Consider the following 227,625-nt stretch of genomic DNA (forward strand, 5'->3'; position numbering starts at 1 on the left):
GGCGGCCCGGAATCGGTCCTGGCCCGGCTCGCCGACGACGCCACGGCCGCGCGCATCCGCCACGACCTGGAGGTCACCGGCTCGGACGGCTGCCACGGGGTGCCGATCGAGTGGGACACCATCGAGATCTCCGGGGCCGGCGCGTCCGCGCTCGCCGCGTACGTCGGCCGTACGGTGGCCGAGTCGGCGCGGCTGCGCGGCGAGGAGCCCTGGGTGACCGCGCGGCGGCTACTGGTGGAGGACCGGCTCGGGACGACGATCCTCCAGCACGTGGGCCACGAGGAGAACGTCCGGCGGATCATGCGCCACCGCGTCCACACCGGAGGCAGTGACGGCATCCTCCAGGGCGACAAGCCGCACCCTCGCGCGTACGGCACCTTTCCCCACTACCTGGGTCACTACGCACGGGAGCTGGGCATCCTCTCGCTGGAGGAGTGCGTCGCCCACCTCACCTCGCGCCCGGCGGCCCGGCTGCGGCTGCCCGACCGGGGGTACGTGCGCGAGGGCCACCGCGCCGACCTGGTCCTCTTCGACCCGGATACGGTGGCGGCGGGCTCGACGTTCGAGGAGCCCCGCGCCCTGCCTTCCGGCATCCCGCACGTGCTGATCGACGGCCGCTTCGTGATCGAGGACGGCAGGCGTACGCAGGTCCTCGCGGGCCGGTCGGTACGCGGAGCGGGCCGGAGGGCGGGCTGACCCGCGGGGCCGCCCGACGCCGGGAGGCGCCCGGCGGGGCGGTTCACATGGTGTTGACGATGAGTCCGATGTGGGTGAAGTAGTTGAGCCCGCCGAAGAACAGGAACGCCAGCCCGGCGAGCGCCCAGACGACGCCGATGACAGGGGTCATCCAGGTCCGGGGGCGGCGCAGCACGAACGGGAAGAGGAGGGCGCCGATGCCGACGAGGACGTACAGCCCGGACATGAAGCTCGCCTCCAGCATCGGCATGTCGGCGAACTCGCCGGAGATGGGCTCCTCGGGGGGCGCGGCGAAGAGGGTGTACTTCCAGCCGGCCGCGGCGATCCCGAAGCAGGCGAGCCCGAGGCCGAAGACGAAGACCGAGATGGGTCCGGCGATCCGGGCCACCCGGTCGACGCGGTCCGCGTCGCCGACGACGGCTCCCTGCTTCCAGAGGTAGAAGCTCGCGGCGAGGAGGAAGACGCCGAAGGCCAGGGCCGGTTCACCGAAGATGATGTTGTCGAAGGGGAAGCCCTGTCCGGCCAGCGGCCAGGTCAGGGTCATGTGCAGACCCGTGGTGACGAGGGTGAAGCCGATCGCCCCGAACGCCAGGGCCCAGCCTTCGGGGGTGATGGTGCGCCGGGGACGGAGGAGCTGGTATCCGAGCGCGACCACCAGCAGGAGTCCGGCGCCCGCGGCGACGGACATGATCGTGTTGTACGTCGGCATCTTGGTCCAGTCGATCTTCAGACCGGACGCCGCCAGGGGAAGTGCATGGCTGATCATGCGCGGAGCCTATAGCGGCATTTCGCCCATATCGCCCATTGAGTAGGTCGGTTGAGCTGTACGGGTCACCCACGTCACCACGCCACCCCCGGGGCGGAGCACTCCTCCGCCCCGGGGGAACGGTCCGGCCGTCACGGCCCGTACGTCACGGCTTGGGCAGGGTGCACCCCGCGCGGTCCAGGTCGAAGACGTTGCCGGCACCGATGCACGCGGCGATGCCGTAGGTCTCCTGGGCGTAGTTGATGCCCTGGCGCACCGTCACCTGCCCGTTCTCGTCGACCTCGCACGGGTTGTTGTCCGTGCACTGCTGGCCGTCCTCGTTGCCCGTGTTGTTGACGGCGACCACCTTGCCGGTGGCGTCGTCGATCACCGGGGAGCCGGAGGTGCCGCCGATGGTCTGGCAGGCGGAGGTGTAGCGGACGGAGTCCTTCCAGGTCCATCCGCCTTCCTTGAGCCGGTAGACGAACCCGTCGACGTTGCAGCTGTAGGTGCGCTTCCAGTACCCGGACACGACGGTGATCGCGGTGCCCTCGACCGGGTGCGCGGTGTTCAGCTCCAGCGCCTCGATGCCGTACGTGCTCTCGATCTGGGCGTACGTGGAGGTGAGCTGGTACACCGATATGTCGGTGTCCGTCATCGTGCCGTACGCGATCTTGCTCGCCCGGACGGTGCCGATGCCGCTGCCCGAGGCGTTGAGCAAGGTGAAGCTGCGGCTGGAGGAACGGTTCACCAGGACCGTGCCGGGGGCCGGGAAGCCGGTCTCCAGGCAGTGCCCGTTGGAGAGCACGAGGGCCGGGTCGTCCGGCTGCGAGTCGGGCGTGCGGACGACCGAGCCCGAGCAGTTGCTGAGTGCCACGGTCCCGGCGAAGCCGATGGCCTTGGGCCGGACCGCCTCGGTCCTGGGCGTGGTGTGAGCGGCCGGGGCGGCTGCCTCGACCGTGCCGATCGGTGCCGCCGCGTGGCTGGTTGCCGCGGTTGCGGGGGCGATACCGGCTCCGAGGAGCAGTACCGCGAAGAGCGCACCGACGAGAGGCTTTTGCATGTGGGGGTCCCCTCTTGTGACCTGAACAGAGCGTGACAGGCCTCTGCCACCGAAATTTCTTCGGTTTTGACATGCGCATGTTGGCGCATGGAGTGGGGGTGCACAAGGGGCGGATTCCGGACGCGTGTTCAGGTCACCAGGCCCTGGCGGTACGCGTAGACGACGGCCTGGACGCGGTCGCGCAGCCCGAGCTTGGCGAGAATGCGGGAGACGAACGTCTTCACGGTCTCCTGGCTGATCAGGAGCGCCCCCGCGATCTCGCTGTTGGAGAAGCCGTCCGCGATCAGGCGCAGCACCTCCAGCTCGCGCGGGGTCAGCGGGAGGTCGGACGGGGTGGACCCGGTGGGACGGATGCGGGCGGCGTACCGGCCGACCAGCTTGCGCGTCACCTCGGGGTCGATCAGCGCCTGGCCCGTCTGCACGGTCCGGATGCCGTGCAGCAGCTGGGCGGGCGGGGCGTCCTTGAGCAGGAACCCGCTCGCCCCGGCGCGCAGCGCCTCGTACACGTACTCGTCCAGGTTGAAGGTGGTCACCACGAGCACCTTGGCGGGCCGCTCCACGCCCGCCCCGGCCAGCAGGCGCGTCGCCTCGATGCCGTCCAGCACCGGCATGCGGATGTCCATCACCACGACGTCCGGGTGCAGCCGGCCCGCCATCTCGACGGCGGTCCGGCCGTCCCCGCACTCGCCCGCCACCTCCAGGTCCGGCTGGGCGTCGATGATCGTGGCGAGGCCGGTGCGGACGAGGACCTGGTCGTCGCAGACGAGGACCCGGACCGGTGCGGTCACGACGCGCTCCCCGAGGGTATGCGGGCGCGCACGACGAAGCCGCCGTCCGCGGCGGGCTCCGCGCTGAAGTCGCCGCCCAGGACGCCGACCCGCTCGCTCAGCCCGGCCAGCCCCCGCCCGCTGCCCTTGGGGACCTCGGCCCGCCTGCCGGAGCCGTCCGTACCGACCTCCACGGTGATCTCTCTTCCGCCGTGCCGCACGAGCACCGAAGTCCGGCTGCCGTGGGCGTACTTGAGCGCGTTCGTCAGCGCCTCCTGCACCACACGGTAGGCCACGAGATCGGCGCTTCCGGTGGACTCGGCGGGGGTGCCGTGCTCGGTGAACTCCACGCTCTGCCCGGCCCGCCGGGTCTGTTCGACGAGGGTGCGGATACGGCCGACGGCCGGTTTCCTGGCCTCCTCCGCGCCGTGGCCCGGGTCGAGCAGGTCGAGCAGGTGGCGCAGGTCGTTGATGGCCCGCCGGCCGGTGTCGGTGACGGTGCTCAGGGTCTGGTCGAGCCGGTCGGGCACGGCGGTCAGATAGCGGGCCGCCTCGGCCTGCACGACCATCGCCGTCACATGGTGGGTCACGATGTCGTGCAACTCACGGGCGATGCGGGCGCGTTCGGCGGCACGGGTGTCGTCGGCGAGACGGCGGCGGCGTTCCGCCTCGGCGGACCGGGTGGCGCGCAGCCACGTCCCGGCACCCCAGGCGAAGGCCAGCACCAGGTAGAACGTCAGGAACTCGTCCACGGGTTCGGTGCCGTACCGGTGCAGGAAGACCGCCAGCGGCACGTACGCGACGGTCAGGACGAGCGCGGTGACACGCCGGTGGCGGTCCAGATGGGCACCCGCGCTCAAGAGGGCGATGGGCAGCGCGGTGCCGGCGACCAGGTGGTAACCGCCGAACTGGTCGACGGCGAAGCCCAGCGAGACCAGGGCCAGGCAGACCGTCGGCCACCTGCGCCGCAGGGCGAGCGGCAGGCTCTCCAGCACGGCGGTCAGCACGCCCACCGCGTCGAACGGACGCTCCGCCACGCCCCCGAGCTGCGTCCCGTGCTGGTGAAAGGCGGGGATGAGCGACATGGCGAACAGCAGCAGCCCGAACGGCAGATCGCGGACGGTGACATCGAGCCGCTGCCACCACGCCGGCCGGCGGACGGCGGTGTCGAACCGCCGCCACCCGGCCGGCACGCTCCGAAGACTGATCACCGGGGAACTGTAGTGGCGGCCCCGGTCAGGTCGGTACGCCGGCCTCCGCGAGGCACCAGATTGCCGCGCCTGCGCGCCAGCCACAGGAACGCGAGCGTCAGCAGGACCCCGAACAGCACGGCGTACACGCTCGCTTCGGGGCCGAAGTCCCCGCCGGTGACGAGCTTGGAGCCGGAGGCCACCGAGTCCAGGAGGCCCTGCGGGGTGTCGTTGCCCGAGACCTCGGTACTGAAGATGCCGGCCGCGGCGAAGTTCCACCCGAAGTGCACCCCGATGGGCACCCACAGACTGCGGGTGGCGGCGTACGCGGCGGCGAGCATGCCGCCCGCCTCGATCGCGATGGCGATGGCACCCCACAGGTTCGCGTCCGGGTTGGCCAGGTGCATCAGACCGAACAGCACCCCGGTCAGCGTCAGTGCGATCACGGTCCCGGCGCGTTCCTCGACGATCCGGAACAGCACGCCCCGGAACACCACTTCCTCGGTGACGGCGGCAGCGGCCATGAAGCCGACGAGCCCCACCGCACCCGACACCGAGCCCAGGCCGTTCACCTCGTAGTCCCCGAGCAGGGCGATGTTCGCGATGACCGCCGCGAACAGCACCAGCCCGATCAGCGTCCCGCGCCGCAGGCCCCGCGCCGCCCCCTCCCGGGCCAGCTCGGTGACCGCACGCCGTTCGGTGCGCCCCACCACCCACCGGTAGACGAGGAGGGCGAGCACCGCGGTCACGAGGCCGAGGCCGAGCGTGAGCCACGGGTTCCCGTCCACCGCGCTGACACACTGGCCGCCGATCGCCCAGACCGCCACGACGGCGAGGAGCTGCCAGACCACTCTCATGAGAATCCCTTCGACGTGTCCGCGGCGGACTGCCGCGGCTCCGTCCGAACGCTACGGACGGGGCGCGCCGAAATCGTCACCGCTGAGTGGACACCTGCGCGTAGCTCGCACGGGGGACAACGCGCGAATCCACCGGCCCGGGGCCTGGCCCCGTACCGCTACCCGGCCTTCTCCGTCAGGGCCGCCGCCTCCCGCGACAGCCGTACGGCCTGCCGCAGGCTCAGCCCCGGCTCGGCGGTCCGCAGCGCCTTGACCGCCGCCACGGAGTCGAGGGGACCCTCGTGGCCGGCCGCCCTGATCCGGCGCCCGGCCCAGCCGCCGCGCAGCTCCGCATCCGGCACCCCGCTCTGCGCGACGACCAGCCCGAGGGCCCGTTCCAGGCCGGGGCGTTCCGCGTCGCCCGCCCGCTCCAGCGCCTCCCGGAGCGCGGCGGCGACGGCGTCCGCGTCACGCACCACGATCACGGCCATGTCCTGCTTCCCGTTTCCGATCATGTGCCGAGCGTGCCCCGTCCGCCCGCGTTCCTCACGGGTGTTGAGCAACTTCTGAGGTACGCGGCCGGCTTCCGCCCGCCCGGCGGAGGGTGCGGCGGGCGTCCGCCGCTGCGTACGGTCGCGGCATGACTCGTGACGCCGCCCACGTACTCGACCTCGACGCCTACCTCGCCCGGATCGGCTGGAGCGGGGAGCGCCGGCCCACCGCGGCCGTGCTGCGTGGCGTGCACCGCGCGCACGCGCTGGGCATCCCCTTCGAGAATCTGGACCCGGTCCTGGGCGCCGTGCCCTCGCTGGCGCTGCCCGATCTGGAGGCCAAGATCGTGCGCGGTGGGCGCGGCGGCTACTGCTACGAGCAGAACACCCTGCTCGCCGCCGCGCTGAGGGCGCTCGGCTTCGAGGTCACGCTGCTCGCCGCCCGGGTGGTGCTGGGCGCGGCCCCCGGTGACATCCGGCCCCGCACCCACATGCTGATGGAGGTCCGGGTGCCGGGCGAGCCCACCCCGTACCTCGCCGATGTCGGCTTCGGCTCGGCCGGCTCGCTGCTGGAGCCGATCGCGCTGGCCCCGGGGGCGGAGCTGCACGACACCCCGCGCCACCACCGGCTCGTCCGGCCGGAGCACGACGGGCCGCTGGAGCTGTGGGAGCTGGTGGCCCGTACCCGGGACGGCGGGTGGGAGCGGCAGTACGCGTTCACGAGGGAGCCCTTCGAGGCGCCCGACTTCGAGGTCGTCAACTGGCACATCGCGACCAACCCGCGCTCGCCCTTCGAGCATCTGCTGTACGTACGGCGCACCACCGAGGACGCGCATCTGGCCCTGTCCGGCCGCACCCTGGTGGTGACGCCGCACGGTGGCGGCGCCCCGGAGGAACGGGAGCTGGCGGACCCCGACGAGGTGGCGCGGGTACTGGCGGAGCTCTTCACGATCCGGCTCCCGCGGGGCGCCCGCCTCCCGGAGTAGGGCCTGTCGTCACATCCCCGTCGTTCGGCCGCGGGGCGGGCAGCGCGGCGGCAGGAGTTTCCCCGAGTTCCCGGCCGCGCGTGCCCCCCGCCGTGGCGCATCTCACCCGCCCGCCGCGTCACAGTCCCCGGCCACCCGATTCCAAGCCCGGCCCCTCCCGCGACCGGCGTTCCGACGGCGCGGGGAGGCGGGCGCATGGCGATGAAAGCCGGGGACGGCGTGCGCGGCTACCCGGGCGGGCCAACCGGCGGCGGAAGGCCGGGCGGCCCGTGAAACACAGTCGTAAGCTCGCTGACATGCAGGTCATCCAGTCCACGAAGCTCGCCAACGTCTGTTACGAAATCCGCGGCCCCGTGCTGGAGGAGGCGATGCGGCTGGAGGCAGCCGGGCACCGCATCCTCAAGCTCAACACCGGCAACCCCGCCGCGTTCGGTTTCGAGTGCCCGCCGGAGATCCTTGAGGACATCCTGCGCAACCTCTCCGGGGCGCACGGCTACGGCGACGCGAAGGGGCTGCTGTCGGCGCGGCGGGCGGTGATGCAGCACTACCAGACCAAGGGCATCGACCTCGACGTCGAGGACGTCTACCTGGGCAACGGCGTCTCCGAGCTGATCCAGATGTCGATGCAGGCGCTGCTCGACGACGGCGACGAGGTGCTGGTCCCGGCCCCGGACTACCCGCTGTGGACGGCCTCGGTCGCGCTGGCCGGCGGCACGGCCGTGCACTACCGCTGCGACGAGCAGGCGGACTGGATGCCCGACCTCGCCGACATCGAGCGGAAGATCACCGACCGCACCAAGGCGATGGTGATCATCAACCCGAACAACCCGACGGGTGCGGTGTACGACGACGAGATGCTGCGCGGGCTGACGGAGATCGCCCGCCGCCACAACCTGATCGTCTGCTCCGACGAGATCTACGACCGCATCCTCTACGACGGCGCCACCCACACACCCACCGCGACGATCGCCCCCGACCTGATGGTGCTCACCTTCAACGGGCTGTCGAAGAACTACCGGGTGGCCGGTTACCGCTCCGGCTGGATGGCCGTCTGCGGCCCGAAGGCGCACGCCACCTCGTACATCGAGGGGCTGACGATCCTGGCCAATATGCGGCTGTGCGCCAACATGCCCTCGCAGCACGCCGTCGCCACCGCGCTCGGCGGCCGGCAGTCGATCAACGAGCTGGTGCTGCCGGGCGGCCGCATCCTGGAGCAGCGCGACACGGCGTACGAGCTGCTGACGCAGATCCCGGGCGTGACCTGCGTGAAGCCGAAGGGGGCGCTGTACCTCTTCCCCCGGCTCGACCCCAAGGTCTACAAGATCAAGGACGACCGGCAGATGGTCCTGGACCTGCTGCGGGCCGAGAAGATCATGGTGGTGCAGGGGACGGGGTTCAACTGGCCCGACCCGGACCACTTCCGCGTGGTGACGCTGCCCTCGGCCGAGGACCTGACGGACGCGATCGGCCGGATCGCCCACTTCCTGGACGGTTACAGCCAGGTGTGACAGGCCGCGGGCGGCCGCACGCCAACCCTTCCTCGATGATGGACAACTTTAGACTGATTCCAAGCTAGGATGGTCCTCACAGCGACACCAGGAGGCCATCCATGTACGAACCGATCCGCACCAAATCGGTCCACACACCGGCCGACCGTGCCGGCGACTTCCCGCACCGCACCCGCGAGGAGGAGCTGGACATCCAGCTCGCCGGATACCTGGCCGCTCTGCTCGCGGTCACCGACGAGCTCGGCCTCGACGCGGCGGGCGACCGCATCGCCGAGCAGGTCGCCCGGCTGCGCGGCGCCCCGCCCGCCCGGCACGCCGCCCTGAGCGACGCGCCCGCCACCGCCCTCCACCGCCGCGCCCACGCCCTCGCGGGCCGGGCCCTGGTGGTGGCGGCCTCCCGCGCCGACACAGCGGTGGCGATCCTCTCGGCCGAGCGCATGGACGCCCACACCGAGGCACTCCCGCCCACGACCGGCACCGAGCGCCCCACCACCACCCGCACGCGGCTGGCCGCCGCCCACTGACGGCCCCGGGCCACGCGCCGTCGCGACGTGCGGCCCGGGTGCCACCCCTCCGGGCCCCGGCCGACGGGTCACGACCCCGACGCGGTCGCCGACGCGTGCAGAGCGGCGGGCCGGACCGCGACGCTTCGGGATACGGCGGACACGCCGGTACGCCAACGGCCCCCGCCGCCCGGATCGCTCCGGGTGGCGGGGGCCGTCATCGTGCGTACGGCAGGCACTCAGCCCAGGCGCTGGACCAGGGCGCGGTACTCGTCCCACAGCTCCTTCGGCGTGTGGTCGCCGAAGGTGTTGAGGTGCTCGGGGACCAGGGCCGCCTCCTCGCGCCAGACCTCCTTGTCGACCTTGAGCAGGAAGTCGAGGTCGGCCTCGGAGAGGTCCAGGCCCTCGGTGTCGAGGGAGCCCTCGGCGGGAAGGATGCCGATCGGGGTCTCGACGCCCTCCGCCTTGCCCTCCAGCCGCTCGACGATCCACTTCAGGACGCGGCTGTTCTCGCCGAAGCCGGGCCAGACGAACTTGCCCGCGTCGTTCTTGCGGAACCAGTTCACGTAGTAGATCTTCGGCAGCTTCGACTGGTCCGGCTTGTCCGCGCCGACCTTGAGCCAGTGGTTCATGTAGTCGCCCATGTTGTAGCCGCAGAACGGCAGCATGGCGAACGGGTCGCGGCGCAGCTCGCCGACCTTGCCCTCGGCGGCGGCGGTCTTCTCGGAGGCGACGTTGGCTCCGAGGAAGACACCGTGCTGCCAGTTGAAGGACTCGGTGACCAGCGGGACGGCGGAGGCGCGGCGGCCACCGAAGAGGATGGCCGAGATCGGCACGCCCTTCGGGTCCTCCCACTCGGGCGCGATGATCGGGCACTGCCCGGCCGGGACGGTGAAGCGGGCGTTGGGGTGGGCGGCGGGCGTGTCGGACGCGGGGGTCCAGTCGTTGCCCTTCCAGTCCGTGAGGTGCGCGGGCGGCTCCTCGGTCATGCCCTCCCACCAGACGTCACCGTCGTCGGTGAGCGCGACGTTGGTGAAGACGGAGTTGCCCCACATCGTCTTCATGGCGTTGGCGTTGGTGTGCTCGCCGGTGCCGGGCGCGACGCCGAAGAAGCCCGCCTCCGGGTTGATCGCGTACAGCCGGCCGTCCTCGCCGAACCGCATCCACGCGATGTCGTCCCCGATGGTCTCCACGGTCCAGCCGGAGATGGTGGGCTCCAGCATCGCGAGGTTCGTCTTGCCGCAGGCGCTCGGGAACGCGGCCGCCACGTACTTCGACTCACCGCGCGGCGGCGTGAGCTTCAGGATCAGCATGTGCTCGGCGAGCCAGCCCTCGTCCCGCGCCATGACCGAGGCGATGCGCAGCGCGTAGCACTTCTTGCCGAGCAGGGCGTTGCCGCCGTAGCCGGAGCCGTAGGACCAGATCTCGCGGTCCTCGGGGAAGTGCGAGATGTACTTGGTGGAGTTGCACGGCCACGGAACGTCCTCCTGGCCCTCCGCCAGGGGCGCGCCGAGGGTGTGGACGGCCTTCACGAAGAAGCCGTCCGCCCCGAGCTCGTCGAGCACCGGCTGCCCCATGCGCGTCATGGTGCGCATCGAGACGGCGACGTACGCGGAGTCGGTGATCTCGACGCCGATCGCGGAGAGCGGGGAGCCGAGCGGGCCCATGCAGAAGGGCACGACGTACATCGTCCGGCCGCGCATCGAGCCGCGGAAGACGCCCTGTTCGCCCACGAAGATGTCCCGCATCTCGGCGGGGTCCTTCCAGTGGTTGGTCGGACCGGCGTCCTCCTCCTTCTCGGAGCAGATGAACGTCCTGGTCTCGACGCGGGCGACGTCGCTCGGGTCGGAGGCCGCGTAGTAGGAGTTCGGGCGCTTGATCTCGTCGAGTTCGGTGAACGTGCCCTTGGCCACGAGCTCCCCGCACAGGCGCTCGTACTCGGCCTCGGAACCGTCGCACCAGACCACGCGGTCCGGTTCGGTGAGTGCTGCGATCTCATCCACCCAGGAGACGAGCTCCTGGTGGCTGGTGGGAACAGTGAGGGGAGCCGCGATGTCGCGCGCCACGATCGCTCCTTGGTGAGGGTGTCTTCTGTTTGGTGCTCTGGTGCCCCGTGGGGGCCGCGACCCGGATGCGTATACCCCTTCGAATTCCCCTGGCGCTCATCCGGTGCCGACCGCACTCATTTGATCATCCGGCCGTTTTGCCCATATGTCCAGAGGGCCGCCCACGTGAGCATCGACACTCGATGACGGCCCGTATCCCGTACCTACGGTGGCGTAGGTACGATGCGGGGATGACTGCCGCAGCCGCCGCACGCGACTCCACCGGACCGCGCCCGGCCACCCCCGCCGACGCCCCGCTCAAACCGAAGATGCGCGGCTGGCTGCACGCCGGGATGTTCCCGGCCGTGGTCATCGCCGGCACCGTGCTCATCGCCCTCTCGGACAGCACCCGGGGCCGGATAGCCTGCGCGATCTACATCCTGACGGCGTGCCTGCTCTTCGGCGTGAGCGCGGTCTACCACCGCGGTACGTGGGGGCCGCGCGGCGAAGCCGTACTGCGCCGGCTCGACCACGCGAACATCTTCCTGATCATCGCGGGCACCTACACCCCGCTCACCCTGCTCCTGCTGCCCGAGTCCACCGGCACCCCGCTGCTGTGGGCGGTCTGGGCGGCGGCGGTCGCGGGCATAGCCTTCCGGGTCTTCTGGGTCGGCGCCCCGCGCTGGCTGTACACACCCTGCTACATCGCGATGGGCTGGGCGGCGGTCTTCTTCCTGCCGGACTTCATGCGGACCGGCGGGATCGCGGTGCTGGTGCTGGTCGTCGTCGGCGGGGTCCTCTACAGCGTGGGCGGCGTCATCTACGGCATCAAGCGGCCGAACCCGTCACCGCGCTGGTTCGGCTTCCACGAGGTCTTCCACTCGCTGACCCTGGCGGCCTTCGTCGTGCACTACGTCGGCATCTCCCTGGTGGCGTACAACCACAGCTGAACCTCCCCCTCCCGAACAAGGGCCGCGGCTTCCGAGCCGCGGCCCTTTCGCGTGCGCCCGGCACAGTACTCCTCTTTGACATCGCCAACCTTTTGAGAGTTACTATCACTTGACCGAATACGTCACTTGACTGATTTGATCACTTGATTGGCTTCATCACTTGACGGTGACTATCAAAGGAGTGGGCCGTGAACCGACGCTGGTGGGCCCTGGGCGCGCTCGTGGCGAGCATGCTCGTCCTCGGCTTCGACATGACGATCCTCAACGTGGCGCTGCCGACGATGGCCGGCGATCTCGGCGCCACCACGGGCGAACAGCAGTGGATGGCGGACTCCTACGTCGTCGTCTTCGCCGCCCTGATGCTCCCGGCGGGCCTGCTGGGCGACAGGTTCGGCCGCCGCCGGATGCTCATCACCGGCCTCGGCGTCTTCCTGGCAGGCTCGCTCCTCGGCGTCCTCGCCACCGGGGTGCCCGCCGTCGTGGCCGCCCGCTGCGTGATGGGCGTCGGCGGCGCGCTCGTCATGCCACTCGCCCTCGCCGTCCTGCCCTCGCTCTTCGGCGAACCACGGGACCGGATCAAGGCCGTCGGCATCGTCTCGGCCGCCTCCGCGCTCGGCATGCCGCTCGGTCCGATCCTCGGCGGCTGGCTGCTCGACCACTTCTGGTGGGGCTCGATCTTCCTGGTCAACATACCGATGGTCGGCATCGGGATCGCCGCGTGCGTGTTCCTGCTCCCCGAGACCCGCGACCCCGCGGCACCCAGGGTCGACGCCGTCTCCACCGCGCTGACCGCGGCCGGCCTCGGCACCCTGATCTACGCGATCATCGAGGCGCCGGGCCGCGGCTGGGGCGACCCGCTGGTGCTCGCCGCCCTGGCCGGCGGCGCGGTCCTGCTCGCCGCCCTCGTCGTACGGGAACGCAAGGCGGTCCGCCCGATGCTCGACCTGCCCCTGCTGCGGCAGCGGCCGTTCCTGCTGAGCGCGCTCGCCGCGACGCTGGTCATGTTCGTGATGGCCGGGCTCATGTTCATCCTGCCCGGCTATCTCCAGGCCGTACTGGGCCACGACGCCTTCGGCACCGGGCTGCGCATGCTGCCGATGATGGGCGGCCTGATCGTCGCCGCGAAGGCCGGCAGCCCGGTCACCGAGCGCTTCGGCGCCCGCGCCACCATGTCCGCCGGGCTCGTCGTACTCGCCTTCGCCGCGCTGCTCGGCAGCCGTACGACCGTCGACAGCGGTTACGGCTTCACCGCGCTGTGGCTGTCCGTCGCCGGACTCGGCTTCGGCTTCGCGGTCGTGCCCGCCATGGACGCGGCGCTCGGCGCCCTGCCCGCCGACCGGGCCGGCAGCGGTTCCGGGCTGCTGATGACCGTGCGCCAGACGGGCAGCGCCCTCGGGATCGCCCTGCTGGGAAGCCTGCTGGCCGGCGCCTACTCCGCCCGGCTCGACACCACGGGCCTCCCGGCAGCCGCCGCCGGCACCGCCGGGGACTCCGTCGTCGCCGCCCACGCCGTCGCCGCCCGGCTCGGCGCCCGGCACCTCGCGGACTCCGCCGACGCGGCGTACGTCCACGGCATGGGCCTGGTGCTGCTGGTCATCGCCGCGACGTCCCTGGTCAGCGCACTGCTCGTCGGGGCGTTCGTGACGACGGCGCCCAAGGGGCGGGCCCCGTCCCCGGACGTGGCCGCCGCCCCGGCCGATGCCTGACAATGGGGGCCATGGCCGCCACCTCCCGTATCCCCTCCTTCACCGCACCCGAGACGCAGCCGATGGGGCTGCGCGAACGCAAGAAGCTCAAGACCAGGGTCGCGATCCGGCAGGCCACGTACCGCCTCATCCAGGAGCAGGGGTACGAGGCGACGACGATCGAGCAGATCGCGGAGGCGGCCGAGGTCTCACCGAGCACCGTGTTCCGGTACTTCGCGACCAAGGAGGACATCGTCCTCACCGACGAGTACGACCCGGTCATGGAGGCCGTGCTCCGCAGCCGCCCGGCGGACGAACCCCCGCTGGTGTCCGTACGGCTGATGATGCGGGAGGCGCTGTCCTCGTTCCTGACCACCGACGACGAGGAGCTGCGCCAGCGCACCCGGCTGATGGTCGAGGTCCCCGCGATCCGCGCCCGGATGACGGAGACCATGTCGGACACGGCGAAGGTGCTCGCCCTGGTCCTCGCCGACCGCACCGGCCGCAGCGCGGACGACCTGGGCATCCGGGTGTTCATCGCGGCGGTGCTGGGCGCGCTGCGCGAGGTCACGCTGTACTGGGGCGAGCACAACCAGGAGGGCGACCTGCTGGCCATGATCAACGAGGCGATGGACGAGCTGGAGGGCGGCCTGCGCCTCTGACCGCGCGCCGGTCGGACACCGCCGGGCCCAGCGCCCTCCCGATCGACGAGCTGGAGGGCGGCCTGCGCCTCTGACCGCGCGCCGGTCGGGCACCGCCGGGCCCAGCGCCCTCCCGATCAGCCGGCGCCCAGGGCGTCGGCCAGCGCCTGCGGGTCGGTCGTCGGCGCGTCACAGACGAAGTGCCTGCACACGTACGCGGTCGGCGCGCCGTCCGTCATCGGCCGGTCCGCCAGCAACGGGAACTCCGCCCCGCCCGCCTCCCCCGCCGCGACGACCGCGCCGGGCGCCCGCCCCAGCAGGGCCGTACGGTGCAGCTCGCCGCCCACCGGTCCGGCCACCGCCACCTCGCGCGGCCCGTCGAGCAGCGCCTCGGCCACCGCGAGCCCCCAGCCGATGAAGCGCGGCGCACGCGGCCCGAGTGCCTTCACCACGCCCAGCGCCCCTTCGGCTCCGGTGCGGTGGGGCTCCGAGCCGGTGTGCGCGGCGTACGAGAGGAGCGCGCCGGCCGCCGCGGTCCAGCCCGCCGGGGTGGCGCTGTCGGTGGGGTCCTGGGGGCGGCGGATCAGCTGCTCGGCGTCGTCCGCCGTGTCGTACAGCTGGCCGCCCTCGCCGGTGAAGTGCTGGAGCACGATGTCGAGCAGGAACCCGGCGAACTCCAGCCAGGCGCCCTCCCCGGTGACGGCCGCCAGCGCGAGGAAGCCCTCGGCGACATCGCCGTAGTCCTCCAGCACCCCGGCGTGCTCCCCGGCGCGCCCGTCCTTCGAGGTACGGACCAGCCGGGCGACGGGGCCCATGTGCACCCGCACCAGGAGATCGGCCGCCTCGGTGGCGCGCTCGACGAGGTCGGGCCGGTCGAAATAGGCCCCCGTCTCGGCGAGCGCGGCGATCGCGAGGCCGTTCCAGGCGGCGACCACCTTGTCGTCGCGCCCGGGGCGCGGGCGCGCCCCCCGGGCGGCGAGCAACCGCTCCCGTACGCCGGCGGCGCGAGGATCGTCGTGCTCCCCGGGCAGCTGAAGCACCGAGGAACCCTCCTCGAAGGTGCCCTCGCCGGTCACCCCGAAGTACTCCGCGGCGAACGCGGCGTCGTCCTCGCCCAGCACCTCACGCAGCTGCGCCGGCGTCCACACGTAGTACGCGCCCTCGACGTGCCTGCCGTCCGCGTCCTCGCTGTCGGCGTCCAGCGCGGAGGCGAACCCGCCCTCGGGCGTGCGCAGTTCGCGGACCATGAAGTCGGCCGTCTCCAGCGCCACCCGCCGGGCGAGCTCCGACCCGGTCGAGCGCCACAGGTGGGCGTAGACGCGGCACAGCAGCGCGTTGTCGTAGAGCATCTTCTCGAAGTGCGGCACGACCCACTCACGGTCCACGGAGTACCGCGCGAACCCGCCGCCGAGCTGGTCGTAGATCCCGCCCCTGGCCATCGCCTCACAGGTGTCGGCCGCCATCTGCAACGCCCCGTCCGCCCCGGTGCGGGCGTGGTGACGCAGCAGGAACTCCAGCGCCATCGACGGCGGGAACTTCGGCGCCCCTCCGAACCCGCCCCGCTTCTCGTCGTACTCCCGGGTCAGCCCCAGCAGCGCCTGGGCCAGCTCCGCCTCCCCGGGCGGCCCGTCGCCGCCGTGCGCGAGGCTGCGCTCGGACAGATCCCGCACGATGCGCCCGGCCACCTCCCCGACCTCGTCCCGCCGGCCGGTCCAGGCCCCCGTCACCCCTTCGAGCACCTGCCGGAACGACGGCATGCCGTGCCGGGACTCGGGCGGGAAGTACGTCCCGAAGTAGAACGGCTCCGCGTCCGCGGTGAGAAACACGGTCATCGGCCACCCACCCTGCCCGGTGGCCGCCTGCACCGCCTCCATGTACACGGCGTCCACATCGGGCCGCTCCTCGCGGTCCACCTTCACGGACACGAAGTGCTCGTTCAGGTACGCGGCGGTGTCCTCGTCCTCGAACGACTCGTGCGCCATGACGTGGCACCAGTGACAGGACGAGTAGCCGACCGACAGAAGCACGGGCACATCACGCCGCCGCGCCTCCTCGAACGCCTCGGGCGACCAGGGCCACCAGTCGACGGGGTTGTCAGCATGCTGAAGCAGATACGGCGAGGTCACACCAGCCAACCGATTCATGCGAGCCAGCCTCTCACAGCGCCTGGCCGGGGCACGGGGACCGCACGGACGCGGGTGCCTCGTGACCGTAGGACAGTAGGCTGAGCCCGAAGAGTTCCGGAACTGCTCAGGCTCCTCGAAGGAGGTACCCCATGACGGCCGAGATGGTGGCACCCGCGTGGATGCACACGCAGATCAGCGCGGAACAGTACGACTCCTGGTCCGACGAGCAGTGCGCTGGCATCGAGATCGTGGACGGGATGGTCGTCGTGAGCCCGAGCGCCTCCAAGCGGCACAATCGGCTGGCCCGCCTCCTGGCCAACGCCTTGGACACCGCCGCGGGCCCGGACTGGAACGCCGACACGGATTTCGACGTCCGCTTGCAGGACGTCCCCCTCACCAACCGCCGCCCTGACGTCACCGTCTACCGGGCGGAGACCATCGACCTCACACCCACCCGCCCCGAGCACGTCCTCCTGGTCGTCGAGGTCGTATCCCCAGGGTCAGAAACCACAGACCGGATCGTGAAGGTCGACCAGTACGCCAAGGCCGGCATTCCCTTCTACTGGCGCATCGAGCAGGCCGCCACTGGCGTTCCGATCGTCTACACCTACGTCCTCGACCCCGCCAACAAGTCCTACCGGGACGGCGAGATCTTCACCGGCACCGTGAAAGCCACCGCCCCGTTCTCCGTCACGGCCGACCTTGGGGCCCTGTAAGCAACAAGGAATCGCCCGCACCCTCGACGCCTCCGACGTCCTGTGGACTAAGACCTGTCCGCCACCGGGGCCTCTGGGCGGCGGCCCCCAGCTCGGCCTGGACCCGTCGTAGGCGGTCCGGGGGGTGCAGAGCTTCAACCAGATGCCGACCTGCACGTTCTCGCCGGGGCCGAGCCGCATGGTGAGCCGCCCCCGCTTCATGCCCGTCACCCTGATGGCGTCGTCAGCGGATCACTACGTCGTGGTGATCGCTGGCGACGACCTTGCCGTTCTTGACGATCCACACCTCCACGTAATGCCGACCTCGATACATGGTGCGCTCATGGATCCGTGGTCCACGCCCGGGCGTGATCTGACCACGCAGTCCGTGGGCGCTCTCGGCGTCCGGTCCGTGGTTGCGGACCTTCCACCAGATCTCGTACGGCTGCGGGGCATCGGTAGTCACCGTGAAGTAGAGGTCCCGGCCCACGGGGGCAAAGCCGCTCCGGCGCAGGTCCACCGACCCGGTGCCGATGGGGTTCGCGACACGGGCCTCGATCCGGGCCCAGCGTCCGCCAGCCCACTGCACGCCCATCTCCTCGATGGACCTCTCCGATGGCGCCCGGGTGACCCCTTCCCTCGAGGTCGGCCGCCCGGCCTCGGCGAGGGAGGCCGACGCCGTGGCGCGTGCCCTGAACCCGTCGCCGAAGAGCTCCTGCCAGAGCTTGACGCTCTTGTCCTTGTCCTGTTCATCCAGGGCCGTACGCATCCGGGTCGCATACGACTGAATGTGCTTGGCGAAATTGGCGTACCGGTCCTGGTCCCAGCGGTGGTTAAAGCTGGTCTGTGGGCAACTCGGGTCGGCGATCACGGGCATTAGCGGGTTGAGGGCCAGCCACGCGGCGAGGTCCTCGATGAGGTGGACCAGAGTGGTGGGCACGCCGCTGTAGCGGTTGCCCGTGTCGTAGACCTGGACCTGTTCGCCGAGCAAGGCGGTCAGGATCACCGAGGGGATGCGGAAGGTGTCCTTGGAGTCCCGCAGGTACTTCACCAGGCGAATCACCTTGCGCAGGTTGCCGCCGGTCAGCGAGTCCTTCTCCTTCATCCACGCGGTGTAGCCCTCGGGGTTGGTCTCCTCGAACTGCTCTACCTCCGAGTTGACGATCACCTGCCGACCGCCAGGCAGAATGAGGTGGGGAAGGGACTGCTGCACGGATAGGTGACACCTGACCTGGCTTGCTGAGAGGCGGCCTGGAAGGATGTCGCAGTGCCCAAGCCGTATCCGACGGAGTTCCGCGAGGACGTCGTGCGGGTGGCGCGCAATCGCGAGCCCGGCGTCACGCTGGAACAGATCGCCGCCGACTTCGGCGTCCACCCGATCACGCTGTCGAAGTGGCTGCGCCGCGCCGACACCGACAAGGGCGGCGCCAAGCCCGCAACGGCGTCGGGCGAGTCGGCCGAACTGCGCGAGGCCCGCAAGCACATCCGGCTCCTGGAGCAGGAGAACGAAGTGCTGCGGAGGGCTGCGGCGTATCTGTCGCAGGCGAACCTGCCGTCAAAATGATGTACCCGCTCGTCCGCGAGCTGGCCGCCGCCGCTGCCCCTGACCGGGTGGCGGTGACGTGCCGGGTGCTCAAGCTGGCCCGCCAGCCCTACTACCGGTTGCCGGCCTCACCGGTCACCGACACCGAACTCACCATCGCTCATGACCAGCAGCGTTGCGACGACCAGTTGAATCCGCCCCGGCGAGGGCAAGCTGTATCTGTGCGCGGTCAAGGACGTCTACTCGGGCCGCATCGTGGGCTACTCCATCGACGCCCGGATGAAGTCCAGCCTCGCCGTGAGGGCTCTTGAATCCGCGGTGGCCCGTCGGGGCCAGGTCGCTGGATGCATCGTTCATTCCGATCGCGGGTCGCAATTTCGCTCAGGAAATTCGTCGTCGTTCTCGCACGTCACAGCATGATCGGATCGATGGGCCGGGTCAGTGCCCGGCGAGACCCCCGTCGAGTACGAGACCATCATGACTCCACCCGCAGCCCTGGCTGCATAAACCCCGCTGTCACCCGATCATGCAGCAGCCCCATCTGGCTCCGGACCTGACGATCGGAGGCAGCTCAGCGACCACCCTCGGCAGGCCGCTGATGCCCGCACTGCACCAGGCTGCCACTCTTGTCGAAGACCTCGGCATCGTTCCCCGAGTTCACCCACACCGTGATGCCCTGATCGTGCACGACCACGTTGAACGGCGACTCCTCCGCCTCGGTCCCAGTCACCACCGTGAACTCCTCGCCAGGACGCATCCAGTGATCGGTTCCCCACGGCTCGACCCAAAGGCAGAGCATGTTGCTGGTCTCGTTGCTCACGCTCGTCTTCGACACGCTCGCACCTTAACCAGCAACATGATCGGCCGGACAAGTCCTAGCGGGCTGACATCGCCGTCGGCGGCAATACAGGAGGGAACGGAAAGGAAGGCCGCCCCTTACAAGTCGAGCGGAGAAGCTCGTGTGATGATCCTGGCTGTGCGAGACAATGAAGAGGCATCCCGCACAGCCATGTCGGTTCAAGCAGGGCTCAGGTGATGTGGTGATCGCCTTGCTGACCGCTCCAGGGCAGGAAAACCGCGTTGCGCCTTCGAGGCTACGCAAGCAAGGGCACCCGGGCTCCCGTTCGGTCAAACCATGTCTGGCGAGGCCGTGCCGACCTCAGCGTGCACCGCTCCAGCGGCGCGCCAGCTTAGCTGCGGCAATACTCTCAGACGGTGGAACCTCGGCACCCGGGTTTCGTTCTTCCATCTGCGGAGATGTCCAACATCGACCTCAGAGCTCCCGCCATCTGGCGAGGCCGTCAGCGCCCATACAACAATTCTCCCCTGGGCGGCAGAGGCGCTCCGCGCGGCTGTGGGCCTGAGCGCCAGGAAGGGCAGTTGGCCAATCAGCTTTCCCCAGGCCGCGGGTCTGGCCCGCCCTTTGGGCCCCCTGGAGAGGGCACGGTCGACATCACCTGCGGCCAGCAACAGCTCCGTCCCCTTGACGCGGCTGGTGTTGGATGACTTGCCACATCCGTCAACCCGCGGTCCACTTGGACGCAGTATCGCCACATCCAGGTAGCCAACACCTCCTGAGTGTGTCGCCTGCGGCTCAGACAGACGCAAGGGCCGCGGACTACTGAGTTCGCGAGTTCACTCAAAGGATCATTAGCAAGTGCCGCGTGCCTGTTCACCGGCAAGCGCAGGTGTGTTCGCCCGGGGGCGAGTTACTCAGCATCCTTCACCATCTCCGTGAGCGCATTCAGCGTGGCCACCGGTCGGGTAACGGCGCTGAGGCCGCAACGCACGAGACACCCGTGCCGTTGAGGGGGATGTTCGAAGTCTCAACTCATCAGTGCAGGTACCTCGTTGGTTCCCTGTCCTGCCGCACTTGACTTGCCTCATGCGCTGGTCAAGTGGGTCACGATGCTCGTCGTCACCCGCGAGGGTGAACGCCGCTGCAAACTCCCGCCGCACCAAGGCGCGCTCGTCGCTCTGGTGTACCTGCGCAAGCACGACATCCTGGCCCAGATCGCCGGGGCCTTCGGCGTATCGGTCGGCACCGCCCTCGCCTACACCACCGCGGGCATCGACCTCTTGGCCGACCAGTCCCCCGGCTTGCTGAAGGTCCTGCGTGAGACCGACCCGGAGTGCGTGCTGCTCGACGGGACGCTCGCCGAGTGCGACCGCCTGGGCGGCTACTCGCACAAGCACCGCCGCCACGGCATGAACGTGCAGGTCGCGACCGACCGGGCCGGCCAGATCCTGTGGATCTCACCGACGCTGCCCGGCCAGCGTCACGACCTGACCGCGGCCCGCACCCACCGGATCACCCGGATCTACGAACGCCAGGGCGTCCCCGTCCCCGCCGCCGCACCTACACGGGCGCCGGCCCATGGGTCACCACCGGACGCAGACGCCCACCCAACGGCCAGCTGACCCCAACAGATCGGACGGTCAACCGGGCACTGGCCACGTCCGAGCTCCCGTCGAACGCGGTATGGCACGACTCAAGTCCTGTCGAAGCTTCCGAAGATCACTATGCAGCCCGAACCGCATAACGTCAATCGCCAAAGCCGTCCCCACCCTGGAGAGGCAACGCTGAAAACGCTCAGTGCGGGCGCCTTGGCGCAGCGACGAGCGGGGCCGAAACAGGGTCGCCGTAGCACGCAAATGAAGACACGCCAGTCGGGCTGGCGCCTGCAGACCTTGCATCAGTTCGAATCGAAACTTCGCCCGATCTTCTGCATCCGCCCGCTCGTTCACTTGTAAGACGATCGACGGGAGGTTTGAAATAGGTCACGCTTGGATATTTTGTGGACCATCACTATGGAGGCCGTAGATGATTGCATCGATCGTCACATCTGGAGTCGGCGCTGTGATCGCGATCACGGTGTACTGGTTGAATCATCGAGGTGAAGTTCACAGATCCCTACGCAAGGAGCGAATCAACTGGGTAAGTAGCCAGCTAAAAGACCTCTACGGCCCACTCCTTGTGTTGGCGGAGACTAACGAACGGGCATGGAGAGAATATCGCCGGGAATATTTCCCCCACAGAGACCCACTGCAGGGTCCGCCGGCGGAGTCCGGGTCGATTCGATGGCATGTATGGGTGGAGACAGTCTTCGCTCCGAGGGCCCAGCAGATAAGAGAACTCGTCACTGCGCGCGGAGACCTCATTATCGAAAGAGAGATGCCAGCAGTTGTTCTCGATTTCTGCGCTCACGCCGCAACCTACGATGCCCTATTGGCAGACTGGGACACCGTTGCCGTTAACGATTCCACGCTGATCCGTCACCCAGGAAGCAGCTTCCTGTCGTACGTGCGCGAGTCGTACGCCACACTGAAAAGCGAACAGGAAGAATTGCTGAAATCGAGCCGGGGTCAATGAGTCAGAAATTCAATGACAGCAATAGGGGGTAAATTATTCATGAAGGTGTTCCTGAGTTGGTCCGGAGAGCGTTCCAGGAAGATTGCCGAGGCGCTAAGATCCTGGATTCCGGACGTCATCCAGGGGATTGATCCATGGGTCTCGAGCCAGGACATCGCCAAAGGAGGAAAAGGGATCGAGGAGATTACCCATGAACTTGCTGCGACGGACTTCGGAATTATCTGCGTAACCCCGGAGAACGAAGCATCAAGGTGGATTAACTTCGAGGCCGGGTCACTTGCCAAACAGTTTAAGATTGCACATGTCGCTCCATTTCTGATTGACATGAAAATCTCAGACCTAACCGGCCCTCTTTCCAAGTTTCAGGCAACCGTAGGAGAGAGTCGGGATGACGTCCGGAAGCTGATTAGCGACATGAACAAGGCATCAGCGGGGCGAATGGTGGCAGAGGATCGACTGGATCGAGCATTCGCGCATAATTGGCCGGGACTGGAACACGCAATCGGAGAAATCCGTCAGACTCCCCTGCCGGAGGGTGTGCAGCATCCAATCGAGCGGTCCGAGGCGGAAATGCTCGAAGAAATCCTCTTACTGGTTCGAAAGCAGGAATACCGCGGGACAAACCTAGAGGGAAAGGCGAACCAAGCGGAGGAGAAGCTGTCACGCAGTCGGCGCATCAGCGAGGACGAGTTCATCCTGACCTCATTTGCGAAGGTTGGATGGCAGGTGACCGAGTCCTCGCGGGAAAAAAACGAGGTGCACATTACCGCACGACACCCGGAGGACAACAAAGCATTCTTGTCACGCGACTTCATTGACCGCATCGCCAAGTCCTTGGAAAGACCCGTGCTCGTGATGAGCGCCTCAGGTAATACTCTGATCCGCAGCCGTTCCGATTTCCTTTAGCGTGCCCACAATCGGCTTCACCGGTCAAACTTCGCCTCTACAGGAAACGGCATTCCCTCTGTTTTCTTAAAGCGCAGGTTCTCAAGTTTCTCTTCCCGAACCCAGGCGTTCCATGCCTTAATATAGATGGCTACTTGCTCCCGCATTGTATACCGACGCGCACGGCCCCTTCTCTTCACGTGAGGGACCTTGGTCAGGGCGAGCCGCGGGTCTCCAACCTCCAGGTTCGCACCTGAGGTCAAGCCGTCGACCCAGCTAGCCACCTTAACTGCGGGGGCTGCTTCGGTCGTGACAAAATACCCCACTGCCGCGCCGGTCTGGCTCGCAAATACATGTTTGGAAAGGGCGCGCCCCGTGGCCACAGCTTCTCGATACATGTCACTGTCGTCAGTGTATGCCGCCAGAATGCGACCATTCGCGATTCGGGCCCTACTGCCACTCCACGACGAGTCCGGCATACTCTTAAAAAGAAGAACATGTCGAATTGTCGAGTGAAGCAATGGGAGATATTTTTCACCAGTAGATGAAAGTGTATCCACACCACTTCGGCGCTTCCCTGTATCAAGTACAGGGAACGCAGTTTTGGGAAGCCCCTCAAACACGTAAATCCACACTGGAATCTCGGCCTTGATGATGGCATTCAAGCGGTGCTGGCCATCGAGAAGGCACCCTGTACTGAGAGGTCCATCGAGCGCAATCCCTTGATGTGTTAACTGCCACTCCCCGCGGATAATCGCATCAGCCAGGAAATCTACTTGACCCCAGTCCAAGCGACGGTTGACCAAGGCCCGGGACAGCAGTTTTTCTGCCAACTCCGGATCGACTAGCATGAGACGTGGTACCGGCGCACCTTGGGGGGTTCCATTATCGATGACCATCCTAAGATGATAAGGCCATTAGATACATAGCGTCACCAAAGAAGCATATCGATCACTTACGATTACTTGTGGCCAAATGTGAAAACATCATGGCCGAGTTCCGCACGCTGCAGACCAACGCCAGTATCTTGTGCCGCGCCACCGCGCCCTTCCTCGTGACCGTTGGCCTGGCATCCGTCTGACTGCCTGGCCCTGGGGCCGATGAAAGCCGCTGATCGGCCGGGAGGCCGCAACCACCGCGGTGGTCCCCGACGTCACCCGGGGGAACGGATGAGATCCCCGAGTCTTCCTAGGGTGAGCGTCATGGCGATGGATGGGGCCGGACGGCGGTTCGTCGACGGACGGTTCGAGCTGTTGGAACGGCTCGGCGGCGGGGGCATGGGCCTCGTGTGGCGGGCGCGCGACACGGAGTTGCGGCGTGAGGTGGCGCTGAAGGAGGTGCGGCCGTTCGATCCGAGGGTCGCGGAGAACGGCTCGTCGGAGGCGGCCGTTCTGCGGGAGCGGGTGTTGCGGGAGGCCCGTGCGCTCGCGCGGCTGCGGCATCCGCATGTGGTGACCATCTTCCACATCGTCACCGGGCCAGAGCCTCAGTTCCCCTGGCTGGTCATGGAGTTGGTGCCGGGCGGCTCGCTCGCCGACCGGCTGGAGCGGGGGCTGCTGACGCCGCCCGAAGCGGCCCGGCTGGGGCGGGGGGTGCTGGCCGGGCTGGTCGCCGCGCACGCGGCGGGCATCCTGCACCGTGATGTGAAGCCGGCCAACGTGCTCATACGGGAGGACGGCAGCCCCGTCCTCACCGACTTCGGGATCGCCGCACTGGGCGAGCTGTCCACGCTGACGACGACCGGCGCCCTCATCGGCTCGCCCGAGTACATCGCTCCCGAGCGGCTGCGGGGCCGGGAGGGCGACCCCGCGTCCGACCTGTGGTCGCTCGGCATGCTGCTGTACGTCGCGGTCGAGGGCGTCCACCCGTTGCGCCGCAACACCGTTCTGGCGACGCTCACAGCGGTGCTGGAGGAGACCGTGCCGCCGCCCGTCCGGGCCGGGGCGCTCGCCCCGGTCCTGACCGCCCTCCTCGGCCGCGATCCCGCCGCCCGGCCGGACGCCGCGGAGCTGGACCGGCTCCTCGCGGCGGTGGAGGCGGGGACAGTGGGCGGGGCGGTCGCCGACGCGGGGCCGGGCCCCGTCGCCCCGCGCGGCGCACCCGCGCCCGCTCCCGACGCGCCCGGCTACGCCGACCTGCCCACCCACTCGGCGGACCTCCCGCGCCCCGGCCCACCGCAGCCCTCCGACGCCGCGCCTGAGCCCTCCGGCGACGGCGACGGCGACGGCGAGGACAGCGAGGCCACGCCCGAGGACGCCCACGAGGACACCGGCGAGGGCGCGCGCGTGCCGTCGGTCGCCCCGCGCCGGCTCCTGGGCGGTGCCATGACCCTCGTACGGGTGGCCGTCGTACTGGCGCTCGTCGTTGCCGGAGCGCGCTTCCTGCCCGGCCTCATCGAGAAGGCCGGGACCACGGCCGGTTCCGCCGCCGGCGCCACCGGGCCGAAGCATCAGTCCGACGGCTACTTCCTCACCCCCAAGGGCATGCGCGAGGCGGTGGCGGCGCTGAAGGAGAAGGTCGGCGGCACCGTCGTCGGGAGCATGTCGGCACACGGTCACCTGGTGTCGGTGAGCGTCCAGCGCAAGGACCGGCCCGACCTCCGGGTCGGTTACGACTACCGGGGCGACGGGGTGGAAGGCGGGGGCCCGGCCGGCGTCGTCAGCAGAGCCGACGCCCTCGACATGGCCGCGTTCGACTGGGACCTGCTGACCGACCTGTGGCCCAGGGCCCAGGCCGAACTGGGCATCAAGGACGCCGAACGCAGCCACCTGATCCTGGAGTACTCCCCGGACCTCAGGGGCCCCGCCCTCTCGCTGTACGTCAGCGACGCGTACGGCACCGCGCACCTGCGGGTGAACAGTGCGGGGAAGATCCTGGAGCGGTACCCGAGGGAGCCGCCGAAGGAGGACCGGTAGCAGGCCGCGGCGACGCGCCCGGCCGGTCCCGCCTGCGCGTCATGCGTACATTTATCCACCCTTCCTATCGTTGCCGCGCACGCGCACCTCGGGGGAAGGAATCAGTCCATGTACACCATTGTCGTGGTACCCGGGCCCGGTATGGAGCCCTCCGAAGAGTTCCGGCTGGCGCCCGGGGAGACGCTGCGCTTCGGGCGTGGGGCGTCCGGGCGGGCGCTGGCCATTCCGCACGACGGCGTCTCCCGCTCCGCGGGGGAGATCGTCGCCACGGACACGTACTGGTCGCTCAGCAATCTCAGCCGGACGGCGACCTACGCCGTCGAGAACCCGGAGGGTGCCGGGGAGCACATCAAGGTGGCGCCCAGGCGGCTGGGGGCGCCCGTCGCGTTCGAGTTCTCCCGGGTCGTGCTGCCCGCGGGGAACGAGCTGGTCAGCTTCGACGTATGGGCGCCGCGGCACGACTACGCGACCCCGGCCCAGGGGCGCGGCGGGGGCGGGGAGCCGACCGCACTGGCCTTTCCGCTCGACCGGTCGAAGCGGTACTTCACCGTGCTGGCGGCCCTGTGCGAGCCGCGTCTGCGCGGTGAGCCGTACGCGCCGCTGCCCACGGTGGAGCAGGTCGTCGACCGGCTGCGCCCGCTGTGGCCGGCGGCCAACCGGGCCGCCGTGCAGTGGAACATCGACTACCTGGCTGTGAAGCTGCGGCTCAAACCGGGCCCCGAGTCCTGTGAGCCCGGTCGCCGCCTCAACGGCAAGAAGGACACGCTCGTCGCGCTCGCGCTCCGGTTCGACCTGGTGCGGGAGGACGACCTCGCCGCACTGCGCCCCGTCACGAACGGCACCGCGCGGTGAGCGGGCAGCGGCCGTACGCCGTCGCATCCGTGCCGCCCGGCTACCGCGTCGGCCCCTGGATCGTCGAGAAACCGCTCGGCGCCGGGGCCTTCGGCAATGTGTACGCGGCCCGCCACGAGATCCCCGGCGCCCAACCGCCGCGCGCCGCCCTGAAGTTCCTGCCGACCGGTACGCACACCCCCCGCCAGCTGCGCCACCTGCGGGAACTGGCCGAGCGCGAGGTGTCGCTGCTGAGCCGACTCCGTTCGCCGCGGCTGATCCGGATGCACGACGCGCTGACCGTGGACGACCCCGACCATCCCGAACTCGACGGCGCGACCGTCCTCGTACTGGAGGAGGCGCGCAGCTCCCTCGACGCGGCGCTGGGAGCGGACCGCCCGCCCGAGGAGGGGCCCGCCCTGCTGGTGCAGGTCTGCGAGGGCCTGCGGCAGCTGCACGGCGCGGGCTGGATCCACGGGGACCTCAAACCGGGCAACGTGCTGCTGATGAAGGACGGGACCGCCCGGCTCGGCGACTTCAACATGGCCGCCGAGCTGGAGGGTACGCATGCCTACTCGCCGGCGTTCGCGACGGCCGACTACACCCCGCCCGAGCTGCTGTGGTCCGAGATCGGCGAGCGGGGCATGCAGATCCGGCAGACCGCGGACATCTGGGCGTTCGGGGTCCTGGCGCACCTGGTCCTGACCGGTTCCTTCCCGCTTCCCGGGGGCACGCCGACCGCCCGCCGGGACGCGGCCGTGCGCTACGCGCGGGGCGAGGACGAGCTGCGCCTGGCGCCCGAACTGCCCGTTGCCTGGCGGGAGATCGTACGGGACTGTCTCGCCCGCACGCACGAGGAACGGGCCCCGCACGACGCGGCGTCGCTGCTGCGTCGGGCCTCGGCAGCGGCGGCGGGGCGCAAGCCGCGACGCCGCCCCGTCAGCCGCCCCCTGCTCCTGGCGGTGGCCTTGGCCGTCGCCGTGAGCGCGGCGGGCCTCGGGGCGCGGGCGCTCTGGGGCGGGGACCCGGCCGCGAAGCCGGGCGCGGGCTCGGCCGCGGCCGCGAAATCCGGCGAGGACGAGGCCGGGCGGACCCGGGTGCCGGCGGGGTACGAACGCTGCCCGTCCCGTTCCGTCTGCTTCTTCCCGGAAGCGGACGGCCGGGGTGAGATGTGTGCCTGGGACGGCGACGACACCGACTGGGCGGACGGCATGAACGACTGCGCCTGGGCCTCCGACCGGCCCCCGGGCTCGGTCTTCAACAACGGTGCCGCCGACCCCAACGGCTATGTCGACGTGACGTATTTCGCGGAGGCCCAGCTGCGCCGCCGCGTCGGCTGCGTCGAGAAGGGGCAGCGGGTCAACCTCGCGCCGGCCTCTCGGGTGAGGTCCCACACCTGGGCCAAGACCTGCGCCCTCTGACGTACGAGGTACCGCCCGCCCGGCACGGGCGGGAGGGTGTTGGTGTGCCGCCGAGGGGTGGCACACCAACGGGGGGTGTGGCATGAAACGGGGGTTCATCGCCGCGTGCGCGGTCGCAGCGGCCTTGTCGGCCGCTGCGACCGGGTGCACACGGAGCGGCTCCACGGAGCAGGAGCGGGCGGCGGACGGGCAGGAGCCCGCCTACACCGAGCAGCTGCGGATCTCCGACGCCACCGAGGCACTGACGAAGCGGTGCATGAACCGCGCGGGCTTCCGGTACTGGACGAGCCTCCGGCTCAGCGTGGAGGAGAGCCGGCCGCTCGACTACGTCAACGACGACGTCGCGTGGGCCGCCGCCCACGGCTACGGCAGCCGCATCCAGGAGAAGACGGACAAGGCGCACCGGGCGAATCCGAACGGAACCTATCGCGAGGGGCTCTCCCCGCAGCGCCGCGAGGCGTACGACCAGGCGCTCGACGGCGGCCGGGACGCCACCGTCCTCACCGCCGAGATCCCCACCCCGGACGGCACCGCGCACATCAGCAAACGGCTCGGCGGCTGCTCGGCCGAGGCCGAGAAGAAGCTGTACGGGGACCCGGCCGCGTGGTTCCGCGCGGCCAAGGCGGTCTCCAACCTCACCGCGCTGTACGCCCCCCGGGTCACCCGGGACAAGGAGTTCACCGCCGCCCTCGCCGCCTGGTCCCGCTGCATGCGCCTGGCCGGGCACCCGTACCCCGATCCGCCCGCCGCGCAGGACGCGGTGGCACGGCAGGCCGCCGGCCTCGCCCCGGACAAGGCGTTCGAGGCGGAGAAGCGCGTCGCGGTCGCCGAAGCGCGCTGCGCGCACGAGAGCTCCCTCGCCGATGTCACCCGGGAGCGTGAGAGGCACTACCGCGCGGCCCTGCCCGTCCGCTACCGCGAGCTGATCGACACACACCGGCGGCTGGAGCGCCAGGCGTACGCACGCGCGTCGGAAGTCACCGGTCCGCGCGTCTGATCCGACCGCCCCACAGATTTCCACGGCGCCGTGCCGTGGACCACCACGCCTCTGACGAGGCAGACACACAGGAGCGAACCATGCGAAAGCTGGGCATGTCCATCGCCGCACTCGGTCTGGCCGCCGCCGGCCTTGTCGTCCCCGCCGCGGCCGCCCAGGCGTCCGCCACGGGCGCCGCGTCCAACCACTGCAACGACATCTGGCCGGGCCGCAACGGCAAGGTGTACGCCTACAACGAGACGTACTGCAACGGGGTGCTGGGGTACACCGCGGGCAACGACGCCGACTGGAACAAGGCGGGCGGCGGCTTCACCAGCGCGAGCGACAAGGCCTCGTCCGTCCTCAACGCCGGCTACACGGGCGGCAACGACACCGTGAAGTTCTACTACCTCGCGAACTACACCGGCGGCTACGGCTGCATCGGCCCGAACGAGTACTTCGTCGACAACCTGGCCCGCAACACGCTCAGCAACGGCGCGAGCGCCAACAACAACATCCGTTCCCACAAGTGGGTGAGCAGCTGCGACAACCTGATGCACTGAGCCCAATCCCCTGCGGCCCACCGGAATTTCCCGGCCGGTGGGCCGCGTCCGCCCTCGCGCCCTCGCTCCGTACGAAGGACACTGGGTGTTGCGGCGGCCGACCGACGAGGGCCGTCCGTACACCGAGTCGGAGGGGGACGACATATGCGGATGCGGGACAGCCACCGGGCGGACGCCGAACGGCTGTTGGTACGGGCCGTCGAGGAGGAGGTGCGGCGCACCGGGGGGCGGACCGACTCCGCCGTCCTGATGACCCGTGCGCGGGCCGCCCTCGACACCATGGCGGCCGGCGCGGCCGAGGAGTACGCGGCCTATCTCCAGGCGCTCGACGCGGCGGAAGGTCTGCGGGCCGGGAACCGCTTCAACCGGCAGACCCTGTCCGCGCCGTTACTGGTCACGGGGGTCGCCGCGGCCGCCGCGTTCGGGGCCGATGTCGCGCTCGGCACGGCGTCCGGGCTCGCGCTCGGCGCCGGGGCGGTCGTCGCGGTCGCCGGCACCACCGCCACCATCGCGAAGGCCACCGCCTCGCACTGGCCGGCCGCACACCGCCGGGCCGGGGCCGCGGGCCGGCCGGGCGGGCCGGAGCAGTTGCGTCTTCAGTGGCTGGCGGCGCTGGAGGTACGGGGCATACGCCCGTACCTCGACCAGCAGCGCATGCTCACCGCCGCCACCCGCACCCCGGCGAAGAAGGCCACGGCCAAGGCGCGTACGCCACTGCGCGGCGGCGACCGCAGCGCGGCCGCCCGGAAGCGCTCGCTCCTGGAGCAGTCGTTCGGTCATCTTCCCCAGGTGGGCGACGGGTTCGCGGGGCGGCGGGCCGAACTGGCCCGGATCGGCCAGTGGGTGCACGCGGCCCGCGCGTCGACGGAGACGAAGCCGACCGTCGTCGTACTGCACGGCCCGCCGGGCGCCGGGCGCACCACGCTCGCGGTGCGGGCGGCACACGATCTGAGGGACCAGTTCCGGGGCGCGTGCGTGGTCGACCTGCGCGGCGGCGCGGACGGCGAGGCCCCGCTGCCGACCCGGGACGCTCTGCTGCACCTGCTGAACCGGCTGGGCGCACCCCGCGAACAGCTGCTGTTCCGCGACAGCTCGTCCGCCGAGCAGCAGGTGCGCCGGCTCGGCGAGCTCTACCACCAGCACCTGACCGGCACCGCCGTGACGATCGTCCTGGACGACGCGAGCGACGCGGCGCAGGTGGCCACGCTGATCCCGGAGCGCTCGGACAGCCTGGTCCTGGTCACCGCCCGCGAGCCGCTCGACCTGCCCGATTCACTGCCCGCCCGGGTGCACCGGCTGGAGGTCGGGGCGCTCGATCCGGCGGGCGCGGAGGAGCTGCTGCGCTCGGTGTCGCAGGAGGCGGAACCGGGGCCGTACGACTATCCGTCGAGCGAGGCCATCACCGACCTGTGCGGCGGGCTGCCGCTGGCGCTGCGGGTCGCGGGCTCCTCGCTCGGAGCGCGTACCGCGGGCGCGCTGGCGGCCGACCTCTCCGCCTACGGCCCGGTGCCGCCCGTCGAGCGCGCCCTGTGGCTGCGCTACACCGACCAGTCCGAGCAGGCCAGGCGGCTGCTGCGGCGGCTCGCCCTGGCCGGCCGGGCGAGCCTGGGCGCGGCGGCGGCAGCCGCCCTGCTCTCCGCCGACGAGCAGGAGGCCGGCCGGCTGCTGACGGCGCTGTCCGGGGCCGGGCTGCTGGACCACGTACGCGGCTCCCGCTACCGGCTGCACGACCTGGTGCGCGGCTTCGCCCTGGCCCGGCTGCTGGACGAGGAGGAGCCGGCCGAGCGCGCGGCCGCGCAGGAACGGCTCATCGCGAACTACGCGGAGCTGGCCGGCGCGGTGATCCGGATGGTGGACGGCAAGATGTCCACCCGGGCCGGGCAGTTCGGCTCGCACGGCTTCAGCTCGCTGGACGCGGCGCTGCGCTGGCTGGACGACGAGTCGAGCTTCATCACCTCCGCGCTGCGGCACACCGAGGGCGTCGACCAGGGCGCCGTGCTCGCGCTGCTCGGCGCGCTGTGCGACTACTGCCTGCTGCGCGGCGACCTGTACCGGCTGGGTGAGATAAGCGAGCTGACGCAGGCGGTGGACCAGGGGCTGCTGGAGCGGTCGGTGCAGTGGCGTACCGGCATCGCAGCCCGCCAGCTCGGCGAGCTGGACAAGGCCCGGACGACCCTGTCCTCCGTCGTCGGCCTCTACCGGGAGGCGCAGAACGACTCCGGTACGGCCCTGGCGCTGTGCTCGCTGGGTATCACCCTGCACCACCAGGGGAACCTGACCGAGGCGTCGGCCCGGCTCCGCGAGGCGATGCAGCTCCAGTCGGCGGCCGGGCAGGACGAGGACCGGGCCTGGTCGATGCACGCGCTGGCCGCCGTCGAACGCGACCGGGGCAACCTGGCCGAGGCGGTCACGCTCCTGGACACCGCGCTGGTCCTGCACCGCGAGGGCGAATCGCTGCACGGCGAGGCGTGGACGCGGTTCCAGCTGGGCCAGGTCCGGCTGCGCCTCGGCGATGTGGAGCGGGCCGAGGCCGCGCTGCGCATCGCCCTCGATCTGTACGGGCGGACCCGGGACGAACGCGGCGAGGCGTGGGCGATGACTCAGCTGGCCCGCGCCCGGCTGCTGGCCGGGGACGCCGGCCCGGCGGCCGAGCAGCTGAACGCCGCCCTGGCCCGTCACCGGGACAACGAGGACGCGCGCGGCGAGGCCTGGACGCTGTACTACCTGGGCCAGGCGCTGGAGGAGGCCGGTGACACCGTGCAGGCCGTACGGCAGCTGGAGCGGGCCCGCACGATGTTCTCGCGGATGCGGGACGTCTACGGTCTCGCGTGCGCCCGGCACCACTCGGGGCGCGTCACCCGCGACCAGCGGGCCGCGCAGACGGGCAACCTGCGCAATTCCGGTTTCGCCCGCCAGCTGCTGGTGGACGCCCGCGCCGACTTCCGGCGCATCGGAGTCGCCCACGGGGAGGCGTGGGCCTGCCTGGAGCTGGCGCTGATCGACGCGGGCAACCAGCGGGCGCCCCAGGCCCTGGAACTGTGCGGCGAGGCGGTCGCGCTGTTCGAGTCGTACGGCGACGCGCGGGGCGCCGACTGGGGCCGCTTCCTGCGCTGCACGCTGCTGCCGTACGCCTCACCCGGCGGCATCGAGGTGGGCACGGTGGTGGCGCAGCAGGAGCTGGCCGACCTCGTCGCGGCCGGCCACCCGGCCCGTGACGGCAAGGTGGACGACTGCGCGGAGGCGTATCGCGTGATCCTGGACCGGGGCGTGGACCTGGAGACGGGCTGGCAGGCCTGGCACCTGGGCCTGACCCCGTCGCGCCGGGCCCGGGAAATCATGGGCGTGCCGGTCCCGGACACGGCCTGACGCCGGGCGAACCCGGCCCGCCCGGCGATCGAGGGCATCGTTCCCGGCCCGTCCGGCGCTGGAGAACACCCCCGCGGGCGGGCCGGCACGAGGGGCTCGGCGGCACCACCCGGCACGAGGGGAGCGGCGCCACCACCCGGCACCGCCCGCCCCTACTTCCGGTTCGCGGCCCCGGCCACCGGCTCGGCCGGCTCGGCCGGTTCCGCCGGCTCCGGCGTCTCCTCGAAGTCCACGCGCCCCATGTGCCGGTTCATCGACTTCATCAGCAGCCACACGCCCACGGCGAGCGCCGCGAAGACGATGAAGCCGAGGACCCCGGGGGTCACCTTGTTCTTGTCGAGTTCCTCGGCGAGCGGGACGAGGTGCGTCAGTGCCTGAGTCGCGTACATATCAGGCATTGTCGCGGATGCCCGCGAAGAGGTCGCTCTCGGGGAGGGAGGTATCGACCAGAGACTTCGCCAGCTCGTACTCCTCCGTCGGCCAGACCTCCTGCTGGATCTCCATCGGGACGCGGAACCAGCCGCCCTCCGGGTCGATCTGCGTGGCGTGCGCGATCAGCGCCTTGTCACGGATCTCGAAGAAGTCCGCGCACGGAACGTGCGTGGTCAGCGTGCGTTCGGCGCGCTCGAACTCCTTCCAGCGCTCCAGCCAGTCCGCGTACGGGGACTCCAGTCCGCGGGCCAGCAGCGCCTCGTGCAGGGCGACCGTGCGGGGACGGTTGAAGCCCTGGTTGTAGTAGAGCTTCTGCGGCGTCCAGGCCGGGCCGAACTCCGCCTCGGGGAACTTCTCGGTGTCGGCGGCGCCCTCGAAGGCGATCATCGAGATGGTGTGGGTCATGATGTGGTCGGGGTGCGGGTAGCCCCCGTTCTCGTCGTACGTGGTGATGACCTGCGGCCGGAACGCGCGGATCTTCGCGACGAGGCGGCCCGCGGCGACGGTCTCGTCCTCCAGCGCGAAGCAGCCGTCGGGCAGCGGCGGCAGCGGGTCGCCCTCGGGCAGCCCGGAGTCGACGAAGCCGAGCCACTCCTGCTTGACGCCCAGGATCGCCCGCGCCTCGTCCATCTCCTTCCTGCGCACCTCGTGGATGTTCTCCTCGATGTACGCGTCGCCCTGGAGTTTCGGGTTGAGGATGGAGCCGCGCTCGCCTCCCGTGCAGGTCACGACCAGCACGTCCACCCCCTCGGACACATACTTGGCCATGGTGGCCGCGCCCTTGCTCGACTCGTCGTCGGGGTGAGCGTGTACGGCCATCAGTCGAAGCTGCTCAGTCAAGACTCGATCCTCAGTGATTGGTCGCGAAGTGCAACTTCTATAGTGACGGAACCGGGGGGTGGAAAATTCCTCGATCCCCGGTACGGGAGGAACGATCATGACGGCGGTGCGCGAGGCGCTTCCCGAGAACCGCTACGGCCGCTCCGCGGACCAGCGCGCGGACCGCAAGCTGAAGATCATCGGTGCGGCCCTCGGTGTCGTGCTGCTGGGCGTGGTCGGCTGGATCGGCTACGGCTACGTGTCCGGAGAGAGCCTCAGCGGCGAGCTGATCAAGTTCAAGGTGGTCTCGGACGACAAGGCGGAAGTGCACCTGGAGGTGCGCAAGGGCCAGGACACCAAGGGCTACTGCACGCTGCGCGCGCTCCGCGAGGACAGCGGCGAGGTCGCCCGCAAGGACTTCCGCTTCGACGACGACAGCAGCCGGATCGACCGCGTCCTGACCCTGCGCACGACGTCCCGGGCGACCGCCGTCGAGCTGCTCGGCTGCACGGACGACGGCGGGGCACCGCGTTGACCGCAGCACGCCCGTCGTAACCTCACTTAACAGGACCTGACCTGCGCTTTCCTCGGTCGGGTCTTTTACCTTCTCCCCCTTTTCCCGGTGAATTGTTAGGCTCGTGGTTTCGCCCACCCGTAGGAGCGCATGCTTCCCGGGTAGGGCGTTGCTTTGTATTCCCAGTACCGACGAGGAGCACCCTGTGACCCAGACCAGCGAAAACGTCACCTGGCTCACGCAGGAGGCGTACAACCAGCTCAAGGCCGAGCTGGAGCACCTGTCTGGTCCCGCGCGCACGGAGATCGCCGTCAAGATCGCGGCGGCCCGTGAGGAGGGGGACCTGCGCGAGAACGGCGGGTACCACGCGGCCAAGGAGGAGCAGGGCAAGATGGAGCTCCGGGTGCGCCAGCTGACCCAGCTCCTTGAGCACGCGAAGGTCGGCGAGCCGCCGGCCGACGACGGCGTGGTCGAGCCCGGCATGGTCGTGACGATCGCCTTCGACGGCGATGACGACGACACGATGACCTTCCTCCTGGCCTCCCGCGAGTACGCCAGCGGCAACATCGAGACGTACTCGCCGCAGTCGCCGCTCGGCACCGGCGTGAACGGCAAGAAGATGGGCGAGAGCGCCGACTACGAGCTGCCGAACGGCAAGACCGCCACGGTGAAGATCCTGTCGGCGAAGCCGTACACCGGCTGATCCACCGCCGCACACCGCAGACGCGCACAGCGGGAAGCCCCGGCCACCGACGGCCGGGGCTTCCCGCTGTGCGGGCCGGACAGACCCTAAGGGCTGTCCCGCAATTCCTGGCGGGCGCACGACGTCAGCTACGGCACCTCGCCGCGTTGTCGAAACGCCCGAATACATCCAGTATGCGGGCGCCTCTCCGCCTTGCGATGCACCGCATCTGACGCCGCGCGCTGATCCGCCAGGAATTGCGGGACAGCCCTTAGGCCGCCGAGCGGTACTTGCGGACCGCGAGGGTCCGGAAGACCACGAGGATCACCACGGACCACACGACCGAGGCGATGATCGGGTGCTGCATGGGCCAGGCGTCGGGTGTGACGAAGCCCTCCGGCAGGTTCCCGAAGAGGACCCGGCAGGCCTGCACGGTGGCGCTGAACGGGTTCCACTCGGCGATGTAGCGCAGGAACGTCGGCATCTGGTTGGCGTCCACGAAGGCGTTCGAGATGAACGTGAGCGGGAAGAGCCAGATCAGCCCGCCGGACGTGGCCGCCTCCGGGGTGCGGACGGTGAGGCCGATCAGCGCGCCGATCCAGGAGAACGCGTAGCCGAGCAGGAGCAGCAGGACGAAGCCCAGCAGCACCTTGCCGATGTTCTCGTGGGTGCGCCAGCCGACGATCAGCGCGACGCCCGCGAGGACGACGAGCGTGAGCGCGGTCTGTACGAGGTCGGCGAGGGTGCGCCCGGTCAGGACGGCGCCCCGGGTCATGGGCAGGGACCGGAAGCGGTCGATCAGCCCCTTGTGCATGTCGTCGGCGATGCCCGCCCCGGCGCCCGCGGTGGCGAAGGTGACGGTCTGGGCGAAGATGCCGGCCATCAGGAACTCGCGGTAGGCCTGCGGCGAGATCGTGCCGCCGACCTTGATGGACCCGCCGAAGACGTACGTGAACAGCACCACGAACATGATCGGCTGGATGAGCCCGAAGATGACCATCTCGGGGATCCGGGTCATGCGGATCAGGTTGCGGCGGGCGATGACCAGCGAGTCGCGTACGGACTGGCCGATGCCGCCGCCGGAGCGTGCGACCGGGGCCGTGCTCGTCTCGGTGAGGGCGCTCACTTCTCTGCCTCCGTCCGGGCGCCGGCGGCCGGCTCGGCCGCCCCGCCCTCGCCGTCCCCTGCGTTGTCGTCGCTCTTCTGCTGTTCGGCGGCGTGGCCGGTGAGGGAGATGAACACGTCGTCGAGGGTGGGGCGGCGCAGTCCGATGTCGTCGATCTCCACGCCCAGACCGTCGAGTTCCCGGATCACCTCGGCGAGGAGCTTGGCGCCGCCGTCGACCGGGACGGTCAGTTTGCGCATGTGCGGGAGGACGGTGGTCTCGCCCTTGCCGAGCCGGGTGAGGACGGTGCGGGCCGGTTCGATCTGGTCGGGCTCGTGCACGACGACCTCGACGCGCTCGCCGCCCGTGCGGGCCTTGAGCTGGTCGGATGTGCCCCGGGCGATGACCTGGCCGTGGTCGATCACGCAGATGTCATGGGCGAGGTGGTCCGCCTCCTCCAGATACTGCGTGGTCAGCAGCAGGGTCGTACCGCCGGCGACCAGTTCCTGGATGACGTCCCAGAGCTGCTGCCGGTTGCGCGGGTCGAGGCCGGTGGTCGGCTCGTCCATGAACATGACCGGCGGGGAGACGACGAGGGCGGCGGCGAGGTCGAGGCGGCGGCGCATGCCGCCGGAGTACGTCTTGGCGGGGCGGTCGGCCGCGTCGGCCAGGTTGAACCGCTCCAGCAGCTCCCCCGCCCGGACCTTCGCCGCGCGCCCGCTCATCTGGTAGAGCTGGCCGACCATGCGGAGGTTCTCGCGGCCGGTCAGGTATTCGTCGACGGCGGCGAACTGGCCGGAGAGCCCGATCGAGCGCCGTACCTCGTTGGGGTTCTTCAGCACGTCGATACCCGCGACGAAGGCGCTGCCGCTGTCGGGCTTGAGCAGCGTCGTCAGGACGCGTACGGCGGTCGTCTTGCCGGCCCCGTTGGGGCCCAGGAGTCCGAGGACGGTGCCTTCGGGCACGTCCAGGTCGACGCCGCCGAGTGCTCGTACGTCGCCGAAGGTCTTCACGAGCCCTTCGGCGTAGATGGCGCCTGGCATAAGGGATTCCCCCAGTGCGTTCGGGTGGCTGCCTCACAGATCCTAGATTTGCCCGTAGTACCGCGCCCGGTGAACACACAAGCCGAACGTGGGTCCGCCGGACCGGGCGCACGCACAGTATCGCGATACATCGCGACTCACAAGCGTCCGGTCCGCGCGGGCGCGGGCCGTCACTCCATCACCCGGTAGCCCGCCTCGCGCAGCGCCGCCTTCACGTCCTCGCAGTGCTCGGGGCCCTTGGTCTCCAGGTGCAGTTCCACCTCCGCCTCGGTGAGGCCGAGCCTGGGGTCGGTGCGGGCGTGGCTCACGTCCAGGACGTTGGCGTCGGCCACCGAGAGCACGCCGAGCAGGGTGGCCAGCGCGCCGGGGCGGTCCGTCAGCCGCAGCCGCAGGCTCAGATAGCGGCCGGCCGCCGCCATGCCGTGGGTCAGGATGCGCTGCATCAGGAGCGGGTCCACATTGCCGCCGGAGAGCAGGGCCACCACGGGCCCGTGGAACGACTTCGGGTCGCTGAGCAGGGCGGCCACCGGGCTCGCCCCGGCCGGCTCGACCACCATCTTGGCCCGCTCCAGGCAGAGCAGCAGGGCGCTGGACAGCTCGTCCTCGGAGACCGTACGCACCTCGTCAACCAGGTCCTGGACCAGGCCGAACGGCACGTCTCCGGGGCGCCCGACCTTGATGCCGTCGGCCATCGTCTGGAGCGAGCCGATCGAGACGGGATGACCGGCCGCCAGGGACGGCGGGTAGCAGGCGGCGCCGGCCGCCTGCACGCCGACGATCCGCACATCGGGCCTGACCGCCTTGACCGCGACCGCGATCCCGGCCGCGAGCCCGCCGCCGCCGATCCCGACGACGATCGTGCGGACCTCGGGGCACTGCTCCAGGATCTCCAGGCCCACCGTGCCCTGCCCGGCGATGATGTCGGCGTGGTCGAAGGGGTGGATGAAGACCGCGCCGGTCTCGCGCGCGTACTCCTGCGCCGCGGCCAGGGTCTCGTCCACGACCGTGCCGTGCAGCCGCACCCGGGCCCCGTACTCACGGGTCGCCGCGACCTTCGGCAGCGGCGCGCCGACCGGCATGAAGACCGTGGAGCGTACGCCGAGCAGCGCAGACGCGAGCGCGACACCCTGCGCATGGTTTCCGGCACTGGCGGCCACGACGCCCGCGGCGCGTTCGACCGGTGTCAGACCGGAGATGCGTACGTAGGCGCCCCGCAGTTTGAACGAACCGGTCCGCTGGAGGTTCTCGCACTTGAACAGGACGGGCGCGCCCACCAGCGCGCTCAGATGGCGGCTGCCCTCCAGCGGGGTGACCTTGGAAACCCCGGAGAGCATCTTCTGCGCCCCGCGCACATCATCGAGGATCAGCGGGGGAAAGCGGCCGGGCGACGCGAAGTTCATACCGTAAGTCTTGCAGCTGAGAAGGGCGCCGGCCGCCGCTTACCGGGCCGTCCTGCGCCGGTGTCCGCAGGTTTGTGCAGCGCTGGTACGCGTTGCCCCGGGGCCGCGTACTCTGTCCCCCACCCATCCGACACCGCACGAAGAGAGCCCCCGGCCATGCCCCCTCAGGACATGACGACTGCCTCGTCTCCTTCCGGGGGCGCTGCCCCGGAAAACCCGGGTCCCGAACACGTTCTCGACACACTTCAGCACCAGGTCGCCGTATTCGCCCGCCGCGCCGAGCAGACCCGCCTCGGCGGGGTGGGCCAGGTGCGCAACTCCATGGACCGGGCGGCATATCTGCTGCTGAACCGGCTGGACCGGGAAGGGCCGATGGGCGTCAAGGCGCTGGCCGCCGGGATGGGGATCGACTCGTCCACCGTGACCCGGCAGGTCGCGCCGCTGGTGGACACCGGCCTCGTCAAGCGGACCTCGCATCCCGAGGACGGCCGCGCGGTCGTCCTCCAGCTCTCCCCGCGCGGCCAGGCCCGGCTGGACGAGGTCCGTGCCTCGCGGCGGGAGTTGATGACGCAGGTCACCGACGGGTGGAACGAGGAGGAGCGCGACACGTTCTGCGCGCTGCTCACCCGGTTCAACGCCGCGCTGGCCGCCCGGCAGGCCGCGCACCAGACCGCCCAGTCGGGCTGACCCCCCGGGCAGTCCCCGGCCGCCGAGGGGTTGACCCCCGGCCCCCGGCGCGCTCGGATTGACGGTGTGCGGGAGCGCCATGCGGGCCGACAGCGGTGCCGCGCCCAGGAGTTCGAGGCCTTCGTGGCGGGCGCGGCGGGACGGCTGCTGCACACGGCGACCCTGCTCACCGCCGAACCGGCCGACCCGCCCGGCGCCAACCCCCGCGCACAGCGCCTCCTGACGGCCTCGCTGGCGCGGACGTTCGCGGACTGGGAGCGGCTGCGCGGCGAGGACCCGTACGACCGCACCCGGCAGGAGCTGGCCGCCCGCTTCGCCCGCGCGTCCTGGCGCCACCACCGCCCGCGCGGCGGGCTGCTGGACCGGCTGACCCCGCAGGAGCGTCTGGTCCTGGTACTGCGGCTGTACGAAGGGGTGTCCGAGGAGCAGACGGCGGCGCTGCTCGGGCTGGGGCGCCAGCAGGTGCGCGCGGTCTGCAACCGGTCGGTGGCCACGATGCGCGGCACCCGCGGCCCGACCGGGCGCCGGGGCCCCGCCCGGCTGCTGGGGGCCGGGCCGTGAGCGGCACCGGGCGCAGACAGGACGAGGTGCGGCGGATGCTGGAGGCCCGTCCACAGCCGCGGGTGCCCGCCGGGCTGGCCGCGCGGGCGGCGGAGCGCGGGGGCCGGCTGCTGCGGCGCCGGCGGGCGCTGCGCCGGCTCGGGCTGCTGGCGCTGATCGCGGGGGTCGTCGTGTTCACGGTGTGGGCGGTGGTGGCGCAGCCGTGGCAGGCGCCGCCGGCCGGGACGACGCCGCCGTTGGAGGGCTGGTGAACACGGATCGATCGCGGGTTGAACGAGGGCGGGACCGGTCTTCCCGGCCCCGCCCTCGTTCAACCCGCGATCGATCCGCCACCGGTCCGCGTTCAACCGCGACCGGCCCGCGACCTGCCCACGTTCAGTCCGCGATCAACCCGCGACCGACCCGCGTTCAGTCCGCGACCGGCCCGCATTCAACCCGCGACCGGCCCGCTCAGCCGAGCGCCTGCGCGAGGTCGGCGAGCAGGTCGTCGCCGTTCTCGATCCCGACGGAGAGGCGGACCAGGTCGCCGGGGACCTCCAGCGGGGAGCCGGCCGCCGAGGCGTGCGTCATGCGGCCCGGGTGCTCCAGCAGCGACTCGACGCCGCCGAGCGACTCGCCCAGCGTGAACAGCTTGGCGCGGTTGCAGACCTCGACCGCCGCCTCCTCGCCGCCCGCGACGCGGAAGGACACCATGCCGCCGAAGGCCTTCATCTGCTTGGCGGCGACCTCGTGGCCCGGGTGGTCGGGCAGCCCGGGGTAGAGGACGTGGCTGACCTTGGGGTGGCGGGTCAGCAGGTCGGCGACCTTGGTGGCGTTCTCGCTGTGCCGGTCCATGCGGACGGCGAGGGTCTTGATGCCGCGCAGCACCAGCCAGGCGTCGAACGGGCCGGCGACGCCGCCCATCGCGTTCTGGTGGAAGGTCAGCTCCCCGGCGAGGTCGGGGTCGTTGACGACGAGCGCACCGCCGACGACGTCCGAGTGGCCGCCCATGTACTTGGTGGTGGAGTGCACCACGACGTCGGCGCCGAGCGCGAGGGGCTGCTGGAGGTAGGGGCTGGCGAAGGTGTTGTCGACGACGAGGCGCGCACCGGCGGCGCGGGCGACCTCAGCGACGGCCGCGATGTCGGTGATGCCGAGCAGCGGGTTGGACGGGGTCTCCACCCAGACCGCCTTGGTGCGCGGGGTGATCGCCGCCCGCACCGCCGCCACGTCCGAGGTGTCGGCGACGGAGAACTCCACGCCCCAGCGCGTGGCGACCTTCGCGAACAGCCGGAACGTGCCGCCGTAGGCGTCGTTCGGGATGACCACGTGGTCGCCGGGGGTCAGCAGCGTACGGAGCAGGCAGTCCTCGGCGGCGAGGCCGGAGGCGAAGGCGAGCCCGGTGCGGCCGCCTTCCAGGGCCGCGAGGTTCTCCTCCAGGGCGGTGCGGGTCGGGTTGGCGCTGCGGCTGTACTCGTAGCCGCCGCGCAGTCCGCCCACGCCGTCCTGCTTGTACGTGGACACCTGGTAAATGGGCGGAACCACCGCGCCGGTGAGGGGGTCGGCGGTGTTCCCCGCGTGGATCGCGAGAGTTTCGAAGCTGTGCTGGTCGCTCATGGGGCCCGAGCGTAGTTCGTCGCGAGGGCGCTCATGGAGCACCGGGGCCGTCCGGTGACAATGGGGGCATGGAGATTCTGTGGATCCTGCTCGCGCTGTGCATGCTGACCGCCGTCGTCGGCCCGTTCGTGCTGCGCCGTCGCGGCGGTGGTATCCGGCTGGCCGCGCCGGGCTCCCCCGACGCGGCCGACCCGCAGGACTACGGTTTCGTGCGCCAGGAGGAGCTGGACGTCCGCACGCCCGGCCCCGACCAGGATCTGCTGGACGTCCTGGAGGTCGTCCAGCACACGCAGGAGTGGCGGGCCGCCTCCCAGCTGCTGGCGGGGACGCCGAAGGAGAGCGAGGTCCGGTGGCAGCGGGTACAGGCGTTCGCCGGGGCGGCCTCGCTCGAACTGCTCCAGCGGCCCGGCGTCGGCGGGGCCTGGCTGCGCAAGTGGCGGTCCCAGGCCCCGAAGGACGCGGGCGCTGCTGCGGTGCACGCGGAGTTCCTGGTCCAGCAGGCGTGGCGTTCGTCCACGGCGGGTACGGACGACTTCCGGATCCTGCTGGAGGAGGCCCGTTCGGTGATCGCCGAGGCGGCTCTGCTGGCGCCGGGGGACCCCGTTCCGTACATCGTGGAGCTGGCGGTCGCCCGTGGACTGGGGTATTCCGGCGAGGAGTTCGACCAGGTCTGGGCGAAGATCATCGACCGGGCGCCCGCGCACATGGGGGCGCACATCGCGGCCCTGCACTTCTGGAGCGAGCGGTGGCACGGTTCGCGCGAGGAGGCCGACCGCTTCGCGACCGCCGCGGCCGCCCGCGCCCCGCAGGGCTCGCTGCTGGCCGCGCTGCCGCTGTTCGCGGTGTACGAGCACCTGCCCGAGGTCAATCTCGTGCGGGGCTTCTACCAGAGCCAGGTGGTGACGAAGGCCGTCGAGGGCGCGATGTTCGCGGTGCACTCGGCGCGCCGTGACGACCCGATGCTCGCGCATGTGCGCCACCTGCTCGTGCTGTTCCTGGTCCGGATGGAGCGCTGGTCGGAGGCGGTGCACCAGCTGGTCCACATCGACGGGCACGTGGGCGCGCTGCCCTGGACGGCGAGCGAGGACCCGGCCGCCGAGTACACGGTGTACCGGGCGCTGGCGGTCGCGGGCTACGAGGCGAACGGCGGCAGCCCGGCGACGCTGCCGCGCTGACGCCCCTCCCGCGGGGGCGTCGCCTGTGCGACGGTAGGGGCCCCGTCGTTCCCCACCGCAAGGACAGGTGCACCCGTGGCACGCCTGATACCTCTGGCCCTCATCGGTCTCGGCCTCTACTTCTGGTTCAAGGCCCGCAAGCGGGCCGCCGCCTACGTCGAGGCGACCGAGCGGGGTGAGGACGCGCCCCGCCGCTGAGCGGGGGTCCGCAGGAATCCGCGGGGCGCCCGGCGCGTTGTACGGACAGCACGCCGACCCAGGAGGAGCCCCCGCATGTTCCTGCACCGCCGCACCCCCCAGCTCCCCACCCAGGAGGAAGCCCTGCGCGGCCGTCCCGCCCCGGAGTTCACCGTCCCGTCCCGCCACACGGTCCTGGGCAACAGCCTGCTCGGCCCGTATCCGGAGGGCCTGGAGACCGCGGACTTCGCGCTGGGCTGTTTCTGGGGCGCCGAGCGCAAGTTCTGGCAGACGGACGGCGTCTGGACGACGCTCGTCGGCTACCAGGGCGGCTACACCGAGAACCCCGCCTACGAGGAGGTCTGCTCGGGGCTGACCGGCCACACGGAGGCGGTCCGTGTCGTGTACGACCCGGGTGTCGTCACGTACGCCGAGCTGCTGAAGCTGTTCTGGGAGTCGCACGACCCCACCCAGGGCTTCCGCCAGGGCAACGACGTGGGCACCCAGTACCGCTCCGCGCTCTACACCCACTCCCCCGCCCAGGCGGCCGCCGCCGAGGCCTCCCGTGAGGCGTACCAGAAGGTCCTGACGGCCTCCGGCCACGGCGGGATCACCACGGAGATCCTCCCGGCCGAGGGCCGCGCCTTCTGGCCCGCCGAGCCGGACCACCAGCAGTACCTGGACAAGAACCCGGCCGGCTACTGCGGCATCGGCGGCACGGGCGTCTCCTGCCCGGTGGGCGTGGCCCCGGCGGAGGGCTGAGCACGGACGTACGCCGAAGGGCCGGGGGAAGTGTCCCCGGCCCTTCGGCGGATCACGGCGTCAGCGGCTCGGCTGAGGCCCTGTGCCACGGCGTCAGCGGCTCAGATGAGGCCCTGCGCCAGCATCGCGTCCGCGACCAGTTCGAAGCCGGCGATGTTGGCGCCGACCACGTAGTTGCCGGGGCTGCCGTACTTCTCCGCGGTGGTGTAGCAGGAGTCGTGGATGTGGCGCATGATCTCCGCGAGGCGCTGCTCCGTGTGGGCGAAGGTCCAGGAGTCGCGCGAGGCGTTCTGCTGCATCTCCAGGGCGCTGGTGGCGACGCCGCCCGCGTTGGCCGCCTTGCCGGGGGCGAAGGCCACGCCGGCGTCCTGGAAGACGCGGACGGCCTCGGGGGTGGTGGGCATGTTCGCGCCCTCGGCGACCGCCTTGACGCCGTTGCGGACGAGGGTGAGCGCGTCGGCCTCGTGCAGTTCGTTCTGGGTGGCGCAGGGCAGCGCCACGTCGACGGGGACGTTCCAGACGCCGGTGCCCTCGACGTACTTCACGTGCGCGCCGCGCCGCTCGGCGTACTCGGAGACGCGTCCGCGGCCCTGCTCCTTGATCTCCTTGAGCAGGTCGAGGTCGATGCCCTTGTCGTCCACGACGTAACCGCCGGAGTCCGAGCAGGTCACGACGGTCGCGCCGAGCTGCTGGGCCTTCTCGACGGCGTAGATCGCGACGTTGCCCGAGCCGGAGACGGCGATGCGCTGGCCGTCGAGGGACTCGCCCCGGCTGCGCAGCATCTCGGCGGTGAACAGGACGCAGCCGTAGCCGGTGGCCTCGGTGCGTACCAGGGCGCCGCCCCAGCCGAGGCCCTTGCCGGTGAGGACGCCGGACTCGTAGCGGTTGGTGATCCGCTTGTACTGGCCGAAGAGGTAGCCGATCTCGCGGCCGCCGACCCCGATGTCACCTGCGGGGACGTCCGTGTATTCGCCCAGGTGGCGGTGGAGCTCGGTCATGAACGACTGGCAGAACCGCATGATCTCGGCGTCCGAGCGGCCCTTCGGGTCGAAGTCCGCGCCGCCCTTGCCGCCGCCGATGGGCATGCCGGTGAGGGCGTTCTTGAAGATCTGCTCGAAGCCGAGGAACTTCACGATGCCGAGGTTGACCGAGGGGTGGAAGCGCAGCCCGCCCTTGTACGGGCCGAGCGAGCTGGAGAACTCGACCCGGAAGCCGCGGTTGACGTGGATGTCGCCCGAGTCGTCCGCCCACGGCACCCGGAAGATGAGCTGGCGCTCCGGCTCGCATATGCGCTCGATGATCCGGGCGTCCACGAACTCCGGCCGCTGGGCCAGCACGGGGCCGAGGGTCTCCAGAACCTCCCGCACCGCCTGGTGGAATTCCTTCTCGCCCTGATTGCGGCGGAGGATCTCCGCGTACAACGGCTCGATGATGCGGTTCTCTGCGGCGTACGGGGTTGCGGAGTCAGGGGTGACCGGCATCTGATCAAGACCTTCCATGGGTCGGCTCATACGCGGGGGCGCCCCCGTCCCGAGGGGCGCCTGGGTCCCCCTCCCCATTGAGGGTGTCGCCGGAACTTCACGCATACCGCGCTCTCGGATGCGGCGTACAGGACCGTTGTGGCGTATCGATTCTCCCAGTGGCCCGGCTCAATGGCCCGCCCCATCCACATGGTGATCCCGCCCGTACGGGCACCGCACCCGGCCAACGGCCTTGCGCGAGGCCGGTTCCGGGCAGGAATGGCCGGGTTGGAACCGCAACAGGGACTCCCCCGAAGTGGTGAACCTCACAGTGGTCCGGGAGCGACTGTGAGGCCGGGGCCGTGGCCTCAGTCCTCACGGGGGCCGCGCAGCGCCCACAGACCCGCGCCGGAGGCCAGCACCGCCACGCCGGAGACGACGCTCAGCGCGATGTGCGTGCCGTTCTGATCCACCACGAAGCTGAGCGAGATGTTGGCCACGAGTGCGGCGAGGAGCACGGTCCACAGAAGGGGCTTCATGGGTTTCCTCCGGAGAGTGGCGGGAAGGCCGGACCGGTGTTCCGGCTGTGCCTCCATCGTTGCGGCCGCAGCGTCGCGCCACGAGGGATCTGCCTCCCGGAAGGGGGTGCAGCCCGCTACACCCTCGGGGCGCCGCCGATCGCGGTCCGCATCGCGGCGGCCGTCGCCGACGCGTCGTAGTCCGGGCCGACACCCTCCACGAGCACCAGATCGCCCGCCATGTTCCGGACCCGCAGCGGGATCAGCTCCTGGTAGGCCGGGGTGGCGTACCAGGCGCGTGCCGCGTCGATGTCGGGGAAGCCCAGCACGACCACCGCGCCCGGCCAGTCGCCCTCGATCACCTCGACGGGGGTGTTGTGGACCAGGAATCGGCCCCCGAAGGGGTCCATCGTCGACTGGATGCGGTCGATGTACTCGATGACCTCCTCGTTGGGGCGCCCGTCGGGGTACAGGTGTGCGATCGCGTAGGCGGTCATGTCTCGCCCTCCGTCTTCTGCGGCGGTCCGTCGGCTGATGGGCACCATGCTGCCGGGGGCGCCGGGACGCGTCGATTACCCGCGAGGTCATGCGGGAAGCCGCCGGGGGCCGGGGCGGCCCGCCGGCGGCGGCCGAAGCGGTGGAGGCGGGCGGCTCAGGCCGCGGCGTTCTCCGTGACGGTGACCTTGCCCTTGCGGATGGTGGCCAGGCGCGGGGCGCGACGCGCGATGGAGCTGTCGTGGGTGACCATGACGAAAGTGAGCCCGTGCTCCTTCCACAGGGTCTCCAGCACCTCCATGATCTCGTCGCGCATGGACTCGTCGAGGTTGCCGGTGGGCTCGTCGGCGAGCAGCACCTTGGGCCGCTTGACCAGGGCCCGCGCGATGGCGACGCGCTGCTGCTGACCGCCGGACATCTCGCTGGGCACATGGCCGAGACGCTCGCCGAGGCCGACCGATTCCAGCGCCTCGGCGGCTCTTCCGCGCCGCTCGGACGCCTTGACGCCCAGTGGTACGAGGGCGGTCTCGACGTTCTCCTGGGCGGTGAGCGTGGGGATGAGGTTGAAGCTCTGGAAGACGAAGCCGATGTTCTGGGCGCGCACCTTGGTGAGCTTGGCCTCGCTGAGCCCGGCGAGGTCCACGCCGTCGAGTTCGACGCTGCCCGCCGTGGGGCGGTCCAGGCCGCCGAGCATCTGGAGCAGCGTGGACTTGCCGCCTCCGGTCGGGCCCTGGATGACCAGGCGGCCGCCGTCCTCGATGGTGAGGTCGATGCCGGCGAGGGCGTGCACGGTGGACTTGCCGCGCTTGTACTGCTTGGTGACGCCTTGAAGCGTGTACATGGGGATTCTCCTGACGGGGTACGGGGTGGGCTACTCGACGCGGCGCAGCGCGTCGGCGGGGCGCAGCCGGGAGGCGCGCCAGCCGCCGAAGGCGCCCGCGATCAGCCCGCCCGCCACGGCCAGGACGACGGCGACCAGGATGATGGAGAGGGAGACGGGGGCGGTCAGCGCGATGTCGAGGGCCTTGGAGGCGCTCTGCCGGCCGGGCCCGCCGCCCCCCATCAGGCCGCCGCCGCGCATCCCTCCTCCGCCGCCGGAGGAGCCGAGCTCGGCGGTGAGGGTGGGGCTGACGGCGGTGACGGCGTACGCCCCGGCCAGGCCGATGGCGATGCCGAGGACGCCGCCCATCAGGCCGTTGACGAGGGCCTCGCCGACGACCTGGCGGGTGACCCGGCCGCTCTTCCAGCCGAGCGCCTTGAGCGTGCCGAACTCGCGCACGCGGCGGCTGACGGCCGAGGAGGTGAGGAGCCCGGCGACCAGGAACGCGGCGATCAGGACAGCGATGGAGAGCCACTTGCCGACGCCGGCGGCCAGGTCGGAGGCGGTGGAGAGGGAGCCGGACACGGTGTCCGCGAGGTCGGCGGACGTGGTGACCGTGGTGCCCGCGATGTTCTTCTGGATGGTGGCCTTGACGCTGTCGATCTTCTGCGAGTCCGCGGCCTTGACGTAGACCGTGGTGACCTTGTTCTTCGAGTCGGAGAGGGTCTGCGCCCGCTGGAGCGGGATGTAGAGGTTGGCCGCCGCGTCGCCGCTGTCGGCCGTCGAGACACCGATGATCGTGAACTCGGTCCCGCTGATGGTCACCGTCTTGCCGGTGGAGAGGCTCTTCTCCTTGGCGTAGGCGGAGTCGGCCACGGCCACCGCGGCGTTGGTCTCGGTCGCCTTGAACGTGCGGCCCGAGGTGATCTTCGACGAGGTGAGCGGGCCGAGGTCCTGCTGGGTGACGTCGGTGCCGTACACCGTGTAGGAGTTGACGTCGAAGGAGGCGCCGCCGCCCCTGACCTCGCCCTGCGGCCGGCTGCTGCCCCCGCCGCCGGGTCCGCGGCCGGTGTCCTGGGCCGTGCCGCCCTCCTGCTTGAACTCACCGCGCTTGAACTGGCCGTCCACCTTCATGACGGACAGGCTCAGCCCGCCGACCGCGCCGGCGACGCCGTCCTGCTTGCCGACCTTGTCGACGGTGGAGGACGCCAGGGTCTGGAAGCCCTGGACCATGACCCGGTCGGTGCTCTGTGTCTCGTCGTCGTCGCTGTCCTTGGCGTCGAACTCGAACTTGGGCCGTTCGCCGCTGCCGGACTTGGGGGCCGCGGCGGCCTTGGTGACGGTCATGTCCGTGCCGAGGCCGTACAGCGATTCCAGGACCTTGTCCTGGGCCTTGCTCATGCCCGAGGAGACCGAGCTGACGATGATGACGAGCGCGATGCCGAGGGCGAGCCCGGAGGCGACGACGAGCGCCGCCTTTCTGCGGCGGCGCAGCTCGCGCCGGAGGTAGGTGAAGAACATGGCGCGAGGTTAGGGACGGCTTGTGATGGTGGGTTAAGGCCACCATGAGAGCCGGATGAGAACTCCGGGTACGCCGAAGGCGGCGGCACCGGAGCCCTGTTGGGGGCCGGTGCCGCCGCCTTCGGCGTACAGGGGTGGGGAGAAGCGCCGGACGGGCCGGTCAGGCGGCGGAGCCCGCCGTCCACTCGGACCAGCTCATGTTCCAGCCGTTGAGGCCGTTGGAGGGCTGGATCGTCTTGTCCGGGGAGTTCTTCACGATGACGACGTCACCGATCATGGAGTTGTTGTAGAACCAGGCGGCGGGCTGGTTGGCGTCACCGGCGCCCTTGACGTCGGCGAGGCCGACGCAGCCGTGGCTGGTGTTGGCGCTGCCGAAGATGCCCTTGCCCCAGTAGTTGCCGTGGATGAAGGTGCCCGAGGTGGACAGCCGCATGGCGTGCGGGACGTCCTTGATGTCGTACTCGCCCTTGCCGTCGTCGTCCGTGAAGCCGACCGTCGAGCCGTCCATCCGGGTCTCCTCGTACTTCTCGGAGATCACCATCTGTCCGTTGTACGTCGGGTTGTCGGGCGAGCCGGCGGAGATCGGGATGGTCTTGATCGTCTTGCCGTCCCGGGTGACGGTCATCATGTGGGTCTTGGCGTCGACCGTCGAGACCTGGTTGCGGCCGACCTTGAAGGTGACGGTCTTCTGCTGGACGCCGTAGACGCCGTCCGAGCCCTCGACGCCGTCCAGGGACAGCTTCAGGGTGACGGTCGACCCGGCCTGCCAGTAGTCCTCGGGGCGCAGGTCCAGACGCTGCGAGTTGAACCAGTGGCCGACGACCTGCTGGCCGCTGCTGGACGTCACCTTGATGCCGTCCTGGACGGCCTTGGTGTCGGTGATCGGCTTGTTGAAGTTGATCGAGACGGGCATGCCGACGCCGACGGTGGAGCCGTCCTCGGGGGTGAAGTTCCCGATGAAGCTCTTGTCGGGCGAGACGGTGGTGAAGGAGGAGTTCTCGTGGGCCTCGCGGCCCTTGGAGTCCTCGGCCGTCGCGCTGATCTTGTAGGTGGTCGAGCGCTCCAGCTGGGCGTCGGGCTGCCAGCTCGTGCCGTCGGCGGCGAGGGTGCCCTTGACGCTGTCCCCGGCCGCGGTCGTCATGGTGACGGCGGTCAGCTTGCCCTTGGCGACGGTGACCTTGGCGGCGTTGTTGATGCTCGCGTTGGTCGCGCCGTTCTTGGGCGAGATCGTTATCTGTGCCTCGGAGGTTTCCTGGGCCGCCGCCTTGTCGACGTCGGCCGCCTGGGACTTCGAGCTCTCGGGGCTGGGACCGCCCTTGTCGCCGCCGTCGTCGCAGGCGGAAAGCACCAGTACGCCGCCGAGCAGTGCGGACGCGGCCATCAGGCCCTTGCGCCGCTTGCTGTCCGTCATCACACGCTTCTCCATCGTTGCCGAATTCCCCGAAAACCCCGAGCAGGGCCACCCGCGGACGAAACCCCGTCAATGTTCCAAGAACCCCCTGTACGGGATTCCCGTTCCACGTCCGTCGAAGATGTGGGGAACACCACTCATCGACGCCGTGCCGGGGGCGGTGGTTCCCGTGTCCGCGGCACAGGCCGGCCCCGGGCCGCCACGGGCGGGCCGGGGCCGTGTTCCCACAGGTCAGACCCGCCGCTCCGGGCCGCCGCTGCCGTCGGCCTCCTCTCCATTGTGCGGGATACCGAAGGCACCCCGGCCGCCCTCGTCCTCCCAGACGTCCTTTCCGCTGTCCCCTTCGCCGTCCTCGTCGTCCTCCCAGGCGTCCGGGTCGTCGGGGTCGTAGTCGATGCTCTCGCTGCTCCAGGAGGCCTGGGTCAGCTCGACGCCGGGCACCTCACCGACCAGGTCGAACGGGTCGATCAGCGAGGCGAGGGCCTCCGCTCCGTCTTCCCGTACCGCCGCCTCGGCACGCGTGCGTTCCTCGGCGTCCTCGCCGCCGGGCTCCCCGTACTCGGCGGCCAGGCTCTCCAGGGCGGTTCCGCTGAGGGCGTCGGGGTCGGTGATCTCCACCACCATGTCGACCCGGAGGCGGACGTACCGCGCGGAGGCGAATGTTCCAGATGACTCGGAAGTGCTCATGGGGCGGACATTAGGGCCTGTGGTCGCCATCCCTTTCCCGCGACCCGCTGCGTTCATTAGCATCGGTCCGAGCCCTCCTCACGGCTGTCGTAAAGGGGATCGATTCCGTGACCGTCACCCGCCGTCCGCTCCTGACCGCCACCGCGGCGGGGACCCTGCTGTGCGCCCTGTGGTTCGTCCCCTCGGCGAACGCCACCGACGACACCGGGCCCGCGCCCGGCACGGCGGCCGGCACCGCGTCGGTGGCCGGCGCGGACGCCGACTCCGCGACGCTCGCCGACACCGGGACGGGCGTCGACACCACGCCGTATCTGCTCGGCGGGGTGGCCTTCCTGGGCGTCGGGGCGGGTTTCGTGACCTATTCCTCTCGCCGTACGAGCGCCAGGCCCGCCGTCTGACGCGTGCGGTACGCGGGAAGCGGCCACCGGAGATGTCCGGTGGCCGCTTCCCGCGTACGGGCCGTACGCAACCCGGTCAGGCCAGCGGGCCCGTGACCGGCTCCACGGCCGAGACCAGCCCGCCCGCCCGTACGAAGGCCTCGGCGGCGGCCAGGTCGGGGGACAGGAAGCGGTCGGGTCCGGGGCCCTCGGCGCCCGCCGCCCGCAGCGCCTCGACGGCGGCGAGCGTGGCGGGGGCCGGGGTCAGCCCCTGCGCGGCGCGCAGCTCGATCGCACGGGTCGCCGCGTACAGCTCGACGGCGACGATCCGGGCGAGGTCGCCGACGGCGGTACGCAGCTTGCGCGCGGCCGACCAGCCCATCGAGACGTGGTCCTCCTGCATCGCGGAGGACGGGATGGAGTCGGCGGAGGCCGGGACGGCGAGCCGCTTCATCTCGCTGACCAGGGCGGCCTGGGTGTACTGGGCGATCATCAGGCCGGAGTCGACGCCCGCGTCGTCGGCGAGGAACGGCGGCAGCCCGTGCGAGCGGTTCTTGTCCAGCAGCCGGTCGGTGCGGCGCTCGGTGATCGAGCCGAGGTCGGCGGCGACGATGGCCAGGAAGTCCAGCACGTAGGCGACGGGCGCCCCGTGGAAGTTGCCGTTGGACTCCACCCGCCCGTCGGGCAGGACGACCGGGTTGTCCACGGAGGAGGCCAGCTCGCGGTCGGCGACGGTCGCGGCGTACGCGAGGGTGTCCCGGCCGGCCCCGTTGACCTGCGGCGCGCACCGCACCGAGTAGGCGTCCTGGACGCGCGGCGCGTCGTCCTGGTGATGACCGGTGAGGCCGGACCCGGCGAGCACCCGCAGCATGTTGTCCGCGCTTGCGCCCTGGCCGGGGTGCGGGCGGATGGCGTGCAGCTCGGGGGCGAGGACCTTGTCGGTGCCGAGCAGGGCCTCCAGGGAGAGGGCCGCGGTGATGTCGGCCGAGATGTAGAGGGTCTTCAGGTCGGCCAGGGCCATGACCAGCATGCCGAGCATGCCGTCGGTGCCGTTGAGAAGGGCCAGGCCCTCCTTCTCGCGCAGCTCGACCGGGGTGATGCCGTGCGCGGCGAGGAGTTCACCGGCCGGGCGGACGGTGCCGTCGGGGCCCTCCGCGTCGCCCTCGCCCATCAGGGTCAGCGCACAGTGCGAGAGGGGCGCCAGATCGCCGGAGCAGCCGAGCGAGCCGTACTCGTGGACGACCGGGGTGATGCCCGCGTTCAGGACGTCCGCCATGGTCTGCGCGACCTCGGGGCGTACACCGGTACGGCCGGAGGCGACCGTCTTCAGCCGCAGGAACATCAGCGCCCTGACGACCTCGCGCTCGACGTGCGGGCCCATGCCGGCGGCGTGCGAGCGGACGATGTTGCGCTGGAGCTGCGCGCGGAGCTCCGGGCTGATGTGGCGGCTGGCCAGGGCGCCGAAGCCGGTCGAGACGCCGTAGACCGGCTCGGGCTTGGCAGCGAGCGCGTCCACGATCTCGCGGGCGGCGGCCAGAGCGGCCACCGCTGCGGCGGAGAGCTCGACACGGGCGTTGCCGCGGGCCACGGCGATGACGTCCTGAGCAGTGGTACCGGACGTCCCCACCACGACTGTATGCATATCCATATTCAGCAGCGTACGGATTGAAACCCTTCATGTCACCAGCGGTCGGCGGGTTGACCCCTTACGGCTTCCAGGGGCGCCGGTCACAGTTCGGGGCGGTTGCCGCGGAGCCTGCGGCGGTCGTGCGGGGACTTCGGCGGGGAGTCGGCCAGCCGGATGACCTCGCCGTCGCGCCCCGCCACCACCGGGCGTGCCGAGCGGGCCGCCTTCGCCCGATACTGGGCCGCGTCCGCGAGCCGGAACAGCCGCCGGGCGGAGACCACCGGGCCGATCGGGTCCCCGGTGGAGGCGATCCCGCAGGCCACCCCGTTGCCGAATTCCAGCTCGGCCGCCCGCTCGCAGAGTTCGGTGGCCACGGCGACCACCTCGTCCGCCCCCGGACCCACGGCCAGCAGGCAGAACTCGTCCCCGCCGAGCCGGGCGGCCAGCGCGCCGGGCAGCATGGCCCCGCACCGGGAGAGCACCGAGCCGAAACGTTCCAGCAGCCGGTCGCCGACCGCGTGGCCATGGGTGTCGTTGACCCACTTCAGCCCGTTCAGGTCGCAGACCACCAGGCTGACCACGGCATCGTCCGCGCGGTGCCGCTCCACCGCCTCGTCCAGCCGCATGTCGACGGCCCGCCGGTTGGCGAGGCCGGTCAGCGGATCGGTGAAGGCGAGCTTGCGCACCTCCTCCAGGCGCTCGGTCTGGGCGAGCCCGGCGGCCACGACGGCGGCCAGCACGGTGGCGAAGTCGGCGTCCGCGCGCCCGAAGACCGGGGCGCCGGCCGGCCGCGCCACATACAGCTCGCCCCAGGCCCGCCCGTGCAGGACGATCGGCGCGACCACGCAGCACCCCCGCCCGCGCCGCCGCAGGGCCGCGACCCGCTGGTGGCAGTAGCCGGGCCCGTACCCGTGCGCACCGCCGGCCCCCGCCTCCCGCCCGGTCTCCCCGCCCACCGGCCCCTCGGCGGTCTCCACCCAGGCGTCCGGCTCGCCGCCGCCGGCCCACCGCTCGTGCAGGAACTCGGTGATCTCCGGGAACTGATGGACCGGATAGACCTCCTCGTCGGGGAACTCCTCCTCGCCCTCGGCCCGCTCGCCCGCGTTGACCAGGACCCTCAGCCGCCCGCGCCCGCGCTCCCAGACCGAGAGCGCCGCGAAGCTGCCGCCCAGCGCCTCGCACGCCCCCAGGGCGGCCGCTCGCCAGCACCCCCGGGGGGTGTGCGCCGCGGCCATCGTCTGCGCAAGCGAAACCACGGCCCGCAGCCGCACATCGTCACCACCCATTGCGCCAGTTTAGGGTGATATGGGACATATGATCACTTGACGACTCCGGAGCGTGATCATTTGAGCCACATTCGGATACCCAGGGTTACTCCCCCGGCCAGTTCGCCTTCCGCTTCTCGTTGAACGCGGCCACGCCCTCCGCGCGGTCCCCGGAGAAGGCCACCGACCGCCAGGCGGAGTCCTCGACCTCCAGGCCCGCCCGCAGGTCGAGCCCGTGCCCGAGCCGCAGCGCCCGCTTGGCCGCCCGCAGCCCGACCGGCGAGTTGGCCGCGATGCGCCCGGCCAGCGCGAGCGCCTCGGTCTGGTCCTCACCCTCCGCCACCAGCTCGTCCACCAGGCCCAGCTCCCGCGCCTCGGCGGCCGGCACCCGGCGGGCGCTGAAGATCAGCTCGGCCGCGCGGGCGGCACCGACCCGGCGCGGCAGCAGCTGGGTGCCACCGCCGCCCGGGATGACGCCGACGGAGACCTCGGGCAGCCCCACCACGGCGGTCGGGTCGGCCACGATCAGGTCGCAGGACAGGGCCAGCTCGAAGCCCCCGCCGAGCGCGTAGCCGTGCACCGCGGCGACGGTCGGCATCGGCAGCTCCAGCACACCCGTGTACGCGGCCCGCGCGGTGGGCCGCTGGCGCACCAGCTCGGCGTCGGTGAAGGAGTTGCGCTCCTTGAGGTCGGCGCCCACGCAGAAGGCCCGCTCGTGGCTGGAGGTGAGGACGGTGACCCGCACGTCACGGTCGGCGGCGAGCGCGTCGCAGGCGGCGGCGATCGAGCGGGCCATGTCGGTGGACACCGCGTTCATGGCCCTGGGCCGGTCGAGTACCAACTCGGCGACGTGCTCCAGGCCCTCGTGGCCCCGTACGACGACGAACTCCCCGAACCGCTGCTCGGACGTCACGGTCATGGCTGCACCCCTGTCGGTTAACGAGCGTTACCGGAGGGATGATCGCAGAGCCGCCCCGCGAACGGGAGAGCCGCCCCGCGAAAGAAAGTGCCGATCCCGAACGGGGGTGCCGGACCGGGCCGAGGGCGTACCGGACCGGGCCGAAAGAGTGCCGGACCGGGCCGAGGGAGCGCCGGACCGGCTCAGGTGGTGCCGCGGCGGGCCAGCAGCCACGGCTCGACCACGCCGAGACCGCGCACCGGGCGCTGCCACATCGGCTGAAGCCCGAAGCGGTACGCGGGCACGGCGACGGGCTCCCCGTGCGCGCCCTCCTTCTCGGCCCGCTCGGCGGCCGCGGCGGCCTCCTCCGCGGCCCGCGCCTCCGAGACCGGGGCGTCGCCCGTGCGCGTCAGCTCCTTGGCGAACGCCCCGTCCACCAGCACCGCGTCCTTCGGCGCTATCGAGGTCAGCCGGCTGGCGAGGTTCACCGTGGTGCCGAAGACATCGCCCATCCGGGTGGTGACCGTGCCGAAGGCGATGCCGACCCGCAGCGCCGGCATCGTCTCGTCCGCCGCCATCGCCTCTATGAGGCGCAGCGCGATCTCGGCGGCGGTGCCCGCGTCGTCGGCGGCGAACAGGACCTCGTCGCCGAGGGTCTTGATGAGCCGGCCCCCGTGCGCGGCGACGAGGTCGGCGCAGGTGGTCTCGAAGGACTCGACGAGTTCGCCGAGCTCCTCCTCCTCCAGACGGCGGGTCAGCCGGGTGAAACCGACGAGGTCCGCGAAGCCGACGGCCAGGCGCCGGTCGACCATCTCCTCGTCGTCGGCCGCCTGCACGACCCGGCCGGTGGCTGCGGCCAGCTGGCGCCGCCACACGTACACCAGGAATTCCTCCAGCTCCGGCAGGAGCAGCTCGACCAGCGGGTAGGTGACCTCGGTACGCGTCATGCCCGGCTCGGGCGGCTCGGTGAGGCCCTCCAGGAACGAGTCGATCTGCCATTCGGCCAGCCGGGCGGTGGTCTGCCCGGTCGACCGGGCCACCTGGATCGCCATCGGCTCGCTGAGCAGCCCGGCCTCGACCAGACCGGACAGCCGCCGCAGCGCCAGCACGTCGGCCTCGGTGAGCGCCTTGGCCTGGCCGATGTCGGCGAAGCCCATGGCCCGCCAGAAGCGGGAGGCCAGGTCCATGGAGACGCCGGCGGTGCGGGCCGCCTGGAACGGCGTGTAGCGCCGGTCGGCGCCCAGGATCAGCTGTTCCAGCCGGATCGCGAGGGGGTCGTCGGTCGGCTCGGCCGTGTGGTCGACTTCGTGGTGCGGTGTGGCGTGGACCGAGGGGTCCGACGGAGGCTGCGTGCCATCGCCGGAGGTCGTGTCGTCGACGGTCACCAGCCGCCTCCTGCCCGTTCCCTGCGCACTGCCCTGCCGATCTGTCCGTCGGTGGATCACCTCAACGATACGGCAGGTGTGCCCTACCTCACGTCCTCAGGGCCAGGGCCTGTCTTCAAACTGCCGTCGTCGCCCGAAGGGCGGCCGGGCGGCGTCAGGTGCGTGCTATCGGCGTGCGCCCGGATCGCCCTCGTACTGGACGTACTCGGGTGATTCGGGCGTACGGCGAGAGTGCGTGCCAGGCGTCGCGGCCCGCGAAGATCCTCCGGACAGGCCCTGGGCCGCCCGGACCGGGACCGCTCAGGTCAGGCCGCCCGCGGCCCCCCTCAGGTGCACGATGTCCCCCGCCGAGACCGGTTCGCGCAGCCCGTCGCCGGTGGACAGGACCAGCCGCCCGTCCCCGTCGACGGCCACCGCCTCCCCGGTGAGCGTGCGGTCGCCGGGAAGCTGGGCCCGTACGGTCCGGCCGAGGGTCGCGCAGCCGGCCGCGTACGCCTCCTGGAGACCGCTCGCCGCCGCGTCGCCGTCCGCGTCGCGCCACAGCCCGTACCAGTGCTCCAAGGAACGCAGGACGCCCCGCAGCAGCGTCTCGCGGTCGGTGGAGACGGCTCCGGCCAGGGCGAGGGAGGCTGCGGTGGGGGCGGGAAGTTCGTCGGCGCGCAGGGACACGTTGAGGCCGATGCCGATCACGACGCCGTCCCCGGCACGCTCGGCGAGGATGCCGCCGGTCTTGCGCTCCTGCCCGGACGGGGTCTCCCCCGGACGGAGCTTGTCGGAGTCCTTGGGGATGGTGACCAGCAGGTCGTTGGGCCACTTCAGGGCCATGTCCACACCCGCGCTGCGCGCCAGACCGGTCGCCGCCGCGACCCCCGTGAGCAGCGGCAGCCAGCCCCACCGCTCGGCGGGGACGGTGCCCGGGGCCAGGTAGACCGAGAAGAACAGGCCGGAGCGGGCAGGGGCCGTCCAGACGCGTTCCAGGCGTCCGCGCCCGGCGGTCTGCTCCTCGGCGACGAGGACGGTGCCCTCGGTGAGGGAGGCCGCCCGCGCGGCGAGGTCGGTGTTGGTGGAGCCCGTGCTCTGCACCACGTCCAGCGCGGTCCACAGCCCGCCGGGCCGCAGCAGGCCGCGGCGCAGCGCGGGGACGTTCAGGGGCGGCCGGTCGAGGTCCGACCAACGGCTCTGTGGCGCATCCGAAGGTGTCATGCAACCCACCCTAGGTGTGTCAAACGACGCACTGCCGAACCGTATCCGCGCCGATACGCTACGGCTCAGTAGCCGACCAGCAGCAGAGTCGTCCCCGTGACCAGGCAGGGAGCCGCCACCCGATGTCCGAGCCGGAAGAGATCGACATCCACACCACCGCGGGCAAGCTCGCGGACCTGCAGCGCCGCATCGGCGAGGCGACCCACGCGGGGTCCGCGCGCGCGGTGGAAAAGCAGCACGCGAAGGGCAAGCTGACCGCACGCGAGCGCGTGGATCTGCTGCTCGACGAGGGTTCCTTCGTGGAGCTGGACGAATTCGCCCGGCACCGCTCGACGAACTTCGGCATCGAGAAGAACCGGCCGTACGGGGACGGTGTCGTCACCGGCTACGGCACGGTCGACGGCCGCCCCGTGTGCGTGTATTCGCAGGACTTCACCATCTTCGGCGGCTCGCTGGGCGAGGTCTACGGTGAGAAGATCGTCAAGGTGATGGACTTCGCGCTGAAGACCGGCTGTCCGGTCATCGGTATCAACGACGGCGGCGGCGCCCGTATCCAGGAGGGCGTGGCGGCGCTGGGTCTCTTCGCGGAGATCTTCCGGCGCAATGTGCACGCCTCGGGTGTGGTCCCGCAGATCTCGCTGATCGTCGGCCCGTGCGCGGGCGGGGCGGTGTACTCCCCCGCGATCACCGACTTCACGGTGATGGTCGACCAGACCTCGCACATGTTCATCACGGGCCCCGACGTCATCAAGACGGTGACCGGTGAGGACGTCGCCTTCGAGGAGCTGGGCGGCGCCCGTACGCACAACACCACCTCGGGCGTCGCGCACCACATGGCGGGCGACGAGAAGGACGCCATCGAGTACGTCAAGTCGCTGCTGTCCTACCTCCCGTCGAACAACCTCTCGGAGGCCCCGGCCTTCCCGGAGGAGGCGGACCTCGCCACCACCGACGAGGACCGCGAGCTCGACGCGCTCATCCCGGACTCGGCGAACCAGCCGTACGACATGCACACCGCGATCGAGCACGTGCTGGACGACGGCGAATTCCTGGAGACCCAGGCCCTGTTCGCGCCGAACATCATCACCGGCTTCGGCCGGGTCGAGGGCTACCCCGTCGGCATCGTCGCCAACCAGCCGATGCAGTTCGCCGGCTGTCTGGACATCAACGCGAGCGAGAAGGCGGCCCGCTTCGTCCGCACCTGCGACGCGTTCAACGTGCCGGTGCTGACGTTCGTGGACGTGCCGGGCTTCCTGCCGGGCGTCGACCAGGAGTACGGCGGCATCATCCGCCGCGGTGCCAAGCTGATCTACGCGTACGCGGAGGCGACCGTCCCGCTGATCACGGTGATCACCCGCAAGGCGTTCGGCGGCGCGTACGACGTCATGGGCTCCAAGCACCTGGGCGCCGACATCAACCTCGCCTGGCCGACCGCCCAGATCGCCGTCATGGGCGCCCAGGGCGCGGTCAACATCCTGCACCGCCGCACGATCGCCGCCGTCACGGACGCCGACGAGAGGGAGGCGACCCGGACCGGGCTGATCACGGACTACGAGGACGCGCTCCTCAACCCGTACGTGGCGGCCGAGCGCGGTTACGTGGACGCGGTGATCATGCCGTCCGACACCCGGGCCCACGTGGTGAAGGGGCTGCGCCAGCTCCGCACCAAGCGCGAGTCCCTCCCGCCCAAGAAGCACGGCAACATCCCCCTCTAGAAAGGGTCCTGGCCATGATCAAGGTCGTACGGGGCAACCCGACCCCGGAGGAGCTGGCCGCCGCCCTGGCGGTGGTCCGGGCCCGCGCCGCGGCGGTGTCCGCCGTGTCGTCCGGCACCCCGGAACCGCCCGCGGGATGGTCCCACCCGAGCCGCGTGGCCCGGCACGGCCGCCACCTGCCGGGCCCCCGCGCCTGGGCCCGGACCTACTGGCCCGCGTAACCGCTGGTGACGTGTGGGGCGGCGGTTGAGTACCCGTACTCAGGCGCCGCCCCAGGACCGCCCAGGAGGATCAGGTCATGCTCTGGTCCGACCCCGAGAACAAGCCCCCCGAAGAACTGCGCGACGCGGAGAACATGATGCGCCGCGCGGGCCTGGTCCTGGCCCTGGCGATGGTCGTAGCGATGTTCGTCCTGGGCACGCGCTGAAGGTCCCGAGCCCCTCCGGCGACCGGCGAGCGGGGCGGCCGTTCAAGCCCCTCCGGCGATTGAGGAGCGGGCGCCCGGGGGCGGAGCCCCCGCAACGAACCCGCACACCCCCCGCCTCCGTACGATGGCGGTCATGACCGCCCAGCGCCTCGTTCTCGCCTCCGCCTCCCCCGCCCGCCTCGGCCTCCTGCGCCAAGCCGGCTTCGCACCGGAGGTGATCGTCAGCGGCGTCGACGAGGACGCCCTGAGCGCCCCCACCCCCGCCGAACTCGCCCTCGTGCTCGCCGAGGCCAAGGCGGCGGTCGTGGCGGCGCTCCCGGAGGCCGCCGGCGCCCTGGTGATCGGCTGCGACTCGGTGCTCGAACTCGACGGCGAGGCGCTCGGCAAGCCGGCCGACGCCGAGGAGGCCACCGCCCGCTGGAAGTCGATGCGCGGCCGGGCCGGGGTACTGCGGACCGGGCACAGCCTGACGGACACCGCGACCGGCCGGACGGTGTCGCGGACGGCGTCGACCACGGTCCGCTTCGGTGAGCCGTCGGACGCCGAGATCGCCGCCTACGTGGCCTCGGGCGAACCGCTGTACGTGGCGGGGGCGTTCACCCTCGACGGGCGCTCGGCGCCCTTCGTCGACTCCATCGAGGGCGACCCGGGCAACGTCATCGGGCTTTCGCTGCCGCTGCTGCGGCAGCTGCTGGGCGAGCTGGGCATCTCGGTCACCGAGCTCTGGGCCTGAGCCCCGGCGGCCACGCTCAGGCGGGGGCGGGCGCGGCCGGCTTCTCGGGCTCCGGCCCGGGTCCGGCCTTCCGCCCGGCGTCCGGCGCGGCGCCCTCGGGGCCGTACGCCACCAGCGCCAGCACGATCAGGCCGAGCACCACCATCATCCAGGCGAACGCCGGCCAGCCGACGAGTCCGACGGTCAGCGCCCCGAGCACCCCGTGGACGACCGCGCAGCAGATGAGCACGGTGCGCGCGACGCGGCCGGGGGCCCGGTCGCGGGCGCCCGTAAGGACGAGGAGCGCGGCGCACAGGAGCAGGAAGAGACCGGACACGCCGCCGAGCACCCAGGTGCCCTTGGACATGGCGCCGGGGTCCGTACCCGCCAGGGACATGTCCTGGTTCTTGACGACCGTGCCGAGGACCACGTTGATGATCACGATCCCGACGGCTTCCACGGCCAGCACGAGCGCGGCTATGAAAGCCACCAGCCTGCGCACCACGACGCTCACCCCCTGTTACCTGCAGTACGTGCGATAGCGCGGACCCTACTAACGGGTAATGGCCACGACAAGAGCCAGGGAGAACCCCGACGGACCCCTATCCGTCCGGGCTTTCGTGCGTCGGGCAAAGAATTACCCACCCCTTAGTGGGAACTCCACAAAGAATCACGGCCAGTCGCTGCCCGTGCCGATAGAGACCTGGGCCACACCTGATCGCTACTGTGCGGTTTCAGAACCCGGCGTACCGTGGTGGCACAAGGGATTTCGCGACTTGAGCATGGCTCGAATCACACTCCGTGTGGGCAAGCTCACCATTGGGGACGGGTCGTAGGACCGTGTCGGTTGTCCCTAAACTCAGCTTGTTTCAAGGAGGGAGCCATCGTGCGCAAGGTGCTCATCGCCAACCGTGGCGAAATTGCTGTCCGTGTTGCTCGGGCCTGCCGGGACGCGGGAATCGGGAGCGTGGCCGTCTACGCAGACCCGGACCGCGACGCTCTGCACGTGCGTGCGGCCGACGAGGCATTCGCTCTGGGCGGTGACACCCCGGCGGCCAGCTATCTGGACATCGCCAAGGTGCTCCAGGCTGCCAAGGACTCCGGGGCGGACGCGATCCACCCGGGTTACGGCTTCCTCTCGGAGAACGCCGAGTTCGCCCAGGCCGTGCTGGACGCCGGTCTGACGTGGATCGGTCCGCCGCCGCAGGCGATCCGGGACCTCGGTGACAAGGTCGCCGCCCGCCACATCGCGCAGCGCGCGGGTGCCCCGCTCGTCGCGGGCACCCCGGACCCGGTCGAGGGTTCCGCCGAGGTCGTCGCCTTCGCCGAGGAGCACGGGCTGCCGATCGCGATCAAGGCCGCCTTCGGTGGCGGCGGTCGCGGTCTGAAGGTCGCGCGCACCCTGGAGGAGATCCCGGAGCTGTACGACTCCGCGGTCCGTGAGGCCGTCGCCGCGTTCGGGCGCGGGGAGTGCTTCGTGGAGCGCTACCTCGACAAGCCGCGGCACGTGGAGACCCAGTGCCTGGCCGACACCCACGGCAACGTGGTCGTCGTCTCGACGCGTGACTGCTCGCTCCAGCGCCGCCACCAGAAGCTCGTGGAGGAGGCCCCGGCCCCCTTCCTGTCCGACGAGCAGAACGCCCAGTTGTACGCGGCGTCCAAGGCGATCCTGAAGGAGGCCGGCTACGTCGGCGCCGGCACGGTCGAGTTCCTCGTCGGCCTGGACGGCACGATCTCCTTCCTGGAGGTCAACACCCGCCTCCAGGTGGAGCACCCGGTGACCGAGGAGGTCTCCGGCATCGACCTGGTCCGCGAGATGTTCCGGATCGCCGACGGCGAGGAGCTGGGTTACGACGACCCCGCCGGGCGCGGTCACTCGATCGAGTTCCGGATCAACGGCGAGGACCCGGGCCGCGGCTTCCTGCCGGCCCCGGGCACCGTCACCCGCTTCGACCCGCCGACCGGCCCCGGCGTCCGGCTCGACGCGGGCGTCGAGTCCGGCTCGGTCATCGGCCCGGCCTGGGACTCGCTGCTGGCGAAGCTCATCGTGACCGGTGCGACGCGTGAGCAGGCGCTCCAGCGCGCGGCCCGCGCACTGGCCGAGTTCCACGTCGAGGGCATGGCCACCGCCATCCCGTTCCACCGCGCGGTCGTGACGGACCCGGCGTTCACCGCCGACCCGTTCCGCGTCCACACCCGCTGGATCGAGACGGAGTTCGTCAACGAGATCAAGCCGTTCGCCGCTCCCGCCGAGGCGGACGCGGACGACGAGTCCGGCCGCGAGACGGTCGTCGTCGAGGTCGGCGGCAAGCGCCTGGAGGTCTCGCTGCCCTCCTCGCTCGGCATGAGCCTGGCCCGTACGGGCCTCGCGGCGGGCGCCAAGCCCAAGCGGCGCGCGGCGAAGAAGTCCGGTTCCGCCGTCTCCGGCGACACCCTCGCCTCCCCGATGCAGGGCACGATCGTGAAGATCGCCGTGGAGGAGGGCCAGGAGGTCAAGGAGGGCGACCTGATCGTCGTCCTGGAGGCCATGAAGATGGAGCAGCCGCTGAACGCGCACCGCTCCGGCACGGTCAAGGGCCTGTCCGCCGAGGTCGGCAGCTCGATCTCGTCCGGCGCGGCCATCTGCGAGATCAAGGACTGACGCCGGGGCCCGTCCCCGTACCCCTCCGCCGCCCCGGTCATGTCATTGGACGTGACCGGGGCACCGGTCGTTCGGGGCCCCGGTACGGGCCGTACCGCCGGCCGCACGATGGCATCCTGGGAACCGGGAGACAGGGAGGACCGCACCATGGCGATGAGCACGGCAGGGACGCCGGCCCGGCCCATGCGTGCCGACGCGCGCCGCAATTACGGCCGACTGCTGGCCGAGGCCCGTAGCGCCTTCGCGGAACACGGCACCGACGCGTCCCTGGAGGACGTGGCGCGGCGTGCGGGCGTGGGCATCGGCACGCTGTACCGCCACTTCCCGACCAGGCACGCGCTGATGAGCGCCGTCTTCGAGGAGGCGGTGACGTCCCTCATCACCCGCTCCCGCGACCTGGCCGAAGCGGAGCGGCCGTGTGCCGCGCTGGTGGAGTGGCTGGGGGCGATCGTCACTCATGCGGGTGAGTATCGCGGCCTGGCGCAGGCGCTCATGTCCACCTGCCGCGACGAGAGTTCGGCCCTTGCCCGGTGCAATACGCCGCTGCGCGAGGCGGGTTCGGCGCTGCTGACCCGCGCACAGGAGAGCGGCTCGGTCCGGGCGGACGTGTCCATAGACGACCTGATGCAACTGACCAACGCCATCGCCCTGGCCGCCGAACAGTCCCCGGACGACCCGGAACTGGCGGACCGACTCCTGACCCTGACCCTACGAGGCGTGCAGTCAACCCCTTCCGGCATGGGCCGGCACCCCACCTCAAGCCCCTCCGACGACCAATCAAGCCCCTCCGAGGACCGCTCAAGCCCCTCCGGCGGTTGAGGAGCAGGGGTCCGGGGGCGGCGCCCCCGCAACGAACCCGTGCCCGCCGCCCCCTACCGTCGCCGAAGATCCGCCACCCGAGCCCGCTCGCGCTCCCGCTCCCGCTCCCCACTCCCCGGCTCCACCGGCACCCCCCGCAACGCCTGCCCATGCGTACGCCGCTGCCCGGGCAACGGCATCTCGCGCCGCCCTCCCCGCCCCGCCCCCGAAGCGCCGTCACCGGACACCGAAGCGGCGGCCCCGGAAGCGGCGGCAGCCGCCCCCGCCCCCGCGACAGCGATCTGCACGCCCTGGTCGGCCAGCGCCTGCAACTCCGCCGCCGCCCGGTCGTCGTGCGCGGCGGGCTCGTCCGTCACCAGGTGGGTGATGAGATCCGTCGGCACGGTCTGGAACATCGTGTCGGAGCCGAGCTTGGTGTGGTCCGCGAGGACCACCACCTCCGCCGCGGCCTGCACCAGCGCCCGGTCCACGCTCGCGGAGAGCATGTTGGACGTGGACAGCCCGCGCTCGGCGGTGAGCCCGCTCCCGGACAGGAACGCGCGGGAGACCCGCAGCCCCTGGAGCGACTGCTCGGCGCCACTGCCCACCAGGGCGTAGTTGGAGCCGCGCAGGGTGCCGCCGGTCATCACGACTTCCACCCGGTTGGCGTGGGCCAGCGCCTGGGCGACGAGCAGTGAGTTGGTGACGACGGTCAGGCCGGGGACGCGCGCGAGCCGGCGGGCCAGCTCCTGCGTGGTCGTACCGGCACCGACCACAATGGCCTCGCCCTCTTCGACGAGGCCGGCGGCCAGGTCGGCGATGGCCGTTTTCTCCGCGGTGGCGAGGTGGGATTTCTGCGGAAAGCCGGACTCCCGCGTAAAACCGCCCGGCAAGACCGCACCGCCGTGCCGGCGGTCGAGGAGTCCTTCTGCCTCCAGCGCCCGCACGTCCCGCCGTACGGTCACTTCGGAGGTCTGGACGACGCGGGCGAGCTCACGGAGCGATACCGCCCCGTTGGCGCGCACCATTTCGAGGATCAACTGACGACGTTCTGCAGCGAACACGAAACTGACAGTAACGTGACGCCCGAGTGTTTTCAGCAGTTTGCGCCGAATGGAAGAAGTTGGACATCCAGGCGGCCACCAAGTGGTATAGGCGGCCGCCTTGTTGTCCTCTGCTGATCGGGCGGCGGTCGCGCAGCCGCCCGACTTGGCGGTTACGCCTCGCCCGTGCGCTTACGGCTGTGCAGCTGGCGGGCCACTTCGGCGATCGAACCCGACAGGGACGGGTACACAGTGAAGGCGTTTGCGATCTGCTCGACCGTCAGATTGTTGTCGACCGCGATCGAGATGGGGTGGATCAGCTCGCTCGCGCGGGGGGCGACGACGCAGCCGCCGACCACGATGCCGGTGCCGGGCCGGCAGAAGATCTTGACGAAGCCGTCCCGGATGCCCTGCATCTTGGCGCGCGGGTTGCGCAGCAGCGGCAGCTTGACGGCCAGGGCCTCGATCTTGCCCGCGTCCACGTCCGCCTGGCTGTAGCCGACGGTCGCGATCTCCGGGTCGGTGAAGACGTTCGATGAGACCGTCTTCAGGTTCAGCGGGGCCACCGCGTCGCCCAGGAAGTGGTACATCGCGATCCGGCCCTGCATGGCGGCGACGGAGGCGAGCGCGAAGATGCCGGTGACGTCACCGGCCGCGTAGACCCCGGGCGCACTGGTGCGGGAGACCTTGTCGGTCCAGATGTGGCCGGACTCCTTGAGCCGGACACCCGCCTCCTCCAGCCCCATGCCGGCGGTGTTGGGGATGGCGCCGACCGCCATCAGGCAGTGCGAACCGGAGATGACCCGGCCGTCGGCGAGGGTCACCTCGACCCGGTCGCCGACGCGCTTGGCGGACTGGGCGCGGGAGCGGGCCATGACATTCATGCCGCGGCGCCGGAAGACGTCCTCCAGGACGGCGGCGGCGTCGGGGTCCTCGCCGGGCAGGACCCGGTCGCGGGAGGAGACGAGGGTGACGCGTGAGCCGAGCGCCTGGTAGGCGCCGGCGAACTCGGCGCCCGTGACACCCGAGCCGACGACGATGAGCTCCTGCGGCAGCTCGTCGAGGTCGTAGACCTGGGTCCAGTTCAGGATGCGCTCGCCGTCGGGGAGGGCGTCGGGGATCTCCCGGGGGTGGCCGCCGGTCGCGATCAGCACGGCGTCAGCGGTGAGCGTCTCCTCCGTACCGTCGGCCGCCGCGACGACGACCTGTCGGGAGCCGTCGGCGGCCTGGAGGCCCTCCAGCCGGCCGCGCCCTCGCATCACGCGCGCGCCGGCCCGGGTGACGGATGCGGTGATGTCGTGGGACTGGGCGAGCGCCAGGCGCTTCACACGGCGGTTGACCTTCCCCAGATCGACACCGACCACACGCGCGGCCCGCTCCATGTGGGGCGTGTCGTCAGCGACGATGATGCCCAGCTCCTCGTACGAGGAGTCGAAGGTGGTCATCACCTCCGCCGTCGCGATCAGGGTCTTCGATGGCACGCAGTCGGTGAGGACGGACGCGCCGCCGAGGCCGTCACAGTCGACGACGGTCACCTCCGCGCCGAGCTGGGCGCCCACCAGTGCCGCCTCGTACCCGCCGGGTCCGCCGCCGATGATCACGATCCGGGTCACGAAAAGTCCGCCTCGCGTTTCTCGTCCCGCGGCCGTCTGCTGCCCCGGCCGGGGGTCCGGGGGATCGCCCCGGGGGAATGCAGTACGTACTTCATTGTCCCGCACGCGCCAAGGTGCTTCGCCCCGGGGCCCTCCATACGTGCGCCGGGGCGCACGGCGCACGGCAGGACCGGGGGATCCGCCCCTTCGGGCAGCTCCCCTGATTCCCCTTCTCCCGGGGGGCCTTCCTCACAGGAACCGCCGCTCCCGGCGCCACCTCCCGTACCCTCGGTTCCATGTCGCTCTACGCCGCGTACGCCGGCAACCTCGACGCGCGGCTGATGACGCGCCGCGCCCCGCACTCACCGCTGCGCGGCACCGGCTGGCTCAACGGCTGGCGGCTGACCTTCGGCGGGGAGCAGATGGGCTGGGAGGGCGCGCTGGCCACCGTGGTGGAGGCGCCGCGCTCGCAGGTGTTCGTGGCCCTGTACGACCTGGCGCCCATGGACGAGGACTCCATGGACCGCTGGGAGGGCGTCGGGCTGGACATCTACCGCCGCATGCGGATCCGGGTGCACACCCTGGACGGCGAGGAGCCGGCCTGGATCTATGTGCTGAACGGCTACGAGGGCGGGCTTCCGTCCGCCCGCTACTTGGGCGAGATCGCCGACGCGGCCGATTCCGCGGGCGCGCCGCACGATTATGTGATGGAACTCCGCAAACGCCCCTGCTGACCCCCGGGACGGCCCGGGGCGCGGCGGAAGCGGCCCTGACCTGCCCTTTCGCGGCCGACTAGACCGTCGGCCGGGGCCCGATTGTGAGAACACACGAACGAACGCGGCGAGACTCTGTGCGGGATCATCTACGCGCGTAGGGAATCAGCGGTTACGCTCATCCGCGTGAACGCATCACTTATTCCGGACCACATCCAGGGCGACCCGTACGCCGCCGCCGACGACGCCGCCGCCCGCCTGCGCGAGCTGACCGGTGCCGAGACCCACGACGTCGCCCTCGTGATGGGCTCCGGCTGGGCGCCCGCCGGTGCCGCGCTCGGTGTCCCGGAGGCCGAGTTCCCGGTGACCGCGCTCCCCGGCTTCCCCGCACCCGCCGTCGAGGGCCACGGCGGCACGGTCCGCTCGCACGTGATCGGTGACAAGCGCGCCCTGGTGTTCCTGGGCCGTACGCACTTCTACGAGGGCCGCGGCGTCGCCGCCGTGGCGCACGGGGTGCGCACCGCGGTCGCCGCGGGCTGCCGGACCGTGATCCTGACGAACGGCTGCGGCGGTCTGCGCGAGGGGATGCGTCCCGGGCAGCCGGTCCTGATCAGCGACCACATCAACCTGACCGCCGCGTCGCCGATCGTCGGCGCGAACTTCGTCGACCTGACCGACCTGTACTCGCCGCGGCTGCGGGCGCTGTGCAAGGAGGTCGACGCGACGCTCGAAGAGGGCGTGTACGTGCAGTTCCCCGGCCCGCACTACGAGACGCCGGCCGAGATCGGCATGGTCCGCGTCATGGGCGGCGACCTCGTCGGCATGTCCACGGTCCTGGAAGCGATCGCGGCCCGCGAGGCGGGCGCGGAGGTCCTCGGCCTCTCCCTGGTGACGAACCTGGCGGCGGGGCTCAGCGGTGAGCCGCTGAACCACGAGGAGGTCCTTCAGGCGGGCCGCGACTCGGCGACCCGGATGGGGTCCCTGCTGGCCAGGGTGCTGGACCGAATCTGAGGGACCGCTGTGGGGGCGCTGCCCCCGCACCCCCGGAACGGAGCCCCAGAACCCAGCCCCTCCGGCGCTTGAGGAGCGGGGTCCGGGGCGGAGCCCCGGTTACGGGAAGGGGCGGGCAGGGGAACAAGCCCGCCGCAGGCGCAACGCACCCGCACCACCCCCCACCGCCCCCACCCCACCGCACCCCTTCCCCGAAAGGCGGACACCGTGACGACCACGCCGGACCTCCTCACCCGGGCCAGGACCTGGCTCGCCGAGGACCCCGACCCCGAGACCCGCGACGAGCTGGCCAAGCTCATCGACGCGCAGGAACTGGACGAGCTCGCCGCCCGCTTCGCCGGCACGCTCCAGTTCGGCACCGCCGGGCTCCGGGGCGAGCTGGGCGCGGGCCCCATGCGGATGAACCGGGCCGTGGTCATCCGGGCCGCCGCCGGCCTCGCCGCGTACCTCAGGGACCAGGGGCAGGCCGGCGGTCTCGTCGTCGTCGGCTACGACGCCCGCTACAAGTCCGCCGACTTCGCCCGGGACACGGCGGCCGTGATGACGGGCGCCGGTCTGCGGGCGGCGGTGCTCCCCCGCCCCCTCCCCACCCCGGTCCTCGCGTACGCCATAAGGCACCTGGGCGCCGTCGCGGGTGTCGAGGTGACCGCCAGCCACAATCCGCCGCGCGACAACGGTTACAAGGTCTACCTCGGCGACGGCTCGCAGATCGTGCCGCCGGCCGACGGCGAGATCGCGGCCGCCATCGCGGCGGTCGGCCCGCTGGAGACCGTCCCCCGCCCCGGCGACGGCTGGGAGATCCTCGGCGACGAGGTACTGGACGCGTATCTCGCGCGTACGGACTCCGTACTCGACGCCGCGTCGCCGCGTACCGCCCGTGTCGTGTACACCGCGATGCACGGTGTCGGCACCTCCGTGCTCACCGCCGCCTTCGACCGGGCCGGCTTCCCCGCGCCGGTGCTCGTCGCGGAGCAGGCCGAGCCGGACCCCGCGTTCCCCACCGTGGCCTTCCCCAATCCGGAGGAGCCCGGCGCGATGGATCTCGCGTTCGCGACCGCGCGCCGCTCGGACCCCGACATCGTTATCGCCAACGACCCGGACGCCGACCGCTGCGCCGTCGCGGTGCCCGATCGGGCGGCGGACGGCGGCTGGCGGATGCTGCGCGGCGACGAGGTCGGCGCGCTGCTCGCCGCCCACCTCGTGCGCCGGGGCGCCTCCGGCGTGTTCGCCGAGTCGATCGTCTCGTCGTCGCTGCTCGGCCGGATCGCCGAGAAGGCGGGCCTGGGCTACGAGGAGACGCTGACGGGCTTCAAGTGGATCGCCCGCGTCGAGGGGCTGCGCTACGGGTACGAGGAGGCGCTCGGCTACTGCGTCGACCCGGACGGCGTCCGCGACAAGGACGGCATCACGGCCGCGCTGCTCGTCGCCGAGCTGGCCTCCGTACTCAAGGAACAGGGCCGCACACTCCTGGACCTGCTGGACGACCTCGCCCTGGAGCACGGCCTGCACGCGACGGACCAGCTCTCGGTCCGGGTGCAGGATCTCTCGGTCATCGCGGATGCCATGCGCCGCCTGCGGGAACAGCCCCCGACGGCTCTGGCCGGCCTGCCCGTCACCCGCGCCGAGGACCTGTCCGTCGGCACGGACCGGCTGCCGCCCACCGACGGGCTGCGCTACGGGCTGGAGGGCGCCCGGGTGATCGTCCGCCCGAGCGGCACCGAGCCCAAGCTGAAGTGCTACCTGGAGGTCGTGGTGCCCGTCGCCGCGCCCGACGGCCTCCCGGCGGCCCGCACCCGGGCCACCGAGCTGCTGACGGCCATCAAGCGGGACCTGGCCGCCGCGGCCGGCATCTGACACCCGGCGGCCGGCCGGGGTGCCCGAACGGCGCCCCGGTCCGGTACCCCGGCTCAGCCCAGCGCCCCCAGCACCACCAGCAGCACCGCGCCCACGACCGACGGGGCGATGACCTCGTACGCCCAGCGCACCGACTTCACGGGGGCGTCCGGCGCGGGCTTGTCGCCGGCGCGTTCGGAGAGCTCGCGCAGGTCCGCCACCGCCTGGTCCGCCACGGCGACCCGGGCCTTGGTGTCGCGCACGTCGGCGGTCGCGGAGGTACGGCGGTAGGGGTCGTCCAGTGCCTGCCGGGACTGCTGGCGGGCGGCCTTCTTGCGCTGCCGCAGCGACACCGGCACGGCCCAGAGCTGGTACTTCGTGCCGTCGTGGGTGAACAGCTCGCTCGAATACCCGGCCCGCACATCGGCGACGTCGGTCCAGGGCAGTGTGATCGTGCGGAACGGGTTGCGGACCCGGACGCGCTTGTCGTTGGCGAACACCACCGGGCGCAGTGTGAAGGCGACGATCAGCGGCACCACGGTCAGCAGCCCGGCGAGCGCCATCCACGGCACCCGGCCATGGCCCCGGAACGCGGCGTCGCCGCCGATCCAGCAGATGAGCACGAGCAGCAGGACACCCCCGGCCAGCCCGGCGGGCGACCGGAAGGTCCGGTCGGCGTAGGTGGGCTCGGTGGGCGGCGTGGGGCTCGTCATGAGCCCGATTGTGCCTGACGCGGCCGGGGGCCGTGAGGGGCGGCCGCCCGGTGCTCGCGCGCCGGCGCGCGACAAGCGGACGCGCCGGTGCGCGACAAGCGGACGACCTGGGCCGCTGTACAGGTCGCTACGCGCGTAGATATGCTCATGTGGTGACCATGCCCACCACCCTCCCCGCATTCGCCGACGCGACGGCGTCCGACAGTGCGCTGCGCCGCTTCCTGCACGGGCTGCCCGGCGTCGACGCCGTCGGCCTCGAAGCGCGCGCCGCTTCCCTCGGAACCCGTTCGATCAAGACGACGGCCAAGGCCTACGCCATCGACCTCGCCATCTCGATGATCGACCTGACGACGCTGGAAGGCGCGGACACCCCCGGCAAGGTCCGGGCGCTCGCCGCCAAGGCCGTCAACCCGGATCCGCTCCGCTACGCTCCGCCTCGGCTCTCCTCCGACCCCTTGGATGCCGAGCCCGACCGCATGACCCCGCGCACCGCCGCGGTCTGCGTCTACCCCGACATGGCGGCCACCGCGGTCGCCGCCCTGGCCGGCTCCGGCGTGAAGGTGGCGTCCGTGGCGACGGCCTTCCCCGCCGGACGGGCCGCGCTGGACGTCAAGCTCGCGGACGTCCGCGACGCCGTGGCGGCCGGGGCCGACGAGATCGACATGGTGATCGACCGGGGCGCCTTCCTGGCCGGGCGCTACTCGAAGGTCTACGAGGAGATCGTCGCCGTGAAGGCGGAGTGCGGGAACGCCCGCCTGAAGGTCATCTTCGAGACCGGCGAGCTGTCCACGTACGACAACATCCGGCGGGCCTCCTGGCTGGGGATGCTGGCGGGCGCGGACTTCATCAAGACCTCGACCGGCAAGGTGGCGACGAACGCCACGCCCGCGAACACCCTGCTGATGCTGGAGGCGGTGCGCGACTTCCGCGCGCAGACCGGTGTCCAGATCGGGGTGAAGCCGGCCGGCGGCATCCGTACGTCCAAGGACGCGATCAAGTTCCTCGTCCTGGTCAACGAGACCGCGGGCGAGGACTGGCTGGACAACCACTGGTTCCGTTTCGGCGCCTCCAGCCTGCTGAACGACCTGCTGATGCAGCGCCAGAAGCTCAGCACCGGCCGTTACTCCGGCCCCGATTACGTGACGGTGGACTGATACCCATGGCATCTGCATTCGAGTACGCGCCCGCGCCCGAGTCGCGGTCGGTCGTCGACATCGCCCCCTCGTACGGCCTGTTCATCGACGGTGAGTTCACCGACGCGGCCGACGGCAAGGTCTTCAAGACCGTCTCGCCGAGCAGCGAGGAGGTGCTGTCCGAGGTCGCGCGGGCCGGCGCCGATGACGTGGACCGGGCCGTGAAGGCGGCCCGCAGGGCGTTCGAGAAGTGGTCGGCGCTGCCCGGCTCCGAGCGCGCCAAGTACCTGTTCCGGATCGCCCGGATCGTCCAGGAGCGCAGCCGTGAGCTGGCCGTCCTGGAGACCCTGGACAACGGCAAGCCGATCAAGGAGACGCGCGACGCGGACCTCCCGCTGGTCGCCGCGCACTTCTTCTACTACGCGGGCTGGGCCGACAAGCTGGACCACGCGGGCTACGGCCCGGACCCGCGCCCGCTGGGCGTGGCCGGCCAGGTCATCCCGTGGAACTTCCCGCTCCTGATGCTGGCCTGGAAGATCGCCCCGGCCCTCGCCACGGGCAACACCGTGGTGCTGAAGCCCGCCGAGACGACGCCCCTGTCGGCGCTGTTCTTCGCGGACATCTGCCGCCGGGCGGGCCTGCCCAGGGGTGTCGTCAACATCCTGACGGGGTACGGCGACGCGGGCGAGGCGCTCGTCTCGCACAGCGACGTGAACAAGGTCGCCTTCACCGGCTCGACCGCCGTCGGCAAGGCCATCGCCCGCCAGGTCGCGGGGACCGACAAGAAGGTCACCCTGGAGCTGGGCGGCAAGGGCGCCAACATCGTCTTCGACGACGCCCCCATCGACCAGGCCGTCGAGGGCATCGTCACCGGCATCTTCTTCAACCAGGGCCAGGTGTGCTGCGCGGGCTCCCGGCTGCTGGTCCAGGAGTCGATCCAGGACGAGCTGCTGGACGCGCTCAAGCGGCGGCTGTCCACGCTGCGCCTCGGCGACCCGCTGGACAAGAACACCGACATCGGCGCGATCAACTCCGCGGAACAGCTGGCCCGGATCACCGCGCTCGTGGAGACCGGCGAGGCGGAGGGCGCGGACCGCTGGTCGGCCCCCTGCGAACTGCCCTCGGCGGGCTACTGGTTCGCCCCGACGCTGTTCACCAACGTCACCCAGGCGCACACGATCGCCCGCGACGAGATCTTCGGCCCGGTGCTCTCCGTACTGTCGTTCCGCACCCCGGACGAGGCGGTCGCCAAGGCCAACAACAGCCAGTACGGCCTGTCGGCGGGCATCTGGACCGAGAAGGGCTCCCGCATCCTCGCGGTGGCGAACAAGCTCCGGGCGGGTGTCGTCTGGGCCAACACGTTCAACAAGTTCGACCCGACCTCGCCGTTCGGCGGTTACAAGGAGTCGGGCTTCGGCCGCGAAGGCGGCCGCCACGGCCTGGAGGCGTACCTCGATGTCCGATAACCGTCTGAGCGTCTTCAAGACCTACAAGCTGTACGTCGGGGGCAAGTTCCCCCGCTCCGAGAGCGGCCGGGTGTACGAGGTGACGGACTCGAAGGGCAAGTGGCTGGCGAACGCGCCCCAGTCCTCCCGCAAGGACGCGCGCGACGCGGTCGTGGCCGCCCGCAAGGCGTTCGGCGGCTGGTCGGGCGCGACCGCGTACAACCGCGGCCAGATCCTCTACCGCGTCGCGGAGATGCTGGAGGGCCGCCGCGAGCAGTTCGTACGCGAGGTGGCCGAGGCGGAGGGGCTGTCGAAGTCCAAGGCGGCGGCCGTCGTGGACGCGGCGGTGGACCGCTGGGTCTGGTACGCGGGCTGGACCGACAAGATCGCCCAGGTCGTGGGCGGGGCGAACCCGGTCGCGGGTCCGTATCTCAACCTCTCGACGCCCGAGCCGTCCGGCGTGGTGACCGTCCTCGCGCCGCAGGAGTCGTCGTTCCTGGGCCTGGTCTCGGTGATCGCCCCGGTGATCGCGTCCGGTAACACGGCGGTCGTGGTGGCCTCCGCGAAGTCCCCGCTGCCCGCCCTGTCGCTGGGCGAGGTGCTGGCCACCTCGGACCTGCCGGGTGGTGTGGTCAACATCCTGTCGGGGAAGACCGCGGAGATCGCCGCCCCGCTCGCCGCCCACCAGGACGTGAACGGCATCGACCTGACGGGCGCGGACGCGGATCTGGCGAAGGAACTCCAGATCGCGGCGGCCGACAACCTGAAGCGCGTCTCCCGCCCGCACGACGGCGACGACTGGTCCGCCGACCCGGGCACGCACCGCCTGACGGCGTTCCTGGAGACCAAGACGGTCTGGCACCCGACGGGCGCCCTGGGCGTGTCGGGCTCCTCGTACTGACGTACGTGTGGGCGCGCGGCCCGTGCTCCGGAAGGTTCTCCGGGGCACGGGCCGCGCTCCGTGTCAGCCGTGCAGCGCGCCCGGTCAGCCGTGCAGCGCGCCCACGACCTGACCGACGACGGGCAGATCCTTCAGCGCGCCGCCGCTGGTCACCGGGTCGGTGACCAGCCCCGTGGACAGCGGCTTGAAGTCGGCGATCTGGGTGCCCACCACGTTGTCCAGCGGGTCGACGCCGGTACCGGCCAGCGGGTCGAGCCGCAGGTGGGTGACGGGCGCGATCCCGTTGTCGAGGGACTGGCCGAGCGCTCCGGTCACCGCGCCGCCGGCCGCCTCGGTGGCCTCCCCGAGGCTGGTGTCGGTCCCGGTCGCCTGGACGAGGGGCAGCGGCGCGGCCTGCGCCGCCGCGCCCCCCGCGCCGAGCGCGGCACCCACCGCGGTGACGGTCAGACCTGCGCGCAGCAGGGTGCGGCGCCGGTGCTTGGAAAGTGCGTGACGTGCCATGGATTTCCCACCTGATCGGGCCGAACGGACCATCGGCCGAGTAATCGAGCGAGTGCACAGCGTAGTTGAGGTGTGATGCGCGGTACCAACAAGACCACCCAGGGGTCCCCTGTGCGGGTCAATGCCTCAAACTCGTGTCCTGTGAGTTCCCAAGCGCTTTCGACCCGTGTCGTCCTGCTGGCCGGCCCCTCCGGCTCCGGCAAGTCCTCCCTCGCCGCCCGCACCGGCCTCCCGGTGCTGAGGCTGGACGACTTCTACAAGGAGGCGGGCGACCCCACGCTGCCGCTCGTCGAGGGCAGTACGGACATCGACTGGGACTCCGCGCTCTCCTGGGACGCCGAGGCCGCGGTGGCGGCGATCGCCGAACTCTGCCGCACCGGCCGGACCGACGTACCGGTCTACGACATCTCCACCAGCTCCCGCACCGGGCACGAGACCTTCCACATGGAGCGCACTCCGCTCTTCGTGGCCGAGGGGATCTTCGCCGCCGACATCATCGGACGCTGCCAGTCGCTCGGCCTGCTGGCCGACGCCCTGTGCCTGCGCGGCCGGCCCTCCACCACGTTCCGCCGCCGCCTCCTGCGCGACCTGCGCGAGGGCCGCAAGTCGGTGCCGTTCCTGCTCCGACGGGGCTGGCGTCTGATGCGCGGCGAACGCCGCATCGTGGCCCGCCAGACGGAGTTGGGCGCCCACCCCTGCGACAAACAGGAGGCGCTGGGCCGCCTGGCAGCGGCGGCAGCGGGCCACTGCCGCGCGGCGGCATCTTCAAGCCCTTCCACCGATTGAGGAGCGAGGCCCACGCTCCGGCCCCTCCGCCGATCGAGGAGCAGGGGTCGCGCTCCGGCCCCTCCGCCGATCGAGGAGCGGGGTCACCCTCCAGCCCCTCCGGCGATCGAGGAGCGGGGGCCCGGGGCGGAGCCCCCGAACGCACCGCGGGGCCGGACAGGACCCCCCGGCCCGTCCGACCCCGCAGCTTCCCCGTATCCCCGTTCCCCCGTACCCCGTTCCCCCGGGCCCCCCGACCCCGTTTTTCCCCCGTAACACCACCGCCTCCCCCGAAGCGGCAGCTCCCCCGTTCCTTCAGGCCACCAGCTCGCCGAAGGACTCCTCCTCGTCACGGCCGAAGCTGAGGACCTCGTCCTCGCGCAGCCGGCGGAGCGACCGCCAGATGCTCGACTTCACCGTGCCGACACTGATGTCGAGGATGGACGCGATCTCCGGGTCCGTGCGGCCCTCGTAGTACCGAAGGACCAGCATCGTGCGCTGGAGTTCCGGCAGTCGCGCCAGCGCCTGCCAGAGCACGGCACGCAGCTCCGTGCCGCGCATCGCGTCCGTGTCGCCCGCCGTCTCCGGCAGCTCCTCGGTCGGGTATTCGTTCAGCTTGCGCCTGCGCCAGGCGCTGATGTGGAGATTGGTCATCGTGCGGCGCAGATAACCGCCCACCGCGGCCTTGTCGCTGATCCGGTCCCACGCCCGGTACGTCGAGAACAGGGCGCTCTGGAGCAGGTCCTCGGCCTCGAACCGGTCACCGGTCAGGTGGTAGGCGGTGGCGTACAGGGAGGCGCGGCGCTCCCGGACATAGGCCGTGAACGCCGCTTCGGCGTCCTCGGACCGTGCCGGTGCCTGCCGCTCCCCCGAGCCCTCCCCGTACGAGCTTCCCCCGCTACCCGCGTCAACCACCGTCATGAATGACGTGTGCTGACGCCCGGCGCCTCGAACGCACCCCCGTCCGTTCACTGCGGCGCCGGACTTCTCGGTGCTCCGCCCGACATCGTGGAGACGCGTGACAACTGCGCTTGCGTTGATGCTGTGAGTTGCGTTCATCTCGCGCCCCCCATCGGTGGAGTCCGTCCGTCCTTGTGCCAATGAGCTTGCCGGGGCAGTTTCATGGGGGTGTCCGCCGACTGTCACAGGCCTGTCACAGGGCCCTGTGAGGGCCCGAAACCGGGCTTGTTGCTGCATGAGGGACGTATGGGGCGCGCATCAGGGGGGACCAACTGTCGAACTGGGGCGCCCCATGGGTCAGAATGACCAAGTGCCTTTCCTGTTGCTGATCGAGGACGACGACGCCATCCGCACGGCCCTCGAACTCTCGCTGTCACGCCAGGGCCACCGTGTGGCCACCGCGGCGACGGGAGAGGACGGCCTCAACCTGCTGCGTGAGCAGCGCCCCGACCTGGTCGTGCTGGATGTGATGCTGCCCGGAATCGACGGTTTCGAGGTGTGCCGGCGCATCCGGCGCACCGACCAGCTGCCGATCATCCTGCTGACCGCGCGCAGCGACGACATCGACGTCGTGGTGGGCCTCGAGTCCGGCGCCGACGACTACGTGGTCAAGCCGGTGCAGGGGCGGGTGCTCGACGCCCGTATCCGCGCGGTGCTGCGCCGCGGCGAACGGGAGTCCACCGACTCCGCGACGTTCGGGAACGTGGTGATCGACCGTTCCGCCATGACCGTCACGAAGGACGGCGAGGATCTGCAGCTCACGCCGACCGAGCTGCGCCTCCTGCTCGAACTGAGCCGCCGGCCGGGCCAGGCCCTGTCCCGGCAGCAGCTGCTGCGCCTGGTGTGGGAACACGACTACCTCGGTGACTCCCGGCTGGTGGACGCCTGTGTCCAGCGGCTGCGCGCCAAGGTGGAGGACGTACCGTCCTCACCGACCCTGATCCGTACCGTGCGGGGCGTGGGATACCGGCTGGACTCGCCGCAGTGAGCACGGCTGTGCGGCGGAGCCTGCTGGCCGGGCTCCGCTGGACCAGCCTGCGGCTGCGGCTCGTCGTCGTGTTCGCCCTGGTCGCGCTGACCGCCGCGGTGTCGGCGTCCGGGATCGCGTACTGGCTGAACCGCGAGGCCGTACTGACGCGTACGCAGGACGCGGCGCTCGGGGACTTCCGTCAGGAGATGCAGACGCGGGCGGCCTCGCTGCCGCCGCGCCCCTCCAAGGAGGACCTCCAGACGGCGGCCGTGCAGATGGCGAGCAGCAGCCCCGGCTACAGCGTGCTCCTGATCGACGAGCGCGACCCGGGCAAGCCCATCGTCGGCAACTCCGACCTGGACACCTTCACGCGCAGCAACGTACCGCCGTCGCTCCAGAAGCAGGTCGGCAAGAAGCAGCCGGTCAAGGCGGGCAACAAGTACGAGTACCACCTGTTCTGGCAGCGGACCTCGATCCGCGGTACGCCGTACCTCGTCGCCGGTACGAAGATCATCGGCGGCGGGCCGACCGGCTACATGCTCAAGTCGCTCGACCAGGAGCGCCAGGACCTCAGCTCCCTGGCCTGGTCGCTGGGGATCGCCACGGCCCTCGCGCTGGTCGGCTCGGCCCTGCTCGCCCAGGCCGCCGCGACGACCGTGCTGCGCCCGGTACAGCGGCTCGGGGACGCGGCCCGCAAGCTCGGCGAGGGCAAGCTCGACACCCGGCTCGTGGTGTCCGGCACCGATGAACTGGCCGATCTCTCCCGGACGTTCAACAAGACGGCGAGCTCCTTGGAGAAGAAGGTCGCGGACATGAGCGCGCGCGAGGAGGCCAGCCGCCGCTTCGTCGCCGACATGTCGCACGAGCTGCGCACGCCGCTCACCGCGATCACGGCCGTTGCCGAGGTGCTGGAGGAAGAGGCCGACAGCCTGGACCCGATGATCGCTCCCGCCGTGCACCTGGTGGTGAGTGAGACCCGGCGCCTCAACGACCTGGTGGAGAACCTGATGGAGGTGACCCGCTTCGACGCGGGCACCGCCCGCCTGGTCCTGGACGACGTGGACGTCGCCGACCAGGTGACCGCCTGCATCGACGCCCGCGCCTGGCTGGACGCGGTGGACCTGGACGCCGAGCGCGGCATGATGGTCCGCCTCGACCCGCGCCGGCTCGACGTGATCCTGGCCAACCTGATCGGCAACGCGCTGAAGCACGGCGGTTCGCCGGTCCGGGTCTCGGTGCGCATCGAGGGCGAGGAACTGGTCATCGAGGTCCGCGACCACGGTCCCGGCATCCCGGAGGACGTCCTGCCGCACGTCTTCGACCGCTTCTACAAGGCGAGCGCCTCCCGGCCGCGCTCCGAGGGGAGCGGGCTCGGGCTCTCCATCGCCATGGAGAACGCCCACATCCACAACGGCGACATCACCGCCAGGAACTCGCCGGACGGCGACGGCGCGATCTTCGTGCTGCGCCTGCCGCGCGACGCCGAGGCGCTGAGCCGTGACACCGAGGATCACGACGCACCGATACCGGACCACCAGGAGGACGACCCGACGTGAGGCGCAGCGAACGCCGGGGACACCGCCCCGTCGCCGCCCTGGCCGGTGCCGCACTCTGTGCCGTACTGGTCGCGGGCTGCGGCATCCGCACCACATCGGTGCCGGTCGACGCCGGAGCCGCCCCGTCCCGGGTGCCGTGCGCGCTGCACGCCGAGGACGTCGCCGCCGAGGCCGGGCGGGGCGTCCCCGTACAGATCTATCTGGTCTGCGCCTCGCAGCTGGTGACGGTGGACCGTGCGGTGCGGGTCGAGGCGGCGAAGTCGGACCGCCTTCGGATCGCCACCGAGCTGCTGACCGAACTGCGCCGCCGCCCCACCGCCGACGAGCAGCAGGCGGGCTTCTCCACCGATGTCCCCAAGGCGCTCCGGGTCTACGGGCCCGGCGCGGGCGACGCGAAGGAGGCGCTGCGGCTCAGCCAGCAGCCGGAGGACCTGCCGGCCGAGGCGCTGGCCCAGATCGTCTGCACCTTCGCGGAGAGCGAGGAGCTGGCGCCCGGGGAGACGGTGACGCTGGGTGGCCCGGGGAAGTATCCGGCACGCGGCTATCTGTGCACGGCGGAGACGAAGGCCAGCCCGAAGGCGGTACCGACGCTGGGCTCGGTCGGACTGCCGTAGGGCCGGCGCCGGCCCGGCCGGACTGCGGTACGGGCCCCTCCGCCTGGCCCGTCCGTGTGCTCCGTCCGTGTGGTCCGTCCGTGTGGTCCCTCCGCCTGGCCCATGGCCCGCGGTCCCTGGCCCTGGTCCCTGGCCCTGGCCCCTGGCCCCTGGCCCCGCATCGTGAGGCAGGTCTCCCCGGCCCGTGCGGAACCGATCCTGCCGCCGCCCGCGTCTAGGGCTTCGTGCGTCAAGGTACGGACGGCCAGGCCGTCATCCGCTTCCGCGCGGTCGGGGTGTCGCTGCTCCTCGCGCATCTGCTGCTCGTCGGGTGGCTCAGTCTGCGCCCCCTGGACGTGCCGTGGGTGACCGCCGCCAACCTCTCACCGTTCGCCGGTATCAAGGCCGATCTGTCGCTCGGCCCGGCCGTCGCGGCCCGCCGGATCGGCGCGGGGCTTCTGCTGCTGGCGCCGCTGGGCGTGCTGCTCCCGATGGCGGGCGGCCGGCTGCACGTCTCCCCGTGGTCCTCGCTGGCCCGGACGGTCGCGGCCGGTGCGCTGATCTCGCTGGCCATCGAGCTGGGGCAGACCGGGGTGCCCGGTCAGGTGGTCGACGTCGACTCGATGTTCCTGAACACGGCGGGCGTCGCGATCGCCCACGTCCTGGTCGTACCGGTGGGCCGGGCGCGGCTGCGGCGGGGCGGCCCCCGGCGGGTGCGGGAGGTGTCGCGGAGCGGTCACGAGGCCCCTCAGGGTTCGACCCCGACGATTTCCAGGGTCGGGATGGCCCCGTAGAGCGACGCTTTGCCCCGTTCGTCGCGCGACCATGGAGATACAGGGAGCAGCGCAACGGACCGCTCCCACCGCAACGGTTCGCGAAGGAGCCCATCATGGCCGCACTTGCCCGCCCCCGCGACGGACGCATGCTCGGCGGAGTGTGCGCGGCGCTGGCCCGGCGCTTCGGTACGTCCGCGAGGACCATGCGCATCATCTTCCTGGTCTCGTGCCTGCTGCCGGGACCGCAGTTCCTGCTCTACCTGGCGCTGTGGGTGCTGCTGCCCCAGGAGGAGGGGCGCTCCTCCTCGGCGGCGGGCGCCTGGTAGCCGTACCGCCTCCCCCGTACACACGCCTGTGGGCGGCCACCCGGTCGGGTGGCCGCCCACAGGCGTGCGGTGGCGCGGAGGCTCAGCTGCCGAGCGGCAGGCCGTTGGCGGAGAGGCCGCTGGTGGTCAGACCACCGGCCGGCATGCCGCCGAGGAGGCCCTTGACGGGGGTGGTGGCGTCGCCCAGAACCTTCGTCTGGCTGGTGCCGAGCAGCTGGTCGGCGGTGTCCTGGACCGGCAGCGTCGACGTGGCGTCGGCGACCGCACCGGCGACGGGCAGGACGCTGCTCGCGGCTTCGAGCGGCAGCGCGGAGGCCGAGGCGGTACCGGCGGCGGCAGCGGCGAAGGCGGCACCGAGAGCGGCGACACCGAGAGTCCTGGCAGCAGACTGCTTCATATGACATTCATCCTTGGGGAAGGGGATGTGAGCGGCTTTGCAACGTAGTCAGCCGCACCCCTTCCCCGCAAACGTCGATCACCCCGGAAAACGGCCGCCTTTCCCATTACCGGGCCGTTCTCCGTTCGGCCGCATCAGCCCGCGAGTGAGGAAGAAACGCTGGTCGCAGCCGTCTGCTCAAAAAGCCACTCGGACTTCAGCTCGGCATATCCGGGCTTGATGACGTCATTGATCATCGCCAGACGTTCATCGAAAGGAATGAATGCTGATTTCATCGCATTGACGGTGAACCACTGCATGTCGTCGAGCGTGTATCCGAATGTCTCGGTCAGCTTCTCGAATTCCTGGCTCATGCTCGTACCGCTCATCAACCGGTTGTCCGTGTTGACGGTGGCCCGGAAGTGCAGCTTGCGCAGGAGCCCGATGGGGTGCTCGGCGTACGAGGCGGCGGCCCCGGTCTGGAGGTTGGACGTCGGGCAGAGCTCCAGCGGGATGCGCTTGTCCCGTACGTACGAGGCGAGGCGGCCCAGCTTCACCGCGCCGTCCTCCGCGACCTCGATGTCGTCGATGATGCGGACCCCGTGGCCGAGCCGGTCGGCGCCGCACCACTGGATGGCCTGCCAGATCGACGGCAGCCCGAAGGCCTCGCCCGCGTGGATGGTGAAGTGGTTGTTCTCGCGCTTGAGGTACTCGAAGGCGTCCAGGTGCCGGGTGGGAGGGAACCCTGCCTCGGCGCCCGCGATATCGAAGCCGACGACGCCCTGGTCCCGGTAGCTGTTGGCCAGTTCGGCGATCTCCAGCGACCGCGCGGCGTGCCGCATCGCGGTGAGCAGGGCGCCGACCCGGATGCGGTTACCGTCCCGCCTGGCCCGCCGCTCACCCTCGCGGAAGCCCTCGTTGACGGCCTCCACGACCTCTTCGAGGGTCAGCCCGGCCTCCAGATGCTGCTCGGGGGCGTACCGCACCTCGGCGTAGACGACACCGTCGGCCGCCAGGTCCTCCGCGCACTCGGCGGCGACCCGGAACAGCGCGTCACGGGTCTGCATGACCGCGCAGGTGTGGGCGAACGTCTCCAGATACCGCTCCAGCGAACCGGAGTCGGCGGCCTCCCGGAACCAGATGCCGAGCTTGTCCGGCTCGCTCTCGGGCAGCGCGTCGTAACCGGTCGCCGCTGCGAGGTCGACGATCGTCCCGGGGCGCAGGCCACCGTCGAGGTGGTCGTGCAGAAGGACCTTGGGGGCACGCCGGATCTGATCCTGGCCGGGCACATTGAGGGTCGGGCTCATCATCCACGCACTCTAACGCCTACGCGCGTAGAGCGCGCCGGCCGATGCGTAACAGAGACCGCGAATACGGGTGGCGTACACCCTTCCTTCTGACACTGTTACGTCATGGCACAGCGCGCACTCCCCCTGCCTGCGGCAAGGCTGGGACGGGCCGTCGGAGCGGCGGCCGGAGCAACAACAACGGTCGGCGGCGTGGTCCTGCTGCTCCCGGACGGCGAGCCCCACTCCCACCGCCGCCCCTCCCCCCTCTCCTACGCCCGCCGGCTCCCGCTGGCCCGCACCCTGGCCCGCGCGGGCCGCACCGACGGCCTCGCCGCCCACGTGGTGCACTACCGCTGCCGCGGCTGGAACGCGGACGAGGCCCACCTCGCGGCGGACGCCGAGTGGGCGGTGGACGAGGCGGTACGCCGCTACGGCGACGTCCCCGTCTGCCTGGCCGGCCACGGCATGGGCGCCCGCGCGGCCCTGCGCGCCGGCGGCCACCCGGCGGTCACCGCGGTCCTGGCCCTGGCCCCCTGGCTCCCGGCCGACCCCGCGGCCGACCCCGAACCGGTCAAACACCTGGTCGGCCGCCCCGTCCTCCTCATCCACGGCACCAATGACGCACGCTGCGACCCGGAGCTGTCCTTCCGTCTCGCCGAACGCGCCAAGAAGTCCAACCGCGACACCTGCCGCTTCGAGGTCCACTCGGACGGCCACGCGCTGCGCCAGCACCGCGCGGAGATCGCGGCGCTGGCCGTCGACTTCGTACGGGGCGCCCTGTTCGGCCACGCGTACGCCCGGCCGGTGACCGACGCGCTGGCGGCCCCGCCGCCACTGGGGCTGCGGATGCCGCTGGCGGCGGGGTTCGGGGAGTCGTTGGGGGGTTAGGGCCTGTCCGGCGGATCTTCGTGGATCAGCCCGCGGCGTCTGGTGCGTGCTATCGGCGTGCGCCCGAGTCGCCCTCGTACTGGACGTACTCGGGTGATTCGGGCGTGCGGCGAGAGTGCGTGCCAGGCGTCGCGGGCCCGCGAAGATCCGCCGGACAGGCCCTAGGGGGGCGTCCCCGCACGCGCGGGGAGCAGTCGGCCGGTTTCTCGAAGACGTTCACATTGTGGGGGTCATTCCCGCGCACGCGGGATCGTTTCCATGGGGATTCCGGTGATTCAGGGCCTCGTGTGCGCCAGGGTGATGGCCAGGACGGTGGTGATCGCGTCGGGGCCGACGTGGGCCAGGACGGGGATCGTGTGGTGCCAGCCGGCGGTGGCCAGGGCGTGGTGGAGGGTCTGGGCGGCGGGCCGGACTGCGGCCGGTGTGGCCGGGGTCGCGCGCAGAGCCAGGTACTGGACGGTCCGGGTGAAGGGGTCCGTACCGATCGGGTCGGGGACGGGGCACGGGCGGCAGGGGACGCGGGCCAGGTGGGATGCCACCGCGGTCAGCGCCGCCGCTCTGTGGTGCGAGGCGGCAGGAAGCATGGCCACTCGCTGAGCGGTGGAGTTGTCGTGCAGGGCCGCGTGGAGCACGGCCAGTGCGGCGGTGGGGAAGTGCAGGGTTCCGCGGTTGGCCATGTCCTTGGCCAGCCAGTCCAGTTGACGGCTGGGCACTTCGCCGTCGCCGATGCGCAAAAACGCCTCCACCAGCATGTCTTCGGGGCTCCAGGAATACGGGTTGCTGCGCGCCGCTTGCTCACGCGCGTGCGCCAGGGCCGTGTGGAAGAGCTGCCGCTGTCCGGCGGGCAGTCGCGTCGTGACGGGGAGGAGTTCTGCCAGTGAGGTCAGCAGCCCTTGGCTTCGGATCGCCTTCCGGGCGGCCTCCAGACGCTCCAGCAGCGGACGGGCCAGTTCGCCCGCTGCTTCGGGGGCGAGTGGTGCGAGTTCCGCGGCGACAGCGATGCGCGCCATCCAGTCCGCCTTTCGCCGGGCGGCGCGCCCGCCGGGGCCCTCCGGCTGCCGGTGCTGATCGATGAGTCCGAGGGCTGCCTCCACCTCCCCAGCGCAGGCCAGGGCTTGTGCCGCGTAGGACCAACTCCTGCCGGAGGCGGCGGCACGGGCTGCTTCCCGGGCGTGGTGGCGTGCTGCGGCCGGCTGCGAACAGTCCGCGTAGGCAAGGGCCATGGCTGTGTGTACGCGCACCTGGTCGGCCGGGCGCGGATTCAGGCGCAGCAGCGACTCGGGGTCGCCGGCCGCGCCGGTACGGATGAGCGCTCCCGCCAGGTCGGGCAGCCAGGCGGGGCACCGGTCACCTTCGGGTCCGGCAGCCGTGGGCAGGAGGGCGAGCGCCTGCTCCAAGTGGTGCTCCGCGTCGTCCACGGCGCCGTGGCCGGCCAGGTGGAAGGCTTGGTCGGCGAGGGCGGCGGCTTCGGTGAGAGCCCGGTCCTCGTCCTCTGCGGGCTCCGAGGCACGAACCTCTCCCCCGAGCCCCAGAACGCGGGTGGCCGTCTCCGGTGGGGCTCCGACCTCGGTGAGGGCCTGGGAGAGCGCGGTAAGCGTGTGCTGGAAGCCGAATTCGACGTGAAGGGCGTCCGCCGGCGAGAGCGGCCCGGCAGCCTCCGGACGCATCACGTGCTCCACGTAACGGCATGCCTCGACCACGAGCCGCGCGGCCTGCGCCGGCCGGGATTGCGCCAGGAACGACACGGCGGACGCGACCACGGGCACGTTCTCCAGCGTGGGGGCGTCCTGCCACCTCCCGGTCACGTGGTCCAGTGCGAGGTCGTGCAGACGGTCGGCACGGTCGGGGGCTGCGGATGCCACCGCCTGCCAGAGCTGAACGGCAACGGCCACGCCCTCTGCGGAGTCTTCGTCGGCAAGCACCTCGGCCTGCTGCTCCAGTTCGTCCAGCAACTCTGCCGCGTCCTGCGGATACTCAGACGCCAGCAGAGCGGCGGCCCGTGCCCAGGCCTCGTTGCGGGCCGTACCCGTACCCCGGGTGGAACGGAGCAGAGCAAGACCGTCCTCGTACTGGCCCCGGAAGTCGCTGTTCCCGGCTGTCTTCAACAGGGCGAGGGCTGCCTGCGCGGCTACCCCCTCGGCCTCGTCGGCGACGTAGCCGAGCCGGTCCGTTTCCCGCAACGCCGCACGCGCCCATTTGCCCGCCTCGCGGGCGGTGGTTGCGGCCTGCTCATCGTCCACGCCCTGCAAAGGGTCCGCCAAGTCGCCCAGGTTCCGGGCCTTTTCGAGGGGGGTCCCTGATGCCACCGCCAGGGCGCGGGCCCGTTGCGCATCGCCGAGCCGGGCGACGGTCCGCGTGACGGATGCGGGCAACGGCCGTACGTGGGCGAGCAGCATCTCCCGGGAGGCGGCGGCTGCGGCGGCACGGCCCAGTGGCAGTGACTCGTCCCCGTGACCTGGGGCGATCAAGCGCAGGTGGGCGAGAGCGACGTCGGCGCCCGAGCGTTCGGCGAGGCGGAGTTGGTAGTGGGGGTCGAGGACCAGGGCGGCGAGGCGGTCGACGTCCGAGGTGTCCTGGAGAAGGCGGATGTAGCCGGTGAGGAGGTAGTTCGGGGTGTAGTCGGGCCAGTTCTGTCTCTGGTACCCCTCGGCCCAGCGGTGCAGGTCGTCGGTGCGCTGGGCCAAGTAGGACTTCCCCAGGTCCCGGCACGCGGTTTTGAGAAGGACGTCGTGGGCCAGCACGAGTGTCTGCCGTCCCTGCTCGGCCTCCGCCGCGGTCCGGACGTCCAGCGGCAGGAGGTCGGTGCGCGTGGGCGCCAGCGAACGGCTGCCCCCGGTACGGAGCTTGTCCTCCACGTCACACGGTGGAATGTCGAGGACCTCGCCCAGATCCTCCACCGCGAGCGCACCCCGTGCGGCGGCGAGCAGCCCCAGCAGCGGTCGTCCGATGGCGCGGTCGTCGCGAAGAGCGCGCAGCTCGGCCACGGCCATGTCCCGGATGACCCGTGCGGCCGGTGAGGCGGCGAGCTGCCGGACGATGGCGGGATCCCGTAGGGGGTGGTCCGTCGCCAGGTTCACCGGTACCCGGGGGTTGGGACGTCCGGTGACGATGACACGCATGCCGTACGGAGGGGCCTTCGGCAGCAGCCCGGCGATGCCCGTGCCGTCCGGATCGACATCGGCGTCCTCGTCGAGCCCGTCGACGATCAGCACCAGACGGCGGTTGCGCTGGGCGCATCCTTGGGCCGCCGCTTTGTACAACGGCTCTGGGTTCGGGTCCTTCGGGGCCACCGCAGGGTGCCGTCTGTTCTCCGCCGCGACGGCCAACTGCGCCTTGATGGCTTGCACGAAGCCGTCGCGGCGGTCGGTGCCCAGGCGTCGCGAGATGACGTAGTGCGCGACATCGACCCCGGCGGGCAGCGTTTGGGTGGCGAACCAGCTCACCAAAGCGGTCTTCCCTGCCCAGGGGCCCGCCTGCCACCACAGGTAGCAGGGTGCTCCGTCGGGAGCTTCGACGAAGGCATTCAGCTCCGCCAACTCCTTCTCCCGGTGTTCGAGATCGCCGGGAAGGACATCCAGGAGGGCCTGGGACGGCCCGCCCAGCAGACGCCCTCGGGAAGACCCGTGAACGCGCGGTCCGGGGCCGCCCTTTCCGCTGCTGCTGCCGTCCTGCGCTGCTTTCAGCCAGCGGCCCCAGGTGCCCGGAGGCGTCTTTCGGTGACCCGGTGAACGTTGCGCCGCACGATCGTCCAGGAAGGGAATCAGCACCTGCATGACGTACTCGACGTGCTCAGGCTTCGTCGGGGGCGATTCCCGGAACCAGTCGGTGAGACGCTGCTTGGAGACCTTGTAGCCGCATTTGGCGGCGCGGCGCACCAGGGGCTCGTACCCCAACCCGGAATGGCCGCCGGCGGTCTCGTACAACGCCTTCAGCTTGCTCATAAAGGTCGGCACCCGCCCGTCGCCGCTTCGTCCGCCGTCTGCGGAAGACTTCACCGGACACATCTTCATTCCCCTCCCGACCTGCGGGTATTCCGTCATTTCGCGCTTCTGGACTTCGCCGGACACCGGACGCACGGCGGATACCTATGGGACCGCGCCCGGCGGAGAAGACCCTCGGGCGACAACCCCGAGGGGATCCGCATGTCCGGTCTGCCGTCCGCCCTGGAGTCCGTGTTCCAGGGAGCCGCCGCCCTTTCCACCGCCGCCGGTCTCGTCTACGTCGGGGCCGTCGCGACGGTGGCGGCCGCCTCCGTTCTCTTCCGCAGCCCGCAGCGGCGGCGCGACGCCAGGGCGACGTTGACGATCCTGCTGCGTCGCGGCGGCGGGAAGCGGTGATGCCGACGGGTCTGGTCCCGGCGGGGCTCCACCGCATACTGTCGGCCCTTGCCGGAGGTTTCCCGCGGGTGCGGGGATGGCCCCCGTTACGAGCAGTCCTTCGCTCGGCTCCCGCGTGCGCGGGGATGTTCCCACCCACGCTCCCCCGTGCCGGCCCTCGCGGGGCGTTCCGCTCAGCGGGCCAGTATCAGCCCGCAGCTGTAGGCGCGGGCGTGGCCGAGGCCGTTCGACAGGACTTCCACCAGGGTTCCGGGGTCGGTGACGGTGAGAGAGCCGCGGATCTCGGCGCGGCCGATCCGGACCTGCTTGTGGCGGTGCGCGCTGGACACGGTCGGGAGCATGCGGATGCCCAGCGCGTCCGGGTCGGCGGTGGCGCCGATGCGGGCGACGCCGTCTTCGGCGTTCGCCGGCTCTCCGTCGGCCTGGAGGCGGCGTGCGAACCACCGTTTTACGTGTTCCGGCGTGCTGTGGGCGGCGCGGGTGCCACGGGCCTTCTCCGCAGCGGGCCTGCCCGACGGCCTGCTGCGGGTGGGGTTGACGACGGCGCGGAAACCGAAGACCTCGCCCGCCTTGAACGTGCGGTCGACGGTGATGATGTGCGGGACCGTGGTGAACGCCTCGCGCGGGATGCGGGTCCAGTCGCCCGGGACCCTGGACTGTACGACCAGGACGAGGGCTCCCGCTTTCAGGTCCACCGACCAGGTGGACAGGACGCCCATCTGGGCGCGTGCCTGGGCTTCGCCGTCCTCGACCCAGCCCCGGAATCCGCTCATGACCGTGCGGTGCATCTCCTGGGCGTCGACCAGGGACTTGGCCACCAGAGGGTGGCGGGCGTTCAGCGTGAGTACGGAGTGAGTGGCGACGAAGCGGGCCGTCGAGGCCCGTGTGCTGGTCACGGGATGATGTCCCATCCGGTTGCGGTCGGTGCGATGGTGATGCGCGCGCGGGTCTCCCAGCGGGTGACGTGGGCGCGGCGGTCCGGGTCGAAGCTGACCGGCTGGTCGTTGACCTGAAGCGCGCCGCGCGTACCCGGCGGTGCCTGGATCCACGCCCAGGGGCGCCGACCCGAGGTGTCGGGCCCGTCCGGCCCGGGGAGCAGGAGCTTGCCGGTGAACGCGGTGGCCAGCGTGCCGGGCAGGATCTCGGCCGCCAGGGTGCCGGAAGGCGGGCAGGACTTCCGGCCGAGCCACAGCAGCCGCTTCGGGTGCTCCAGGGCGTACGCGATCTCCTCCAGCAGTGCCCGGTCCTGGTGCTGGAGTCCGACGACGAATGCGGCGTCCGACAGGTACCAGCGCTCCGTGATCATCGCCGCGCGCGACAGCTCGGCCGAGACGAGAACCCCGGAGACGGGATCGGCGGTGATCTTCTTCGGTGCCCCGTACCAGCCGGCCAGCTCGTGGTGTCCGAAGCCCCGTCCGTCGGCCGCCTCCATGCTCGCGGCGACGGCCGCCGCGCGCCGGTGGTCGGTGATGACGTCCCGTGGCCGCAGCGGAAACCGGCCGGCGCCGACCGTGTGATAGTCGCGCACCGGGGTCCCGGGGTGGTCGGCGCGGACACCGAAGGCGAGCGCGGCCAGGTCGTCCACGGGGTCGGTCCGGTCGCGGCCCAGGGCCGCCGCACACAGACCGATGACCGCCGACTTGGTGGGCCGGACGTGGGTGTCGCGGTGGGAGAACCGGGACGCCACCCCCCAGGACTGCAAGGGGGCCGCGAGCCGGACGAGCAGGACGTGCGTGTTCACGCCGTCAGCTCCTCGGCCGAGGTGACGGCCTGGGCGCCGGTGTCCTTGAGGGTGCTGAGGAGTTCGTCGATCTGCGGGTCGTAGGTGAGGACGCGGCCGGTCGTGATGTCGGGCCGGCGCCGGCTGACGAACGCGTGGTGCTTCAGCAGCCGCTTGACCGCGGCCGGACCGGCGGGGCCCTCGCCGTTCTTGTCGACGGGGTTCTCGTCGATGGGAGCCTGGAAGGCGGCCGCGTAGTTGTACGGGCGCTCGCCCTCGAAGGCGAGGACCAGGGCGGGGAGCGAGCCGGTGGAGGCGGTCGAGTTCTTCTTCGCCTCGGGGAAGGCGTCGACGAAGGCGGTGACGAACTCGGCCTCCGCAGCGACGGACGCCTCCTCCGCCTCCTGAACGGTCATCCCGGCCGCGCGGAGGTTGTTGCGGAGCTTTACGCGGTCGAGGACGGCGTGCCGGTAGAAGGTACCGGTGATCAGGGACTGGTAGCCGGTCATGCCGGCTCCGGCGTCGTCCGCCGCGTCGAGGAAGTCCAGCGCGTTGCTCTTGCGGTCGAGCTTGGCGTCGTCGGCCGCCGCGTAGAAGTCGTCCACCTGTTCCGCCTCGTGCACGGTGAAGGCATGGCTGCTCTGTACGGCACCGTCGACGTTCGGGGAGTCCGCGATCTCGGCGAGGAAGCGTCCGTACAGGGCGATGTCGACGGCGTCGCGCGGGGCGAGCGCGGTGAGGACCGCCGCGCGGGTCGGGCCCGGCAGCGCGGGCAGCTTGGCGTCGGCGCCCTCACCCGTGTCCGGCTCGTCCTGCACCGCGTTCTTCCGGGTGCCCTTCTTCCTCTTGGCCTCGGCCGCCGCGGTCTGCGCCGCCGCGTACTCCTCGGACCAGGGCCGGATCGTCCCGGACTGCTCGTCGATGTGGGCGGCGATGCGCGTGCCCGCGTCGGCGGGGGCGAACAGCAGCACCTTGGTCAGATTGGCGACGGTCTTCTTGGCCGGGTCCCCGAACTTCAGACCGGTGGCCTCGATGACGGCACGGGCGGTACGGACCGCCTCGTCCATCTCCCAGCCGTGGTCGGAGGCGAGGGCACGCGCGGTGATCAGTGCCCACTCGCGGGTCCGGACACCGGTGCGGTGGCCGGCCAGGGCGCCGAGGCCCGCGTTGGCCCGGTTACGGGTGTGGACGCGCTCGGCCCTGCGCCGCGCCTGACTGGTGATCATGTGGCGTTCGGTGCCGCCGTAGACGATTGACTTGGGTGCCCCGTTCTCGTCACGGACGGGCAGGACGGCCACCAGGGTCTCCAGAAGGTGCAGGGAGAGGAACTGGCCGCCTGCGGACGCGGCGTTGCTGGTCATGCGAGGGAGTCCTTCTCGAGGTCGGCGGCGGCAGTCGAAGGGGCGGTCCGGGCGGGCGGCATGTGGAAGGCCGCCCCCCACTCGTACGAGATGCGGGCCTTGCGGTCGTGCCAGAGGGAGAGGTCGTCGACGAGGCGTGCCCAGGACGGCGGACGCCGGTCGCAGGAGCGCAGCCGGGCGACGGCGTGCTGCAGATGGCGCCACGGGATACGGCGGCTGGAAACGATGCGGTCCACGAGACGGGCCGCGCCGGGATCGTCGGGCCCTCGTCCGGCTCCACTGCCGATGCGGCGGGCCGCTTCGCCCAGACTCCCGTACCCGAAATCGGGCTTCGGCCGGCCCTGGTGGTAGACCGCGAACAGGAAGGCGACCTGGCCGTAGATCTCGTGCTGGGCCTCGGTGGGGCTGTACCAGAGTGCCCGGAAGTGGGGCTCCCGGTGGACGCGGAGGCGTCGCAGCTCGGCGAGGCTCGCGTAGTCGTGGTTGTGGACGAGGCTGGCGAGCCAGCTCGTGAGCGCGGCGCTGCTCTCACTCGTACGAGAGTCCGCGCCGGTCTGGTCGGTCATGACGTTCCTCCCCCTCGGAGTTCGGCCGGGGCCTTCGCCGAGTTCAGCTCGTCGTCGAACCTCCTCAGCGCCGCGGCTCGGGTCTTCGCCCCTTGCGCGTTCCTGGGCAGGGCGTCGAGGCGTTCGGCGAGGAACTGGCGGGCCGCGGCGGTGATGGTGGTCGCGTACTCGTACAGAGCGGCGTGGACGTCCTCCCCCAGGGTCGTTTCCTCCATCAGCAGATCGAAGGGTTCCCGGGCTGCCGCCCAGTGCTGCGCACGGGCGTCGAACCGTGAGATCTGCGCGCTCTTGTCGCCCGGCTTGGGGTTCGGGTACGCCACGGCCCAGGCCGCGTACGCCGCCTTCGACAGGGCGGACGCCACGTACTCGGCTGTCGCCGACCCCCGGGAGGAGGCCGTGTACAGCCTGGCCTCCAGGCCGGGGGCGAACGGGAAGGTGCCGTCGACCCATGCGATGGCCGTGGTCTGCTTGGCCACGAACCCGACCGTCCACAGCTCGATGCGCCGTGCGGGCTGCTGACCTGGCTCGGGAGCGACGTCCTCGGCCGGGAAGAGGGCGAGCCGCCGGTACAGGGTGCCTCCGTCGTTGTCGCCCGCCTCCTTCGACCGGGCGTCGGCCACGGCCGCGTAGAGGGCGTGCGCCTCCCGCCAGACGGCCCGGGTCGCCGAGGCCCACAGCGGCTTCCTGGTGCCGTCGGCCCTCTTGGCGTATACGGCGTCCTGCAGATGCTCGTCGCCCAGCGCGAGCAGTTCGCCGGCTCCGAGCAGCACCCGGTCCACCTGGTCCCCCGCACGGTTCGGGCGCAGCAGGATCGAACGGCCGAGGTAGCTGTGCAGATCGGCCGGACCGGCGACCGGCCGGCCGCTCGGTTTGATCGTGAAGCCTCGCCGCTCCCGGCCGGCGGTCCACGTGCGGTTCAGCTCTCCCGCCGCCCCGGAAACCGGAGCGAGGTTGAGGCGCAGCGTCTCGCCGAGAGTGTCCCCGAGCGCGATCACGCGGATCCGGGTACCGAGACGGGTGGCGGCGAGATTGGTGATGGTGGCACCGAGGGTCGCCTTGCCGGAGATCCTGGCGCGTCCGGCCGGACCGTACACATGCTGGGTCAGCATGGCCCGGAACGCTTGGGCGACGGGGAGCGGGGCCGGGTGCTCCAGGTGGTGGTGGTCGAAGAACTGGTTGTAGTCCCCGACCCGCTCGATCACCAACTGCGCCGGGCCCGCCCCGTGCTCATCGATGAACGGGGCGAGCAGAGCGTTCTGCCCCAGGGGCTCCAGCGGGTCGAACAGATCCCAGACCTCGCCCTCCGGACGCTGGGCGAGCCACTCGGCAGCAGGCAGGAGGGCGCCCTTGCGGTCCACCCAGGCAGGCCACTCGGCGGCCGACTCCGGATACGTACCGGAGGCGTAGCAGATGGCCAGCAGGAACTCGATGACCGCGACCTTCTCCCCCGGTGTGCCGCCTTCCACACCCCGCAGGGCATCGGCATCGTGGAGAAGTTCCACCAGGCTCAGGTCCACGAGCCGGTCGTCCAGGGTCAGTACCGGAACGCACGGGGATTCCCGGGGGTCCCATCGGGGCCGTACGCCCGCGCCGGGTAAGGCACTTGATTCAGACACGCTCTACCGTTTCCTCGTTTGCTCTTAACGGTTGCCTGCTTGCACGAGAAAGGACGCTAGCAGTCCGAGGACGCTGGGACGGTGGATTTGACGAATCTCCAACGAGAGTGGATCAAAGGGTAGTTGAAGGCACATACGCCGCAGCGGAATGCCGATTGCCATGCTCCCCCTCGTTGCGAACGGTCCGGCCCGCCTGGCTATCCAGCCGCGCCGCGCACGCGGCCACTGACCGAGCAGCGCCCGGCCGACCAGCCTGTGCGGGGCGACCGCGCGGCCGGGTCGAGAGCCATGTGCCCGGCCGGATCGTGTCCGCGCCTGCCCCGCCTCGCCCAGTACGCCCCTACGCCAACAAGCTCCCCCGCCGCCCCAGCAGGAACTTCTTGAACGCCGCCACCGGAGCCGTGTCCGGGTGGCCGTCCAGCCAGGCCACCCCGATCTCGCGCACCGCCCGCGGTGCCGTCACCGTCAGTTCCACCACCCCCGGCCGGGCCACCGCCGGGGGCGGGAGCAGGGCCACGCCCAGGCCCGCCGCGACCAGGCCGCGCAGTGTCTCCGCCTCCTCGCCCTCGAACGCGACGCGGGGGACGAAGCCCGCCTCGGTGCAGAGGTCGTCCGTGATGCGGCGGAGGCCGTAGCCGGGTTCGAGGGTGACGAAGGTTTCGTCGGCGGCTTCGGCGAGGCGGATGCGGCGGCGGGTGGCCAGGCGGTGGTCGTCGGGGACGACGAGGCGGAGGCGTTGTTCGTCCAGGCGGCGGGTGACGAGGTCGGGGGCGTCCGGGACCGGTGAGGTGAGGCAGAGGTCGAGGCCGCCCGCGCGGAGGCGTTCGATCATGGCTTCGCCGTAGTTCTGGACGAGTTGGAAGCGGACCCGGGGGTGGTCGGCGCGGAAGGCGCGGATGAGGGCGGGGACGGTTTCGGAGCCCATCGTGTGGAGGAAGCCGAAGGCGACCTTGCCCGCGGTGGGGTCGGCGTCGGCGCGTACCGAGTCGGCGGCCTTCTCCACCTCGGCGAGGGCGCGCTCGGCCGAGCCGAGGAAGGTGCGGCCGGCCGGGGTGAGCGAGACCGTGCGGCCCTTGCGGGCGAACAGGGCGACGCCGAGGTCCTGTTCCAGCCGGACCATGGCCCGCGAGAGCGTGGACTGCGGGACGCCCAGCTCGTGCGCGGCGCGGGTGACGTGCTCGTGGCGGGCGACCGCCTCGAAGTAGGCGAGGCGGGGCGCGAGTACCGCGCGGATGTCTTCTTCGTAACTGCTCGGTGACAGCCGGGGCTGTGAGCTGTGTTGATGCGCCATGGGATTGATTATTCGCTGTTTGTGCATTGGACGCATGAATGGCGGGCTGCCTAGATTCCCTGTATGCCTCCCGCCAGTACCGGGGCGTCCACCCTTACCGTGGCCGCCTCGACCCCGTCGTCCCCCGTCACCACCGTCGCAGCCGGGTCCGCCACAGCGGACCGGCTCGAACCCGGGCGCCCCGGCTACCGCCGGATGAGCTTCGCCCTCTTCGCCGCCGGTGTCGCGACGTTCGCGCTCCTCTACTCCACCCAGGCCCTGCTGCCCGCCGTCTCCGCCTCCTTCGGCGCCACGGCAGGGCAGGCGAGCTGGACGGTCTCCGCCGCGACGGGCGCGCTGGCGCTGTGTGTACTGCCGATGAGCGCGCTGTCCGAGCGGTTCGGGCGGCGGCAGATGATGACCGCGTCACTGGTGATCGCGGTGACCGTCGGGCTGTTCGTACCGTTCGCCCCCTCCCTGGGCTGGCTGATCGCGCTGCGCGCCGTCCAGGGTGCCGCGCTCGCCGGGCTGCCCGCCTCCGCGATGGCGTACCTGGCGGAGGAGGTCCGGCCGAAGGCGCTCGTCGCCGCGATCGGGCTCTTCGTGGCCGGCAACAGCATCGGCGGGATGAGCGGCCGCATCCTCACCGGCTGGGTCGCCCAGCTGTGGGGCTGGCGGGCGGCGCTCGGCGCGGTCGGGCTGCTGGCCGTGGCCTGCGCGGTCGTCTTCCACTTCATGATCCCGCGCGCCCGGCACTTCACCCCCGGTTCGCTGAACCCGAAGGCCCTGGCGAAGACCGTGGGCACGCACCTCGCCGACCCGCTGCTGCGGCGGCTGTACGCGATCGGCGCGCTGTTCATGACGGTGTTCGGCGCGGTCTACACGGTGATCGGCTACCGGCTCGTGGAGGCGCCGTTCAACCTTCCGCAGGGGATCGTCGGCTCGATCTTCCTGGTCTACCTGGTCGGTACGGTTTCCTCCGCCGCGGCGGGCAAGCTCGTCGCCCGGCTCGGGCGCCGGGGGGCGCTGTACCTCGCCGTCTCCACGACGGCCGCCGGTCTGCTGCTCTCGCTCGCCGATCAGCTGGCGGCCGTGCTCCTGGGCCTGGTGCTGATCACGGCCGGCTTCTTCGCCGGGCACGCGGTCGCCTCGTCCTCGGTGAGCCGCACGGCGACCACCGGCCGCGCCCAGGCGTCCGCGCTGTACCAGTCGGCGTACTACCTGGGCTCCAGCGCCGGCGGCACGCTCGGCGCCGTCGCCTTCCACACGGGCGGCTGGGCGGGCACCGTCGCACTGGGACTGCTCGCGGTCCTCGGCGTCGTCACCATCACGCTGTACGGAACCCGGGCCGCCCGCGCCGAGCGGCTGCGGCCGATGCCGGTGGCGGCCGTACGGAACTGAGACATCCGGCGCACGACCAACCACTCCCTGTTACGCGGGTCCGTCACCCGGCGCACCTTTTTTTCAGACGCTCACCGCGCAGAAGACGCCCGGGAAGAACCCGAACAAGGCCGGGAAGTGTCCCACCGACAAGGGGCGCATCTCGTGCGTCGACCTGGCCCGGCAGCAGATCAGCTGGATCCAGGACGGCGAGAAGCCGAGGTCCGGGCCCGTCCCGGTGCGGACCGGGCGCGAGACGTGCGAGAGCCGGGCCGGCGCCAAGAGGATCTACGTGGAACCCGCCGGGCTCGCACGGCTGCGTCAACATGCGCACCTCGGACGCGAAGTCATACTGGAACCTGTTGAAGAACGGCGACGACGTCTACGTATACGGCCGCAAGCCGGGGACCTGACCGCCTTCCGCTCTTTCCGACCCCATTGTCAGTGCCCTGCGATAGTTTCCGAAGTGCTGGTGGAAGTGGGCGGTGTCACAGCACGACAGGGGTGGAACGGGCAATGACCGATCTGACGGCGGCAGCGACGGAATCGGGCGCGGGGACCGGTGCGGCGGCCGATATCGACAGCCGTCTGGAGGGACACCGGGTCGAGCTGACCGGTTACTGCTACCGGATGCTCGGCTCGGCCTTCGAGGCGGAGGACGCGGTCCAGGACACGCTGGTGCGCGCCTGGCGCAACTTCGACAAGTTCGAGGGCCGCTCCTCGCTGCGGTCCTGGCTGTACCGCATCGCGACCAACGTCTGTCTGGACATGCTGAACGCGGGCAAGAAACGGGCGAGGCCGGTCGACCTGTCCGGTCCGACGCCGCTCGCGCAGGCCGCGCTCAACCCGCTGCCGGAGAACACCTGGCTGGAGCCGATGCCGGACGGCCGGATCATCCCCTCGGCCGACGACCCGGCCGAGGCGGCGGTGGCGCGCGAATCGGTGCGGCTGGCGTTCGTCGCCGCGCTCCAGCACCTGCCGCCGAAGCAGCGGGCCGTGCTGATCCTGCGCGAGGTGCTCGCGTGGAAGGCGAGCGAGGTCGCGGAGCTGCTCGACACGTCCGTCGCCTCGGTCAACAGCGCCCTCCAGCGCGCCCGCGCCACGCTCACCGATCACGAGTCCGTGGCCGCCGACGCGGCGAACCCCCTGGACGAGGAGCAGGCCAAGCTGCTGGAGCGGTACGTGGCGGCGTTCGAGGGCTACGACATGAAGGCCCTGACCGCGCTGCTCCACGAGGACGCGGTGATGACGATGCCGCCGTTCGACCTCTGGCTCCGGGGTCACGACGACATCACCGGCTTCATGACGTCCTTCGGCGCGAGCTGCGCCGACTCCCGTCTGATCACCGTCTCCGCCAACGGCACCCCCGCCTTCGCCCACTACAAGCCGAATCCGGAGGGGCCCGGGTTGGTGCCGTGGGCGCTCCAGGTCATCGACATCTCGGACGGCGCGATCACGGCCATGCACTGCTTCCTGGACACGGCGCGCTGGTTCCCGCTGTTCGGGCTGCCGGATCACTTGGACGCCGAGGGCGTGCCCGAAGGGGCGTGAGAGGGCGGTAGGGAGTGCTCGGTGGCGGGCCCGGTTTCGGGCCCGCCGGACCGGCTCACGTCCGTGGCAGGGGGCTTCACGCGGCGTGCTCATGCTCCTGCGGCTTCGGGGCGGTGGGCGCCGGGGTCAGGACCTTGCGGGTGATGCGTTCGGCCATGGCGGCGACCACGGTCCGGGGGCGGCGCGGTGTCAGGTGGGCGGTCAGGGCGTTGCCGAGTCCGGGGGCGAGGTAGCCGCGGTCGCGGTCCAGTGCGCGCAGGGCGGCGCGTACGACGGGCTCGGGGGTGGTCATGGAGCCGGTGACGGCCGCGTTGCGGGTGCCGATGACGTCGAAGAACGCGGTCTCGACCGGGCCGGGGCACAGCGTGAGCACCCGGATGCCGCGTCGGCGGTACTCCTGCCGCAGCGCCAGCCCGAAGTTGAGCACGAAGGCCTTGGACGCCCCGTAGACCGCGAAGTACGGGGCGGGCTGGAAGGCGGCGTTGGACGCGACGTTGACCACCGCGCCGCGCCCGCGCTCCAGCATGCCGGGCAGCAGTGCGTGGGTGAGGTCGACCAGCGCGACGACGTTGACCATCAGCTGGTCGTGGTCGCGGGCGCCCGGTATCTCCTCGAAGCGGCCGCAGGTGCCGAAGCCCGCGTTGTTGACCAGGAGGTCGACGGTCAGACCGCGGGCCGCCAGCTCGTCGGCGATGCGGCGGGCGGCGTCCGGCTCGGCGAGGTCCTGGACGACCACTTCGGCGCGCACGCCGTGCTCGGCGCTCAGGTGCTCGGCGAGTGCGGCGAGCCGGTCGCCGGAGCGGGCCACGAGGATCAGGTCGTGCCCCTGGGCGGCGAGTTGCGCGGCGAACTCCGCGCCGAGTCCGGACGAGGCTCCGGTGACGAGGGCGGTGCCGGTGCTGCTGGACATGAGCGCTCCTTTGATCGGCTGATCGACTGATCGGCGTCAACTGATACGTGAGAGTACCGATAACTCCTTCACTTGCAACAGCAGTGATGCAGTTAGCACGCAAAAAACTTCTGCGTTGTAGTGTGTTGCGGAGCAAGTGGGCGAGTGGAGAGACAGCAACATGAGCGAACAGCCGGCGGGACGGGCGTTGCGGGCGGACGCGGAGCGCAGCGTGCGCGCGATCCTGGAGGCGGCCGAGCGGGTCCTCGCGGAGGACCCCGGCGCGTCCATCGAGCAGATCGCCGCGGCGGCCGGTGTGGCCCGCACGACGATCCACCGGCGGTTCGCCAACCGGCAGTCACTGATCGAGGCGCTGGCACTGTCGGCGGCCCGTCAGCTCGCCCAGGCGGTGGACGACGGCAGGCCGGACACCGCACCGCCGCTGGTGGCCATGCACCGGATCACGGCCAACGTCCTCCAGGTCAAGGGCGCCTGGGCGTTCGCGCTGGGGCTGCCGGCCGACCCGGACAGCGAGGCCGCCGCCCTCCAGCAGGACATCGACCGCCGCTGCGTCGCCGTACTCACGCGGGCACGGGCGGAGAAGCTCATCGACGAGTCGGCCGACCTGGACTGGGTGCGGCGGGTCTACTACGCGCTGATCGGCGAGTCCCTGCGCGGCAGCCCGGACGGGTCCGACCCGGACGCCCTCGCCGCCCGCGTCATCGAGACCTTGCTGCACGGAGCGGGTCCGCGCGCCTGACCCCCGAGCGCCCGGACCGGGCCGCCCCGTCTCAGGACGTCACCTCCCCCAGCCCCACCAACTCCAGCAGCGCACGAAGCCCCGGGGGCGTCCCCCGTAGGCGCAGGCGGCGGCCGTTCGCCCGGCGGGCGGTCAGGGCGAGGCGGGCTATGGCCTCGACCGTGGTCAGGTCCGGGTGGGCGATGGCTCTCACGTCGCAGTCCACCACGGGGGCGTCCGACGCGGACAGGAGCGCTTCCAGGTCCGCGCAGAGGTGTGGGACGGCCTCGCGGGTGACGTGGCCGGAGACGACGAGGGCGGGTGGGGGCGAGGCATCCATACGGGGGAGACCGCCCGCGCGCCGGAAACTCATCGGGGGCCGCCGCGCGGGTATGCCGAACGGGACCGGTGACAGGCCACCGGTCCCGTTCGTCCGTGCGGGGAAGGCGCAGGTCAGGCGATACGTTCCCGCACCACCGGGGTGGCCGTGAACGAGGTGCCCGACGGGGCGATGTCGTAGGCATCGGGCAGTGCCTTCAGGGCGTAGTCGAACTTCTCCGGGGTGTCCGTGTGCAGGGTCAGCAGCGGCTGGCCCGCGGTGATCTCGTCACCCGGCTTGGCGTGGAGTTCGACGCCCGCGCCGGCCTGGACCGGGTCCTCCTTGCGGGCGCGGCCCGCGCCGAGGCGCCAGGCGGCCACGCCGATGTCGTAGGCGTCGAGGCGGGTCAGGATGCCGGAGGAGGAAGCCTTGATGACGTGCTGTTCGCGGGCGACCGGGAGCGCGGCATCGGGGTCGCCGCCCTGGGCGGAGATCATGCGGCGCCAGACGTCCATGGCGGAGCCGTCGGCGAGGGCCTTCTCCGGGTCGGCGTCCTTGAGGCCGGCCGCGTCCAGCATCTCGCGGGCGAGGGCCAGGGTGAGGTCGATGACGTCCCTGGGGCCGCCGCCGGCCAGGACCTCGACGGACTCACGGACCTCCAGCGCGTTGCCCGCGGTCAGGCCGAGGGGGGTGGACATGTCGGTGAGCAGGGCGACCGTGCGGACGCCGCTGTCGGTGCCGAGGGCGACCATGGTGGAGGCGAGTTCGCGGGCGTCGTCCAGGGTCTTCATGAAGGCGCCGGAGCCGACCTTGACGTCCAGGACGAGGGCGCCGGTGCCCTCCGCGATCTTCTTGGACATGATCGAGCTGGCGATGAGCGGGATCGCCTCGACGGTGCCGGTGACGTCGCGGAGCGCGTACAGCTTCTTGTCGGCGGGGGCGAGGCCGTCGCCCGCCGCGCAGATGACGGCGCCGGTGGTGTCGAGGACGTCCAGCATCTCGGCGTTGGAGAGGTGTGCGCGCCAGCCGGGGATGGACTCCAGCTTGTCGAGCGTGCCCCCGGTGTGGCCGAGGCCCCGGCCGCTGAGCTGGGGGACGGCCGCGCCGCAGGCGGCGACCAGCGGGGCGAGCGGGAGGGTGATCTTGTCGCCGACGCCGCCCGTGGAGTGCTTGTCGGTGGTGGGGCGGGAGAGGGTGTCGAAGTTCATCCGCTCACCGGAGGCGATCATCGCGGCGGTCCAGCGGGCGATCTCCGTACGGTTCATGCCGTTCAGCAGGATCGCCATGGCCAGCGCGGACATCTGCTCGTCTGCGACCTCGCCGCGGGTGTACGCGTCGATGACCCAGTCGATCTGCTCGGGGGTCAGCTCGCCTCGGTCCCGCTTGGTGCGGATGACGGAGATGGCGTCCATGGTCTGGAGTCCTTCCGGCCGGTACGTACGTACGCATGAGTCCTGTTGACTCTACGCGCATAGAGGGTGAAAGAGACGCCGGGTGGGCCCGGAGAGCGGGCCCACCCGGCGGTGGTCAGCCGAGGTGTGCGGGGCCGAACGCCTGCGGGAGCATGTCGTCCAGCGTGCGCAGACCGTCCGGGGTCTCCAGGACGAGCTCCGGTCCGCCGAACTCGTACAGCAGCTGGCGGCACCTGCCGCACGGCACCAGGACCTCGCCCGACCCGTCCACACAGATGAAGTGGGTCAGGCGGCCGCCCCCGGTGGCGTGCAGCTGGGAGACCAGGCCGCACTCGGCGCACAGACCGATGCCGTACGAGGCGTTCTCGACGTTGCAGCCGGAGATCGTGCGGCCGTCGTCGACGCGGGCGGCCGCGCCGACCGGGTAGCCCGAGTACGGGGCGTACGCCCGGGACATCGCGTCCCGGGCGGCCGCACGCAGCGCTTCCCAGTCGGCCGGGGCCATGGCGCCCGTCGTCACTTGCCCTCGCCCTTGCGGTACGGCAGGCCGTCGGCCTTGGGCATCCGCAGCCGCTGCGCGGACAGGGCGAGCACGAGCAGCGTCGTGACGTACGGGGCGGCGTCGACGAACTGGCTCGGGACCTGGTCGGTCAGCAGGTACCAGGTGAACAGCAGCGCGGAGCAGGCGGCCGAGATCACCGCGGCCACGTACTTCTTCCGGTACAGCTGCCACAGGACGGCGATCACCAGCAGGATCGCCAGGAGCAGCAGCATCGCGTGGACGTTCTCCGCCCCGCCGCGCAGCTTGAGGCTGTCGGTGAAGCCGAAGAGTCCGGCGCCCAGGGCCATGCCGCCCGGCATCCAGTTGCCGAAGATCATCGCGGCGAGACCGATGTAGCCGCGGCCGCCGGTCTGGCCCTCCTGGTAGATGCTGCTGGCGACGATCGAGAGGAAGGCGCCGCCGAGCCCGGCCAGCCCGCCGGAGATGGTGACGGCGATGTACTTGTACTTGTAGACGTTCACGCCGAGGGTCTCGGCGGCCACCGGGCTCTCGCCGCAGGAGCGCAGCCGCAGTCCGAACGCCGTGCGCCACAGCACCCACCAGGTGACGGGGATCAGCAGCAGGGCGACGACGGTCAGCAGGGACAGTCCCGTGACGAGCCCGCCGATGATGCCGGCGAGGTCGGAGACGAAGAACCAGTGGTGCTGTTGAAGATCCTGGAGCCAGTCGGAGAGCCCGGGGATGGTGATCTTGTCGATCTCCTCCAGGCGGGGGGACTGCTTGGAGGAGCCGCCGGGGTCGTTGGCGAAGGTGAAGTTCGACAGGTAGCGGGTGACGCCGACGGCGAGGATGTTGATCGCCACACCGGAGACGATGTGGTTCACGCCGAAGGTGACCGTCATGACCGCGTGCAGCAGGCCGCCGAGCGCGCCGCCGATGATGCCGAACGCGACGCCCGCCCACGGGCCCCACTGGAATCCGGCCCAGGCACCGAACCAGGTGCCGAGGATCATCATGCCTTCGAGCCCGATGTTGACGACACCGGCCCGCTCCGCCCACAGGCCGCCGAGACCGGCGAGGCCGATGGGGACGGCCAGTTCCAGGGCGCCCGCGACCTGGCCGACGGAGGTCACGTCGTCCGCGCCGCTGATCAGCCGGACCATCGAGACGAGAGCGAGCGCGCCGGCGACGATCAGCAGGACGACGGGCAGGGAGAGCTTGTGGCGGCCGCCGCCCTTCTTGGGGGCGACGCGTGCGGCGGAGACTTTGCTGGTGCTCACAGGGCCGCCTCCTTCTCGGTCGTGAGGGCGTGGCCGGCGGCGAGCTCTTCGCCGACCTTCTGCTGCTGACGGCGGGTCCCGTAACGGCGGACCAGTTCGTAGCTGATGACGACGGAGATCACGATCAGGCCCTGCATGATCGTGGCGATTTCCTTTTCGAAGCCGAACTGGTCGAGCGGGGAGGACGCCTTGTCCAGGAACGCGATCAGCAGGGCGCTGAGGGCGATGCCCACCGGGTGGTTACGGCCGAGCAGGGCGATGGTGATGCCGGTGAAGCCGATGCCGACCGGGAAGTCGAGGCTGTAGGTGTGGGTGTCGCCGAGCAGCGTCGGCATGCCCGCCAGGCCGGCGACCGCGCCGGAGATCAGCATCGAGGTGAGGACCATCTTCTTGGCGTCCACACCGGATGCCTGGGCGGCGCTCTCACTGGCTCCGGTGGCCCGCAGGTCGAAGCCGAAGCGGGTGCGGTTCAGGACGAACCAGTAGACGAGGCCGCAGCCCGCGGCGACGAACGTGAAGCCGTAGATCTCGCCGGACTCGGCGCCCAGGGACAGCCCGGGGAACCAGCCGGACTCATGGATCTCGCCCGTCGTCAGGTTGTTGGAGCCGGCTGCCTGGTCACCGAAGTTCTTCGGCAGGATGAGCCAGGCGATCAGTGCGGTCGCGATGGAGTTGAGCATGATCGTGGAGACGACCTCGCTCACTCCCCGGGTCGTCTTGAGGATGCCCGCGATGCCCGCCCAGAACGCGCCGACCAGCATCGCCACGATGACGATCAGGGCGATCTGGAGCGCTCCGGGGAGGTTGACGCTCGCGCCGACGAGGGCGGCCATCATCGCCGCGAGGCGGTACTGGCCGTCGACGCCGATGTTGAAGAGGTTCATCCGGAAGCCGACCGCGACCGCGAGAGCGGCGAGGTAGTACGTGCCGGCCTGGTTGATGATCAGTACCTGTACGTCGGAGTACGACGCCTGCTCGAACAGCAGCCGGTACAGCTCGAAGGGATCGCGGTCCGACACGAGCAGCACCAGGGTGCTGAGCACGAAGGCGACGACCAGGGCGAGCGCCGGCCCGGCGAAGCCCAGGATCAGCCGGTCCTTGTCGAGTTTCTTCATCAGGCCTCGTCCTCCGGTGCTGCTTCGAGGTGACCTGCGGCGGCGCCGGTCATGGCCGAGCCCAGTTCCTCGGGGGTGATGGTCGCGGGGTCGGCGTCCGCGACGAGCTTGCCGCGGTACATGACGCGCAGGGTGTCGGAGAGTCCGATCAGCTCGTCCAGGTCCGCCGAGATGAGCAGGACCGCGAGCCCTTCGCGGCGGGCCTCGCGGATCTGGTCCCAGATCTGCGCCTGCGCGCCGACGTCCACGCCACGGGTGGGGTGGGCGGCGATCAGGAGCTTCGGCGCGTGGCTCATCTCGCGGCCGACGATCAGCTTCTGCTGGTTGCCGCCGGAGAGGGAGGCGGCCGTGACCTCGATGCCGGGGGTGCGTACGTCGTATTCGCGCACGATCCGCACGGTGTCCTGGCGGGCCGCCCCGGGGTCCAGCAGGAAGCCGCGGCTGTTGGGCTTCTCGGTGACGTGTCCGAGGATGCGGTTCTCCCAGAGCGGCGCGTCCAGCAGGACCCCGTGCCGGTGCCGGTCCTCGGGGATGTAGCCGATGCCGCTCTCGCGCCGCTTGCGGGTGGGTACCCGGGAGATGTCCTGGTCGCCCAGGGTGATCACGCCGCTGTCGGCGGACTTCATCCCGATGAGCGCGTCGATCAGCTCGGTCTGGCCGTTGCCCTCGACGCCCGCGATGCCGAGGACCTCGCCCTTGTGGATGGTGAAGCCGACATCGGACAGGACGTCGCGGACGGTGCCGTCCGGGTCCGTCATCGTGAGGGAGAGCCCCTCGACCCGGAGCATCGGCTCATCCGTCACCGTGGACTCACGGGTCTCGGGCGAGGGCAGTTCGCTGCCGACCATCAGCTCGGCGAGCTGCTTGGTCGTGGTCTGCGCCGGGTCGGCGGTGCCGACCGTCGTACCGCGCCGGATCACCGTGATCTCGTCGGCGACCGAGAGGACCTCGCCGAGCTTGTGCGAGATGAAGATGACGGTCAGGCCCTCGGCCTTGAGCTCGCGGAGGTTCGCGAAGAGCGCGTCCACCTCCTGCGGGACGAGCACCGCGGTCGGCTCGTCGAGGATCAGGATGCGGGCGCCGCGGTAGAGGACCTTGAGGATCTCCACCCGCTGCCGGTCGGCGACCCCCAGGTCCTCGACGAGCGCGTCGGGCCGTACGCCCAGGCCGTAGGCGTCGGAGATCTCCTTGATCTTCTTCCGGGCGGCGGCGCCGATGCCGTGCAGCTTCTCGCCGCCGAGTACGACGTTCTCCAGGACGGTGAAGTTGTCGGCGAGCATGAAGTGCTGGTGCACCATGCCGATGCCGCGCGCGATGGCGTCGCCGGGGTTGCCGAACGAGACCTGCTCGCCGTCCACCGCGATGGTGCCCTCGTCCGGCTTCTGCATGCCGTAGAGGATCTTCATCAGGGTGGACTTGCCGGCACCGTTCTCACCCACGAGGGCGTGGACCGTGCCCTTGCGGACGGTGATGCCGATGTCGTGGTTGGCGACGACGCCGGGGAAACGCTTGGTGATGCCGTGCAGTTCTACGGCGGGGGGACTGCTGGACGCGTTGATGACGCACTCTCCTTGGCCGGACAGGAGCGGGAGCAGGGGCAGAGGGGCGGGGTGAAGTTATCGCGCCTGAGGGCTGTCTACACGCGTAGCGTTGCTGAATCGTCAGACGCTCGCGTGCGGCAGGGCCGGGACACCGGGGTCCGCGGCCTGTCCGAGAGTGCACTGCGACGGGCGGAACTCACTTCGAGGAGTATCCCGCAGGCCCGGAGCGGCGATGCCACGCGCTCCGGGCCTGGGGCCAGCCGTACGACGGGGGTCGTTACGGGGTGGTCTTGACGGTGATCTTGCCGTCGATGATCTCCTGCTTGGCCTTGTCCACGGCGGCGATGACGTCGGTCATCTCCGTGAACTTCGGGTTCGACGTGGCCAGGCCGACGCCGTCCTTGTCCAGGCCGTAGCGGATCTCACCGGACTGCGGCTTGCCGTCCTGCACGGACTTGATCAGGTTGAAGACCGAGTCCTCGACGTCCTTCGTGACCGAGGTCAGGATGGACTCCTTGTAGGCCGCCAGGCCCTTCTGGTTGTACTGGTCGGAGTCGACGCCGATGTTCCACTTGCCGGCCTTGGAGACGGCCTCGATCGCACCGGAACCGGCCAGACCGGCCGCCGAGTAGATCACGTCGGCCTTCTTGTCGAGCTGGCCCTGGGCAGCGGCCTTGCCGAGGTCGGGCTTGGAGAAGCCGTCGAAGTTCGGCGGCTGGGTCAGGTACTGGGAGATCACCTTCACCGAGGAGTTGGTGTCCTTGACGCCCTGCGTGAAGCCCGCCTCGAACTTCTTGATCAGCGGGGTCTCGACACCGCCGATGAAGCCGACCGTCTTGGTCTTGGTGACCTTGGCGGCGGCGACACCCGCGAGGTAGGAGCCCTGCTCCTCGTTGAAGACGATGTTGGCGATGTTGGAGCCGGTCACCGAGGCGTCGTCGATGATGCCGAAGGTGATCTTCGGGAACTTCGGCGCGACCTTCTTGATGGCGGGCGCGTAGGCGAAGCCGACACCGATGACCGGGTTGTTCCCGGCGCGGGCCAGCGAGGTGAGGCGCTGGACCTTGTCCGCGTCCGACTCGCCGTCCGAGGGCTCGGCCTCGGTGCCCTTGACGCCGAGGTCCTTCTCGGCCTTGGCCAGGCCGGCGTAGGCGGCGTCGTTGAACGACTGGTCCCCGCGTCCGCCGATGTCGTACGCGAGGGCGGTTTTCTTGTCCTTGGAGTCGGAGCTGCTGCTCGACGAGGAGGACGAGTCGCCACACGCGGTAACGCTGACTGCGAGTGCTGCGGACATGACGCCAACAGCGGCGATCCTAGTGATCCGGCGCAAGGGAAGGCTCCTTCAAACCTGACCGAAGCGCCTCTTCCGGCGCTGGTTTCGCCGCGATCGTAACGCGCGTAGATGTCAGATAAAGCCCTGTACGGAAGCCGTTATCGGATCGTCGTGTACCCGGGGCGACCTGTCCGGTTACAGATGATTGCCGTAGAGCAACACGGAGGCGGTGAAGAGTTCCACCCCCACGGTGATCGCTTCCTCGTCCGCGTCGAAGTTGCCCCGGTGGAGGTCCAGCCCGCGCGTGTCGCCGGGGGTGCGGACTCCGAGGCGCGCCATGGCCCCCGGGACGTGCTCCAGGTACCAGGAGAAGTCCTCCCCTCCCTGACTCTGCTCGGTGTCCTCGATCGCGTACGGGCCGCGGCGGGCGGACATGGCGCCGGCCAGGAGATCGATCGCGGCGGCGTCGTTGACGACGGGCGGGACGCCGCGGATGTAGTTGATCACCGTCTTGGCGCCGTACATTCCGGCCACCTCGTCGATCGCGGCGTGCACCAGGTCCGGGGCATCGCGCCAGGCCCCGAGGTCCAGGCAGCGGACGGTGCCCGACAGCTCGGCGTGCTGCGGGATGACGTTGCAGGCGTGGCCGGTCTCCAGCCGTCCCCAGGTCAGCGCGAGCCCCGACCGGGCGTCGACCCGCCGGGCCAGCAGCGCGGGGACCTCGGTGGCGACCTTGGCGGCGGCGGTGACCAGGTCCGTGGTCAGGTGCGGGCGGGCGGTGTGGCCGCCCGGCCCGTCGAGGGACAGTTCGAGCCGGTCGCAGGCGGAGGTGATCGCGCCGACCCGCAGCCCGATCCGGCCGACGTCGACCTTGGGGTCGCAGTGCACCCCGATGATCGACCCGACACCCTCCAGCACCCCCGCGTCGATCGCGTCGGGCGCCCCTCCGGGCAGCACCTCCTCGGCCGGCTGGAAGATCAGCCGCACGGGGTTGGGCAGCAGCCCCTGCCGGTCCAGTTCGGCGAGCACGAGGCCGGCGCCGAGGACGGTGGTGGTGTGGATGTCGTGCCCGCAGGCGTGCGCCCGGTCGGGCACGGTGGAGCGGTACGGGACACCGGTCTTGCTGTCCGGGATCGGCAGCGCGTCGATGTCGGCCCGCAGCGCGAGCATGGGCCGCGTCCCTTCCCCGCGCGTCCCCACGTCACACATGAGCCCGGTCCCGGAGGTGAGCACCCGGGGCGCGAGCCCCGCCTGCTCCAGCCGGGCCTTGATCGCCGCGGTGGTGCGGAACTCCTGGTTACCCAGCTCGGGGTGCATGTGCATGTCCCGGCGGAAGGCGATCAGCTCGGCGCGCAGGGCCTCGGGCAGGGCGCCGGGCAGGGGCTCGCCCTGGGGCAGGTCGGCATCGGACTCGGGACAGATCAACTGGCTCACCTGTTGAAGGGTAAGCCTCTTCCCCCCTCAACTGACCATGAAACAAGAAAACTTCAGCCACTTAGAGGAACAAAAGACGGCGTCGACATGTGTGACATGAGATGGAGACGGGTAAACTCCGCCGATTCCACCCCTCGCAATCCCCGGTACGGTCGCCGAACCCACGGCCTAATCTGTGTCCTCGACGGCGGACCCGCATGCGCGCACGCCGGACACTTGGACGGTCGCCTTGGTGGCGCCGTGGGACGAGGGGGGCCTCGGCAGTGCTCAACGCGGTGGAACAGCATGTTCAGTCATGCCCGGAATGCGGGGCGGAGATCCGGACGGACCGCAGGTTCGTGGCCTGGTGTGCCGCTTGTGACTGGAATGTGGACCCGGGGCAGCCGGAGGCGCCGACAGGGCGGCTGGAGATCCTGCGGCACAGACTGGCCCGGCAGCACGGCGAGAGGCTGCTGGCCGAGGTGACGACGGACGGACCCCTCCGTCCCCGGCGCGGTGCGACAGGTGCCCTCGCCCTCACCCTCGCACTGGCCGTCCACGGCGTCACCGCCGTGCTGCTCGTCGCGGGGCTGCTACTCGTGACTCTCGGCTGGGGCAGCGCGCTCCCGCTCCTCGGCGCCGTGTGCCTCGTCGTGACCTGGGCCCTGCGCCCCCGGTTCGCACGCCTGCCCGGAGACGAACCGGTCCTGCGCCGGGCCGACGCACCCGAGCTGTTCGCCCTGATCGACGAGATCGCCGGGACGGTGGGGACGACCGGGGTGCACGCGGTGTCGGTCACCGATGAGTGCAATGCGAGCGTGTCGACGTACGGCCTCCGGCACCGGCGGCTGCTCTCCATCGGTCTCGGCCTCTGGGAGACCCTCACCACCGAGCAGCGGATCGCGCTGCTGGGGCATGAGCTCGGCCACTACGCCAACGGCGACACCCGCCGCGGCCTGATCATCGGGAACGCGATCCGTTCCCTGGACACCTGGCGGTACCTGCTGACCCCGGTCGAGCACCCGACCCCCGTGGAGGCCGTGTGCAACACCCTCTATCTGCTTCCGCGTTCCGCGGTCACGGGCGTCCTCATGGTCCTCGACCACCTGACCCTGCGCACCACACAGCGCGGCGAATACCTGGCCGACTCCTTCGCCGCCCGCTGCGGTTCCACGGAAGCCGCCGTGGGCCTGATGGACCGGCTGCTGGTCAGCGAATCCGTCACAGCCACCCTGCTGCGCGAGTCCAACACTCTCCGGAGCCGCCGCTCCGGGCCCCCGGCAGACCGTGAGGCCTGGGACGGGCTGTGGGAACGTCTGGCCGCCCACATGGACTCGATTCCGGCGAGCGAGCACGAACGGCAGCGCCGCCGCAGCGCGCTGCGCGGTCACAGCGTCGACTCCACGCACCCCCCGACCCATCTGCGCCGGGCCCGGCTGCTGGCCACGGCCGCCCTGCCGGCGGCGGTCACCGTGGACGCCGCGCGCCGTACCGCGCTGCAGGCAGAACTCAAGGGGGCACGGAACACGGTGGCGCGCCGCGTCATGAACGGCCGCTGAGGGCTGTCCCGCACGAGCCCCTCAGCCCCGCAGCCCCCGGCGTACCGGGTACAGCGCCAGCCCGATGCACAGGGCTCCGGCCGCCAGCAGGTCCAGGCTCACGGCCATCGTGACGGCCCCGGCCAGCACCAGCAGCGGAGACGGGGCGGGGACCACGTCCCTGCGGAGGAACGCGAGCAGCGTGACGAGCGCCAGCAGTCCGAGCCAGAACAGCATCGGCACCACCGAGTAGACGACCGGCATCACACCGGGCACGTCCTGGATCTTCTCGAACATGTCGCTCATCGCCCGCTTGTCCGCCGCGAGGAACCCGACCACCAGGTCGATCGAGGCCTGGACCGCCACCGCGGCAGCGCCCAGCAATCCGGCCGCGGCCGCCACCCGGATGCCGGTCCGCCCGCCGCCACGCACCCCGGCCGGCCGCCTCAGCCCCAGGAACACCGGGACGAACGCCAGCACCCCGGCGAGGAAGAGCACGTGCGCCACCGACCACCACACCCCGGGGCCGTAGTCACCCACCGCGCGCCCCGCGAGCCGCACCACGCCGTAGCCGGCCATCAGGGCCGGGCCTGCGAGGAGCACCCTCGTGGTGACCGCGGTGTCGGGGCGACGCCGCGTCAATTCTGTTGTCCGCATGGCCTCATGGTCGCGTCGTGCCCGCGCCGGCAGCTATCGGGGATGCCCCGGGCACATCCCTGACCCGGACCCCGTGGCAGGTCGGGGACGGACTCGGGGTCATGCCTCCGTAGTGATCGCCGTCGCCCGCCACGGTGCCAGGCGGTGGACGTCGCGGGCCGTCTCCGTGACGCCGGTCAGGAAGCCCTGGGCTCTCGGGGACGCCGTCTCGTGGAGCCATTCCGGGGCGATGTCGCAGACGGCGACCTTGACCTCGGTGCCGGTGAGGGCGAGGGGCAGGGTGTGGACCACCGTGGAGGGGAAGCTCAGGACCGTGCGGCCGATGGGGCCGCGGCGGGCGATGAGTTCCAGGGGGAGGTCCGGGCGGACGATCTCCAGGCCGGTGGCCGCCTCCAGGGCGTGGAGCTTCTCGGTGGATTCGCGGCGGTGGGCGAAGTAGCGGGTGGCGCCGTGCGTACGGGCCAGGGCCGCGACCGCCTCCAGGTAGCGGGCGCGGTCGACCACGCCCGTCTCGACCAGGGAGGTGCCGACCAGGTCAGCGCCCTTGGTGAGCAGCGGCGGGCCGAAGCGGGAGCGGGTCCAGGAGAAGGTGTTCGGGATGAGGGTGACGCCGGGCGGCGGGATCACCGGCATGGCCGTGAACAGCTCGACCTCGCGCGCCGCCGACGGGGTGAAGCGGCGGCGGGCGGTGGCCGTCACGGGGGCGAGCGCCAGTTCGCGGGGGCCCGAGCCGCCCCGGCGGTGCCAGCGCACCAGGCGCTCGCCCCGGGTGAGCTGGGCGACGAACTCCATGGTGGCGGTGCCGTCGTCCACCACGGTGAGGCGGCGGGGGCGTACCAGTGTGAGCAGGAGCTGTACGTAACGCGAGAACGGGTCGCCGATGACGATGTGGTCGGCGTTCCGTATGAGCTTGGTGAGGGCGCGCAGCGACTTCAGCGGGGTGCCGGAGTCGCCGCGCGCCTCCTGCCAGCGCACGGTCATGCCCTCGTCGCGGGCCAGCTCCGCCATCCGGCGCAGCTGGCCGCGCGACATCGGGTCGACCGGGGGGAGGACGACGACGGTGACGTCCGTGAGGACGCGGCCGCCGCCTCCCTCGGTGACGGCCCACTCCAGGACGTTCAGGAGCTGGACCGGGCTCTCGACGAAGGCGAGGTTCACCGGCCGGCCCGTCAGACCGCGACCGGCTCGGCGGCCGGGGCCGCCGAGCCGCTCTCCGCGACGACGCCCGGGACCCGGCGGAGCTTCTTCATCGGGCCGAGCTCGGACTCGTACACCTTCTTGACGCCGTCGCCGAGGGAGGCCTCGATGGTGCGGATGTCGCGGACGAGGCGGGTGAGGCCCTGGGGTTCGACGGACGCGGCCTGGTCGGAGCCCCACATGGCGCGGTCCAGGGTGATGTGGCGCTCGACGAACGCGGCGCCGAGGGCGACCGCGGCGAGGGTGGTCTGGAGGCCGGTCTCGTGGCCGCTGTAGCCGATCGGGACGTTGGGGTACTCCTGCTGGAGGGTGTTGATGACCCGCAGGTTCAGCTCCTCGGCCTTCGCCGGGTACGTGGAGGTGGCGTGGCAGAGCAGGATGTTGTCGGAGCCGAGTACCTCGACCGCGTGCCGGATCTGGCGCGGGGTCGACATGCCGGTGGAGAGGATCACCGTGCGGCCGGTGGCGCGCAGGGTGCGCAGCAGTTCGTCGTCGGTGAGCGAGGCGGAGGCCACCTTGTGGGCGGGCACGTCGAACTTCTCCAGGAAGGTGACGGCCTCGGTGTCCCACGGGGAGGCGAACCAGTCGATGCCGCGCTCGGCGCAGTGCTCGGAGATGGCCCGGTACTCGGTCTCGCCGAACTCGACGCGGTGGCGGTAGTCGATGTACGTCATCCGGCCCCAGGGGGTGTCGCGCTCGATGTCCCACTGGTCGCGGGGGGTGCAGATCTCCGGGGTGCGCTTCTGGAACTTGACGGCGTCGCAGCCCGCTTCGGCGGCCACGTCGATGAGCGCGAGGGCGTTGTCGAGGTCGCCGTTGTGGTTGATGCCGATCTCGCCGGTGATGTACACGGGCTGCCCGGGTCCGGCGGTGCGGTTGCCGAGGGCGCGCAGACGGGAGGTGCTCATGGGATGTTCCTTACTCGGTGGGGGCTGAGGCGTTGGTGAGGGTGGGGCCCAGGAGCCAGGCCGCGATCTCGCGGACGGCGCCGAAGCCGCCGGGGGTGGTGGTCACGGTGCGCGCCGCCGCGCGCACCGAGTCGTGGGCGCTCGCGACGGCGACGGGCCAGCCGGCGAGCGCGAAGCAGGGGAGGTCGTTGACGTCGTTGCCGACGTACATGACGCGTTCGGGGGCGAGGGACTGTTCGTCGCACCACTGCTTGAGCGCGAGGTCCTTGCGGTCGATGCCGTGCAGGACGGGAATGCGCAGCTTGTGGGCGCGGGCGGCGACGACCGGGTTCTGTTCCGTGGAGAGGATCAGGAGCGGTACGCCCGCCTTGCGCAGCGCGGCGATGCCGAGTCCGTCGCCCCGGTGGACGGCGACGGTCTCGCGGCCGTCGGCGTCGATGAACACCCGGTCGTCGGTCTGGGTGCCGTCGAAGTCGACGACGACCGCGTCGATGTCGTCGAGGGTGGGGAGGGGGGCCGGGTCCGGACCGTGTCCGCGAAGTCCCGTCGTACGCCGCAGGCCGGACGGGACTTCGTGGGCACCGTCCAGCAGCGGGGCCAGCGCGCGGGCGCGGGCCAGGTCGTGCGGGTCGTCGATCTCCAGGACGCGGGCCGGGTCGGTGCGCACGAGGGCGGTGTCGCCGAAGAAGCGGTGGCGGTGGGTGCGGAACCCGGCCGCGTCCATGGCGTAGGCGGCGCCCGTTTCGAGGAGGTCCTCGGGTCGGTCCTGGCGGCGGGGGCGGAGCGACTTGTCGTGGTTGACGCCGTAGTTGTGGTCCTCGACCGCGCTGCCGTCGCGCCACAGGAAGCCGTGGAAGGGGGCGACGGTGACGGCCGTGTCGGCGCCCTCGCGGGCGACGGCGGCGGCGACCCGGTCGATGTCCTCGCGGGTGGTGAAGGGGCTGGTGCACTGGACGAGCAGGACGACGTCGACCGTGCGGCCGTGCATGGCCTCGTAGGCGTCGAGGGCGTGCAGGACGGCGGCCTCGCTGGTCGCGGTGTCGCCGGCGATGGCCTCGGGGCGCTGTACGCAGTGCAGTCTGCCGTCCTCGCCGAGGGCCTCCCCCGCGGCGCGGGCCGCCTCGGCGACGGCCGGGGCGTCGGTCGTCACGACGACGTCGCTCACCTCGCCCGACGCCAGGCAGGCGCGGACCGCGCGGACGACGAGCGGTACGCCGCCGACCTGGGCGAGGTTCTTGGCGGGCACGCCCTTGGATCCGCCGCGGGCGGGGATCACGGCGAGCACGGTGGGCTGCGTCATCGGTGCTCCAGTGGGTGTGTTGGTGGGGTCGGTAATTGGGGGGTGGGTGAAGGAGCGGGGCTGGGTGCGTGCAACTGCAAGGCGGAGGATTGAGGCAGATGGGGTCTCCCCTGCTCGAACGGAGTTGAGAGCTTGGGGAAGGAGCGTTGTTGATTGACGACAACGCGGCAGATGCGCGTGCCCAGCCCCGCGACGCCGCCCCCCAATTACCGACCCCACCCCGGTGGTGGTTTTCACAGCTCGCCCATGCGCCGGACGACCGGGGCGACGCGCTGGACGCCGTGGCGGTACGCGCCCCGGGCCGCGCCGCGGACCGCCTCGCGCACCGCTCCCCTGACCCGGCCGGTCTCCCGGACCGCGGTGGCGCCGGGCAGCGGGTGGCCGTCGGGGGCCAGGTGGTGGCGGGCGAGGATGCCGGGGAGGTAGCCGGGGGCGGTGGCGGGCGTGTAGTAGGGCGCGGGGTCGGGCAGCCGGCCCCGGTCGAGCAGGGCGGTGACCCGGGCGCGGGCGGTGTCGTAGGCCGTGGCGTAGCCGCCGTCGGCGGCGACGCCCTGGCCGGCCAGCCACGCGGGGTCGGGCCGCGGGCGGTCGCCGCTGTCCAGGGCGTCGAAGGAGGTGAGCAGGCCGGAGCCGGTGAAGTGGTGGTTGCCGAGGGTCTCGCGGACGCCGAGGTCGGTGAGGACGGCGGTCGGGATGCGGCGGTGCAGGGCCTCCAGGGCGGCCGTCGAGGAGACGGTGACCAGCAGGTCGGTGCGGTCCAGGACCTCGCCCATGTGCCCGTAGACCAGGCGGAGGTTGGGCGGGAGGCCGCCGGGCAGCCGCTCGGCGAGGCGCTGGTAGGGGTGCTCCTCGATGTGCGTGGTGTGCTCGCCGGGCTTGGAGCGCAGCTTCAGCAGGACCTCGCGTCCCGGGTGCAGCCGGGCGTGCTCGGCGAGCCTGCGCAGCAGGTACGTGCGGTCGGCGCGGGATTCCGGTACGGAGGGCTGGGCGGCGAACACGAGGGTGTCGCGGCCCGGTTCGGACCGGTAGGGGGCGCCGCCGAGGAACGGCAGGGCGGCCTCCGTGACGGCCGAGGCGTCGGCGCCCACGCCCTCGTACACCGCGCGGAAGCGTTCCGCGTCGTGGCGGGAGTTGGCGAGGACGATGTCGGCGCCGTGCCGCAGCAGGAGCCCGTCGGTGAGTTTCTCGTAGACGACGCCGACGTAGCCGGTGACGACGACGGGCCTGGCGGGCAGCCGGAGCGCGGCGAGGCCGTGCAGCATGGCCTGGACGGCGCCGCCGACGAGGGCGAGCACGACGACGTCGTAGCCTTCCTCGCGCACGGTGTGCAGGAACTCGACCGCGGTGACCTCGCGGACCCGGTCGGTGCTGATGCCGACGTCGCCGACCTCGGCGAGCTGGCGGGCGGTCGGGGTGGCCCGGCCGCGCAGCAGCAGTCCGCTGATCCGCGCGGGGGGCGTGGCGGCGCGGTCGTCGCCCGAGGTCAGCCGGCGCGCGGTGAGCGCGCCCCACTTCCATCGGGTGTCGGAGTCGGCGAGCACGGCCACCCGGAGCGCCGGGGACCGCGGGTCCGTTGACGCCGCCGCTGCGGGAGAGGCCGAATTGCTGTTGCTGAGGGGCACGTCCAAGACGTTAGGAAGGCCCGGGGATGGGCGGCCCAACGTAAAAGCAACAAAGGGTTAACAGCCCGCCGACGCTTGCCGAACCCGCAGCCCGGCCCGTTGGAAGGGGGCCGGAGAATTCCCTCGGGGGTTCGGCGGTTCACTGTTCCGACGGATTGTGTTCATCCGTCGTCCGCACGGCCGACAGGGCGAATGCCCGGCCCGGAACTAGCGTGACGCGGGTGGTCAAGCTCTCCGTCATCGTGCCGTTCTACAACGTTCGGACATATGCGCCAGACACCCTCAGAAGCCTTCGGGCCAACGCCCGCGAGGACTTCGAGTTCATCCTCGTCGACGACTGTTCGACCGACGGGACCGCGGAGCTGTTGCGCCGCGCGCAGGAGGAGATTCCGGGGGTGGCCGTCCTCGGACACGAGCAGAACGGCGGTCTGGCCACCGCCCGGAACACCGGTCTGGACGCGGCCCGCGGCACCTATGTCGCCTTCCTGGACGGCGACGACTGGCTGGCTCCCGGTTTCTACGCCGGGCTGCTGGCCAGGACCGAGGCGCTGGGCTGCGACTTCGTGCGCACCGACCACGTCCAGGTCGACGGCCGCAACCGCACGGTCCACCGCGTCCCGCACGGCCGCCGGGGCCAGGTCATGGCCCCCCGGGACGCGATCCTGCCCGCCACGCGCACCACGTCGGTCGACTACGCGTACGCCTGGGCGGGGCTCTACCACCGCCGGCTCCTGGACCGGGGGCTGCTGCACTTCACCGACGGGCTGCGTACGGCTGAGGACCGGCCGTGGATCTGGCGGCTGCACCGCGAGGCGGATTCCTTCGCGGTGCTCGGCCTTCTCGGAATTTTCTACCGGCGGGGCGTCGCCTCGTCCCTGACCCAGATCGGCGACATGCGCCAGCTCGATTTCATTCGCTCGTTCGACCAGGTCGTACGGGAAACCGCGGCGGACCGCGACGCGCACGCGTTGCTGCCGAAAGCGGTGCGCAACTATTGCGCGATCATTTCCCATCACATGGGCGCGGTGGAGAGGTTCGAACCTCCCGTGGCGCGTGCGCTGAAATCGATGAGCGCGGGTGCGCTGCGGCGGATGCCGCAGGACGTGCTGGACGAGGCCCTGGACTCGATGGACGTCGAGCGGGCGACCCTGCTGCGCCGGCTGCGCCGCCGTCCGGCCGCGAAGGAGGTGGCGGCCGCGTGAGCAGCAGCCGGAGCCGTACGACGCAGGTCTTCCTCGCCTCCACCCTCTACGGCACGGCGACGCTCGCCGCCGCCCTGGACGCGGGCCTCTTCCCCGGCGCGGACCGTCGCATCCTCCTCGTCGCGAACAACGCGCCGGTCCCGGAGACGGCCCCCTCTCTCGACGAGATGCCGGGATTCGACGCCCTGCGCACACGTTTCGACGAGGTCGTGTCGTGGAACGCGACGATCGCCCCGCACCACCCGGGCGTCTGGTCGCCGCGCCCGGACGACGTGCCGCTGTGGGAGCGGCACCTGCGGCTGGCGTGGGGGCTCGGTGACGACGAGGTCGAACTGGCCGTGGAGTCGATCCAGGTCGACCCGGCCATGGCGCTGTGCCGGATCTTCACCGGGGTACCGGTCGATGTGTACGCGGACGGGCTGATGAGCTACGGCCCGACGAGGAACCGGATCGATCCGCTGGTCGGGACCCGGGTGGGACGGCTGCTCCACCTCGATCTGGTGCCGGGGCTGCGGCCCCTGCTGCTCACGGAGTTCGGGGTGGGGGCGAAGACCGTGCCGACGGACGCCTTCCTGAAGGTGCTCGGGGAGCTGGACGACGCGGCCGGCGCGGCGGCGCTGCCGGCCGTCGAGTCGCCGGCGCTGCTGCTGGGCCAGTACCTTTCCGCGCTCGGGCTGATCGGGGCCGCCGAGGAGGAGGAGCTGCATCTGCGGATGATGCGGGGGGCGGTCGCGCGCGGCCACAGCCGGCTGGTGTTCAAGCCGCATCCGACGGCCCCGGCGCAGTGGTCGCGGGCGATGGAGGAGGAGGCGGGCCGGCTCGGCGCGGAACTGACCGTGCTGGACGGGGGCCTGCTCACGGCTCCGGTACTGGCGGAGGTGCTGTACCGGCGGATGCGGCCGGCCCTGGTGGTCGGCTGCTTCTCGACCGCGCTGCTGACGGCGTCGGCGTTCTACGGGCTGCCGGTGGCACGGGTCGGTACCCGGACGCTGCTGGAGCGGCTGACGCCGTTCGAGAACAGCAACCGGGTGCCGGTGACGCTGGTGGACGCGCTGGTGCCGGACCTGGAAGAGGGGGACGGGCCCGCGCTCGTCCCGGCGGTGGCGCCGGAGGGGCTGAACGACCTGGTGAGGGCGGTCGGATTCGCCATGCAGCCGAGGATCTATCCGCAGCTGCGTCCGGTCGCCGAGCGGTATCTCGCCGCCCGGACGGCCGCGGCCGGGCGCTACTTCAAGCGCAGGCGGCTGACGTCCCTGGGGCTGCCGGGCGGGGTGCCCGAGCAGTTCGCGTTCCTGCCGCGCAGCGCGGCGGTGCGGCGGGTGGCCCGGCGGGCGCGGGCGCTGCGGCGGATGGCGCTGCGGTAGACGTACGTGGCCGAGGGGGCGGGGCGCCGGTGGGCCCCGCCCCCTCGCCCCGCGTCAGATCCCCTTCAGCTCGGCCGCGTTGGCCTCGGTGACCTTCCACAGTTCCCGCTGGCGCCCGTGCACGTCGGCGACGGCTGCCGGGTGGTCGTCCAGGAGCCCGGCCGCCCGCTCCGCGAGCCGTGCCCCGAGGTGGCGGTCGTGGACGGAGATCCCCCACTCGGGCCGGTCGATGTCGGACAGGAAGTACGCCATCTTGGGGTGCGAGATCAGGCTGATGACCGGGGTCCCGCAGCCGAACGGGATCATGCCGGCGTGGCCGCGCATCCCGATGACCAGCTTGGTCCGTGCGTAGGTGTCCCGGATCTCGTCGTTGCCGAAGTCGTACATCGGGATGACGGGCAGCGAGATGCCGTGCTCGCGCCGCAGGTCGAACGCGATCCGCTCGTCGTCCAGCGAGTGGGCCACGCACTTGACCTCGGCGCGGGTGCCGAGCGCCTTCACCGCGCTCGCCGTCTCGGCCAGGAAGTGCGCGTAGTCGTGGCCGAAGCGGAGCCCCGAGCGGTCGTACGCGGCGTTGAGCAGGACGGTGTCCTCGCGTTCGGCCGGGTCCTTCCAGCCGTCCACCAGCTGCCGGGTGACGGTGGTCGGGCAGGGCTGGAAGCGGACCTTGTCGTGCAGGGACGCGGGCAGCAGCGCCCGGACCTTCTCGATCGAGCCGTGGTTGCGCAGGCCGAAGAACGCGGCGCGCTCCACGAGCTTGCGCAGCGAGGTCAGGAACCTGCCGCGTCCATGGCCGTACGCCTGGCCGTCGAAGGCGTTGAAGCCGACCGCGTAGACGATGACCGGCACGTCGATCCGCTCCAGCAGCCGGTCGGGGACGTTCCACTGCCAGCCGCTGTTGCCGTTGGGCGCGGTGTCCGGGATGAACAGGCCGCCGCCACCGATGACGAGGCCGCGGCGGGCGTTGACGCGTTCGAGCGCCGCCTCGTCGAACAGCCGGTGGGCGTGGACGGAGTGCCAGCGGTCCGGCCCGGTGTCGCGGTCGAAGGCCAGCCGGACGCTCTCGGGGAGGAGCTTGTCGCCGGCGTTGCCCTGCCGGTCCATGTAGAAGGCGACATGGGCGAGCTGCCGGTCCGCCGGGCCCTCGGCCGGCGCGGGGGCCTCCTGGGTGCGCAGCCGCATCAGCCGGTTCGCCCGGTGGGTCGGGTCGACGGCGAGTCCGTCGTGTGCGTACCGGGACGCGGCCGCGTCGTCGCCGTGGATCCAGGCGATCTGGGCGAGGCGCGAGAAGGCGGTGGCGGCCCGGTTGGGGGCGGCGGTGGCGAGCAGGAGCTGGGCGCGGGCCTCCTCGTAGCGCGAGACGCTCATCAGCGCGTGGCCCAGGACCTCGTGCGGCCACGCCTCGTCCACGGGGATGCGGACGGAGCCGAGCAGGTCGGCCGCCTCCTGGTACTCGCCGGCCGCGATGTGGGCGGCGGCGACCCGGCGGGCGCTCTCGGGGTCGGCGGTGCGGCGGACGTGCGGGGTGCCGTAGTGCACCAGCAGGTCGTGGTGTTTGGTGCCGGGTGCGGCGAGGTAGGCGGCGCGGAACTCGGCGTCGCTCAGGTCGAAGTCGCGCCACCGGTCCTCGGCCTGCCCGTACCCGGCCTCGCCGCCCTGCCAGGGCTTGTGGCGCCCGGTGAAGTGCAGGATCGCGGTGGTGTCGGGCACCGGGAGGTCGCCGGAGAGGCGGCGCTTGACGTAGTTGTAGCGGGCGTCGAGCCGGACGAAGTCCCCGTCGAGCACGGCGTTCAGGATGCCCTGGTCGTGCTTGTCCAGCTCGTACGCGCCGGAGCGGCCGGTCTCGTCGATCCTGGCGCAGAACGCGTCGCTCAGATACTCGCGCTGGATGACCAGCAGACCGCTGTTGAGCTTGTGCTGCCCGTAGAAGAACTGCGGAACGGCGGCGAGCCCGTCGCGCAGCCTCAGCAGTTCGCCCAGGTCGTCCAGGACGATCATGTCGGTGTCGAGGGTGATCACGGTGTCGTAGTCGCGCACCCGGAAGACGTCGAGGATGAAGTAGGCCTTGCGCACCAGGTAGTTGTCCTGGTCGCCCTTGGCGTACGTGTCGTAGTGCGCGGCGTCCACCCGGCGGAAGTCGGCGCGCGGGTGCAGGGCCCTGATCCGTTCGACCGATGCGGGGCGCAGCCCGTCGTGCAGGACGATGAAGTCCTCGCAGACCCCGGGGTTGGACAGGGCGAGGCTGCGGAGCAGGGTGAGGAAGCCGGGGAGGTAGTTCTCGTCCACGAAGCTCGCGAAGGCGACGCGGCGCTTGCCGGTGAGGGCGTTGGCGGGGGTGGGCGGTGCGGGGGTCGTCGTCATCGCAGGGAGATCCTCGTCTCGGTGACGCTCCGGGCGCGTTCCATGACCCACGCCTTTTCGCTGGTGTACTCGTGCACGGCGGTGATGGGCATCTTCATCGCGGCGGGCAGCCGGTAGGCGCCGCTCTCGTAGAAGTCGAAGCCGATCAGGTCGAGGCGGGGGCTGACGTCCAGGAAGTCCAGCAGCCACAGCATGTTGAAGCCGCTGGTGGGGATGGCCGGCCAGGCGTCGGTGCCGACCCGGCCGATGTCGCGCAGCGGCCAGCGCAGCGACTCGTCGCCCAGGTAGCGCTGTGCGCCGGGCACCAGCCGGTTGCGCAGCGAGTACTTCCAGTCGCCGGAGATCCCGCCGAAGACCAGCCGGGTGTCGACCTTCTTGTCCCAGTTGAAGCCGTGCTTGTGGATGGTGGCGTGGATGTCGGTACGGCTGCCGGTGGCCGCCGGGTCGATGCGGTACGAGTTGAAGCGGACGACGAGGTCGTACGCGTCGATCTCGGCGCCCAGCGAACTGTTGCCGACGCGCCGCGAGTTGGCGATCAGGCAGATCGACCTGCCGGCGATGCGGTTGCGGAATTCGCCGAGTGTGGTCCAGGTGACGCCGCCGAAGGCGGGGTCGGCGACCGGGCCGCGCATCCGGGTCCTGCGCTGTGCGGCGTACAGCGCGACGAGTTCGGTGAGCGCGGCCGGGTCGCCGGTGGCGGCGGGGGCGCCGCCGCTGCCCGGGGCGCCGGCCGCCTCCAGTGCGAGGGCGAGGTACTGGCCCAGCGCCTCCTGGATCTCCGGGACCGGGGCGCCGGCCCGGTCCTGGGCGATGAGCGCGCCGATCAGCCGGGACCGCGCCCGGTTCCAGTCGCCCCGGCCGGCGAGGGCCAGGCCCTCGGCCCAGGTGTCGGTGACGGAGGCGGCGGCGAAGGCGGCGGCCTCGGGGCAGCCCTGCTCCAGCTTCCGCAGCAGCTCGCCCTGGCTCTCGGCGCCGGCCCGCAGCCCGGCGGTCTTCGCCGCGACGCCGAAGCCGTCGTCGTCGGTGAGGGCGAGGTAGCGCTCGTACGCCTCGACGGCGGCGCTCTCCGCGCCCATCGCCTCCAGCACGCGGGCGCGCAGCCGCCAGGCCGCCCGGGAGCGCTTGCGCTGGGTCAGCACGGTGTCCGTGATGAGGACGGCGAGCTTCAGCTCGTCCTCGTAGCCGCAGTCCAGGGCCTTGTTGCCGACGGCGAGCAGCGGGTCCATCAGCGGGTCGGCGAGGGCCGGGGCGGAGCCGGTGCCGCTGCGGGGGACGCGGCGCAGCAGGGTGACCGGGGAGGCGTCGGGGGCGGTCCGCTCCAGGGCGGCGTGGGTGGCCAGCATGTGCCGCAGGGCCTCGGCGAGCGCGGTGCGCCGCCGGTCCAGTCCGGCGACCAGCTTCCCGCTGTGCGCGGCACAGGCCCGCAGGCAGGTCGCCAGGTCCGTCGGCCGGACGGTGGCGAGGGAGGCCGTGCCGCCGCCGGACGGTATCGGTTCCGGTGCCTCACGCTGTCGTGGCCGGCGGGTGCGGGCTTTCGTCATGGCGCTCCAAGCGTCTGGTGCCCGTGGGGGGAGGGGCGTAGGGAGGGGCCGGATGTCCGTCGGCCGTTCGGGGTTCCGTGGCACGTTAGGAAACCTGAACGGCCGCGGGATGAACTCGCCCTGTCGGCCCGGGAAACTGCGCTCCGGCCCGCCGGACATGTGCGGCGGCGGGCCCGTGCCGGGCGGGGCCCGGGGGGTGTTCTCCGGTGCCTGGATGAACGCCTGCGGACCATCAGGTGAACCGCCTCCCGCTCCACGGGATTTCACGATGTCCGATGACATATTCGACGCATCATGAGGACTCCGTCGCTTCTCCGGTCGCCGCGCGGCCGGTGTGCCACTCTGGCGGCCCTGCTCGCCGTCGTGACCGTCTGCGCGGGGGACGCGGCGGCCCGCGGTTTCCCGTTCGGCCCGCGCACCCGCGCCGTGAACGACCTGGGCAATCAGTTCGTCCCGTTCCACACCCACCTCTGGGACCTGCTGCACGGCCGGGCGGACGGCGGGCTGCTGCTCAACTGGCGGTCCGGGTACGGAAGCAGCTTCCTGCCGGACCTCGGGACGTACCTCAGCAGCCCGTTCGCGCTGCTCGTCGGGGTGTTCCCGAGGGACCGCGCCGACCTGGCGGTCTACGTGATCACGCTGGTGAAGACGGGCGTGGCGGCGGCGGCCATGACATGGCTGCTCACCGCGTTGCGCCGGGGGCGCGGCCGGGAGTGGGTCGCGGTCGTGCTGGGCGCCTCGTACGCGCTGTGCGGCTGGTCGGTGATCGAGGCCGTGTACAACCCGATGTGGCTGGACGGGCTGATCGCCCTTCCGCTGCTGTGCCTGGCAGGTGAGTGGGCGCGGACCGGGCGGCGGCCGGTGCTCGGCACGCTCCTGGTGACGCTCGCCTGGGTGTCGAACTTCTACACCGCGTACATGGCGACGCTCGGGGCGGCGCTGGTGCTGGCGGTCCGGCTGCTGCTGGAGGACGGCACCGCCCGCGAGCGGATACGGGGGCTGGGGCGCGCGGTGCGCACGGTCCTGCTCGGCATCGGGCTCGCCGCCCCGGTCCTCCTGCCGGTCTTCCTCGGCACCCGGCACGCCTATCCGGGCCTGGACCGGGAGTTCGCCCCGGCCGGCTGGTCCGATGTGGCGGCCCGGCTGCTGCCCGCCACGTACGGCTTCTTCAGCCCCGCGCTCTTCCTCGGCACCGGTTCCCTGCTGCTCGCCTGCGCGCTGGCCTTCCACCGCGGGGTGCCGCGCGCCGAGCGGTGGGTGTGGCCGGGGCTGGTGGCGCTCGTCGTCCTCTCCTTGCAGTGGGGGCCCACGCATCTGCTCTGGCACGCGTTCGCGACGCCGAACGGCAGCCCGTTCCGGCAGACGTTCGTGCTCTCGGGCCTGGTGGTGATCGCCGCCTGGACCGCTGTGGCGCACGGCCGTCCGGACCGGCGGGCGCTGCTGTGCGGGGCCGGGGTGCTGGTGCTGGTCGCCGCGGGCGCCGCGCCCAGCGACCTGGTCAGCCGCTGGACGTATCCGCTGTTCGCGGCGGGCCTGGTGGCGGCGGTCTGCGCGTTCGCGCTGGTACGCGGCGGCCGGTTCGCCGTGCTCGCGGTGGTGCTGCTGGTCGGGGCACAGGCCGGGCAGGCCGCGGCGACCACCGCGTACGCCGACCGGCAGCGGCTGAGGCAGCTGGACGACTACGCACCCTGGGGCGAGCGCCAGCGCCTCCAGGCGGAGGCCGTCGCCCGCGCCGACGGCTGGCCGCGCCACCGCACCGACCCGGGGCTCGAACAGGCCACGGCGAACGACCCGTTGACGGTCGGCGGTCAGGGCGGGGCGTACTACAGCAGCCATACGCCCGACGTGACGACCCGTACCTTCCTCGCGCTCGGCGGCGGCTGGACCTCGCGCGGGCGCGCCTTGCAGAGCCTGGACAATCCGGTGACCGACGCGGTGTTCTCGGTCGGCGCCCGGGTCCACATGCCCCGCGACCCGCACCAGAGCTGGAACCGCCCGGACGCCCGTCCGGTGACCGTGACCCGGCAGGACGTGCCGCCGCTGGTGACCGTGCGCCCGCCGGGCTCCGCCGCGTCCGGCTGGGGCCGCTCGCCGTTCCGCAACCAGGAGAAGCTGCTCGGCGCCCGGGTCTACACGCTGCCGACGACGACGCTGCGGTCGACCGACGGCGTGCCCGCCACGGACCGCAACACCCACGCGTACGAGGCCGAGCCCGGCACGTACACGCTGAGCGCGAGCTGTCCGGCGGGCAGCCGGGTGTTCCTGTGGGCGCCGGACCTGTTCGGCACCGCGCTGCTGGGCACGGCCGGCGACCCGCTGGACATCCGGGGCGATCTGCCGGCCCGGCGCGCCGGGGTGCTGCCCCTCGGCACGGGATCGGGCCGCATCGCGGTGAGCCTGCGGGCGGAGCGGCCCGGGACCGTGCCGCACGACTCGGTCGGCTGTCTGGACCCGGACCGGCTGGCCTCGGCGGTGGCGGGGCTGAAGCGGACGGGGGCGACGCGGGTGACGGTCTCCGGCAGCGGCGTGCACGCGTCGCTCCCGGCGGGCACCCGGGGAATCGCGGTGCTGGCCGCGCCCCGGATCGCGGGCTGGAGCTGCGACGGGCGCCCGGCGGGCTCGTACCTGGGCCTGGTCGCGGCCCCGGTGGCGGAGGGGCGGACCACGGTGGACTGCGCGTTCCGGCCACCGGGCCTGCGGGCGGGAACGGCGGCCGGGGCGGCGGCCCTGGCGGGGCTCCTCACGGTGGCGTTCGCTCCGACGGCCATGGGGCGGGTGCGGGTGCGGATACGGGAACGGCGGCGGCGCGGCTGACGGGGCACGCCTGGGGGGCGCGCACGCATGGCCTACGGCCCGGCGGGGTACGACAGCCGCCCCCGACACGCGCATGGTTGACGGCCCGACCGGGTACAGCGCCGACCCCCGACGCGCGCATAGTTGACGGCCCGACCGAGTACAGCGCCGACCCCCGACGCGCGCATAGTTGACGGCCCGACCGGGTACAGCGCCGACCCCCGGCGCGCGCATGGTTGACGGCTGGGCGGGGTAGCGGTGGCGGCAGTCGTCCTCAGTGCGCGCCGTACCGGGCCTCGATGCCCGCGACGATGAGCCGGAGACCGTCCTCGAAGCGTTCGTCGTAGCGGGCGAAGATCTCGGGGCCGGCCGCCGCGGCGAGCGGGTAGCGGGCCAGCCGTTCGGCGCGTTCGCCGACGTCGAAGCCCTCGCGCGGCCCCTGATCGGGCATCGGGCGGACGCCCTGCTCCTCGCTGACGAAGCCCATCGTGTACGCGTACGCGGTGGTGCCCGCCCGTACCGCCTGCCACAGCTCGAAGCCCGCGCCGACCATGGTCCGCAGATGGGTTTCGAGGCCGTCGGCGTGGTCGGTGCCGGTGAACCGCGCGCCGCCGTAGACCTTGGCCCCGTCGCGGTAGCGCAGCAGGGCCCGGCGCAGTCCGCTGTTGTAGGCGACGAGCTGTTCCTGCCAGCCCTCCGGGGTTGCGGCGGGGAGGTCGTCGGCGAGCATCCGCCGGTACATCACCGTGGCCATCTCGTCGAGCAGCGCCTGCTTGTCCTTGAAGTGCCAGTAGAGCGCGGGCGCCTTGACGTCCAGCTCCTTGGCGATGGCGCGCAGGCTGAGGCCGTCGAGGCCCACCTCGTTCAGCAGCCGCAGCGCCGTGTCGGCCACCCGGGACCGGTCGATCTTCGTCGTACCCACGGTGCCAAGTTAACAGCCCTTCCTTGACAACTTAACACCGTTAAAGTCACACTCGGACCATGGAACTTAACACCGTTAAGGAAACTGACGTCCTCGTCGTCGGCGCCGGCCCGTGCGGCCTCGCCCTGGCCTGCGACCTGGCCCGCAGGGGCGTCCGCGCCCTCGTCGTGGAGCAGGCACCGGGCCTCTTCCCCGGCTCGCGCGGCAAGGGCGTCCAGCCCCGCACCCGGGAGGTCCTGGACGACCTCGGGGTGGGCGGCGCGGTCCGCGCGTACGGCGGCCCGGCACCGGTCGGGATGGCCTGGCAGAACGGCGAGCGGATGGGCGAGCACCGCATGTTCCGGGTCGCGCCGCCGACGGACGCCGAGCCGTACGGGGAGCCGTGGATGATGCCGCAGTGGCGCACCCAGGAGATCCTGCTCGCCCGGCTGCGCGAACTGGGCGGCGACGTCGCGTTCTCGACCGCGCTGACCGGCCTGGACCAGGACGCCGAAGGGGTCACCGCACAGCTGACCGGCGGCCGGGCCCGCGCCTCCTACCTGGTCGCGGCGGACGGCGGACGCTCCACCGTGCGCCGGGAGCTGGGCATCGCGATGACCGGGGAGACGGTGGACCCGGCGCCGATGCTGGTGGCCGATGTACGGATCGCCGAGGGGGCGCTCGACCGGCTCAACTGGCACATGATGAACGCCGACGCGGGGTTCATCACGCTCTGCCCGCTGCCCGGCACCGAGGACTTCCAGCTGGTCGCCCAGTTCAAGGAGGGCGAGCCCGACACCTCGGCGGACGGGGTCCGCGCGGTGGTCGCCGCCCGCACGCACCTGGCAGCGGCGGACGTCACCGAGGTGCGCTGGGCCTCCGACTTCCGCCCGCGCGCCGCCCTGGCCGACCGCTTCCGCGACGGACGGGTCTTCCTGGCCGGGGACGCCGCCCACGTCCACTCCCCCGCGGGCGGCCAGGGGCTCAACACCAGCGTGCAGGACGCGTACAACCTGGGCTGGAAGCTCGGGCAGGTGCTGCGGCACGGGGCGCCCGCCGCCCTGCTCGACAGCTACGAGCGGGAGCGCCGCCCGGTCGCCGCCGAGATGCTCGGCCTGTCCACCCGTATCCACCGGGGCGAGCAGGAGCGCGGCAGGGCAACCCAGCAACTGGGCCTGGGCTACCGCGAGGGCCCGCTGTCGGTGGGCCGGGCAGGCGCGCTGGAGGCCGGCGACCGCGCGCCCGACGGACCGGCGGACGGCCGGCGGCTGTTCGACGTCTTCCGGGGCCCGCACTTCACGCTGCTGGCCGTCGGCACCGAAGCGCAACTGCCGGAGCCCGGCACGGCGGCACTGCGGACGCACCGGCTGCCCGACGCCTACGAGCCGTACGGAACGGGCCTGTTCCTGATCCGCCCCGACGGCTACATCGGCTGGGCGGGCCGGGACACGGCCGGTCTTGCGGAATACCTCACCCCGCTGGGCCTCGGCCTCGCGGCAGGCTGAGCCGGCCTCGTCAGACGCTGCTGAGCGACAGCTTCGCGGCGAACCCGAGGAACAGCACCCCGGCCGCCGACGTGGCCCCCGCCGAGAGACGCCGGCGGCTGCGGAACGCGGCGGACAGCCGGGTGCCGCCGAATATCAGCATCGTCAGGTACAGGAAGCTGGCGATCTGGAGCAGGGTGCCCAACACCAGGAAGGAGAGCGCCGGGTAGGCGTAACCGGGGTCGACGAACTGCACGAAGAACGAGATCAGGAACAGGATCGCCTTCGGGTTGAACAGGCTGACCACCAGCGCCCGCCGGTACGGCCGCTCCATGCCCCCGGGCACCTGCGCCGCGTCCTCGCCCTCCCCGGTGATCTCGGCGACCCTCCGGTGCCGCTCGCGCCACATCGACACCGCGGCCCGCAGCATCCCGATGGCCATCCAGGTCAGATACCCCGCACCCGCGTACTTGACGACGGCGAACAGCACGGGCGTCGTCTGCAACAGCGAGGAGGCGCCCAGTGCGGACAGCGTCATCAGCACGGTGTCCCCGGTCCACACCCCGGCCGCGGCCACGTACCCGGTCCGCACCCCGCGCCGGGCGGCGACGGACAGCACGTACAGCGAATTCGGCCCCGGCAGCAGAACGATCAGCACCAGGCCGGCGAGATAGGTCGGAAGGTCGGTGACACCCAGCATGAAACGGAGTGTCGCACGCGGGTACGACACCCGGTCCGCCAGGTCCCGCGAGCCCGCCGCCCCGGACCTCGTCGCCGTGTCACCGCCACGGCGGCAGCCGCATCGTTACCGCTTTTCCATCACGCGCAAGGATTCGGCAACCGGTCGGAGCGGGAACCCGTCCCATGGAATACACGGATTCAGGGGGTCGGGATGACAGGCACCAGCAGGACCGGGCGCGGATGCGCGCACAGGGGCGTCCGGGGAGGCGGCGCGGCCACCGCCGCCGTGGCCGTCCTGGCGCTGGCGGCCGTGACCGCCGGGTGCAAGGCGCAGGCGGCCGACAGCGCGCGGGCCGCTCCGTCGGCACCGGCGAGCAGCAGTTCCGGCTCGCCCACCGAGGACGCGAAGCCGGGCGGGGACCGGACGGAGACGGCGAGCCCGTCCGCGAGCGCCACGAAGACGAAGGAACCGGCGAAGGCGCCGCCGAAGCCCAGCGGCACGCCGTCGTCCGCCGATCCGCAGGGCACGGTTCTCATAGCGAGCGGGGCGGAGGGCAAGCAGGTGCGCGAGTTGCAGGCCCGGCTGCGTCAGATCGGGCACTTCAACCGCACCCCCACGGGCTACTACGGGTCCGTCACGGCCACCGCCGTGCAGTCGTTCCAGGGCAAGCGCGGCCTGTCCAGGACCGGGAAGACGGACACCGTCACCTGGCAGAAGCTGCTCGGCATGACGCACACGCCGACGGCCGCCGAGCTGAACCCCCCGACCACCGTCCCGGTCGCCGAGCCGGACAAGCGGTGCCTGACGGGCCGGGTGCTCTGCATCAGCAAGAACAGCCGGACCCTGTCCTGGATGATCGACGGCAAGGTCGTCTCGTCCATGGACGTACGGTTCGGCTCGCAGTACACCCCGACCCGCGAGGGCACGTTCTCCGTGTACTGGAAGTCGCGGCACCACGTGTCGTCGATCTACCACACGGCCATGCCCTACGCGATGTTCTTCAGCGGCGGCCAGGCGGTGCACTACTCCTCGGACTTCGCGGCCCGCGGCTACAACGGCGCCTCGCACGGATGTGTCAACGTCCGGGACGAGGGGAAGATCGCGTCCCTGTTCTCCCAGGTCCGCAACGGCGACAAGGTCGTCGTCTACAAGTAGCGAGTCCTGCGAGCAGCGGGTGTTGAGGGGCGCGGGCGGGACCGGGGGAACGTGTCCCGCCCGCGCCATGTGCGCCGAGCCGTAGGTACGGGGGGAACCCCGGCTCCGGGCGCTGCCGATGACCAGTCGGCTCATTCTGTACAGCGTCCGCAGGCCGGAAAACGTCACACCCGGCGGTATCGGCCGTCAGCGGGCCGCCGCCGAGGCGGTCGGATCCGGCGCGGAGGAGGTGCCGGAACCCCTCGTCGCCGGGTCCGGGGCGATGGCCGCCACCGAGGGGCCGGGCGACTCGGTGAAATGGATGGACGGGAGCGCGCCCGAGGCGTCGCCGCCCTGCTCGGCGTTCCCGTCGCCGCTCTGACCGTCGCTGTCGTCGCCCGCCTTGTCGAGCAGCCGGTCGCAGAAGCGGTCCAGGTTGCGCGCGCCCTTGGCCAGGGCTTCGAGGCGTTCCCTGCGGTCCTTTTCGAGCTTGCCGTCGCGGTAGTCGCGGCAGGCCTTCAGGGTCTTGGCGTACCAGGCGGCGGACGTGTCGTCCTCGTCGCCGGACCCGCCGTGCCCCTTCTCGGTGTCCGTGGACCCGCCGGCGGCGGTGTCGTCGTCGGTGCCCGTCCCGCCGCCCGGCCCACTGCCGTCCGACCGGTCCGTACCGCTGTCGCCCTTGCCGCTCCGGCCGCTGTCGGGGGTGGTGCCGTCGGCGTGGGCGGTGTCCTCGCCGTCCTGGTCCGTGCCGCCGCCGGGGGGCGGGGCGTGCGGGGACGGGGTGCTCGGGTCGGGGGAGCCGGGCGGCGGCGGTACGGACGTCTCCTCGTCGGGGACGAGGCCGGAGCCCAGCTCCTCGGGCGAGGCGGCGGCCGAGACCGAGGTCGCCGGGGAGGGGGTGTGCCGGCCGAAGGGGACGGGCAGCACGCCGGTCCCGGCGGCCACGGCCACCCCGCCGATCGCGCAGCACGCCACGGAGGCGACCAGGCCGAAGCGCAGGGGCCGGCTCCAGCGGAAGGCTCGGTCGCCGCGCGGACCCGCCGCCCCGGCACCCGCGCCGGATGCGGCCCTGCCTATGCGGACGGGCGCGAGCATCGCGGTCCCGTCGTCGTCCGCCCCGGCTCCGTGCGCGGCGGCGGCCCGGCCCGGGGCCGTGCGGGGTGCGGTGCGGGTCCGGCGCGGGGCGGCGCGGAAGGCGGCCAGCGCGGCGGCCTCGCCGGGCAGTTCGCCTGTGGCGGGCAGGGCGGTGCGGGCTGCGGCGCCCAGGGCTGCGGCGAGGCGTTCGGCATCCTGACAGGGGCGGCCTTCGGCAGAGTCGACCGGTTCGCCGCGGAGCAACTTCTCCGCCGCTTCCTTGTCAAGCCATGCGTACTGCTCGTCGGCCATCACATGTCCTTCTGCGTCCGGGGACGCGAATGCGTCACACCGGCGGGAGCCACCAGGCCGGTGCGTGAGGGGCGTTGCGCGGGTACGGCGCCGAGTTCCGCCGCCTCCGCCGTGCTGTTCCGGAGAGAGGCCGACGGGGCCCCGGGGCCGGCCGGGCGCCGGGGCGGGACGACCGGTGCGCCGGTTGAGCCGCCGCGCGGAAGGCCGCCCTCCGGGGCCGCGGTGCGCGGGAGGCCGGTGTCCGTCACGGCACGGTGCGGACGGCCGGCCTCCGATGCGCCGACGCTCGTCGCTCCGCCGCGCGGACGGATGCCTTCCGGGGCGCTGGTGCTCGTCGCCGCACCGCGCGGACGGATGCCTTCCGGTGCGCCGGGGTCGGTCAGTCCGCCTCCGGCGGCAGGGCGCCCGGTGTCGTCCCGGCCCTCCCCGCTGTCGGTCCGCAGCAGTTCGGCGAGCCGCTTCAGACCGCGGTGGGCCGCGGTGCGGACCGCGCCCGGCCGCTTGCCGAGCGTCTGCGCCGCGCTCTTCGCGTCGAGCCCGACCACGACGCGCAGCACCACGGCCTCCGCCTGATCCTGCGGCAGCTGGGCGATGAGCGACATGGTGCGGCCGGTCGCCAGGGACTCGATCGCCTCGTCCGCGGTGTCGGAGAAGGCCGGCTTCTCGGACAGCTCCGTCTCGTCGCCGCCGATGGCGGGGCGCCTGCCGCGCATCCGGAGATGGTCCAGGGCGCGGTTGCGGGCTATGCGCGCCGCCCAGCCCCGGAAACGGTCGGCGTCCCCACTGAAACGGTCGAGGTCCCGGGCTATCTGCAGCCACGACTCGGACGCCACGTCCTCGGCGTCCGGCTCCCCCACCAGCGTTCTTATGTAGCCCAGCAGCCGCGGCTGCACAGCGCGGTACACAGTACGGAAGGCGTCCTCGTCCCCGTGCTGTGCCGCGAGCACCGCGGCAGTAAGCCCCGCGTCGTCCCCCAGCACTCCCTCAACCCTGCCCTGCCGTCTTAATCGCAGCTGGTCACCACTGCCGCGCCTCCCTGCGCGACTCAGCACGCTACGTCCTTCGCGTGCACCACGTCCATGACTTGTACAACCCGCAACATTTCCTCCCCTGCCCCCGGTGTGACAGAAAACGCACCCACGGCGCTGAGATGAGTACGGGGTCGTCCTGCGGCCCCGCGGAAGACGACCGGGGCCTCTCCTGTGGGGGGTGGCGGCCCCGGTCGTCCTCGCCGGGCTCCCGCGCGCGCCTCCTCGAAGAGCGCCGCCCTCCGGACGAGCAGGCGACTGCCGCGCTCGCCCGCGAACCGCGCGGCGTGCCGCCTCCTCCGGTCACCGACGCCGCGTACAGCCGGCGGCAGTCCACCGGGCACAGACCCGCCGGGACCTCCTCAGCCCCGCCCCCGTGCCCGTCGCGACACCGCCGCGCGCAGCACCCGCTGGCCCTCCGTCGACACGTCGAGGACCTGGCGCAGCCCGGCTCCGGCGGGGGCGGACTCGTCGATGCCGGCGAGCATCTCCAGGATCAGGGTCTGGCGCGCGGCCTCGCCCGCCAGCAGTGGGCCCGCGCCGGCCGGTCGGCCCGTGCGGCAGCGGGCCGGTAGATCCGGGGCGCCGGGCCGGGGCGCGTCGTGGCCGAGATGGACCTCCAGGGCCAGCACGGAACAGTCGTCCGCCCAGGCGCGCAGCTCCTCGCCCGCCCGCTCGTGCGGGGCCGCGGCGAGCAGTTCCCGGACCCGCCGGACCGGCTCCCCGGGGTCCGGCAGCGCGTCCAGGGCCGCGCGCGCCTCGGCGAGCCGGGCGGGCCAGAGGCTTGCGTCGGCGCAGCCGGCCCAGAGCGGGCGCAGCGGGTCGGGGTCCGCGCCCGCCCCGGGCTGGGGCAGACAGCGTTCGAGGCAGGCGGCCGCACTGGCGGCGAGCCCGCGCTCGTCGGCTGCGGCGATCAGTTCGAGCAGGCTCATGACGTCTCCTGTCGGCCCCCGCCCGTGCCGGTCCCCCGCCGGGACGCAGCGGGGCGCAGCGCTTCCTGTTATCGCATTCAGCGCCGAATGGCCGAAAAGCGTCACTGCTGCTGGCCGATTACCGCTGCCTCACGCTGCCGGTGCGCGCCGGAGCCCGAACCGTTACCCCACCGCGAGCGGGCCGAGCGTCGCCCGCTCGCCCTGCATCGCCGTCAGCCCGCGGACGAGCAGGACGGCGAGGACCGCGGCCACGATGTCCAGCACGTCGGAGAAGGCGACCAGGTCGAGCGCGTCGGTGATCTCGTCCAGGGTCTCGGCCGCTTCGTAGCGCCGGGAGGCGTACCGGCCAAACAGCTGTGCCGCGACCAGCGCCACCCACCAGGCGTGCAGCAGTACGCCCGGAAACGCGGACCGGCCGCCGGGGGTACCGGGCAGCTCGCTCGCGGTCCGGACGTCGCGCACGACCCGGTACGGCAGCCAGAGGTTGCCGATGGGCACGAACCAGGCGCCGATCGCCCAGCCCGGCCGCATGGAGTGGGCGCCCGGGTCGAAAACCTCCGCGTTGCGACGGACCCGGCGCAGCCAGATGAGGAAGACGACGGCGGTGGCCAGGAGAGTGAGGCCCTGGAGCGCGCCGGTGGACTGGTACAGCGCTTCGGCGTGGGTCCAGGTCAGGTCGTCGACCGTCGCGTAGCCGTCCTCCGTCCGGTCCCCGAGCAGCAGCCGGGCGTGGACACCGGAGGCGATCGAGAGGGCGTCCGCCACGGCCACCGAGCCGAGCAGCACGCACACCACCCTGCCCAGGGCGACCGGTGAGCGCAGGTGGTACAGGCCGGCCGGTACCGGTACCGGCCTCACCCTTTCCCCCTCGCGGTGGAAGCCGGTGCACATCGCGCACCGGCCGTCAGCGGTGCTGGCCGGTCTCGCACCACAGAGTGAACAGAGCATGGAAATGGAACCCCCCAGGATTCGGACGTCAACGCGTGGACCGCGCGTCCCTCCCCGGACAGCGCGGCAAGCGGAACGTAGTGTCCGGTCGCCGCCCTGTCCACCGCCAGGGGTTTTCAGCCCGCGTCGATCTCCTTCGCCAGCGAGCGGAACTTCTCCCAGGTCAGCTTCGGTTTGCCCGGGTCCCACAGCTTCTGGGACGTCGCCCGCAGCGGCATCCGGATGCCCTCGGCCACCTGCGCGGCGGTCTGGGCGTTCGGCAGGTCACCCCAGACGGCGAACCGGCCGCCCAGGATCTGGTCCGAGTAGCGCGCCGGGACGGGGGTGGTGCCGCGCAGGACGAGCGGGGTCCACTGCTCGTAGATCCGTTTGCCGGTGGGGTAGACGAAGGCGTTGGGCTGGCCGAGCACGTAGTACATGAACTCGTCGTTGAGGTTCAGGACCTTGCGGCCCTGGCGCAGGTACTCCTCCGGCGACCGGGCCCCGTACTCCTTGCCCGTCCAGTACTCGACCTCGATGTTCTTGTCGGCCTGGACCGTGCTGTCCCGGAAGAGCCCGTCGTTCCAGGCCTTCGGCTGCATGCCGTGCTTGCGGACCACCGCGGCCCGGTCGTTGAGCCAGCCGGTGGCGAGGTCGGCGATACCGGCCCCGGAGCCGTACTTCGCGACGGCGGCGCGCTGGAGCTGCGGGTACGAGGCGGCGGGGTTGCTCGCCATCAGCGCGCGGTACTCGTCGGCGCCCAGGTGCCAGTAGGCGCCGCCGAACAGCTCGGCGTACTCGCCGAGGAGTTCGTCGATCAGCTTGGCCGCCCCCGGTTTGGAGATGTCCAGCGACCCGGTCGACGCCACCCCGGAGACGTTGTGCAGCTGGAGGTCGGGGTGGGCGCGCAGGACCGCGCCGAGATGACCGGGCGAGTCGATCTCCGGGACGATCTCGATGTGCAGCCGGCCGGCCAGCGCGACAATCCGCCGCACCTGCGCCTTGGTGAGGTGGTCGGGCGAGACGACTTCGGGGTGGGTGTCGGACTCGATGCGGAAGGCCTGGTCGTCGGAGAAGTGCAGGCCGAGCTGGTTGAGCTTGAGGTCGGCCATCTCGCGCAGCCGGTCCTCGATCCAGGTGGCGCTGTAGTGCTTGCGCGCGATGTCGAGGTTGAGCCCGCGCTGCGGCTTGTCGGGCCGGTCGCGCACCTCGCCCTCGGGCATGGAGCCGTCGGCGCGCACGGACTGCTTGAGGGTGCGGGTGCCGTAGAAGACACCCGCCTCGCCGGGCCCGCTGATCGTGACACGCCCGTCGTGGGTGCGCAGGGTGTACGACTCCGGCCCGCCGGACGCCTTCGGGGCGAGGGCCAGCTCGATGTCCCCGGCACGGGCCGGCACCTCGCCCCGGTAGCTGATCTTCAGCTCGCCGGCGAGCAGCTTCCCCTCGTCGGCGAGCTTGCCGCTGCCGTCCGCGATGACGACCCCGCTGTTCTTGCCCGGCCGCCAGCCGGGGCCGTGGGCGGCGGTGTGCTCGCGTACGGCCGGGATGGTGCGGGGCGCCTTCGAGAGCGGGTAGCTGCGGGTCGGGGAGGGGGTGGGGGACGGTGCCGACGACGCCGCGCGGGACGTCTCGGAACCGTTGCGGTGTTCGGCTCCGGAGCCGTCGCAGCCGGCGACGGCGACGCTCGCCGCGGCCGCCGCCGCCGTCACGGCCATGAGAGCGCCGCGTGAGGGTGCCATCAGTCAGAAACCTCCGGTTTCAGGGTGAAGAGAGAAGAAATACAAGAAAACAGGTCAGATGCATGGAGGCAGCCGGGCATTCTCCTCACACATCCGCTCTTCAGGCATCGCGAAACTCTCCCGTCCGGGTGAAATTCGCGCATCCTTCGCACGACTGTTGCCCCGCCTCGCTAGCTTTGAGGCGCATTCGTCTCTCCTCTCGCCCCGCATCCGCCTGGTCCCGTCGGTCCCTCCCCCCTCCAGGTTCACAGATGCCGTTGACTCCAGGAGCCCATGCTGTCCAGGTCCAGCGAGTCCCACGCAGGCCTCCCCGAGCAGCCGGACCGGCCCGCCCGGCGCTCCGCCGTGCCCGTACAGAACCACGGCCCCCTCCCCGACCGGCCCACCGCGCCCGCCCCGGGCCTGCGCCGTTTCAACGACGCGCCCGCCCCGGAGGCCGAGGCCGCCCTGCTGGAGTGCTTCGGCAGCCACCGCTGGGCGCAGCGGCTGGCCGCCCACCGCCCCTACCCGGACGTGGAGGCGCTGCTCGCGGCGGCCGACGAGGCGGGGTACGACCTCTCCCCCAGCGATCACACCCAGGCGCTGGCCGCCGAGGTGTCCCCGGCGCTCGGCCCGGACGCGCCGCACGCCGCCCGGCTCGCGCTGGACGCCGCGCACGCCGAGTACGAGCGCACCTTCGGCCATGTCTTCGTGATCTGTCTGGACGGCTACCGGCCCAGCGAGCACCCCGACCAGATGCTGGCCGGCATCCGGGCCCGGCTGGGCCACGACGAGGAGCGGGAGCGGGCGGTGACGGCGGACGAGATGCGGCGACTCGCCCGGGGACGCATCATGGCGCTGGTATCGAGTCAGTAACGGACTGACGGCGGTCCGTACGGGCCGGTTTCCCCCGCCCCCCGGCGGTAAGCAGGGTGCCGGGGGTCTGTCCATAGCCCGTCCGTGCCTGATTCGTTGCCACTTTGATCACACCAGAGGCCCCCGCGCGATCGAACCGACAATCCGTCGCTACGATGGCCGGGGCCGGTGGACCGTACCCGGCCGGGTCAGACCGACAGTCAAGCCGGCCGACCCCAATCCCCGCTCCCGGAGGGTTCTTCCGTGCCGGCTGGAACGCTGTACCGCGGCCGGGAAGGCATGTGGTCCTGGGTGGCTCATCGAGTCACCGGTGTCCTCATTTTCTTCTTCCTGTTCGTACATGTCCTGGACACCGCCCTCGTCCGCGTCTCTCCGGAGGCGTACGACGACGTCGTGTCCACGTACAAGACGCCGATCGTCGCGCTGCTCGAATACGGCCTGGTGGCCGCGATTCTCTTCCACGCGCTGAACGGTCTGCGCATCGTCGCCGTGGACTTCTGGGCCAAGGGCCCGCGCGTTCAGAAGCAGATGCTCTGGGCCGTGCTGGGCATCTGGATCGTGCTGATGGTCGGGGCCCTGTACCCCGTCCTCGGCCACGCCGTACGTGAAGTCTTCGGGAGCTGAGGCCGATGTCCACCGAAACGTCTTCCGCGATCGGCGCCGTCGAGGGTGTCTCCCTGTACGACGTCGACAACCCGGCCCCGGTCATCGAGCCGCCGCGCAAGCGGACCGGCAAGACCCCCAAGGGTTCGCGCACCAACTTCGAGATGTACGCCTGGCTCTTCATGCGCCTGTCGGGCATCGTGCTGGTCGTCCTGGTCATCGGTCACCTGCTGATCCAGCTGGTGCTGGACGGTGGCGTCTCCAAGATCGGCTTCGCCTTCGTGGCGGGCCGCTGGGCCTCGCCGTTCTGGCAGATGTGGGACCTGGCGATGCTGTGGCTCGCCATGCTGCACGGCGCCAACGGGCTGCGTACGGTCATCAACGACTACGCCGAACGGGACAACACCCGCTTCTGGCTGAAGATGCTGCTGTACACCGCCACGGTGTTCACCGTCCTGCTGGGCACGCTGGTGATCTTCACCTTCGACCCGAACATCCGCTAGGCGCCGGGCCCGAAGGACCAGAGGTAAACCATGCAGATCCACACGTACGACACCGTCATCGTCGGCGCCGGCGGCGCCGGCATGCGCGCGGCCATCGAGTCGACCAAGCGCAGCCGCACCGCCGTGCTGACCAAGCTCTACCCCACCCGCTCCCACACGGGCGCCGCGCAGGGCGGCATGGCCGCCGCGCTGGCCAACGTGGAGGAGGACAACTGGGAGTGGCACACCTTCGACACGATCAAGGGCGGTGACTACCTGGTCGACCAGGACGCCGCCGAGATCCTGGCGAAGGAGGCCATCGACGCCGTTCTCGACCTGGAGAAGATGGGCCTGCCGTTCGGCCGTACGCCCAAGGGCGAGATCGACCAGCGCCGGTTCGGCGGTCACTCCCGCAACCACGGTGAGGCCCCGGTCCGCCGCGCCTGCTACTCGGGCGACCGCACCGGCCACATGATCCTCCAGACGCTGTACCAGAACTGCGTCAAGGAGGGCGTGGAGTTCTTCAACGAGTTCTACGTCCTGGACCAGCTGATCGTCGAGCAGGACGGCGTCAAGAAGTCCGCCGGCGTCGTCGCCTACGAGCTGGCCACCGGCGAGATCCACGTCTTCCAGGCGAAGTCGGTCATCTACGCCTCGGGCGGCACCGGCAAGTTCTTCAAGGTGACGTCGAACGCGCACACCCTGACCGGTGACGGCCAGGCCGCCTGCTACCGCCGGGGGCTGCCGCTGGAGGACATGGAGTTCTTCCAGTTCCACCCGACCGGCATCTGGCGCATGGGCATCCTCCTGACGGAGGGCGCCCGCGGTGAGGGCGGCATCCTCCGCAACAAGGACGGCGAGCGCTTCATGGAGAAGTACGCGCCCGTCATGAAGGACCTGGCCTCGCGTGACGTCGTCTCGCGCTCCATCTACACGGAGATCCGCGAGGGCCGCGGCTGCGGTCCCGAGGGCGACCACGTCTACCTGGACCTGACGCACCTGCCGCCGGAGCAGCTGGACGCCAAGCTCCCGGACATCACCGAGTTCGCGCGTACGTACCTCGGCATCGAGCCCTACACGGACCCGATCCCGATCCAGCCGACCGCGCACTACGCCATGGGCGGCATCCCGACCAACGTCGAGGGCGAGGTGCTGGCCGACAACACCACCGTCGTCCCGGGCCTGTACGCCGCCGGCGAGGTCGCCTGCGTGTCGGTGCACGGCGCCAACCGCCTCGGCACCAACTCGCTGCTCGACATCAACGTCTTCGGGCGCCGCGCGGGCATCGCCGCGGCCGAGTACTCCGCGAAGAGCGACTTCATCGAGCTTCCCGAGAACCCGGCGCAGCTGGTCGTCGACCAGGTCGAGCGGCTGCGCAACTCCACGGGCACCGAGCGCGTCGCGGCGATCCGCCAGGAGCTGCAGGAGTGCATGGACGCCAACGTGATGGTGTTCCGCACCGAGCAGACGATCAAGACCGCGGTGGACAAGATCGCGGAGCTGCGCAGGCGCTACCTCGACGTGTCCGTCCAGGACAAGGGCAGGCGGTTCAACACGGACCTGCTGGAGGCCATCGAGCTGGGCAACCTGCTCGACCTCGCCGAGGTCATGGCGACGTCGGCGCTGGCCCGCAAGGAGTCCCGCGGCGGTCACTACCGCGAGGACTTCCCGAATCGCGACGACGTCAACTTCATGCGCCACACCATGGCGTACCGCGAGGTCGCCGACGACGGCACCGAGTCGATCCGGCTGGACTACAAGCCGGTCGTCCAGACCCGCTACCAGCCGATGGAGCGTAAGTACTGATGGCTACACCCACCCTGGACAAGGCCGACAAGGCTCCCGAGCCCGAGGCCGGTTTCGCCGACTCGCCGTACATCACGGCCACGTTCCGCATCCGGCGGTTCAACCCCGAGGTCTCCGACGAGGCCCAGTGGCAGGACTTCCAGATCGAGATCGACCCGAAGGAGCGCGTCCTCGACGCCCTTCACAAGATCAAGTGGGACCAGGACGGGACGCTCACGTTCCGCCGCTCCTGCGCGCACGGCATCTGCGGTTCGGACGCCATGCGAATCAACGGCAAGAACAGGCTCGCCTGCAAGACGCTGATCAAGGACCTGAGCCCGGAGAAGCCGATCACGATCGAGGCCATCAAGGGCCTCACGGTCCTCAAGGATCTCGTGGTCGACATGGACCCGTTCTTCCAGGCCTACCGCGACGTCATGCCCTTCCTCATCACCAAGGGGAACGAGCCGACCCGCGAGCGTCTCCAGTCCCCCGAGGACCGCGAGCGCTTCGACGACACCACCAAGTGCATCCTGTGCGCCGCGTGCACGTCCTCGTGCCCGGTGTTCTGGAACGACGGCCAGTACTTCGGCCCGGCGGCGATCGTCAACGCGCACCGCTTCATCTTCGACTCGCGCGACGAGGGCGGCGAGCAGCGCCTGGAGATCCTCAACGACCGTGACGGGGTGTGGCGTTGCCGCACCACCTTCAACTGCACGGACGCCTGCCCGCGCGGCATCGAGGTCACCAAGGCGATCCAGGAGGTCAAGCGCGCGCTGATCACGCGTCGCTTCTGATCCGCCGGCCGCGAGCGAGCGGCATAAGGGGCCCCGCCCGCCGAGGAGTTCGCACTCCTCGGGAGGCGGGGCCTCTTGCTGCGCACGGGCGGGCCCGGACGGTACGGTCGTGCGGAACCGGTGGTCGGTTCGCCAACCGCCGCACGGGGGTGCGCGGGGAGAACGAGAGCGGGGAACGTTGAGCGATCCGAATCCGTACGCGGACGACTCATACAAGTGGGGTCCTCCCCAGAACCAGGGAACCCCTCCGCCCGCCCCGGGCGGCCAGGGCTACGGCTACCCGGCCGCCGGGAACCCGGTCTACGGCTACCCGCAGCCGCTCTCGGGACCGCCGGCCCAGCCCCCGGGCTACGGGTATCCGGCGCCCCCGAACGCGGGGTACGGCTATCCGGGCGGGCCGGGCATGGTCCCGGCGGGCGGCGGGGCGCCGGTGCTGTCCATCGGTGACATCACGGTGATGAACGATTCGGTCGTGACGCCGTCCGGGACGATGCCCCTCAAGGGCGCGGTGTGGACGGCGACGGACATGTCGCGCACCGAGGAGAAGATCCCGCCGGTCGCGATCGTGCTGGCGATCATCTTCGCCCTGTTCTGTCTGATCGGTCTGCTCTTCCTGCTGATGAAGCAGAAGCGGACGACCGGCTTCATCCAGGTGACGGTGACCAGTGCCGGCCGCCATCACTCGACGATGATCCCCGCCATGCAGCCGGAGACCTTCGCGATGGTGATGTCCCAGGTCAACACCGCCCGCTCGATGAGCGTCTGAGGGCCGACGCCCCGATGACCGTCCTGCGGCACTCCGTCCACGTCCTGGCCCTGGAGCCCGAGCCGGCCGCCGAACTGGCCTCGCTGCTCTGCGACCTCGCCGAGTCGACCAGGGCCAGCGGCGGGAGCGTCCTCCTGCCGGGCGGGCAGCCGGTCGCGGACCTGCGGCTGGTGAAGGGCCGGCACCTCAGGTCCGGTGCGCGGTACGAGATCGCGCTGCCGGAGGAAGCCGAGCGGATGGCGCTGCGGGTACGCGAGTGGCGGCGCACCGCGGCGGCCGAGGTGGAGCTGCTGTTCGGCGCGCCGGACATGAGCGGCAGGCTGTCGCTGCGGCTGGCCGCCCCCGACCGGCCCCGGCTGTTCGAGGCGCAGGGCCGGATGTGGGGCCCGGACGGCTCGGGGTCGCTGCGCCGGGGCTCGGGGAAGGCGCGGGTCGACCTGACCGCGTGGTGGGCGGCGGCGCTGCTGCCGCCCGGGGCGCCGCCCTCGGCCCGCGCCCCGGCGACGGCCCGGGTGAAGCACCTGCTGGGCGAGGCCCGGCTGTATCTGCGGCCCCGGCGGGCGGCGGACGGCCGGTGGCTGGTGGAGGCCGCGGTCTCGCTGCGCGGCCGGTGGCTGCTGCGCCCGGTCGCCGCCGTCGCCCTGCTGCTGGCCGGGGGGCCGCTGCGGCGGGGCTTCCGGGACGGGGTGGAGCGGGCGGCCGAGGGGTGGAACGAGGCGGTGGGCGAGCTGCTGGCGCTGGGCCCGGAGGGGATCAGGGAGGAGCTGGCGCGGCAGGCCGCGGAGGGCCGCCCGCAGGAGAGCTGAGCGGCGCGCCGGGTCCGTCCGTCAGTCCCAGGCCGCGCCGCCCCGGTCCTCGGCGACGACCATGATGCGCCGCAGCATGTCGTTGAGCAGGGCCCGTTCGTCCTTGTCGAGGACGCCGAGCAGCCGGTCCTCCTCGTTCCCGAGGAACTTCATCGCGCCGATCCACGTCGAGCGGCCCTCGTCGGTCAGCTCCACGTCGACGCGCCGCCGGTCCGTGGTGGACGGCGTCCGGCGGACGAAGCCGCGGCGCTCCAGCGCGTCCAGCCGGCCGGTGACGGAGGCGGGGGCGAGGTCGAGGTCGGCGGCCAGTTCGGAGGGGGCGGCCGTGCCGCCGTGCCCGGCGAGCTTGTGCAGGGTGTCGAACTCCTGGCGGTCCAGGTCGAAGTCGACGAGGGACTGCTCGCGCACCCGGCGCAGATGGACGGAGAGCTTCTTCATCCGCGTCACCGCGCCCTCGATGTCCGGATCGAGCTCGGGCAGGACGGGCCGCCACCGCTCCACATGCCCGTCGGTCCAGTCGCGTCGCTGCATGCGCCCAGCCTACGCCGGGCCCCTGGGGCCGTATCCGCGAAGTCCCGCCCGGCCCGCGACGCCCTTCGGACGTACGACGGGACTTCGCGGACACGACACGGCCACCACTCTTCGGAACCGAAATTCTCGTTGACGAATAGTTCGGTACCGAAATAGATTCCGTCCATGGCCCACCCCTTGAGCACACGCTCCTTCCGGCTGCTCTTCATCGGACGCTCCCTCTCCATGCTGGGCGACTCCGCGATCCCCGCCGCGCTGACCCTCGCCGTCTACCTGGCCACCGGCTCGACCGGCGCCCTCGCCCTGGTGCTGGCCTGCGCGATGGTGCCCAAGCTGCTGCTGCTCCCGCTGGGCGGTGTCGTCGGTGACCGCTTCAACGCCCGCACGGTCGCCCTGACCACCGACCTCGTACGCTGCGCCACCCAGCTCTTCGTCGGCGCCGAACTGCTCTCCGGCGCCCCGGCACTGTGGCAGATCGCGCTCGCCGAAGCGCTCGGCGGCGCCGCCGGGGCGTTCGCGATGCCGACCGCCTCGCCGCTGATCCGCGGCACCGTGGAGGAGTCGGGGCTGCTGCGCGCCAACTCCCTGATGGCGGTGGTCGCCGGCGGCGCCCGGATCGGCGGGCCCGCCCTCGCCGGGGTCCTGGTCCTCACCGCAGGACCGGGCTGGGCCTTCGTCCTGGACGGCGCCACCTTCGCGGTCAGCGCCGCCCTGCTGTACGTGATCGAGGTCCGTCATGTCCCGATCCCCCGGCGCTCCCTGCTCGGCGACCTCAAGGAGGGCTGGGGCGAGGTGCGCGGCCGGGACTGGTACTGGACGAGCCTGATCGCCCACGGCGTCTGGAACGGCGCCGCGGCGGTGCTGATGACGCTCGGCCCGGCCCTCTTCCTGCACGGCCCCGGCGGCAAGGGCAGTTGGGTCATCCTCCTCCAGACCGGCGCGGTCGGCCTGCTGCTCGGGTCCCTGCTGGCCGGCCGGGTCCGCCCCAACCGCCCGGTCCTGGCCGCCAACCTCGGCGGCGCGCTGTACGTGCTGCCGCTCTGCCTGCTGGCCGCGCACGCACCGGTCGCCGTGTCCGTCGCCGCGTACGGGGTCGCCATGGCCGGACTCGGCTTCCTCAACCCGGTCTGGGAGACCGCCGTCCAGTCCGCCGTGCCGGCGCACGCCCTGGCGAGGGTGACCTCGTACGACTGGCTGCTGTCCCTCGCCGCGACGCCGATCGGCTACGCGCTGGCCCCGCTCGCCGCCTCCGCCTGGAACGCCGAGGTCCCGCTCGCGGTGGCCGGGCTGCTGGTCGGCGCCGCCTGCGTGAGTACCGCCGCCGTGCCGGGCGTACGGCGGTTCGGGGCGCCCGCGGCCGAGGTGCCGCGGGAGGCCGGAACGCCCGCGCCGGGGTAGGGGCGGCCGTCCCGATACGCTCGGGACCGTGGTGAGGGAAGAGAACGACGAGACGGCGGTCAAGGTCAAAGCCCCCAAGAGTGAGCAGACCCGTGCCCTGATCCTTGAGACCGCGCTCCGGCTCTTCCAGGAACGGGGCTACGACCGCACGACGATGCGGGCCATCGCGCAGGAGGCCGGCGTCTCCGTGGGGAACGCCTACTACTACTTCTCGTCCAAGGAACACCTGGTCCAGGGCTTCTACGACCGGCTGGCCGCCGAGCACGAGGTGGCGGTGCGGCCGGTCCTGGACAGCGAGCAGGACCTCGCGGCCCGCATGCGGGGGGTGCTGCTGACCTGGCTGGACGTGGCGGAGCGGTACCGCCCCTTCGCCACCCAGTTCTTCAAGAACGCCGCCGACCCGGAGAGCCCGCTCAGCCCCTTCTCCCCGGAGTCGGCCGACGCCCGCGCCGCGGTCATCGCCATCCACGAGCGCTGCCTGCGCGGCTCCGGGACGAAGACCGACCCCGAACTGGCGCCCCTGCTGCCCCCGTTGATGTGGCTGATGCACATGGGCCTGGTGCTGTTCTGGGTGTACGACCGGACGGAGGGCGCGGCACGCAGCCGCCGCCTGGTCGCCCGTACCACCCCCATCGCCGCCCGCGCCATCGCCCTGTCCCGGTTCCGGGTGCTGCGACCGCTGGTGCGGCAGGTGCACGAGGTGCTGGAGGAGTTCCTGCCGGGCACGGCTTCGCGGCCGGCCGGGTAGCGGGCGCGGGCGGCTTCGCGTACACGGCCGAGCGGCCGCCCCGGAAGTCCGGGACGGCCGCTCGGTGAGGCTCTGCGGGGCGGCGGATCAGATCCAGCTCAGTTCCCACAGCCGCCAGATGCCGGTGCCGTCGGAGAGGTACTGCGAACCCGCGACGTCCTCCTTGGCGACGACGTAGTCCTTCTTCTGCCACAGCGGCACCAGCGGCACGTCCTCGCCGACCAGCTTCTGGAGCGACTTGAAGTCGGCCGAGGCCCGGCTGCGGTCGCTGTACTGGAGCGTGGAGCTGATCAGCGCGTCCATCTTCTTGCTGCTGTAGCCGTTGTGGAGGCTGCTGTCGCGGCCGACGAGCGGCTGGCTGAAGGTGTCGGGGTCCGGGTAGTCCGGGAGCCAGCCCACGGTGTACATGTCGTACTCCCCGGCCGCGTAGCCCTTCTGGAACCTCGTCCACTCCACGGCCTTCACCGTGACCTTGAACAGCCCGGTCGCCTCCAGCTGACGCTGGATCTCCTTCGTCTCCTTGGTGTACTCGTCGCCCTCGCGGTAGGCGAAGGTGACGGGCAGCGGCGTCTGGACGCCGGCCTCCTGCATGAGCGACTTGGCACGTTCGGTGTCCGGCGCCGGGTACGCGTCGAAGAACGGGGTGCTGTGCCCGATGTAGCCCTGCGGGATCAGCGAGTAGAGCGGGTCGACGGTGCTGTTGTAGATGTCGCCCACCAGCGGACCGCGGTCGATGACCGACGCGATGGCCTGCCGGACCTTGCGGTCGGCGAGCGGGGAGTCCTTGCGGACGTTGAAGACGAGGTTGCGGATCTCGGCGCTGTCCGCCTCGGTGACGCGCTTGTCGGAGTCGCCCGGGTTCAGCTCGGCGAGCGTGGACGGCGGGAGCTGCCGGTGCGTGACGTCGACCTGGCCGGACTTCCAGGCGGCGAGGAGATCCTCCGACTGCTTGTAGTACCGCACGGTGACCGGGTCGCCGGTCTCCTTGAGCGCGCCCTTGTACCGCGAGTTCGGCACCAGTTCGGCCTTGGCGCCGGGCTCGTAGGACTTCAGGACGTACGGCCCCGAGCCGTTGACCTTGCCGTCGTCACGCAGCTTGTGCTCCGAGTAGGCGTCCTTCTCCACGATCGAACCGGCGCCCGTGGCGAGCTTCTGCGGGAAGGTCGCGTCACGCGCGGAGAGGTTGAAGGTGATCGTCCGGCCCTCGGCGACCACGTTCTTCAGGCTGGGGAAGAGGTCCGAGGGACCGACGTCCGTCTTGATCGCCAGCATCCGGTCGAACGAGAACTTGACGTCGTCGACGGTCATCTTCTTGCCGTCGGAGAACGTCAGGTCGTCACGGAGCTTGCACTGGTACGTCTGCAGCTTCCCGCCGATGAAGCCGCAGCTCTCGGCCGCGTCCGGCTCGGGGACGATCGCCCCGGACTTGAACGTCATGAGCGACTGGTAGAGGTTGCTGTACATCGCCCAGGAGCCGGCGTCGTAGGCGCCGGCCGGGTCGAGGGACGTCACCACGTCGGTCGTGCCGACGGTCACCGGATCGGCGTTCGCCTCGTCCGAGGGGAGGAGTTGCCAGGCGACCACGCCTGCGATGACCAAAACCGCGAGAATCGCGAGAATCCGTAGCCGGATCGACCGCATTGCCGTGCACTCCCTTAACAGCCCCACCTCGGCGTCGCGCACAGATACGCAGATCACCGCACGTTCGCGCTCAGCCAATCACACGATTTTCACATCAGGAAGAGGAAATCGGAGGCTCATAGCCTTTTGTTCGCTAGTCGAAACCTTCGGTGGTTAGGTCCGATACAGAGGGTTCACCACCGGTCACCCGATCCGCCCATTTCGGGGGCGTACGCGGGTGATTACGCCTGCGTCGAGGCGAGCTCCACCACGGTGATGTCGGAAGGTGCGCCGACCCGTACGGGCGGGCCCCAGGCACCGGCTCCGCGCGAGACGTAGAGCTGGGTGTCGCCGTAGCGGTCGAGCCCGGCGACCGTGGGGTTGGCCAGCTCGGCGACGAGGTTGCCCGGCCAGAGCTGGCCGCCGTGGGTGTGGCCGGAGAGTTGCAGGTCCACGCCGTATTCGACGGCCTCGTCGATGACGACGGGCTGGTGGGCCAGGAGCACGACCGCGCGCTCCCGGTCCCGGTCGCCGAGGGCGCGGGCGAAGTCGGGGCCCTGCCCTTCGCTCTCGCCCGCGATGTCATTGACCCCGGCCAGATCGAAACCGGCCGACTCCACGCGGGCGTTCTCCAGCGGTCGCAGCCCCAATTCCCGCACCTGATCAACCCATTGGGCGGCGCCCGAGAAGTACTCGTGATTGCCGGTGACAAAGAAGGCGCCGTGCCGGGAGCGGAGACCGGCGAGCGGCTCGGCGGCCCGGCCGAGATCGGCGACCGATCCGTCGACCAGATCCCCGACGACCGCGATGAGATCGGGCTGCGTGCGGTTGACCGTATCCACGATCCGCTGCGTATGGGAGCGGCCCAGAATCGGGCCGAGATGGATATCGCTGACGACGGCGATCCGGAAGCCGTGCGCGGACCGGGGCAGCCGGGCGAGCGGGACGGTGACCCGTTTCACTCGGGGGCCGCGCAGCACCCCGTACGTCCCGTAGCCGACGGTCCCGAGGCCGGCGACGGCGGCGGCGCCCCCGACGGCCCGCGCCACGAACAGCCGGCGCGACGCGTCGCCGGGTTCCGGCGCGGGCGCGGACGCCTTCGCGGGCACGGACGCCTTCGCGGGCACGGACGCCTTCGCGGGCTCAGGCTCCCGCGTCGGCCCGGCGGGCGCACGGCGTGCGAGCCATCGGCGCAGCAGCGGGCGTACGGCCTCGCCCACCAGCAGCGCGAGCGTCAGATACAGCAGCGCGGCCAGCCACAGGAAGCCCGGCCAGGCCAGCACCTGCTGGAGCGGGAAGGGCGTGCCCGTACGGCCGGAGACGAGGGCGCCGACGCTCAGCAGCGGCAGCGCGTACGCGGCGACCGTGCCGGCCGTGCGCCACGGGCTGCCCGGTGTCGTCGTGTCACCGACGAGGCGGCGCCACACATAGCGGTGCGCGTAGACAAGCAGCGCGAGCACCGCGACCGCCACCAGGGCGAACCCCACGACCCGCATACCCGTCCCCCGCCCCGTTCATCCTTGTATCGCCCGATTCAGGACCTGTCCGGTCCCGGCCCTTTCAAGCCTTCTCGGCCCGCAGGGCCCTGACGCCCCGGAACCCGATCCAGCCCACGGCCGTCCCCAGGAGAAAGGACGTGATGGCGAGCAGCAGATGAACCCAGAAGTACGCAGTCGGGTCACCCGCGTCGTCGAAGGCGAGGCCGCTGCCGTCCTTCCACAGGTTCTTGACGAAAGTGACCCAGATGAACCAGCTCCACACCCCGAAGGCGAGCAGGAACCAGGAGACGGGGCGGCTGAGCTTCATGGAGCAAGTATCGCCACCGCGCTCCGGCCTCCTCGTCCGGGGTGGTCCGTCCCGGCGTTACACGCGGCGAGTCAGGGCGTCCGGGCCTATATTCACATCAACTGCATGTACGTTTTCGACCGTGCCAGCTCTCAAGAAGGCCGCGCTCGCGGTCACCTCTGCCATTCTGCTGTCCGCTTTTGTCGTTACGCCTGCTTCGGCGGCCGACGGTGACACCGCCGACGACGCGCCCAAGCCGCCGTCGGGCATGTCCCAGATCGGGGGCGAGCAGCTCGGGCGGGCCGGTACCCAGGTCAATCTCGGCGCGGGGGCCCCGGTCCTGCCGAAGAAGCTGACGGGCCGGTCGTGGATGGTCTCGGACGCGGAGACGGGCGAGGTGCTCGCCTCGCACAACCCGCACTGGCGGCTGCCCCCGGCCTCCACGCTGAAGATGCTCTTCGCGGACACCCTGCTCGGGGACCCGGCGCTCCTGCCCAAGACGCGGGAGTACACGGTCAAGGACGAGGACCTCGCCGGTATGGGCGAGGGCAGCAGCCTGGTGGGCATCAAGGAGGACCTCAGCTACACGGTGCACGACCTGTGGCTCGGGGTCTTCCTGCGTTCGGGGAACGACGCGGTGCACGTGCTGGCCTCGATGTACGGCGGGGTCCCGAAGACGGTCGACGCCATGCAGGCGCGGGCGGTCGAGCTCCAGGCGCTGGACACGCACGTGGTCTCGCCCGACGGGTACGACGCGCCGCGCCAGGTCTCCAGCGCGTACGACCTCTCGCTGTTCGCCCGCGACGGCCTGCAGAACGCGGACTTCCGCGAGTACTGCTCGACGGCGACCGCACAGTTCCCCGGCGAGAAGAAGAAGGGCAAGAAGCGCGAGAGCTTCGGCATCCAGAACACCAACCGGCTGCTCACCGGGGCCGACGGCGTCGACGCGTACAAGGGCATCGCGGGCGTCAAGAACGGCTACACGACGCACGCCGGCAACACCTTCACGGGCGTCGCCGAGCGCAACGGCAAGGTGCTGCTCGTCACCGTCATGAACCCGTCGTCCAAGGAGACGCACGCCGTCTACAAGGAGGCGGCCAGCCTGCTGGACTGGGGGTTCGCCGCGAGCGGCAAGATCACCCCGGTGGGTGAGCTGGTCCCGCCGAAGTCCGCGGTGACCGGGACCGGCGCGGACACCGCCGGGGCGGGCAAGGGCGCCGAGGCCGGCTCGGCCGCGGGCTCCAAGGGCGGGAACGGACCGGACCGGGCGGCGAAGGCCGCGGCCACCACCGACGGCTCCAGCGGGGTCGGGATCGCACTGGGCATCGTCGGCGGCGTGCTGGTCCTGCTGGCCGGCGGGGTGTTCCTGGTCAACCGGCGCTGGCCGCTGCCGGACCTGGTCCGTCGCCGTCCCCGCGCGTGACCTCCCGGGCGGCGGGCGCGGGGTCCTTCTCCGCGTCCACCGCCGGATCGTCCTCCTTGCTCGGCGTCGCCGTCCAGGCGGCGCAGAACAGCAGCAGCTTCGCCGTGAAGTTGATCCACAGCAGCAGGGCGATGGGCACCCCGAAGGCGCCGTACATGCTCTTGGACGCGACGCCCTTCATATAGCTGCCGAGCAGCAGCTTGAGCAGTTCGAACCCGACGGCGCCGAGCACCGCGGCCACCACCAGCCGGCGCCTCGGCGGTTCGACGGCCGGCAGCAGGGTCAGCAGGTAGAGCAGCAGCAGGAAGTCGGCGGCCACGGCCACCAGCAGGGCGGCGATCCGCAGCAGCACCCCGCCCGCGCCGTTCTCCGGGATGTCGAGCAGATCGGCGACCCAGCCCACGGCCACCGAGCCGACCGATGAGATCGCCAGGGTCACCAGGGCCGCGCCGCCCAGACCGAACAGCACCCCGGCGTCCTTGAGTTTGCGGATGACCGGATTGCCCTGGTCCAGGTCGTCCATCTCCCAGACCGCGCGCAGACAGTCCCGCATCGAGCCGATCCAGCCGACACCGGTGAAGAGCAGCAGCGCACCGGCCACCAGACCGACCGTCCCGGCGTGCGCCACCAGGTTGTCGATGCCGAGCTGGTCGGAGATGCCGGGCACCTGATCGGCGATCTTGTCCTCGATCTTGTCCAGCTGCTTGTCCGAGAGCAGCGCGGCACCGATCGCCGCGCCGACCGCGATCAGCGGGAACAGGGCGAGGAAGCTGATGAACGTGATCGCGGCGGCGAGCCTGGCCCAGTGGACCCGTACCAGCGTCTCGTAGCTGCGCCAGGCGTGTGTCTCCATCAGCCGGGAGACGAGTGGCCCGATGACGGGGAGTTTTTTCAGCCAGTCCATGTCGTACGACTACCCTCCCCGCCCACGAAAACCGAAGCCCGGTGGGTGGTGGAGGAGATGACACTCTTTCAATCACCCATTTCGGTGAGTGCTGTAACAAATCCGGCAAAGGTGTTTTCCTGGACGATACGGTCACCCTCATGTCTGTCGACACCGTGTCCCTGACCGGCTGGGGCCGCACCGCCCCGACGACCGCGCTGCGCTTTCGCCCCCGTAGTTACGAGGAGGCCGCGGCGACGGTGCTCGGCTGCGGGCCGCGCGGCTCGATCGCCCGCGGCCTCGGCCGGGCGCACGGCGACGCCGCGCAGAACGCCGGGGGTTCCGTCCTCGACATGACGGGCCTGAACCGCGTCCGGGCGATCGACGCGGCGTCCGGGCGCGTGGTGTGCGACGCGGGCGTCACCCTCCACCGGCTGCGCCAGGTGATGCTTCCGCTCGGCTGGTTCCTGCCGGTGACGCCCGGCGGCCGGTATGTGACTGTGGGCGGCGCGATCGGCTCCGACGCCCACGGCGACAACCACCGGGCGGCCGGCTCCTTCTCCCGGCATGTGGTGGAGTTCGCGCTGCTCACCGCCGACGGCCGGGTGCACGACGTCCGCCCCGGCACCCCGCTCTTCGACGCGACCGCCGGCGGCATGGGGCTGACCGGGGTGATCCTCTCGGCCACGCTCCGGTTCCGCCCCGTCGCCACGTCCCTGATGTCGGTCGACACCGAACGGGCCACCGGACTGGACGACCTGCTGGCCCGGATGGCACGGGGCGGCCACCACGCCTACGAGTACGCCCGCGTCGACCTCACCGCACGGGGCCGGGCGACCGGGCGCGGGGTTCTGGTCAGGGCGGACCACGCCCCCGTGGACGCGCTCCCGGCACACGACCGGCGCACACCACTCACCGTCCGTGCGGTGCGGCGCCCCACCGCACTCCCCCTGCTGCCCGGTCTGCTCGGGCGGCTGTCCGCCACCGCGCTCAACGAGGTCGGCTACCGCTCGGCACCCCGGTCCCGCACCGGTGAGCTCCAGCCGGTCCCGGCCTTCTTCCACGCCCTGGACGCGACGCCCCACACCAACCGCGTCTCGGCCACGGGCGGCCTCGTGCACTACGAGTTCCTGGTCGGACACGGGCAGGAGGAGACGCTGCGCCGGATCGTCGGACGGATCGCCCGCAGCCGCTGCCCGTCCTTCCGTGCCGTGCTCAGGCGGTTCGGCGCGGGCGGCCCCGGCTGGCTGTCCTTCCCGGCCCCCGGCTGGAACCTCGCCCTCGACCTGCCGGCCGGCCTGCCGCGCCTCGCCCGCTTCCTCGACTCCCTGGACGAGGAGGTGGCGGCCGCGGGCGGCCGGATCTGCCTGACGGACGACTCCCGGCTGCGCCCCGACGCGCTCGCCGCGATGTACCCGCGGCTGCCCGAGTTCCGGGCGCTGCGGGCCGAGCTGGACCCGAACGGGGCCTTCCGCTCGGACCTGTCCCGCCGGCTGTCGTTGTGAACGGCGCCCCCACTCCACCTCATCCCCTGTAAGGAGCGTTCCCGTGAAGGATGCCTTCGGTGCCCCGCAGTCCCTGCTCGTCCTCGGCGGCACGTCGGAGATCGGGCTCGCCACGGCACGCCGCCTGATCGCCCACCGCACCCGCACGGTCTGGCTGGCCGGCCGCCCCTCCCCCGCGCTGGACGCCGCCGCGGACGACCTGCGCGGGCGCGGGGCGTACGTGCAGACCGTCGCGTTCGACGCCCTGGACACCGCGTCCCACGAAACGGTCCTGGGCAAGATCTTCACCGAGGGCGACATCGACATGGTGCTCCTCGCCTTCGGTATTCCGGGCGACCAGGAGCGCGACGAGGAGGAGCCGCTCGCCGCGGTCCGGGTCGCGCAGACGAACTACACCGGGGCGGTCTCCGCCGGGCTGGTGTGCGCCGGCGCGCTCCAGGCGCAGGGACACGGCTCGCTGGTGGTGCTGTCCTCGGTGGCCGGTGAGCGCGCCCGGCGCGCGGACTTCATCTACGGATCGAGCAAGGCGGGCCTGGACGTGTTCACCCAGGGCCTCGGGGACGCGCTGCACGGCACGGGGGTGCACGTGATGGTGGTGCGCCCGGGGCTCGTGGTGCCGAACGCGGCGGCGGTCCGGGCGGCCGGGGGGCGGGGCGCCGGAGAACGGGGCGCCGGGGGGCCGCTCGCGACGATCCCGTTCACGCGCACACCGCTGGTGACGACGCCGGGCGCGGTCGCGGACGCGATCGTGACCGGGCTGCGGCGGCGTTCGGAGACGGTGTGGGTGCCGGGGGCGCTGCGGGCGGTGATGTCGGCGCTGCGGCACGTGCCGAGGCCGTTGTTCCGCCGCATGCCGGTGTGAGGGCGGCGCCTACGGCTGGAGCGAGGGCGCGTCGAGGGAGCTGCCGCTCTGGGCGGGGACGGCGGGGCCGATGCCGCCCGCCCCGAACGGGAACTCGTTGATCTTGCGCCAGACGAGGTCCGGCCCCTGCTCGTACAGGGCGAAGGAGCCGCAGGTCCAGGACGCCTCGTAGTCGGCGAGCTCCGCGTACGCCCGGTCCATCGCCGCCTCGGGGATGCCGTGGGCGACGGTGACGTGCGGGTGGTACGGGAACTGCAGCTCGCGCACCAGCGGTCCGGAGGCGTCCCGGACCCGCTTCTGGAGCCAGGAGCAGGCCGAGGCGCCCTCCACGACCTGGACGAAGACCACCGGCGAGAGCGGCCGGAAGGTGCCCGTGCCGGACAGCCGCATCGGGAAGGGGCGGCTGCCGGTCGCGATCGAGGCGAGATGCACCTCGATCGCGGGCAGCCGGGCCGCCTCCGCCTCGGTCGGCGGCAGGAGGGTGACGTGGGTGGGAATGCCGTGTGCGGCAGGGTCCCCGAAGCTCGCGCGCCGCTCCTGGAGCAGGCTGCCGTAGGGCTCCGGGACCGCGATCGAAACGCCGAGCGTTACGGTCCCCACGTCGTTCTCCTCAATCCTCGGTGGTCTGTTTTCAGCCAAGACCGGCCGCAAGCTTCACGCCGCCAGTGTGCCGCCTGTGAGTGCCTCGCCGCCAGGGCCCTTGGACTCAGTGCTTCGCCGGCAGAAGGCCCATCCGGTCGTAGGTCAGCGCCAGGGTCTCGGCGGCGACCGCCCGCGCCTTCTCCGCTCCCTTGGCCAGGATGGAGTCCAGCGTCTCGGTGTCGTCCAGATATTCCTGGGTGCGGGTGCGGAACGGTGTGACGAAGTCGACCATGACCTCGGCGAGGTCCGTCTTCAGCGCGCCGTAGCCCTTGCCCTCGTACTTCTGCTCCAGCTCCGGCACGGTGGCGCCGGTGAGCGTCGAGTAGATGGTCAGCAGATTACTGACGCCCGGCTTCTCGGCCCGGTCGAAGCGGATCACCGTGTCGGTGTCGGTGACCGCGCTCTTCACCTTCTTGGCGGTGACCTTCGGCTCGTCCAGGAGGTTGATCAGACCCTTGGGGTTCGCCGTCGACTTGCTCATCTTGGCCGACGGGTCCTGGAGGTCGTAGATCTTCGCCGTCTCCTTGAGGATGTACGGGTCCGGGATGGTGAAGGTGTCCCCGTAGGTGCCGTTGAACCGCTCGGCGAGATTACGGGTCAGCTCCAGGTGCTGGCGCTGGTCCTCGCCCACCGGGACCTCGTCGGCCTGGTAGAGCAGGATGTCGGCGACCATCAGCATCGGGTAGGTGAACAGCCCCACCGTGGTGCGGTCGGCCCCATGCCGGGCGGACTTGTCCTTGAACTGCGTCATCCGCGACGCCTCACCGAACCCGGCCAGGCAGTTCATGACCCAGCCCAGCTGCGCGTGCTCGGGCACATGGCTCTGGACGAACAGCGTGCAGCGCTCGGGGTCGAGCCCCGCGGCGAGCAGCTGGGCAACGGCGAGCCGGGTGTTGGCACGCAGCTGCGCGGGGTCCTGGGCAACGGTGATCGCATGCAGGTCGACCACCATGTAGAAGGCGTCGTGGGACTCCTGCAGAGCCACCCACTGGCGGACCGCACCGAGATAGTTGCCGAGGTGGAACGAGCCTGCGGTGGGCTGGATTCCGGAGAGCACACGGGGACGTTCAGAGGCCATGGAAGTCATTGTCTCAGGTGCGCGAGGCTTCGCGGGCAGCCGGTGGAGGAAAGGCGCGAGGACGCCGAGGGCGTGGCGCGGTCCGCGTCCTCAGCTCCGCTGCCCCTGGCCTGTAGGGGGCAGGACGACACCTTTGAGGGCCTTGGCGACCTGCGGGGCGAACACGGGATAGGTGACCCGGATGTACCAGTTGCCCGCAGCCACGATGGTGTGGCTGAACGGGGGCTCGCGTCTGCCGGCGATGGAGTCGCCGATGTCGTCACGGCTGAATCTGGCAGGGTCGAGTACATGGATCTGGTTCTCCACCTCCGTGCCCATGATTTCGACAACGCAGTCGAGCCCCGAGCCGAAATTCGCCCGTGCGCGACGAAGAAGCCTGCACTCAAGCCCACCATCACCCATGGCCTCCATCACATCGTCCGCAGTGGCGTACACGGGCTGGGTGGGAACACTGCTCGGCATCGGGACTCGCGGACGGGAACTATTGGTATCCGCCGGGCCGCAGGCAGTGAGACCGGCGGCAAGAACGAGGAACGCGAGAACGAAGCTCGTCTTCTTCATGTACTCAACCGGTCCCGGGAGACGTCGACTGCCCCCGGCCTGTAGGCGGCAGGACCACACCCTTGACAGCCTTGGCGACCTGCGGGGCGAACACGGGATACCTGACCCAGATGAACCAGTTGCCCGCAGCCACGATCGTGTGTCTGTACACCTCGCGCCCGACAGCGATGGAGTCGCCGACGTCGTCACGACTGAACCTGGCAGGGTCGAGTACCTGGATCTCGTTCTCCACCTCCGCTCCCATGATTTCGACAACGCAGTCGAGTCCCGAGCCGAAGTTGGCGCGTGCGCGACGAAGAAGCCTGCACTCAAGCCCACCATCACCCATGGCCTCCATCACATCGTCCGCCGTAGCAAACACAGGCTCCGTGGGAACACTGCTCGGCATCGGGACTCGCGGACGGGAACTATTGGTATCCGCCGGGCCGCAGGCAGTGAAACCGGCGGCAAGAACGAGGAACGCGAGAACGAAGCTCGTCTTCTTCATGTACTCAGTTGTTCCCAGGGGGTGTTGGCGCCGGTCCGGGGCTGGGTGACGGCGTTCCTGGTTCGGGATCACCACTGCCGTTCCCTGTCGTGGGACCGCCCGCCGCGTAGATCGGCTCGATGGAAACATGGTGTCCTGCGGGTGTGTCCGACTCCAGTTGCCGGATCGCCTTGGCACGCTCTTCGTCGCTCAGCGCGTTCCAGGCCATCGCGTCATCGAGGTGGGGCTCAAGCCTGTCCCAGTTCTCCCCCCGGACCTTGATGTCGGCCCCTCGCGCTCCGGACTCGTCACCGTACTGCTCGTTCTTCTCCCGGACGTCCGGGGTGTCCGCGGCATAGAGCGTGAACAGCTGCTTGTCGGTCTCAGCACCGTAAGGCCGCCCCTGCAACTCCTTGAGGTGATAGGCGCTCAGCCGGATGTCTTCATCGGGATTCTCCTCGATGTACTTGGTGAGCTGCGAGTCGTTGAGGTCCGCGAGATACGTACCGTCCGAGAGCATGAACGCTCCCCGATTGTTCGTGATGACCGCTCTCGCGGTCTCCAGCTTCATGTGCGTAATGCCGAGCGACTTGTCCGGCTTGACGGTCTGCTGAAGCGACCAGTCGAAGAACCGGCCGAACGAGCTGAGCGGCCCTCGCAGGCTGGGGTTGTGGTTCTGGTACCACTGCTGCTCCTGCCAGAGAATGGCGAGCAGCAGTTTTCTGCTCATGCCGGTCTCGCGGGCGGCTCTGTCCACCGCGGCCAGCTGGGCGGGCGACACGTTGACCGGGTGCAGCCCGTCCGTTCCGCCGGCCAGACGCAGCGCGATACTCAACGGGCTGTCGCCGTCGAGCGCCTCCTTGACGAGCTTGGGGTCGGCGATGTCCGTGAGCCCCTCGACGGTCCGCAGGGCTCGCGCCGCATCGACATCGGCACGGCTCGCCTTCGCCAGGGCGTCGTCGATGATGCCCTGGGCGTGCTGCACTGGTTCCAGGTGCTCCGTGCTGCCTGCCGGCACGGCCACGGTCTTGGCCAACTGCACGCGCCCGCTGTCGTCGACCTTCAGCTCATGGGTGCGGGCGTAGTCGAGGGCGCCGGTCAGGTCGCGCTGTGCGTCGGTGATGTCGTCGGCCAGGCCGTCGTAGGCCCTTGCCATGGCGCGCAGCGCCATGGACGCCGCCTCGTAGTCGTCGGCGTGCTTCACGAAACGGCCGCGGGCCGCGCGCCCGGTGTCTCCCACCCAACACTGCCCGAGTGTGGAAGCGACTTCGTCCCGGGCGTAGGAGCTGATGCCTTCGCATTGCTTCGCAGCTGCGATTGCGTCATCGGCGGCATCCCGCCACTTGCCGGGCTGGGCGCTGCTCAGTTCACCGACCGAGACCATCAGGCATCCTCCAGCCAGTCGGCCTGGGCCCTGAGCCGCTGGGCAAGGGATACGTCTTCGCCGATCTGGCTGTCCATCGCCTTGGTCAAGGCGGCGGCAGCGTCCTCGACAAGGTCGCTGAGTCCGTGCAGATGCCTCTGCCAGGCGGCCACGCAGTCGTTGCTCGCGGCGCCGGCGAACCACCCGGAGTGCAGTCTCCCCACCGCTTCCGCGTCGTCGAGCTTCGACTTCTCATTGGCTTCGGAGCTCGCTGTGCGAATCCCGGATGCCTTGGTCCGTATCGGCCCGTCCGCCAGTCCTAAATCCGTGCCGGTCGTGTTCCAGGCGGTAAGAGGTCCGGGCTCGGCAGAGGCGAGCCGCATCGGCGCCGCCTCCTCCCGAGGAACCGCATCCGTCCTGAGCCGCGCCCCGTCCTCCCTGAATGACATGCATCCCCCTTTGCACACGCATCACCAACCGCGGAGTTCTGTAACGCTACCCGCACAGTCCGTAGGCGCAAGAAGCCTTTCGGCCTCGGGACCGCGGGAGGCCCGGACATCGGCCCACGCACCGCCCGCGTCCCGGCAGGGGAAAACACGGGCACGCCGCGAAGTGGAGGTTTCCTCGGTGGGGATCCGACCGACGATACAAAGTGGGCACACCCCAGCCCGCACCGCACGACGACCGAACGGAGATCCCGTGTCGACCACGGACAACGCCATCGCCTCCGCCGAGGCGCACAGTGCGCACAACTACCACCCGCTGCCCGTCGTCGTCGCCACGGCGGACGGAGCCTGGATGACCGATGTCGAGGGGCGGCGCTACCTCGACATGCTCGCGGGGTACTCGGCGCTCAATTTCGGCCACGGCAACCGCCGGCTGATCGACGCGGCGAAGGCGCAGCTGGAGCGGGTGACGCTCACCTCGCGCGCCTTCCACCACGACCGCTTCGCCGATTTCTGTACGGGCCTGGCCGAGCTGTGCGGCATGGAGATGGTGCTGCCGATGAACACCGGGGCGGAGGCCGTGGAGACGGCCGTGAAGACCGCCCGCAAGTGGGGCTACCGGGTCAAGGGCGTACCGGACGGCATGGCGAAGATCATCGTCGCCGCCGACAACTTCCACGGCCGCACGACCACCGTCGTCAGCTTCTCCACGGACCCCGAGGCGCGGGCCGACTTCGGCCCGTACACGCCCGGCTTCGAGATCGTGCCGTACGGGGATCTCACCGCGATGCGGGAGGCCATGACCGAGAACACCGTGGCGGTGCTGATCGAGCCGATCCAGGGCGAGGCGGGGGTCCTGGTGCCGCCGCCCGGCTATCTCCCCGGGATCCGGGAGCTGACCCGCGAGCGGAACGTGCTGTTCATCGCCGACGAGATCCAGTCGGGCCTGGGCCGGACGGGGAAGACCTTCGCCTGTGAGCACGAGGGCGTCGTGCCGGACATGTACCTGCTCGGCAAGGCGCTCGGCGGCGGCGTGGTGCCGGTGTCGGCCGTGGTGTCGTCGGCGGCGGTGCTCGGCGTGTACCGGCCCGGGGAGCACGGCTCGACGTTCGGCGGCAATCCCCTCGCCTGCGCGGTGGCCCTTGAGGTCATCGACATGCTGCGCACCGGCGAGTACCAGCAGCGGGCCGCCGAGCTGGGCGACCATCTCCACCACGAGCTGGGCCTGCTGGTGGGTGGCGGGGCGGTGGAGGCCGTACGGGGGCGCGGGCTGTGGGCCGGCGTCGACATCGCCCCGGACCGGGGCACCGGCCGGGAGATCTCCGAGAAGCTGATGGAGCGCCGGGTGCTGGTGAAGGACACCCACGGCTCGACGATCCGGATCGCACCGCCCCTGGTGATCAGCAAGGAGGACCTGGACTGGGGTCTGGAGCAGCTGCGCGAGGTCCTGCGCGGCTGAGCCGGGGACGGGTGCTCGGCGCCGGACGCGGGGCGGGCACTGCGTCCGGCCGGCGAACCGGCTCGGGTACGGGGCGAGCGCTCGGGACCGGGCCGGCGCGCGTGGGCCGGGTTGAGGGGCGTGGGCCGGGTTGATGGGCGTACGCCGGGCCCGTGGGCGTGCCCCGGGCCGACACGCGTACGCCGGGCCCGTGGGCGTGCGCCTGGCCGACACGCGTACGCCGGGCCGACACGCGTGCCCCGGGCCCGTGGGCGGCGCAGGGGCCCGGTCGGCGTCGGGCGCTCGGCGCCTTGCGCGGGGCGCACCCGGTCCGGGTCCCGTGCCCCGCCCTACGGCAGCACCCGCAGCAGCGCCTCCAGCGTGCCCGCCCAGGCACTGTCGGTCGGGGTGCCGTAGCCGATGACCAGCGCCTCGCGCCGCAGGTCGGCGTCCGGGTGGCGGAAGAAGGCCAGGCCCTCGACCGCGAGGCCCTGCCAGGCCGCCGCCCGTATGACCTCCGCCTCGCTGCCCTCCGGGAGTTCCAGCACGGCGTGCATCCCGGCGGCGATCCCGCTGACCCGGATGGAGGGGGCGCGTTCGGCCAGCGCCGCGACCAGCTGGTCACGGCGGTTGCGGTAGCGCAGCCGCATGGAGCGCACATGCCGGTCGTACGCGCCGGAGGACATGAACTCCGCGAGCGTCAGCTGGTCCAGCGCGCTGGAGGCCCAGTCGCTCACGCCCTTCGCCGCGGTGACCTCGCCCACCAGGTTCTCCGGTACCACCATCCAGCCCAGCCGCACCCCGGGCGCCAGGGACTTGCTGGCGGTGCCCAGGTACACGACGTGTTCGGGGTCCAGGCCCTGGAGCGCGCCGACCGGCTGGCGGTCGTAGCGGAACTCCCCGTCGTAGTCGTCCTCCAGGATCAGCCCGCCGGTGCCGCGCGCCCAGTCGACCGCCGCGGCCCGCCGGTCGGGGTGGAGCGGGACCCCCGTCGGAAACTGGTGCGCGGGCGTCAGGAGCACCGCGCCCGCGCCGCGCAGGGCGTGGAGTTCGCCGGTGCGGGAGCCGAGGTGGTCCAGCGGCAGGCAGGGGATGCGCAGTCCGGCCTCGGTGAGCAGGCGGGTGTGCACGTGGAGACCGTACGACTCGACGGCCACCTCCCGTACCCGGCGCCCCCGCAGCACCCTTCCCAGCAGCATCAGGCCGTGCACGAAGCCGGCGCAGACCACGATGCGTTCGGGGTCCGCGTACACCCCGCGCGCTCGGGCCAGGTATTCAGCGAGGACGGTGCGCAGCTCGATACGGCCGCGCGGGTCGCCGTAGCCGAAGGCGTCGTTGGGGGCGGCGGCCAGGGCGCGGCGGGCCGCCTTCAGCCAGTCGGCGCGCGGGAACGTCGACAGGTCGGGCGAGCCCGGCTTCAGGTTGTGGACCGGGGCGGTGCGGGGCGGCCGGGGACGCGGTGCCTTCGCCGTGGCCGGGCGGGACTCGGCGCGCCGTGCCACCCGGGTGCCGGAGCCCTGGCGGGCGGTGAGCCAGCCCTCGGCGACCAGTTCGGCGTAGGCATCGGCGACGGTGTTACGGGCGATGCCGAGGTCGGCGGCGAGCGTGCGGGAGGACGGCAGCCGGGTCCCGGGGGTCAGCCGGCCGGTCCTGACCGCCTCGCGCAGGGCGTCCATCAGGCCCGCCCGCAGACCGGTCGCGCCGTTGGGGTCGATGTGCAGGTCCGCGCCGAAAGTGGCCCACTGATCCGTCATGGGAGTGGACCATACCCCTGCGCCACTCACCCCGTAGCGTCGTACCCATGACGACGAACGAGCACAGCCGCCCGACCTCCGACTACTGCCCCGAGCACACCCCGCGCATGAACTGGTCCGAGCACGCCCCCGATGTCTACAAGGCGATGGCCCGGCTGGAGGCCGCCTCCCGCAAGGGCACCGACCCGGTGATCGCCGAGCTGGTGAAGATCCGCGCCTCGCAGCTCAACCACTGCGCGTTCTGCCTGGACATGCACACCAAGGACGCGCTCGCGGCCGGCGAGTCGGCGCAGCGGATCGTCCAGCTCAGCGCGTGGGAGGAGGCGCGGCACTTCTACACGCCGAAGGAGATCGCGGCGATCGAGCTGACCGAGGCGGTGACCGTCCTGACCGACGGTTTCGTGCCGGACGAGGTGTACGCGCGGGCCGCGAAGCACTTCGGCGAGGAGGAGCTGGCCCACCTCATCGCCTCGATCATCACGATCAACGCCTGGAACCGGTTCGCCGTGTCCACCCGTATGGTCCCGGGCCACTACACCCCCGGCGACCACCGCTGACCCGCGCATTCCCCGCCCCCTCCCCCGTCTGGAGCAACGCGATGACCGCGTCCGACCTCCGCGCCCTGCACCACGGGCGCACCCCCGGCGACCCGCTGGTCCTCCCCGGCCCGTGGGACGCGGCGAGCGCCCGGGTCCTCGCCGACGCGGGATTCCCGGCGCTCGCCACGCCGAGCGCGGGGGTCGCGGCCTCGCTCGGGTACGAGGACGGGGAGACGCCCGCCGATGAGATGTTCGCGGCGGTCGCGCGGATCGTCCGGGCCGTGCCCGTACCCGTGACCGCCGACATCGAGGGCGGGTACGGACTGGCGGCCGGGGAGCTGGTGGAGCGGCTGCTCGCCACGGGGGCCGTCGGCTGCAATCTGGAGGACACGGTGGACGGTGTCCTGGTGGACGCCGGCCGGCAGGCGGACCGGCTGGCCGAGGTGCGTGCGGTGGCCGGGGACGCGCTGTTCGTGAACGCCCGGGTGGACTGTTACGTCACGGGCGTTGCGGACGGTACGGACCCGGAGGCGGAGACCCTGCGCCGGGCCCGGCTGTACACGGCCGCGGGCGCGGACTGCGTCTACCCGATCGCCGCCCCGCCCGAGCTGCTCGGCCCGCTGGCCGAGGCCCTGCCGGGGCTGCCGCTGAACGCGCTGGCCCGGCCGGACGGGCCCGGACCGCGCCGCCTCGGTGAGCTGGGCGCCACCCGGATCACCTTCGGCCCCGGTCTCCAGCGCCGCGCGATGGCGGCCGTGCGCGGGATCGCGGACGAACTGCGGAGCGTCTGAGCGCGGCACGCAGCACGCCCCCGGCGGCCGGGCGGCTGCCGGGGGCGTGTGCGTACCCGCGCGAACGTGTGCGTACCCGCGCGCACGGGCGGTGGATCAGATCAGGCCGAGCTCGCGGACCGCGTCGCGCTCCTCGGTGAGCTCCTTCACCGACGCGTCGATGCGCGCACGGGAGAACTCGTTGATGTCCAGGCCCTGGACGATCTTGTACGTGCCGTTCTCGGTGGTGACCGGGAAGGACGAGATGATGCCCTCGGGGACGCCGTAGGAGCCGTCCGAGGGGATGCCCATGGAGGTCCAGTCGCCCGCGGCGGTGCCGTTGACCCAGGTGTGGACGTGGTCGATGGCGGCGTTGGCGGCCGAGGCGGCCGAGGACGCGCCACGGGCCTCGATGATCGCGGCGCCGCGCTTGGCGACGGTCGGGATGAAGGTGTCGGCGAGCCAGGCCTCGTCGTTGACGAGTTCGGCGGCGTTCTTGCCGGCGACCTCGGCGTGGAAGATGTCGGGGTACTGGGTGGCCGAGTGGTTGCCCCAGATCGTCAGCTTCTTGATGTCGGAGACGGCGGCACCGGTCTTGGCGGCCAGCTGCGAGATCGCGCGGTTGTGGTCCAGGCGGGTCATCGCGGTGAAGCGCTCGGCCGGGACGTCCGGGGCGGCGGCCTGCGCGATGAGCGCGTTGGTGTTGGCCGGGTTGCCGACGACGAGGACCTTGATGTCGTCCGCGGCGTTGTCGTTGATCGCCTTGCCCTGCGGCTTGAAGATGCCGCCGTTGGCGGAGAGCAGGTCGCCGCGCTCCATGCCCTTGGTGCGGGGGCGGGCGCCGACGAGCAGGGCCACGTTCGCACCGTCGAAGCCGACGTTGGCGTCGTCGGTGATCTCGATGCCGCGCAGCAGCGGGAAGGCGCAGTCGTCGAGCTCCATCGCGGTGCCCTCGGCGGCCTTCAGCCCCTGGGGGATCTCCAGGAGACGCAGGTTGACCGGCACGTCCGGGCCGAGCAGGTGGCCGGAGGCGATGCGGAAGAGCAGCGCGTAGCCGATCTGGCCGGCTGCGCCGGTCACGGTGACATTCACGGGAGTGCGGGTCATGGCGATCTCCGTTAGACAGCTGGCGGTGGGGGCTCCTGGCCCCTGGTGCGGGACATCCCTGAATCTTGATGTGAAGAGATATCCGTCGGCCAGGCTATCCGACCCGGAACCCCGTGGCCGCCCGGCCCCCCGTGGCATCGCGCACAACCGGTCACTCCCCGCTCACGGGGACGCTTCGGCCGTGCACCCCCGCGTGCCGGATGCGAGGGTGGCGCAGGCCTCGATGTCGGCGACGCGCTCGACGGCGACCATCGCGGTGTACGTCTCCGCCGAGGCCTGCTTCACCGCGCTGTCCTGGCCGCCGCCCGGACCCGAGGTGATCTCCACGGTGTCGCCCGGCGCGGCCTTGGTGATCCGGGCCCAGGCCGTCGAGCAGGTCTCGCTGTAGCGCACCTCGACGAACGCTCCGCCCACCGTGACGCTCGAAACCGTACGCACGTGCTCGCCGCCGCAGCCCATGTCGTCGGCGTCCTTCCCGGCGCAGGCGGCGCCGGAGCACTCGACCCCGGCGGGCAGCTCCGGCGCCGTGGCCTTCGGCGACTCGGGCCGCGTCGCCGACGGTGTCGCGGACGGCGTGGGGGTGGTCGCGGCGGCGGTCCCGGTGCGCCCGGCGTCGTCGTCCGAGCCGGTCAGCAGTGCCACGGCGACGGCCACCGCCACGACACCGGCCGCGACGGCAGCGATCAGGGCGGGTCCGGGGCGCCGGCGGGCCCGGGGCTCGGGCGGCGGCGGACCGCCGAGGCCGGCCGCGTACGCCACGGCGGGCGGCAGTCCCTGGCCGCCCGGGGGCACGTCCGGCCCGGACCGCGGCTGCCGGGGGTGCGGGACCGTGCCGCCTCTCGGGGGTACGGGGGCGGGGCGGCGGCCGTGGCCCGGCGTACCGCGTCCCGGGGCGGTACCGACGCCGCCGGTGGAGCGGCTCCTGCCGTGGCCGGGCGGGTTCTGGCCCGACTCGCCGAGCGCGGCCCGCGCCTGGGTGATCCGGATGGACTCCATCGTCATGTCCTGGCGCATCTCGGCGCGGCTCCAGGCCCGCTCCGACAGCTCCCACATGGTGTTGAGGTGGACGCGGTTGGTGCCCGTCACCTCGGCGAGCGCGTAGATCGCTCCCCGGGGCGCGAGCAGCCGGCCGTTCAGATACCGCTCCCAGGACGTCTTGCTGTATCCGGTGCGGTCGGCCACCGCGGCGAGGCTGAGCCCGCTCCGGTCCACGAGCCGGCGCAGCTGGCCGGTGAACTCCCGGATCTGCGGATCGAGATCCGGCGGCAGTGCCTTCCAACGCGGCATGACTTCCCCCTACACGTCTGCGTCCGCCCCTGCTTCCGCCTCTGTCCGGACCCGGTGGTCCTGCCGTCCCCGGACTGCGCCGGTCAGTCTGCCACCGTTGCCCGACGATGTTGCCTGACGATCACACGATGGCGGAATGGTCACTTCCGTGCCACAGGCCCCAGCCATCCCTTGAACGGCCGGGCCGGGTCGACAAGGCTGGAAGCAGGACGGGGCAAGGCCGCTCAAGACGCCACGTTCGGGGCATTTCGCTCCGGGTTGCCCCGCTCCGGTGTCCGTCCCTTCTCGGGGGAGGGGACGGGCACCGGTCCTTCGAACGGGCAGGTCAGCGCACCGTGAAGTGGACCGCGTCCTCCAGGAACGGGATGTCCAGCCACGGCTTCGGCTGCGCCACCAGCGAGAGCATCACGATGAGGACGCCCAGCAGCCCGTACGTCACCAGGTCGGTGAAGCGGGAGCGCACCGCGAGCATGCCGACCGAGCGGACCACGAGGCGCAGGACCGCTCCCGCGACGAGCGCGACGCCGATCAGTATCGTGCCGATGCGGAAGGCCTCGTCGAAGGGGTTGGCCGCCACGATCAGCAGTCCGGCCCCGGCCGTGCAGAGCACGGCGAGCAGCGGCCACTGACGGGCGGGTGCGGGAGCGTCCCCGGCGGCCGCCCGGCCGCCGCCCTCGGGCCGCGCGGTGTCCCGCGTCAACGAGAACCGCCGCGACCGGCGCACCCCGCCGGCGTCGCGCTCGGCGGCCTCACCCGCGCCGGCCTCACCCGCGGGGGACGGGCCGGAGGCGGATGAGCCGGAGGCGGACGGGCCGGAGGCAGCGTCGGCGGATACGGCCTCGGCGGCCTCACCGGCCCCGGCGGCGTCGCGCTCAGCGGCCTCACCGGCCCCGGCCCCGGCGGTCCCGGCGGCGTCGTCGTCGGCGGCGGCGCGCTCGGCAGCCTCGGCATCCGCAGCCCCGGCGCCCGCAGCCCCGGCGCCCGCCGGCGCGGCAGCCGCCTCGCCCGTGGCGGCCCCGGCCGCCTCCCGCTCGGGGGCGGCCCCTTCGGTGGCCGGACCGGTCTCCGACGCGGCCCGGTCGGCCGGACTCGTACCAGCACCCATGGGGTTCCTTCCGGGCCGGATCAGCCGGCGGAGACGGCGTCGGCGTCGGCGTCGCGCTCGGCGGCCTCGACCACGTTGACGAGCAGCTGGGCGCGGGTCATCGGTCCGACACCGCCCGGGTTCGGCGAGATCCACGCGGCGACCTCGGCCACGCCCGGGTGGACGTCGCCGACGATCTTGCCGTTCTCGTCGCGGCTGACACCGACGTCGAGCACGGCGGCGCCCGGCTTCACGTCCTCGGGCTTGATGATGTGCGGCACGCCCGCGGCGGCGACGATGATGTCGGCCTGCCGGAGGTGGGCGGAGAGGTCACGCGTACCGGTGTGGCACTGGGTCACCGTGGCGTTCTCCGACTTGCGGGTCAGCAGCAGCGGGATGGAGCGGCCGATGGTGACGCCGCGTCCGACGACCACGACGTGCGCCCCGTTGATCTCGACGCCGTGGTGGCGCAGCAGCTGGACGACGCCCTGCGGGGTGCAGGGCAGCGGGCCCGTCTCGTTGAGCACGAGCCGGCCCAGGCTCATCGGGTGGAGGCCGTCGGCGTCCTTGGCCGGGTCCATCAGTTCCAGGACGCGGTTGGTGTCGATTCCCTTGGGGAGGGGAAGCTGCACGATGTAACCGGTGCACGCGGGGTCGGCGTTGAGTTCGCGGACGACGTCCTCGATCTCCTCCTGCGTGGCGGTGTCGGGCAGTTCGCGCTGGATGGAGCCGATACCGACCTGCGCGCAGTCGCGGTGCTTGCCGTTCACGTACCACCTGCTGCCCGGGTCGTCCCCGACCAGCAGGGTTCCCAGGCCGGGGGTGATGCCCCGGGCCTTGAGGGCCGCCACGCGGACGGTCAGATCGGACTTGATCGCGGCTGCGGTGGCCTTGCCATCGAGAATCTGGGCAGTCATGTCCCCATACTCGCGGATGACCCCGCCCTCGGACCAATCAGGTACGGGCGGTGGACGCAAGGTTGCACTTGGACAACTTCTTACGCAGCGGCTGGACAAACTTACTTACCGCTTATAACGATGAAGGCCGCAGTGCCGCAGGCAGTACCCGGGGGGCGGACCGCTGACGTTTTCTCTCCTCCGCGCGGCCGCACTCGTCCCCGTACGTCTGTTGGAGGAACGTCCCTTATGAGCTTCGGCGACCCGAACCCGAACAACCCCTACGGGCAGCAGCCCGGCCAGCCGCCGCAGGGTCAGCCCGGTTACGGCTACCCCCAGCAGGCCCCGCAGGGTGTGCCGCAGCAGGGCTACGGCTACCCGTCGGCCCCGCCCGTCTCCGGCGGCGACTACGGCCAGCCCCAGGGAGCCCGCCCGCCGCTCGCCGGCTGGGGAAGCCGCTTCGTCGCGCTCCTCGTCGACGGCATCGTCATCGGTGTCCCCTACGGTCTCCTCATCGGGATCGGCGGCGCGATGGGCGGCAACGCGGGCGGCCTGCTCGCCTTCCTGGGCCTCATCGTCGGCATCGGTCTCGGCCTCTTCAAGCTGTACAAGGAGGGCACGACCGGTCAGTGGATCGGCAAGAAGGCCCTCGGCATCAGCCTCCTGCGCGAGGCGGACGGCCGGCCGCTCGGCTTCGGCATGGCGTTCGTCCGTTACATCGCCCACTTCCTGGACAGCCTCGCCTGCTACATCGGCTGGCTGTGGCCGCTGTGGGACGACAAGAACCAGACGTTCGCGGACAAGATCTGCTCCACCGTGGTCGTCAAGGCCGGCTGACCGCGCCTCAAACGGACCCGAGGGCCGTAACCGCACGCTCGTCGCGTGGGGTTACGGCCCTCGGTCGTACCGTGCGGGACCGGCCGGCTCAGTGGAAGAAGTGCCGGGTACCGGTGAAGTACATCGTCACGCCCGCCTTCTTCGCGGCCTCGATCACCAGCTCGTCGCGGACCGAACCGCCCGGCTGGGCCACGGCCTTGATGCCGGCCGCGGTCAGGATCTCCAGCCCGTCGGGGAACGGGAAGAACGCGTCGGACGCCGCGTACGAACCGGCCGCCCGCTCCGCGCCCGCGCGCTCGACGGCCAGCTTCGCGGAGTCGACCCGGTTGACCTGGCCCATGCCGACGCCGACCGAAGCGCCGCCCTTGGCGAGCAGGATCGCGTTGGACTTGACCGCGCGGGACGCCTTCCAGGCGAAGGCGAGTTCCTTCAGCTCGTCGGCGGAGAGCGCCTCGCCCGTGGCGAGCGTCCAGTTGGCCGGGTCGTCGCCCTCGGCCTGGAGCCGGTCGGTGACCTGGAGCAGCGCGCCGCCGTCGATCTGCTTGACCTCGACCTCGGCGGACGGGGCCTCGGGGCAGCGCAGCACGCGGATGTTCTTCTTGCGGGACAGGATCTCGACCGCGCCGTCCTCGTACGCCGGGGCGACGATGACCTCGGTGAAGATCTCCGCGACCTGCTCGGCCATGGCGACGGTCACCGGGCGGTTGACGGCGATGACCCCGCCGTACGCCGACACCGGGTCGCAGGCGTGCGCGTTGCGGTGGGCCTCGGCCACGTCGTCGGCGATGGCGATGCCGCACGGGTTGGCGTGCTTGATGATCGCGACGCACGGCTCGGCGTGGTCGTAGGCGGCGCGGCGGGCGGCGTCGGTGTCCGTGTAGTTGTTGTAGGACATCTCCTTGCCGTGCAGCTGTTCGGCGGCGGCGAGGCCGCCGGCGCCGGAGGTGTAGAGCGCGGCGGGCTGGTGCGGGTTCTCGCCGTAGCGCAGGACGTTCTCGCGGGCGTACGTCGTACCGAGGAAGTCGGGGAAGCCCGAGTCGTCGGCGGCGGCGTAGTCGGCGGCGAACCAGCCGGCGACGGCCACGTCGTAGGCGGCGGTGTGCTGGAAGGCCTCGGCGGCGAGCCGCTTGCGGGCGGTCAGGTCGAAGCCGCCGTCCTTGACCGCGGCCAGCACGTCGGCGTAGCGCTCCGGGCTGGTGACGACGGCCACGGACGGGTGGTTCTTGGCGGCGGCGCGGACCATCGAGGGGCCGCCGATGTCGATCTGCTCGACGCACTCGTCGGCGGAGGCGCCGGAGGCGACGGTCTCCTTGAACGGGTAGAGGTTGACGACCACCAGGTCGAACGGCTCGACGCCGAGTTCGGCGAGCTGCTCGCGGTGCGCGTCCAGGCGCAGGTCGGCGAGGATGCCGGCGTGGACGCGGGGGTGCAGCGTCTTGACGCGGCCGTCGAGGCACTCGGGGAAGCCGGTCAGCTCCTCGACCTTGGTGACGGGGACGCCGGCGGCGGCGATCTTTCCGGCGGTGGAGCCGGTGGAGACCAGTTCGACACCCGCCTCGTGCAGACCGCGGGCGAGGTCTTCGAGCCCCGTCTTGTCGTAGACGCTGACCAGGGCGCGGCGGATGGGCTTATTCACCGACATGACCGAGATGAACCTTTCGTCCCTCAATGCGATAGCCGTCACGGGCGAGCCGCCCCACGGCCTCGACGAGCAGCTTGCGCTCGACTTCCTTGATGCGTTCATGAAGGGCCGCTTCGCCCTCCGGGGTGTCCTCTTCGGTCACCTCGACCACGCCCTGCGCGATGATCGGACCGGTGTCGACACCGTCGTCGACGAAGTGGACGGTGCACCCTGTGACCTTCACACCGTGCGCGAGCGCGTCACGCACTCCGTGGGCACCGGGAAAGCTGGGAAGCAGGGCGGGGTGGGTGTTGACGAACCGGTCGCCGAAGCGGGCGAGGAACTCCTTGCCCACGATCTTCATGAACCCGGCGGAGACGACGAGGTCCGGCCGGTGCGCGGCGGTGGCCTCGGCGAGGGCGGCGTCCCACTCCTCGCGGGAGGCGTGGTCCTTGACGCGGCACACGAAGGTGGGAAGCCCGGCACGCTCGGCCCGCTCCAGTCCGGCGATGCCGGTGCGGTCGGCGCCGACCGCGACGATCCGGGCACCGTATCCGTCGGGGTCGGCGCCGACCGCGTCGAGCAGGGCCTGAAGATTCGTACCGGACCCGGAGACCAGGACGACCACGCGGGCCGGGGCGGCGGAGGAGAGCGGGGAGGCCACGGCTGGGCCCTTTCTCGCGTGCGAGCGGTTCGAAGCGGCCGGCCCGCCACCACGGCACTGGGGCGACGGCGATGCGGTTTGTACGGTCGTACGAAAGAAGCGCGCTCCCCGATACGGGGAACTCTACGAACGGGCCGGCCGTCAGCAACGATACCGGCACCTCGCCGGGCCCCTGCCTGACGGGGTGAGGGAGCCCCGGGCCACCGGTCCGCCGGTACGGGTGTCGCGCCCGCGCTCCCCGCTTTCGGCCCCTCGTCGCCGGAAGGTAGCGTCAGGGGACAGCGAACCGTCCACCGGGCGGAAATGACGAGATGGGGAAGACGTTCACCACATGCCGGACCGACGCCGCCGCACCGCCTTCCACCGTCCGCTGCCCGGGCAGGCCACCCTGCTGATGCGGGAGCGCGCCTCCTCCTCTTCTTCTTCCTCGTCCTCCTCTCCGTCCGGGTCGGGGTCCTCCGGGTCCTCCGGGTCCTCCGGGCCCTCCGAAAATCCGCGGGGCGACGACAATCCCTTCGCGCCGCCGCCCGAGGGCCGGCCCGACCAGCCCTGGCAGCCGCGCCACCCGGCCGGCGGCGGTCCGGAGGGCAACGGCGACGGTGGGGACGACGGGAACGACGGTCGGCCCTCCGACAACCGGCCCGTGTGGGGCAGCCAGTGGAGCAGCCGGCAGCCGGGCCGCCAGAACGGCGGCTTCGGCGGCCGGCCCGCGGGGCCGGGCGGACCGAACGGGAAGGGCGGTCCCGAGGGCGCCCCCGCAGGACCGCGCTGGGACCCGACCGACCCCATCCAGCGCCGCGCCCGCTATGCGCTGCTCGGCGGCATGTGGGCCTTCTTCTTCGCGATCTTCGACTTCCCGGAGATCGCCCTGCTGCTCGGCGCGCTCGCCACCTACTGGTCGATCAGCGCGCTGCGCGCGAGGCCGAAGGACCCGGCGGCCGGGCCGGGCACGCCCGCCTCCGCTCCCGCTCCCGCTTCCGCTCCCGGGGCGGACGGTGCGGCTTCCGACAGCGGGCCGGCGCAGCGGCCCAACGCCTGGGGTCCCGCCGCCCCCGCCGGGCAGGGGCCCGCCGGCGCGAAGAACGCCCAGGCCGCCCAGCGCATGGGCCGGCAGCAGACCACGGCCGCGGTCAGCGGTCTGGTGACGGGACTGGTCGCGCTGGCGATCGTCGCGACGACGTTCACCGTGCAGCTGGTCTACCGCGACTACTACACCTGCGTGAACGACGCCCTCACCAAGTCGGGCGAGGTGGCCTGCAACGATCTCCTCCCGAAGCCGCTGGAACCCTTCTTCGGCGTCAAGGAGTAGCGGCCGGGGGGCCGGGCTCCGGCTCGGCCTCCGGCTCCCTCGCCGCCTCCGGGGCCCTGCGCGGCCCGGCGTCCGGGGTTCCGGCCACGGGTGCGGGCTCCGGCGCGGGGGCCGGGGGCTCGTCGGCCGTCCGGGCGTGCCAGGGGTCGGTCGGCAGGAAGTCGTACGCCTCGATGTCCTCGTCCAGGCCGCCTCCGGGCGCCGGGGCCGGCACGGGGGCGGGCGCCTCCCCGCTCTGCGGTGCCGGCTCCTCCTCCGTGCCGCGGTTTCCACGGGGCCACCACCTGCGCCGGGGGCCCTTCTCCGTGGCCCCGGACGCCTTCGGGTCCGGTCGCTCCCGCATCTCTCCGGCGTTGTCCGGTACGGCCCCCGGCCGCTCCTCCTCCGTACGTCCGCGCAGCCGCCAGGCCCGCAACAGCAGGGCCGCCGGGACGCCGAGCACGGCCGTCCAGACCAGCGCCGCCGCCCCGGTGAGCCACCACACCGGGCCGAAGTCCGCGAGGGCGTGCGTGCCGAGCGGCCCGCCCGCCGCGGCTGCCAGCAGGGCCGCGCCGATCCCGCAGCCGGCAGCCGCCAGCGCGGTGGTGAGCGCCGTCTCGCGCGGGCTCCACGCCTCCTCCCGTACACCTCCGGCCGGTGCCGCCCGCCGTACGGTGAACCAGGCGACCGTCAGCGCCGCCGCGACCGGGACCGCGCCGGCCGCCCAGTTCAGCGGCGTGCCGTGGCCCTGGGCCGGCATCGCGGCGAGGAGCGGGAAGTCCGGTACCGCAGGGTGCCCCGCGAAGGCGAGCGGGGTCACCGTCGACCCCGTACCGAGGGCGAAGCCCGGACCGAGTCCGTACGCCGCACCCCACACCGCCGCGTTCGGCACCAGGCCGAGCGCCAGCAGGAGGACGGCGACCCGTCCGCCCCAGTCGCCCGCGAGGCGCAGGAAGGAGTCCTGCACCGGCCCCCCGTGCCACACCAGCGCCACCGCCACGACCAGCGCTCCCCCGCCCAGCAGCACCGCGGTCCCGGCCGCCGCCGACCGGCCCACCGCCTCGGCCCGCCGCACGAACCGGGTGCGCGCCATCGCCTCGTGCAGCCGGACCGGCGCCCAGGACGGCGGCGGGCCGAGGGGGCGCCCACAGGCCGTCCACACCCCGGCGGCCGCCGCACCCGCCACCACCAGCACCGCGGGGAACAGCAGGGACAGTGGCCCGGCGGACAGCGAGGAACCCCGCGCGTAGAGGGCGACCGCCCCACCGACCAGCAGATATCCGCCCGTCACCAGGGCGAACGCGGCCCCGGGCGACGGAGCCGCGCGCCCCTCCTCCTGCTCCAGCGCATCCCTGGCCGCCCGGTGCACCAGCCACACAGGCACGGCGGCGAGCAGCAGCGGGACGACGCCCACCGGAGCCGGGGCTCCGGTCAGGGTCTCCGTCCTGACCAGCTCGGCGCCGTGCGCCAGCAGCCACAGGCCCGCTGCCGCGTGGAACGCCTCGCCGGGCCCCCTGTCGGGGGCCGGCGAGCTGATCCAGACGGCTGCGACGAGGACCGCGAGGGAGCCCAGTCCGAGCCCTGCCGCGACGGCCCCGCGCAGCGCGGCCGCGACCAGTACGGCGGGTCCCGCCTGCTCGGCCGACAACGACGGGCTGCGTTCGGTCACTTGGGTCACGCCGTCATGCTGCCAACGACACGCGCTTATTCCGTGTAACGGGCGAACGGCCGTTGTGTCGCTCAATATACGTTTATGTACTTTTTCACTCGGTGCAGGCCGCGCGGGCGGCCCTCATGACGCAGAGCACGTCGGGCACGGCCACCGCCGCTCCGCTCCCCTCGCCCAAGGAGCGGCGCAGGCTGCGGGAGGCCAAGTCGCTGACCGAGGAGCAGGTGGCGGCGGCTGTGGGCGTCACCCGGGCCACGGTGCGGGCGTGGGAGACGGGCCGCACCAGCCCGCGCGGACGCAAGCGCGAGGCGTACGCCCGGCTGATCGGGACGATCGACACTCCAGCCCCTTCCCCCACCGAAAGGAAGGCTTCGAACGCCACGCCGAAGCCCTCCACCAAGCAGCCGAAACCACCACCTGCCACCACCGCCACCGCCACCACCGCCACCACCGAGCTGGTGGAGCCCGTGGCGGTGACGGTGGAGGTGGCGGAGTCGGTGGAGGTGGAGGTGGAGGTGGAGGTGGAGGTGGAGGTGGCGGTGGAGGAGAAGCCGGAAGGGTCCCGTCCGCCGGTCCTCGCGGAGCCGGAGAAGCCCGCGCCGGCCGGTCCCCCTCCGCCGGTCCTCGTCGAAGCCACCGGGGGTGATGCCGCCATGGCCTCCGCCGAGCCCGGCAGCAGCACCACGCCCGAACCTCCGGCGGCTCCGCCCGTGCCCGCGGTCGCGCCCGCCCCTGTGCCGGTCGCTGCACCCGTGGCGGCCGATGAGGAGCGGGAGGCCACCGGGACGGTCGAGGCCCCCGAGACCGACCGGGTGGACGGGACGGATGGGGCCGACCGGACGGACGGGGAAGTTGGGGCGGACGGGGCGCCTGGGGCCGGGCTTTCGCCCGCCGAGGCGTTCGACGCGTTGTACGGACACGCCGCGGCGGCCCTCTTCCACCAGACGTATCTGCTGACCGGGCGGCGCGTCCTGTCCCGCGAGGCGGTGGCCAAGGCGTTCGAGCTGGCCTGGCAGCGCTGGCCGGAGGTGGCGGTGGACCGGGACCCGGTGGGCTGGGTACGGGCCGCCGCCTACGAGCACGCGATGTCGCCCTGGCGCCGGCTGCGCGGTGAGCACCGGCGCCTCGACCCCCCGCCCGAGGCACCGGGGCAGCGCGCGCTGCTCGACGCGCTGCTGGAGCTGCCGCCCTCGTACCGGCGCACGCTGGTGCTGCACGACGGCGTGGGGCTCGGGCTGCCGGAGACGGCGGCGGAGACCGAGGCGAGCACACGCGCCGCGGCCGGTCGGCTGGTGACCGCGCGGGCGGCGGTCGCCCAGCGGCTGCCCGAGGTCGCGGAGCCCGAGTCGCCGGACGGGCGGTCCGCCCTGCTCCACGAGCACCTGGGTGCCCTCGCCCGTACCCAGCCCGCCTCCTCGCTTCCGGTGCCGGAGCTGATCCGTACCGGCAGCGAGCGCAAGGCGCAGCTGTGGGCCCGGTCGGCGATCGCGTTCACCGTGCTGATCATCGGCCTCACACTGATCGCCCTGGCGACGGCTCCCCGGAAGTACGAGACGCCGCCGTCGCCCGCCCAGCAGGTCGGCGGGGTGCCTCCGGTCGGGGGCCCGCAGAAGCTGACGCCCGGGGATGTGAAGCTGCGGAAGAAGCTCGGCGACGAACTGGTCCACGGCCCGGCCCGGCTGGTCCCCCGGGCCGGCTGAGCGGGAGGTCCCCCGCACAACGACGCGGGCCCGTCCCTCCGGATTGGGAGGGACGGGCCCGCGTCATGCGTACGGTGCCGCGCTGCCGCGCGGCCGCGTGCGTCAGGCGCCGAGGATCTCGCGCGCCAGCTTGGCGGTCTCGGTCGGCGTCTTGCCGACCTTGACGCCGGCGGCCTCAAGGGCCTCCTTCTTCGCCTGAGCGGTGCCGGAGGAGCCGGAGACGATGGCGCCGGCGTGGCCCATGGTCTTGCCCTCGGGGGCGGTGAAGCCCGCGACGTAACCGACGACGGGCTTGGTCACGCTCGAAGCGATGAAGTCCGCCGCACGCTCCTCGGCGTCGCCGCCGATCTCGCCGATCATGACGATCAGGTCGGTCTCGGGGTCGGCCTCGAACGCCTCCAGGGCGTCGATGTGCGTCGTGCCGATGACCGGGTCGCCACCGATGCCGACGGCGGACGAGAAGCCGATGTCACGGAGCTCGTACATCATCTGGTAGGTCAGCGTGCCGGACTTGGACACGAGACCGATGCGGCCGGGCTTGGTGATGTCGCCCGGGATGATGCCGGCGTTGGACTGGCCGGGGGTGATCAGGCCGGGGCAGTTCGGACCGATGATGCGGGTCTTGTTGCCCTTCGAGCCGGCGTACGCCCAGAAGGCGGCCGAGTCGTGGACGGCGATGCCCTCGGTGATCACGACGGCGAGCGGGATCTCGGCGTCGATCGCCTCGACGACGGCTGCCTTCGCGAAGGCCGGCGGCACGAAGAGGACGGACACGTTGGCGCCGGTCTTCTCCATCGCCTCGGCGACGGAGCCGAAGACGGGTACCTCGGTGCCGTCGAAGTCGACGGTCGTGCCGGCCTTGCGGGGGTTCACGCCGCCGACGATGTTGGTGCCGTCGCCGAGCATGAGCTTGGTGTGCTTCATGCCCGTGGCGCCGGTCATCCCCTGGACGATGACCTTGCTGTCCTTGGTGAGGAAGATAGCCATGGTGGTCTGAGTCCCTCTTCCTTACTTCGCAGCCGCGGCGAGCTCGGCGGCCTTGTCGGCCGCGCCGTCCATGGTGTCCACGCGCTGCACCAGCGGGTGGTTGGCGTCGGAGAGGATCTTGCGACCCAGCTCCGCGTTGTTGCCGTCGAGGCGCACGACCAGCGGCTTGGTGACGTCCTCGCCCTTGGACTTGAGCAGCTCAAGCGCCTGGACGATGCCGTTGGCGACCTCGTCGCAGGCGGTGATGCCACCGAAGACGTTGACGAAGACGGACTTGACGTCCGAGTCGCCGAGGATGATCTCCAGGCCGTTCGCCATGACCTCGGCGGAGGCGCCGCCACCGATGTCGAGGAAGTTGGCGGGCTTCACGTTGCCGTGCTTCTCACCGGCGTACGCGACGACGTCCAGGGTCGACATGACCAGACCGGCACCGTTACCGATGATGCCGACCTCGCCGTCGAGCTTGACGTAGTTGAGGTTCTTGGCCTTGGCCGCGGCCTCGAGCGGGTTGGCCGCCGCCTTGTCCTCAAGGGCCTCGTGCTCGGGCTGGCGGAAGTCGGCGTTCTCGTCGAGCGAGACCTTGCCGTCCAGGGCCAGGATGCGGCCGTCCTTGGTCTTCACCAGCGGGTTGACCTCGACGAGGAGCGCGTCCTCGGCGACGAAGGTGTCCCACAGCGTCACCAGGGCCTCGGCGACGCCCTCGGCCACCTCGGCCGGGAACTTCGCCTGGGCCACGATCTCGCGGGCCTTGGCGATGTCGACCCCGTCGACGGCGTTGACCGGGACCTTCGCGAGGGCCTCGGGGGTCTTCTCCGCGACCTCCTCGATGTCCATGCCACCCTGCACCGAGGCCATGGCCAGGAAGGTGCGGTTGGTGCGGTCGAGGAGGTACGAGACGTAGTACTCCGCCTCGATCTCCGGGGACAGCTCGGCGATCATCACCTTGTGGACCGTGTGGCCCTTGATGTCCATGCCGAGGATGTCGGTCGCGCGGGCGACCGCCTCGTCGGGGTTGGCGGCCAGCTTCACGCCACCGGCCTTGCCGCGGCCGCCGACCTTCACCTGCGCCTTGACGACCGACTTGCCGCCCAGCCGCTCGGTCGCCTCGCGGGCTGCCTCAGGCGTGTCGATGACTTCACCGGCCAGCACCGGTACACCGTGCTTGGCGAAGAGGTCCCTCGCCTGGTACTCGAACAGGTCCACGCGCGTCCGTCCCTTATCAATGGTCTCGCGGTTGGTTTTCTGCGTGGGCGTGCCGCGAGGGGCAACGTGACTGCTGTGTCACTAGGAAAGCGCACACGGTGACCGGATACGCGGCATGTCCATCTCGCAGGTTATCCCCGAGCCCCGTGTGGCCCTAAATCACAGATCACACCTGGGCGGTGATTACGGTCACAGAATCGCGCTGGTGGGGCCGGTCGGCACCTCGTCAGACGGGCTCCTTGTCGGGTATCGGCAGGGGGCGCTTCTCGATCGCGGCCGCCATCACGTCCGGGAAGAGGTCCGGCGTGCAGGCGAAGGCGGGCGCGCCGAGGGCGGACAGTGCCGCGGCGTGGTCGCGGTCATAGGCCGGGGCACCCTCGTCGGAGAGGGCGAGCAGGGTGACGAACTGCACGCCGGAGGCCTTCATCGCGGCGACCCGCTTCAGCATCTCGTTGCGGATGCCGCCCTCGTAGAGGTCGCTGATGAGGACCACGACGGTGTCGGCCGGCCGGGTGATCCGGGACTGGCAGTAGGCCAGGGCGCGGTTGATGTCGGTGCCGCCGCCGAGCTGGGTGCCGAACAGGACGTCGACCGGGTCGTCCAGCTGGTCGGTGAGGTCGGCCACCGCCGTGTCGAAGACGACGAGCCGGGTCCGCAGAGCGCGCATCGAGGCGAGCACCGCGCCGAACACCGACGCGTAGACCACGGAGGCCGCCATCGAGCCCGACTGGTCGATGCAGAGGATGACGTCCTTCTTCACGGACTGCGCGGCCCGCCCGTAGCCGATGAGCCGTTCGGGGACGACCGTGCCGGCGCCTTCCCGGCCGGGCAGCTCCAGGTAGTTCTTGAGGTTGGCCCGGATGGTGCGGTCCCAGTCGATGTCGTGGTGGCGGGGCCGGGTGACCTTCGCCGAGCGGTCGAGCGCGCCCGTGAGGGTGGCCCGGGTGCGGGTGGTGAGCCGCTTCTCCAGTTGCTCCACGACCTTGCGGACCACGGCTCGCGCGGTCTCCTTCGTCGTCTCGGGCATCGCCTTGTTGAGGGAGAGCAGCGTGCCGACGAGGTGGACGTCCGCCTCGACGGCCTCCAGCATCTCCGGTTCGAGCAGGAGCGCGGAGAGGCCGAGGCGGTCGATGGCGTCGCGCTGCATGACCTGCACGACGGAGCTGGGGAAGTACGTGCGGATGTCGCCGAGCCAGCGGGCCACGGACGGGGCGGAGGCGCCGAGTCCGGCCGAGCGCCCGCCGCCGCCCCGGCCGCCGGGCCGTCCCCCGTTGCCGTTCTCGTAGAGCGCGGTGAGCGCCCCGTCCATCGCGGCGTCGCGCCCGGTGAGGGTGCGGCCGGTGCTCTCGGCGCTGTCCGCGCCCAGCACCAGGCGCCAGCGCCGCAGCCGCTCCTCGCGGGCGGAGGGCACGGTGCCGGGTTCCGTGGTGTCCGTCGTCGTCATGCCGTTTCCCCCAGATGCGGGTCGTCGTGGCGGGTGGGGGCCGCGGTCGCGGGGTGGGCGTCGGCCGCGGTCGCGGGGCGCCCGGGGTGGGCGGGGGCCGCGGATGCTTCGGGTTCTGCCGTCGCGGCGTGCTCGTCCAGACCGAGCAGGAGGCGCAGGACCGGGACCACCGCGTCCGCACGGGCCATGTCCAGGACCGGGCCGAAGCCGGGGGCAGTCGTCCCGCCGCCCGCCGGGCCGTTCACCGGGGACCCGGCGGGGGCCGGGCCGCGCCGGACGAGGTCGCCCAGTGTGCGCCGGACGCCCGGTTCGTACGCCGAGAAGGTGCGGCGCAGCAGCGGCAGTACGTCGGTGAAGGTGTCGGCGGGGACGCCGGTGAGCCAGGAGTCGACCAGGGCGAGCAGCCGCTCGTCGTGGACGAGGAGCATGCCGCCGCCCGCCGCCCCGCCGACGAAGCCCTCGATCCAGGCGGCGGCGTCGGCCGGCGGTGTCCCCGGGGAGAGGGCGAGGCCCATCAGCCGGGCCGCGGCGTCCTGGTCGAGGTCTCCGTCGTCCAGGAGCAGCCGGGCGGCCCGCCCCCGGATCACTCCCGCGACCGAGTCCCGGACGGTGAGCTTGTGGAGCACGGCCCGCCAGCGCTCGCGCAGCCCGTCCGCGCTCGAAGGGACGGCGCCGGCGAGCAGCCCGATCGCCGTGTGGACGCCGTCCACCTGACGGCGCAGCGCCTCGGCCCCGTCGGCGTCGAGCCCGGTGCAGGCGGGCGGCAGGCCGACGCAGATGCGTTCCGCGAGGCCGGCGGAGACCTTGCCGAGGGCGGTGGTGTCCGTGGAGCGGACGTCCCCGTAGCGCAGGGTGCGGGCCAGGGCGGGCAGGGCGTCGGCGAGGTGGCCGACGTCGGTGTCGAGCGCGGCACGGTCGGCGAGGGCCCGCATCACGACGGGCAGCGCGTCGGGCAGGTCGGCCAGCAGGCAGCGCTCGGCCAGCGCGGTGACCTCGGCGAGCGCGGTGGCGGCGAGGGCGTCCGACTCGGCGCGGGCGGTGGCGGCGGAGAGCACGGTGGTGCCCCAGACGCCCGCCTCCGCGACGCGCACGTACAGCTCGGGCTCCCAGCGCAGCCGCCAGCTCTCCCGGAAGGTGCCGGTGCTCCCCCGGCCGGCGGCGGGTTCGCCCCAGCCGATGCCGAGGACGCGCAGCCGGTGCAGCAGCCGGCTGCGGGAGGCGTCGGTCTCCTTGCGGAGGTCGAACTCCGTCTCCCGCTCGCCCGCCTCCGGTTTGAGGCGGAGGGTGCGCTGCTGCCGGGCGAGGTCGCGTTGCAGGGGGACGGCGGGGGCGGTGTCGGGGACCTCGCCAAGCGTGGAGCCGACGACGAGGCGGTCCCGGACGAGCGCGAGCGGAACGTCGGAGCCCTCGCACATGACGGCCCTGATCGCGTCGGTCGTCTCGCTCAGCCCGGCGAGCGGCCGGCCGCGCATCGCGGCGAGCGTCTCGGCGAGCCGGACCGCCTCGATGACATGGGCGGAGGAGACGAACCGGTCCTCGTCGCGCAGGAGTCCGGCGACCTTCGTCATCCAGCGCTCTATCGGGCGGTCCGGGGCGGCGAAGAGGTGCTGGTACCAGCCGGGCGACTCGATCCCCGCCCCGTATCCGCTGTGCCGGGCGAGCCGCTGGTGGGTCCACGGCACCCAGGTCAGCTCCGCCTTGGCCTTGGGGAGCCCCTTGAGCAGGGCCCGGTCGGCGGTGAGCGTCGTGCGCGTACGCAGGGCGGGCACATGCCAGGCGCCGCACACGACGGCGAAGTCGTCGCCGAACTCCTTGGCCGCCGTGCGCAGCTGGACGCGCATGTACGCCTCGCGGACCGCGTCGCGCGGATGTCCGCCGTCCCCGTACACCTCGCGCAGGGCGGTCATCGCCTCGCCGAGCACGGCGAACGCGGCGAGCGGGCCCGCCGCCTCGCCGCTGCCCGGGGCCCGGTGTTCGACGACGTCCTCCCACCAGCGCTCGGGGTCGTCGTACCCCGCGGTCCCGGCGAGCACCCGGATCGGGTCGACGGGCACGGCGGCAGGCGGCCCGTCCTCCTCGGCGGAGACCTCGTCCCGGTCCGTCCCCGCCTCCTCCATGGCCAGCGAGTGGGCCGCGGGCAGGTCGATGAAGCGGACGGGGACGTCGCTCGCCAGGGCCCAGCGGATAGCGACCCACTCGGGGGAGAACTCGGCGAACGGCCAGAACGCCGCCCGTCCCGGGTCGTCCACGGCGTGGGCGAGCAGGGCGACGGGGGGCCGCATCTGCTCGTCGGCGGCGAGCGGCAGGAGCGCGTCGCCCTCGGGCGGGCCCTCGATGAGCACGGCCCGCGGGCGGGCCGCGTCCAGGGCGGCGCGGACGGCGCGGGCGGAACCGGGGCCGTGGTGCCGCACCCCCAGCAGCAGCGGCCCCGAAGCGCGGGCGGTGGTCATACGGACGCCTCCCGGCAGGCCCGGTAGAAGTCCTTCCAGCCGTCCCGCTCCCGCACCACGGTCTCCAGGTACTCCTGCCAGACCACCCGGTCGGCCGCCGGGTCCCGGACGACCGCGCCGAGGATGCCGGCCGCGACATCGCCCGGACGCAGCACGCCGTCCCCGAAGTGGGCGGCGAGAGCGAGGCCGTTGGTGACGACGGAGATGGCCTCGGCCGTGGACAGCGTCCCCGAGGGGGACTTGAGTTTGGTGCGGCCGTCGATGGTGACGCCGTCGCGCAGTTCACGGAAGACCGTGACCACGCGGCGGATCTCCGCGAGGCCGTCGGGCGCGGGCGGCAGGTCGAGCGAGCGCCCGACCTGGTCGACGCGCCGGGACACGATGTCGACCTCCGCCTCCGGGGTGGCCGGCAGCGGCAGCACCACGGTGTTGAACCGGCGCCGCAGGGCGCTGGACAGCTCGTTGACGCCCCGGTCGCGGTCGTTGGCCGTGGCGATGACGTTGAACCCGCGCACTGCCTGGACCTCCTGGCCCAGTTCGGGCAGGGGCAGCGTCTTCTCCGACAGGATCGTGATCAGCGAGTCCTGCACATCGGCGGGGATGCGGGTCAGTTCCTCGATGCGGGCGGTCATGCCCAGGGACATGGCGCGCATCAGCGGGCTGGGCACCAGAGCGTCCCGGCTGGGGCCGTGCGCGAGCAGCTGCGCGTAGTTCCACCCGTAGCGGACGGCTTCCTCCGGGGTGCCCGCCGTGCCCTGGACGAGCAGCGTCGAGTCGCCGCTGACGGCGGCAGCCAGGTGTTCGGAGACCCAGGTCTTGGCGGTGCCGGGGACGCCGAGGAGCAGCAGTGCCCGGTCGGTGGCGAGCGTGGTGACGGCGACCTCGACGAGGCGGCGCGGGCCCACGTACTTGGGTGTGATGACGGTGCCGTCGGGCAGGGTGCCGCCGAGCAGATACGTGGCCACGGCCCAGGGCGACAGGCGCCAGCGCTCGGGGCGCGGGCGGTCGTCGGCGGCGGCGAGCGCCTTCAGCTCGTCGGCGAAGGCGTCCTCGGCATGCGGGCGCAGGACCTCGCCGGCGGTGGCCTCGGTGTTTTCGGGCACGGTCATGGATCCCCCTCCAGATCGTTCGGCAGATCGCTCGGCCTGGTGTGGTTCCCACCGTGCACCATGGCACTGACAATTGGCCTTTGCGCAGGTCAGGGCGATTGTCAGTGGGGCGGCCTAACGTCGTTGGCATGCTGCTGACTGACGGGGGAGAACCCTTGGGCGCCGCTGCTCCGGCGGCGCGCTGGACGGTGGAGCAGGTATTGGCCCTGGCTCCTGACGACGCCTCACGCAAGGCGGGGAACAAGCTCGGTGCGTCCGCGTCCTGGTCGGACACCGGGCTGGACGGCACGGGTGCGGTGTGGGGGCTGTGCAAGGGGAGCGGCAGCAAGCCGTACCGGACGGTGGTCGACACCACCGGCCCCGCGTACCGCTGTAGTTGCCCCAGCCGGAAGTTCCCCTGCAAACACGCGCTGGGTCTGTTGCTGCTGCGCGCGGCCGACGGCACGGCTGTGCCCGCCGGGGCACCGCCGGACTGGGCCGGGGAGTGGCTGGCCGGCCGCCGCGACCGCGCGGAGGCGAAGGCGCGGCCCGCCGCCGGAGGTGACGGGCCGGCCGACCCGGTGGCCGCGCGCAAGCGCGCGGAGAGGCGCGCGGAGCGGATAGGGGGCGGTGCGCGGGAGCTGGAGCAGCGGCTGACCGACCTGCTGCGCGGGGGGCTCGCGTCGGTCGAGCAGGCGGGGTACGGGCTGTGGGAGGAGACGGCGGCCCGCATGGTCGACGCGCAGGCACCGGGTCTCGCGGGCCGGGTGCGGGAGCTGGGGTCCATCGCGGCGTCGGGCCCCGGCTGGCCGGTGCGGCTGCTGGAGGAGTGCGCGCTGCTCCATCTGCTGGACACGGCCTGGCTGGGCCTCGACCGCCTGCCGCAGCCGCTGGCGGCCACGGTCCGCACCCGCGTGGGTCTGCCGGCCCCGGCGGAGGGGCCGCCGGTCCGCGACCGCTGGCTGGTCCTCGCCCAGTACGACACCCCCGAGGGCAAGATCGTCACCCGCCGCATCTGGCTGTACGGCGGGGAGTCGGGCCGCACGGCGCTGCTCCTGTCCTTCGGGGCGGCCGGACGCTCCCCGGGGCACGCCCTGCCCGTGGGGGTGACGATCGACGCCGAGCTGACGCCCCATCCGGGGTCCGGCCGGCTGCGGGCCGAGCTGGGCGAGCGGTTCGGTGTGCCCGAGCCGGCCGGTACGCCCCCGCCGGGGGTGCCGGTCGGCGAGGCGATCACCGCGTACGGGCGGGCGCTGGGCGACGATCCGTGGCTGGAGTCCTGGCCGGTGACATTGCGCGACGTGATACCCGTGCCGGGCGCGGACGGCTGGCAGCTGGTGGACGCGCAGGGCCGTGAGGCGCTGCCCGTCACCGCCGCCGCGCTGTCCCGGCCGGCGCTCTGGAAGCTCGTCGCGGTCTCGGGCGGCGGGCCGCTCACCGTCTTCGGCGAGTGCGGCCACCGCGGCTTCGACCCGCTCGCCGCCTGGCCAGCGGTGGCCCCGCGGGCGGGGCTTGCCGGCGTCGAGACCGTACCTCTCGTCTGACCCCAGAAGGACTTCCCGAAGGAGGCGTGATGTCCCGCACCACCTCACCCACCACACCCGCGTCCGCGTCCGCAGCCGCGTCGGGGGGCCTCGCCGACGCGGTCGCGGCCACGTCGTGGGAGGACCTGGTCACCTCGGCCCTGCTCGGCACGGACCGCCGCCCGCCCGGGGGAGCCTCGGGCGCCGGCCCGGACGGGGCGGCGTCGGCGTTGCTGGACGCCGCCGCGCTGCACACCGTGCGGCGCCGGGCCGGGCTCCTGCCCGCCGCCGCGTCGCCCCGGCCCGCGCCCGCGCCCGAAGACCCCCGCCCGCCGCTGCCCGAGGCCGCCCGTGGCCGGCTGGCGCAGCTCCTCGCGGACCGGGCCGCGGCGGCCGGTTCCGGCGGCAGACGCGGTACGGCCCCCGACCTGACGGAACTCATCCCGCAGTGGCTGGCCACCGCCGGCCTGCACGGCTACCGGGCGCCCGACTCCGCGCTGCCCGCCCTGCTGGACGCCGCCAGGGCCAGGACCGATCTGCGGCCCCAGGCCCTGGAGTTCGCGGGGCCGCGCGGGCTGTGGCTGGCCGGGCTGAACCCGGAGTGGAAGTTCGCGCTGCGCGGCGCGTCCGGAAGCGGCCTGCTGCCGTCCCTCACCGATCCGGAAGCGGTGCGACGGCTGTGGGAGGAGGGCCTGTTCGCGGAGCGGGTCGCCCTGCTCGGGGCCGTACGGGCGCGGGACGCGGAGGCGGCCCGCGCGCTGCTCGCCACCACCTGGAAGACGGAACGGGCCGAGGACCGGCTCATGTTCGTCGACTCGCTGCGCACGGGGCTGTCCTGTGCGGACGAGGAGTTCCTCGAACAGGCGCTCGCGGACCGCAGCCGCAATGTCCGGGCGACCGCCGCCGAGTTGCTGTCCGCACTGCCCGGTTCGGCGCTCGCCCGCCGGATGGCGGACCGCGCGCTGTCCTGCGTCAGCCCCGGGCTGACCGGTGACAAGCCGTTCGTGGCGGTGGAGGCCCCGCACGAGTGCGACGCGGAGATGCAGCGCGACGGGGTGGTGGCCCTCCCGCCGTCCGGCCGGGGCGAACGGTCGTGGTGGCTCGGCCAGTTGGTGGAGGCCTCCCCGCTCGCCGTCTGGCCCGCGCGGTTCGGGGGGCGCGGCGCGGAGGAGATCGTGGCGCTGCCCGTCGCGGACGGCTGGGGCGAGGAACTGCACGCGGCCTGGTGCCGGGCGGCGGTGCGGCAGAACGACGAGGCGTGGGCGCGGGCCCTGCTCGGCCCTCCGTCGACGCCCCCGTCGAACGGCCCCGGTACGGCGTCGCTCGCCGAGCGGGCGAAGCTCCTGGCGGTGCTGCCCCCTGCGGAACGGGCGGGCTGGGTGGCCGACTTCGTCGCCGCGCACGGGTTGTCGGAGGCGTTCCAGCTGCTCGGGGTCTGCCCGGTGCCCTGGGCGGAGCCGCTCGGGCGCTCGGTGGTCGACGCCCTCGACATAGCCCGGGACGCGGGCAGTTACCCCTGGAGCTTCAGCGGCGTCATGGGCCTGGCGGAACGCTGCCTGGCCCCGGCCGAGGCAAGCCGCCTGGAGGTCCTGACCACCACCCCCGCCGAACCTGCGGACGCCTCCCCCGGCGCGAACGGCTACTGGTCGGAGGCCTTCCAGCGCCTGGTCTCCACCCTGCGCCTACGCGCGACGATGGACAGCGAGCTGTCCCCGACCCCGGAAGGCGGGTGAAGCCACGCGGGCGAACGGTGAGGCGGTGCGGGTGCGCGGTCGGCGGGGCGCGTTCCTCGCCACCCGGCGCGCGGCCCCCGTCGCAACGCGGGTCCGCCGCCCCGGCAAGGGGCGCCGCCCGGCATCAGCGCAGCCGATGGGGCCTCCGCGCCCCGCGGGGCGGCCCTCGCCCCCGGCCGGGTCAGGCGCCGGCCGGCTGGCGGACGTTCGCGTTGACCCAGTCGACGATCGCGGTGGTCGTCGCGCCGGGGGTGAAGATCTCCGCGACGCCCTGCTCCTTCAGCGGTGCGATGTCCGCCTCCGGGATGATGCCGCCGCCGAAGACCTTGATGTCCTCCGCCTCCCGTTCCTTCAGCAGCTCGATCACCTTCGCGAACAGCGTGTTGTGCGCGCCCGAGAGGATCGAGAGGCCGATCGCGTCGGCGTCCTCCTGGATGGCGGTGTCGACGATCTGCTCGGGCGTCTGGTGGAGCCCCGTGTAGATGACCTCCATACCGGCGTCCCGCAGCGCACGCGCGATCACCTTGGCCCCGCGGTCATGGCCGTCGAGGCCCGGTTTGGCCACCACCACACGGATCGGACCGGTCACACCCATCACTGCCTCCACATGCGTCTCCGCGTCTCCCGTGCCTGAAGGGCCGGGGATGTGAACGAACGTTATCCACAGCATCCCGCAAGCCGCCGTTTCGCGGTGGACCGGGAGGGGGAAATCACACATGGGACATTGTTCACGGGCGCAGAGACCGGGCGCCCGGGGAGCCGCGTCAGGTCGCCGTATCACCGCGCCGTCAGCCGCACGGCACGGTGGTACGGGCCACCGTCCACCAGGACCGGACCTCCGACACGGCTTCCCACCAGGGCATACGGGAAGGGAGCCGCCCTTCTTCGGGTGCCGGAGCAGGAGGTCGACCATGAAGACCCCGAGCCTTCCGATCCGCTCCCTTCCGATCCCCTCCCTTCCGATCCGTCGCCTCCCGATCCGTGCCCTCCCGATCCCAGCCGTGCCGATCCCGGCCGTGCCGACCGCGCTGCTGAGAGCGACCGCGCTGGAACTCGCGGTGCTCGCCGGACACGCGCTGCTGTACCCCACCGGGATCGCCGACGAACGGCGCCCCGAGCCGACCCCGGCCCCGACGCCGGACCCCCGCGCCACCGGTCGGCTGCCGGGCGAGGTGGCCGGTCGGCCACCTGTCGTTCTCCTGCACGGATTCATCGACAACCGCTCGGTCTTCGTCCTGCTGCGCCGCTCGCTGGCCCGGCACGGCTGGCACCATCTGGAGTCGCTCAACCACTCACCGCTGACCAGCGACATCCGTACGGCCGCCGAGCTGCTGGGCCGGCACATCGAGGAGATCTGCGCCCGCACCGGGCACGAACGGGTCGACATCGTGGGCCACAGCCTCGGGGGCCTCATCGCTCGCTACTACGTCCAGCGACTGGGCGGTGACCACCGGGTCCGCACCCTGGTCACGCTGGGTACACCGCATGCCGGCACCGCCGTCGCCCCGCTGGCCGGCGCCCTGCCCATCGTGCGCCAGATGCGCGGCGGCTCGGCCCCCATCGAGGAGCTGAGGCTGCCCGCGCCCGGCTGCCGCACCCGGTTCGTCAGCTTCTGGAGCGAGCTGGACCGGGTGATCGTCCCGCCCGAGGCGGCCTGCGTCGACCACCCCGACCTCGACGCGGTGAACGTACGCGTCACCGGCATCGGACACCTCGCCCTGCCTGTGCACCCGGCGGTGGCGGCCGCCGTACGCCAGGCGCTCGACACGGCGGAGCCCGCCCACGGGTCCAGCGGGACCGCCCGATCGGCCTCCGTCGCCTAAAACCGAACACTTTTCGAACGTAGAGCCAAAGCTCTGTGCGGACGCCACCGAAAGACGGCCGATTGCCCCTTTTCCCGGGCGCCGTGGGGCCGTCGAAGATTGTCGGCGGCGGATACCGCCGGGTACAGTCGCGGCCACTGCTTAGCCCCGGGGTCCCCACACCCCGGACTGGTCCTGCTGCCGAGGCGAGAGAGAAGTTGGTGAACGACCAGCACCCCCACGCCGGGTATGCCGGATACGACAGCCACCCCACGGGCAGCTTCGACAGTGACCCGCTCTTCGGCTCCCTCCCCGGCGGCTCCTACGAAGGCTCGCACGACACGGCGGGGGGCTACGGCGTCCCGTACACCGGCGGACAGGCCGGATACAGCGGCTCGTACGGCACCACCCAGTGGGACACGGGCGCTCACCAGGCCGCCGAGTACAACGACTTCACCGGCTACCCGGCCTACGCCGACCAGGCCCAGCAGCACCCGCAGTACGACGCCCCGTCCCCGTACGACACCGGCGCCACCTGGCTGCCGACGCAGGGCTACGCCCCGGACTCCTCCGGCCAGTGGGACACCACCGCCTGGAACACCGCGTCGTACGACACCGGCGCATACGACGCCACCGCCTGGAACACCGGCGCCACGCCCGAGCACGCACAGCAAAGTATGCAAAACCTGGCGGGGTCGAACGAAGCCGAACAGGCCCCCCTGACAGACACGTACGAGGCACACGGGACGTACGAGGCACACGAGACGTACGGGGCGCACGACACGTACGACGCTCATGACACCTACGGGGCGCACGACACGTACGAGACGTACGAGCACTCCGCCTACGACCCGTACGAGCCCTACCGAATCGCCGAGAGCGAAGACACCGCCGACCACCCCGAAGCGGATCTCGAAGCCGATCTCGAAGCGCGCCCCGACGCGGACCCCGGCACCGGCCCCGGCGGCCATCCCGACCTCGCCCCGGTCGACGCGCACCGCCCCGCCGGCCGGCCCGTCCCCCGCAGCGGTGGCCGCAGCCGCAGGCGTTCCCCCGCGAAGCGTTCCGCACTCCTCACCGTCGCCGTTCCCTCCGCCTGCGTGATGAGCGTGGCCGGGATCGCCGCCGCCTCGGTGGGCGGCATGGGCGGGGGCGAGACGAAGAAGGACGACACCACGACGATGGCCGCCGCCGACCCCGGCACGGTCGAGCCGGTCGCGGCCAACAACGAGCTGGACACCCAGCTCGCCAACCTCAGCGCCGACGCGGAGAACTTCGCGGACCGCGCCAGCCGCACCCAGGAGCGCATCGACCTCAAGGCGCGGCAGGCCGCCGAGAAGAAGAAGCGCGAGGAGGAGGCGGCTCGCAAGGAGGCCCTGCGCCCCAAATTCGTGATGCCGGTCAAGGAGCACGGGCTGAGCGCGTACTTCGGCCAGGCGGGCGTCAACTGGATGTCCGTGCACACGGGCATCGACTTCCCGGTCCAGTACGGCACCCCGGTGATGGCCGCGACCGACGGCACCGTCCGCACGCAGTACAACAGCGCCTACGGCAACATGGCCATCGTGACCATGGCCGACGGCACCGAGACCTGGTACTGCCACCTCAGCAGCACCCGGATCCGCTCGGGCCAGGTCAAGGCGGGCGACGTCATCGCGTACTCCGGCAGCTCCGGGAACTCGACCGGCCCGCACATGCACTTCGAGGTGCGGCCCGGCGGCGGCGCGGCCATCGACCCGCTGCCCTGGCTCCGCAGCCACGACGTCAACCCCACCTGAGCCGGTGAGCGGCCCGGCGGCCGGAGCCCCTCGGGGCCCCGGCCGTCACACGCGTCTCAGAGCTTCTGTACCGGCGCGTACCGCAGGAGCAGCTTCTTCGGGCGGTCGTCTCCGAAGTCGACCGTGGCCTTCGCCTGGTCGCCGACGCCCTCGACCGCCGTCACCGTGCCCAGACCGAACTGGTCGTGCGTGACCCGGTCGCCGGCCGCCAGGGTGATCGTCGGCCGGTCCGAGGTCCGCCGGGTGGCGAAGCCCGAAGGGCCGGAGCGGGCGCGGGAGGCGGAGAGCGACGAGGTGATGCCGGACGTCGGCCCGGCGGGGGCGGCCATCGGGCCCTTGCGCTTCCACTCCAGGTGCTGGTCCGGGATCTCCTCCAGGAACCGCGACGGCGGGTTGTACGAGGGCTGGCCCCAGGCGCTGCGCATGACCGCGCGGGTCAGGTACAGGCGCTCGCGGGCGCGGGTGATGCCGACGTACGCGAGCCTGCGCTCCTCCTCCAGCTCCTTGACCTGGCCCAGCGCCCGCATGTGCGGGAAGACGCCGTCCTCCATGCCGGTCAGGAAGACCACCGGGAATTCGAGGCCCTTCGCCGTGTGCAGGGTCATCAGCGTGATGACGCCGGAGCCGTCCTCGTCCTCGTCGGGGATCTGGTCGGAGTCGGCGACGAGCGCGACCTTCTCCAGGAACTCGGCGAGGGTGCCCGTCCCCTCCTCCTCGCCGCGCTCCTGCTCGAATTCGAGCGCGACGGCGGCCAGCTCCTGGAGGTTCTCGATGCGGGTCTCGTCCTGCGGGTCGGTGGATGCCTGGAGCTCGGCGAGGTAGCCCGTACGCTCCAGGACCGCTTCCAGCACGACGGCAGGGCCCGCGCCGGACTCCACGACCGTGCGCAGCTCCTCCATCAGCGTGTTGAACCGCTTCACGGCGTTGGCCGAACGGGCGGCCATGCCGTACGCCTCGTCCACACGGCGCAGCGCCTGCGGGAAGGTGATCTTCTCGCGCAGGGACAGGGCGTCGATCATCGCCTCGGCGCGGTCGCCGATGCCGCGCTTGGGCACGTTCAGGATGCGGCGGAGGGGGACGGTGTCCTCGGGGTTGGCGAGGACCCGGAGGTAGGCCAGGACGTCCCGGACCTCTTTGCGCTCGTAGAAGCGCACGCCGCCGACGACCTTGTAGGGCAGGCCGACGCGGATGAAGATCTCCTCGAAGACACGGGACTGCGCGTTCGTCCGGTAGAAGACGGCTACGTCTCCGGCCTTGGCATCGCCCGCGTCGGTGAGGCGGTCGATCTCCTCGGCGACGAACTGCGCCTCGTCGTGCTCGGTGTCCGCGACGTAGCCGGTGATGCGGGCGCCGGTGCCGGCGTTGGTCCACAGATTCTTCGGGCGGCGGCTCTCGTTGCGCTCGATGACCGCGTTGGCGGCGGACAGGATCGTCTGGGTGGAGCGGTAGTTCTGCTCCAGCAGGATCGTCGTCGCGTCCGGGTAGTCCTCCTCGAACTGGAGGATGTTGCGGATGGTCGCGCCCCGGAAGGCGTAGATCGACTGGTCCGCGTCACCCACGACGCACAGCTCGGCTGGGGCGTCCTCGGGACCGGACGGGCCGACCAGCTCGCGTACGAGGGTGTACTGGGCGTGGTTGGTGTCCTGGTACTCGTCGACCAGGACGTGGCGGAAGCGGCGGCGGTAGTGCTCGGCGACGTCGGGGAAGGCCTGGAGCAGGTGGACCGTCGTCATGATGATGTCGTCGAAGTCCAGCGCGTTGGCCTCGCGCAGCCGGGCCTGGTACATCGCGTACGCCTGGGCCAGGGTCTTCTCGAAACCTCCCCCGTTCTCGGCTTCGCTCGAATGGGAGGTGCCCCCTGTGACCTGCCCGGCGAAGGTCTCCTCGTCGATGAGCTCGTTCTTGAGGTTGGAGACCTTGGCCGTGAACGACTTCGGCGGGTAGCGCTTCGGGTCCAGCTCCAGGTCGCGGCAGACCAGGGCCATCAGCCGCTTGGAGTCGGCCGCGTCGTAGATCGAGAACGAGGAGGTGAAGCCGAGCTTCTTCGACTCGCGGCGCAGGATGCGGACGCAGGCGCTGTGGAAGGTCATGACCCACATGGCGTTGGCCCGGGGCCCGACCAGCTGCTCGACGCGCTCCTTCATCTCGCCGGCGGCCTTGTTGGTGAAGGTGATCGCCAGGATCTGGCCGGGGTGCACGCCGCGCTCGGCCAGGAGATGGGCGATGCGGTGGGTCAGCACCCGGGTCTTGCCGGAGCCGGCGCCGGCGACGATGAGCAGCGGGGACCCGGCGTGCACGACGGCGGCGCGCTGCTCGGTGTTCAGCCCGTCGAGCAGGGCCGCGGGGTCGATGACGGGGCGGTGGGCACCGTCGCGGTAGTACGCGTCGCGCGGCGGCGGGCCGTCGAACACGCCCGCGAAAAGGTCCTCCGGCACCGCTTCGGGTGCGGAGTCCTCGGGGGGCGGCGGGGGCCCTTCCTCCTCGGACTGGAGGCCGGCCAGGAAACTGTCGTCAAAGAGGCTGCTCATCGCTCCCCGAGTCTAGAGCCCCCCACTGACACTCGGCCCCGCTCCGAAGAGGTCACGAAAATGTATCGGGCATATCGAACATCAACCTTCCCAGCGGCACCCCGCGTTGGTTAGCGTGCTCGTTCGGACGGCCCGTACCCCCAGAGGCGACCCACGCCGAGCGGGCGTCCACGCCGAATCCGGGCCCGCCCGGAACCGGGGACCCACACGCATCACCGGGGTGAATCGGTCCGCGTCCCCACTGGACCGTAGGGCAGCCTTCCGTTCCGCCCGAACCCGACAGCTAACCCGGTAGGCGGTCCACGGAAGGAGATGCCGGCCTTGGCGTCGCATCGCAAACCGCGCCCCCGGGTGCGCTCCGCCGCCCCTGTCGTGGGGCTCACCTCCGCCGCGCTCGCGACGGTCACCCTGTTGTCCTCGCAGAGCGCGACGGCCGCCCCGGCTCCCAAGCCCAGCATCGAGGACGTACAGAGGAAGGTCGACGACCTCTACCGGCAGGCGGGCACCGCGACCCAGAAGTACAACCAGGCCAAGGAGGCCGCGGACAAGCAGCGGACCAAGGTCGACACCTTGCTGGAGGACGTGGCCAAGCGCACCGCGAAGCTGAACGACGCGCGCAGGACGCTCGGCAACTACGCCGCCGCGCAGTACCGCGACGGCGCCCTCGCGCCGACCGCGACGTTCTTCCTGGCCGACAACCCGCAGTCGTTCTTCGACCAGACCCACCTGATGAACCGGATGGCCGACCGCCAGCAGCAGGCGGTCGACGAGTTCCGTACGCAGCAGGCGAAGGCGTCCAAGCAGCGCGCCCAGGCCGTCGAGAGCCTGGAGACGCTCACCGAGTCGCAGACCGCGCTGCGCACCAGCAAGCAGAACGTCCAGAACAAGCTGACCGAGGCCCGGACGCTGCTGTCGAAGCTGACCGCCGAGGAGAAGGCACGCCTGGCGGAGCTGGAGCGCAAGAAGGAGGCGGAGGCCAAGCGCAAGGCGGAGGAGCTGGCGAAGAAGCAGGCCGCCGCCAAGAAGGAGGCCGAGCGCAAGGCCAAGGAGTCGGGCGGTGGTACGGAGACAGGTTCGGGTTCGGGTTCGGACTCCGGCTCCAGCGCGTCCACGAAGGCGGAGAAGGTCCTCGCGTTCGCCCGCGCCCAGATCGGCAAGCCGTATGTCTGGGGGGCGACCGGCCCCTCCTCGTACGACTGCTCGGGGCTCACCCAGGCGGCGTGGAAGGCGGCCGGGGTCGATATACCGCGGACCACCTGGGACCAGGTGAACGTCGGGACCCGGATCGCCACGGCCGATCTCCAACCCGGTGACCTGGTCTTCTTCTACGACGACATCAGCCACGTCGGGATCTACAAGGGCGACGGGATGATGATCCACGCGCCGAAGCCCGGGGCGAACGTGCGCGAGGAGTCGATCTACTACATGCCGATCTACGGAAGCGTGCGCCCGGCCTGACCGGGGAAGGGGGCCGGTCCGGAAGCGGGCCGGCCCGGCGCGTTCCTCAGGTCCAGAGCGTGGCGATGAAGATGTTGGCGACGGTCAGGGCGCCGACCGCCGCGAAGGGGCCCTTGCCCACCTTCTCCTCGTCCCGCTTGACGTAGACCAGCCCGAGGATCACGACCAGGATCAGCAGCTTGATGCCGATCTTGACGTTGTTCACGGGGTAGTCGTCCGCCTGGTCGAGCCCGACCAGGGCGACTCCGGTGACCAGCATGGTCAGCGCACCGTGCAGCATTCCGGGGACGAACCGGGCCGTGCCGGCCTTCATCGCCTTCATCTGGCCGAGGAAACCGCCGAGCAGGGCGGCGATGCCGATGATGTGCAGGGCGACGACGAAATCGATGAGTACGCGCATGGCCGCACCATAGCCCCGGGCGTCCCGGCGCCCGTCACCCAGGTGGGGCGTACGGACAATTAAATGACAGATGTACCTATTGCCTGAATCTGCGGCAATTTTTATGGTCGTTCACGACCATTCACGATCGCCCGACGACAATGCCACGCCAAGAGCAGGCAATAGGCGTCAAAACGACTCCCGGCCGTGTCCTCGGATTAGCGTCCCTTCCCGGCGGCCGTACCCGGACACTGTCCTGGCCGGACCGCCGATGAAGCCCGCCGGTAGACCCCGCCGGGCAGTCGCACGGAAGGACGCCCGCCCTCGTGGCAGCGCATCGCAAGCCCAGGCAGCGCCTGTACACCGGCTCCGCGGCCCGCACCGCGGCGACCCTCGCCTTCGCCGGAGCCGCGACCGCCGCCGCGCTGCCCGGAGCCGCGCACGCGGACCCGGCCCCGACCGCCGCCCAGGTCAAGGCCCAGGTGGACCGGCTGTACCGGGAGGCCGAGGCCGCCACCGAGAAGTACAACGGCGCGAAGACCGAGGCGGCCGCCGCCGCGAAGTCGGTCGACGCCCTGCGCGACGAGGCCGCCCGCAGGACCGGCCGCCTCAACGCCGCCCGGGACGCCCTCGGCTCGTACGCCGCCGCGCAGTACCGCTCCGCCGGGATCGACCCCTCCGTGCAGCTGGCGCTCTCCTCCGACCCCGACCAGTACCTCCGGCGCGCCTCGTACGTGGAGCGCGCCGACGAACGCCGGGCGGCGGAACTCGGCTCGGTGCGGCGCCAGGTCGCCGACATCGCCCAGGTGCGCGCCGAGGCGGCCGACAAGCTGACCGAGCTGGCCGCCCGCCAGGCCGCCCTGAAGGAGCACCGGGCGACCGTCCGCGCCAAGCTCGCCGAGGCCCGGCGCCTGCTCGCCCGCCTCTCCCCCGCCGAGCGCGCCGCCTACGCCGCCTCCGAGGACGGCCGGGGCGCCGGCCACGCCGACCGCGGCACCCCGCGCGGCGCGGTCGCCGCTCCCAACGCGCGCGCGGCCCAGGCCGTCGCCTTCGCCTACAGCGCGCTGGGCAAGCCGTACGTCTGGGGCGCGACCGGGCCCGCCTCGTTCGACTGCTCGGGCCTCACCCAGGCCGCCTGGCGCGCGGCCGGGGTCTCGCTCCCCCGGACCACGTACACCCAGATCAACGCGGGCCGGCGGGTCTCCCGGTCCGAACTGGCCCCGGGAGACCTGGTGTTCTTCTACTCCGGCGTCACCCATGTCGGTCTGTACATCGGCAACGGGCAGATGATCCACGCCCCGCGCCCGGGGGCTCCGGTCAGGGTCGCGCCGATCAACGAAATGCCTTTCGCGGGGGCGACCCGGGTGGCATAGGCTCCCGGTTTCCGAGCCCGACCGCCGTGAGGACACCCACGCATGTCATTGGACATCGACGTCCAGACCCACGCCCGCACGCTCACGCTCCGCTCCCCCGACCATGTCCGCGTCGGCCCGTTCGCGATCCGCTACAACCCGGGCTGGTCCCTGAAGTACGCCAATTACGCCATCCCCGACCAGGGAACCGAGCCGACCCCCGGCGAACTCGACGCCCTCGTGGCGGCCTTCCGCGACCTGGACCGGATACCGCGACTGGAGTTCCTGCCCGGCTGGGCCCCGGCCGTCGAACCGGCGCTGCTCGCCGCCGGGTTCACCGTCGAGAACCGCGCCCCGATCCTGGCCTGCGCCCCCGGTGACCTGCTGCCCCCGAAGCCGGTGGCGGACCTGGCCGTCGCGGAGCCCGCCACCGACGCGGAGTTCGACGCCGCGGCCCTCGTCCAGCACCTCGGCTACGGCGGGACCGGCGAACCCGAGGACGGCACGGCCGCCTGGCTGCGCGACGCGGCGGCCGGCGGCGGGGTCGCCGCACTCGCCACCGTCGACGGCACCCCGGCCGGCGCGGGCGGCTGCTCGGTCCCGGTCGACGGGCTCACCGAGCTGGCCGGCCTCGCGGTGGGCGCGGACTTCCGCCGCCGGGGCATCGGGGCGGCGCTCTCCGCACACCTGACGCGCACCGCGTTCGAGCGGGGCTGCCGGGTGGTGTGGCTGGAGCCGGGCGACGCCGACGTGGAGCGGATCTACGCGTCGATCGGCTTCCGCAGGGCCGGCGAGAAGCTGAACATCTCGCTCGACCCGGAAGGGTCCTAGACCAGCCTGCGCGCCGTGGCCCAGCGGGTCAGCTCGTGGCGGTTGGAGAGCTGGAGCTTGCGCAGGACCGCCGAGACGTGGGACTCGACCGTCTTCACCGAGATGAACAGCTGCTTGGCGATCTCCTTGTACGCGTAGCCCCGGGCAATCAGCCGCAGCACCTCGCGCTCGCGCTGGGTCAGCCGGTCGAGGTCCTCGTCGACCGGGGGCGCGTCCGTGGAGGCGAAGGCGTCGAGGACGAAGCCGGCCAGGCGGGGCGAGAACACCGCGTCGCCGTCCTGGACCCGGAAGACCGAGTCGACCAGGTCGGTGCCGGTGATCGTCTTGGTGACGTAGCCGCGGGCGCCGCCCCGGATGACTCCGATGACGTCCTCGGCGGCGTCCGAGACGGACAGCGCGAGGAAGCGCACCGGGTTCTCCGCGGTGCCCATCAGGGGTGCGCAGCGGCGGAGCACCTCGACGCCGCCGCCGCCGGGGAGGTGGACGTCGAGGAGGACGACCTCGGGGCGGGTCGCCGTGATGACGGTGACCGCCTGGTCGACGTCCGCCGCCTCGCCGACGACCTCGACGCCGGTCTCCTCGGTGCGGCCGATCTCGGCCTGTACTCCGGTGCGGAACATCCGGTGGTCGTCGACGAGCACGACTCGTACCCGGCGCTCCGGACCCTCGTGGCCCACGGTCGCCTCAGTGGTCCCGTTCATCGCTCGTCCTCTCCATCTCCAGCTCGACTTCCGTGCCCCCACCGGGCACCGAACTCAGCCGGGCGGTGCCGCCGTTGCGCTGCATCCGGCCGATGATCGATTCTCGTACGCCCATTCTGTCCCCCGGTACGGAGTCCAGGTCGAATCCCGGGCCCCGGTCGCGCACGGAGACGAAGACCGTCCGGCCCTCGACCTCCGCGTAGACCTGGACGGCGCCTCCCTCGCCACCGTACTTGGCGGCGTTGACCATCGCCTCGCGTGCGGCCTGCATCTGTGCCGTCAGCCTCTCGTCGAGCGCGCAGTCGCCGACGACGACGACCTCCAGCGGGACGCCGTGCTTGTCCTCGACCTCGGCGGCGGCCCGTTTGACGGCCTCGGCCAGGGTCTCGGGCTCGTCGTCCTCGTCCTTGCCGGTGCCCTCGGGGTTGTACAGCCAGCTGCGCAGCTCGCGTTCCTGGGCGCGGGCCAGCCGGCGGACCTCGCCGCCGTCGTCGGCGTTGCGCTGGATCAGGGTGAGGGTGTGCAGCACGGAGTCGTGGACGTGGGCGGCGACCTCGGCCCGTTCCTGGGCCCGGATGCGCATGAGGCGTTCCTCGGAGAGGTCCTGGGTCATGCGGACGAAGTAGGGGCCGGCGAGCAGGGCGATGCCGGTGAGCACGGCGATGGCCGCGGTGAGGACGTTGCCGAGCTGGGCCGCGGAGCCTCGTACGACCATGAAGCCGGCGAGGCCGAGGCCGACCAGGGCGACCCCGGCCAGGGCGCGGGCCAGGTGCAGGACGCGGCGGCGGCTGCCGACCTCCATCCAGCGGGCGCGGCGGGCGTTGTCCGCCTGGCGCCAGACGAGGACGGAACCGGCGCCGATGAGCAGGGTGGGCCAGATGTAGCGGTCGGCCTTGCTGCCCATGTCGACATTGCCGACGAAGGTCACGGCGCCGATGAGCAGCGCGATGAGGGCGAAGACCTGGCCCTTGTCGGGTTTGCGGAGGCGGCGTCTGCCGTCGGGGGCGGTCTCGAAGACGGACTGGGGGGTCTCGACGCCGCCGACGCCGAGCGGGACGACGATCCAGAACACCGCGTACAGCAGAGCGCCGAGGCCGTCCGCGAAGAACAGCCCGAGGAAGACGAACCGCACCCAGGCCACCGGCAGTCCGAGGTGCCCGGCGAGCCCGCGCGCCACTCCGCCGAGCAGCCGGCCGTCGGCGCTGCGGTACAGCTTGCGCAGTGGCGGCTCCTCCGGGTCGGGGGCGTGGGAGCTTGCGGCTCGGGCGGTGGCTGCTGGCATGACCCGATCGTCACATGCCCGTACGGGGGGTGGCATCAGGGTCAGCCCCCAGTTCGACCCTGAGAGACCAGGGGGCGCGGGGCAGAGCGGCGGGGCGCCGTCCCTGAGAGAGCGGGGGTTCAATATCAGGGATCGGCCAGGGTCGGGGCGGGTGCCGCTGGGGCGTGGCGCCCGTCACCATGGAGCCATGACTGTTCCCCAGGACGCGCCGCCCGGCGCCGCACCGCCCCCCGCGCCCGCACCGCGGCTGCACCGCAGCCCGCGGCACAAGCTGGTGGCCGGGGTGTGCGGCGGGCTCGGCCGGTACTGCGACGTCGACCCGGTGATCTTCCGGATCGTGCTCGGTGTGCTCTCGGTGACCGGCGGCCTCGGGCTGATCTTCTACGGCTTCGCCTGGCTGCTGATCCCGCTGGAGGGCGAGGACGAGAACGAGGCACGCCGGCTGCTGTCGGGGCGCGTCGAGGGGGCGTCGCTGATCGCGGTGCTGTGCGCGCTGATCGGCTGCGGTCTGTTCCTGTCGATGCTGGGCAACGGCGGCACGCTCGCGTTCGCGGCGATGCTGTCGGTCGCGGTCGTCGGCTTCTCCGTGTGGACGCAGCGGCGCAGGACGGCCGGTCCCCAGGACCCGCTGCACGCGGCTGCCGCGCAGGCGGCGTCGGACGCGCCGCCGGAGGTCATGGCGCCGCCGACACTGTCGTGGCCGTCCTGGTGGCGCGACCCGATCGTCAAGGACGGGTCGACGGGCAAGGTGGCGATCGGCTATCTGTGGGGGCCGCAGGACGCGGTGCTCGACGGGGAGCCGCGCGGGGCGACACCCGATGCGCCGTTCCGTCCGCCGCCGCCCCGGTCGCGGGAGGTGCGCGGCCCGAGGTCCATAGGCGGACTGGCGTTCCTGACCGCCCTGCTGGCGGGCGGTCTGGGCACGGGCCTGAGCTGGGACGCCCAACCGCTCGGTACGAGCCTTCAGATCGGGCTCGCCGCCGCGCTCGCGGTGTTCGGTCTGGCGATGCTGGCCAGCGCGTTCGTCGGGCGGACCGGTTTCGGCACGCTGCTGCTGGCGATGATCACGGCCGGGCTGCTGGCCGGGGCGGCGGTGCTACCCAAGGACATCCCCACGCACTGGGTGCGCGAGCAGTGGCATCCGGTGTCGGTGGCCGCGGTGCAGCCGCGTTACGCGGTCGCCTCCGGCCAGGCCGAGCTGGATCTCAGCCGGATCACCGTGCCCAAGGGCGAGACGGTGAGGACGCGGGTGGAGGCGCGCGCGGGCCGGGTCCTGGTGCACGTGCCCCAGGACGCCACCGTCGAGGTGCACGCGAAGACCCGCGTCGGCGCGATCGTGGTGCTGGACGGGCACAGCAGGGGCGACCTGGACATCCGCGCCTCGCAGAACGAGCGCCGGACGCTGCCCCCGGCCGAGGGCAGCAAGCCGGGCGGCACGATCGAGCTGGATCTGGAAGTCGGTTACGGACAGGTGGAGGTCAACCGTGCCGCGTCATGAGTTCCGGCCCGGACGGGCCGTGGCCGGTCTGGTGATGCTGGCGCTGGCCGCCGGTTACGCGTGGGACGCGGCGGGCTTCTGGGACGCCCCGCCGCAGTTCTTCATCGGGCTGTTCACCGGCGGCCTGTGGACGGCCCTCCTGGTCACCTGGATCGGCTACCGGATACGCCGCCGCCGGGCCGCCCGAAAGGCGTCCAGGGAGAAGGACGCGGCCCCGCCGAGCAGCAGCGGCAGCCAGGCCATGAGGTAGACTAGGTCGTTGCCGAGGTAGTACGGGGAGACCTGCCAGCTGACGGTCAGCCACAGGCTCAGCGAGATCAGGACCCCGCCGAGCGCGGCGATCCGGGTCCACAGCCCGAGGAGGGTGCCGATCCCGACAGCGAGTTCACCGAAGGCGATGGCGTATCCGAAGCCGGACGGACCCTTCAGCGCCAGGTCGACCAGGCCGGGGATCGCGGCGGAGTCGCGCACCGCGCTCATCTGCTCGCCGATCGATCCGGCTCCGGTGGCGTGGAAGAACGCGCTGTCGGTGAGCTTGTCGAGCGCCGCGTAGACGAAGGTGACCCCGAGGAAGATCCGCAGGGGCAGCAGGGCGTGCTCCCGTGCCAGGTCCCGCAGGCTCCTGGCCTCGCCGAGGCCCCGCCCGTTACCGCCGTACCCGTGCATGCTTCTCCCGCCTTCCGCGACCGCACCGCTGTGTGCCGTGCGTGCCGCGCCGTTGCGGCCACCCGGCCGCCGCCACCGGACCGTGCGGCCCGTCACCCGACCTTACGTACGAAGCCGGCGGAACGACCCCGCGCGGTCCTGGTTCACAGGGTGCGGGGAGGGTGCGGTCAGTCGGTGACGTCGATCGCGACGCGGTTGGACTCGGTCCCCGCGGCCGTCACGACCTGCACCTCGACCACGCCCGGCTCCACCTCCACCGGCACCGGCACGGTCAGCAGGGTGTCGGAGGGGTTCGCGAAGCCGCCGGTGACCGGGACGAGCGGGACATGGACGTGGACGGAGCCGATGCGTACGACGACGCGGGCCAGCCGGTCCGGCGATCCGGAGCCGGGCGGCACGAACCCCGCGCCCCGGATCTCGATGTCGTCGCCGGTCCGGATCGGCGCGTCCAGGTCGCCCGCCTCCCGGGACCTGACGACCGACAGCACGACGGGCCGGCCGCCCTCGCCGTACTTCCCGGTGAAGTAGACGGCCGCCGAGACGGCCACCAGCAGGGCGAGTCCCCACGGCAGGTCGGGCAGCTGCTCGGGGCGGCGGGCGAGGCGGACCGCGGCGAACACCACGGCGACGGTGGACACCAGCACGTACTGCACATCGGTGAAGCCGCCGCGCCCCGAGTCGTCGGTGAGCAGGTCCGCGGCGCGCGGCCGGACGGCCCGCAGCTTCTGGAGCCGCCCGGACAGCACCCGTACGCTCACCACCCGGCGGACGGCGACCGCGACGGCGCACACCAGCGCCAGCACGGAGACCACCCCGGCGCCGCGCGCCAGGTCCAGGCCCTCGATCAGCTCGTCGCGCCGCGCGTGGTCGGAGGCGGCGGCCAGCTGGAGGGCGAGGACGAGGACGGAGAAGACGGCGAGCAGCACCCAGGACGCGGCGACCGTGCGGGAGGTGGAGAGCCGGTTGTCCTCGCCGATCAGCGGGGCGAGGAGGCCGCCGCGCGCCCGGTGGACGTGGGCGGCGCCGGTCAGCAGCGCGGCGGTGACGAAGCCGGCGACCAGTCCGGCGGTACGGGCGTGGCTCCAGCCCGCGCCGATCGCGGTGGCGGCCTCGGCGATCGCCAGCACGGCGAGGGCGCCCCAGACGATGATCAGGGTGCGCTGCCAGACCCGGTACAGCCAGGCGTCGCCGGCCTCCCGGCCCCGGTCCGCCACGGCCCGCGCGGACTCGGTGAGTTCGTCGGAGACCCACTGGCGGGTCGCGGAAGCGGACTGGGCGACCCCGGCGGGCAGCCCCTGTCCCGCGGCGAATTCGTCCCGCTTGGCCAGGAAGGCGGCCACCGCGCGCCGGTGTCCCTGGCGCGCCCCGTGCGGGCAGTCGCCGCAGGTGCAGCCTCCGCCGTGCGCGCCCTGTCGTGCCTCGTCCAACGCCACGGAGAACGCCGCCCTTTCCCGCCCCTGATACCGCCATTGGCCGATCAACTCGGCTGTGATTGCTGCGAATTGTGCCGTACGTGGCGGGTGGTTGCCGCATCGGGGCGCACCGGGCGGCCCACTTCGTCAGAATGTTCGAGCGATACGGCGCCAGAGCGGCTGGTAGTTGATCCAGGCGACGAGATCGCTGCCGAGCTGTTCGCGGGTGGCGACCGCGTCCCGGTGCTCGATCAGCACGGGCTTCCCGGCCGCCCGCGCGGCCAGCTGGATGCGGCAGGACCGCTCCAGGGAGAGGAACCACCAGGCCGCCGCGTCCACCGAGTCGCCCACGGTCAGCAGCCCGTGGTTGCGCAGGATGACCGCCTTGCGGCCCCCGAGCGCACCGGCGATCCGGCGCCCCTCCTCCTCGTCCACCACGACCCCGGTGTACGCGTCGTAAAGGGCGTGGTCCTCGTAGAAGGCGCAGGACTCCTGGGTGAGGGGGTCGATCAGCTCGCCCAGCGCGGCCAGGGCGCTGCCGTGCTCGGAGTGGGTGTGGGCGACCGCGACGACGTCCGGGCGGGCCAGGTGGACCTGGGCGTGGACGGTGAACGCCGCCTGGTTGACGTGGTGGCGCCCCTGGAGGACCTGCCCCTCGCCGTTGACCAGGATCAGGTCGTCGGGGTGCGCCTCGTCGAAGGGCACGCCGAACGGGTTGACCCAGAAGCAGGAGGTGAACTCCGGGTCCCGCGCGGTGATGTGACCGGAGACGCCGTCCTCGTAGCCGTACGAACCGAACAGCCGCAGCGCTCCGGCCAGCCGTTCCTTGCGGTGGACGCGTTCCTCGTCGGGCGACCGGTGGACGGGCGGCATCGCGAAGTGCAGCTGCTCGACGGGCAGGGGCGCGGGCTCGGGCATGGCGACTCCTCGGGGGCTCCCAGGGCATTCGGACGGAAGCTACCGCCGGTCACCCCAGGTGGCCAGAGCCATCACGTACCGATTCCGGTGCGGGCGGGATGTGCTTCACGCGCCGAGGACGAGGTAGGCGAGGCCGAGCGTGCCGCGGTAGCCGCCGTAGTAGCCGGTGCGCCGCTCGTCCACCGCCGCGACGACCCCGTCGTGCAGCGGGTGGCCCGGGTGGGCCAGGGCCCAGCGCTCGCCCCGGCCGATGTTGGCCTCCGACTCGAAGAGGTCCCATTCCCGCTGGTCGGCGACGGTCACCTGGAGCGGTCGCAGCCCGGCGGCCTCGGCCCGCCGGATCAGGGTGAGCAGAGAAACGAAGTCCCCGGGCCCGGCGCCGAGCCCGGCCAGCGCCCGTTCGTCGGGCTCCCGCTCCCAGAAACCGTCCCCGAACAGCACCCGTCCCCCGGGCCGCACGGCCGCGCGCAGGGCCGCCAGCGCCTCGGAGGTCCCGCCGGGCCAGGCGTGCGAGGCGCCGATGGAGACGGCCAGGTCGTAGCCGTTCTCCGGCCACTCGGCGGCGGGCACCTCGTGGAACCGCACGCGCCGGCCGAGCCCTCGCTCCTGGGCGAGGGCCCGCCCTCGCGCGACGGCCTCGGCGTCGGTCTCGACGCCGTCCCCGGTGCTGCCGGGCGCCGACTCCACCAGGCGCATCAGCAGTTCGCCCCAGCCGCTGCCCAGGTCCACGAGGCGTGCCCCGGGCGCGGGGGCGCAGGCCGCGACGAGGCGGGCGGCGTGCTCGTCGCAGAGCGGGGTGTTCCAGGTCAGGCGCTCGTTGTGGGCGGCGGACATCAGGGCGCGGATCTCATCGGCGGACATGGGCGCGGAGCCTGCCACGGGCGGGAGGCACGTGCCAGGGGATTTCCACGCGGTACGACGATGCCGCCGCCCGGAACGCCGGGCGGCGGCATCGGTCGCGTACTGCGGGGAGGGTCACTCCCACTCGATCGTCCCCGGCGGCTTGCTCGTCACGTCGAGCACCACGCGGTTGACGTCGGCGACCTCGTTGGTGATGCGGGTGGAGATCTTGGCGAGGGTCTCGTACGGCAGCCGCGACCAGTCGGCGGTCATGGCGTCCTCGGAGGAGACCGGGCGCAGCACGATCGGGTGGCCGTAGGTGCGGCCGTCGCCCTGGACGCCGACGCTGCGGACGTCCGCGAGCAGGACCACCGGGCACTGCCAGATGTCGCGGTCCAGGCCGGCGGCGGTCAGCTCCTCGCGGGCGATGGCGTCGGCCTCGCGCAGCAGGTCGAGCCGCTCCTTGGTGACGTCGCCGACGATGCGGATGCCGAGGCCGGGGCCGGGGAAGGGCTGGCGCTGGACGATCTCGTCGGGCAGGCCGAGCTCCTGGCCGACCATCCGGACCTCGTCCTTGAACAGCTGGCGCAGCGGCTCCACGAGCTCGAACTCGATGTCGTCGGGAAGCCCGCCCACGTTGTGGTGGGACTTGATGTTGGCGGTGCCGGTGCCGCCGCCGGACTCCACGACGTCCGGGTAGAGCGTGCCCTGCACGAGGAAGGCGACCTCGGGGCCGTCCTCCTGGAGGATCTCCAGCTGGGCCTGCTCGAAGACACGGATGAACTCGCGGCCGATGATCTTCCGCTTCTGCTCCGGGTCGGACACGCCGGCCAGGGCGTCGAGGAAGCGCTTCTCCGCGTCCACGACCTTCAGCTTCGCGCCGGTCGCGGCGACGAAGTCCTTCTCGACCTGCTCGGTCTCGCCCTTGCGCATCAGACCGTGGTCGACGTAGACGCAGGTGAGCTGGGAGCCGATGGCCTTCTGCACGAGCGCCGCGGCGACCGCCGAGTCGACGCCGCCGGAGAGGCCGCAGATGGCGCGCTTGTCGCCGACCTGGGCGCGGATCGCGGCGATCTGCTCCTCGACGACGTTGGTGGTCGTCCAGTTCGGCTCGATGCCGGCGCCCCGGTAGAGGAAGTGCTCCAGGACCTGCTGGCCGTGGGTGGAGTGCAGGACCTCCGGGTGGTACTGGACGCCGTAGAGCTTCTTCTCGTCGTTCTCGAAGGCGGCGACCGGGACGACGTCGGTGGACGCGGTGACGGTGAAGCCCTCGGGGGCGGCGGAGCAGGCGTCGCCGTGCGACATCCACACCGGCTGCTCGGCGGGGGTGCCCTCGAAGAGGGTGGAGCCGGTCTTGGAGACGGTCAGCGCGGTGCGGCCGTACTCGCGGGCGCCGTTGTCGTCGACGGTGCCGCCGAGCGTGGTCGCCATCAGCTGGAAGCCGTAGCACATGCCGAAGACGGGGACCCCGGCCTCGAACAGCGCGCGGTCGAGCGAGGGCGCGCCCTCGGCGTACACCGAGGAGGGCCCGCCGGACAGGATGATCGCCCGGGGGTTCTTGGCCAGCATCTCGGCCACCGGCATCGTGGACGGCACGATCTCGCTGTAGACCCGGGCCTCACGGACGCGTCGGGCGATGAGCTGGGCGTACTGCGCGCCGAAGTCGACAACGAGAACCACGTCGGTGGTGGTGTCGGGGGCGGCGGGGGGTGCTGCTGGCACGGGGCGGCCTTCCGGCGGTGGAGAGGGGTCGGTCCTCCCAATTCTACCGGCGGCCGGGAGCGTCCCTCGCCGGACGGAGGGCGTCCTGCGTCTCACCATCCGGCCGGACGGGGCCCGCCCCCGCGTCTCACCATCCGGGCCCGGTACCGGCCGGCGCGGGCGGCGGGCCATACTGTCCCCATGCGTCAGCACACGACCTTCGTCTTTACCTATGGCATCCGGCCCGCCGGCTGCCATGGTCGTGCTGCTTGAGCAACTGACAAGCAACGTTCCAGGCGCCCCGGGCCGACAGGCCCGGGGCGTTCTGGCGTTCCGGGCCCGACGGCCCCGGGGAGCCGCACCGCACTCACCGGGAGACCCGCATGAGCAGCAGCACCGCCACCTCCGCCACCGAGGCGACCGGCGCCCGCACCGACGAGGCCGCGTCCCTGATCGGCGACGCCCGCACCCGTATCGACGCCCTGGACGACCGGATCATCGGGCTCGTCCAGGAACGGATGGCCGTGTCCTCGGTGATCCAGCAGGCCCGGATGACCTCGGGCGGCCGCCGGGTCAACCTGTCCCGGGAGATGGAGATCCTGGCCCGCTACCGGGACGCGCTGGGCAAGCCGGGCACCTCGCTGGCGATGACGCTGCTGGAGCTGTGCCGGGGCCGGGTCTGAGCGGACGCGCTCGGGGGGCTGTAGGGGCGTATCCCAGTTCGGGCGGAGTCTCACCCGTACGGCGCGTGACCGGGTCCGGCGCGGCTTCGTTGGTCCCGGTGTCCGTGCCAGCCAGGGGCGGCTCTCGATGGAAACCACGCGTGGCTCCGCCGGGGTGTGTGGCGTGCCGCGTGCACGCCGTGGGACCGCGCACCGGCGTGCGTGACCGGTCGGCAGGGGACAGCAGCCCGGTCACTCGGAGGGGCCCTCGGGTTCCTCCAGGAACGGCCGGCTCCGGGGACGCCCGGGGCCGGCCGTTTCTCTGTCTGCCGCTGCTCTGCGTACCGCTGTGCTCCGCGTGCTGCTGTGCTCCGCGTGCTGCTGCTGCTCTGCCTGCTACTGCTCTGCCTGCTGCCGCTGCCGCTGCTCTGCGTACCGCTTCTTCGTGTGCCGCCGCTCCGTGTGCCGCTTCAGCGGGTGGCGCGGCGGCGGGAGGACATGAACAGGACGCCGCCCGCGAGCAGCGCGGCGAGCGCCGCGCCGGACGCCGCGAGCACGACGGTCCCGGTGGAGGCGAGCGCGCCCCCGCCCGAGCCGCCGGAAGCGGAGCCCGTCGTGCCGCCCGTGCCCGTCGTACCGGCTGACGACGAGCCGGCCGAGCCGGAGCCGGTCGCGCCGGTGTCACCCGAGCCTCCGGTGGAGCCGCCCGTGGCCGTCGAGCCGCCCGAGGCGGACTGGCCGGCCGTGGCGCCGGAGTCCCCGGCGTTGAGCACCAGGGAGGCGGTGTTGTTCGCGGGAGCCGGGTCGAAGCGCAGCTCGGGGTCCTGGAGGAAGGGGTTGCGGACCACGACCGCGCCGGACGCCCCCGTGACGGCCTTGTCGATCCTCAGCCGGAAGGGGAGGGCGAAGTCCGCGTCCTCGCGCACGGACATCGGTGTGGGGCAGACGTAGCGCGGGGCGGCCGTCTGGTCCTCGCGGTACTGCCCGTCCTTGGTCACGCCCCGGCAGGAGGCCGGCTTGGTGAGCACCGTGGCGCCCTCGGGGACCGTGACGTCTACGGTGGCGACGTCCTCGCCGGAGCGGATGTACCCGACCCAGGCGGGCCCCTGGTTGCGGAAGCCGACGGTCACGTCGACCGTGTCACCGGCCGCGCCGTCTGCCTTGTCGCCGTAGGCCGCGAAGTCGGCGCTGTTGTCCGTGCGGAAGTCGACGTCCTGCTGGTTGTCGTCCGGTTCCAGGTCGGCGGAGCGGGGCGCCGGGCTCTTGCGCAGGGCGAGCGTCGCGCCCTTGCCGGAGCTGAACCGGGCGCCGGCCCGCAGCGCGGCGCGGGCGTCGGTGCCGTCCTCGGCGATGCGGTAGAGGAACGAGTCGTAGAACGCGTGCTCGGTGGCACGGATCACGGGCGCCTCGGCCAGCGTGTAGGTGGCGCCGGGCTCGTAGCTGCCGGGGAAGGTGCACAGGGCGGTGGTCCAGGCGCCGGGGCTGCCCATGCCCAGGTCGTCCTCGCTGTACTCGCAGTTCTGGTACCGCTCGGTGAACTCCATGCCCCGGGTGTTGCGCAGGGTGAGCAGAACGCCCTCGGCCGCGCGGGTGCCGTTGTTGGTGAAGGTGATGGGCACCGGCTGGGCGTCCCCCGGCTTCAGCTCCGTCCTGAACGGCAGCCGCTTCATCGACAGGTCGGGGCCGCCGACGGAGACGCGCGCGGTGAACGCCTTGAAGGTGACTCCCTCCGCCTCGGCCGTGACCGCGATGGTTCCGCTGTCGCCGTCCTCGCTGCCCTCGGCGGCTGTGACGTCGAGTTCGGCGAGGGTGCTCAGGCCGGGCCAGATCCCGTAGTCGTGGCAGACGGCCGTCGTCCCGGTCCGCTCGCAGTCGAGGCCGCCGCGCTCGCCGAAGGAGACGTCCGCGATCCCGGCGAGCTTCCCGAAGTCGAAGCGGACGGTGTACTCGCCGTCGAAGACGCCGTTCTCCACGTCTTCCGACGGGTTGGTGACCGTGAGGCCCAGGGTGGCCTTCTGTGGGGTGCCCGTGGCCGGATACGGGTGCAGGGCCGTTTCGGCGGGGCCGCCGAGCGTGAACTCGGGGACGGCGGCCCGCGCCGGTCCGCCCAGCGCGAGCGTGCCGGCGGCCAGCAGGCCGGCCGAGGCAAGGATGCCCGCCGCACGGCGGAACGGGGTCGTGCTTCTCATCTCGGGCCCTCTGGGGTCGTCGGGAGCTGTGTGACCGCTGTGACAGCGATATGGGTACGACCAGGGGAGGGCGGGAAAAGTTGCGCGCGATCAGATCACGGATCGACTACGCCCAGTGGAGTGATCCAGCTCACATAAAGATTCCGTGAGTGCGAGGACAACCATCGGGGCGCCTGGCAGGTCATGCATGCGGAACACCGGTTGTCGGTTGTTGTGCGACGGACCGGTTACAGCGTGAGGGGCTGCACTTGGAGGGGGGTGCAGCCCCTTCTGCTGTCCTTATGCCGCTGTCCTCATGTCGCTGCCCTTACGCCTTGTCCGCCCGGTGCGTCTTGTCGGCCTCGTGCGCCTCGTGCGTCTCGTGCGCCTCGTGCGTCTCGTGCGTCTCGTGCGCCTCGTGCGCCTCGTGCGCCTCGTGCGCCTCGTGCGCCTCGTGCGCCTCGTGCGCCTCGTGCGCCTCGTCGGACGGCTCCTTCTTCGGCGGCACCGCGGGCATCCCCAGGAACGGCAGCCGCAGCGCGCCGAACGCCTCCTTCGGGACGGCCGGTGCCTGCGGCTCGACCGCGGCCAGCCGCTCGTACGCCTCGCCCTGCGCCGGGCGCGGGTCACGCTCGCCCTTGTTGGGCCAGAACGACATGGCGCGTTCCGCCTGCGCGGTGATCGTCAGCGAGGGGTTGACGCCGAGATTCGCGGAGACCGCCGAGCCGTCGACGACCGAGATGCCCGGGTGCCCGAACAGCCGGTGGTACGGGTCGATGACCCCCTCGTCCGCGTCGGCGCCGATCGGGCAGCCGCCGAGGAAGTGGGCGGTGAGCGGGGTGCCCATCAGCTCGCCGATGTTGGAGCCGGGGAAGCCGTTGATCTCGTCGGCGAGCAGCGAGGCGCTCTGCGTCGCCTCCGCGATCTGCGTCGGGTTGGGCGCGCCGTGGCCCTGGCGGGCGGTGAGCAGGCCCTTGCCGATGCCGCCCGGCTTGCGGTAGGCGGTCAGGGAGTTGTCGAGCGACTGCATGACGAGGCCGATGATGGTCCGCTCCGACCAGCGCCGGTTGGAGAGCGAACGGACGGCGAGCGTGGGGTGCTTGGCCAGGTTCCCGAACCAGGCGAGGACCCGGTGGGTGCTGTAGGGGACCTGGAGGATGGTCATCCCGCCCATGGCGTTGGAGCCCTTGCCGTAGCGGACCGGTTCGATGTGGGTGTTCTCGTCGGGGTGGATCGAGGACGTGATGGCGACGCCCTTGGTGAAGTCGGGCTTCGTCCCGTGCTTCTTGCGGTAGCGGCGGTCGGAGGTCTGCGCGCCGACGAGCCCCTCGGAGTTGGTCCGGGTCAGCTCGCCGAGCCGGGCGGAGAGCCGGGGCAGCAGTCCCTTGTCCTTCATCGTGTGCAGCAGGGTCTGGGTGCCGTACGTGCCCGCCGCGACGACCACCTCACGGGCGCGCAGCGCGGTGGGCTTCGCCTTCCTCCGGCGGTCGGTCGGCACGGTGGCGACGCGGTAGCCGCCGTCGGGGTGGTCGGTGACGCCGATGACGGAGGTCATGGGGTGGATGACCGCACCCGCCTTCTCGGCGAGGTGGAGGTAGTTCTCGTTGAGGGTGTTCTTCGCGCCGTGGCGGCAGCCCGTCATGCACTCGCCGCACTCGGTGCACGCCTTGCGCGCCGGGCCCGCACCGCCGAAGTAGGGGTCGGCGACCGTGCCGCCCGGCTTCGCCCGCGCGGTGCCGTCCGCGTCCTCGCCGTCACCGAAGAAGACGCCGACCGGGGCCAGGTGGAAGGTGTCGCCGACGCCCATCGCCTCGGCGGTCGCCCTGAGGTGGACGTCGGAGGGGGTCGTCGTCGGGTTGAGCCGGACCCCGAGCATCCGCTTGGCCTGGTCGTAGTACGGCTTCAGCTCGTCCTGCCAGTCGGTGATGTGCGCCCACTGGCGGTCCTCGAAGAACGGCGCGGGGGGCACGTACAGCGTGTTGGCGTAGTTCAGCGAGCCGCCGCCGACCCCGGCGCCGGCCAGCACCATCACCTTGCCGAGCAGATGCACGCGCTGGATGCCGAAGAGGCCGAGGGCGGGGGCCCAGAGGTAGTTCTTCAGGTCCCAGGAGTTCTTGGGAAGGGTGCCGGGGGTGAAGCGGCGGCCCGCCTCCAGGACGCCGACCCGGTAGCCCTTCTCGCTCAGCCGGAGCGCCGAGACCGCACCGCCGAAGCCCGAACCGACGACGATCACGTCGTAGTCGTACGCGGCGTCGTCGTCGGCCGCACCGGCCGGCCGGTCCTGATTCTGGGCAGGGCTGTCCTGAGACATGACACTCCTCGGTACGAAAAGGACAGAAGTGGTGCGGGCAGGGGCGGGGGTTCAGCGCAGGCGGAACGCCTTCATCGCCTTCAGGCTGCGGCTCATGAACGCCGCGTACTTCTCGTCGTCCATCCCGAAGGACGGGGCGAGCGGGATCAGCCGCTGCTGGGCGACGGTCTGGGCCTCGGTGTACTTGAGGATGCCCTCGGAGCCGTGCCGGCGGCCGAGACCGGAGTCCTTCATGCCGCCCATCGGCGACTGCACGCTGCCGTACGCGGGGGCGTACCCCTCGTTGATGTTGACCGTGCCGGTGCGCAGCCGGGCGGCGATCCGGTGGCCGCGCCTGCCGTCCTTGGTCCAGACGCTGGAGTTGAGGCCGTACGGGGTGGCGTTGGCCAGCTCCACAACCTCGTCCTCGTCGCTGAAGCGGTAGACCGAGACGACCGGGCCGAAGGTCTCCTCGGTGCAGACGGCCATCGGGGCCTCCACGCCGTCCAGGATCGTCGGCTCGTAGAAGAGCGGGCCGATGTCGGGGCGGGCGACCCCGCCGGCCACCAGCTTGGCGCCCTTCTCGACGGCCTCCGCGACATGCCGGCTGACGGTCTCCAGCTGCCGCTCGCCCACCAGCGAGCCCATGTCGGCGCCGTACGCGAGGGAGCTGCCGAGCCGCATCGCCTTCGTACGGGCGGCGAACCGCTCCACGAAGGCGTCGGCGACGGACTCGTGGACGTACAGCCGCTCGATGGAGATGCAGAGCTGGCCGGCCGAGGAGAAGCAGGCGCGGACGGCGCCGGCGGCGGCCTTCTCCACGTCGGCGTCCGCCAGGACCAGCATGGCGTTCTTGCCGCCGAGCTCCAGCGAGACGCCGACGAGCCGGGCCGCCGCGCCCTGGGCGACCTCGCGGCCGGTGCGGGTGGAGCCGGTGAACGAGACGTAGTCGGCGTGCTTGACGACCTCGGGGCCGATGACCGGGCCGTCGCCGAGGACGACCTGGAAGACCTCGGCCGGGAGCCCCGCCTCGATGAGCAGGTCGCGGGCCCACAGGGCGGTCAGCGCGGTCTCGGTGTCGGGCTTCATCACCACGGCGTTGCCGGAGACGAAGGCGGGCAGGGCGTCGCCGACGGACAGCTCGAAGGGGTAGTTCCACGGGGCGATCTGGCCGACGACCCCGCGCGGCTGACGCAGCTCGGTGACCTTGGTGAGGGTCGGTACGACACCCGTGTGGCGCTTGGGCTTCAGATACGCGGCGGCCTTGCGGCCGTAGTGCCGGGCGGCGACGGCGACCGCCTGCACCTCCTCGTGGGCGTGCAGCCGGGCCTTGCCGGTCTCCAGCTGGATGAGGTCGAGGACCTCGGACTGGCGGCCGATGACGAGGTCGTGGAAGCGCAGGAGGACCGCGGCCCGGTCCCGTACCGGCAGGGCGGCCCAGACGGGCTGGGCGGCGCGCGCCCGCTCGAAGGCGGTCGCCACGTCCTCGGGGGTGGACTCCGGCAGGTCGGCCAGCTTCGCACCGGTGAAGGGGGTGTGGTTGGCGGTACGGCCGGAGCCGACGACGCCGCGCGTCAGCTGGGCGATCACCTCGGGCGTCACGACATCGGCGGCCGTGCGCACGCCCGCGGGCGCGGCGGCCACGGGGTTGGTGCCGGCAGCGGCGGCGGAGGTGGACGTGGGGGCCTGCGAGTCCGTCATGAGGGCGAGAGTACGTCGGCCGGAAGGCTTTGGGTACCCGTGGGTAACAGCTTTTCACCGTCTCTCCCGGAGTCCCGCCACCCACCCGTCGACCCAGCCAGTGATCACTGGCGACATAAGTCCTGATCAGGGGCTATCCGCCAGCCCCCGCCGGTCCGGGTGTCCGGACGGGTCAGTCGGTGTCAGTCGGTGTCGGCCGGGGCGCGCCAGCTGCGCAGCATCGTGTTGAACCGGTCCCGGGTGTTGTCCCAGTCGTCCGCGGGGCCCGTCATGTAGAGCGCGTACTCCGGGCCGCCCTCCTTCGCGAAATACATCTGGTCGATGGCGTGCCGCGCCTCGCCGTTCTTCTCGGTCCAGGTGAACTCCCAGATGGACCCGGGGCAGTCGCGGTAGACGTTGGAGTTCAGCTCCAGGTTCACGTACTGGGGCAGCCGCTTGCTGAGCGTCGTCTGCAGTTCCAGCATGTGGTCGTAGGAGTTGTCGAAGTCGGGGGCCGGGTCGACGCTGATCCGGAGGTAGTGCACGCCGCCGTCCGGGGTGTAGTCGATGTTGGTGCCCTCCATCCGGCGCTCCCAGCCCTCCGGCATGAAGATGCTGAACCCGGCCGGGTCCTCCACCCGCCGCCAGCCGTCCGGCACGCCCTGCGTCGCCGGGTCCTTCGAGGCCGACTCGGTGGGCGTTGGGGTGGGCGAGGGCGTCGGGGTGGCCGGCCCCGGGGTGCGGGGGCCGTGGGTGCCGGTGCCGCCGCTCGCGGTGCCCGCGGCCTCCGTGCGGTGCGCGTACATCATCGCGGCGATACCCGCGCCGCCGCCGAGCACCGCGGCCAGCGCGATGACCAGGACGGTCGTACGCCACCGGCTGCGGCGGGGAGCCGGGGCGGGGGCCGGGCCGGGGGCCGGGCCGAGTTGCGGCAGCACGGCGGTGCCCCCGCGCAGCATCTCCTCGGAGACCTGCTGTGTCGGGACGAACGCCTGGGCGCTCCTCGGCGCGCGGCCCTCCATGGCCTCCATGAGCATCCGCTCGGTCTCCGCCGCCGACGGCCGGTCCTCCGGCTCCTTGCGCAGCAGCGCGGTGATGACGGGGGCGAGCGCCCCGGCCCTGCCGGGCGGCGGCGGGTCCTCGGTGACGACCGCCTGCATGGTCGATATCGGGGAGGTCCGGCGGAACGGCGAGCGCCCCTCGACCGCCGTGTACAGCGTGGCGCCCAGCGACCACAGGTCGGACGCCGGGCCGGGGTCGCCGCCGCGTACCCGCTCGGGCGCCAGGTAGTCGATGGAGCCGACGAGTTCACCGGTCCTGGTGATGGTGGAGTCGCCCTCGATCGCGGCGATCCCGAAGTCGGTCAGCAGGACCCGGCCGTCCCGGGCGAGCAGCACGTTGCCCGGCTTCACATCGCGGTGCAGCACCCCGGCGTCGTGCGCGGCGCGCAGCGCGCCCAGCACGTGCAGCCCGATCCTGGCGGCCTCGCGCGCCTCGACCTCGCCGTACTCCTTCGCCCGGTCGGCGAGCGACGGGCCGTCGACGTACTGCATGACGATCCACGGCCTGTTGTCGTACTCGACCACGTCGTGCACGGTGACGACACCGGGGTGGGTGATGCGGGCCGCCGCTCTGGCCTCCTTCTGGGTCCTGGCGTGCAGGACGAGCCGGTCCGCGTCGGTGACGTAGAGACCGGCGGTCAGCTCCTTGACGGCGACGGTGCGGTGCAGCACCTCGTCGTGGGCCCGCCAGACCTGGCCCATGCCCCCGCGTCCGAGGACGTCGCCCAGCCGGTACCTCCCGGCCAGCAGAAGTCCGGCGTCCGTGCCCTGTGATCCATCCACGTGTGTCCCCGCCCCCGTTGCTTCGGAAGACAGGTTACGGATCGCACGCGCGGCCACGGAACCTCGCATCGCGCACGAGACCGCACTGTGATGCTTGTCGCCCCGGGGGTTCAGCCCGTCACACGGTAGGAGACGCTGGCCTGTTGGTAGATCTCCGTGACCCTGTCCCGCTGGTCCTCCGGGCCGATGACCTGGAGGACGTGGTAGCGGCCTTCGACGAGCATGACGAGGTTACGGACGTACACCTCGCGGCCGTTGCCGTCCTGCCAGGTGAACTGGCCCTCCGCCATGGCCTGTCGGCCGACGTCGGTGCGCCGCAGTCCGCTCGCCGATGACCAGGTGGAGTCGCGGAACGGCTTCAACTCCGGCTCCTTGTCCCGCTGGTAGTCCAGCGGGTCGCTGCCGTTGGCCTTGGCGGTGTCGCGGCCGGGGACGATCAGCACGCTGAAGCCGTCGCTCCCGTAGTGGACCTGGCGCTCGGCGTTGGCCGGGCTGCGCTGCCAGCCCTTGGGGATGCCGACCTCGAAGCCCTCGGCGTCCTTGCGCAGTGTGTAGCCCGGCGCGAGCGCGGCGGCGGAGCGGCTGGTCTGCGGCTGCTGCGCCCCGGAGGACTTGGCCGGTGACGGCTCCTTCGACCCGGTCGGCCCGGGGTCGGGCGTCGCGGAACCGGACGGCGCGGAGGCGGTGGGGGCGGGCGCGGCGCCGGTCCCCTTGTCCGCGTCCGACTTGGGCATGAACATCACGGCGTACGCGATGACCGCGACGAGCACCAGCAGGATCAGGACAAGCAGCAGCCTGCCCAGCCGGCGCGGCGGGCGGTCGGGCGGGGTGCGCAGCGCCTTGGGGCCCTTGGGCTCGCGGGGCGCCTTCAGGCGCGGCTCGTGGTACGTGCCGACCGTGCGGTCGGCGGCCTCCCCGGTGTGGCGGTGCCGGCCGTGCGCCGCCCCGCCGCGCCGGCCGCGCCGCTTGCGGACGAGCTCGCCGCGACGGCGTACGACGGGCAGCCGCGCGGTGTCCTCGGCGGGCAGCGTCACGACGTCGAGCCCGGCCTCCGGTTCCGGCGCCGAGCGTACGAGGGAGCGCAGCCAGCCGCTCAGCTCCTCGACGTCGGGCCGCTCGGTGGGGTCCTGGCGCAGCAGCGACTCGACGACCGGGCGCAGCGGGCCGCACTCCTCGGCGAAGGCGGGCGGTTCGCCGCAGACCATCTGGACGAGCTCGGGGGCGCTGTCCTCGGGGTACGGGGCGTGCCCCTGGACCGCGCGGTAGAGCAGCGCGCCGAGGGCCCACAGATCGGTGGCGGGGCCGATGGGCGGGGCCAGCTGCCAGTTCCCGTGGACGGGCCCGGCCTGTTCGGGCGCCCACCGCTCGGTGACCGCGCCGACGACGGCGATCCGTGCCTGGCGCGCCCGCTCGGCGGCGAGGGCGGTGGCGGGGCCCCGGTAGGCGGAGCCGCCCTGGTCCGGGGCGGCGGCGTCGTCCCAGCGCCCGGCCCCTGAGCCGGTCGCCGGGGGCAGCGCGGGCGCGGGGGCCCGCCGGGAGGCGTCGGCACGCAGGGCGTCCTCGCCGGACCCGCCGGCGGGCACGGGCCGCCCGGAGCCGGGCCCGTCGTCCCAGGAACCGGTCAGGTGCAACCGCCGGGGCGGCGCCTGCCCGCCGTCCTCGTCCTCGTCGTCGTCCTCCTCGTCGTCCACGTCATACGCATAGCCGTCGTACGGCTCCTGCGCCTCGGCCCCCCGCACCCAGCCCCCGGGCAACTGCGGGAGCGCGGGCCGGGACGCGGTGCGCTCGCCCTCACCATCGAAGTCCTCACCGCCCGGCCGCCCGTACCCGGAACGCGCGCCGGAACCCGGGGCCTGCGGGAGCACGGGCCACGCGTCGGTGGCGGGCTCGGAGCCACGCGTCTCACCCGCACCACGCGGGGCCTGCGGGAGCACGGGCCATGCGTCGGTGGCGGGCTCGGCGCCGCGCCCATCGCCCTCACCGGACGACTGCCGGTACGGCGAACGACCGTCCTCGCCGGACACGGCCTCCGCACCACGCGGGGCCTGCGGAAGCACCGGCCACGCGTCGGTGGCGGGCTCGGAGCCACGCGTCTCACCCGCACCACGCGGGGCCTGCGGAAGCACCGGCCACGCGTCGGTGGCGGGTTCGACGTCACGCCCGTCGCCCACGCGGCCCTGAGCCTGCGGAAGCACGGGCCACGCGTCGGGGCCGGCACCGTGTGGCTCGTCCCTGTCGTCCGGCGGCTGTGGGCGTCCCGGCCAGGCGTCCGGCGCGGGTTCCGTGCCGCGCTCGTCGTCCGCGCCGGCCGACGGCTGCGGGAGCGCGGGGCGCGCGCCCGGGGCGTTCCCCGCGCGGCGTTCCTCCTCGCTGACGCGGGCGGCGGCGGCGCGGGCTCCCGCCCGGTACGCGGCAATGGCTCCGGCCCGCGCGGCCCTGGCGCGGGCGGCGCTGTCCGTCCCGGCGGCGGGCACGGGCAGCCCGCCGGGCGGCACCGGCCGGCGCGCGGGGTCCGCCTCGCCGCCGTACGGAGGCGCGACGCGGTCCGCCTCGCCGCCGTACGGGGACGCGAGTTCGGCGCCCGGTCCCGACTCGATCGCCGCGGGGCCCCGGGAGGCCGGCAGGTAGCCGGCTTCGGTTTCGTCGGGGGCGTACGGGCCGGGCGGCTCCGGGTCGGCCTCGGGCGGGACGTAGGGGCCGGTGGGGCCGGACTCGACGGCGGGGCCGCCGTATCCGTCCTCGTCCGGCTCCTCGTCGTCGGGGTGCGGCACCGGGTTGTAACCGCACAGCGCCTCCTCGGCCGCACCGGCCGCGAGACCGGTCAGGACGACCCGCCCGTCGTCGCAGACGAGCACCGTGCGCACGGTGATGTTGCGGTGGGTCCAGCCATGGGCGTGCAGCACACGCAGCGCCGTCAGCACGTCGGAGCCGATCTCGGCGGCCCGGAACGGGTTGAGCGGGCGCTCCGCGAGGAGGGCGGCCAGCGGGCGGGACGCCACCAGTTCGCTCACTATCCAGAGCGAACCCTGCTCCGCGAACACGTCGAAGACCTGGTCGAGCCGTGGATGGTCGGGCACTTGGGCCGCCGCCTGGGCGGCCTCGATGGCGCGTCGCACGGCCGGTTCGGTGGGCCGCCCGACCGCACGTCCGCCGGGGCGCGGCACGGAAAAGGCGCGGCCGTCGCCCTCGACGAACTCCGCGTCCACGACCTCGGGCAGCGGCACCTGCCGGACCAGGACCTCCTGGCCGCTGTACGTGTCGAATGCCCGGGTCTCGACCAGTTCGTACGCGTCGGCCGGAGGCAGCGGAAGGCGGTAGCGGTCGGCAAGCACCCGACCCGCGTAGTCGTCCACGACGCCTCCCCAGAGCGCGCTGTCCCCCCGGTCACGCAGACCGCTCCGCACCGAATCCGTCAATCACAGTCACTTGCGGTGCAATTGACTGTCTGTTTCGGCTGCGTACGGTCTACGGGATCTCACCATACGTGTCCTGCGGCGGCGGCGCGGCCGGTCGGCACAACCCGGCCCCTCGGCCGCCTCCGGCCCGCGCCGGGCCGCCTCAGCCGACCGGCTCGAACGACGCGAACGCCGTCTCGCGCAGCGTCCGGCACTCCTTGCCGTCCCACTCGTCCGCCTTGCAGCTGATCATGATCGCGTAGCCGTGCTTCGCGTCGGCCTTGAAGCCGCGGTTCAGCACCCGGACGCGCCGGCCGTGCTGGGTCCGTTCGAACTCCCAGTCGGCGACGGTGGGGTAGCCCTTGTACTCCACCTTCTTGATGCCGATGTGGTGGTAGTTCGTACTGGAGGCGGCGACTCCGCTGCGGGCGGTGTTCCAGGCGAGCGCCGCGTCGCCGCCGGGCGAACCGGTGTAGTCGACCTGGAGGCGGGGAAAGCCGCCGTCGGCGTTGTAGATGGCGCCGGCGCCCTGGCCCGATGTGGTGTCGAAGCGGAAGTCCTTGGGCATCGCGATGGTGAAGTGGAACCGCTTGTTCGTCACCGCGTGGTACCCGGCGGGCAGGGCGTCGGCGTCCTCGTCGCCCTTCGCGCCGTCGTCGTCGCCGTCCTTCGCCCCCTTGTCCGCGTCGTCGTCCTGGCCCCGGCCGGCGTCGTCGCCCTTGCCCGCGTCCTGTTCCTTGCCGCTGCCGCCCTGTTCGGCGTCGGCCGACCCGGAGGAGCCGGTGGCGGTGGGCGTCCCGGCGGGTGCGGACGCGCCGGGCTTCTTCGCACCGGAGTCGTCGGACGTGTCGTCGCCGCCGAGGGTGAGCGCGAGAACCGTGCCGAGGACGGCGAGCGCGATGACGGCCGCGATGATCGCCAGGGTGCGGCGCGGCACGACGTCGGTGAGGGACGCCCGGGGCGCGGTGACCGGTGAGGAGGCCGGGCGCTGCGGCGGTACGGCTCCCGAGGGGGCCGCGGCGCCGGGGGCAGGGGTGGGCCGGGCCGGGACGGGCGGTGCGGTGACGGGGGCCGCGACGGCACCGGCGGCGGGCGTCGCCTTCGCGTTGCGTACGGAGCGCAGCGCGCCGCGCAGCCGGTCGCGGGCGCCCTCGCCGGTCTCCCCGGACTTCGCCGCCCCGGCGTCGGCGACGCCCTTGGGCAGGGCCATGACCTGGGTGGCGTCGGCCGGGGCCGGCACCGGGCGCTCCGGCTGGTCGAAGGAGCTGATGACGTCGTTGAGCAGGGCGCGCGCGCCCGCGTCGTCGAGCCGCTGCTCGGGGTCCCGGGCGAGCAGCCCGTAGATGACCTCCTCCAGCGGGCCCGCGTTCTTCGGGGGGTCGAGCGGCTCGGTCATCACGGCGGTCAGGGTCGCGATGGCGGATCCCTTGTCGTACGGCGGGCAGCCCTCGACGCTCGCGTACAGCAGGCCGCCCAGCGACCACAGGTCTGCGGGCGGGCCCGGCTTGTGGCCGCGCGCCCGCTCCGGCGAGATGTACGAGGGCGCGCCGACGAGCATGCCCGTGGAGGTGACGGAGGGGTCGCCCTCGACCTGCGCGATGCCGAAGTCGGTGAGCACGACCCGGCCGTCCTCGGCGATGAGCACGTTGGACGGCTTCACGTCGCGGTGCAGGATGCCCTCGCGGTGCGCCGAGCGCAGCACGTCGAGGATGGCGAGGCCGACCTCGGCGGCACGTTTCGGCGTCAGGACGCCGTCCTCGCGCACCGCCTCGGCCAGCGACTTGCCCTCGATGAGCTCCATGACGATCCACGGCCGGTCGTCCTCGTCGACCACGTCGTAGACCGTGACGGCGCCGTTGTTGCGGATGCGCGCGATCGCCTTGGCCTCGCGCAGCGTACGCGTGATCAGCCTGCGCTTCTCGTCGTCGTCGATGGCCGAGGGGAACCGCAGCTCCTTGACCGCCACCGTGCGGCCCAGCGTCTCGTCGACGGCGCGCCAGACCGTACCCATACCGCCCCGGCCGAGCACCTCCCCGAGCCGGTACCGCCCCGCAAGGAGACGTCCGTCCTTGTCCCGTTGGGGCTCCCGTGCCTGCTCCGCCTCCGACATGCGTCCCCTCTGCGATCAACCCGCCCTGGCAGAGCGTTCATTGTCCCTCACCCCGGGACCGGTCCCGGTGCCGGGTCCGGGCTCGGCCATGATGGGCCCCGACGAAGGGACCTCCAGCCGTGCCGATGCGCAGAGCGCCACTCGTCACCCTGGTGGTGCTGGTGTTGTGCGGCCTCGGAACGGGGCCCCTGCCCAGCGAATCACACCTCACTCCCGCAGCCTCCTACCTTCCCCGGCTCACCGTCCAGGGGGGCGCACCGGACGCGGCACTTCTGGCACACGACGCCTCATCGGCACCGCGGGACACCTACCGTTCGACGGGCCCCGGCATCCGCTACGCGGACCGGTTCCGGGCGGGCAGCATCACCAAGACCTTCGTCGCCGTCGTCGTCCTCCAACTCGCCGGAGAGGGAAGGCTGCGGCTGTCCGACCCCGTCGAGCACTTCCTGCCCGGACTGGTCCGGGGCCACGGCAACGACGGCCGCCGCATCACGCTGCGCGCCCTGCTCAGCCACACCAGCGGCCTCTACGACTACGCGGACGACACCTCCGCCCACCCCCTGACCGCCACGGCCGCGGTCCGTACGGCGACGGCCCACCGCCCCACGGCCGCACCCGGCACCTACACGTACTCCAACACCGATTACGCCCTCCTCGGCCTCGTCGTCCGCAGCGTCACCGGCCACGGCTACGCGACCGAGATCCGCCGCCGCGTCATCGGCCCCCTCCACCTCACCGGCACCTCCCTCCCCGGCAGCCGCACCACCCTGCCCGCACCGCACGGCCGGGCCTACACGCGCGATCCGGCCGACGGCCGCCTCACCGACGTCACCGCCCTCGACCCGCGCACCGCGGGCGCCGCGGGCGAGCTGATCTCCACGCTCACCGACCTGAACCGCTTCTACGCGGCCCTGCTGGGCGGACGGCTGCTGAGGCCGGCTCAGCTGTCCGCCCTGCTCGACACCTCGGCGTCGCAGGGGCTCTACGGCCTCGGCGTCTTCCCGGAGCGCCTGTCCTGCGGCGTCACCGTCTGGGGCCACAACGGCCGCATCAGCGGCAGCTACGTCCGCACCGCCGCCACCCGTGACGGCCGGCACACCCTGACCTACCGCATCGACACGGACACCCTGGACGAAGCGGACACACTGGAACCGGCACTCCTGGAAGCGGAGTTCTGCCCGAGCTGGGCCGGCACGGGGGGGGCGGGATGAGGGCAAGGGCGGGGGGCGCGGGCCCGAGGGCGGGGGCGGGGGCCCGGAGCGGCGACCCGGACCGGGGCCCCGCCCGGCCGCCCGGGGCCTCCTCGCCCGGCTGCCCCCCCTCGCCCGGCCGCCGTCACACCCGGCCGCCCCCACGCCCGGCCACCGTCAGAGCGGCACGATGTCTTGCGCGCCCAGCCTCGCCGCGTCCGCCGTCAGGTCGTCCGGCTGGCGCTGCGACTCGCGTTCCGCCTCCACCCGCTTCTCGTAGTGCGCGACCTCCCGGTCGATCTGCCCCGCGTCCCAGCCGAGGACCGGGGCCATCAGCTCGGCGCAGAGCCGGGCGGAGCGGGCGCCCCGGTCGAAGGTCTCTATGGAGATCCGGGTCCGCCGGGTCAGAACGTCGTCGAGGTGCCGCGCCCCCTCGTGCGAGGCGGCGTAGACGATCTCGGCCTTGAGATAGTCGTCGGCGGCCGGCAGCGGTTCGCCCATCACCGGGTCGGCGACGATCAGCTCCAGCAGCTCCTCGGTCATCGAGCCGTACCGGTTCAGCAGATGCTCCACCCGGGCGACGTGGAGGCCGGTGCGGGCGGCGATCCTGGCGCGCGCGTTCCACAGGGCGCGGTAGCCCTCGGCGCCCAGCAGTGGAATGTCCTCCGTGACACAGGCGGCGACCCGCTGGTCGAGCCCGTGCACCGCCTCGTCCACGGCGTCCTTCGCCATCACCCGGTACGTCGTGTACTTGCCGCCCGCGACGACGACGAGGCCGGGCACCGGATGGGCCACGGTGTGCTCGCGGGACAGCTTGCTGGTGGCGTCCGACTCACCGGCCAGCAGGGGCCGCAGCCCGGCGTAGACGCCCTCGACATCGTCCCTGGTCAGGGGCGTGGACAGGACCTCGTTCACGTGTTCCAGCAGATAGTCGATGTCCGCGCTGGAGGCGGCCGGGTGCGCCTTGTCCAGGTCCCAGTCGGTGTCCGTGGTGCCCACGATCCAGTGCCGGCCCCAGGGGATGACGAAGAGCACGGACTTCTCGGTGCGCAGGATCAGGCCGGTCGAGGAGTGGATGCGGTCCTTGGGGACGACCAGGTGGATGCCCTTGGAGGCCCGGACATGGAACTGGCCGCGCTCACCGATCAGCGACTGGGTGTCGTCCGTCCAGACGCCGGTGGCGTTGACCACCTGTTTGGCCCTGACCTCGTACTCGCCGCCGGCCTCGACGTCCTCCACCCGGACGCCGACGACCCGTTCGCCCTCCCGGAGGAAGCCGACCACCTTGGCCCGGTTGGCCACGTGCGCGCCGTATCCGGCGGCGGTGCGCACCAGCGTCGCCACATAGCGGGCGTCGTCCATCTGGGCGTCGTAGTACTGAAGGGCCCCCACCAGGGCGTCCCGCTTCAGGGCCGGGGCGACCCGCAGGGCGCGGCGGCGGGAGAGGTGCCGGTGCACGGGAAGGCCCCGGCCGTGCCCGGAGGACACCGACATCGCGTCGTACAGCGCGACGCCGGAACCGGCGTACAGCCGCTCCCAGCCCTTGTGCTGCAACGGGTAGAGGAAGGGCACCGGCTTCACCAGGTGCGGGGCGAGCCGCTCCAGCAGCAGCCCGCGCTCCTTCAGCGCCTCCCGTACGAGGGCGAAGTCGAGCATCTCCAGATAGCGCAGCCCGCCGTGGATCAGCTTGCTCGACCTGCTCGACGTGCCGGACGCCCAGTCGCGCGCCTCGACCAGGCCGGTCGAGAGCCCTCTCGTGACCGCGTCCAGAGCCGTCCCGGCGCCGACCACGCCCGCCCCCACGACCAGCACGTCCAGTTCGCGCTCGGCCATCGCGGCGAGCGCCTCGGCGCGCTGCGCGGGTCCCAGTGTCGCTGTCCTCACTGCTGCCTCCCGGTAGATCGGGGTGGTCCGGCACGGAAAGCGGCCCCGGCCATGCGGTCGGCGCCCGTGCCCACAGATCGATTCTGTCCGCGCTCCGCGACTTCAGCCACCGCCTGTGGACAACACCCCGACGACAAGGGCCCCACAATGCGACATATAGGTCATATTTACGCCTAGTCTGACATTGCGCTGTCCACAGCGGTTGCGCTTTCTGTCCTCATGGTCTTAGGGAAGGCGGCCACCCACGTGCCTGCAGACCTCGCCGTCATCGGACTCGGTCACCTCGGCCTGCCCCTCGCCCAGGCCGCCGTCCACGCCGGTATCCAGACCATCGGCTACGACACCGACCCCCGGGCCTTCGCCGAGGTCGCCGCGGGCCGCACCCCGGTCGAGGGATCACTCTCCGCGTCCGACGTGCGCCGGATGCTCTCGGGAGGGTTCCGGCCCACCACCGACCAGGCCGAGCTGGGCCGGGTCCGTACCGCCGTGATCTGCGCGCCGACCCCGCTCGGCCCCGACCGCACCCTCGACCTGAGCGCCGTCGGCGCCGCCGCCCGCGCCCTGGCCGCCCGGCTGCGCCCGCACACCACCGTGCTCCTCGAATCGGCCGTCCCCCCGGGCACCACGGAGAACTTCCTGCTCCCCCTCCTCGAAGAGGGTTCGGGGCTGCGCGGCGGGCGCGACTTCCACCTCGCCCACTCCCCCAGCCGGCTCGACCCGGGCAACCGCGCCCACGTCTACGCCAACACCCCCAAGGTCATCGGCGGCCTCACCCCCGCCTGCACCGAGTCGGCCGCCGCCTTCTACGGCCGGCTCACCGACAAGGTCGTCCGCGCCCGGGGCCCGCGCGAGGCCGAGATGACCAAGGTCCTGGAGACCAACTTCCGGCACGTCAACATCGCCCTGGTCAACGAGATGGCGGTGCTCTGCCACGACCTCGGCGTCGACCTCTGGGACGTCATCCGCTGCGCCGAGACCAAACCCTTCGGCTTCCAGCCCTTCCGCCCCGGCCCCGGCGTCGGCGGCCACGGCGCCCCGGTCGACCCGGGCCACCTCCCGTACCACGCCCGCACCGCCGGCCCCCCGCTGCGGATGGTCTCGCTGGCCCAGGAGATCAACGACCGGATGCCGCAGTACGTGATCCAGCGCTGCGCCACCCTCCTCAACGAACACGGAAAGGCCGTCCGGGGCGCCCGGGTGCTCCTGCTCGGCGTCACCTACAAGCCCGACCTCGCCGACCAGGAGGCCTCCCCCGCCCGGGAGATCGCCACCCGGCTGATGGACATGGGTGCCCAGATCGGCTACCACGACCCGCACGTCCTGGACTGGCGGGTGCGCGAACTCCCGGTCCCACGCGCCGATTCACTGTACGAGGCGGCGGCGCACGCCGATCTGACCGTGCTGCTCCAGCACCACCGTACGTACGACCTCCAGGGCCTCGCCGTGAAGGCCCAACTCCTCCTGGACACCCGCGGAGCGACCCCCGCCGGAGCCGCCCACCGGCTCTGATGACGGCCCTCAGCCCAGTTCCCCCAAGGATTCCGGTGGGCCGATGTCGGAACCGGCTGCTAGCCTGCGGCGTCACTCATCGCACACCAGTGCGCAGACGTCCCCAGGGGGAGAAACCCAGCATGAGCCAGCCCGTACCACCGCCGAACCAGCCCTACGGCGCCCAGCCCCAGGGCGGCAACCCGTTCGCCGGCCAGCAGCCCGGCGCCCCCTTCGCGGGTCAGCAGCCCGGCGCCCCCTTCGGCGGCCCCGCGCCGTTCGCCCCGGTCCCGCCGAAGCGCAGCAACGTCGCGCTCGGTGCCGTCGTCGCGCTCGTCGCGGCCCTTGTCGCCGCCGGGATCTACGGCGCGATCATCGGCGCCACGAAGCACGAGATCGGCTACGCGGCCGTGGGTGTCGGTGCCATCGTCGGCTTCGCCGCCGGCAAGCTCGGCGGGCGCAACCCCGCTCTGCCCTTCATCAGCGGCGCCTTCGCGCTGGTCGGCGTCTACCTCGGCCAGCTGCTGGGTGAGGCGATCATCATCAGCAAGCAGCTCCCGCTCTCGGTCACGGACATCTTCCTCGACCACTTCAGCGATCTGAACACGGTGTGGAAGGAAGACGCCGACTTCCTGAGCTACGTCTTCTTCGCGATCGCCGCCGTGGTGGCGTTCTCCACGGCCCGCAAGACGGCCGACTAGTCCCGGTCCACCCACCCGAGACACGCCGGAGGGCCCGGACCGCGTGGCGCGGTCCGGGCCCTCCGGCGTGCGTACGGAAGAACTCAGCGGCTGTGCTGCGAGTCCGCCACCGTCACCTCGACACGCTGGAACTCCTTGAGGTCGCTGTAGCCCGTGGTCGCCATCGCCCGGCGCAGCGCGCCGAAGATGTTCATCGAGCCGTCCGGGGAGTGCGAAGGACCGGTGAGGACCTCCTCCGTCGTCCCGACCGAGCCGAGGTCGACCAGCTTGCCGCGCGGCACGTCCTCGTGGACGGCCTCCATGCCCCAGTGGCGGCCGCGGCCCGGCGCGTCCGTCGCGCGGGCCAGCGGGGAGCCCATCATCACGGCGTCCGCACCGCAGGCGATGGCCTTCGGCAGGTCGCCGGACCAGCCGACGCCGCCGTCCGCGATCACGTGCACGTACCGGCCGCCGGACTCGTCCATGTAGTCGCGGCGGGCACCGGCCACATCGGCGACCGCGGTCGCCATCGGGACCTGGATGCCGAAGACGTTGCGCGTGGTGTGCGCGGCGCCGCCGCCGAAGCCGACGAGGACACCGGCCGCACCCGTACGCATCAGGTGCAGGGCCGCGGTGTACGTGGCGCAGCCGCCGACGATCACCGGGACGTCCAGCTCGTAGATGAACTGCTTCAGGTTCAGCGGCTCGGCCGCGCCCGAGACGTGTTCGGCGGAGACCGTCGTGCCACGGATGACGAAGATGTCCACGCCCGCGTCGACCACGGCCTTGGAGAACTGGGCGGTGCGCTGCGGGGAGAGCGCGGCGGCGGTGACGACACCGGAGTCGCGCACCTCCTTGATGCGCTGCCCGATCAGCTCCTCCTGGATGGGGGCGGAGTAGATCTCCTGGAGACGGCGGGTCGCGGACTCGACGGGCATCTCGGCGATCTCGTCCAGCAGCGGCTGCGGGTCGGCGTGCCGGGTCCACAGCCCTTCCAGGTTGAGCACACCGAGACCGCCCAGCTCGCCGATGCGGATGGCGTGCTGCGGGGACACCACGGAGTCCATGGGGGCGGCCAGGAACGGCAGCTCGAAGCGGTAGGCGTCGATCTGCCAGGCGATCGAGACCTCCTTCGGGTCGCGGGTCCGGCGGCTCGGGACGACGGCGATGTCGTCGAATGCGTATGCCCGGCGGCCGCGCTTGCCGCGCCCGATCTCGATCTCAGTCACGATGATGTGGCCTTTCCCTCTGCGTCTGCGCTGTCCAGTATCCCCGACACACAGGTGAGGGGCGGTTCCGGGAACCCCGGACCGCCCCTCACCTGCGCTGTCGCGTTACTTCCTGCTGTAGTTCGGCGCTTCGACCGTCATCTGGATGTCGTGCGGGTGGCTCTCCTTGAGGCCCGCCGAGGTGATCCGCACGAAGCGGCCCTTGCTCTCCATCTCGTCCACCGAGGCCGCGCCCACGTACCCCATCGTCTGGCGGAGGCCGCCGACGAGCTGGTGCAGGACGTTGGCCAGCGGGCCGCGATAGGGCACCTGGCCCTCGATGCCCTCGGGGACGAGCTTGTCGTCGGAGGAGACCTCGGCCTGGAAGTAGCGGTCCTTGGAGTAGGAGCGGCCCTGACCACGGGACTGCATCGCGCCCAGCGAGCCCATGCCTCGGTACGACTTGAACTGCTTGCCGTTGATGAAGAGCAGCTCGCCCGGCGACTCCTCGCAGCCCGCGAGGAGCGAGCCCAGCATCACGCTGTCGGCGCCGGCGGCGAGGGCCTTGCCGATATCGCCGGAGTACTGGAGGCCGCCGTCCCCGATGACCGGGACGCCCGCCGCGCGGGCGGCGAGCGCGGCCTCGTAGATCGCGGTGACCTGCGGGACGCCGATGCCGGCGACCACGCGGGTGGTACAGATCGAGCCGGGTCCCACGCCCACCTTGACGCCGTCCACGCCGGCGTCGACGAGGGCCTGGGCGCCGTCGCGGGTCGCGACGTTTCCGCCGATGACGTCCACGCGGACGGCCGACTTGATCTTGGCCATCCAGTCGAGGGCGTTGCTGTTGTGGCCGTGCGAGGTGTCCACGATCAGGAAGTCGACACCGGCCTCGGCCAGCGCCTGGGCGCGGTCCAGCGCCTCCGGGCTGGCGCCGACGGCCGCGCCGACGAGCAGCCGGCCCTCGGCGTCCTTCGCCGCGTTCGGGTACTGCTCGGCCTTCTTGAAGTCCTTGACCGTGATGAGGCCCTTGAGCAGACCCGCCTCGTCCACCAGCGGAAGCTTCTCGATCTTGTGGCGGCGCAGCAGCTCCATGGCGTCCACGCCGGAGATGCCGACCCGCCCGGTGACCAGCGGCATCGGGGTCATGACCTCGCGCACCTGGCGCGAGCGGTCCGACTCGAAGGCCATGTCGCGGTTGGTGACGATGCCGAGGAGCTTGCCCGCCGGGTCGGTGACCGGGACGCCGCTGATGCGGAACTTGGCGCAGAGCGCGTCGGCCTCGCCGAGCGTGGCGTCCGGGCCGACCGTGATCGGGTCGGTGACCATGCCGGACTCGGACCGCTTGACCAGGTCGACCTGGTTGACCTGGTCCTCGACCGAGAGGTTGCGGTGCAGCACGCCGACACCGCCCTGCCGGGCCATGGCGATGGCCATGCGGGCCTCGGTCACCTTGTCCATGGCGGCGGACAGCAGCGGGATGTTGACGCGTACGTTGCGCGAGATGAGCGTCGAGGTGTCGACCGCGTTGGGCAGCACTTCGGATGCGCCCGGCAGCAGCAGCACGTCGTCGTATGTCAGCCCGAGCGTCGCGAATTTCTCGGGCACTCCGTCGACGTTTGCAGTCATGACACCTTCCCCAAATGGCCTTGATCGGTGCGGATGTCCATGCTAACGGGCTCTGGAGGCGTCTCATTCCACGGGCAAGATCACCCGCGGGTTCTGTAGCTTCCTACGGCACGGCCGGATTTCCGGCTCACTGCTCCGCGAGGGCCCGCAGCCGGCTCAGCGCCCGGTGCTGCGCGACCCGTACGGCACCCGGCGACATGCCCAGCATCTGCCCGGTCTCCTCGGCGGTCAGGCCGACCGCGACCCGCAGAACGAGCAGTTCGCGCTGGTTCTCCGGGAGGTTGGCGAGGAGCTTCTTGGCCCAGGCGGCGTCGCTGCTGAGCAGCGCGCGTTCTTCCGGGCCGAGCGAATCGTCGGGCCGCTCCGGCATCTCGTCGGAGGGCACGGTCGATCCCGGGTGCCGCATCGCGGCGCGCTGGAGATCGGCCACCTTGTGCCCGGCGATGGCGAAGACGAAGGCTTCGAAGGGTCTGCCCGTGTCCTTGTAGCGCGGCAGGGCCATGAGCACCGCGACGCAGACCTCCTGCGCCAGGTCCTCGACGAAGTGGCGGGCGTCACCGGGCAGCCGGCTCAGCCGGGACCTGCAGTAACGCAGCGCCAGTGGGTGGACGTGGGCCAGCAGATCGTGCGTGGCCTGCGCGTCGCCCTCGACGGCCCGGTGCACCAGGGCACCGATCACCGTCGTTCCGTCGTCGCGCATCGGACCATGGTGCCCCGGCCCCGCGTCATCCGCGGCACCGCGTCCGTAGTTGTGCACCGAAGCGTTATGAGCGGGTGCGCCGGAAGTCATGTCCTGCGCCCTCCCCTTCCGCTCGACCGAATCGTTCCCGAGGAACTCCACGTCTCAAGGATGCGGCATCGGCCGGGAAGCGTCACATACCGCCTGGGCGGCGGGCTCCGCCGGCGGGGTACGGCTCGCGCCGCACCCCCGTCCGGGGCCGCCGGCCGGGCCTGCCGTCAGCGGACCAGGCCCCAGCGGAAGCCGAGTGCCACCGCGTGCGCCCGGTCCGAGGCGCCGAGCTTCTTGAACAGCCGCCGGGCGTGCGTCTTCACCGTGTCCTCGGAGAGGAACAGCTCGCGGCCGATCTCCGCGTTGGAGCGGCCGTGGCTCATCCCTTCGAGGACCTGGATCTCACGCGCGGTGAGCGTGGGCGCCGCACCCATCTCGGCCGAGCGCAGCCGGCGTGGGGCGAGCCGCCACGTCGGGTCCGCCAGGGCCTGGGTGACGGTCGCCCGGAGCTCGGCCCGGGAGGCGTCCTTGTGCAGATATCCGCGGGCGCCGGCGGCGACCGCCAGCGCGACGCCGTCCAGGTCCTCGGCGACGGTCAGCATGATGATCCGGGCGCCGGGGTCGGCGGAAAGCAGCCGTCGGACCGTCTCCACCCCCCCGAGGCCGGGCATGCGTACGTCCATGAGAATCAGATCCGAACGGTCGGCACCCCAGCGGCGGAGGACTTCCTCGCCGTTGGCGGCCGTCGTCACACGCTCGACGCCGGGCACGGTCGCGACCGCGCGACGGAGCGCTTCTCGGGCAAGCGGGGAGTCGTCGCAGACGAGGACGGATGTCATGACCGCCCTCCGCAGCTGATGCGCGTCACCTTGAGCCTCCAGGCTGTTACAAGTCGTCACCTGTGCGGTTGACGCTCTCGGACATCTGCCCGATCGCTCTTTCTGCCAACCGCCTCCGCACTCTCAACGATGGTCACTCGAAAGAGTTACGGGTTGGAAGACCGAGTTCGGCACTCTACGTGAGGACGCGCACACGGAGCAGAACGCCACGGGTCGTCCAGTCGTCAACCGAAACTTCTGATGAACCTATGCCCCATTTAGCGGGATTTCTTCCCTTTTGCTGGTGTCTGTGGCTAGATTCGCAACCAGTCATATTTACATCTACTAACACCGTAGATGTACGGTTTTGTACGCGGTCATCGACGAGCACCCACCCACGACGCATCCGGTCCACGACGAACGACAACGACGTTTCCGACTCAGCACGGTTTCGAGGGGACAAGCAATGGCCGATTTCTCCCGCCTTCCCGGACCCAACGCCGATCTGTGGGACTGGCAGCTGCTGGCAGCCTGCCGCGGGGTCGACAGCTCGCTGTTCTTCCACCCCGAGGGGGAACGCGGGGCCGCCCGCAGCGCCCGCGAGACCTCCGCGAAGGAGGTCTGCATGCGGTGCCCGGTACGCGCCGAGTGCGCGGCGCACGCGCTGGCCGTGCGCGAGCCCTACGGCGTCTGGGGCGGACTGACCGAGGACGAGCGCGAGGAACTGATGGGACGCGCCCGCAACCGGCTGATCTCGGCGGCGGCCCCCTCGTCCCCGCCCGGCCACGGCTGATCCCCCGCCCGGCCCACACCACAACAGAAACGTTTCTTCATCACCCCACCCCATCGCCCCACAACGCCGCCCCACCCCGCCGCCCCGCAGGCGCGGCCTCAGCGGGCCGCGGCCAGGGACAGCTGGTCCAGGGTCGCCGCCACGGCCGGGACCCGCGCCAGGTCGGGCAGGGTCAGCGCGACGATCTCGCGCTCGATGGCCGGCTCCACCGTGACGGTCCTGGCGCCCATCGGGCGCACCGACTCGATCGCCAGCGCCGGCAGCACCGCCACGCCCAGACCCGCGCCGACCAGGCCGATCACCGCCGGATAGTCATCGGTGGCGAAGTCGATGCGGGGGGTGAAGCCGGACTCCTCGCACACCTCCACGAGCTGCCTGCGGCACCGGGGGCACCCGGCGATCCAGGACTCCCCCGCGAGTTCGGCGATGCCCACCTCCTCCCGGCCCGCCAGCGCGTGCCCCTCGGGGACGAGGCCGGTCAGCCGGTCGGTGAGCAGCGGGCGCACCACCAGGTCGTCCCACTCGGCGCCCGGTTCGCCGTACCGGAAGGCGAGCGCGATGTCGCAGTCGCCGTCGCGCAGCATCTCCACCGACCGGGGCGGCTCGGCCTCGACCAGCGAGACCCGCGTGCCGGGGTGTTCGGCGCGCAGCGCGGCGAGGGCACCGGGGACCAGGGACGAACTGCCGCTCGGGAACGAGACCAGGCGGACCCGGCCGGCCCGCAGCCCCGCGATCGCGGCGACCTCCTCCTCGGCCGCGGTGAGCCCGGCGAGGATGCCCGAGGCGTGACGCACAAGGGCCTCGCCCGCCTGTGTCAGCCGCATCTCGCGGCCCGTGCGGATCAGCAGCGTGGTTCCGGCGGAGGACTCCAGGGCCTTCATCTGCTGGCTGACGGCGGGCTGGGTGCAGCCCAGTTCACGGGCGGCGGCGGAGAACGAGCCGGTGGTGGACACGGCGCGCAGGACGCGGAGGTGGCGGGCTTCGATCACCCCTCGATCATAAGCGATTCTTGGGGGCATGGGCGAATTATTTGCATATGCCTTTGGGTAGGGGGCTGGTCTAGCGTTCGGGTATGACCGCGACGACAGTGCTGACCGTGAACGCGGGGCGTCCCACGGCGGCGTCCTACACCAACGCCCCGGGCGGTATGACCGGGATCGACAAACGCCCCGTCGAGGGGCCGGTGCGGGTCTGCGACCCGGGGCCCGAGGGTGAGGGCGGCAGCGGTCTCGCCGGGGACGCGGTGTGCGACCTGCGCTACCACGGCGGCTCGCACCAGGCGGTCTACGCCTTCGCCCGCGAGGAACTCGACGCGTGGGAACGGGAGCTGGGACGCCCGCTGCCCA

Annotated in this window: 200 protein-coding genes, 3 pseudogenes and 1 riboswitch (2 of these 204 running past the window's edge); of the genes and pseudogenes, 90 read left to right on the plus strand and 113 right to left on the minus strand. The window is 71.9% G+C overall.

Annotated elements, in window-relative coordinates; genetic code table 11:
* Window positions 1–696, plus strand: partial view of an N-acyl-D-amino-acid deacylase family protein gene (locus B082_RS0103145; RefSeq protein WP_018550363.1) — the 3' end only. The gene continues 930 nt to the left of window position 1, outside the view; only the last 696 of its 1,626 coding nucleotides appear in the window; the start codon falls outside the window, past its left edge; the stop codon is at window positions 694–696.
* A 43-nt stretch (window positions 697–739) separates the two neighbouring features.
* Here B082_RS0103145 and B082_RS0103150 read toward each other — a convergent pair whose 3' ends face one another.
* The 6 genes from B082_RS0103150 to B082_RS0103175 all read right to left on the minus strand — a co-directional run bounded on the left by B082_RS0103150 (window position 740) and on the right by B082_RS0103175 (window position 5,812).
* Window positions 740–1,462 carry a DUF981 domain-containing protein gene (locus tag B082_RS0103150; RefSeq protein WP_018550364.1) on the minus strand — a complete coding sequence of 241 codons (723 nt, stop codon included), beginning with the start codon at window positions 1,460–1,462 and terminating at the stop codon, window positions 740–742.
* A gap of 145 nt (window positions 1,463–1,607) precedes the next feature.
* Entirely contained in the window at window positions 1,608–2,504 is an 897-nt protein-coding gene (locus B082_RS0103155) for a S1 family peptidase (RefSeq protein WP_018550365.1), read from the minus strand.
* 128 nt (window positions 2,505–2,632) lie between these two features.
* Window positions 2,633–3,292, minus strand: a complete 660-nt coding sequence (locus tag B082_RS0103160; RefSeq protein WP_018550366.1) for a response regulator — start codon at window positions 3,290–3,292, stop codon at window positions 2,633–2,635.
* A complete protein-coding gene (locus B082_RS0103165) occupies window positions 3,289–4,464 on the minus strand; it encodes a sensor histidine kinase (RefSeq protein WP_018550367.1) in 1,176 nt (391 codons plus the stop codon). The genes B082_RS0103160 and B082_RS0103165 overlap by 4 nt, the downstream gene beginning before the upstream one ends.
* Window positions 4,465–4,478: 14 nt before the next feature.
* A complete protein-coding gene (locus tag B082_RS0103170) occupies window positions 4,479–5,318 on the minus strand; it encodes a CPBP family intramembrane glutamic endopeptidase (RefSeq protein ID WP_026249379.1) in 840 nt (279 codons plus the stop codon).
* A gap of 158 nt (window positions 5,319–5,476) precedes the next feature.
* Entirely contained in the window at window positions 5,477–5,812 is a 336-nt protein-coding gene (locus tag B082_RS0103175; RefSeq protein WP_018550369.1) for a hypothetical protein, read from the minus strand.
* Between the two features lie 125 nt (window positions 5,813–5,937).
* Between B082_RS0103175 and B082_RS0103185 the strand changes: the two genes are divergently transcribed.
* From B082_RS0103185 to B082_RS0103195, 3 genes are all read left to right on the plus strand, one after another.
* Complete coding sequence (locus B082_RS0103185) at window positions 5,938–6,774, plus strand: arylamine N-acetyltransferase family protein (protein ID WP_018550370.1); 837 nt, start codon at window positions 5,938–5,940, stop codon at window positions 6,772–6,774.
* 296 nt (window positions 6,775–7,070) lie between these two features.
* The gene (locus B082_RS0103190) at window positions 7,071–8,282 is read left to right on the plus strand and encodes a pyridoxal phosphate-dependent aminotransferase (RefSeq protein WP_018550371.1); all 1,212 of its coding nucleotides are present in this window, start codon (window positions 7,071–7,073) and stop codon (window positions 8,280–8,282) included.
* Window positions 8,283–8,383: 101 nt separating this feature from the next.
* Window positions 8,384–8,806: a hypothetical protein gene (locus tag B082_RS0103195; protein ID WP_018550372.1), complete on the plus strand. Its 423-nt coding sequence runs from the start codon at window positions 8,384–8,386 to the stop codon at window positions 8,804–8,806.
* A gap of 218 nt (window positions 8,807–9,024) precedes the next feature.
* Here the strand turns inward: B082_RS0103195 and B082_RS0103200 are convergent, their stop codons facing one another.
* Window positions 9,025–10,851, minus strand: coding sequence for a phosphoenolpyruvate carboxykinase (GTP) (locus B082_RS0103200; RefSeq protein WP_018550373.1), 1,827 nt, complete (start codon window positions 10,849–10,851; stop codon window positions 9,025–9,027).
* A 230-nt stretch (window positions 10,852–11,081) separates the two neighbouring features.
* On the opposite strand from B082_RS0103200, the gene trhA reads away from it, so the two are divergent.
* The 3 genes from trhA (at window position 11,082) to B082_RS0103215 (ending at window position 14,127) form a co-directional block, all read left to right on the plus strand.
* Window positions 11,082–11,780 carry a PAQR family membrane homeostasis protein TrhA gene (trhA, locus tag B082_RS0103205; protein ID WP_018550374.1) on the plus strand — a complete coding sequence of 233 codons (699 nt, stop codon included), beginning with the start codon at window positions 11,082–11,084 and terminating at the stop codon, window positions 11,778–11,780.
* 230 nt (window positions 11,781–12,010) lie between these two features.
* A complete protein-coding gene (locus tag B082_RS0103210) occupies window positions 12,011–13,486 on the plus strand; it encodes a DHA2 family efflux MFS transporter permease subunit (RefSeq protein WP_106435462.1) in 1,476 nt (491 codons plus the stop codon).
* A gap of 11 nt (window positions 13,487–13,497) precedes the next feature.
* On the plus strand, window positions 13,498–14,127 hold the full coding sequence (locus tag B082_RS0103215) for a TetR/AcrR family transcriptional regulator (protein WP_018550376.1): 630 nt from the start codon (window positions 13,498–13,500) through the stop codon (window positions 14,125–14,127).
* Between the two features lie 116 nt (window positions 14,128–14,243).
* Here the strand turns inward: B082_RS0103215 and B082_RS0103220 are convergent, their stop codons facing one another.
* Complete coding sequence (locus tag B082_RS0103220; RefSeq protein ID WP_026249380.1) at window positions 14,244–16,250, minus strand: thioredoxin domain-containing protein; 2,007 nt, start codon at window positions 16,248–16,250, stop codon at window positions 14,244–14,246.
* 131 nt (window positions 16,251–16,381) lie between these two features.
* On the opposite strand from B082_RS0103220, the gene B082_RS0103225 reads away from it, so the two are divergent.
* Window positions 16,382–16,948, plus strand: a complete 567-nt coding sequence (locus tag B082_RS0103225; protein ID WP_018550378.1) for a Uma2 family endonuclease — start codon at window positions 16,382–16,384, stop codon at window positions 16,946–16,948.
* 223 nt (window positions 16,949–17,171) lie between these two features.
* On the opposite strand, the gene B082_RS37380 is transcribed toward B082_RS0103225, so the two are convergent.
* Window positions 17,172–18,140, minus strand: coding sequence for a nucleotide-binding domain-containing protein (locus B082_RS37380; RefSeq protein ID WP_158688850.1), 969 nt, complete (start codon window positions 18,138–18,140; stop codon window positions 17,172–17,174).
* Window positions 18,141–18,194: 54 nt separating this feature from the next.
* On the opposite strand from B082_RS37380, the pseudogene B082_RS39720 reads away from it, so the two are divergent.
* A pseudogene (locus B082_RS39720) lies at window positions 18,195–18,925 on the plus strand (DDE-type integrase/transposase/recombinase); the annotation flags it as partial.
* 116 nt (window positions 18,926–19,041) lie between these two features.
* Here B082_RS39720 and B082_RS0103240 read toward each other — a convergent pair.
* Window positions 19,042–19,305, minus strand: coding sequence for a hypothetical protein (locus B082_RS0103240; RefSeq protein ID WP_018550381.1), 264 nt, complete (start codon window positions 19,303–19,305; stop codon window positions 19,042–19,044).
* Window positions 19,306–20,321: 1,016 nt separating this feature from the next.
* Here B082_RS0103240 and B082_RS35535 point away from each other — a divergent pair.
* The 3 genes and pseudogenes from B082_RS35535 (at window position 20,322) to B082_RS37725 (ending at window position 22,749) form a co-directional block, all read left to right on the plus strand.
* Window positions 20,322–21,057, plus strand: a pseudogene (locus B082_RS35535) (transposase family protein).
* A gap of 237 nt (window positions 21,058–21,294) precedes the next feature.
* Complete coding sequence (locus tag B082_RS39125) at window positions 21,295–21,843, plus strand: hypothetical protein (protein WP_158688851.1); 549 nt, start codon at window positions 21,295–21,297, stop codon at window positions 21,841–21,843.
* Window positions 21,844–21,882: 39 nt separating this feature from the next.
* Window positions 21,883–22,749 carry a toll/interleukin-1 receptor domain-containing protein gene (locus B082_RS37725; RefSeq protein ID WP_158688852.1) on the plus strand — a complete coding sequence of 289 codons (867 nt, stop codon included), beginning with the start codon at window positions 21,883–21,885 and terminating at the stop codon, window positions 22,747–22,749.
* 17 nt (window positions 22,750–22,766) lie between these two features.
* On the opposite strand, the gene B082_RS39130 is transcribed toward B082_RS37725, so the two are convergent.
* Window positions 22,767–23,627 carry a hypothetical protein gene (locus B082_RS39130; RefSeq protein ID WP_158688853.1) on the minus strand — a complete coding sequence of 287 codons (861 nt, stop codon included), beginning with the start codon at window positions 23,625–23,627 and terminating at the stop codon, window positions 22,767–22,769.
* Window positions 23,628–23,930: 303 nt separating this feature from the next.
* On the opposite strand from B082_RS39130, the gene B082_RS0103260 reads away from it, so the two are divergent.
* From B082_RS0103260 to B082_RS0103285, 6 genes are all read left to right on the plus strand, one after another.
* Entirely contained in the window at window positions 23,931–25,643 is a 1,713-nt protein-coding gene (locus tag B082_RS0103260) for a serine/threonine-protein kinase (RefSeq protein ID WP_018550384.1), read from the plus strand.
* 108 nt (window positions 25,644–25,751) lie between these two features.
* Window positions 25,752–26,495: an FHA domain-containing protein gene (locus tag B082_RS0103265; RefSeq protein WP_018550385.1), complete on the plus strand. Its 744-nt coding sequence runs from the start codon at window positions 25,752–25,754 to the stop codon at window positions 26,493–26,495.
* A complete protein-coding gene (locus tag B082_RS0103270; protein ID WP_018550386.1) occupies window positions 26,492–27,895 on the plus strand; it encodes a serine/threonine-protein kinase in 1,404 nt (467 codons plus the stop codon). Before B082_RS0103265 ends, B082_RS0103270 begins: the two co-directional genes overlap by 4 nt.
* An 82-nt stretch (window positions 27,896–27,977) precedes the next feature.
* Window positions 27,978–28,892 carry a hypothetical protein gene (locus B082_RS0103275; RefSeq protein ID WP_018550387.1) on the plus strand — a complete coding sequence of 305 codons (915 nt, stop codon included), beginning with the start codon at window positions 27,978–27,980 and terminating at the stop codon, window positions 28,890–28,892.
* Window positions 28,893–28,972: 80 nt separating this feature from the next.
* Window positions 28,973–29,434, plus strand: a complete 462-nt coding sequence (locus B082_RS0103280) for a hypothetical protein (protein WP_018550388.1) — start codon at window positions 28,973–28,975, stop codon at window positions 29,432–29,434.
* A gap of 144 nt (window positions 29,435–29,578) precedes the next feature.
* Window positions 29,579–32,800 carry a tetratricopeptide repeat protein gene (locus tag B082_RS0103285; RefSeq protein WP_018550389.1) on the plus strand — a complete coding sequence of 1,074 codons (3,222 nt, stop codon included), beginning with the start codon at window positions 29,579–29,581 and terminating at the stop codon, window positions 32,798–32,800.
* Window positions 32,801–32,952: 152 nt separating this feature from the next.
* On the opposite strand, the gene B082_RS0103290 is transcribed toward B082_RS0103285, so the two are convergent.
* Window positions 32,953–33,189 (minus strand): hypothetical protein, encoded by a 237-nt coding sequence (locus tag B082_RS0103290; RefSeq protein ID WP_018550390.1) that lies wholly within the window; start codon window positions 33,187–33,189, stop codon window positions 32,953–32,955.
* Between the two features lies 1 nt (window position 33,190).
* Window positions 33,191–34,072 (minus strand): mycothiol conjugate amidase Mca, encoded by an 882-nt coding sequence (gene mca / locus B082_RS0103295; RefSeq protein WP_026249381.1) that lies wholly within the window; start codon window positions 34,070–34,072, stop codon window positions 33,191–33,193.
* A gap of 97 nt (window positions 34,073–34,169) precedes the next feature.
* Between mca and B082_RS0103300 the strand changes: the two genes are divergently transcribed.
* Both B082_RS0103300 and greA read left to right on the plus strand, forming a co-directional pair.
* Window positions 34,170–34,586, plus strand: coding sequence for a DUF4307 domain-containing protein (locus tag B082_RS0103300; protein WP_018550392.1), 417 nt, complete (start codon window positions 34,170–34,172; stop codon window positions 34,584–34,586).
* 184 nt (window positions 34,587–34,770) lie between these two features.
* A complete protein-coding gene (greA, locus tag B082_RS0103305) occupies window positions 34,771–35,268 on the plus strand; it encodes a transcription elongation factor GreA (RefSeq protein WP_018550393.1) in 498 nt (165 codons plus the stop codon).
* 250 nt (window positions 35,269–35,518) lie between these two features.
* Here the strand turns inward: greA and B082_RS0103310 are convergent, their stop codons facing one another.
* From B082_RS0103310 to ilvA, 3 genes are all read right to left on the minus strand, one after another.
* The gene (locus B082_RS0103310; RefSeq protein ID WP_018550394.1) at window positions 35,519–36,373 is read right to left on the minus strand and encodes an ABC transporter permease; all 855 of its coding nucleotides are present in this window, start codon (window positions 36,371–36,373) and stop codon (window positions 35,519–35,521) included.
* Entirely contained in the window at window positions 36,370–37,395 is a 1,026-nt protein-coding gene (locus tag B082_RS0103315) for a daunorubicin resistance protein DrrA family ABC transporter ATP-binding protein (RefSeq protein ID WP_018550395.1), read from the minus strand. The genes B082_RS0103310 and B082_RS0103315 overlap by 4 nt, the downstream gene beginning before the upstream one ends.
* A 170-nt stretch (window positions 37,396–37,565) precedes the next feature.
* The gene (ilvA, locus tag B082_RS0103320; RefSeq protein ID WP_018550396.1) at window positions 37,566–38,795 is read right to left on the minus strand and encodes a threonine ammonia-lyase; all 1,230 of its coding nucleotides are present in this window, start codon (window positions 38,793–38,795) and stop codon (window positions 37,566–37,568) included.
* A 156-nt stretch (window positions 38,796–38,951) separates the two neighbouring features.
* Between ilvA and B082_RS0103325 the strand changes: the two genes are divergently transcribed.
* The 3 genes from B082_RS0103325 to B082_RS0103335 all read left to right on the plus strand — a co-directional run bounded on the left by B082_RS0103325 (window position 38,952) and on the right by B082_RS0103335 (window position 40,294).
* Complete coding sequence (locus tag B082_RS0103325; RefSeq protein WP_026249382.1) at window positions 38,952–39,482, plus strand: MarR family winged helix-turn-helix transcriptional regulator; 531 nt, start codon at window positions 38,952–38,954, stop codon at window positions 39,480–39,482.
* A 66-nt stretch (window positions 39,483–39,548) separates the two neighbouring features.
* On the plus strand, window positions 39,549–40,043 hold the full coding sequence (locus B082_RS0103330; RefSeq protein ID WP_018550398.1) for a sigma factor-like helix-turn-helix DNA-binding protein: 495 nt from the start codon (window positions 39,549–39,551) through the stop codon (window positions 40,041–40,043).
* The gene (locus B082_RS0103335) at window positions 40,040–40,294 is read left to right on the plus strand and encodes a hypothetical protein (protein ID WP_026249383.1); all 255 of its coding nucleotides are present in this window, start codon (window positions 40,040–40,042) and stop codon (window positions 40,292–40,294) included. The genes B082_RS0103330 and B082_RS0103335 overlap by 4 nt, the downstream gene beginning before the upstream one ends.
* A gap of 199 nt (window positions 40,295–40,493) precedes the next feature.
* On the opposite strand, the gene B082_RS0103340 is transcribed toward B082_RS0103335, so the two are convergent.
* Entirely contained in the window at window positions 40,494–41,639 is a 1,146-nt protein-coding gene (locus B082_RS0103340; RefSeq protein ID WP_018550400.1) for a cystathionine gamma-synthase, read from the minus strand.
* A gap of 68 nt (window positions 41,640–41,707) precedes the next feature.
* On the opposite strand from B082_RS0103340, the gene B082_RS0103345 reads away from it, so the two are divergent.
* The 3 genes from B082_RS0103345 to msrA all read left to right on the plus strand — a co-directional run bounded on the left by B082_RS0103345 (window position 41,708) and on the right by msrA (window position 43,753).
* Window positions 41,708–42,814: a membrane protein gene (locus B082_RS0103345; protein ID WP_018550401.1), complete on the plus strand. Its 1,107-nt coding sequence runs from the start codon at window positions 41,708–41,710 to the stop codon at window positions 42,812–42,814.
* A 75-nt stretch (window positions 42,815–42,889) separates the two neighbouring features.
* Entirely contained in the window at window positions 42,890–43,012 is a 123-nt protein-coding gene (locus tag B082_RS40210; protein ID WP_018550402.1) for a hypothetical protein, read from the plus strand.
* Between the two features lie 75 nt (window positions 43,013–43,087).
* Window positions 43,088–43,753, plus strand: coding sequence for a peptide-methionine (S)-S-oxide reductase MsrA (gene msrA, locus B082_RS0103355; RefSeq protein ID WP_018550403.1), 666 nt, complete (start codon window positions 43,088–43,090; stop codon window positions 43,751–43,753).
* 101 nt (window positions 43,754–43,854) lie between these two features.
* Here the strand turns inward: msrA and gdhA are convergent, their stop codons facing one another.
* The 7 genes from gdhA to B082_RS0103390 form a co-directional block, all read right to left on the minus strand.
* Window positions 43,855–45,234: an NADP-specific glutamate dehydrogenase gene (gene gdhA, locus B082_RS0103360; protein WP_018550404.1), complete on the minus strand. Its 1,380-nt coding sequence runs from the start codon at window positions 45,232–45,234 to the stop codon at window positions 43,855–43,857.
* A 347-nt stretch (window positions 45,235–45,581) separates the two neighbouring features.
* Window positions 45,582–45,752 (minus strand): hypothetical protein, encoded by a 171-nt coding sequence (locus B082_RS39405; RefSeq protein WP_018550405.1) that lies wholly within the window; start codon window positions 45,750–45,752, stop codon window positions 45,582–45,584.
* Window positions 45,753–45,868: 116 nt separating this feature from the next.
* On the minus strand, window positions 45,869–46,228 hold the full coding sequence (locus B082_RS0103370; RefSeq protein WP_018550406.1) for a DUF1330 domain-containing protein: 360 nt from the start codon (window positions 46,226–46,228) through the stop codon (window positions 45,869–45,871).
* Between the two features lie 155 nt (window positions 46,229–46,383).
* Window positions 46,384–47,067 carry an ABC transporter ATP-binding protein gene (locus B082_RS0103375; protein ID WP_018550407.1) on the minus strand — a complete coding sequence of 228 codons (684 nt, stop codon included), beginning with the start codon at window positions 47,065–47,067 and terminating at the stop codon, window positions 46,384–46,386.
* A gap of 30 nt (window positions 47,068–47,097) precedes the next feature.
* Window positions 47,098–48,567, minus strand: coding sequence for an ABC transporter permease (locus B082_RS0103380; protein ID WP_018550408.1), 1,470 nt, complete (start codon window positions 48,565–48,567; stop codon window positions 47,098–47,100).
* A gap of 160 nt (window positions 48,568–48,727) precedes the next feature.
* A complete protein-coding gene (locus B082_RS0103385) occupies window positions 48,728–49,993 on the minus strand; it encodes a L,D-transpeptidase (RefSeq protein WP_018550409.1) in 1,266 nt (421 codons plus the stop codon).
* Window positions 49,994–50,209: 216 nt separating this feature from the next.
* The gene (locus tag B082_RS0103390) at window positions 50,210–50,602 is read right to left on the minus strand and encodes a hypothetical protein (RefSeq protein ID WP_018550410.1); all 393 of its coding nucleotides are present in this window, start codon (window positions 50,600–50,602) and stop codon (window positions 50,210–50,212) included.
* A gap of 170 nt (window positions 50,603–50,772) precedes the next feature.
* Between B082_RS0103390 and B082_RS0103395 the strand changes: the two genes are divergently transcribed.
* Window positions 50,773–51,063, plus strand: a complete 291-nt coding sequence (locus B082_RS0103395; protein WP_018550411.1) for a hypothetical protein — start codon at window positions 50,773–50,775, stop codon at window positions 51,061–51,063.
* A gap of 76 nt (window positions 51,064–51,139) precedes the next feature.
* Here B082_RS0103395 and hutH read toward each other — a convergent pair whose 3' ends face one another.
* From hutH to B082_RS0103420, 5 genes are all read right to left on the minus strand, one after another.
* Window positions 51,140–52,690 (minus strand): histidine ammonia-lyase, encoded by a 1,551-nt coding sequence (gene hutH, locus B082_RS0103400; RefSeq protein WP_078622479.1) that lies wholly within the window; start codon window positions 52,688–52,690, stop codon window positions 51,140–51,142.
* Between the two features lie 80 nt (window positions 52,691–52,770).
* On the minus strand, window positions 52,771–53,955 hold the full coding sequence (locus B082_RS0103405) for a GGDEF domain-containing protein (RefSeq protein WP_026249385.1): 1,185 nt from the start codon (window positions 53,953–53,955) through the stop codon (window positions 52,771–52,773).
* A gap of 85 nt (window positions 53,956–54,040) precedes the next feature.
* Entirely contained in the window at window positions 54,041–54,853 is an 813-nt protein-coding gene (locus B082_RS0103410) for an enoyl-CoA hydratase/isomerase family protein (RefSeq protein ID WP_018550414.1), read from the minus strand.
* Between the two features lie 182 nt (window positions 54,854–55,035).
* Window positions 55,036–56,217: an adenylate/guanylate cyclase domain-containing protein gene (locus tag B082_RS0103415; RefSeq protein ID WP_018550415.1), complete on the minus strand. Its 1,182-nt coding sequence runs from the start codon at window positions 56,215–56,217 to the stop codon at window positions 55,036–55,038.
* A gap of 300 nt (window positions 56,218–56,517) precedes the next feature.
* Window positions 56,518–57,420 carry a biotin--[acetyl-CoA-carboxylase] ligase gene (locus tag B082_RS0103420; protein ID WP_018550416.1) on the minus strand — a complete coding sequence of 301 codons (903 nt, stop codon included), beginning with the start codon at window positions 57,418–57,420 and terminating at the stop codon, window positions 56,518–56,520.
* A 122-nt stretch (window positions 57,421–57,542) separates the two neighbouring features.
* Between B082_RS0103420 and B082_RS0103425 the strand changes: the two genes are divergently transcribed.
* From B082_RS0103425 to B082_RS0103440, 4 genes are all read left to right on the plus strand, one after another.
* Window positions 57,543–59,135 carry an acyl-CoA carboxylase subunit beta gene (locus B082_RS0103425; protein WP_018550417.1) on the plus strand — a complete coding sequence of 531 codons (1,593 nt, stop codon included), beginning with the start codon at window positions 57,543–57,545 and terminating at the stop codon, window positions 59,133–59,135.
* A 14-nt stretch (window positions 59,136–59,149) separates the two neighbouring features.
* The gene (locus B082_RS0103430) at window positions 59,150–59,356 is read left to right on the plus strand and encodes an acyl-CoA carboxylase epsilon subunit (protein WP_018550418.1); all 207 of its coding nucleotides are present in this window, start codon (window positions 59,150–59,152) and stop codon (window positions 59,354–59,356) included.
* A 77-nt stretch (window positions 59,357–59,433) separates the two neighbouring features.
* On the plus strand, window positions 59,434–59,562 hold the full coding sequence (mmpB, locus tag B082_RS40215) for a morphogenic membrane protein MmpB (RefSeq protein ID WP_018550419.1): 129 nt from the start codon (window positions 59,434–59,436) through the stop codon (window positions 59,560–59,562).
* Between the two features lie 124 nt (window positions 59,563–59,686).
* Entirely contained in the window at window positions 59,687–60,295 is a 609-nt protein-coding gene (locus B082_RS0103440; RefSeq protein ID WP_018550420.1) for a Maf family protein, read from the plus strand.
* Between the two features lie 16 nt (window positions 60,296–60,311).
* Here B082_RS0103440 and B082_RS0103445 read toward each other — a convergent pair whose 3' ends face one another.
* Window positions 60,312–60,788 carry a hypothetical protein gene (locus B082_RS0103445; protein WP_018550421.1) on the minus strand — a complete coding sequence of 159 codons (477 nt, stop codon included), beginning with the start codon at window positions 60,786–60,788 and terminating at the stop codon, window positions 60,312–60,314.
* 372 nt (window positions 60,789–61,160) lie between these two features.
* Between B082_RS0103445 and B082_RS0103450 the strand changes: the two genes are divergently transcribed.
* Together B082_RS0103450 and B082_RS0103455 are read left to right on the plus strand one after the other, a co-directional pair.
* Window positions 61,161–62,915 carry an acetyl/propionyl/methylcrotonyl-CoA carboxylase subunit alpha gene (locus B082_RS0103450; protein ID WP_026249386.1) on the plus strand — a complete coding sequence of 585 codons (1,755 nt, stop codon included), beginning with the start codon at window positions 61,161–61,163 and terminating at the stop codon, window positions 62,913–62,915.
* Window positions 62,916–63,062: 147 nt separating this feature from the next.
* Window positions 63,063–63,734 carry a TetR/AcrR family transcriptional regulator gene (locus B082_RS0103455; RefSeq protein WP_018550423.1) on the plus strand — a complete coding sequence of 224 codons (672 nt, stop codon included), beginning with the start codon at window positions 63,063–63,065 and terminating at the stop codon, window positions 63,732–63,734.
* 53 nt (window positions 63,735–63,787) lie between these two features.
* Here B082_RS0103455 and B082_RS0103460 read toward each other — a convergent pair whose 3' ends face one another.
* Together B082_RS0103460 and B082_RS0103465 are read right to left on the minus strand one after the other, a co-directional pair.
* Window positions 63,788–64,741, minus strand: a complete 954-nt coding sequence (locus B082_RS0103460) for a DeoR/GlpR family DNA-binding transcription regulator (RefSeq protein WP_018550424.1) — start codon at window positions 64,739–64,741, stop codon at window positions 63,788–63,790.
* 188 nt (window positions 64,742–64,929) lie between these two features.
* Complete coding sequence (locus tag B082_RS0103465) at window positions 64,930–66,369, minus strand: NAD(P)H-quinone dehydrogenase (RefSeq protein ID WP_018550425.1); 1,440 nt, start codon at window positions 66,367–66,369, stop codon at window positions 64,930–64,932.
* A 275-nt stretch (window positions 66,370–66,644) separates the two neighbouring features.
* On the opposite strand from B082_RS0103465, the gene B082_RS0103470 reads away from it, so the two are divergent.
* From B082_RS0103470 to B082_RS0103480, 3 genes are all read left to right on the plus strand, one after another.
* Window positions 66,645–67,082 (plus strand): gamma-glutamylcyclotransferase, encoded by a 438-nt coding sequence (locus B082_RS0103470; protein ID WP_018519118.1) that lies wholly within the window; start codon window positions 66,645–66,647, stop codon window positions 67,080–67,082.
* 165 nt (window positions 67,083–67,247) lie between these two features.
* Window positions 67,248–68,072: a purine-nucleoside phosphorylase gene (locus B082_RS0103475; RefSeq protein ID WP_018550426.1), complete on the plus strand. Its 825-nt coding sequence runs from the start codon at window positions 67,248–67,250 to the stop codon at window positions 68,070–68,072.
* A 207-nt stretch (window positions 68,073–68,279) separates the two neighbouring features.
* Complete coding sequence (locus B082_RS0103480) at window positions 68,280–69,926, plus strand: phospho-sugar mutase (protein ID WP_018550427.1); 1,647 nt, start codon at window positions 68,280–68,282, stop codon at window positions 69,924–69,926.
* Window positions 69,927–69,979: 53 nt separating this feature from the next.
* Here B082_RS0103480 and B082_RS0103485 read toward each other — a convergent pair whose 3' ends face one another.
* Window positions 69,980–70,618: a PH domain-containing protein gene (locus B082_RS0103485; RefSeq protein WP_018550428.1), complete on the minus strand. Its 639-nt coding sequence runs from the start codon at window positions 70,616–70,618 to the stop codon at window positions 69,980–69,982.
* A gap of 158 nt (window positions 70,619–70,776) precedes the next feature.
* On the opposite strand from B082_RS0103485, the gene deoC reads away from it, so the two are divergent.
* The 3 genes from deoC to B082_RS0103500 are packed head-to-tail and all read left to right on the plus strand — an operon-like array spanning window position 70,777 to window position 74,097.
* On the plus strand, window positions 70,777–71,772 hold the full coding sequence (gene deoC / locus B082_RS0103490) for a deoxyribose-phosphate aldolase (protein ID WP_018550429.1): 996 nt from the start codon (window positions 70,777–70,779) through the stop codon (window positions 71,770–71,772).
* A gap of 5 nt (window positions 71,773–71,777) precedes the next feature.
* Entirely contained in the window at window positions 71,778–73,217 is a 1,440-nt protein-coding gene (locus B082_RS0103495; RefSeq protein WP_018550430.1) for an aldehyde dehydrogenase family protein, read from the plus strand.
* Window positions 73,207–74,097, plus strand: a complete 891-nt coding sequence (locus B082_RS0103500) for an aldehyde dehydrogenase family protein (protein ID WP_018550431.1) — start codon at window positions 73,207–73,209, stop codon at window positions 74,095–74,097. The genes B082_RS0103495 and B082_RS0103500 overlap by 11 nt, the downstream gene beginning before the upstream one ends.
* An 84-nt stretch (window positions 74,098–74,181) precedes the next feature.
* Here the strand turns inward: B082_RS0103500 and B082_RS0103505 are convergent, their stop codons facing one another.
* On the minus strand, window positions 74,182–74,598 hold the full coding sequence (locus B082_RS0103505; protein ID WP_018550432.1) for a hypothetical protein: 417 nt from the start codon (window positions 74,596–74,598) through the stop codon (window positions 74,182–74,184).
* A 141-nt stretch (window positions 74,599–74,739) separates the two neighbouring features.
* Here B082_RS0103505 and B082_RS0103510 point away from each other — a divergent pair, with 141 nt between their 5' ends.
* A complete protein-coding gene (locus B082_RS0103510; protein WP_018550433.1) occupies window positions 74,740–75,384 on the plus strand; it encodes a uridine kinase in 645 nt (214 codons plus the stop codon).
* Between the two features lie 294 nt (window positions 75,385–75,678).
* Here the strand turns inward: B082_RS0103510 and B082_RS0103515 are convergent, their stop codons facing one another.
* A complete protein-coding gene (locus B082_RS0103515) occupies window positions 75,679–76,422 on the minus strand; it encodes a SigE family RNA polymerase sigma factor (RefSeq protein WP_026249389.1) in 744 nt (247 codons plus the stop codon).
* A 211-nt stretch (window positions 76,423–76,633) separates the two neighbouring features.
* On the opposite strand from B082_RS0103515, the gene afsQ1 reads away from it, so the two are divergent.
* From afsQ1 to B082_RS0103540, 5 genes are all read left to right on the plus strand, one after another.
* A complete protein-coding gene (gene afsQ1, locus B082_RS0103520) occupies window positions 76,634–77,311 on the plus strand; it encodes a two-component system response regulator AfsQ1 (protein WP_026249390.1) in 678 nt (225 codons plus the stop codon).
* Entirely contained in the window at window positions 77,308–78,849 is a 1,542-nt protein-coding gene (locus B082_RS0103525) for a sensor histidine kinase (protein ID WP_026249391.1), read from the plus strand. The genes afsQ1 and B082_RS0103525 overlap by 4 nt, the downstream gene beginning before the upstream one ends.
* A complete protein-coding gene (locus tag B082_RS0103530) occupies window positions 78,846–79,463 on the plus strand; it encodes a hypothetical protein (RefSeq protein WP_018550437.1) in 618 nt (205 codons plus the stop codon). The genes B082_RS0103525 and B082_RS0103530 overlap by 4 nt, the downstream gene beginning before the upstream one ends.
* Before the next feature lie 224 nt (window positions 79,464–79,687).
* Window positions 79,688–80,236, plus strand: a complete 549-nt coding sequence (locus tag B082_RS0103535) for a VanZ family protein (protein WP_018550438.1) — start codon at window positions 79,688–79,690, stop codon at window positions 80,234–80,236.
* Between the two features lie 95 nt (window positions 80,237–80,331).
* The gene (locus B082_RS0103540) at window positions 80,332–80,544 is read left to right on the plus strand and encodes a PspC domain-containing protein (RefSeq protein ID WP_018550439.1); all 213 of its coding nucleotides are present in this window, start codon (window positions 80,332–80,334) and stop codon (window positions 80,542–80,544) included.
* Between the two features lie 82 nt (window positions 80,545–80,626).
* Here the strand turns inward: B082_RS0103540 and B082_RS0103545 are convergent, their stop codons facing one another.
* Together B082_RS0103545 and B082_RS0103550 are read right to left on the minus strand one after the other, a co-directional pair.
* Window positions 80,627–80,941: a hypothetical protein gene (locus B082_RS0103545; protein ID WP_018550440.1), complete on the minus strand. Its 315-nt coding sequence runs from the start codon at window positions 80,939–80,941 to the stop codon at window positions 80,627–80,629.
* 134 nt (window positions 80,942–81,075) lie between these two features.
* Complete coding sequence (locus tag B082_RS0103550) at window positions 81,076–82,230, minus strand: adenosine deaminase (protein ID WP_026249392.1); 1,155 nt, start codon at window positions 82,228–82,230, stop codon at window positions 81,076–81,078.
* Between the two features lie 102 nt (window positions 82,231–82,332).
* Here B082_RS0103550 and B082_RS0103555 point away from each other — a divergent pair, with 102 nt between their 5' ends.
* Complete coding sequence (locus B082_RS0103555; protein WP_078622482.1) at window positions 82,333–83,097, plus strand: prolyl oligopeptidase family serine peptidase; 765 nt, start codon at window positions 82,333–82,335, stop codon at window positions 83,095–83,097.
* 275 nt (window positions 83,098–83,372) lie between these two features.
* Here B082_RS0103555 and B082_RS0103560 read toward each other — a convergent pair whose 3' ends face one another.
* Window positions 83,373–87,038: a hypothetical protein gene (locus B082_RS0103560; RefSeq protein ID WP_234018105.1), complete on the minus strand. Its 3,666-nt coding sequence runs from the start codon at window positions 87,036–87,038 to the stop codon at window positions 83,373–83,375.
* Between the two features lie 201 nt (window positions 87,039–87,239).
* Here B082_RS0103560 and B082_RS0103565 point away from each other — a divergent pair, with 201 nt between their 5' ends.
* Window positions 87,240–87,434, plus strand: a complete 195-nt coding sequence (locus B082_RS0103565; protein ID WP_018550443.1) for a hypothetical protein — start codon at window positions 87,240–87,242, stop codon at window positions 87,432–87,434.
* Between the two features lie 173 nt (window positions 87,435–87,607).
* Here the strand turns inward: B082_RS0103565 and B082_RS0103570 are convergent, their stop codons facing one another.
* The 6 genes from B082_RS0103570 to B082_RS0103595 all read right to left on the minus strand — a co-directional run bounded on the left by B082_RS0103570 (window position 87,608) and on the right by B082_RS0103595 (window position 93,988).
* A complete protein-coding gene (locus B082_RS0103570; RefSeq protein ID WP_018550444.1) occupies window positions 87,608–88,330 on the minus strand; it encodes a type I-E CRISPR-associated protein Cas6/Cse3/CasE in 723 nt (240 codons plus the stop codon).
* Window positions 88,327–89,175 (minus strand): type I-E CRISPR-associated protein Cas5/CasD, encoded by an 849-nt coding sequence (cas5e, locus tag B082_RS0103575; protein ID WP_018550445.1) that lies wholly within the window; start codon window positions 89,173–89,175, stop codon window positions 88,327–88,329. The genes B082_RS0103570 and cas5e overlap by 4 nt, the downstream gene beginning before the upstream one ends.
* On the minus strand, window positions 89,172–90,515 hold the full coding sequence (locus tag B082_RS0103580) for a type I-E CRISPR-associated protein Cas7/Cse4/CasC (RefSeq protein WP_018550446.1): 1,344 nt from the start codon (window positions 90,513–90,515) through the stop codon (window positions 89,172–89,174). Before B082_RS0103580 ends, cas5e begins: the two co-directional genes overlap by 4 nt.
* The gene (gene casB / locus B082_RS0103585; RefSeq protein ID WP_018550447.1) at window positions 90,512–91,081 is read right to left on the minus strand and encodes a type I-E CRISPR-associated protein Cse2/CasB; all 570 of its coding nucleotides are present in this window, start codon (window positions 91,079–91,081) and stop codon (window positions 90,512–90,514) included. Before casB ends, B082_RS0103580 begins: the two co-directional genes overlap by 4 nt.
* Complete coding sequence (locus B082_RS0103590) at window positions 91,078–92,697, minus strand: type I-E CRISPR-associated protein Cse1/CasA (protein ID WP_234018106.1); 1,620 nt, start codon at window positions 92,695–92,697, stop codon at window positions 91,078–91,080. The genes casB and B082_RS0103590 overlap by 4 nt, the downstream gene beginning before the upstream one ends.
* A gap of 340 nt (window positions 92,698–93,037) precedes the next feature.
* Entirely contained in the window at window positions 93,038–93,988 is a 951-nt protein-coding gene (locus tag B082_RS0103595; protein ID WP_018550449.1) for a LysR family transcriptional regulator, read from the minus strand.
* 63 nt (window positions 93,989–94,051) lie between these two features.
* Between B082_RS0103595 and B082_RS0103600 the strand changes: the two genes are divergently transcribed.
* From B082_RS0103600 to B082_RS0103610, 3 genes and pseudogenes are all read left to right on the plus strand, one after another.
* Window positions 94,052–95,368 carry an MFS transporter gene (locus B082_RS0103600; RefSeq protein ID WP_018550450.1) on the plus strand — a complete coding sequence of 439 codons (1,317 nt, stop codon included), beginning with the start codon at window positions 94,052–94,054 and terminating at the stop codon, window positions 95,366–95,368.
* Window positions 95,369–95,375: 7 nt separating this feature from the next.
* Window positions 95,376–95,760, plus strand: a pseudogene (locus B082_RS39725) (L,D-transpeptidase family protein); the annotation flags it as partial.
* A gap of 103 nt (window positions 95,761–95,863) precedes the next feature.
* Window positions 95,864–96,898 (plus strand): sigma-70 family RNA polymerase sigma factor, encoded by a 1,035-nt coding sequence (locus tag B082_RS0103610; RefSeq protein WP_018550452.1) that lies wholly within the window; start codon window positions 95,864–95,866, stop codon window positions 96,896–96,898.
* 76 nt (window positions 96,899–96,974) lie between these two features.
* Here the strand turns inward: B082_RS0103610 and B082_RS0103615 are convergent, their stop codons facing one another.
* Entirely contained in the window at window positions 96,975–97,808 is an 834-nt protein-coding gene (locus B082_RS0103615; protein WP_018550453.1) for an SDR family NAD(P)-dependent oxidoreductase, read from the minus strand.
* A 160-nt stretch (window positions 97,809–97,968) separates the two neighbouring features.
* Between B082_RS0103615 and B082_RS0103620 the strand changes: the two genes are divergently transcribed.
* On the plus strand, window positions 97,969–98,547 hold the full coding sequence (locus B082_RS0103620) for a TetR/AcrR family transcriptional regulator (RefSeq protein ID WP_018550454.1): 579 nt from the start codon (window positions 97,969–97,971) through the stop codon (window positions 98,545–98,547).
* A 31-nt stretch (window positions 98,548–98,578) separates the two neighbouring features.
* Here the strand turns inward: B082_RS0103620 and B082_RS0103625 are convergent, their stop codons facing one another.
* The 8 genes from B082_RS0103625 to B082_RS0103660 all read right to left on the minus strand — a co-directional run bounded on the left by B082_RS0103625 (window position 98,579) and on the right by B082_RS0103660 (window position 107,393).
* Window positions 98,579–98,866: an STAS domain-containing protein gene (locus tag B082_RS0103625; protein WP_018550455.1), complete on the minus strand. Its 288-nt coding sequence runs from the start codon at window positions 98,864–98,866 to the stop codon at window positions 98,579–98,581.
* Window positions 98,867–98,979: 113 nt separating this feature from the next.
* Window positions 98,980–100,257 carry a thymidine phosphorylase gene (locus B082_RS0103630; protein ID WP_018550456.1) on the minus strand — a complete coding sequence of 426 codons (1,278 nt, stop codon included), beginning with the start codon at window positions 100,255–100,257 and terminating at the stop codon, window positions 98,980–98,982.
* A 115-nt stretch (window positions 100,258–100,372) separates the two neighbouring features.
* Complete coding sequence (locus B082_RS0103635; RefSeq protein WP_037709324.1) at window positions 100,373–100,762, minus strand: cytidine deaminase; 390 nt, start codon at window positions 100,760–100,762, stop codon at window positions 100,373–100,375.
* An 11-nt stretch (window positions 100,763–100,773) separates the two neighbouring features.
* Window positions 100,774–102,039: an ABC transporter permease gene (locus B082_RS0103640; RefSeq protein WP_018550458.1), complete on the minus strand. Its 1,266-nt coding sequence runs from the start codon at window positions 102,037–102,039 to the stop codon at window positions 100,774–100,776.
* On the minus strand, window positions 102,036–103,154 hold the full coding sequence (locus B082_RS0103645) for an ABC transporter permease (RefSeq protein ID WP_018550459.1): 1,119 nt from the start codon (window positions 103,152–103,154) through the stop codon (window positions 102,036–102,038). Before B082_RS0103645 ends, B082_RS0103640 begins: the two co-directional genes overlap by 4 nt.
* Window positions 103,154–104,737, minus strand: coding sequence for an ABC transporter ATP-binding protein (locus tag B082_RS0103650; protein WP_051094572.1), 1,584 nt, complete (start codon window positions 104,735–104,737; stop codon window positions 103,154–103,156). The genes B082_RS0103645 and B082_RS0103650 overlap by 1 nt, the downstream gene beginning before the upstream one ends.
* Before the next feature lie 235 nt (window positions 104,738–104,972).
* Window positions 104,973–106,025, minus strand: coding sequence for a BMP family lipoprotein (locus tag B082_RS0103655; protein WP_026249395.1), 1,053 nt, complete (start codon window positions 106,023–106,025; stop codon window positions 104,973–104,975).
* 138 nt (window positions 106,026–106,163) lie between these two features.
* Complete coding sequence (locus B082_RS0103660; protein ID WP_018550462.1) at window positions 106,164–107,393, minus strand: amidohydrolase; 1,230 nt, start codon at window positions 107,391–107,393, stop codon at window positions 106,164–106,166.
* 377 nt (window positions 107,394–107,770) lie between these two features.
* On the opposite strand from B082_RS0103660, the gene B082_RS0103665 reads away from it, so the two are divergent.
* Window positions 107,771–108,940: a M48 family metallopeptidase gene (locus tag B082_RS0103665; RefSeq protein ID WP_018550463.1), complete on the plus strand. Its 1,170-nt coding sequence runs from the start codon at window positions 107,771–107,773 to the stop codon at window positions 108,938–108,940.
* Between the two features lie 21 nt (window positions 108,941–108,961).
* Here B082_RS0103665 and B082_RS35545 read toward each other — a convergent pair whose 3' ends face one another.
* The 5 genes from B082_RS35545 to B082_RS0103690 form a co-directional block, all read right to left on the minus strand.
* Window positions 108,962–109,576 (minus strand): hypothetical protein, encoded by a 615-nt coding sequence (locus tag B082_RS35545; protein WP_051094573.1) that lies wholly within the window; start codon window positions 109,574–109,576, stop codon window positions 108,962–108,964.
* Window positions 109,577–109,675: 99 nt separating this feature from the next.
* The gene (locus B082_RS0103675; RefSeq protein WP_018550465.1) at window positions 109,676–110,734 is read right to left on the minus strand and encodes a hypothetical protein; all 1,059 of its coding nucleotides are present in this window, start codon (window positions 110,732–110,734) and stop codon (window positions 109,676–109,678) included.
* An 11-nt stretch (window positions 110,735–110,745) separates the two neighbouring features.
* Window positions 110,746–111,681 carry an N-acetylneuraminate synthase family protein gene (locus B082_RS0103680; protein ID WP_018550466.1) on the minus strand — a complete coding sequence of 312 codons (936 nt, stop codon included), beginning with the start codon at window positions 111,679–111,681 and terminating at the stop codon, window positions 110,746–110,748.
* Between the two features lie 10 nt (window positions 111,682–111,691).
* Window positions 111,692–112,981 carry an acylneuraminate cytidylyltransferase gene (locus tag B082_RS0103685; protein WP_018550467.1) on the minus strand — a complete coding sequence of 430 codons (1,290 nt, stop codon included), beginning with the start codon at window positions 112,979–112,981 and terminating at the stop codon, window positions 111,692–111,694.
* A 233-nt stretch (window positions 112,982–113,214) separates the two neighbouring features.
* Window positions 113,215–114,603, minus strand: a complete 1,389-nt coding sequence (locus B082_RS0103690) for a DUF6716 putative glycosyltransferase (protein ID WP_026249397.1) — start codon at window positions 114,601–114,603, stop codon at window positions 113,215–113,217.
* Between the two features lie 221 nt (window positions 114,604–114,824).
* On the opposite strand from B082_RS0103690, the gene B082_RS0103695 reads away from it, so the two are divergent.
* Complete coding sequence (locus B082_RS0103695) at window positions 114,825–115,805, plus strand: glycosyltransferase family 2 protein (protein WP_026249398.1); 981 nt, start codon at window positions 114,825–114,827, stop codon at window positions 115,803–115,805.
* Complete coding sequence (locus B082_RS0103700) at window positions 115,802–117,169, plus strand: polysialyltransferase family glycosyltransferase (protein ID WP_018550470.1); 1,368 nt, start codon at window positions 115,802–115,804, stop codon at window positions 117,167–117,169. Before B082_RS0103695 ends, B082_RS0103700 begins: the two co-directional genes overlap by 4 nt.
* Before the next feature lie 54 nt (window positions 117,170–117,223).
* Here the strand turns inward: B082_RS0103700 and B082_RS0103705 are convergent, their stop codons facing one another.
* Both B082_RS0103705 and B082_RS0103710 read right to left on the minus strand, forming a co-directional pair.
* A complete protein-coding gene (locus B082_RS0103705) occupies window positions 117,224–119,530 on the minus strand; it encodes a glycosyltransferase (RefSeq protein WP_018550471.1) in 2,307 nt (768 codons plus the stop codon).
* Window positions 119,527–121,071: a glycosyltransferase family 29 protein gene (locus B082_RS0103710; protein WP_018550472.1), complete on the minus strand. Its 1,545-nt coding sequence runs from the start codon at window positions 121,069–121,071 to the stop codon at window positions 119,527–119,529. The genes B082_RS0103705 and B082_RS0103710 overlap by 4 nt, the downstream gene beginning before the upstream one ends.
* Before the next feature lie 294 nt (window positions 121,072–121,365).
* Between B082_RS0103710 and B082_RS0103715 the strand changes: the two genes are divergently transcribed.
* On the plus strand, window positions 121,366–123,885 hold the full coding sequence (locus tag B082_RS0103715) for a YfhO family protein (protein WP_026249399.1): 2,520 nt from the start codon (window positions 121,366–121,368) through the stop codon (window positions 123,883–123,885).
* A 253-nt stretch (window positions 123,886–124,138) separates the two neighbouring features.
* On the opposite strand, the gene B082_RS0103725 is transcribed toward B082_RS0103715, so the two are convergent.
* Window positions 124,139–124,786, minus strand: coding sequence for a TetR/AcrR family transcriptional regulator C-terminal domain-containing protein (locus tag B082_RS0103725; RefSeq protein ID WP_018550474.1), 648 nt, complete (start codon window positions 124,784–124,786; stop codon window positions 124,139–124,141).
* Window positions 124,787–124,845: 59 nt separating this feature from the next.
* Here B082_RS0103725 and B082_RS0103730 point away from each other — a divergent pair, with 59 nt between their 5' ends.
* Window positions 124,846–126,270, plus strand: a complete 1,425-nt coding sequence (locus B082_RS0103730; protein WP_018550475.1) for an FAD-dependent monooxygenase — start codon at window positions 124,846–124,848, stop codon at window positions 126,268–126,270.
* Window positions 126,271–126,280: 10 nt separating this feature from the next.
* Here B082_RS0103730 and leuE read toward each other — a convergent pair whose 3' ends face one another.
* The gene (gene leuE, locus B082_RS0103735) at window positions 126,281–126,949 is read right to left on the minus strand and encodes a leucine efflux protein LeuE (RefSeq protein ID WP_018550476.1); all 669 of its coding nucleotides are present in this window, start codon (window positions 126,947–126,949) and stop codon (window positions 126,281–126,283) included.
* A gap of 192 nt (window positions 126,950–127,141) precedes the next feature.
* On the opposite strand from leuE, the gene B082_RS0103740 reads away from it, so the two are divergent.
* Window positions 127,142–128,086 carry a L,D-transpeptidase family protein gene (locus B082_RS0103740; protein ID WP_026249400.1) on the plus strand — a complete coding sequence of 315 codons (945 nt, stop codon included), beginning with the start codon at window positions 127,142–127,144 and terminating at the stop codon, window positions 128,084–128,086.
* A 186-nt stretch (window positions 128,087–128,272) separates the two neighbouring features.
* On the opposite strand, the gene B082_RS0103745 is transcribed toward B082_RS0103740, so the two are convergent.
* The 5 genes from B082_RS0103745 to B082_RS0103765 all read right to left on the minus strand — a co-directional run bounded on the left by B082_RS0103745 (window position 128,273) and on the right by B082_RS0103765 (window position 134,077).
* Window positions 128,273–129,451, minus strand: a complete 1,179-nt coding sequence (locus B082_RS0103745; RefSeq protein ID WP_018550479.1) for a hypothetical protein — start codon at window positions 129,449–129,451, stop codon at window positions 128,273–128,275.
* Window positions 129,451–130,431 (minus strand): RNA polymerase sigma factor, encoded by a 981-nt coding sequence (locus B082_RS0103750; protein ID WP_026249401.1) that lies wholly within the window; start codon window positions 130,429–130,431, stop codon window positions 129,451–129,453. Before B082_RS0103750 ends, B082_RS0103745 begins: the two co-directional genes overlap by 1 nt.
* Before the next feature lie 410 nt (window positions 130,432–130,841).
* Entirely contained in the window at window positions 130,842–131,411 is a 570-nt protein-coding gene (locus B082_RS0103755) for a hypothetical protein (RefSeq protein ID WP_018550481.1), read from the minus strand.
* A 162-nt stretch (window positions 131,412–131,573) separates the two neighbouring features.
* Entirely contained in the window at window positions 131,574–132,269 is a 696-nt protein-coding gene (locus tag B082_RS0103760; protein ID WP_026249402.1) for a DUF4328 domain-containing protein, read from the minus strand.
* A 206-nt stretch (window positions 132,270–132,475) separates the two neighbouring features.
* Window positions 132,476–134,077: a beta-N-acetylhexosaminidase gene (locus B082_RS0103765; RefSeq protein WP_026249403.1), complete on the minus strand. Its 1,602-nt coding sequence runs from the start codon at window positions 134,075–134,077 to the stop codon at window positions 132,476–132,478.
* A gap of 345 nt (window positions 134,078–134,422) precedes the next feature.
* Between B082_RS0103765 and B082_RS0103770 the strand changes: the two genes are divergently transcribed.
* The 7 genes from B082_RS0103770 to B082_RS0103800 all read left to right on the plus strand — a co-directional run bounded on the left by B082_RS0103770 (window position 134,423) and on the right by B082_RS0103800 (window position 140,171).
* On the plus strand, window positions 134,423–134,932 hold the full coding sequence (locus B082_RS0103770) for a 2-oxo-4-hydroxy-4-carboxy-5-ureidoimidazoline decarboxylase (RefSeq protein ID WP_026249404.1): 510 nt from the start codon (window positions 134,423–134,425) through the stop codon (window positions 134,930–134,932).
* A 243-nt stretch (window positions 134,933–135,175) separates the two neighbouring features.
* Window positions 135,176–135,556 (plus strand): succinate dehydrogenase, cytochrome b556 subunit, encoded by a 381-nt coding sequence (gene sdhC / locus B082_RS0103775; protein ID WP_026249405.1) that lies wholly within the window; start codon window positions 135,176–135,178, stop codon window positions 135,554–135,556.
* 5 nt (window positions 135,557–135,561) lie between these two features.
* The gene (locus B082_RS0103780; protein WP_018550486.1) at window positions 135,562–136,038 is read left to right on the plus strand and encodes a succinate dehydrogenase hydrophobic membrane anchor subunit; all 477 of its coding nucleotides are present in this window, start codon (window positions 135,562–135,564) and stop codon (window positions 136,036–136,038) included.
* 30 nt (window positions 136,039–136,068) lie between these two features.
* Window positions 136,069–137,823, plus strand: a complete 1,755-nt coding sequence (gene sdhA / locus B082_RS0103785) for a succinate dehydrogenase flavoprotein subunit (RefSeq protein WP_018550487.1) — start codon at window positions 136,069–136,071, stop codon at window positions 137,821–137,823.
* On the plus strand, window positions 137,823–138,599 hold the full coding sequence (locus tag B082_RS0103790) for a succinate dehydrogenase iron-sulfur subunit (protein WP_018101096.1): 777 nt from the start codon (window positions 137,823–137,825) through the stop codon (window positions 138,597–138,599). Before sdhA ends, B082_RS0103790 begins: the two co-directional genes overlap by 1 nt.
* Before the next feature lie 178 nt (window positions 138,600–138,777).
* On the plus strand, window positions 138,778–139,365 hold the full coding sequence (locus B082_RS0103795) for a hypothetical protein (protein ID WP_018550488.1): 588 nt from the start codon (window positions 138,778–138,780) through the stop codon (window positions 139,363–139,365).
* 14 nt (window positions 139,366–139,379) lie between these two features.
* The gene (locus tag B082_RS0103800; RefSeq protein WP_018550489.1) at window positions 139,380–140,171 is read left to right on the plus strand and encodes a hypothetical protein; all 792 of its coding nucleotides are present in this window, start codon (window positions 139,380–139,382) and stop codon (window positions 140,169–140,171) included.
* A 21-nt stretch (window positions 140,172–140,192) separates the two neighbouring features.
* Here B082_RS0103800 and B082_RS0103805 read toward each other — a convergent pair whose 3' ends face one another.
* Window positions 140,193–140,702, minus strand: coding sequence for a MarR family winged helix-turn-helix transcriptional regulator (locus tag B082_RS0103805; protein ID WP_018550490.1), 510 nt, complete (start codon window positions 140,700–140,702; stop codon window positions 140,193–140,195).
* A gap of 165 nt (window positions 140,703–140,867) precedes the next feature.
* On the opposite strand from B082_RS0103805, the gene B082_RS0103810 reads away from it, so the two are divergent.
* Window positions 140,868–142,100 (plus strand): MFS transporter, encoded by a 1,233-nt coding sequence (locus B082_RS0103810; protein ID WP_018550491.1) that lies wholly within the window; start codon window positions 140,868–140,870, stop codon window positions 142,098–142,100.
* A 28-nt stretch (window positions 142,101–142,128) separates the two neighbouring features.
* Window positions 142,129–142,848 (plus strand): TetR/AcrR family transcriptional regulator, encoded by a 720-nt coding sequence (locus B082_RS0103815; RefSeq protein WP_026249406.1) that lies wholly within the window; start codon window positions 142,129–142,131, stop codon window positions 142,846–142,848.
* 87 nt (window positions 142,849–142,935) lie between these two features.
* Here the strand turns inward: B082_RS0103815 and B082_RS0103820 are convergent, their stop codons facing one another.
* The 3 genes from B082_RS0103820 to B082_RS0103830 all read right to left on the minus strand — a co-directional run bounded on the left by B082_RS0103820 (window position 142,936) and on the right by B082_RS0103830 (window position 146,274).
* Window positions 142,936–144,489, minus strand: a complete 1,554-nt coding sequence (locus B082_RS0103820; protein ID WP_026249407.1) for an ABC transporter substrate-binding protein — start codon at window positions 144,487–144,489, stop codon at window positions 142,936–142,938.
* Between the two features lie 221 nt (window positions 144,490–144,710).
* The gene (locus tag B082_RS0103825) at window positions 144,711–145,964 is read right to left on the minus strand and encodes a metallophosphoesterase (protein WP_018550494.1); all 1,254 of its coding nucleotides are present in this window, start codon (window positions 145,962–145,964) and stop codon (window positions 144,711–144,713) included.
* A gap of 64 nt (window positions 145,965–146,028) precedes the next feature.
* Window positions 146,029–146,274, minus strand: coding sequence for an SCO4848 family membrane protein (locus B082_RS0103830; protein WP_018550495.1), 246 nt, complete (start codon window positions 146,272–146,274; stop codon window positions 146,029–146,031).
* 121 nt (window positions 146,275–146,395) lie between these two features.
* Here B082_RS0103830 and B082_RS0103835 point away from each other — a divergent pair, with 121 nt between their 5' ends.
* Entirely contained in the window at window positions 146,396–147,676 is a 1,281-nt protein-coding gene (locus tag B082_RS0103835) for a D-alanyl-D-alanine carboxypeptidase family protein (RefSeq protein ID WP_026249408.1), read from the plus strand.
* Here B082_RS0103835 and B082_RS0103840 read toward each other — a convergent pair.
* The gene (locus B082_RS0103840; RefSeq protein WP_018550497.1) at window positions 147,624–148,580 is read right to left on the minus strand and encodes a YihY/virulence factor BrkB family protein; all 957 of its coding nucleotides are present in this window, start codon (window positions 148,578–148,580) and stop codon (window positions 147,624–147,626) included. The two genes, B082_RS0103835 and B082_RS0103840, sit on opposite strands and share 53 nt — an antisense overlap.
* Before the next feature lie 140 nt (window positions 148,581–148,720).
* Between B082_RS0103840 and B082_RS0103845 the strand changes: the two genes are divergently transcribed.
* Window positions 148,721–150,064, plus strand: coding sequence for an FAD-binding protein (locus tag B082_RS0103845; protein WP_018550498.1), 1,344 nt, complete (start codon window positions 148,721–148,723; stop codon window positions 150,062–150,064).
* Window positions 150,065–150,107: 43 nt separating this feature from the next.
* Window positions 150,108–150,926 (plus strand): decaprenylphospho-beta-D-erythro-pentofuranosid-2-ulose 2-reductase, encoded by an 819-nt coding sequence (locus B082_RS0103850; protein WP_018550499.1) that lies wholly within the window; start codon window positions 150,108–150,110, stop codon window positions 150,924–150,926.
* A gap of 9 nt (window positions 150,927–150,935) precedes the next feature.
* Here B082_RS0103850 and B082_RS0103855 read toward each other — a convergent pair whose 3' ends face one another.
* The 6 genes from B082_RS0103855 to B082_RS0103880 all read right to left on the minus strand — a co-directional run bounded on the left by B082_RS0103855 (window position 150,936) and on the right by B082_RS0103880 (window position 155,485).
* Entirely contained in the window at window positions 150,936–151,526 is a 591-nt protein-coding gene (locus B082_RS0103855) for a 2'-5' RNA ligase family protein (protein WP_018550500.1), read from the minus strand.
* A gap of 106 nt (window positions 151,527–151,632) precedes the next feature.
* Complete coding sequence (gene trpS / locus B082_RS0103860; RefSeq protein ID WP_199783750.1) at window positions 151,633–152,646, minus strand: tryptophan--tRNA ligase; 1,014 nt, start codon at window positions 152,644–152,646, stop codon at window positions 151,633–151,635.
* A 90-nt stretch (window positions 152,647–152,736) separates the two neighbouring features.
* Window positions 152,737–153,207, minus strand: coding sequence for a hypothetical protein (locus tag B082_RS35555; RefSeq protein WP_037709339.1), 471 nt, complete (start codon window positions 153,205–153,207; stop codon window positions 152,737–152,739).
* A gap of 4 nt (window positions 153,208–153,211) precedes the next feature.
* On the minus strand, window positions 153,212–153,694 hold the full coding sequence (locus tag B082_RS0103870; RefSeq protein ID WP_234018107.1) for a hypothetical protein: 483 nt from the start codon (window positions 153,692–153,694) through the stop codon (window positions 153,212–153,214).
* A gap of 4 nt (window positions 153,695–153,698) precedes the next feature.
* Complete coding sequence (locus tag B082_RS0103875) at window positions 153,699–155,057, minus strand: hypothetical protein (protein ID WP_018550504.1); 1,359 nt, start codon at window positions 155,055–155,057, stop codon at window positions 153,699–153,701.
* The gene (locus tag B082_RS0103880; protein ID WP_018550505.1) at window positions 155,057–155,485 is read right to left on the minus strand and encodes a hypothetical protein; all 429 of its coding nucleotides are present in this window, start codon (window positions 155,483–155,485) and stop codon (window positions 155,057–155,059) included. Before B082_RS0103880 ends, B082_RS0103875 begins: the two co-directional genes overlap by 1 nt.
* 250 nt (window positions 155,486–155,735) lie before the next feature.
* Here B082_RS0103880 and rocD point away from each other — a divergent pair, with 250 nt between their 5' ends.
* Entirely contained in the window at window positions 155,736–156,941 is a 1,206-nt protein-coding gene (gene rocD / locus B082_RS0103885) for an ornithine--oxo-acid transaminase (RefSeq protein ID WP_018550506.1), read from the plus strand.
* A gap of 329 nt (window positions 156,942–157,270) precedes the next feature.
* On the opposite strand, the gene B082_RS0103890 is transcribed toward rocD, so the two are convergent.
* Window positions 157,271–158,674, minus strand: coding sequence for a PLP-dependent aminotransferase family protein (locus tag B082_RS0103890; protein WP_018550507.1), 1,404 nt, complete (start codon window positions 158,672–158,674; stop codon window positions 157,271–157,273).
* A 47-nt stretch (window positions 158,675–158,721) separates the two neighbouring features.
* On the opposite strand from B082_RS0103890, the gene B082_RS0103895 reads away from it, so the two are divergent.
* Together B082_RS0103895 and B082_RS0103900 are read left to right on the plus strand one after the other, a co-directional pair.
* Window positions 158,722–159,231: a carboxymuconolactone decarboxylase family protein gene (locus B082_RS0103895; RefSeq protein WP_018550508.1), complete on the plus strand. Its 510-nt coding sequence runs from the start codon at window positions 158,722–158,724 to the stop codon at window positions 159,229–159,231.
* 41 nt (window positions 159,232–159,272) lie between these two features.
* Entirely contained in the window at window positions 159,273–160,004 is a 732-nt protein-coding gene (locus B082_RS0103900; protein ID WP_018550509.1) for an isocitrate lyase/PEP mutase family protein, read from the plus strand.
* Between the two features lie 96 nt (window positions 160,005–160,100).
* On the opposite strand, the gene B082_RS0103905 is transcribed toward B082_RS0103900, so the two are convergent.
* The 4 genes from B082_RS0103905 to B082_RS0103920 form a co-directional block, all read right to left on the minus strand.
* The gene (locus B082_RS0103905) at window positions 160,101–161,090 is read right to left on the minus strand and encodes a malate dehydrogenase (RefSeq protein ID WP_018550510.1); all 990 of its coding nucleotides are present in this window, start codon (window positions 161,088–161,090) and stop codon (window positions 160,101–160,103) included.
* 162 nt (window positions 161,091–161,252) lie between these two features.
* The gene (locus B082_RS0103910; protein ID WP_018550511.1) at window positions 161,253–162,377 is read right to left on the minus strand and encodes a helix-turn-helix domain-containing protein; all 1,125 of its coding nucleotides are present in this window, start codon (window positions 162,375–162,377) and stop codon (window positions 161,253–161,255) included.
* A gap of 325 nt (window positions 162,378–162,702) precedes the next feature.
* A complete protein-coding gene (locus B082_RS0103915) occupies window positions 162,703–163,482 on the minus strand; it encodes a DUF3017 domain-containing protein (RefSeq protein ID WP_018550512.1) in 780 nt (259 codons plus the stop codon).
* A gap of 20 nt (window positions 163,483–163,502) precedes the next feature.
* Window positions 163,503–164,378, minus strand: coding sequence for a bifunctional methylenetetrahydrofolate dehydrogenase/methenyltetrahydrofolate cyclohydrolase (locus B082_RS0103920; protein WP_018550513.1), 876 nt, complete (start codon window positions 164,376–164,378; stop codon window positions 163,503–163,505).
* A 228-nt stretch (window positions 164,379–164,606) separates the two neighbouring features.
* On the opposite strand from B082_RS0103920, the gene B082_RS0103925 reads away from it, so the two are divergent.
* Window positions 164,607–165,194 (plus strand): RDD family protein, encoded by a 588-nt coding sequence (locus B082_RS0103925; protein ID WP_018550514.1) that lies wholly within the window; start codon window positions 164,607–164,609, stop codon window positions 165,192–165,194.
* A gap of 88 nt (window positions 165,195–165,282) precedes the next feature.
* Here the strand turns inward: B082_RS0103925 and purH are convergent, their stop codons facing one another.
* The gene (gene purH / locus B082_RS0103930) at window positions 165,283–166,836 is read right to left on the minus strand and encodes a bifunctional phosphoribosylaminoimidazolecarboxamide formyltransferase/IMP cyclohydrolase (protein WP_018550515.1); all 1,554 of its coding nucleotides are present in this window, start codon (window positions 166,834–166,836) and stop codon (window positions 165,283–165,285) included.
* Window positions 166,823–167,479, minus strand: a complete 657-nt coding sequence (gene purN / locus B082_RS0103935) for a phosphoribosylglycinamide formyltransferase (protein ID WP_018550516.1) — start codon at window positions 167,477–167,479, stop codon at window positions 166,823–166,825. The genes purH and purN overlap by 14 nt, the downstream gene beginning before the upstream one ends.
* Window positions 167,480–167,810: 331 nt before the next feature.
* Here purN and B082_RS0103940 point away from each other — a divergent pair, with 331 nt between their 5' ends.
* Complete coding sequence (locus B082_RS0103940) at window positions 167,811–168,788, plus strand: hypothetical protein (protein WP_018550517.1); 978 nt, start codon at window positions 167,811–167,813, stop codon at window positions 168,786–168,788.
* Here the strand turns inward: B082_RS0103940 and B082_RS0103945 are convergent.
* Window positions 168,778–170,436, minus strand: coding sequence for a DUF6350 family protein (locus B082_RS0103945; protein ID WP_018550518.1), 1,659 nt, complete (start codon window positions 170,434–170,436; stop codon window positions 168,778–168,780). The two genes, B082_RS0103940 and B082_RS0103945, sit on opposite strands and share 11 nt — an antisense overlap.
* Before the next feature lie 125 nt (window positions 170,437–170,561).
* On the opposite strand from B082_RS0103945, the gene B082_RS0103950 reads away from it, so the two are divergent.
* On the plus strand, window positions 170,562–172,136 hold the full coding sequence (locus tag B082_RS0103950) for a helix-turn-helix domain-containing protein (protein ID WP_026249409.1): 1,575 nt from the start codon (window positions 170,562–170,564) through the stop codon (window positions 172,134–172,136).
* Window positions 172,137–172,238: 102 nt separating this feature from the next.
* On the opposite strand, the gene sucD is transcribed toward B082_RS0103950, so the two are convergent.
* From sucD to B082_RS0103975, 5 genes are all read right to left on the minus strand, one after another.
* Window positions 172,239–173,123 carry a succinate--CoA ligase subunit alpha gene (gene sucD, locus B082_RS0103955; protein WP_018550520.1) on the minus strand — a complete coding sequence of 295 codons (885 nt, stop codon included), beginning with the start codon at window positions 173,121–173,123 and terminating at the stop codon, window positions 172,239–172,241.
* A gap of 21 nt (window positions 173,124–173,144) precedes the next feature.
* Window positions 173,145–174,326, minus strand: coding sequence for an ADP-forming succinate--CoA ligase subunit beta (gene sucC, locus B082_RS0103960; protein WP_018550521.1), 1,182 nt, complete (start codon window positions 174,324–174,326; stop codon window positions 173,145–173,147).
* A 226-nt stretch (window positions 174,327–174,552) separates the two neighbouring features.
* Complete coding sequence (locus B082_RS0103965; RefSeq protein WP_018550522.1) at window positions 174,553–175,770, minus strand: vWA domain-containing protein; 1,218 nt, start codon at window positions 175,768–175,770, stop codon at window positions 174,553–174,555.
* Window positions 175,767–178,220: a DUF5682 family protein gene (locus tag B082_RS0103970; RefSeq protein WP_018550523.1), complete on the minus strand. Its 2,454-nt coding sequence runs from the start codon at window positions 178,218–178,220 to the stop codon at window positions 175,767–175,769. The genes B082_RS0103965 and B082_RS0103970 overlap by 4 nt, the downstream gene beginning before the upstream one ends.
* Entirely contained in the window at window positions 178,217–179,329 is a 1,113-nt protein-coding gene (locus B082_RS0103975; protein WP_018550524.1) for an ATP-binding protein, read from the minus strand. Before B082_RS0103975 ends, B082_RS0103970 begins: the two co-directional genes overlap by 4 nt.
* A 128-nt stretch (window positions 179,330–179,457) precedes the next feature.
* Between B082_RS0103975 and B082_RS0103980 the strand changes: the two genes are divergently transcribed.
* Window positions 179,458–180,852: an SWIM zinc finger family protein gene (locus B082_RS0103980; protein WP_199783751.1), complete on the plus strand. Its 1,395-nt coding sequence runs from the start codon at window positions 179,458–179,460 to the stop codon at window positions 180,850–180,852.
* 29 nt (window positions 180,853–180,881) lie between these two features.
* Complete coding sequence (locus B082_RS0103985; protein ID WP_018550526.1) at window positions 180,882–182,564, plus strand: DUF5691 domain-containing protein; 1,683 nt, start codon at window positions 180,882–180,884, stop codon at window positions 182,562–182,564.
* Window positions 182,565–182,745: 181 nt separating this feature from the next.
* Here the strand turns inward: B082_RS0103985 and B082_RS0103990 are convergent, their stop codons facing one another.
* Entirely contained in the window at window positions 182,746–183,159 is a 414-nt protein-coding gene (locus tag B082_RS0103990; protein ID WP_018550527.1) for a cobalamin B12-binding domain-containing protein, read from the minus strand.
* 316 nt (window positions 183,160–183,475) lie between these two features.
* On the opposite strand from B082_RS0103990, the gene B082_RS0103995 reads away from it, so the two are divergent.
* Window positions 183,476–184,387, plus strand: a complete 912-nt coding sequence (locus B082_RS0103995) for an esterase/lipase family protein (RefSeq protein ID WP_018550528.1) — start codon at window positions 183,476–183,478, stop codon at window positions 184,385–184,387.
* A gap of 200 nt (window positions 184,388–184,587) precedes the next feature.
* A complete protein-coding gene (locus B082_RS0104000; protein ID WP_018550529.1) occupies window positions 184,588–186,144 on the plus strand; it encodes a M23 family metallopeptidase in 1,557 nt (518 codons plus the stop codon).
* Window positions 186,145–186,200: 56 nt separating this feature from the next.
* On the opposite strand, the gene pcrA is transcribed toward B082_RS0104000, so the two are convergent.
* Window positions 186,201–188,672, minus strand: a complete 2,472-nt coding sequence (gene pcrA, locus B082_RS0104005) for a DNA helicase PcrA (protein WP_018550530.1) — start codon at window positions 188,670–188,672, stop codon at window positions 186,201–186,203.
* A 161-nt stretch (window positions 188,673–188,833) separates the two neighbouring features.
* A riboswitch (cyclic di-AMP (ydaO/yuaA leader) is annotated at window positions 188,834–188,986 on the plus strand.
* Between pcrA and B082_RS0104010 the strand changes: the two genes are divergently transcribed.
* Window positions 188,985–190,130: a C40 family peptidase gene (locus B082_RS0104010; protein WP_018550531.1), complete on the plus strand. Its 1,146-nt coding sequence runs from the start codon at window positions 188,985–188,987 to the stop codon at window positions 190,128–190,130. Its footprint overlaps the riboswitch before it by 2 nt.
* A gap of 46 nt (window positions 190,131–190,176) precedes the next feature.
* Here the strand turns inward: B082_RS0104010 and B082_RS0104015 are convergent, their stop codons facing one another.
* Window positions 190,177–190,530, minus strand: coding sequence for a hypothetical protein (locus B082_RS0104015; RefSeq protein WP_018550532.1), 354 nt, complete (start codon window positions 190,528–190,530; stop codon window positions 190,177–190,179).
* Between the two features lie 305 nt (window positions 190,531–190,835).
* Here B082_RS0104015 and B082_RS0104020 point away from each other — a divergent pair, with 305 nt between their 5' ends.
* Both B082_RS0104020 and B082_RS0104025 read left to right on the plus strand, forming a co-directional pair.
* Window positions 190,836–191,882: a C40 family peptidase gene (locus tag B082_RS0104020; protein WP_018550533.1), complete on the plus strand. Its 1,047-nt coding sequence runs from the start codon at window positions 190,836–190,838 to the stop codon at window positions 191,880–191,882.
* A gap of 42 nt (window positions 191,883–191,924) precedes the next feature.
* Window positions 191,925–192,692 (plus strand): GNAT family N-acetyltransferase, encoded by a 768-nt coding sequence (locus B082_RS0104025; RefSeq protein WP_018550534.1) that lies wholly within the window; start codon window positions 191,925–191,927, stop codon window positions 192,690–192,692.
* Here the strand turns inward: B082_RS0104025 and B082_RS0104030 are convergent.
* The gene (locus tag B082_RS0104030) at window positions 192,689–193,393 is read right to left on the minus strand and encodes a LuxR C-terminal-related transcriptional regulator (RefSeq protein WP_018550535.1); all 705 of its coding nucleotides are present in this window, start codon (window positions 193,391–193,393) and stop codon (window positions 192,689–192,691) included. The genes B082_RS0104025 and B082_RS0104030 overlap by 4 nt on opposite strands.
* Window positions 193,377–194,675, minus strand: coding sequence for an ATP-binding protein (locus tag B082_RS0104035; RefSeq protein WP_018550536.1), 1,299 nt, complete (start codon window positions 194,673–194,675; stop codon window positions 193,377–193,379). Before B082_RS0104035 ends, B082_RS0104030 begins: the two co-directional genes overlap by 17 nt.
* A 187-nt stretch (window positions 194,676–194,862) precedes the next feature.
* Here B082_RS0104035 and B082_RS0104040 point away from each other — a divergent pair, with 187 nt between their 5' ends.
* Both B082_RS0104040 and B082_RS0104045 read left to right on the plus strand, forming a co-directional pair.
* The gene (locus B082_RS0104040; protein WP_018550537.1) at window positions 194,863–196,173 is read left to right on the plus strand and encodes a PspC domain-containing protein; all 1,311 of its coding nucleotides are present in this window, start codon (window positions 194,863–194,865) and stop codon (window positions 196,171–196,173) included.
* A complete protein-coding gene (locus B082_RS0104045; protein WP_026249413.1) occupies window positions 196,160–196,423 on the plus strand; it encodes a hypothetical protein in 264 nt (87 codons plus the stop codon). Before B082_RS0104040 ends, B082_RS0104045 begins: the two co-directional genes overlap by 14 nt.
* Here the strand turns inward: B082_RS0104045 and B082_RS0104050 are convergent.
* The 5 genes from B082_RS0104050 to guaA form a co-directional block, all read right to left on the minus strand.
* Window positions 196,330–196,839: a DoxX family protein gene (locus B082_RS0104050; protein ID WP_018550538.1), complete on the minus strand. Its 510-nt coding sequence runs from the start codon at window positions 196,837–196,839 to the stop codon at window positions 196,330–196,332. The genes B082_RS0104045 and B082_RS0104050 overlap by 94 nt on opposite strands.
* Before the next feature lie 167 nt (window positions 196,840–197,006).
* Window positions 197,007–198,272 carry a hypothetical protein gene (locus tag B082_RS0104055; protein WP_037709345.1) on the minus strand — a complete coding sequence of 422 codons (1,266 nt, stop codon included), beginning with the start codon at window positions 198,270–198,272 and terminating at the stop codon, window positions 197,007–197,009.
* A 126-nt stretch (window positions 198,273–198,398) separates the two neighbouring features.
* Entirely contained in the window at window positions 198,399–199,169 is a 771-nt protein-coding gene (locus tag B082_RS0104060; protein ID WP_018550540.1) for a class II aldolase/adducin family protein, read from the minus strand.
* Between the two features lie 105 nt (window positions 199,170–199,274).
* A complete protein-coding gene (locus tag B082_RS0104065; protein WP_018550541.1) occupies window positions 199,275–200,030 on the minus strand; it encodes a class I SAM-dependent methyltransferase in 756 nt (251 codons plus the stop codon).
* Window positions 200,031–200,144: 114 nt separating this feature from the next.
* A complete protein-coding gene (gene guaA, locus B082_RS0104070; protein WP_018550542.1) occupies window positions 200,145–201,731 on the minus strand; it encodes a glutamine-hydrolyzing GMP synthase in 1,587 nt (528 codons plus the stop codon).
* Window positions 201,732–202,093: 362 nt separating this feature from the next.
* Here guaA and B082_RS0104075 point away from each other — a divergent pair, with 362 nt between their 5' ends.
* Window positions 202,094–202,393 (plus strand): chorismate mutase, encoded by a 300-nt coding sequence (locus B082_RS0104075; protein WP_018550543.1) that lies wholly within the window; start codon window positions 202,094–202,096, stop codon window positions 202,391–202,393.
* A gap of 449 nt (window positions 202,394–202,842) precedes the next feature.
* Here B082_RS0104075 and B082_RS0104080 read toward each other — a convergent pair whose 3' ends face one another.
* From B082_RS0104080 to B082_RS0104105, 6 genes are all read right to left on the minus strand, one after another.
* Window positions 202,843–204,561: a hypothetical protein gene (locus B082_RS0104080; protein ID WP_018550544.1), complete on the minus strand. Its 1,719-nt coding sequence runs from the start codon at window positions 204,559–204,561 to the stop codon at window positions 202,843–202,845.
* A 307-nt stretch (window positions 204,562–204,868) separates the two neighbouring features.
* The gene (locus B082_RS0104085; RefSeq protein WP_018550545.1) at window positions 204,869–206,851 is read right to left on the minus strand and encodes a GMC oxidoreductase; all 1,983 of its coding nucleotides are present in this window, start codon (window positions 206,849–206,851) and stop codon (window positions 204,869–204,871) included.
* Window positions 206,852–206,902: 51 nt separating this feature from the next.
* Window positions 206,903–208,531 (minus strand): succinic semialdehyde dehydrogenase, encoded by a 1,629-nt coding sequence (locus B082_RS0104090; protein ID WP_018550546.1) that lies wholly within the window; start codon window positions 208,529–208,531, stop codon window positions 206,903–206,905.
* A 182-nt stretch (window positions 208,532–208,713) separates the two neighbouring features.
* Complete coding sequence (locus B082_RS0104095) at window positions 208,714–210,354, minus strand: serine/threonine-protein kinase (protein ID WP_018550547.1); 1,641 nt, start codon at window positions 210,352–210,354, stop codon at window positions 208,714–208,716.
* A 110-nt stretch (window positions 210,355–210,464) separates the two neighbouring features.
* Window positions 210,465–213,707, minus strand: coding sequence for a protein kinase (locus B082_RS0104100; protein WP_018550548.1), 3,243 nt, complete (start codon window positions 213,705–213,707; stop codon window positions 210,465–210,467).
* Window positions 213,708–213,912: 205 nt separating this feature from the next.
* Window positions 213,913–215,859, minus strand: coding sequence for a serine/threonine-protein kinase (locus B082_RS0104105; protein ID WP_018550549.1), 1,947 nt, complete (start codon window positions 215,857–215,859; stop codon window positions 213,913–213,915).
* Window positions 215,860–215,984: 125 nt separating this feature from the next.
* Between B082_RS0104105 and B082_RS0104110 the strand changes: the two genes are divergently transcribed.
* Complete coding sequence (locus B082_RS0104110; RefSeq protein WP_018550550.1) at window positions 215,985–217,070, plus strand: serine hydrolase domain-containing protein; 1,086 nt, start codon at window positions 215,985–215,987, stop codon at window positions 217,068–217,070.
* Between the two features lie 156 nt (window positions 217,071–217,226).
* Here B082_RS0104110 and B082_RS0104115 read toward each other — a convergent pair whose 3' ends face one another.
* Window positions 217,227–218,933, minus strand: coding sequence for a glycerol-3-phosphate dehydrogenase/oxidase (locus B082_RS0104115; RefSeq protein WP_018550551.1), 1,707 nt, complete (start codon window positions 218,931–218,933; stop codon window positions 217,227–217,229).
* A 246-nt stretch (window positions 218,934–219,179) separates the two neighbouring features.
* Here B082_RS0104115 and B082_RS0104120 point away from each other — a divergent pair, with 246 nt between their 5' ends.
* Both B082_RS0104120 and B082_RS0104125 read left to right on the plus strand, forming a co-directional pair.
* Window positions 219,180–220,442 carry a nucleotide sugar dehydrogenase gene (locus B082_RS0104120; protein ID WP_018550552.1) on the plus strand — a complete coding sequence of 421 codons (1,263 nt, stop codon included), beginning with the start codon at window positions 219,180–219,182 and terminating at the stop codon, window positions 220,440–220,442.
* Between the two features lie 122 nt (window positions 220,443–220,564).
* Window positions 220,565–221,122 carry a hypothetical protein gene (locus B082_RS0104125; RefSeq protein WP_018550553.1) on the plus strand — a complete coding sequence of 186 codons (558 nt, stop codon included), beginning with the start codon at window positions 220,565–220,567 and terminating at the stop codon, window positions 221,120–221,122.
* An 83-nt stretch (window positions 221,123–221,205) separates the two neighbouring features.
* Here the strand turns inward: B082_RS0104125 and B082_RS0104130 are convergent, their stop codons facing one another.
* The 4 genes from B082_RS0104130 to B082_RS0104145 form a co-directional block, all read right to left on the minus strand.
* Window positions 221,206–222,330 carry a GuaB3 family IMP dehydrogenase-related protein gene (locus B082_RS0104130; RefSeq protein WP_018550554.1) on the minus strand — a complete coding sequence of 375 codons (1,125 nt, stop codon included), beginning with the start codon at window positions 222,328–222,330 and terminating at the stop codon, window positions 221,206–221,208.
* Between the two features lie 105 nt (window positions 222,331–222,435).
* Window positions 222,436–223,938, minus strand: coding sequence for an IMP dehydrogenase (gene guaB / locus B082_RS0104135; protein WP_026249415.1), 1,503 nt, complete (start codon window positions 223,936–223,938; stop codon window positions 222,436–222,438).
* A gap of 127 nt (window positions 223,939–224,065) precedes the next feature.
* Window positions 224,066–224,638 (minus strand): sigma-70 family RNA polymerase sigma factor, encoded by a 573-nt coding sequence (locus tag B082_RS0104140; protein ID WP_018550556.1) that lies wholly within the window; start codon window positions 224,636–224,638, stop codon window positions 224,066–224,068.
* A gap of 257 nt (window positions 224,639–224,895) precedes the next feature.
* Complete coding sequence (locus tag B082_RS0104145) at window positions 224,896–225,507, minus strand: response regulator transcription factor (protein WP_003948568.1); 612 nt, start codon at window positions 225,505–225,507, stop codon at window positions 224,896–224,898.
* Window positions 225,508–225,952: 445 nt separating this feature from the next.
* Between B082_RS0104145 and B082_RS0104150 the strand changes: the two genes are divergently transcribed.
* Window positions 225,953–226,279 carry a WhiB family transcriptional regulator gene (locus B082_RS0104150; RefSeq protein ID WP_018550557.1) on the plus strand — a complete coding sequence of 109 codons (327 nt, stop codon included), beginning with the start codon at window positions 225,953–225,955 and terminating at the stop codon, window positions 226,277–226,279.
* Window positions 226,280–226,377: 98 nt separating this feature from the next.
* Here B082_RS0104150 and B082_RS0104155 read toward each other — a convergent pair whose 3' ends face one another.
* Window positions 226,378–227,268, minus strand: a complete 891-nt coding sequence (locus B082_RS0104155; RefSeq protein WP_018550558.1) for a LysR family transcriptional regulator — start codon at window positions 227,266–227,268, stop codon at window positions 226,378–226,380.
* An 83-nt stretch (window positions 227,269–227,351) separates the two neighbouring features.
* Here B082_RS0104155 and B082_RS0104160 point away from each other — a divergent pair, with 83 nt between their 5' ends.
* Window positions 227,352–227,625: the start of an MOSC domain-containing protein gene (locus B082_RS0104160; protein ID WP_018550559.1), read on the plus strand. Its footprint extends 407 nt past the window's final position; the window shows 274 of its 681 coding nt (coding positions 1–274); it begins with the start codon at window positions 227,352–227,354; its stop codon lies off the right edge, out of view.

Source organism: Streptomyces sp. ATexAB-D23 (assembly GCF_000373645.1).
GTDB classification, from domain to species: Bacteria; Actinomycetota; Actinomycetes; order Streptomycetales; family Streptomycetaceae; genus Streptomyces; species Streptomyces castrisilvae.

What these genes read in the sequence shown, in the direction of transcription:
- B082_RS0103260 (WP_018550384.1), top strand. Translation starts at nt 23,931, where the DNA reads ATGGCGATGGATGGGGCCGGACGGCGGTTCGTCGACGGACGGTTCGAG.
- B082_RS35545 (WP_051094573.1), bottom strand. Translation starts at nt 109,576, where the DNA reads ATGCGGACAACAGAATTGACGCGGCGTCGCCCCGACACCGCGGTCACC.
- B082_RS0103555 (WP_078622482.1), top strand. Translation starts at nt 82,333, where the DNA reads ATGGCACAGCGCGCACTCCCCCTGCCTGCGGCAAGGCTGGGACGGGCC.
- B082_RS0103345 (WP_018550401.1), top strand. Translation starts at nt 41,708, where the DNA reads ATGGAGATTCTGTGGATCCTGCTCGCGCTGTGCATGCTGACCGCCGTC.
- B082_RS0103970 (WP_018550523.1), bottom strand. Translation starts at nt 178,220, where the DNA reads ATGACCACCGCCCGCGCTTCGGGGCCGCTGCTGCTGGGGGTGCGGCAC.
- B082_RS0103870 (WP_234018107.1), bottom strand. Translation starts at nt 153,694, where the DNA reads ATGAAGAAGACGAGCTTCGTTCTCGCGTTCCTCGTTCTTGCCGCCGGT.
- B082_RS0103705 (WP_018550471.1), bottom strand. Translation starts at nt 119,530, where the DNA reads ATGACGACGACCCCCGCACCGCCCACCCCCGCCAACGCCCTCACCGGC.
- casB (WP_018550447.1), bottom strand. Translation starts at nt 91,081, where the DNA reads ATGACCGACCAGACCGGCGCGGACTCTCGTACGAGTGAGAGCAGCGCC.
- B082_RS0103405 (WP_026249385.1), bottom strand. Translation starts at nt 53,955, where the DNA reads ATGGGTGGTGACGATGTGCGGCTGCGGGCCGTGGTTTCGCTTGCGCAG.
- B082_RS0103730 (WP_018550475.1), top strand. Translation starts at nt 124,846, where the DNA reads ATGGAACTTAACACCGTTAAGGAAACTGACGTCCTCGTCGTCGGCGCC.
- B082_RS0103545 (WP_018550440.1), bottom strand. Translation starts at nt 80,941, where the DNA reads ATGAAGCAGTCTGCTGCCAGGACTCTCGGTGTCGCCGCTCTCGGTGCC.
- B082_RS0103500 (WP_018550431.1), top strand. Translation starts at nt 73,207, where the DNA reads ATGTCCGATAACCGTCTGAGCGTCTTCAAGACCTACAAGCTGTACGTC.
- B082_RS0103965 (WP_018550522.1), bottom strand. Translation starts at nt 175,770, where the DNA reads ATGACGACGACGGACACCACGGAACCCGGCACCGTGCCCTCCGCCCGC.
- B082_RS0103875 (WP_018550504.1), bottom strand. Translation starts at nt 155,057, where the DNA reads ATGGTCTCGGTCGGTGAACTGAGCAGCGCCCAGCCCGGCAAGTGGCGG.
- B082_RS0103975 (WP_018550524.1), bottom strand. Translation starts at nt 179,329, where the DNA reads ATGACCGTGCCCGAAAACACCGAGGCCACCGCCGGCGAGGTCCTGCGC.
- B082_RS0103460 (WP_018550424.1), bottom strand. Translation starts at nt 64,741, where the DNA reads ATGGTGCGCGCCAACGGGGCGGTATCGCTCCGTGAGCTCGCCCGCGTC.
- B082_RS0104090 (WP_018550546.1), bottom strand. Translation starts at nt 208,531, where the DNA reads ATGACGGACTCGCAGGCCCCCACGTCCACCTCCGCCGCCGCTGCCGGC.
- msrA (WP_018550403.1), top strand. Translation starts at nt 43,088, where the DNA reads ATGTTCCTGCACCGCCGCACCCCCCAGCTCCCCACCCAGGAGGAAGCC.
- B082_RS0103290 (WP_018550390.1), bottom strand. Translation starts at nt 33,189, where the DNA reads ATGTACGCGACTCAGGCACTGACGCACCTCGTCCCGCTCGCCGAGGAA.
- B082_RS0103515 (WP_026249389.1), bottom strand. Translation starts at nt 76,422, where the DNA reads ATGAACGCAACTCACAGCATCAACGCAAGCGCAGTTGTCACGCGTCTC.
- gdhA (WP_018550404.1), bottom strand. Translation starts at nt 45,234, where the DNA reads ATGCCGGTCACCCCTGACTCCGCAACCCCGTACGCCGCAGAGAACCGC.
- B082_RS0103630 (WP_018550456.1), bottom strand. Translation starts at nt 100,257, where the DNA reads ATGGACGCCATCTCCGTCATCCGCACCAAGCGGGACCGAGGCGAGCTG.
- B082_RS0103385 (WP_018550409.1), bottom strand. Translation starts at nt 49,993, where the DNA reads ATGGAGAAGCGTGTGATGACGGACAGCAAGCGGCGCAAGGGCCTGATG.
- B082_RS0103425 (WP_018550417.1), top strand. Translation starts at nt 57,543, where the DNA reads ATGTCCGAGCCGGAAGAGATCGACATCCACACCACCGCGGGCAAGCTC.
- deoC (WP_018550429.1), top strand. Translation starts at nt 70,777, where the DNA reads ATGCCCACCACCCTCCCCGCATTCGCCGACGCGACGGCGTCCGACAGT.
- ilvA (WP_018550396.1), bottom strand. Translation starts at nt 38,795, where the DNA reads ATGAACTTCGCGTCGCCCGGCCGCTTTCCCCCGCTGATCCTCGATGAT.
- B082_RS0103890 (WP_018550507.1), bottom strand. Translation starts at nt 158,674, where the DNA reads ATGACGGATCAGTGGGCCACTTTCGGCGCGGACCTGCACATCGACCCC.
- B082_RS0103685 (WP_018550467.1), bottom strand. Translation starts at nt 112,981, where the DNA reads ATGACGCAGCCCACCGTGCTCGCCGTGATCCCCGCCCGCGGCGGATCC.
- B082_RS0103805 (WP_018550490.1), bottom strand. Translation starts at nt 140,702, where the DNA reads ATGCAGCGACGCGACTGGACCGACGGGCATGTGGAGCGGTGGCGGCCC.
- B082_RS0103680 (WP_018550466.1), bottom strand. Translation starts at nt 111,681, where the DNA reads ATGAGCACCTCCCGTCTGCGCGCCCTCGGCAACCGCACCGCCGGACCC.
- guaB (WP_026249415.1), bottom strand. Translation starts at nt 223,938, where the DNA reads ATGACTGCAAACGTCGACGGAGTGCCCGAGAAATTCGCGACGCTCGGG.
- pcrA (WP_018550530.1), bottom strand. Translation starts at nt 188,672, where the DNA reads ATGAGCAGCCTCTTTGACGACAGTTTCCTGGCCGGCCTCCAGTCCGAG.
- B082_RS0103780 (WP_018550486.1), top strand. Translation starts at nt 135,562, where the DNA reads ATGTCCACCGAAACGTCTTCCGCGATCGGCGCCGTCGAGGGTGTCTCC.
- B082_RS0103820 (WP_026249407.1), bottom strand. Translation starts at nt 144,489, where the DNA reads ATGCGGTCGATCCGGCTACGGATTCTCGCGATTCTCGCGGTTTTGGTC.
- B082_RS0104150 (WP_018550557.1), top strand. Translation starts at nt 225,953, where the DNA reads ATGGCCGATTTCTCCCGCCTTCCCGGACCCAACGCCGATCTGTGGGAC.
- sdhA (WP_018550487.1), top strand. Translation starts at nt 136,069, where the DNA reads ATGCAGATCCACACGTACGACACCGTCATCGTCGGCGCCGGCGGCGCC.
- B082_RS0103980 (WP_199783751.1), top strand. Translation starts at nt 179,458, where the DNA reads ATGCTGCTGACTGACGGGGGAGAACCCTTGGGCGCCGCTGCTCCGGCG.
- trpS (WP_199783750.1), bottom strand. Translation starts at nt 152,646, where the DNA reads ATGGCCTCTGAACGTCCCCGTGTGCTCTCCGGAATCCAGCCCACCGCA.
- B082_RS0104025 (WP_018550534.1), top strand. Translation starts at nt 191,925, where the DNA reads ATGTCATTGGACATCGACGTCCAGACCCACGCCCGCACGCTCACGCTC.
- B082_RS0103300 (WP_018550392.1), top strand. Translation starts at nt 34,170, where the DNA reads ATGACGGCGGTGCGCGAGGCGCTTCCCGAGAACCGCTACGGCCGCTCC.
- B082_RS0103615 (WP_018550453.1), bottom strand. Translation starts at nt 97,808, where the DNA reads ATGTCCAGCAGCACCGGCACCGCCCTCGTCACCGGAGCCTCGTCCGGA.
- B082_RS0103840 (WP_018550497.1), bottom strand. Translation starts at nt 148,580, where the DNA reads ATGGACTGGCTGAAAAAACTCCCCGTCATCGGGCCACTCGTCTCCCGG.
- B082_RS0103455 (WP_018550423.1), top strand. Translation starts at nt 63,063, where the DNA reads ATGGCGATGAGCACGGCAGGGACGCCGGCCCGGCCCATGCGTGCCGAC.
- B082_RS0103495 (WP_018550430.1), top strand. Translation starts at nt 71,778, where the DNA reads ATGGCATCTGCATTCGAGTACGCGCCCGCGCCCGAGTCGCGGTCGGTC.
- mmpB (WP_018550419.1), top strand. Translation starts at nt 59,434, where the DNA reads ATGCTCTGGTCCGACCCCGAGAACAAGCCCCCCGAAGAACTGCGCGAC.
- B082_RS0104030 (WP_018550535.1), bottom strand. Translation starts at nt 193,393, where the DNA reads ATGAACGGGACCACTGAGGCGACCGTGGGCCACGAGGGTCCGGAGCGC.
- B082_RS0103595 (WP_018550449.1), bottom strand. Translation starts at nt 93,988, where the DNA reads ATGGCGCATCAACACAGCTCACAGCCCCGGCTGTCACCGAGCAGTTAC.
- B082_RS0103765 (WP_026249403.1), bottom strand. Translation starts at nt 134,077, where the DNA reads ATGGCACCCTCACGCGGCGCTCTCATGGCCGTGACGGCGGCGGCGGCC.
- B082_RS0103540 (WP_018550439.1), top strand. Translation starts at nt 80,332, where the DNA reads ATGGCCGCACTTGCCCGCCCCCGCGACGGACGCATGCTCGGCGGAGTG.
- B082_RS0103920 (WP_018550513.1), bottom strand. Translation starts at nt 164,378, where the DNA reads ATGACTGCCCAGATTCTCGATGGCAAGGCCACCGCAGCCGCGATCAAG.
- B082_RS0103215 (WP_018550376.1), top strand. Translation starts at nt 13,498, where the DNA reads ATGGCCGCCACCTCCCGTATCCCCTCCTTCACCGCACCCGAGACGCAG.
- B082_RS0103370 (WP_018550406.1), bottom strand. Translation starts at nt 46,228, where the DNA reads ATGACCGCCTACGCGATCGCACACCTGTACCCCGACGGGCGCCCCAAC.
- B082_RS0103895 (WP_018550508.1), top strand. Translation starts at nt 158,722, where the DNA reads ATGACGACGAACGAGCACAGCCGCCCGACCTCCGACTACTGCCCCGAG.
- B082_RS0103175 (WP_018550369.1), bottom strand. Translation starts at nt 5,812, where the DNA reads ATGATCGGAAACGGGAAGCAGGACATGGCCGTGATCGTGGTGCGTGAC.
- B082_RS0103185 (WP_018550370.1), top strand. Translation starts at nt 5,938, where the DNA reads ATGACTCGTGACGCCGCCCACGTACTCGACCTCGACGCCTACCTCGCC.
- B082_RS39130 (WP_158688853.1), bottom strand. Translation starts at nt 23,627, where the DNA reads ATGGTCATCGATAATGGAACCCCCCAAGGTGCGCCGGTACCACGTCTC.
- B082_RS0104125 (WP_018550553.1), top strand. Translation starts at nt 220,565, where the DNA reads ATGAGCCAGCCCGTACCACCGCCGAACCAGCCCTACGGCGCCCAGCCC.
- B082_RS0103755 (WP_018550481.1), bottom strand. Translation starts at nt 131,411, where the DNA reads ATGAGCCTGCTCGAACTGATCGCCGCAGCCGACGAGCGCGGGCTCGCC.
- B082_RS0103170 (WP_026249379.1), bottom strand. Translation starts at nt 5,318, where the DNA reads ATGAGAGTGGTCTGGCAGCTCCTCGCCGTCGTGGCGGTCTGGGCGATC.
- B082_RS0103265 (WP_018550385.1), top strand. Translation starts at nt 25,752, where the DNA reads ATGTACACCATTGTCGTGGTACCCGGGCCCGGTATGGAGCCCTCCGAA.
- B082_RS0103325 (WP_026249382.1), top strand. Translation starts at nt 38,952, where the DNA reads ATGCCCCCTCAGGACATGACGACTGCCTCGTCTCCTTCCGGGGGCGCT.
- B082_RS0103985 (WP_018550526.1), top strand. Translation starts at nt 180,882, where the DNA reads ATGTCCCGCACCACCTCACCCACCACACCCGCGTCCGCGTCCGCAGCC.
- B082_RS0104065 (WP_018550541.1), bottom strand. Translation starts at nt 200,030, where the DNA reads ATGTCCGCCGATGAGATCCGCGCCCTGATGTCCGCCGCCCACAACGAG.
- B082_RS0104085 (WP_018550545.1), bottom strand. Translation starts at nt 206,851, where the DNA reads ATGTCTCAGGACAGCCCTGCCCAGAATCAGGACCGGCCGGCCGGTGCG.
- B082_RS0103390 (WP_018550410.1), bottom strand. Translation starts at nt 50,602, where the DNA reads ATGGTGGTGGAGATCACCGACCCCGACGCCCTCAGCGGAACCGCCCTG.
- B082_RS0103340 (WP_018550400.1), bottom strand. Translation starts at nt 41,639, where the DNA reads ATGAGCGACCAGCACAGCTTCGAAACTCTCGCGATCCACGCGGGGAAC.
- B082_RS0103430 (WP_018550418.1), top strand. Translation starts at nt 59,150, where the DNA reads ATGATCAAGGTCGTACGGGGCAACCCGACCCCGGAGGAGCTGGCCGCC.
- B082_RS0103560 (WP_234018105.1), bottom strand. Translation starts at nt 87,038, where the DNA reads ATGAGCAAGCTGAAGGCGTTGTACGAGACCGCCGGCGGCCATTCCGGG.
- B082_RS0103470 (WP_018519118.1), top strand. Translation starts at nt 66,645, where the DNA reads ATGTCGCTCTACGCCGCGTACGCCGGCAACCTCGACGCGCGGCTGATG.
- B082_RS0103155 (WP_018550365.1), bottom strand. Translation starts at nt 2,504, where the DNA reads ATGCAAAAGCCTCTCGTCGGTGCGCTCTTCGCGGTACTGCTCCTCGGA.
- B082_RS0103600 (WP_018550450.1), top strand. Translation starts at nt 94,052, where the DNA reads ATGCCTCCCGCCAGTACCGGGGCGTCCACCCTTACCGTGGCCGCCTCG.
- B082_RS0104075 (WP_018550543.1), top strand. Translation starts at nt 202,094, where the DNA reads ATGAGCAGCAGCACCGCCACCTCCGCCACCGAGGCGACCGGCGCCCGC.
- B082_RS0103380 (WP_018550408.1), bottom strand. Translation starts at nt 48,567, where the DNA reads ATGTTCTTCACCTACCTCCGGCGCGAGCTGCGCCGCCGCAGAAAGGCG.
- B082_RS0104050 (WP_018550538.1), bottom strand. Translation starts at nt 196,839, where the DNA reads ATGCACGGGTACGGCGGTAACGGGCGGGGCCTCGGCGAGGCCAGGAGC.
- B082_RS0104140 (WP_018550556.1), bottom strand. Translation starts at nt 224,638, where the DNA reads ATGCGCGACGACGGAACGACGGTGATCGGTGCCCTGGTGCACCGGGCC.
- B082_RS39405 (WP_018550405.1), bottom strand. Translation starts at nt 45,752, where the DNA reads ATGAAGCCCCTTCTGTGGACCGTGCTCCTCGCCGCACTCGTGGCCAAC.
- B082_RS0103440 (WP_018550420.1), top strand. Translation starts at nt 59,687, where the DNA reads ATGGCGGTCATGACCGCCCAGCGCCTCGTTCTCGCCTCCGCCTCCCCC.
- B082_RS0103225 (WP_018550378.1), top strand. Translation starts at nt 16,382, where the DNA reads ATGACGGCCGAGATGGTGGCACCCGCGTGGATGCACACGCAGATCAGC.
- B082_RS0103610 (WP_018550452.1), top strand. Translation starts at nt 95,864, where the DNA reads ATGACCGATCTGACGGCGGCAGCGACGGAATCGGGCGCGGGGACCGGT.
- B082_RS0103880 (WP_018550505.1), bottom strand. Translation starts at nt 155,485, where the DNA reads ATGTCATTCAGGGAGGACGGGGCGCGGCTCAGGACGGATGCGGTTCCT.
- B082_RS0103715 (WP_026249399.1), top strand. Translation starts at nt 121,366, where the DNA reads ATGAGGACTCCGTCGCTTCTCCGGTCGCCGCGCGGCCGGTGTGCCACT.
- B082_RS0103950 (WP_026249409.1), top strand. Translation starts at nt 170,562, where the DNA reads ATGACGCAGAGCACGTCGGGCACGGCCACCGCCGCTCCGCTCCCCTCG.
- B082_RS0103285 (WP_018550389.1), top strand. Translation starts at nt 29,579, where the DNA reads ATGCGGATGCGGGACAGCCACCGGGCGGACGCCGAACGGCTGTTGGTA.
- trhA (WP_018550374.1), top strand. Translation starts at nt 11,082, where the DNA reads ATGACTGCCGCAGCCGCCGCACGCGACTCCACCGGACCGCGCCCGGCC.
- B082_RS0103845 (WP_018550498.1), top strand. Translation starts at nt 148,721, where the DNA reads ATGTCTGTCGACACCGTGTCCCTGACCGGCTGGGGCCGCACCGCCCCG.
- B082_RS0103915 (WP_018550512.1), bottom strand. Translation starts at nt 163,482, where the DNA reads ATGGGTGCTGGTACGAGTCCGGCCGACCGGGCCGCGTCGGAGACCGGT.
- B082_RS0104015 (WP_018550532.1), bottom strand. Translation starts at nt 190,530, where the DNA reads ATGCGCGTACTCATCGATTTCGTCGTCGCCCTGCACATCATCGGCATC.
- B082_RS0103620 (WP_018550454.1), top strand. Translation starts at nt 97,969, where the DNA reads ATGAGCGAACAGCCGGCGGGACGGGCGTTGCGGGCGGACGCGGAGCGC.
- B082_RS0103710 (WP_018550472.1), bottom strand. Translation starts at nt 121,071, where the DNA reads ATGACGAAAGCCCGCACCCGCCGGCCACGACAGCGTGAGGCACCGGAA.
- B082_RS0103900 (WP_018550509.1), top strand. Translation starts at nt 159,273, where the DNA reads ATGACCGCGTCCGACCTCCGCGCCCTGCACCACGGGCGCACCCCCGGC.
- B082_RS0104035 (WP_018550536.1), bottom strand. Translation starts at nt 194,675, where the DNA reads ATGCCAGCAGCCACCGCCCGAGCCGCAAGCTCCCACGCCCCCGACCCG.
- B082_RS0103625 (WP_018550455.1), bottom strand. Translation starts at nt 98,866, where the DNA reads ATGGATGCCTCGCCCCCACCCGCCCTCGTCGTCTCCGGCCACGTCACC.
- B082_RS0104105 (WP_018550549.1), bottom strand. Translation starts at nt 215,859, where the DNA reads ATGTCGGAGGCGGAGCAGGCACGGGAGCCCCAACGGGACAAGGACGGA.
- B082_RS0104145 (WP_003948568.1), bottom strand. Translation starts at nt 225,507, where the DNA reads ATGACATCCGTCCTCGTCTGCGACGACTCCCCGCTTGCCCGAGAAGCG.
- B082_RS0103150 (WP_018550364.1), bottom strand. Translation starts at nt 1,462, where the DNA reads ATGATCAGCCATGCACTTCCCCTGGCGGCGTCCGGTCTGAAGATCGAC.
- B082_RS0103800 (WP_018550489.1), top strand. Translation starts at nt 139,380, where the DNA reads ATGACCGTCCTGCGGCACTCCGTCCACGTCCTGGCCCTGGAGCCCGAG.
- B082_RS0103830 (WP_018550495.1), bottom strand. Translation starts at nt 146,274, where the DNA reads ATGAAGCTCAGCCGCCCCGTCTCCTGGTTCCTGCTCGCCTTCGGGGTG.
- B082_RS0103275 (WP_018550387.1), top strand. Translation starts at nt 27,978, where the DNA reads ATGAAACGGGGGTTCATCGCCGCGTGCGCGGTCGCAGCGGCCTTGTCG.
- B082_RS0103220 (WP_026249380.1), bottom strand. Translation starts at nt 16,250, where the DNA reads ATGAATCGGTTGGCTGGTGTGACCTCGCCGTATCTGCTTCAGCATGCT.
- B082_RS39125 (WP_158688851.1), top strand. Translation starts at nt 21,295, where the DNA reads ATGATTGCATCGATCGTCACATCTGGAGTCGGCGCTGTGATCGCGATC.
- B082_RS0103825 (WP_018550494.1), bottom strand. Translation starts at nt 145,964, where the DNA reads ATGCGGGTCGTGGGGTTCGCCCTGGTGGCGGTCGCGGTGCTCGCGCTG.
- B082_RS0103790 (WP_018101096.1), top strand. Translation starts at nt 137,823, where the DNA reads ATGGCTACACCCACCCTGGACAAGGCCGACAAGGCTCCCGAGCCCGAG.
- B082_RS0103550 (WP_026249392.1), bottom strand. Translation starts at nt 82,230, where the DNA reads ATGATGAGCCCGACCCTCAATGTGCCCGGCCAGGATCAGATCCGGCGT.
- B082_RS0104040 (WP_018550537.1), top strand. Translation starts at nt 194,863, where the DNA reads ATGACTGTTCCCCAGGACGCGCCGCCCGGCGCCGCACCGCCCCCCGCG.
- B082_RS37725 (WP_158688852.1), top strand. Translation starts at nt 21,883, where the DNA reads ATGAAGGTGTTCCTGAGTTGGTCCGGAGAGCGTTCCAGGAAGATTGCC.
- hutH (WP_078622479.1), bottom strand. Translation starts at nt 52,690, where the DNA reads ATGGATATGCATACAGTCGTGGTGGGGACGTCCGGTACCACTGCTCAG.
- B082_RS0103990 (WP_018550527.1), bottom strand. Translation starts at nt 183,159, where the DNA reads ATGGGTGTGACCGGTCCGATCCGTGTGGTGGTGGCCAAACCGGGCCTC.
- B082_RS0103740 (WP_026249400.1), top strand. Translation starts at nt 127,142, where the DNA reads ATGACAGGCACCAGCAGGACCGGGCGCGGATGCGCGCACAGGGGCGTC.
- B082_RS0103280 (WP_018550388.1), top strand. Translation starts at nt 28,973, where the DNA reads ATGCGAAAGCTGGGCATGTCCATCGCCGCACTCGGTCTGGCCGCCGCC.
- B082_RS0103940 (WP_018550517.1), top strand. Translation starts at nt 167,811, where the DNA reads ATGCCGGACCGACGCCGCCGCACCGCCTTCCACCGTCCGCTGCCCGGG.
- B082_RS0103995 (WP_018550528.1), top strand. Translation starts at nt 183,476, where the DNA reads ATGAAGACCCCGAGCCTTCCGATCCGCTCCCTTCCGATCCCCTCCCTT.
- sucD (WP_018550520.1), bottom strand. Translation starts at nt 173,123, where the DNA reads ATGGCTATCTTCCTCACCAAGGACAGCAAGGTCATCGTCCAGGGGATG.
- B082_RS0103745 (WP_018550479.1), bottom strand. Translation starts at nt 129,451, where the DNA reads ATGGCCGACGAGCAGTACGCATGGCTTGACAAGGAAGCGGCGGAGAAG.
- leuE (WP_018550476.1), bottom strand. Translation starts at nt 126,949, where the DNA reads ATGCTGGGTGTCACCGACCTTCCGACCTATCTCGCCGGCCTGGTGCTG.
- B082_RS0103905 (WP_018550510.1), bottom strand. Translation starts at nt 161,090, where the DNA reads ATGACCCGCACTCCCGTGAATGTCACCGTGACCGGCGCAGCCGGCCAG.
- B082_RS0103580 (WP_018550446.1), bottom strand. Translation starts at nt 90,515, where the DNA reads ATGACCAGCAACGCCGCGTCCGCAGGCGGCCAGTTCCTCTCCCTGCAC.
- B082_RS0103505 (WP_018550432.1), bottom strand. Translation starts at nt 74,598, where the DNA reads ATGGCACGTCACGCACTTTCCAAGCACCGGCGCCGCACCCTGCTGCGC.
- B082_RS0103925 (WP_018550514.1), top strand. Translation starts at nt 164,607, where the DNA reads ATGAGCTTCGGCGACCCGAACCCGAACAACCCCTACGGGCAGCAGCCC.
- B082_RS0104110 (WP_018550550.1), top strand. Translation starts at nt 215,985, where the DNA reads ATGCGCAGAGCGCCACTCGTCACCCTGGTGGTGCTGGTGTTGTGCGGC.
- B082_RS0103565 (WP_018550443.1), top strand. Translation starts at nt 87,240, where the DNA reads ATGTCCGGTCTGCCGTCCGCCCTGGAGTCCGTGTTCCAGGGAGCCGCC.
- B082_RS0104080 (WP_018550544.1), bottom strand. Translation starts at nt 204,561, where the DNA reads ATGAGAAGCACGACCCCGTTCCGCCGTGCGGCGGGCATCCTTGCCTCG.
- B082_RS0103485 (WP_018550428.1), bottom strand. Translation starts at nt 70,618, where the DNA reads ATGACGAGCCCCACGCCGCCCACCGAGCCCACCTACGCCGACCGGACC.
- B082_RS0103635 (WP_037709324.1), bottom strand. Translation starts at nt 100,762, where the DNA reads ATGGCCCCGGCCGACTGGGAAGCGCTGCGTGCGGCCGCCCGGGACGCG.
- B082_RS0103210 (WP_106435462.1), top strand. Translation starts at nt 12,011, where the DNA reads ATGCTCGTCCTCGGCTTCGACATGACGATCCTCAACGTGGCGCTGCCG.
- B082_RS0103190 (WP_018550371.1), top strand. Translation starts at nt 7,071, where the DNA reads ATGCAGGTCATCCAGTCCACGAAGCTCGCCAACGTCTGTTACGAAATC.
- B082_RS0103910 (WP_018550511.1), bottom strand. Translation starts at nt 162,377, where the DNA reads ATGCCGCGTTGGAAGGCACTGCCGCCGGATCTCGATCCGCAGATCCGG.
- purH (WP_018550515.1), bottom strand. Translation starts at nt 166,836, where the DNA reads ATGTCGGTGAATAAGCCCATCCGCCGCGCCCTGGTCAGCGTCTACGAC.
- B082_RS0103410 (WP_018550414.1), bottom strand. Translation starts at nt 54,853, where the DNA reads ATGACCGTGACGTCCGAGCAGCGGTTCGGGGAGTTCGTCGTCGTACGG.
- B082_RS0103195 (WP_018550372.1), top strand. Translation starts at nt 8,384, where the DNA reads ATGTACGAACCGATCCGCACCAAATCGGTCCACACACCGGCCGACCGT.
- B082_RS0103375 (WP_018550407.1), bottom strand. Translation starts at nt 47,067, where the DNA reads ATGTACACGCTTCAAGGCGTCACCAAGCAGTACAAGCGCGGCAAGTCC.
- B082_RS0103420 (WP_018550416.1), bottom strand. Translation starts at nt 57,420, where the DNA reads ATGACACCTTCGGATGCGCCACAGAGCCGTTGGTCGGACCTCGACCGG.
- B082_RS0103810 (WP_018550491.1), top strand. Translation starts at nt 140,868, where the DNA reads ATGGCCCACCCCTTGAGCACACGCTCCTTCCGGCTGCTCTTCATCGGA.
- B082_RS0104010 (WP_018550531.1), top strand. Translation starts at nt 188,985, where the DNA reads ATGCCGGCCTTGGCGTCGCATCGCAAACCGCGCCCCCGGGTGCGCTCC.
- B082_RS0103315 (WP_018550395.1), bottom strand. Translation starts at nt 37,395, where the DNA reads ATGCCAGGCGCCATCTACGCCGAAGGGCTCGTGAAGACCTTCGGCGAC.
- B082_RS0103645 (WP_018550459.1), bottom strand. Translation starts at nt 103,154, where the DNA reads ATGAAGAAACTCGACAAGGACCGGCTGATCCTGGGCTTCGCCGGGCCG.
- B082_RS0104060 (WP_018550540.1), bottom strand. Translation starts at nt 199,169, where the DNA reads ATGCCCGAGCCCGCGCCCCTGCCCGTCGAGCAGCTGCACTTCGCGATG.
- B082_RS35555 (WP_037709339.1), bottom strand. Translation starts at nt 153,207, where the DNA reads ATGAAGAAGACGAGCTTCGTTCTCGCGTTCCTCGTTCTTGCCGCCGGT.